We start from the raw sequence: 230,686 nt of genomic DNA on the forward strand, positions 1-230,686 counted from the left end.
CGTGAATCGCAGGTGCCCGATCAGAGTTCACGCTATAACCCGACAAAGTCGCTGGTCGATTCTTACCTGTGTACAGACGGGCTGCCTATCGAGCGCTCGCCGCTTTACAGTGAGGCTACGTACGCCAGTCTATGGCAGAACCGCGATCCGCGGATGCGCATGACTATCCTGGCTCCAAACTCGCCATGGGGAGGTCGTCGTGACGGCAATGCAGCCAACACAAATCCAAATATTTATACGGCACCGAAATTTCTGATGGACCGCCAGGGATCGGTAACAATTACCGGCTACTATTTCAATAAATATGTGCAGATAAGCGCTGTGGGCCAGGTATCGCGCGATGAAAATGATATACATATTTTACGCCTGGCAGAAATGCTCTTAACCTATGCTGAAGCAAAACTGGAGCAGGGCACACTTACACAGGCCGATATTGATCTGACAATCAATAAACTTCGCGACCGTGTGGGCATGAAACGTATGGTATTAAGCGAACTTACAGCGAACGGACTTGACATTCGTACCGAGATACGCCGTGAGCGCCGTGTTGAGCTTGCACGCGAAGGACAGCGCTGGTTTGACCTGATGCGCTGGAAACAGGGTGCATTGTTAGGCGCCGATGTTAAGGGAGTGAAAAAATCGCTTGCGCCGGCTGCGCAGGTGAGTAACATCAATGCCGATGCAAATGGTTATATCATTGTGCAAACCGGCAGGCAGTTTGTAGATCCGAAACACTACCTGTGGCCTGTACCACTTATCCAGCTGCAACGTAATCCTAAGCTTGGGCAGAACCCCGGATGGTAATTATTGAGGTAATAAATGCAATGAGAAAATACAGTCTTTTTTTAATGATCGGGTGCATGCTGCTAACTGCGGCATGTTCCACCCGAAGGTCTGCGCCCGGTAGCGGCGTACAGCTCAAAGTGATGTCTTACAATATTCATCATGCAAATCCGCCGTCAAAGCCAGATCAGATTGATCTGAAAGCGATTGCGGCTGTTATTGCAGCAGAAAATCCGGATGTGGTGGCCCTGCAGGAAGTCGATGTACATACAAACCGGAGCGGGAAGATTGACCAGGCGGCAGAGCTTGCAAAAATGCTGAAGATGGAGGTCTTTTTTGCCCGCGCAATTGACTATGATGAGGGACAGTATGGTGTGGCTATTCTTTCAAGGCTGCCCATGAAAAATAACGAGGTTACGCGGCTTACAACGCGCGAAGGGACCAAAGGCGAGCCGCGCATACTGGCAACGACAGTGCTCCGGCTGCCCGGCGGCCGGCAGGTAAGGTTCGGCAGCACACATCTGGATGCACAGCGCGACGAAACGAACCGCCTCTTGCAAGCCAAAGAACTTGCTGATGCGGGCAGTGCGGAAAAACTGCCGTTCATACTGGCTGGCGACTGGAATGCCAGGCCCGGGAGTGAACCTGTCAGGATTATTGACCAGGTATTCACCCGGACCTGTTCGGACTGTGACTTGACTGTGCCGGCTGTAAACCCGCGAAGTACCATCGACTTTATTGCATACACAAAGAGTTCGCCCTGGGAAGTCGTTTCGCATAAAGTGATTCCTGAACGGTATGCTTCAGACCACCTCCCGGTTGTATCCGTACTTAGACTCCCGGCGAAATAACGACTGCAGCGAATCACGTTCTACAGTTACAAAAGATCCGGCCCCTGCCGGATCTTTTTTTTGAAACCTACGGTGCCGCCCGAAGATCGCTGTGCAGCGGATGGGGACGGGCGGACAGGTTAAACAGCCTTCAAGGCCGTTGCAGTTCTCCCGGCAACAGCCTGAAAATACCACACCGCCACCGCACTCTTATCAATTTCACCTGATCAGATTTCTGTTTGCCTGCCTGATATGCCGTTCGTTATGCATCACTATAAATTGCAGGGTATCGCCGAGTTTCATCCTGATGAGCGGGCTTATCGATGTAGAAACGCGCGTTGTATCCAGATTTTTTTCTTTTGCCTGCTGCAGGTAGCTAAGCAGCTCGCTTTGCCAGGCAATAAACTGGTCAAGGATCTGTCCGGCCGGTAAGTTTACCGGCGGCACGTGTTTTTTCATAGCTGAATAACGTGCCTTATTTACATCGGGATCCATCATATTGATAAAATAGTTGCCCAGCCATCCTCTGGTAAAAGTAGCAGATATAGGGGGTTGTGCCTTGCGAAGTGCCCTTTCTGTACGCGGCAGGTAATGTGCTGAGTACGAGTTCAGGTGCGAAAGGCACTGGGCTATGCTCCAGCCGCCCACTGCTGAGGGCTTGTTCAGTAATTCTGCACTTAAGTAACGGTAGACGGTTTCTGCCTGTTTCAGGTGCTGCGCGGTCTGGCGTTCCAAATTCTCCAGCAGCTGTCCGGTATCGAATGTTTTCATTTTCCTGTTTTCGGCGCAAATTGCTTTTAAACAAAGGTATAAATGTTGGTATTTGCCAGCATTTCAGAATACTTTCCGGTTCATCAGTTTGCTGAAATTAGTCGGATCAATACCAAGATAGTTTGCGAGATATTTGTGCGGTACATGCTGCAGAATCTGCGGACTTCTGGAAAGTAATGCCCGGAACTTTTCTTCAGAGCTGAACGACTGCAATTCTGCAAGTCTATGCAGCAGACCGCTTAGTGCTGCGGTAAGCGAGACCTGGATAAAGGCTGAAATACCGGGGTTCGTTTGGGCCAGCATCTCGATATCGGTATAACGCGCGCGGATGATGGTCGAAGCAGAGAGGGTTTCATACGTATAGCGTGAGGGATTCTTATCCAGCATGGCATCCAGCACACCGCCGAACGAACCCGGGAAGGTGAATACCAGCGTAGCTTCATGGCCATCGGCATCGCTGTAAAACACACGCTGCGCGCCTTCAAGCACAAAATACAGATAACGTTCGGGCGCCCCGACAGGGGTAATCACAGTCTTTCGTTTCGCGGTATACGGTTCCCATATTGCCGACCATAACTGCCATTCAGCCTCTGGTAATCTGACAACCGGATCCATTGTTTCCCTGAGTTTCCTGAGCGCAGCTTGCATACACAAAACAACATATTCCGTTCCTTTCACGCAAGCGTAATAGATAACAGTCGACTATTTACAGGTAAGACAATCTGCAGGGTCGCAGGAAAAAAACAGTTCGCCGCAAAGGGGCATTTGATAATCGTACAACGCAGCGCTCTCGTTTTTAGCCAAAATATAGAAACCAGTGTAAACCAGCGATGTTAACTGATGCAGGAAGAAGATGTAATTACACTGTATTCCCGATTTTTATCAAAGAAAACATCATGGCTAAATCAAAAGAAAAAGACCCCTGTTGGTCGGGGTACCACAAGGAAGGTACAAAAAAGAAAAACGGAAAGACGGTAAACAATTGTGTAAAAGACGAGAAAAAGTCATCCAAGTAATTTACACCGGGCCGAATTTGTCTGGCAACCAGGCGGATGCAGATTGTAAATAACAGGCTTTGTTAAACAAAAGCAAAGCCCTATTGTTGCATGCTGGCAGGCACTCCTGGTTCCTGCACGCCAAACAATTTATAATCTGCCGCCCAAATGGAAAACTTCAATGGTATCAATCGTTTTTTAGAAACTTCGGATTTCTTTTATACCATAGCAGTGGCGATGGACAGCACATATTCTTATGTGAGTCCGAATTATGACCGCAATTTTGCTTTTCAGCGTGGAACATTGCTTGGAAAGGACTTCTTTGTAACGCTGCATCCTGACGATATCAAGATCTGTGCAGAAGTAGGACAGCAATGTTTCAGTGATCCCAGCAGGCTGTTTCCCGCTACGCTTAGAAAACATGACGGCCAGGGCGGTTATGTTGTGACCCAGTGGGAGATGCAGGCGTGTTTCGATAGGGACAATCAGCCAGCCGGCATTTTTTGTATCGGCTATAATATCACCGAATTCGTCGAGGTGCAGCACCGGCTTGACAAAGCATCTTCACAGTTAGACGAAATCGGATTTATTCAGTCGCACAAAGTGCGTAAGCCCCTGGCTAACATCTTGGCGTTAAGTGATTTGTTGTCAGAAAATAGCAGCAGTTCTGAACAAGCCGAATTTCTAAAACTTCTGAGGCAAAGTGCAGGCGAACTGGATCAGGTGATCCGGGAGATTTCGGGAAAAAGTGCTTGAGACTTGTTCCTGCGCGGATCTTGCTTTTTCATCCAACCAAACCGGAAGTTTACTATACTGATCAAACCAGAATGTACAATCCATCCGGCAGCTTATCGTGCTAAATTTACAGAAGCCATCTCAGAGAAGCTATTTCGTTACAGATTAATTCTTTTTTGCATTTTGCAGTTTGTAAAACCACCGGAGAAATGGCTTCAATGCATATGGTTGGACTTGGAATCTGCATCATCACCGTGATCGGACTTATGCTGTCCCCGTTACCTATATGATAGAAATTAAACGAAACGGTGGCTAAAGTGACCGAGCCGATCAAAGCAATGGTGAATTTTTTCGCTGCTGCATTTGTTGCACGTGAGCAGGCAAGGAATATGAGATCGTTTGTCATGGAGGAAGCTGACCATCGGCCGGGAAATCAGGCGATAGTGCGGAACTTTCTTTATCTGCGGGGAAACACTAAGCAGTCCGTATAAATTCGCCCTTACAAAGATTGATACCAATCTTCTTAGTTATGATCATCCTGATAGCTGCAGCAGTGCTGATCAAAACATCACTGACAGCAGTAATTGAAATACTTGAGCTACATGGACATTAGAATTTTAGAACATCTGGACATTGAAAGCGACCTCAATTGGGGAAGAAATGGCTACACAACAGACAAAATTCTTCAGGTTAGCTCAGCGGGCCTTCACGATTCTTTACAAATCACTTTAGAAGTTGTCGAAAAAAGCTACCAAAAAACCTGGACTTCTACTGCGGCCGAAGTTGAATCTCTGAATGCTCTAATAACCCAGGGCCACTCTTTTGGCGCCTATACGAATAATACGCTTGCCGGCCGGATTATTTGTGATTACAGAGCATGGAACAATAGCCTGTATATCGAAAGCATACTGATTTCAGAGCAGCAGCGCGGACAGGGGATTGGCACCGCTTTGATCGAAGCGGCTGTTCAGGAGGCCAGAAGAATCAATTGCAGGATTATTGAGTTGGAAACGCAGAATACCAATTATCCGGCAATCGTGTTTTATGAAAAGCAGGGTTTCCGCATCACCGGACTGAACCTGAGGTTATATAACGAGCCCGGCGAAATAGCAATCTACATGACGTTTGACCTCGCAGACAACATTTAGCATAAAAAATTATTTTCCTTCGGCTAACGACTTGATCTGATCGAGTGTTTCTTCCCAATTTTTGTCTGAATGTTCATACATCTGTGCAGTTGCGAGATTGCTGTGCCGTAAAATCAGCACTGTGCCATTACTTTCAGGACTTAGCTCAAACTCTATCTTTGAATAGTTCGATTGTTGATCAGGCAGTCCGGAAAACATGCTCCAGTATAAATACGCCAACTTTTTCTCAGGCTGAAACGCTAAAACCACACCCTTGTCCCTGATCAGTTTGCCGTTGTAGGTAAATGAGAACCTGATCGTGCTGTCTGGCTTCCAGTCACTTTCCACGTCGGCTCCAAGCCATTTTTTCTGGCTTTCTGGTTGCGTAAGCACTCGCCAGACAACGCCCGGCGCTGCAGAAATCATCCTGCTTTTTTTTATCACCCGGGTACTGTCGCCGGCTGTGGATTGAGCAGGCTGGCAATTTTGGCTGGCAGGACTGACAGGCAATGAAGTCTGATGATTCACGCCGGTCGCTGATCTGGCGCTGCGGCTGGCCTGTGTCCGCGCGTTCACATTTTTAAGGCCATCATGAAGCAATAAGCGTCCAGCATTGCCGCTTAACTGCGAGAGTCCGTTTAACGCGAGTTGGATTCCCATCCGGCTTTGAAAAAAAGGCAGCGCAGTCAGGGTAAAAAACAGGAGTGACAGGTGTTTCATAATACTTTTCGTTGATTAAATTTAGCAAATTCAGCAGGGTCATGGTAGCCAAAAATAACCAGCGCAGGATTTTCATAAATCAGCTTGCTGATCTTTCCAAGTGAATCAAGCCTCAAATTGTCATTCTCTGCACGCATGCGTGCGAGGTTCGTTACCGGATGCCGGGGATTCCGGAGCTCCTCCCGCAGATAGTACGCGTCTCCGACATAAAAAATGGATATTCCCGGCGTGCTTATCACCACACCGCAATGCCCGGCTGTATGGCCGAACAAGGGGACCAGGAACAGGTCCGGTTCCAGTGAAATGTCAAGTCGTCGCGCTTCCAGCCCCAACCAGGTATCCGGCACGGCTGCATATGTTCTGATAGGGGGCTGATGGGAAAGATGTGCCGGAAGGTAACGCAGATTCCCATGCTTAAAAGCCTCATATTCTTCCTCAGAGACATGCACAGTTGCCTGCGGAAAATCTGCAAGCCCGCCGGTGTGATCGGGATCGAGGTGCGACAAAACGATGTCTGTTACTTTTCCGGGATCCAGGCCGAGTGCCTCGATCTGCCGCTTCGCCGTCTGCTGCTCATCAAACCTGAAGCCAGTCAGCTCGATGAGTTGCCGGCCCATTCGCTCGTCAGGCCGCGCAGCATCCAGCAGGCCGGTCCCGGTATCGATCAATACAAGCCGGTCTGTATGTTCCAGGAGCATGCAATGGCCGACAGCAGCGCCGTAACCCGGCGACTGTATGTCTACGCAGTTGAGATGATGAATGGTAGTTGCCATAGCTATTCAGACAAATTACCGGAAGCATCTCATGAAAAAATAGGACGCGAGCGACTTTAATTAAGGCATTTAAAGATCCGGAGGGAATCTGCTGCGGTATGGTGGTCGGCCGGGGCTGCCAGCTGCGCAGATTTAGCAAATGCTTTCGGACTTAGTCCGGTAAACTGCCTGAACTCTTTCCCAAAGTGCGACTGATCCGTATAGTTCATAGACAGCGCTACATCATTGAGTTTTCGAAACTGGCGGTTTTTGATACGCAGCAGCGACTGCTGAAACTTGACAATGCGGATGTAGTGCTCCGGAGATACGCCCACATGTTGCCTGAACCTTCGCTGCAGCTGTCTTGTGCAGATATTTGCTTTATCTGCAAGAAAACCGGAACTGATTTCTGCGGGTTTGGCGCCGATCAGCCTGACACTGTGTTCTATAGTTTTGTCAAAGCCGCTTCGCTGCTGCAAGTGAAGCAGGCGGGCCGTGAAAATGTCGATAATTTCATAAGGGTCATGAGTGTTTATTAACTGTTCTTCCAGGCTTCGTGTAAAGAAGACTTCGGTACTAACCAATTTGTCGGTCAATTCGAATGAGTCTATAGAAAAGACACCTTTCAGCGCAGCCGGCTGCAGGTTCACACCAACAACGAAAGGTTTACCGATAATTTCATTCAGGCAAAACCCCGTACCTTGTCCGTATACGAACGAAACGGGAAGGGGAGATCCGGCCGGACCCAGAACAGCAGAATGTCCGTTATCATGCTGAAAAATCATGCCCGGAGCACCATCGGCAATGATGCGATAGGTTCCGGCCAGCTTTTCAGAATCACCGGTGCTGGAAAACCAAAAATTTTTTACAACAGCGTTGAGGCGTTGATCCGGCTGTACCGTTATAATCTTCATTTATTATCAGTTTTACAGGCCCCTCTGTAGAGCGCTAATATAGTTGTATTGCTTGTGCTTGCCAAGTGTACTTGATGCAATGATACCAGGCAGTGCGAAGTATGTGCGTTTTTGCGGGTCGGGGGTTTATTGCCCTGAATATTACCGGTTTTAATCAACCAATTGCGGGGTATGGCGTACCTGCGCCCCTTTCGCAAAGCGATTTCAGGCTTCCTAAAAACAGCGCCCAGGCATAACTGCAGGACGCAAATTCATTTGTATAAGCCTTCCACCCGCTATGCCGGAAAATCAGAATGGCTCCTTTTGCATGCGGTTCGATTTCGAAAGTAATGGTAGTGCCGATCCATTCTTCAAAAGCTTTGATACAAAGCCATTTTACCCTGCTATAAGCACGCAGCTCCAGGACCTGCATTTCCTTGTGATAATCGGGGCCAAATTCAAATTTTAAAATCGAGCCCGCTTCGGCCTTCGCGGTGGTATCCGGCGTCCACCAGCCCGCCAGGCCTTCCTGAGTGGTAACAGCCGCAAAAACCTTCTCAACAGGTACCCCGATAAGCAGCCGGTGGCAAATACTTTTGTTATCTGAGGTTTCAGTTGCCTGGTCTGTTGACTGCTGCGATTCTTTTTCTTCTGCCGGTGTAGGGCTGCCTTTTCCTTTGGTGATCAGGTCTTTCAGGCTGCTCTGAATATAATGTGTCCAGGCATCATGACAGATCTGGAAACATTCGTATGCGGGTACAAGGCCCTGGTGTGTAAACTTGAGGCGGGTCGATCCGTCCTGTTCGCTCAGCTCAAATATGATATGGGTGCCTGTCCACTCGGTTTCGTCCCTGGTAAATTTGAAATAATTGTCTTCCACATGCCATACCATGCGTTTGCCCGGGATCAGCTCTGCGATTTTCATTGTGGCGCGGTGAACATCCTGGTAGTGATAGGTAAAGCGGCTGCCTTGCTGGTTGGTCGCTCCTTCAATATTCTCTGACCACCAGCCACGTACATTGGTTACCGCATCAAAAACCGCCGATGCAGGTGCATTCACTTCAAATGTGGTTGTAAAATCCTGGTTATTCATATCCTTTATTTAGTTAACTGGTCAGTTCAGTATGACCGGAAGCAAAACTACATACACCTTAAGACCACGAAAGGGTGTTAAATAGACAACATAATGGGTTGATATGGACATTAACGATCATTAACTTTGGTTTTAAATAATTGATCACCTATAAGTTACGGCTTTGAAACACTTAACCATCCTGGTTCCTGATGCACATACATCCCTCAACACCTTTGCCTGCATTGTAGGGGCTTATGATATTTTTAAACGCGCCAATGAACTTTGGGCCAGTAAGGGCAGACAACAGGTTTTTAAAGTAAATCTGGCCGGCGTCTCTCCACAACCGGAGGTCGATAAAGGTATCGTAGCTATCAAACCTGAGACCCATATATCAGCAGTCCGCAAAACGAACCTGATCGTTATCCCTGCGATCAATCCGAATTTTATAGATCCGCATAATGAGAATGCTGAGCTGGTACAATGGATCCGCCAGCAATACAAAGGTGGTGCCGAGGTGGCCAGCATGTGTTCAGGCGCGCTGATCCTGGCATCGACAGGCCTGCTCGATGGGCAAAGCTGTTCGATCCACTGGAACACCGCCGACCGTTTGCGGGAACTGTTTCCGAAGGTTATCGTTAAATCAGAACAACTGATTACTGATGCGAACGGCATCTATACCAATGGCGGCGGGTATTCATTTCTTAACCTCATTCTTTACCTGATCGAGAAATATTATGACCGCGAAACTGCTATCTATTGTTCAAAGGTCTATCAGATCGAGATAGACAGGCAAAGGCAGTCGGCGTTTACCATTTTTACTGGGCAAAAATCCCATGGTGATGAGCTGGTCATGAAGGCACAGCATTTCATTGAGCAGAACTTTCAGGAAAAGATCACCGTACAGAACCTTTCTGAAAAATTCGCCGTAGGGAGGCGGAATTTTGACCGGCGGTTTATAAAAGCGACGGGCAATACACCTGTTGAATACCTGCAGCGCGTCAAGATCGAGTCTGCGAAAAAATCTCTTGAAACAACCAGGAAAACAATCAATGAGGTCATGTACGAAGTGGGCTATTCTGACGTGAAGGCCTTTCGTGAAGTATTCAGGAAAATTACCGGCATGTCTCCGCTTGAATACAAAGGGAAGTACAATAAAGAAGCGCAGAAGGCCTATTACCAGGACAATTGACTTCCACGCTAACAGATTTTGGAAAGACAGCAGGTTAACCCATTTCAGGTCAACCTGCTGCCTTCCGGTGTCAAAGCCTCAGTTTGATGCCGCCGTTCATAACAAAACCGTCAACAGGGGCATAGATGTCTCTGAAAACCGGGTTATTTAGCGGACCCGTATAAATGGTATCAAAGCGGGTCTGGCTGGTATTAGTGAAATTTTCGAAGTTGAGGAAAATGGAGAAACGCTCCCAGAGTTTTTCGATCATAAAACCAGTGGTCCAGTAGCTGCGCCCAGTCAGTCCGTCGTTCAGTTGCTGTTTACTAAAGTAATATGCTTCAGCACCAATTTTCCATTTGTCTTCCAGTTCATACATCAGCACGTTATTCAGGCGGTGCCGCGATACCAGTGGATAGGTGTTATTTACGCTACCCGCGTGATATTTGACATCCGCAAACGTATACCCTACAAAAAGTTTGAAATCACTAAAGGTAATTTTAACATTGCTCTCCATCCCGCGCGTATCGATGTGTGCGTTTGGCTGGACGTACTGCAGGTTGCCATCCGCCGCAGGCGAAAGTAAGATGGGTTTGTTAATACGGGTGTAGAAAAATAATTGGTTGATGCTGAGACCCACGGCTCCGTTAAAAAAGCTGGTGCGGTAATTCAGGTCGTAATTAAGCCCCGCTGAACGTTCGGCCGCTGTGGCAGATACATCGATTGGCTGGACGTTTCTAAACTGGATGCGCTCAGCATCTTCTGTAAATACGGTTGGCGCCTTGTAACCGAGACCGCCGCCAAGCCTTGTCGATACGTGTTCGCTGATCTTCCAGAGCGCAGACAGCCGGGGCAGCACGAACACACCATACGCATTATGGTAGTCAGCGCGGATACCCGATTCAATGCTTACCGGAGGTACCACAGTCCATGTATTCTGGACAAAGGCGCCTACCGTGCTGTAGCTGTAACTTCTAACGGCGGCGCTGCTGTTATGGTCTTCTTTGAAGTCTTCGGTAACGAAATTAAGGCCGGTAACCCAGTCAGCCTTTTCACCATTGCGGTTATATGTGGCCTCACTGAAAGTCGAAATCTGAACGCCTGAAAAAAGATAGTCGCGCAGGCCGATGCTCCTGTCAAAATAGCCCGCTGAGTTACGCAGCACAAACGTTTCACGCTCAGAAAGTCGGTGACGCAGCTCAAGCTGTGAGTTATACCGTCCCGTAATGTTTTTTTCAAAATAGGCATCCGGCTGGCTTGCTTTACCTTGCACATAACTTATATTTCCGCCGGTTCTTTTTTCGGTTGTTGCGGTAATGCCGGCAACAAGATCGGTAGAGGGACTGAGCGCAAGGAATAGTTTCGGATTGAGCGTGAACCGGTCAAACTCAGGTATAGCGGTAAGGCCGGTATGGAAGGGATCGTAGGCAGTACCCTTGTTGTATGCGCCATAAACAGTAAGCCCTGCCTTTTTAAACTGTTCTGCATAAAACATACTTGCATCCAGTCCCAGGGCCGAGGTGCCGTTGAGCATGACGTTAAGCTGCCGTTCGGCGGCCGGCTTTTTTGATACGAGGTTAACAAGTCCGGCAATGGCCCCGCCGCCGTAAAGTGTCGAAGCGGAACCCTTAACAACTTCGACCTGCTGGAGGTCAAGCGGAGCAATCTGAAGCAGACCGAGCCCACCTGAGAAGCCTGAGTACAGCGGGAACCCATCCCGGATAATTTGCGTATAACGGCCGTCAAGCCCCTGAATTCTGATGCTCGAATTTGCGCTTGTGGCAGAAGTCTGCTGGGTTTGTATACCCGTGCTTTCAGCGAGCACCATACGGATATCGCCGGGTTTCATATTGCTTTTTTCGTCAAGCTCTTCGCCGGCAATCACCTCAACGCGGGTTGGAATGTTGTCTATAGTACGGCTGCTGCGTGTAGCAGATACCACCACCTCATCAAGGTCCTCGTGTGATTCTGCTGGCAGGAGGTAAACAATGCGGATCGAGTCGACGGGCAGCGGCATGGTCACCGTGTCGACTTTTGTTTCATAGCCCAGATACGTGTAGCGAAACATGCGGATACCAGGGGGTACATTGCTGATCGTGATCCGGCCAAGGCTGTCTGCCTGCGTACCGATGCGGGCCGGGATGAGCATAACGGAGGCACCAGCCAGCGGCTGGTCTGTTTTTGCGTCTTTAACGACGGCTTTGTATGTGTTCTGGGCAAATGCGCCTGCTGCAAATAAAAGCAGTACGGCGGCCCCGATCAATTTTTTCATGTGGTTGTGCAATCATGTAATTTTAAATAAATAATGGTCTGAAGACCAGGTCTGAAAATTACACCAACTGCGGCGGCTGCCAGATTGCCAGCGAGACCAGGGGCAGGGTAGAGGGAATATAACCAGCGCCATGTTGCATGAGTTCGGGCTGGAAAAGCGGATGAAGATTTAATGTAGCGGAAAACAGTAAACCGGCACCCGAACAACATACATAAAATGGTGAGCAGGTACTGCAGCAATCTGCGCTTTGCTCGTTACAGCCATTCGTCTTGCTGATCCGGGTTTCATGCACATGATAGTCAGGCTCTTCCAGGGCACAGCAGGGTGTTACGGTCAGCACCACAACGATCAACGAAAGGAAAAGCGCCAGGAATTTCACAAGGCAAAGATATAAAATTGGCGGTATACCGTTTTGCAGACAGCTCAATAGAAATAAGGATTTATTTCTGGACCGGACATATGGCCGAAGCAAATGCAGCCAAAAGCGATATCATTATCAAAATTAACGCAGTACTTGCATTCCATGGCATAGCGATTCCCTTTCCAAAGCGCGACATTCAGGTTACCCGTTCCGCTAAACCGTTATGAGGGAATAATTGCAAGGCTATTTTTTACTGAGCAGCTTTTTTAGCGTATCCGCATTTTTTATGGCGTAGGTATGAATGTCGTTATTAAAAAAGGCCCAGACCTGGTGGCCGTCCTGCTGCCAGGAATGGATCTTCTCGGCATAACCCCCGAGTGTTTTTTTGCTGTAAGATGAGTCGTATAGTTTCGACGGACCATGAAACCGGAGGTAGATATCTTTAGCTGTAACTTCTTCATGATAGGGATAAAGACCCGATTGCGCAATGACAAGGGTTACACCCGAGGTTTTCATCATCGAGATGCTTTCTGCCGAAAACCAGCTGGGGTGTCTGACTTCCATAGCAAAACGGTATGCGCTGTAACGCTTCTCAAGGATGCCGTAGAACCTCTCAACCGTTTCGGGTTTGAATGAGAGGTTGTCTGGCAACTGAATAAGGACCGGACCGGTAAATTCAGCCATGCGATCGATAACGCCAAAAAACCGCTCAAGCGGCTCTTCAGGATCGTTGAGTTTCTTCATGTGCGACAAGAACCGGCTCATTTTTGGGCAGATTTTAAAGCCGGGAGGAAACTCGGTCATCCACTTTTCAATGGTGCCTGGCAGCGGAATGCGATAGAAACTGGTGTTCAGTTCGACGGCATTGTAACGTTCCGCGTAATATGTAAGATGTCTTCGTGCAGCGAGTTTTTCGGGATAGAAGCTGCCCCGCCAATGTTTATAACTCCAGCCCGAAGTGCCGATATAGACGCTGCCTGCTTTCATGGGCCGGCGAAGCACTACCGCCTGGAACTATAATCGGTGAGCAAATAATTGGCTGCTGCCATTGCTAAAAAACCGAGATGAAAGGCTAATGTTTTTTTATTATTCCTGATCATCGGCGTAGCGGTCAGTAGGGCTAAACCTGCCAGAAATCCTATGTCTGCCTTTTGATGGTTCCGGAAGTCGATTTTTTTTGCCAGACCAACGGGTGTGTCAGAACATGCATTTACACCTAAAAATCCGGAACCAAGCCCGAGATAAGTCTGGGTTGCCTGCTTTGGAAGTCCAAGTGCTATGGGTGCCAGCAATTGAATACCCGAGAAAACGTAGTCTACGATTCCATGGTTTTTTGCGTTGAGTTGTTTTTTCATAGCCGTATGTTTCTATATGCCGGAAGACCAGCCGGTATTTTCATTGCCTACCGGAAAGTCTACCAGACATCTTTATTACTCATTTGCAGCATTTCGGTCACATAAAGACCAAGCTCATCATTTTTAGGTTTACTTTTAATGTATTCATCTAGCCCGCGCAGCCAGTCTGAGATGGCGGTTTCAGGACTGTCTCCAAAACCAGCGATACCCGTTTCTTTGTCGGGCCCGAGTACGCAGCAAAATCTTCCTTCTTCTTTAAAAACGAGTGGTTGTAATTCTCTTGCTTTGATATTCATATCTTCTGCCTGGAAATCAATCAGCACCTTTGCGTCTTCGGGAACATTCATTTGTTTCATGATCATCTGCTTTCAACATGCAACAGCTGATTTTCCCCTGTTGTTTAGCGGAGTTTGATTTTTTGGGTAAGGTTTCGGCCGGCTTTTCCCGTTGCTTTCCCTGTTTTTTAGTTCAGTATTTCGCCTGGATCAGGTTTCTTTTGATAAACTGTACCATGCGGCCGGTATTTGAAAAACTTACCTTTGTAGCAGAAAGCCGGGAGATGTCAGGTGTCAACAGCAACAGACATAAACGGCAGCTATCATAAAAAATCTGATGTACCTTTCTGATCTGATCATAACCGGGCAACCGCAAATTTCTCTCGATGAACTTTTCCTGGACCCACTGGCCAGGGATGCCATCAATCAACTTCTTAAAGAACACAATTATATTGATGAACTGAGGCGCTATGCCTTACCTGTCAACAATAAGATACTTCTTTACGGCAGTTCGGGCTGTGGGAAAACAACAACTGCCAAAGCCATGGCGGCAGCCCTGGGAAAAAGCATTTATGTGCTTAATTTAAGTAATGTGGTTTGCGCCCGTATTGGTGAAACCGGTCAAAATCTGAAAATGGTCTTTGATAAGGCCGCAAGAGAGAAAGCAGTCTTATTTCTTGATGAATTTGATCAAATCGGTAAGGAGCGGAGCGCTGATGATAAAGATTCGGGCGAAATGCGCAGGCTTGTAAATACACTCATTCAATTGATTGATTATTTTCCCGAACAGGCGCTGCTCGTTGTCGCAACTAATCACCCGGACCTGATTGACCCGGCGCTGGTAAGACGCTTTCAGCTGCGTCTCGGCTATACAATGCCATCGAAGGAAGTTCTCGATAATTATTACGATTCCTTACTTGATCGTTTTCCGGCAGAATTAAAAGCAGTAGAACGCCGGTACGCTATTTCGTTTGCCGAGGCAAAAGACAGCGTTTTAACTGCAGTAAAAGCGAAACTGATTGCGAGGTTGGAGAAACAGGCCGAAGCTTGTGAATGATGAATAATGATATCCGGACCAATATAGAGTCAATCTTAAACAGAATTGCTTGCGCATGCGACAGAGCAGGGCGATCGCAAAATGAGGTGCAACTGCTTCTGGCCACAAAAACAGTAAGTGAAGCGCGCATCCTCATGGCGTTAAATGCAGGATGTACTTTAATAGCAGAAAACAGAGTTCAGGAGCTTAAAGAAAAACACCATGCCCTGTCTGCTATCGCGCATACCCGTCATTTTATAGGCCACCTGCAGACAAACAAAGTAAAAGAGCTGCTGAAGTATGACGTTGCGTGTCTGCAATCTCTTGACAGGTTGGAGCTTGCCCAAAAACTCGACGAACGCCTGGCCACAGCCGGACGTACAATGGATGTGCTGATCCAGGTGAACACTTCAAACGAAAAAAGTAAGTTTGGTGTGCAACCAAAGCGCGCGCTCGAGCTTGTCAATGATGTGGCGCAGCTAAAGCAGTTAAAAATAAGGGGCCTGATGACAATTGGTGTTTTCAGCAGCGACGCTCATCAGGTGCGCCAATGCTTCCGGTTGCTAAAATCGCTTCAGGAAACTATCAGACAGGCAGGTATCCAGGGTGTGGTCATGAAAGAACTGTCTATGGGAATGAGTGGCGATCTTGAGATTGCCGTTGAAGAAGGGGCCACAATTGTAAGGGTGGGGACAGCTGTTTTTGGCAAACGGACTACAGAAGACAGTTATTATTGGAATGAAAACAAATAACAGCCAGTAAGGAAGAAAAAGAATTGGTTTTCAATTATGAGAGTACATTATCTGCAGCATGTAGCCTTTGAGGGGCCGGGGTATATAAACGCGTGGTTAGACGTGAAAGGCTTCCCCGTTTCCGCTACTCATTTTTATAAAGAGGATTTTCGATTGCCCTCAGTCGCTGACATCGATGCCCTGATTATTATGGGGGGACCTATGGGTGTATATGACGAAGAAAGGTATCCCTGGCTAAAAGTGGAAAAGGCTTTTGTCTGTGAATGTATCAGGCTAGGCAAAGCAGTGCTGGGCATCTGTCTTGGGGCACAATTGCTTGCAGCGTGTCTTGGTGCAGCGGTTACATCGGCCGAACACAAAGAAATCGGCTGGTACAAGATATTTCCAACCCGCGAATGCCGTAACATAACGTGGTTTTATGAGTTGTTTGCCGACAACCCCACTGTATTTCACTGGCACGGAGATCAATTCGCCATCCCTGCAGGCAGCCACAATCTTTTAGTGTCTGACGCAAATAAAAATCAGGCGTTTCTCTATAAAGATCATGTGTTGGGTTTGCAGTTTCATCTCGAAACTGAAGAAGCAAGTATTGCAGGCATGCTGGATCATTGTGCGGGCGACTTTGACAAATCAGCATTTGTGCAAAGCCCTGAATTTATACGCACACAAACTGGTAACGCGGTGGCAACCAATATCCTGATGCGCAAATTACTTGAGAAGTTTTTCCTGAACGCATAGGACTTGCTTCAGTCACTGACATTTAATACTCAGGGTTGTGCGATTGTGCTGTTGCAAGACAAACATTGGTCGGCTATACAGGTTTGTAATACAAAACTTTTAGACCATAACATGAAAATACAACTTAACATTCTTGCAATCGCACTGGCGGCGACACTGGCTTCCTGCACAGGTTCCGGTGATAAAGGTCAGACAGATTCCCTGGCTGCCGATACAACAATGGCCGATACAGCTTCGACTCCTGCTGTGCTTAAACCAAAAGGGCCGAAACCGGCATGGGGTAATAACCTGACACCCGAAATGCAGGTGGTGCTTGAAAAGCTTGCCAGTTATGGCGATCAACCCATACCTACGCTCACGCCCGCCGGGGCACGCAAGAATCACACACCAACAGATGCCGTGATGGATGTGATGAAGGAAAATAATATACCTATGCCGCCATCAAAGGTCGATACGACTGGTAAATCTATCGCGGTTACGGGCGGAAGCATTCACCTGCGCATGTATAGGCCAAAAGATGCGTCCGGCACCCTGCCCGTTATTGTTTATTACCATGGTGGCGGTTTTGTTATCGCAGATCTTGATGTCTATGATGCCGCACCGCGGGTACTTGCTGAAAAGACAGGTGCCGTTGTTGTATCGGTCGCTTACCGGCTTGCACCCGAACATAAATTCCCAACTGCGCATGAAGATGCCTTTGCGGCCTACCAATGGGTTGTTAAAAACGCAGCCAGCATAAACGGTGATCCGAAAAAAATAGCCGTAGCCGGAGAAAGTGCGGGCGGCAATCTGGCAGTCAATATGGCGATGATGGCACGCGACAAACGGGTACAACTGCCTGTGGCGGTCCTGGCGGTATACCCGGTTGCGGGCTCAGACATGACCACCCCGTCTTATCAGAAAAATGCGGCGTCAAAACCTCTCGATAAACCAATGATGGAGTGGTTCGTAAAACATTATCTGAATAACATGGGCGAAGGAAAAGATCCCCGCATTAACCTGGTGGCTGCCAACCTGAAAAACCTGCCACCCGTTACCATCATTACCGCAGAATATGATCCGCTGCAGAGCGAGGGCCAGTTGCTGGCTAAAAAACTTGAATCGGCAGGTGTAACGGTAGACAGCAGAAACTACAATGGGGTTACACATGAGTTCTTCGGAATGGGTACGGTACTCCCCGAAGCACGTCAGGCGAATGACTATGCCGCATCAGCGCTCAAAAAAGCTTTTGCCCAGTAGATCATAGCTATTTATTGTTGCAAACCCGGAAGATGAAAAATCCTCCGGGTTTTTTTTTGTACCTGAGCATATGGTCCGGGTGTCTGGTCTGATCAGAAGGGACGCCATGACGGGCGTTCGCACCTATGGCCTGTTGGTTGACCCATTTACTTCTTATTTTTCCTAAGTGTCTCTAAACTGGTTGTTCGCTGACCAATGCTATGCAGGCAAGACTTTAAATATTTTCTGTTTGATAAAATACAAGGCCGGTTTGCACCTAAGAAACTGGCGTCTGCACGTGAACCCCGAGGCTAAAAAAAAGATTTTGATTTAAAAAATTACTCTGACAATGCGCTGATACCGTGTAAACAGACACTGTCTGACTTCGCCAATTTCTGCCGGAGAGGAAAGGTCCCTGGTCTATAATGCAGGGTTGTGAATCTATCTGAGAAACCATACACCACATTTTTCCCGCTTTTGTATAAATCGTTTTACGTTCCTGCGCAACTAAGTGTGAAAAATACACAACTTGATTCACAACAAACTGTAAATCAGATGCTTTTGCGTTTTTTGACTTACCTTAGTTGATATTATTAATGACCTATTTATTCCGCTTAATCTAAATTTCTATATGAAACCGTTTGCGCTTATTAAATGTATCTTTTGGTTAATTTTTTTAACATCGTGCGGTCCGAGTCGCAATTTGGTTTATTTCAGCGATCTAAAATCGTCGGGTGTAAATGCTACTCAGATACGTAATGAGATCGAACCGAAGATCATGAAAAACGACCTGCTTGCGGTCATAATTACCACCAGCAGCAACGAGTCGAACATGCTTTTTGCAGCGAACGCAGCAACGTTAAGTCCGAATGGGATGTATGAGCGCGAAGGTTTCCGGGTAGATAAAAACGGCAACATCAAACTTCCGGTTGTCGGAAACATCAGGCTGGAAGGGCTGTCTACAAGCGAGGCGCAAAAGACCCTGGAAAAAGCAATTGACCGGTTTGTTAAAAATCCGATCGTTACCGTTAAATACATGAATTTTCGTGTTACCGTTATCGGGGAGGTTGCCCATCCGGCCACGTTTACTGTTTCGAACGATAAGATCAGTGTGCTTGAAGCGTTGGGCATGGCAGGGGATATGACACCTTATGGCAAACGGGAAAATGTGCTTATTATCAGAGAGAATGACGGTCAGCGCACCACGACCCGCATCAACCTTAATCATAAAGACGTACTTAACTCACCCTACTTCTACCTACAGCAAAACGACGTCGTTTACGTGGAACCGGACAAAGCAAAGGCTATTGAGTACAGCCGCAGTACGCGGTCTCTCCCTGTGGTTGTTGCTGTCATTTCAGGCATTGCCGTCCTGGCAACAGCCCTGCTTAACCGTCTATAACATTCAATTATCATAATCATTAAACGTAATGGCATTCCAACAACAACACCGGGCTCACAAGCAGGACCTGCGTACGCAAGTGTTTAAATACCTCACTCATTGGCGGCTGTTCCTTATCTGCATGGTATTGGGTCTCGCTGGTTCATATATCTATATGCAGGTAACCGTTCCGCAATACAAGATCAAAAGTACTTTATTGGTACTGGAAGATACCAAGGGCGATGGTATGCTGAAGGGAACGGCGTTCAGCGATCTGAACATGTTCAAGTCAACGAGCACGGTAGACAATGAGATGGAGGTGATCCGTTCGCGGGACCTCCTTTATAAAGTGCTGGACAGCCTTTCTTTGCAGACTACTTATTTTACCAAACCGCTGTTTATAAAGAAAGAGGTTTACGGCGCCAGGGTTCCGCTGCGGGTGGAAACCGGCAAACTTACCGAGGAAGCGTATAAAACCGAGTTGAAGGTTGAAGTGATTGACAGCACACGCTTTCGGTTAAGGGATAAAGACTATGCCGGCGTGTATCGGTTCGGCGAACTGGTCAACCGGCCCGCTTATGAGTTTCGTGTCTTCAAAACCGCGGCCTTCCGAACAAACAGCCCCGACCTGTATATTCATTTCTCAGATCTGGAGGCACTTGCCGAGGCTTATAGCATGAGCAAACTCGTTGTACTGCCCGTTGTAAAAGATGCCAATACGATTGTGCTGAGCCTTGTAGATGCGCTGCCGCAGCGCGGTTTAGACATCCTGAACACACTTATCGGCATGTATAACCGGGAGAATGTGCAGAAGCGTAACCTGATTGCGCTAAACACCATCCGATTTATCGATAAAAAACTGGCATTCCTGTCAGGCGATCTCTCAGGCGTCGAAGCTGACGTTGAAAGTTACAAACGCTCAAACCGGATCACGGAGCTGAGCGCCGATGCACAGCAGAGTCTTGCCTCATCGGGAGACTACAGCCAGCAGCTGGCCGCGACCGAAGTACAGCTTGAGCTCGTACAGTCCCTGTTGTCTTACCTGGCATCTTCAGGCAATTCATATACAACGGTTCCGACCACACTCGGCCTAAAGGACCCCATTCTGCTCAGCCTGATGGAAAAGTATAACAGTTTACAGGTAGAAAAGGAGCGGCTGCTCCGCACAAATCGTGTAGACAACCCGCTTGTGGTAAACATTACCGAGCAGCTTGCCGGACTGAAAAGAAACCTTGCTGAGAATCTGCAGGTCATCCGAAAAGGACTTGTCCTTGAGCGCAACGGTTTTCAGCGTAAGTCCCGGCAGTTTGAGGCGCAGCTGAACAATGTGCCCGTTGTAGAGCGTGGATTGCTCGAAAGAAGCCGGGTACAGGGTGTTAAGACCAGTATTTATCATTACCTGTTGCAAAAGCGGGAAGAGACAGAATTGTCGTTGTCTGCAACCATACCAACTTCGCAACTTATTGACCGTCCGGCGTATAGTGCTATACCGGTTAAACCCCGGGGGCAGCTGGTCTATCTGCTGGGGCTCATGATCGGTGTGGCTGCGCCGTTTTCCTTCATCCAGCTGCGGTCGCGCTTCAATACAAAAGTTTCGGGATTCACCGATGTTGAAGCGGTGTCTGGTAATGTAAGGATACTTGGCGAGCTCACGCATAAGGCTATTGCGGGTCCGATCGTGGTACATCGGGATAAAACGACTACCATTTCGGAACTTTTCCGGTATATACGCAACAACCTGCAGTTTTTAAATGGCAACAATCTGAACCAGGTGCTCCTGGTCACCTCCTGCTCAAAAGGAGAAGGGAAAACCTTCTTCTCCGTGAACCTGGGTATCACCCTTTCGCTGGTCGATAAGAAGGTGGTATTGCTTGAGTTTGATCTTCGTAAGCCCGATCTGCTGAAAGATATTAAAATGGCCAACGAGTACGGGCTGTCAGACTATCTGTCAGGTGCTCGGTTAGCCGTGAAAGATATTGTCAAGCCTGTTAGCGGCTCGCCCAACCTGTGGGCGATTGGCTGCGGCAAAATACCCAGAAACCCTTCAGAGCTGCTGCTTAGCGGGCGCCTTGACGAACTTTTTGACGAGCTGAGGCAGGAGTTTGATTATATCATCGTCGATACATCGCCTGTAGGGCTGGTCTCAGATGCCTTCTCACTAGCAGGATATGCAGACGCGAGCATTTATGTAGTGCGCTACAATTATACAAACTTATCAGATCTGGCTGTGCTGGAGGATATCTATGCGAATGACCGCCTGAAAAACCCTATGGTCGTCTTCAACGACGCCAAAAAAGAAAACCGCGTATCGCGCTACGGCCATTACGGCTACAACTAACATCGGGCAGAACGATCTGCCTGCTGTGAACCTGAATTACAGAGGGGCCCGCCGTTTTATAGCGGCGCATCCCTGAGCATACAACCTGACGCTGCTTTGGCAGCCATATAACCCTAAGCCACACCATTGACCGGTGTGCACCACCAATACCCTTTGCCTGGGGCAAAAAAAACAAAAAAATACTCATGTAAGTGAGGTGGCGAAGCCGTATCCGGCCGCGCCGGATCATCAAATTAATCTGACCTGAAATGACAAACTCACTGCCTCCGGCATCTTCAGCCGCCGCCAAGAACTGGTATGTTGTGTACACCTGGCCACGTTGGGAAAAAAAAGTTACAAGATCGTTCGAAATGCATGGCATTACAACCTATTGCCCGCTTCGAAAGGTAAAAAACCAGTGGGCAGACCGCGTAAAAGAAGTAGAATTACCGCTTTTTCCGAGTTACGTATTCATCCACATCAGCATGAAAGAAGAGCTGAAGGTAAGAAGCACGCTGGGTGTGGTAAACTTCGTCTACCATGTCGGGAAGCCGGCAAAGGTATCTGAAGAGGTGATCGAACAGGTGAGACATTACCTCAGGAAGTTTCCCGAAGCAGAGGTTGTTTCTTACCAGGTTTTCGGTGCAGGTGACCGTGTTCGTGTTAAATCCGGCCTGATGACGGATAAAGAGGGAGAGGTGATCCGTATCCAGGGCAAACACGTTCTCGTTGTGATTGATAGTTTATCATGTGCGCTGGTCTCGAAGTTGCCAGCTTCATCGCTTGCACTTGTGTAGCAGTGGCTTTAATTCAAGTATTGCCCGGCAATCTTCCAGAAAATGAGCTTAAAAGAAAAGACCCTTGCTGCCCTGGCCTGGGCGTTCAGTCAGCAGATCAGTGCGCAGGTCATTAACCTGGTTGTCAATATTTTACTGGCACGCATGCTGATGCCGGCCGCCTTTGGTATGATAGCCATGTTAACGGTCTTTATACAGGTGGCAACCAGTTTATTAGATAGTGGACTCACGTCATCGTTGATCAGGGATACAGATGCCGGACAGGATGATTACTCTACAGTCTTTTTCTTTAACCTGGGCGGCGGAATTATCGCCTATTCGTTTGTCTTCATGATAGCTCCGGCCGTTCAGGATTTTTACCACCAGGCTGGTCTGGCCGATGTGCTTAGGGTTTATGCGCTCGTTTTTGTGATCAACGCCCTGTTCAGCGTACAGAATGCCCGGCTGACCGCACAGATGAATTTCAAAATCCAACTGCTGATGCATATCCCCTCTGTAGCAGGGGCAGGTCTGCTCGGTTTGCTGTTGGCGTATCTCGGATTTGGTGTCTGGAGCCTTGTCTGGATGAACCTGTTTCTCGCGCTGTCGCTGGCCGTGCTTCACTGGACTTTTTCCGCCTGGCGCCCGTCCTGGGTTTTCAGCATGGCATGTTTCAGAAAACACTTCAGGTTCGGCTACAAAATGACCCTGACCGGCTTGCTCGAAATTCTTTACCGGAATTTATACGTGCTTCTGATCGGAAAGTATTACAGCGCTGCGCAACTCGGTTATTATGCGCGGGCCGATTCACTTAGCCAGCTGCCTGTTGTAACCGTTTCTACGGTAATCGGGAAAGTTACCTATCCCATGTTTTCAGGTATTCAATCTGATAACCTGCGTCTGAAGCAATTGTACCGGAAGATCATGCAACAGGTCCTTTTTTGGAACGCGCCGGTACTGATCTGCCTTACGCTGATTGCCGAGCCCTTGCTTGTATTACTTCTCACAGAGAAGTGGTTGCCGGCCGTACCATACTTTCAAATCCTGGCCCTGGCCGGGATTATGTACCCGCTGCATGCCTATAACCTGAATATTCTGAAGGTAAAGGGAAGAAGCGATTTGATTCTCCGGCTGGAAGTCATTAAAAAACTGGTATCGGTGGGTGGTATTGCCGTGGCACTTCCATTCGGTATTTATGGCCTGCTGTTTTTTCAGCTTGCATTCAGCTTTCTCGGCTACGGGATAAATTCCATGTACAGCGGGCGGCTTATCGGTTATCCGGCCAAAGAACAGATCGCAGATATGCTGCCGTCATTTGCTTCTTCAGGGCTTAGTGCGGCCGTCTGCATGCTGGCCGCACCCTACATGTATCCGCAACTGAGCGGTTCGCCGATGCTCCATATCATCTATACCGCAAGCCTGTTTTTTCTCGCTTACGGAGTGGTCAGCGCCGCATTCAGAGTACAGCCCGCTATTGATCTGAAAAACCTAATCTTAAAAAAATGATACCCGTAACCAAGCCATTTTTGCCTGATATGCAGGCTTATCATGCCTATATGGGCAGTATCTGGGAGCGCCAGTGGTTAACCAATAACGGGCCGCTGGTCAATGAGCTGGAGCTGAAGCTAAAGTCCTACCTCGGGTTAGAACACCTGCTGTTTGTGAGCAACGGGACAATCGCCCTTCAAATGGCGATCAGGGCATTAGAACTGACCGGTGAAATCATTACTACGCCGTTCTCATTCGTAGCCACAACAAACAGTATTATTTGGGAAGGCTGCAAACCGGTCTTTACCGATATAGATGCTGAGACCTTCAATATTGATCCGGCTAAAATTGAAGCCGCTATCACGCCACGAACCTCGGCCATTCTTGCCACGCATGTATACGGCAATCCCTGCGATATCGATGCGATCCAGAACATTGCCGACCGCCACAACCTGAAGGTAATTTATGATGCTGCTCATTGTTTTGGAACAAAGTTCAGGGGCAGGTCTGTCTTTTCGTATGGAGATATCAGCATTACCAGCTTTCACGCTACCAAACTGTTTCATACTACAGAGGGCGGGGCTGTGTTTACAAATGATCCTGACCTGCTGAAAAAACTTTCGCTGCTCAGAAATTTCGGGCACAATGGCACTGAAGATTTCGCAAGCCTTGGTATTAACGGGAAAAACAGCGAATTCCACGCGGCAATGGGACTATGCAACCTGCAGCACGTTGATGAAATACTCGACAAAAGAAGACTGCTGTCATTCTACTACTGGCGCAAACTGGCCGAACTGCCGTTGAAATATCCCAAACTGAATGCTGATCTGGATTATAATTATGCTTATTTCCCGGTGTTGTTCGACTCCCGCGAGCTGATGCTGAAGTGCCTGAAATCGCTTGAAAATGAAAAGATCTATTGCCGAAGATACTTCTACCCGGCACTGCACACGCTTGCACATGTAGAAGCCGGCCGGCTGCCCGTATGTGAATCGGTTGCCGAGCGCATACTCTGCCTGCCTATGTACCATTCGTTAACCAGCAGTGATCTCGATCTGATTACCCGTATCATTCATCGCGTGCGTAACTACGAAATGGATAGCCAGGAAACCCGGCCATTAACCGTAGGCGCAGGCAATCTTGAAGCGCTTTCTGAAGATATTTTTTAGCCATGCAGCATAGTTTGAATACTCCTGGTGTGAGCATTTGCTGCCTCACATATAACCATGAACCGTACATTGCGCAGGCAATTGAAGGTTTTCTGATGCAGCAGACCAGCTTTGCATTTGAGATCCTGGTTGGCGATGACCTGTCTACAGATGGCACCACCCAGATTCTGCGCAGGTATGCTGAACAGCACCCGGAAAAGATCAGGCTGTTTGCGCGCGAACAGAACCTTGGTGCGGTGGAAAACCACCTACGGCTTATTGCTGAAGCAAAAGGACGCTATATCGCCATGTGCGACGGAGACGATTTCTGGACCGACCCGCTCAAATTACAAAAGCAGGTCGGTTACCTCGATACCCATCCCGAAGCCGTTATCTGCTGTCACTATACCCGCGTTATCGATCATCATGGCAAACTGGTATACGTGAACGCTGATCCGGTTCCATTCGATTTTACCTATCAGAATATTCTGATGGGCGAACGCGAAGAAACGCGAATGTCTACGCTGATGGTGCGCAACATTCCTGAAATCAGGAGCATTGCGAACCAGCCCTGGTATCACAAAGGCTGGGGCTCAGATACGCTTTTTAAGCTCTACGCCACCAGCCGCACAGGTCTGAAGCTCCATGTGCTGCCGGAAGTGATGGCAACCTACCGCTGGCATCCCGGCGGTGTCTGGAGCATGATTGATTCGCGCCTCAGAAAACACCGGATGGTCAATGATTTCAACATCATGATACACAACTTCAGCTATCCCGCCAGAATGAAATATCGGCTGCTCGCCTTTTACCTGAGGCGGTATTTCCTGTTCGACATCAGATACTTCAAGTTAAAAAGGGCGCTTACCACACTTGTTAAATTGGTCTGATGGCTGCGCTTAATATTGCCTTCGTCATCAACAGTCTGGGTGGGGGCGGCGCTGAAAGGGTGGTGGCCAGGCTGAGCAGTCACCTTGCCGCGCAAGGATTTGGTGTGCTGATCATTTGCCTGAATAAGGCTGAGACTGCGTATCCGCTGCATCCGGCCGTGCGGGTAAAAACCCTGGTTGACCGCAAAAAACACGAAGGTCTGGTACGCCGTGCCTGGTATGCCTGGTTAACATTCTCCCGCCTTGGCACTGCACTTAAAGAAGCAAAACTAGCATGTGTTATCGCGTTTATGACCAGCGCAAACATATGGACGGCCCTGGCGGCTAAAAGGCACCGCATTCCGTACATCGTCTCAGAGCGCAACGCCCCCGAATATGGGGTGAGCGAATTAAACAGGCTGGCACTCAGGGTATGTGCAAAGCTTTACCAGCAGGCAGATGCGGTCGTGCTCCCATCAGCAGGCATCGCCGAAGGTTTGAAAAGACAGAGTGCATTTGCAGGTCTTGCAAACTATGTAGTGATCAATAATCCGGTAGACCGGCAAATCAGTTACCCTGTGGCAGCAGTCCACCCGGAACCTTTCATCCTCGCCGTGGGGCGGCTCAATTACCAGAAAGGTTTTGACCGGCTGATTGATGCCTACAGCAAGCTTGGAGCAGGTGCCCCCGACCTGCTTATTGCGGGCGAAGGAGGGGAGCGGGCGGCACTGACAGAACAGATCAGTCGCCTGGGCCTTATGGGCCGTGTCGTTCTGCTCGGCCCGGTTAAGGAACTGCAGGGCTATTACCTTCAGGCCCGGCTCTTTGTGCTGTCATCGCGCAACGAGGGTTATCCGAACGCACTGATCGAAGCCATGAGCTGCGGTTGCGCATGTATTGCTGCCGACTGCGAGTTCGGTCCCGCCGAAATCATTAAAACAGGAGAAAATGGCCTGTTAGTGAGAAACGGCGATCAAAATGCCCTCGTTAACGCCATGCGATTGCTTCTGAAAGATGAAGGCCTTCGTAAAAAAATCGGCCGTCAGGCAGCTGCCATAGCAGAATCAAATTCTATAGAAAAAATTTCCCATCGCTGGGTCACCCTGCTGAATCATTCAGCACGTCGTGTGAACCGGACCGATTCCAGTAAAGTAATTTAAAAACATTGATATGAATATCTCATTTTCACCCCCCTTCATTGATCAGCAGGTAATCGATGAGGTACTCGACACGTTGAACAATAACTGGATCACCACCGGTCCGAAGGTGAAAGCGCTCGAGTCTGAAATAATCAAACTGACGGGTTCGCAGGCAGCCATTTGTGTCAACTCCTGGACTTCAGGAGCGATCATGATGCTGAACTGGTTTGGCGTGGGACCAGGGGATGAGGTCATTTTGCCCGCCTACTCATACTGTGCAACCGCCCTTTGTGTGCTGCATTGCGGCGCCACACCGGTAATGGTAGACATTCTGGACGACCTGACCATAAACCCCGAGGCAATTTCTGAAAAGATAACCAGCCGCACCAAGGCCATTATTGCCGTTGATATAGCGGGGCTCCCCTGTCATTATAACCGGCTGAATGCACTTGTGCACAGCGAGGCAATGTCGTCGCGGTTTATACCCGAAAACCCGAAACAGGCAGCGCTGGGCAGAATCCTGCTCATCAGCGATGCAGCCCATTCTATAGGCGCACTGTACGATGGTGAGCCGGCAGCCAGAAAAAGTGATGTTACGATCTTTTCGTTTCATGCCGTGAAAAACGTAACCACTGGTGAAGGGGGCTGTATCTGTCTGAACCTGCCCGAGTCATTTAACGTTCCCGAAGAATTCAGTTACCTGAAAATGCTTTGTCTGAATGGCCAGAGTAAAGATGCCTTTACCAAATCGCAGGGTGCCAGCTGGAAATATGACATCATGTTTAAGGGTTTTAAAATGAATATGCCCGACATCTGCGCAGCCATTGGCCTGGCCCAGCTCAGGCAATACTCGGGTGAGCTTTTGCCGCGCCGTAAAGCCATTTATCTGAAATATCTGGATGCCTTTCAACATCAGGACTGGTGCATTGCGCCGCTGTTTTCAGATCATATCCGGCAATCGTCGTGTCACCTGTTTGCCCTGCGTATCAGCGGAATAACCGAAGAACAGCGGGATGAAGTTATCGCTGAGCTGGCCGCCGCCGGCATACAGGCTAATGTCCATTTTATCCCTATGCCAATGCTGACGTATTTTAAGACGCTGGGCTACCATATCTCAGATTTCCCTAAAAGTCTTAAACATTTCTCCTGTGAAATCTCCCTGCCGATCTATCCGCAGCTGCGTGACGAAGAGACAGACTTTATTATCAGCCAGGTTCTTGATGCCGTTAACCGGAAGGTGGCCCTGCGCGAAGTCCCGGTTTTAAGTGCCTGACCATGAAAAGGAAGAGGTTCTTTGATGTGTTTTTCGCGCTGACCGCGATCACAGCGTTGTTTCCCCTGCTGCTGCTGCTGGGTATGGCTGTCAGGTTAAATTCGCAGGGACCGGCATTTTATGTGCAGGAACGGGTAGGGCGAATGGGCCGTCGCTTCAGGCTCTTTAAATTTAGGACCATGTATAGCCATCAGCCGGAGGGAAAACTTCTCACTGTTGGCATGCGTGACAGCCGGATCACCCCGTTGGGATACTACCTGAGAAAGTACAAGATCGACGAATTTCCGCAGTTGTTCAATATCCTGCGTGGAGAAATGAGTTTTGTAGGCCCGCGCCCTGAAGTGTCCAAATATGTGGCATTTTATAGTCATGAACAGATGCGCGTTCTCACTGTCAGACCAGGTATAACCGACTGGGCATCGATCTGTTTTTTTGATGAAAACAGACTTCTCGATTCGGCCGACGATCCTGAGCAATATTATGTAAACCACATTATGCCGGTAAAGCTCTCTTTTAACCTGCGCTACGTGGCCCACCATAACCTCAAAACAGATCTGAAAATTCTGCTGCTGACTTTTAAGCGCATTTTTTCCATCCCTGATCCGGAATTGGCAGGCATTGACATTGCACTCCCCGCTAAACAGGCATGAAAACTTTAAAAATCATCGACTGGCCCGAGCAGCGATTTTACGGCGACAGTCATCCGCTGCACCGTTGGCGCAAACTGATGACAGCGCACGATGTGCAGGTTGAATTTTTTAATAGTCACCTTGATCCGGCGTTAGATCAGGCAGATTACCTGCTTATCCATTCCCGGTATTTTAAATCGTGGCAGCATCTGCAGACGCGCAATGCTGAAAATGAAGAGCGGCTGCTTCGTTATCTGGAGGGCATGCGTTCAAAGGTGGGCAGGCTGATCTGGTTTGATGCCGCCGACTCAAGCGGCTCGGCCGATCTGGGCTTGTTTCCCTTCGTGGACCTGATTCTGAAAAAGCAGCTGCTGAAAGACCGCAGTTATTATACAGGGCCGGGCAGCAGACGCGATCTAAGGATCTGGCTCAACAAACCCGGCGCGCAGCCCGCTACTCCGTTTCAGCCCTGTACGCCAACCGACCTGCCGAGGCTGCGGCTGGCCTGGAACCTCGGGTTAAACGATTATCGCTATTATGCCTATAAAACAAGCAGGCTGAGTAACGTGCTCAGCCGGAGACTTTATCCCGATAAGGTGGTGCCGGTGTTCAAAACCCGTATCCATGACCTGGCTTTCCGCGGCACGCTGCATGCCGATTCATCTGTTAACCAGATATCCGCGCAGCGAAATACGCTGCTGCAGCTGCTTGGCACACTGGGCCGCAACGTTGTAACCGGCAAATATGTTGGTAAAGCTGCCTACCTCCGCGAATTGAGAAACTCAAAGGTGAGCATAAGCCCCTACGGCTGGGGCGAGATCTGCTACCGCGACTTTGAGACCTTTCTGGCAGGCAGCCTTCTTATTAAACCCGATATGGGGCATCTGGAAACATTTCCCGACCTGTTTATCGCTAACCAGACCTATTTACCGGTAAGCTGGAACCTGACTAACCTGCCTGAGCTGATAGACTGCGTTCTGGACAATTATAATGAATACAGACACATTGCTCATGATGCCCAGGACCACTACCGCCAACAGAGCAATGACGGGATTGCATTTGTACAGTCCCTTTTGAAAAATATCGAATAAGTATATCTATGAAATTGTTAACTGTCTTTTTTGTCTGTCTTTATTTGTATGCGCTCTCGCTTGGCGTGTTCATGACAGAGCTTTTCAGACTGCCTGCCCCCTTGCTATTCTATCTTCCACTCGTTTTCCTCTTTAAGGCACACCATGAGCGGGTCGGCGGTTACAGCAGAGAAGTGATGCTGCTTGGTATCAGTTCCTTTCTGTTTTATGCCGTAGGCCTGTCAGACCTTACGGCGTTTATTGCGAACTCCTTATGTATGGTACTGTGTGCGGCCTACTTCTATTATTTTGTCGCATCTGAGCCCGGACGTCTTAACCAGGGTATGATTATATTTTTCAGCCTGCTGGCATTTTCAGGCTTGATTCTGGTCCTGAACCACTTTCTCGGGGCAAGCATTGACAGGCTGCGCGAGCAGATCCTGGGCGAACAGGTCATGCAAAGCCCCTCCGGACTTTCGAAAAGCCAGTTTGCTTTCGGTTATCAGCTTGCAGCATTCTGCACCATGATCTTCGTGGCTGCCGTTGTTTTTAAGCAGAATCTGCTGGTGAAGCTGCTGGCCTTTGCTGTCTGTCTTGGCTTACTGTTTCTTGGCATGCAGCGCTCAGCTTTTGTTGCATTTGCATGTTGCACAACACTTTTTCTGGTAGCCTACTACCGTTTCCGAGCCGTTTTTGCGCTTGCGTTGATGCTGCTTATCTGTTACGGCATTTATCATTTTTATCTGCAATACCAATTGGATGGGGTAGAGAACATCATTACAAAAAATGAGCACAACGATGCTACCTATAACAGGTCATCACTATCTGGCGAAAACCTCCGTATTTATCTTGATTACCCTTACGGGCTCATTTTTTACGGGAAAAATTGGGCAGATGTCATTTACCGCAACCAGGTTTTTTCTTCGGGCGTTACCTCGCACAATGCCTATCTGATGTTCCTGACCTATCTGGGGCCGTTTCTCGGTCTGGGTTTGCTTGGGCTGATTTACAGGCAGCCTGTAAAGATCTTTTTCTACGTTCTGCGGAACATACGGCAACCGGGTAACGCGCTGCTCATTTGTTTGAGCTTTGCCTTTCTGGCCACCTCCGTAAATGCGCTTTCTCACAATCCCTGGCTTATCAGCAGTGATGGTCCGACGCTTTTTCTGTATTTCGCGCTACTGCATACCTGGGCGCTCAGGCAGGAGCAGGTAGCTGCGGCCTCACACTCTTCAGCATTTGTGTATGCTTAGGTTAAAAATTGTCCATATTATCGGCTCGCTGACACGCGGCGGCGCCGAGCGGCTTGTTGTCGATCTTTGTAACGAGCTGAGCCTTTCTGGCGGGAACGAGATCATCATCGTGTCACTCAATGCCAATGCGGAGCAGGCCACATTTGTTGCAGACATTAACCCGAGGGTCAGATATGTCAGTTTCAACAAACAAGCCGGCTTTAGTTTGCGGGTGCTGTTAAACCTGAACCGCTGGCTGCGCCGCGAGCGACCTGATGTGGTTCATTCTCATCTCAATGCGTTTGAATACCTGTATCCCTATCTTCTGACCGGCCGCCGCGCGGGATTTCTACATACCGTTCACAATGTTGCCCATGAAGAATGTCCGTCCAGAGCGGTCAAGGCGCTCAGATCGGTTTTCTATCGCATCGGCCGGGTAAAGCCGGTTACCATTTCCCAGAACGGACGCATGTCTTTCAGAAGCTATTACGGCCTTACAGGTGATCAGCTTATTGAAAATGGCTGCAAATCGGTTGCAGCCAGTAATGCCGGGTCCCTGCTGCGCGAAAAGTATCAAAGCTCTTCCAACACCAGGCTGCTGCTGCATGTTGGGCGGCTGGCGCCGGAAAAGAACCAGGAAATGCTGATACGCGTTGTGAAACGGTTCAACCGCGAGGAGCGGATCAAATGCCGGCTGCTGATCATCGGCGAAGTGCACGATAAAGCTCTTGCGGGCAGGCTTACAGCGCTTGCAGGAAACGATGAAGCGATCGAGTTCCTTGGCGGACGAGCAGATGTAGCCGATTTCCTTTCCGTCGCAGATATCTTTTGCCTGCCTAGCCTGTATGAGGGCATGCCTATCTCATTGCTCGAAGCAATGTCTGCCGGCTGTATACCCGTATGCAGCCCTGCCGGGGGAATGAGCGAGATGATCGATCATGGCTTCAACGGATTTCTTAGCAGCGAAATAACAGAAGAGGCTTATTATCAGGCACTCAGATGTGCTGTTTACACACGGGAAACTGCGGCGCTTAAAGAACGCATTCGCAGTACATTCAGTTCCAGATACCACATCACCATTACAGCCCGGAAACACGAGCTGCTGTATAAGCAATTGATTTGACTGAATAAGAAACGCCACAAAATAAAACATCATATGATTGATTTTACACCGGCCGAACGCCGGATTGTCCGGAAAATGGAAAGGCTGAAGGCCGAAGCAGGTTCGCATTCGCCCAGTATATTTACGCTTCGCCAGAAGCTGAGCGAGGTTGAGATCAGGGTTGACGCCTGTTTTCTGTCAAATCCCTATGCTACCGAGCTTTTTATCGAATATTTCAACCGCGAGATCCTGGAGACCGGCCGGATGCGCGACCTGATGGAGTGTTATCCCTCGCAAAACCAGGTGATTGCAGAAACGCTCGCTGAGTTTCTTCGGGTTGATCGCAGGAACATCTTTATCGGGAACGGGGCCATAGAAATTATCCAGGCCGTGATTCACAACTTTACGAAAAGGAAGGTGATCATCAATATCCCTACGTTTTCAAGTTACTACGAGTACGTGAAGGATGGCGTTGAGGTCATATACAATGTGCTCCATAAGGAAGATAATTATGAGCTTGATGTAGACAGCTACATCGATCTGGTGAAAGAACACAGACCCGATACGATTGTGCTTATCAATCCGAATAATCCCAACGGCGCTTATACGCGTGTATCGGCTATCCGGAGAATCCTCGAGGAAGTTCCGTTTGTAGACCAGGTTATTGTAGACGAAAGTTTTATTCATTTTGCTTATGAAGACGATACGTACGGACTGATGTCGCTGAGCCACCTGGCCGCAGAATATCCTAACCTTGTCGTAGTTAAAAGCATGTCAAAAGATTTTGGCGTTGCCGGCATCAGGGCGGGTTACGGTATCATGTCTGAAAGCCGGGTGCAAAGTCTGCTGCGTAACGGTTATCTATGGAATTCGAATGGTCTGGCAGAATATTTTTTCAGGCTTTATGCAAGGGCAGATTTCGCTTTTCGTTATGAAGAAGTTCGGGTCAAGTATATCCTGGAAAACCTGCAGTTTATCGAACAGCTGAAACAGGTTGAAGGCATCAAGGTATACCCAAGTATGGCAAATTTTGTGCTTATCGAACTTCCTGCCGGCATCAGGTCGGCAGATTTTGTTGCCAAACTGCTTATAACATACGGAATCTACGTCCGCGTGTGCGATGACAAAATTGGCCTTGACGGTCAGTTTATCAGGCTGGCATCACGCTCAAGTACAGAAAACAGGTATATTCTTCAAAGCATCAATGCCTGCCTCAACTTTACGCTGACAAAAGAACTTGTTAATGAACAGGTTGATTAAAAACCTGATCGTTCGATCGGTGGGGCAGTTTTTCTCCTTGCAGCTGCACGCTGCCTTAAGCCGCCGGCCGGCTTCAGACACGGTACATGTCGTAGATATTGACAATACGCTTGCTCATACCTGGCCATCCCTCTGCGACGGTTATTGCCGCAGCGAAATGAAACGGTATGAATCGCTGTCAATCTTCAGAGGCATGCGTGATCACATCCTGGCACAGGCTGCTGCGGGTCACAGCATTATTTTTGTTTCAGCGCGCAGCTACGACTGCTATTTTCTAACCCGGCGCTGGCTGCGCGACTGCGGTGTGCCTTTTGACCAGTTGATCCTGGTTTATCATGTAAAAGAAAAGCTCGACTTTATCAATCTGCTGTTAAAAAAAGGGAAGAAAGTCGTGTACATTGATGACCTGAGTTACAACCATGAGGCTGGCGAGACCAAATTTTATGAAGACACGATCCGTCGTGTAAAACAACTGCCTATCCGGTACATCGGCGCCGCCGAGATCGAACAAATCAATTACCCATCTTAAAAACCAATGATTAAAATTCTGAAGAGGTGCTGGCGCATTGCTGCCATCATCAGGCTTATTGATTGGCGCGGATTTTTCAAGCATCACCATACAGACGCCCGTATCTTGCTGTGGATTCCAAAAATGTCGCTGAAATATTTTGGCAGCGACGCGCTGATCTGGGACATGGCTACACTCGCTGCTTTGATCCGCCAGAAAAAGCCGTTCAAAATCGTAACCGGCAGGAAGATAGGGCGCTACCATCGCAAAAAAATCTTCTTTTCGCTGAGCCTTACGTATAATATTTATGGTTTTGCCAACCATACAGCTGTACTTGAACACATCGCCACGCAGCTTGAAAGACAGGGAAACCGGATCTTTCCGTCCAAACACGAACTGTCTTTCTGGGAAAATAAGGCCCGCATGCACGAAGCCTTCAGAGCTGCGGGTGTTCATGAACCACTGTCGCAGATCTGCACAAATCCCGTTGCGCTGCTTGCTGATCACCCGCCATTTCCCTTTCTGATCAAGAGCGAACATTCGTGTGCATCCCAGGGGCTGTACAAAATTGAATCGACCGAACAGCTCATCAACCTGGTCAAAGACAAACAGTTTATGCGCGAGAATAAAACCGTCATTGTACAGGAACTGATCAATATGCGCCGCGATCTGCGTGTTATTCTTGTTGGCAATGAGGTTGTTTCGCATTACTGGCGTATCAACCTGGCCAAAGAGTGGAAACCAACGGCAACGAGCAAAGGCAGCCGGGTCGACTTTGATAACTTTCCTGAAAAGTGGCGCCAGCACATTCAGGATACTTTCGCCTCACTGAAGCTTACTACCGGTGCGTTTGATATTACCTGGCAGAACGATGATCTGGACACCCTTCCGCTTTATCTTGAAGTGAGCCCATTTTATCAGCCGAATCCCAGAATGAAGGCATGTCAAAAACCTTATTCAAATTACAAAACCGGGCTGCAGTTAAAAAAATCCTGGGATGTAGCCTACGTCAGGCTGGTTTTTGCCATCAAAGAAAAACAGGTGGCGCAGTATCTGAAACGCCCGTCATTTTCGAAAGAATTAAGTCCGGCCATCTGAGTTATGGAACAGTTAAAACGTATTCTGTTCCTCACGCCTTCTATGAGCAAGGGTGGGGCAGAGACACAATTGCTGAAACTGGCGCGCTTTCTCGCCGCCGCCGGACACCAGGTTCATATCATATCGCTCAAGCCCATTAATGAGTTTGAAGGACTTCCGCCAGGCAGTCATTTGAAGATCAGCTACCTGCGCGACTGGAATGGAAACGGCCTGAGGAATATCAGAAAGCTTGTAGCCATCTGCACAACCTTTAAACCCGACCTGGTGGTGGCTTTCATGTTTGTGGCCATCATTTTTGCGCGGATTCTTAAAATGAAGTTTCCATTTAAACTGATTTCGAGCATCAGAATCTCCACCATTCAAAGTAAATGGAAACTTATGTTCAGGCTTACTGCCAAGTTTGATGATGCGGTCGTGTACAATTCTCAGGCTTCCCGGATCAATTTTGAAAGCCGCGGACTGGCCAGGAAGAATGGCATCGTCATACACAACGGAATCGCCTTACCTGAGATGCCTGTTAATTCTGACGGTCATACGATCTTTCGCTGGGTTTGTATTGCGCATCTGCGATGGAATAAAGACTATAAAACGCTCTTCAGGGCCATCGCACTGCTCAGACATATGCCGTTTAAGGTCTGTATTGTCGGCGATCTGGACAAGGCATCGTGGCCGCGGCAAATGATCTGTGAGCTGGGCATCACAGATCATGTCGAGCTGCTCGGATTTAAAAAAGATGCGGTTTCGGTGCTGCAGGGCGCGCAGGCCTTTGTGCTGTCATCAATTTCAGAAGGTATGCCCAATGCGCTGCTCGAAGCCATGGCCTACGGATGTCCTGTTGTCGCGACCGACATTGACGGGATCCGCGAACTCGTCGGGCCTGCAGGCTGCGGCTTTCTGAGCGCACCCGGCAATGAGCATCACCTGGCAGCCTGTATGGAAATGATGATGCAGTTAAGCCCCGCCGAACGGAGCCGTAAAGGGCTTCTGGGCAGGTCTTTCATCGAGAACAACTTCGAGGACCAGAAAATCATGGCTGACTGGATGCAGCTTATCAACTCTACTTCACTACACCACAAATAATATGTGCGGAATTTTCGGAACCCTGAATCACCAGGGAGAACTAGATGCTTCTGTTGTTTTCGACGGTCTGCGTCATCGCGGACCTGATCAGCAGGACAGCCTCATAATCGATACGCTGAAACTTTATCATACCCGGCTTGCCATCCAGGATCTGAGCAGTACAGGCAGACAGCCCATGGCATACAAGGACCTGTACATCGTTTTTAATGGCGAGATATACAATCACATGCAGCTGCGTACCAGGTATCAGCTGAAAGCGGCCTCAAATTCAGACACGCTCACCATTCTGATGTTGTACGAACGGCTCGGCATGGCAATGCTTGCTGAGTTTGACGGCATGTTTGCCTTTGCACTTTATGACCGGAAAAACGGAAGGCTGTTTTTTGCCCGGGACCGTGCAGGTAAAAAGCCGCTGTACCTGTACAGGGATGCCGGCATGCTGGCCTTCTCATCTGAACTCAGCCTGCTCAACACAATTTTCAGCCCCGAGCCGGATCTTTCATCCTTGTCTGCCTATCTGTATCTCGGGCACCATTACCGTAGAGCTGTCCCTTACCGTAAGGTTACGGAACTTGAAAACGGGCATTATCTGCAGATTGATACGCACAACGGCACAGAAAAACAGGTAAGCTGGTTTTCAATCGAGGAACGTTATCAGGTTCAGACCCGGCTGCCCCTGGGTGATGCACTTGCCCGGGTCGATGCGCTGCTGCAAACAGCGGTTGCAAGCAGAATGACCAGCTCGGATCTTCAGGTCGGCTGTTTTTTAAGCGGCGGAATAGATAGCGGCCTGGTTACAGCGATGGCTGCAAAACATACAGACCGTCTCAAGACCTTTACAGTTAAGATGGCGGGCGGCTTTGATGAGTCTGAGCTCGCGGGCAAGGTGGCACGGCGGTACGACACAGATCATACTACCATCGAGATCGACTTCTCTGATCTGGCAAATGATATTGAAATGATCATTGCCAACTATGGTGAGCCGACGTCAGACAATTCGGTCATTCCAAGTTATTATGTTGCAAGGGAAGCAGGCAAACATGTGCGTGTGGTATTGAACGGGGATGGTGCAGATGAACTTTTCGGCGGCTATCGCCGGTACGTCCCATTCAGGTATGTAGACTTTTTCCGCTCCGGTTCCCTGGCTGCCGGTACGTCGAAATTACTTAGTACCCTGCTGCCGGTAGCCCATCAGAAACAAAGCAATTATACCTATCTGTACAGGCTGCTTGAATTCAGTGCCAAAAGGGATCCCCTGCAGGTCTTCGCATCAGCAGGAGCCGACCTGATGAACGGGTTTGAAGAGTGGTTTATCTGTCCGCCTGCGTTGGCCGCCATTCGCGCCGACCTGGAACGCGTAAACCGCCTGAGTATCTCACCGTTGAAAAAGATGCTGCTGATGGATTTTCAGTCCATGCTGTTCGGCCGCCTGCTGCCCAAAATGGATATCGCCACAATGGCTCATTCTCTCGAAGGCCGCAGCCCTTTTTTATCAGACGGCTTGCTGAGATTCGTACCCGGAATAAATGATGCTCATAAAATTTCCGGACTTGAAACAAAAGTTATCCTCCGCCGCCTGGCTGAAAAATACTTACCCGCCGAACTGGTGCACCAGCCAAAGCGCGGCTTCGAGATTCCGCTTGCCGACTGGGTAGACGGGCAGCTCAGGGAAATAATCGGCGATTACCTCGGTTCGGCCTCAACCCTTTATAAATCGCTGATCTCTGAAAGATTTGTAAGGGACCTGATGGCCAGGAAACTGCGCATCTCTGACCAGCGCAGGGCAAAGATCTTATTTGCTGTCTTCAGCCTCGAAGTATGGAACAAACAAAGAACGAAAAAACCTACACATAAACCTCAAATCGTACACGCATGAGCAAAATTCTTGTAACCGGCGCTGCCGGCTTTATCGGCTTCCATCTTGTCCAGGCCTTGCTGGCCCAGGGCGACGAGGTTGTTGGAATCGACAATCTCAATGATTATTATGATGTGAGCCTGAAACATGCGCGGCTGCAGCAATCGGGAATCAGCGTGCTCGGCCTTGCACCCGGAAGACAGATGTTAAGCGTTACCAATCCTGCTTACCGCTTTATCCAGTTAGATCTTACCGACAAATCAGGGCTCGAAAAGCTGTTTTATGAGGAAGGTTTTGAAAAGGTTTGTAACCTGGCAGCCCAGGCCGGGGTGCGTTACAGCCTGACAAATCCCGCAGCGTACATCGACTCAAACATCAGCGGTTTTCTGAATATACTCGAGAACTGCAGGCACTTCAGAATTGGTCATCTTGTCTATGCAAGTTCGTCGAGCGTATATGGTCTGAATAAAAAGTTTCCGTTTGCGGTTGAAGATGAAGCTGTCCATCCGGTTTCACTCTACGCCGCATCTAAAAAAAGCAACGAACTGATGGCGCATACCTACAGCCATGTGTTCGGTCTTCCAACAAGTGGCCTTCGTTTCTTTACTGTATACGGACCCTGGGGAAGGCCGGATATGGCGCTGTACCTGTTCACAAAAGCGATGCTTGAAAACAAAAGCTTTGACGTCTACAACTATGGGCAGATGAAACGCGACTTTACTTATATAGATGATATCGTCTCGGGTATTGTTAATGTGCTGGAGGCGCCGGCCACGCCCAATGCTTTCTGGGATCCGCTGCAGCCTGATCCCGCTTCTTCAAGCGCACCGTTCCGTATACACAACCTGGGCCGCGGCTCATCTGTAAGTCTGATGGAGTTTATCTCTGAAATTGAACAGAATACCGGTATAAAAGCAAAAATGAATATGCTGCCCATGCAGGATGGTGATGTGGAAGAAACCTGTGCAGATGTGGGAACAATTGCACGAAGACTGGGTTACGCGCCATCCGTTTCTGTAGCCGAGGGTGTGAGGAAATTCGTTGAATGGTACATTGCGTATTATGGTCCGCAGTTACCCGCAGCGCTCGAGGAACGCTCGGCTGCGAGTTAAAATTCGCTTACCGGCGGGTCAGTTAAGGGCCAGTTATGGCGGAAAATTCTTTTCAGCCGCAGCAACTACAGTGTAAATACTGTGAAAAAGCGTATAAAAACCTGTTACTCCAAAAATTTTTTGAAAAATAATTCAAAAAAAATGTATCTGGCAGGCTTTCTGATGCGGTGAAATATTTTTTCTTATTAAGAATAGCAGGAGGGGACGTGTTTACCCGGCATTAAAAGTCTGATTGAGGTATTTAATACATGCTGTGCGGAAGTTAATATGTCAAAAACACCTGAATTTCGCTTCCGGCTGAACGGGCCGTTTTTATATAAAAAAGCAGACATTTTTCAAAAAGTCAAATAGTGTACCAAAACGAAATACGCATTCGTTAGGGCTGTATACTATTTGAACATGAAGAACAAACAAACTACCAAATCAATTCTGATGAATTCGTTTTTAGTACTGGCTATGCTGGCTACGGCAAGCTGCGAAAAAGACAAGATCGATCCTGTTGCTGAATCGCCCGTGATTTACAGCAAACAAAGTGCGGCCAATGAGCAGGCCGGCATGCTGGTCATTGATACAAGACGTGTCATTGCTGAGGCAGGCAACGCCTTCAAACTTCACAATATAGGTGAAACCGGCGATTCGCCCGCCGATACAGACGCCTCAAGTATGCGTCTGTTTGAAGACGGGGTGGAAATAGGACCTGCGCATACCAACCATGACCAGATTCGCCGAAACGGCGGCGGCCGTTTTAGTCACTGGCAGGGTGAACTGTTTTTTAGTTCATCAGACAACAGCGACCCGCGCACAAATGGCAGAACGTACACGTACCAGCTGCACAGGCAAGCTACAAGTGCCGCGCCGGGGCTTGGTGCACTTATCCCATTGCCGCTGACAGGCCCGATCGGCTACGCGGCAATGAATGGGATGACAACCGGCGGGCTAGGCGGCCCGGTAGTCACCGTCAGAAGCCTGAACGAACTTAGAAATGCCCTGGAGTCTGCTCAAAGGTTGATTATACGCATCCAGGGAAATATAAGCGGTTCAGGTTTTCTGAATGTGAAATCAAATAAAACGATCCAGGGTGTGGCGGGTTCCGTCATCGACGGCGTCGGATTATTGATCTATGGTGCCAATAACATCATCATCCAGAATGTGACCATAAGAAATGTGGTTGGCTACTCCAACATCATGATTAAAGAAGATGCCCATCATGTCTGGGTAGACCATTGTGATCTTTCGTCAGACCGCGATCATGGCTGGGAATATTATGACGGGTTGCTCGACATTGGCAAACGCGCTGATTTTGTGAGCGTCTCGTGGAACCGGTTTCATGATAACCACATCCCCATGCTGATCGGTTTTGATGACCGCAACACCGATGATGAGGGCCACCTGCGTGTCAGCGTATATAACAACTATTTTTATAATGTATCTGAACGTCAGCCAAGTGTGCGCTTTGGAACCGTACATTGTTTCAACAACTACCACAGGAATGGTAGCGGTTATGCAGTAGGCGCCACGATGAATGCGACAGTGCGTACTGATAACAACTACTATGAAAACCAGAAGGAACCGATCAAGACAAATTTCAATGCGAGACCGGGTTATGTGAGCGGTACTGAAACAAATATTTACAAAAACAGCGGGCAAAACCGCATCACTACCTCGGCTTCGTCGTGGACTCCGCCTTACAGCATCCGCGATCTGCTGAACACAGCAAATCTCCTGCCTTCACTCATCCCTGCTTCAGCGGGCGCTACGTTAATTCTGTAGATTAAAAAGCGATCCATACTGGTATCCCCGGCAGCATTCCTGCCGGGTTTACTGCTTTGAGCCGGACCGGTTTGCTGAGTAACCTCCATTTTATCATGAAACAAATATTGATATCCTGCGATTCTCCCCGCTCATTACTCGATTTCAGGGGAAAACTTATTGAAGAGCTGGTAGCTCAGAACAAAGTTGCTGTTTTTAGTCCGCCTATTTCACAGCAGTCAATCAGGAAACGGCTGCAGGATTTGGGTGTTACCGTGTATGAGAACCGCCTGAATCCGAGTTCAGTCAGCCTTAGCCAAGATCTCAGGTACATGGTCGATTTGTATCGCCTGCTGCGAAAACTCAAACCAGACGTCTTTTTTCCTTATACATTTAAACCTGTAATATACGGTTTACTGATCGCAAAATTATGTCGGGTCGGCCGTCTTACGCCCATGCTTACGGGGCTCGGAAACACTTTTATAAAAAGGGAGCGCCGGCCAACCGCCGTACAAAGAATTACCTACTTGCTTTTGAAACTGTGTTTATCGCCGGCGCGAAACCTGCACCTCATCCTGCAGAACCAGGATGACTACGGTACCCTCAGGCGGTTTGGCATTCTGAAAAGTAAGGCCAATGCCTACGTTGTAAACGGTTCGGGTGTCGACCTCGATTCGTATGCCTATACCCCTCCCGATATGACGCAGTTTAATTTCCTGATGGTTTCACGCCTGATCAACGCCAAAGGCATCCTGGAATTTTTTGAAGCTGCCAAACTGATCAAACGAAAGTATCCGGAAGCCAGCTTTACCCTCATCGGTGCTTTTGAAGATAATATCGACTCCATCAGCCGGGAACTATATATGCAGATCGCTGCGGGAGACATTGTTGACTACCATGGTCTTGTTCAGGATGTCCGGCCTTTTGTCAGTGCGGCTTCGGTTGTCGTCCTGCCATCATATTATGGAGAAGGGGTGCCCCGGAGCCTGCTCGAAGCTATGGCGATGGGACGGGCTATTATTACCTGCGATTCGGTGGGTTGCCGGGAAACAATCCATCCCAACCTTGAACGGCGAAACGGCCTGCTCGCCCAGGTGAGAAATGCAGCAGATCTCGCCGAAAAAATGGAACATTTTTTACGCTGCCCCCAGGATATAATCGATTTTGGCTTACGCGGCAAAAACTTTGTGAAGGAAAAATTCGATGTCAATAAGGTCAATGTAGATATGCTGCGCATTATGGACATTCTGCCATTGGCATCCGCCTAAAGCCTGCAAAGAATCCGGCGGCCAGGACGGCCACGGCTGCTAAATACGGCAGCTGACCGCCCAGGCGCGCACTCTCATATCTCATATCTCAAATCTCATATCTAAGAACAGCTGCCGTCTGAGGGGTTCGGCGCGCTGTCTCAATACTCATATCTCACATCTCAAATCTATAAACAAATCTTCCCATCTGCCTTTTGCGCCTATGCGAATCAGGCTGCCATAACCTATGTATGCTGAAAAAAAATACCCATGACAAAAAGCTCCAAAACTAAGTTCGACATTCGCCAGTCCGCGCCGGGAAAAATGAAATCCATCGGCGGTTATCTTGAACTGCAGCTGTCCCGGGATTCAGAATACTATCCAGCTATGATCCGGCTCAATACGGGAAGAAATGCGCTTGAATATATTCTGAAAATCCGCGGCTATACGCTCATTTATCTGCCTTATTTTACCTGTGAGGTCATTATGGAACCTGTCCGCAAACTGGATATCCAGTACCGGTACTATACCATCAACGAGCACATGGAACCCGTGCTTGACTTTGAGCTCGGCGAAACGGAATGTCTGCTCTACACCAATTATTTCGGACTAAAACAGGAAGCCATTACAGGCCTGCGCAGGAAATTTAAAAACCTGATCGTCGATAACTCACAGGCTTTCTTTTCTGAGCCGGTTCAGGATACAGATACATTTTATTCCTGTCGTAAATTTTTCGGCGTGCCAGACGGTGCTTATCTGCATCTGGCAAGCCCTGCAAGACTAAAACTTGAGCGCGATGTCTCAGTGAATCGTTTTTCTCACTTAATCAAGAGCATTGATTTGGGAATAGAGCAGGGGTATCAGGATTATGTGGCTAACAATGATGTGCTGCAACAAAATCCGATACGCAAAATGTCTGCACTGACACATGCCATACTGGAGGGTATTGATTACAAGGCCTGCCGTTACAGAAGGAATTCAAATTTTATGTATCTGCATGATTTTCTGGTTAACCATAACGACTATTCTTTCGATGCATCGAACGTAAATGCGCCCATGGTTTACCCTTTTTCCCACCCCTCAACATCCCTGCGCGAAAAACTTCTGGCAAAACGCATATACGTGGCTACATACTGGCCGAACGTCTACAGTTGGACAACGAAACAGATGTATGAGTATTACCTTACCTCACACCTCATCCCGCTGCCAATAGACCACCGCTACAGCCATTTAGATATGAAGCGTATCATCAATGTTCTCAAAAATCTGCTATGAAAGTCGAAATTTACCTCCGTCCGCTGCAATTCGCCGATATGGAACTCTCGTACCGGTGGCGAAACGTACCTGAAATCTGGACATACACCCGTTTCAGGCCGCAGCACCCCATCACCCTGGCTATGGAGCGCAGCTGGTATGCAAATGTTTCGATACGTACGGATCAGGTTCGGTTTGCGATCTGTCTGCTCGATGACGACCGTTACATCGGAAATGTACAGCTCATCAATATTGGCCGGAACCGTGCCGAATTTCACATGTTTATCGGCGACAAGGCCTGCCATGGAAGGGGGCTGGGGAAGCGCGCCACTGCCCTCATGATGGAAATCGCATTTGCTGATATGAACCTGCACCTGGTAACACTCGACGTACACGAACTGAACCTGGCCGCCCGGAGAATTTATGAGTCGCAGGGCTTTGTGAAAAGTGGTTATGCTGCGCCTTTCATCCGCATGCAGGCCCAAAGGAACACCTACACTATTTCTTAAAGATATCATATGAAAAGAACGATTCCGCTGGAAAACCGGACGGCCTGGAATGACTATGTTCAAAGGTCACACAACTATGATTTTTATCATACGCATGATTACCATTGCCTGGAAGCATCGGGCGAAAGCCTGTTGTTTGTCTACCAGGAAGGCGAGGTCTATATCGCCGTACCTGTTGTCAAAAGACGCATTCCGGGCACAGATCAGTTTGACCTTTCTTCTGTTTACGGTTACACCGGACCAGTTTCTAACCGTCCCTTCCACATTCTGACACATGAATTTTCAGCCCGTTTCTGCAGCGCCTTCCAGGATTTTTTTGAAGAGCAGCGCATCATCTCGGTTTTCCTGAGGATGCATCCCTTTTATCATCAGTCGCGCGTTTTTGACAGCCTCGGCGGTATGCATAACAATGGTGATGTTGTGGCAATAGATCTCCAGATTCCTATTGAGGAGCAACGCGCCCGTTATCAGCCGCAGATCAGGGCCAATATTAAAAAACTGCAGGGACGCGGGTTTACGGTCAGGGAGGCATCCGGTCCTGAAGCAGTATATACCTTTCATCAGTTATACACCGAAAATATGCATCGCGTTCAGGCTGATGAAAAATACTTCTTTTCAGAAACGCACTTCAATGCCCTGCTGAACTCATCCAATTTCAAGGCGATGATTCTCTTTGTTTATAATGAGTTCAATCAACCTGTCTGCGGAACCATCATTGTGCTGACAAATCATATCATGCAGGCCCACCTCATTGCCACCGCTGATGCCTATCTGGCAGACTCGCCGGCTAAACTGATGGTAGACCATGTCAGCGTAATTGGCAGGGAGCTGGGCATGAGGTATTATAACCTGGGCGGCGGCTTCGGCTTTAAAAGGGATAATCTTTTCAGGTGGAAGACCGGCTTTTCGCACACATTCTTCGCCTTTACGACCTGGCGTTACATTGCCAACGTGGCGCGATATGCCGAACTTCTGGCCAGCCAGGAACTTGATCCGGAAGCCGGTATTGATTTCTTTCCGCTTTATCGCTACAAGTCGCTTGAACTGTCTCACAACTAGTCTCACTATGAAAAAGCTTTTATTTAATAAGTCGTTTCATTCCAGGTGGCTTATCCTGGTTATAGATCAGGTAATTGTATTCCTGTCCATGATGACTTCGGTCCTGATTATCCAGGAGCTGAGTCTGGACCGGAGACCCGTTCTGGATATTTTCGCCTGTGTACTAACCTATCATGCCCTTGCAGCGCCGTTGTTTGTTGTGATGCGCATGCACACCGGGATGATTCGTCATTCAAATATGACAGATGTATTCAAGGTGTTTAAAACCGTTCTGGCAGGCGGACTGCTTTTTTCCCTTTCGGGATGGCTGGTTCTTATGCCTTACTTCGGCCTCAGCTGGAAATGGTTTTACAGCATGATTGTGCTGAATTTCTTTATATCTGCTACGCTGCTCATGGTGATGCGCATGTTTATAAAGGTATTGTTCTCATCCCTGAATGATGCCAGAGACACCAGAAAAGAATCCGTATTGATCTATGGTACAGACCGGAATGCAGTGTTGATAAAACACGGGCTCGACCTGGGACAGGACCCGGGCGTTCGCATTGTTGGTTTTATAGATGACCGCCCGGCCCGTGCACGCATGCACATTGAACAGAAAAATGTATACCGCACCAGCGATATCCCTGCCCTGAAGCGGAATCAACAGGTAGACAAAATGATCGTTTCTGCCGCCTGTCCTGATCCCGAAGCCCGCAAAGCTGCGGCCCAAATGTGTCTTGAAGAAGGCATCGGGGTCATTTCTGTAACGGCACCCTCAGAGTGGCTTGACGGCGAACTTCGCATCGGAGATCTTCCTGAAATGAAGATCGAAGACCTGCTGCAGCGTGATCCCATTAAGTTTGACCGGGAGCAGATTTTTACAGGGCTGACAGGTAAACGGGTACTGGTAACGGGGGCGGCCGGTTCTATAGGATCTGAAATTGTGCGGCAGGTATTGCGCTGTAAACCCGATCTGGTTATTCTCTGTGATCAGGCGGAGACGCCTTTGCATCATATGCAGCTGGAATTGGAAGCACGGTTTCCCGACAGCAATTGCATGTATTATATGGCAAATATCCAGGATCAGAAACGAATGAAACGTCTGTTTGCATCGTGCTGGCCCGAGATTGTATTTCACGCGGCAGCGTTAAAACATGTGCCCATGATGGAGAATAACCCGGAAGAGGCTGTACTGACCAATGTCTGGGGTACCAGGAATCTTGCAGACTTGTCGGTCAGTTTTAACGTGAAGAAGTTTGTCATGATCTCTACAGACAAAGCGGTGAATCCTACCAATGTTATGGGTGCTTCAAAACGTATTGCAGAGATGTATATACAATCATTGCAGAAATCACGTGAAAACCTGGGGTCAGATACGTGTTTTATTACAACCAGATTTGGCAATGTTCTGGGTTCAAACGGCTCTGTGGTGCCTCTTTTCAAGTCTCAGATTGATGCAGGCGGCCCTGTAACGATAACACACCCGGATATAACGCGTTATTTTATGACGATCCCCGAAGCGGTCCAGCTTGTACTCGAAGCGGCATCTATGGGCAATGGGGGAGAGATATTTATATTTGATATGGGAGAACCGATCAAAATTGTTGATCTGGCCGTCAGCATGATCAAGCTGTCCGGTCGTGCACCATATAAAGATATTGATATTGTATTTACCGGGCTTCGGCCGGGCGAAAAGCTATATGAGGAGCTGCTGAACAGGTATGAAAGTACCCAGGTTACGCGACATGAAAAAATTATGATCTCAGATGTTGCCCCACTGCAATATGGACAGATCAGCAGGGAGATTGAAGAACTACTTTACATCAATTTAAACCAGAACGCAATGGAAACCGTTCGAAAGATGAAAGAGATGATCCCTGAATACAAAAGCAACAACTCAGTGTTCAATTCACTGGATGTTGCTTTTCAAAGTGAACCTGAATATTAAACTTAAGCAACACGATATGCACGACGGAGAAACTGTAGAGCTTGTGATCAGGCGCGACCAGATCAGTATAAGCGAATTATCAAGAAGGCTTCATGTTAGCAGGAAGTCGATTTACAACTGGTTTAAACAAAAACAGCTGAATGTAGAACTGATTCATCGCATTGGTCAGAGTATCAGTTATGATTTTGCAAACGATTTTCCCGAAAAATACAATGGCTTTCACGCTGCGCGGAGCGCAGAGGAGGGGCCGGGAATTAAAGGGCATGCTGATAGTACCTCAAACTCTCCACAATACTGGCGGGATAAGTACATCAGGCTGCTGGAAACCTATACATCGTTTTTATCACAACATAATCCCTTAGTGAATGATGAACATTAATCTGACAACGAACTCCCGGCAGCGCAGGCACGCCGTTCCCTTCAACCTGGATAACAATGCGTGGTCTGCGTACTGTAGCCCGGTTCAGCTATGAAGCCAGACTTGCCACGGTTACAGCCTGGCCTGAGAGACAGGCCTCGCCATGCGCTTCTTTCTTACTGGGATAAAGATCTGGTTTGCCGTTTTGCCAATGCCGGCCTGTCTTACTGGTTTGGCGAGACGCCTGATAACGCTGTCGGGAAAACGACTTTGAAAACCCTGCTCGGGGCGGGATTTGAACAGCATGCCATCGCTATCGAATCGGTAATGGAGGGTTATAAGGAAACGCAGCTTCTGGAAATGGAAGTTGGAAGCGGGAAAACAATCATTGCCGAAGCCAGTTATTTCCCTGACTCGGGCGAGCAGGAAATATCAGGCTTTTTTCTCTGTCTTACTGAATCTGAGGAGCAGGCAGATGGATACATGAGGTATGTGCCTGCTGCCGAACAGTCGAAATTTGGCCCTGTGCAGGGAACACGTGAGTGTATGCTGCGGGTTAGCCGCTACCTGCAGGATCATATTTTATCTGAGTTTCCAACGATCAAAGAGATCGCAAAAGCACACCTGATATCATCGTCTAAGCTGATGCGCGATTTCAGACTCGTATTTCATACGAGTCCGCACGAGTATTACCGCGACCTGCAGATGGAATTTGCCGAACGCCACATGAAGGAAACCGGCTGTTCAAAAAAGACAATGGCGCTGATGCTTGGCTTTTCAAACCCCACAAATTTTAATTCGCGTTACCGCCGGTACCTTGAAAAAAAAATGTCCGAAACAGTTAAAACGGACCCCAAGCCCGATCTGGCTGACGAGCATGAGGTACTGCTTGTTCAGGCCCCGGTTGCGCTGGCGATACTGGACGTGGACCGGCACTTTCTGATGGCATCAGAAAAATGGATCAGCGATTTCCATCCGGATCACCGCGATGTGACCGGCAAAAGCTTTTTCGAATTCTTCCCGGAAGGGAACGTTCCCTGGCCTGGCCTGCGCGATGACCGCCAGCCTTATCTGCCGCAGAAAACCTTGTTAAAAGACAAATACGGGCGCCAGCATTTGCTTTCGCTAAGCGTTAAGCCCTGGACAGACCATACCGGGCGCCCTGTAGGGTCAATAATTTGTGCAACCGAGCATGTAGACTCCTGATTTGAGTACGAACAGCTATTTTTTGAGCGTCAGAAGGTTCACCGGGGTTTAAATAGGCGGTACTTTTATAGAAGTAGCCGCTAATTTATTGATAGGGAGGCGGCTACGGGGATTCTACCTAAAATTATTCTGTACCAATTAAAGAAGCTATGGTCCATAACGCCGGAGAAATAGTGGAATTAGCTGTGCGTCGTCAAAACGTCAACATCAGCGAACTTTCGAGGAAATTGAACGTCAACAGACGGACAATGTACAACTGGTTTCAGCAGCGAAAGCTGAGCGCCGAACTTGTTCACACCATTGGTCGCATGATTCAGCACGACTTTTCAAAAGATTTTGCTGACGAACAAAGTATTCAGGCCCTGAATAAACATGTAAAACATACGTCACCCGCATCAACAGAAGAAAATGGCCGTCCTGATGCCATTTATTACTGGATGGAAAAATACATCCAGCTTCTGGAAGAATACAAAGCGCTGCTGCAAAATAATGATCAGAATAACCCGCCGGTAAGATAACCAGCGGCATACCGGCCCGGGGCGCCGGAAACCATCGTTTGTTCTGATAAGGGACGCGTGTGCATCTGTCTGGAGAAGATCAGGATGACGCCGTCGGCCTGTACCAGGCAATGGTGTGTAAAACCGGGCCCGAAGAAATCATTTTCTCCGGGCCCTTTTATTGAATGCATCAGCATATGCGTTTCGATTTAACGGGCCGTCGCCTCGGCAATCCAGCCGGTCTCGTTCTTCGAATTAGCAATCAGCGCGTAGCCTTTAAAGCTGCCTTTTATATCAGCGCGTTCGCCGGGCTGAAGCCGGAACCGTACTGCAGCATTTGCAGCAGGCCCATCGAAAACATCAATGGCGGTCTGTCCCGTCTTAAATGTGCGTAACGCTGCGGTGGCCGGTAAAACCCTTGCTGCAGGAACATGGGCTAAGGTTCCGTCAGGAAATGAAACACGGTATTGATCGCCGTTTGCTCCTTCTGCACGCATTAGCGTACCGGGGGCCAGGGTCATCAATGAATCGGTTCCCGATGGGGCGGTTACCCGCGTGGTTATGGCCTGCCTGAGGCGAACACTGGCATTTAGAGACGCCAGCGTGGCGCGCACAGCAGGCACCTCAGGTACGGTGGGATTGATGAAGGGCAGCGGATCGACAGCGCCGCCGCTGGTGTAAATACCAAAGTGGAGGTGAGGCGGCGTAGTGCGCGCATTCCCGGTATTGCCCACCAGGCCCAGCGTGTCTCCGGGTTTTACAATTTGCCCGGGTGTGGCGATCTGCTTATCGAGATGCGCGTAATAAAGTGTGTAGTCCTTGCCTTCGGGTCTCATCCAGACTACCCGACCCCCGAGATTGTTTTCGTTGACCCGTACCACTGTGCCGTGGGATGCCGATATGGCCGGCGTGCGGAAGGCCGCAAAGATGTCAACTCCCTCGTGCCTGCGGGTATTCCCATCACGGCCAACGCCAAACAGGCTGCCGATATTTTTTCGTCCGGCTCCCTTAACAGGGAACCCGAGCGAAGGGCCGGTTCCGATCTCTACCGTATATGAGCCGCCCCGGAGAAGTTCCGGCTGCAGTCGTAACAGGTATGTCTCTGATTCGTCGGCTTCAAACTCAAACGGATTGTTAAGTGTATCTGCAAATGCCAGTAACTTTGGTTCCTTTCCTGAGCGGATCTGCCACAGATCAGCGTAGATCCGGAAGTCAGCAGCGGCCTTTTTTGTAATGCGTATACTCAGCTTCTGGCCCTGGACGACCGAAAAACGGTATGATGCAGCAGTTACACGGTCGGCCGGGAAATACCCGCTTTCTCTGAAAGGCACCTCAATTGTAAGTGGTGCACGCAGGCTTTTTTCTGCTGCTTGCAACCATTGCGTACCTATAGCTGTGCGATCCAGCCCTGCATGCTGCAGCATACTGGTGTATTTATCGTGGGGCGAGCGGCCGGTAAACAAACCGGGCATCCTGGACTTGCAGGAATGTAAAACCAGAATGGCGATCAGAAGAAAAAGAGGCGTCAGGAATTGGCGTAGTCTCATGCATGCGGCTTTTTATCATAACAACTGCCAGCGGTTCATGTTTTATACCTTGCGAATCTGATAATGCGGGATGTTAAGGTTTGACCGGCCACTCTTCAGCGGAAGCTCATCCAGAATACGAATGGCCAGAGGTTATTGCATATATGCAGCAGGCAGCTCCACAACAAACCAAGCCGTAACGCAGTCCAGTTTAGTATGAGACCGTTGATGAAAAATGGCAGCAAGGTTATTCCAATTGTAAGTTCAGCGGCAGACCCGAAATTGAAGTTGAAATAATGCCATAGTGCAAAACACGCAGCACTTATCCAGGATAGCGCGCGCTGGGCGGGATGTGTGCTGAGCGCGGCGTGCAGCTTCCGGAACGGCCTGGCAGGCAGGGCCAGAACCAGCATTGAACCGGTCAGCGCAAGCGCCGTATGCAACGACATCAGATAAAAATTCCAGCCGCATAGCCTGCATACAGTCAGGTACGTGACCGCAACCAGCGCAGCCCTGAACCACCGGCTGTTCCTCTGAAGAATCCCTCTGAAGGCAAGCTCCTCAATGAGTGGTCCGAGCAGGACGAACTCGAAAAATAGTCCCGCCTGCGACATTCCGCGCAGATAATCCGGCAGTCGCCGGCCGGCAATAACATCGTCAATGATGCCATACCTGACCAGCAGAACCTGGATCCCTGCACAGACGAAGTTCACGGCCAGCATAAACAAGAGGGACTTACCAATAAATAAAGCATTCCTGGCCGGATTTGCCGGCAAACCGGATGATGAATTGTGCTCGCTGAGAAAACAGTAAAAGTCGCGCAAATAGGCGGCCATGGGTCGATGTTAAGATTTGTAAGGTTTTACCACCAAATTTATACATTTGGCCATTCCTTTTAGCGATCTGACGTTACCTATGAAAGAAAACTACCTCACAAGTGTTCAAAAACAGTTTATGTATTATAAGTCGCTCGGCGACCGCGCCATGCAGCAGGTAAATGACGAACAACTGTTTGCACAGCCCGGCGCAGAGAGCAACAGTATTGCCATCATTGTGCAGCATATGGCAGGCAACATGAAGTCGAGATTTACCGACTTTCTGGGTTCAGACGGTGAAAAGGAATGGCGCAACCGCGATCGCGAGTTCGAGGCAGTGTTACACAGCCGGACCGAGGTTCTGACAGCCTGGGAAGAAGGTTGGCAGGTCCTCTTCGGTACCCTCTCAGCCCTTCACGAAGAGCAGCTCGCAGAGATCGTTTATATCCGTAACGAAGGGCATACCGTTTTGGAAGCGCTGAACAGGCAATTATCACATTATCCCTACCACGTTGGGCAGATCGTCTTGCTGGCAAAAATGTTCGCAGGCTCCTGGCAAAGCCTTTCCATCCCGCGCAGCGGATCGGCAGAATATAACGCCGGGAAATTCGACAGGGAAAAACAACGCAGGCACTTTACCAACGACCATGAAGCCTGACCGCTCAGGTAACAGGGTTCCTTTCATCCTAAGGTATACCAATTTCTACCATTAATTGTGAATAAAGTATTAATTGTCAAATTGTTAACAGGGTATTTTTGGTGCGTAAACACTAACCAAATCTTAAACCCATGAAAACAATGAGACATCTGCCGGTGCTGCTGGCATTGCTGGTATGTTACGCTGCATGTAAAAAAACGGAGCATACAGCAGGAGAAAACGCGGGGAGCCCGGCTAAACAGTCCCCTGTGGCCCGCATAAATGCCGTTGGGTCGGTGAGCATTTCAGGTAATAAATTTTATGTAAACGGCAAACAGATCTTTTTCAACGGCATCAACACCGCCTGGCAGAAACAAAATGATTACAGCCTTGACTTTCTTGATCGCAATTATGATCCAAACTGGTGGAATGCGGAATTCGCGCGCTACAATCAGAACCGGATTAACCTGGCCAGGATATGGATTCATGGCTCTGGTGCCTATAGCCCCGGCATAGACGGCAATGGTTATACTTTAAGTCCGAGCAGCCGTTTCCTTTCAGATATGGACGGACTGGTTCAGAAAGCCAAGGACTGGAACATTTATATCATGCCCACTTTCTGGTCTTTTGATATGGCGAAAGGCAGCAAAGCCGTCCAGTTCAGGAACATCATCACAGACATCAATAAAACAAATTCCTATATTAATAATTTTCTGATCCCGATCGTAAAGCGCTATAATTCAGTTCCTAATATAATGGGCTACGATTTATGCAATGAGCCCGAACATATCTGGCGCGATGCCGATTGCGGCAGGCTGGACCGCAATAAGGTGATCAGGTTCCTGGCCATGTGTGCGGCTGCCATCCATAAAAACTCTACAAAGCCAGTAACCGTAGGGTCTATGTGGATTTGTTTTAATAGCGACCGGTACATTGGCTATAATACCTACACGGGCGATAACCGGTATACCGGGAATAATTACAGCAATGCATCGTTACAGGCACAGTTTAACGATTCGCAAGCCTATCTTGACTTCTGGTCTCCGCACTGGTATGCCTGGCAGAGCAGCAGTGGCCCCTTTGCAACTTCTATTGGTTACTGGCTGGACAACGGCAATAAACCTGCATTGATCGGCGAAACTTATGGCGGTAATGTAAGCAGCTCGACGCCAAACAACAGTGGCAATTATAATATCACTATGGAAAATTATTATAAACAATCATACTGGAACGGGTATGCAGGTGTATGTGCCTGGAAAAATCCATGGGAGAACGATGGATACGGTTCTTTTAATGGCATTGCTGCCGGAACGAACGCGTTTTACACGGCTTACCCGGCACTGGTATATCCTTAGCACCTTTATAGTTCACGGATCCTTAACGTTAATCCGTGGACCTTTTTCACTGCTTATTGTTAAAAAAACATTAGTGATGGCTGGCCGATCAAAATATCTTTGGAGACCGGGTTTGCATACGGAGCCTGGAATATGTTATGATGGAACTCTCAAAAGCTAATGTCGATAAGGAGCTGCAGGCTATTCTGAACTATTGGAGAACGAAGATGGTAGATCCGGCGGGCGGCTTTTTCGGCAGGATCGATGAAAACGAACGTGTTGACACGGCTGCGGCTAAGGGTGTGGTGCTGAACGCAAGAATTCTATGGACTTTTTCGGCGTGTTGGAATTACACCCGGAGCAGGCAAGATTTTGAGCTGGCACAACGCGCGGCCGATTATATGCATGATCATTTCACTGATCTGGAAGCCGGGGGCGTATATTGGTCTGTGACCGCTAACGGACAGCCACTGGACACAAAGAAGCAGATTTACGCGCAAGCGTTTGCCATCTATGGGCTCTCGGCGTTTTACCGGATTGCCTCCCGCCAAAAAGACCTGCAGCTCGCAATTGATCTGTTCAGGTGTATTGAACAATACAGCGTCGACCGTGGGCTTGGCGGTTATCTTGAAGCATTTTCACGCGAATGGACTGAACTTGCTGACTTACGGCTTAGCGAGAAAGATGCCAACGAAAAGAAAACAATGAATACGCACCTGCATATTCTTGAAGCCTATACACTGCTCTACCAGGTATGGCCGGATGCAACATTGAAAAACAGCCTGAGGTCATTGCTCGATGTATTTGCCGATCAGATATACGATCACCAAAGGCGCCACCTGCGGCTTTTTATGAATGAAAAGTGGGAAAGCAAATTGAATATCGTATCGTTTGGTCATGATATCGAGGCCAGCTGGCTGCTGCTTGAAGCCGCTCAGGTTTTGGGCGATGCACATTTGCTGACCCGTGTTCAAACACTGGCGCTTGAACTGGCGGATGCCTCGCTGGAAGGAATTGCGGCTGACGGCGCTATGATTTATGAATATGATGCTGACTCGAAACACATGAATAACGAGCGCCACTGGTGGGTACAGGCTGAAGCGATGGTTGGGTTTCTGACAGCGGCACAGCTAAGCGGGGATTCGCGCTTTTACAGCGTCACCGCGGGGTTGTGGGATTATACCGCTAAGGCGATCATTGACCGGACAAACGGGGAGTGGTATTGGGGGCGGAAGGGGAACGGAGAACTTATGCCGGGAGAAGACAAAGCGGGTTTCTGGAAGTGCCCTTATCATAACAGCAGGGCTTGCCTCGAATTACTTAACAGACTTTAAGCTTAAAAGTAACCGGCTCATGCATATTGCATGAGCCGGTTTTATTTAGGATACGGCTACGCTATTGGCACCGATCAGGTTGTTGATAGCTCTTACAGATGCCGCTGAGCTCAACCCGTCTTCGGGTGTATTGATCACATAATCAATAAGTTGCTGTACGCTGGTTTCGGCTACATGCATACGTGTGTCTGACGATGCATAATAGACCAGCACGCGGTCACCATCCTGAATCCAGCCGTTTGAAAAAACCACGTTAGAAACATCACCGATCCGTTCTTCACCTTCCGGTGCGATAAAATAACCTGCGGGTTTATGAATAATCCGGGTCAGGTCGTCTAGAGCAGTCATAAACAGGTAAAGTGTGTAGCGCAGTCCCGCGGCCGTGTTTCTTACGCCATGCGCCAGGTGAAGCCAGCCCTTATCCGTTTTAAGCGGTGCCGGACCAAGGCCATTTTTGGCCTCGTAAATGGTATGGTATACCTTCCGGTCAAGAATGACTTCTTTGCTCACGACAGCCGGGTTCATGCTTTCGGCCAGGCCGAAGCCGATGCCGCCGCCGTTACCTGCCTCGATGAAACCATCCTGCGGACGGGTGTACAGCGCATACTTCCCGTCGACAAACTCAGGATGAAGCACTACGTTACGCTGCTGCGGTGAAGGTGTTTCCAGGTCGGGCAGGCGCTCCCAGGTTTTAAGGTCGCGCGTACGTACAATGCCACACTGGGCAATGGCAGCGGTCTGGTCGCCTTCGGGCGCTTCAGGGTCACGCCTTTCTGTGCAGAAAAGGCCGTAAATCCAGCCGTCTTCATGCTGCACAAGGCGCATGTCATATACGTTGGTGTCGGGTTCATCATTTTCAGCAAGCGTAACCGGCTGTTCCCAGAATCTGAAGCCATCAATTCCGTTGGCACTTTCTGCCACTGCGAAAAAAGACTTCCGGTCTGAGCCCTCCACGCGGGCAACGAGGATATAACGGCCCTCGAAAAGGATCGCACCGGCATTAAAAACCGCGTTTATGCCAATCCGCTCCATCAACCAGGGATTGGCTTCCTCATTGAAGTCATACTTCCAGTTCAGCGGCACATGTGCTGCCGTCAGGACGGGGTTTTGATAGCGGAAAAAGAGTCCGTTCCCCAGTTCCTCGCGCTGATTTGGCCGCCTCAGATACGCTTCGTATTGCGATTTCAGTTTGTCTGATCTTTCTTGAAAATAGGTGTTCATATTTATTGGATGAAATGTGTAGTTCAATTTCGGGGTTCGCCACGGGCTTCCCGGCGGCGCGAAAGTTCTTTTGAGAGGTCAATCATATAGGTGTCACTTAGTTTGTAAAACAGGATGATGCCAACCGATAACAGCGAGCCGGCGGCGGGGATGAGACTCATCATGTACCTGATGCCGGTTTGTGCGGCTTCATTCTGGACGGCGTTCGCCTGGAAACCGTACGATGCGAGAATCCAGCCGGTCAGTGCGCCGCCTAGCGTCCAGCCAAGTTTTTGCGACATTGAAGAGGAAGAAAAGATCAGCCCTGTTGCCCGGCGACCGGTTTTCCATTCCGAATAATCGGCAATGTCCGCATACATCGACCACAGTAGGGGGAAGATGCTGCCGGCACAAATGCTGATCAGAATCTGCAGCGCAAAAACCAGGAAGACATCCTGAGGCGAGCAGAGGTAGAACACGATGCTTAATGCGGTAGCAAGAAGCATGGCTCCGATAAACGTATTTTTCTTTCCTGTCCGGTCCGACACTAGTTTAGCAAGCACAACACCCACAATATTTGCGGCTTGTCCAAGAACCAGGTACAGCGTGCTGTAACTGAACTGCATGCCTAAAAGGGCGATGCCCTGGCTGTTGCCGCCGAAATAGTATTTGAAATAATAAACGGCGGAACCGTCGCGAAGGGAGTTAAATATCAGTGTACATACGCCTGCGCCCAGTAAAATGAACCATGGCTTGTTGCGGGCCAGATCTTTCAGGTCAGCGCTAAGGTTGCTTTTCTGTGCCGGCAGATCGGTTATCCGCTCGCGTGTCCAGGCAAAAGTGAGGTAAAACAGTACCACTGCGATCAGGGCATAAACAGCTATGCTTGCCTGCCAGCCTGTTTTCAGTGCCTGCTGATCGGTTTTACCGTCGCTGAACCATTCGACCAGCGACTCGGCGCTTCCCAGGACGAGGATGCTTCCGGCGAAGGCGAATACGAAGCGGAAGGTCGACAGGGCGGTGCGCTCGCGGGTGTCAGCGCTCATCACACCCATCAGCGAGGCATAAGGTACGTTGATAGCAGAATAGATCATCATCATCAGCGTGTAGGTTACATATGCATAGATGATCTTTCCCGTGCTGCTGAATTCGGGAGCGGTGAAGGTAAGTACACCGATCAATCCGAATGGAACAGCTACCCAAAGCAGGTAGGGGCGAAATTTACCCCAGCGGGTCTGGGTGCGGTCGGAGAGCACACCGATGAGCGGGTCAAGTGCGGTGTCCCAGATCCGGGTAATCAGGAACATTGTTCCTACCACGCCGGCCGCAATACCGAAAACATCGGTATAATAATATAAAAGGTATACGGAAAATAGTTTCCAAAACATGGATGAGGCGAAGTCGCCGAAGCCGTAGCCGATCTTTTCTTTTAAGGAGAGTGCTTGTTTCATGCGTTACTGAAAGTGGTCTTGTATTCGACGAAGGTCTTCATTTTTGCGCGTTTACCAGCCTGGCATTTTATCGAGCGTGATCACGCGCGAAGCGCTGTGGAGCGCACTAAGTTGTTCGCTGCTGTTTTGCTGAAATACAAGCTCAGACCAGCCCATAAAAAATGTCCATTTTGGCTGCTCCAGTAATTGCTGGGCTGTTGGCAGCTTATCACATTCGCCGATCGCTATAGGTTTGCCTTCGGCGATACGAAGCATAGCCTGGTATTTTGCAAGCGTGAATCCGCTGCCATCATAAAAATCAAGCGCAGCTACATCCCAGTATTCTTTACCAGGATTATAGTTTGTCAGATCAGAGGACAGGGTAGGGAAGTCCTGCATATCCCACACCCAGATCAGGTTGCTTAAACCTTTAACATTTTTCATGTAATTGTGTGTGTATTGCCAGAGCTTTCGCGTGCCGTTTGCGCTGGGCCGGCCACCCCACCAGAATTTACCCTGGTTCATTTCATGCAGCGGACGCCAGAGAACCTCAACGCCCTGGTCTTTAAGAAATTTCAGATACCCGCTCACTTCGTCCATCATAGACTTCCATTTTGTGTTGATGGCTGTTCCTTCCGTTAGCAAATCGTTCCATTCCTTGTCAGAAAGTGCGCTCATTACCCCCTGACCGTTGTCCCATTCACAAGGCTGAGACTTGGCAGGATTACAGGCATGCCACATAATATTAATCACGGCACCCTTTTTCCATTGGTTGAGCGCTTCGCTGATCATGATCTGGCGGTTGCTGATGTTATCCTGCTGAAACAGAAAATCACCGCTCCAAAGCGCCGGATATTTTCCGGTAACCGACTTCATCTGTTCGGTAAACCGCGCGGGCGTACTATTCGGTTCCCGGTTGTGCATTCCTGATAGTGTTTTGTTTCCTGAAATGCTGTACAGGTAGTTTAGGGTCTTGAATGGTGTGTTCGGTGTGACCGGATCGGGTTCTTTTTTCTCCTGATTGTCTCCGGCCGGTTTTTTACAGGCCGAAAGGCCTGTCGCAACACAAAGCAGGAAAAGCAGTATACGCTTCATAGTTTTTCGATTATAAGTCAGGCGGTTCCGGCTGGTGCCGGAACACCCGAAGCTGATAGTTAATGATAAGTTGCGTCTTAGTTTTTCCTTACATCGATCCAGAAACGTCTGGGTTTCTTTACAAACTTGTCGAGGTCGCTGTAGATATTTCCCCAGTCATCGTTGCCGTTCAGCGTAAACTCAAATGACTGGCTGGCAACCGTTTTTTTCGCGTTGTTACCCAGGTCGATGGTGCCTGCACCGATAAATTTGCCCGTAGCGGTTTTTCCGTCTGCAAACGTAAAGGTGATGGTATTGTTTACATAATTGCGGCTCCACTTGCCTTCGCCTTTTGGTATGGTCCTGTAAAAGCTGTTTACGTCTGTCTGCGGCGTGCCGGTAAACAGGAAATTGGCATATTTACCGTCGGCACCGGCATTGTTGCTGATGTTTCCGAAAGTGTTGCCTTCAGCAGTTACGCCGCCGAAGGTAAATACAAGCTGGTTGTCGAGTTCAGCCGCGGGACCATCGGCCGCCGGCCAGATCCAGGGTTTGTCGGTCATTTTTAGCACAGCTGCGCCACCGTACTCCGGCCCGGTACCGCCATATACCACCAGGTCTGTTACGGCGTAGGTGCCCAGGATACTTTCTGTAAACGGGACCAGTTCTACCGTCCATTCGCGTGTTTCGCCGCTTTCGGCAGTTACTGTGTATTTTGTCTTGTTGCCGTTGCCGCTAAAGTTGATCGTCTCACCCGATGCCGGACTGATACTGGCTTTGTAGGAACTCTGAATACTCGGACGAACTTTGCTAAGGTCTGTATTACCCTGCATGAGCACCTTTACCATAACGGTACCGGCGCTGCGGTTAATTTCAGCGGGACCGATCTGGACAAGTCCATCGCCAAGCGTGAAAGCTTCTATAGACTTTTCGTTACTCTCGACGTCTTTATAGGGGTCTTTCTGACAGGCCAGGGCTGTAATCAGCATGATGCAGAGCCAGATATTTTTCATGATCGCGTTTGTTTTCATGATGTTAAGTTTATTTGATTAAAGGGTTGGTATCAATTTCACGTTGCGGGATAGGGAAGAAGTAGGCGCCGCTTGTTATGGTTTTGCCATATTTCTGCACCAGAATTTTTTCCATGCTGTTTGTACGGCGCAGATCGAACAGGCGGTTGCCTTCGAAAGCCAGCTCAAGCGCCCGTTCTTCAACTATGGCGTCGCGAAATGCCTGCAGCCCGAGTGCGGGGTTGAGCGGGCCAATACCCGCCCGGGCCCTGATGCGGTTTACTGCTGCATAACCTTCGGTAGTCGGGCCGGCAGCTTCGGCAAACACCAGGAGAATGTCTGAATAACGTATTACAGGCGAATTGCAGCTGCTTTTATCGCCAACGCGCAGCGGATCAATGAACTTTCTTGTGAACGGCCGCGAGCTGCTTGTGATATCCAGATTATAGGTGGTGCCGGCGTTTGTATAACTTGACACGATGAGTTCAGTTTTGCGCCTATCGTTGGTTGCATAGGCATTATAGATGGCAGCTTCTGTGCGGAAATGTGCCCAGCCCTGGCCTATATTGATGGTCCTGCTGGCAGGATCGCTGGCGTCGTATGGAATGGTCATCGGCCGGTCGGCTGGGAGAAACATGTTTGGCAGTTTCGAGAAATTTCCTTCAACCTCGCCGGTGCGGTCTACTGCCGCGTCGAAGATGTGCTCAGACACGGCAGTTTTTTTATAAACCTCGGTATCAAAAATTTCTGGCAGCCGCTCGGTAAAACCGAAAGTGGTCTGACCGGAAATTACCCGGGAAGCGGCGGTACGCGCTTGTGTGTAAGCTGCTTCAGCATCGGGAACAAAGCCATAACCGGGTGCGCCCGTGGCTTTAGACGAGGCCAGGTGCAGGTGTACTTTCGCCAGGAGCGCATCTACTGCTACCTTATTCGCGCGGCCTTCGCTGATCCGCGGAACGGTGATTAGTTGTCCGGCTTGGTTCAGGTCAGCAAGGATCAGGTCAAAGATGTCTTTCAGCGAGGCTTTTGGGGCGGGAATCTGCGCTACGTCAGATATTGTTTCCAGGCGTAAGGGAACTTCGCCAAACATCCGGACCAGGTTAAAATAATGCAGTGCACGGAGGAAATGGCCTTCGCCAACAACCTGATTTCTTGCAGCCTCGGGCATGGAACTGATGTTGGGCACATTCGTGATAACCGCATTGGCACGTGCAATACCCCGGTAAATATAGGTCCAGATGTTGTCCAGATCAGAATTGTTCGGGGTGGTACGCAGTTCGTCGAGTTCGAAGTTTGCGGCACCGGCATCTCCTTTTTGCGTCAGGTTTTCTGTAGGCAGTTCGGTAATAATGTAGTAGCCGCGCGAATAATAGCCAACTTCGGGCAGCACAGAATAGGCATAGATGATTGCTGATTCGGCATCGGCAGCTGTCTTATAGAAAGATCCGGTATTGGTCAGTCCGTATGGCTTTTCTTCCATCTTGCCGCAAGCCGTCGGAAACAGTGATGCTGCAGACAAGGTGCCGATGAGAATAAATTTATAGTTGAGTTTTTTGATGTTCATGACTGTAGTTATTAGAATCCGACATTTATTCCCAGTGAAAATGCTCTTGGGCGAGGATAACCGCCTGTGTTGATGCCCGTTTCACCAACCTCCGGATCGTAACCCGGATTAAATTTGGTAAAGGTGTACAGGTTATTTGCAGAGAGATAAGCACGCAGGCTGTTCAGACCTTTTACCAGGCCCGGCTTGAAGTTGTAACCGAGTGTAATGTTTTGGATGCGAAGAAAAGAACCGTCGGTCAGGAAAAAATCTGAAGCCTTGTACCCCCGGTTCGCATTGGCCCGGGGAAACTCGTTGCTGGCATTGTCTGGTGTCCAGCGCAGAATCTGGCGGCTTGGTGTCATTTTGTTAAAGTCCCAGACATCGTTGCCCTGAACACCATAAAGCTGTGCAGACAGGTCGAAACCTTTGTACCGCAGACTGGTGTTGATGCTGTACAGGAAATCGGGGTTCGGGTTACCAATAATGGTCCGGTCGTTCGCATCTATGATGCCATCGGGTACACCTTGTGGGCCGGAAATATCCATATATTTGATTTCCCCCGGCAGGGCTTCAGAACCGGTCAGACCGGCAGCAATACCTTCCTCAACCGTCTGGATAATACCGGCCGAGCGGTAACCGTAAAAGGCGAACATCGGCTGCCCAAGCGTGTAGGTGCTGATGCGCTGGCGCACGGCTTCATAAAGCGTTCCGACTTCCACCCGGTTACTTTCACCCATGCTTACCACTTCATTGCGATTCAGCGTAAAGGTTCCGCCAATGGTCCAGCTCAGGGCTGAGCCGCGCAGAATGTCTGCATTCAGACCAAGTTCAAAACCCGTGTTTTTTACCTCTCCGTCGTTTATCCATTGCTGGTCGTAACCGGCCGATGGGGCGATCGTTTTCAGGCGAAGCAGATCATTCGTCTTTTTGATATAAAAATCTGCTGTAAGCGTAAACCGCTGGTCCATCAGGCCAATGTCTATACCTGCATCAAACGAACGGGTGGTCTCCCAGCGAAGGCTATTGTTTCCCAGACCGCCTACCACGGTTCGACCCTGCTCATCATTGGCGCCGGCCAGTCCGGGACCAAAGCCTGTCTGAAACGCGGCGCCGGTAAAGTAACGGTATGAACCAAAACGGTCGAGCGTCTGGTATGGACTGATACCCTGGTTTCCGGTAAGACCATAACTGGCGCGAAGTTTCAGCTCAGAGAAAATTTTCATCGATTTAATGAAGTCTTCTTCGTTCAGTTTCCAGGCAACGGCGCCCGAAGGGAAGAAAGCCCATTTGTTATTTGCGCCGAATTTAGTCGAGCCGTCTGCCCGGGCTGTAGCTGTAAAAAGGTATTTATTAAATAAGGAATAATTCAGCCTGCCATAAAAACTGTTCAGATCGAAGCGGCTTAAGCCGTTTGAAAGCGATTTGGTTACCGCAGTTTCCAGGTTCTCGTTCAGAAGGTTATCATTTACGAATTCCCGGCCGATCAGCAAACTCGACCGGTTTACCGTTTTCTGGATGGTATTTCCCGCAACCAGGGTAAACTGATGATCATCGCCGAAGTTCTTCGTTGCCGTAAAATAGTTTTCGTTAAGCAGGTCGGTATAATTTCCGTTGTCGATCGAGCCGAAACCTTTGTTTTCAAACCCGCGGAAGGTTACATCGCGGGGATCGTACTGGTCGTTGATTGCATTGCCATATTTCGAGCTGAGCTGACTTCTGAACTGCAGCCAGCCGGTAATTTTCGCGTCGACAAATAGTGTTCCGAAGAGATCGAAAGATTTGCTGCGGTTCAGCACACGGTTGGCCAGGGACAGCGGATTGCCATAGTCAGTGCTGCTCATTCTGAAATAGTTTCCGTTTTCGTCGTATGCAGGAAAAATCCGGCTTCTGCCTACGCCAAGGCCCATGCCCGTGTTGTTCGTGTAGGCAAGTACGATGTTTGTGCCAACGGTAATTGCTTTGTTCAGCTGCTGGCTAAGGTTTAGCCGCCCGGTATATTTGTCAAACCCATTATTGATCGCTATGCCATCTTCATTATAATAATTTCCTGACAGCGAATATTTGGTTTTCTCCGAGCCGCCGTCTGCGCTGAGTGTATAACTTTGGGAGAAAGGATTCCGGTAAACCAGGTCCACCCAGTCGGTATCATATGGCCATGGTCCTTTTCCGGCGGCAAGTCCGCGCAGCTCTGCGATTGACGGGTAATAGATGGTCTTGCTGCCTTCGCCAAACGGGCGGTTGATCCCGATATAGGGAATATCTGTTGCAATGGCGCCGCCGTTTATCGCAGCTTCGTTGGCATAGATAGCCTCATCGACAGGATCGCGCCAAAGATCTGGTTTGTTGGACAGGGTAGAAAGTGTGTTGAGTGAACTGAATGTAATGCGCGACTGACCGGCTTTGCCTTTTTTTGTTGTGACCAGGATAACGCCGTTGGCGGCACGGGAGCCATAGATTGCTGCAGACGACGCGTCTTTAAGTACCTCAATGCTTTCAATATCTTCCGGGTTAATCTGTTTCAGGTTGCCGGCATCGCCGAAAGGCAGACCGTCTACAACCATGAGCGGATCTTTTGATCCGTTCAACGAGCTGGCGCCGCGGATACGGATTGTTGCGCCAGATCCCGGCTGTCCGCCCGATGTGATAACCTGCACCCCTGCAATTTTTCCCTGGAGCAGCTGGTCTACAGATGCCGCCGGTGTGCGGTTAAGTTCACTTCCCTTGAGTGTGGCCACCGACCCTGTCAGGTCGCTCTTCTTTACAGCCCCGTAACCTACCACCACCACATCATCGAGATCTTTGTTGTCTGCCTGCATGGAAACGTTCAGACTTGCCTGCGCGATGCCTACACTGACCTCCCGGGTCTGCATACCTATATAAGTAAATACCAGGGTTTTGCTTCCGTTTACTGCGATTGAAAAATTGCCATCGGGATCGGTACTGCTGCGTACATTTTCGCCCTTAAGGGTAACTACAACACCCGGCAAGCCGGCACCCTGCGCGTCGGTTACCCGGCCCTTTACCGTGCGTGTTTGCGCAAACAGCGGACCTCCGGCAGTAACTAAAAACAGGATACAGGTAAGTATCTTGTACAAAGTTTTGTTCATAAGATTTGCTTAAATGAATATTTGGTTGCTTGATTTGGTTCGATTCAAAGATAGAAGCGCCGGGATCGGATAACTTAATAGTATTTTAACATTTGCTTATATTTAATCTTGCTTTTTCATGCTGATGCGTCTCTTCGCTATGATGGTAGTATTCTGGCACCGGCAATGAATAGCGTGTACTCAATTAATGATCTTCCGTACAAATCCTGTTTACTTCCTGGGGTTGTAGCCTGTACGATCAATACATGCACTTTTTTAGGAATGCTTTAGACACTGTGCGCACACAACCGGACTGAACCGGATTGATATTTTTTTAACAAATTCTTGTCTTTTTCAAGTCGTTGGCAACAGTGTTTAGCGCGATATCATGATTTCTACTATTTTAGCTTCTAAACCAAATATGAGCACGATGTATAACGGCATGATCCGGGAAATAACCCCGCTAACTGTTCACGACTGTTTCACGATTTTCTCCCGCGTTAAATCTGAATTCGATTTTCCGCTTCATAATCATGAAGAAATGGAGCTAAACCTCATTCTCGATGCCTCGGGGGCAAAACGAATTGTTGGTGACCATATTGACGAGATCGGTAATCATGAGCTTGTATTTGTCGGCTCAAATCTTCCTCATGGCTGGTTTAATCACAACTGCCGAAGCCGGGAAATCAGGGAATTTACGGTACAGTTTCATAAAGATTTTATCGACGAGAGTTTTTTGCGCAGAAATCAGCTAAGCCAGATCAGGAAGATGTTTGAGCAGGCCAAACAGGGTATTCTGTTTTCGAAAGAAACCGTTGAAGAGATCACGCCGCGCATCCTGGCCCTTGTAGACCAGCGGGGATTCGGCTCTATACTCGAACTGCTTTCTATTCTGCACGCGCTTTCCAACTCAAAGAATTACCGGACCCTCTCTGACGCGAGTTTTACGAATGAAAAATATAATTTCAACAGCCGGAGGATAGAAAAAGTCTTTGAATACATGAATGCCAATTTTCATAAACTGATCAGCCTGGCCGATGTGGCGAAAGTGGCCAATATGCCCGAAGCTTCGTTCAGCCGGTTTATCAAAAAACGGACAGGTTACAGTTTTATAGACAGCCTGAACGAGATCAGGCTGGGGCATGTATCGCGTATGCTGATCGATACCACACATTCGGTATCTGAAATTGCCTTCAAATGCGGGTTCAACAACATGGCGAACTTTAACCGCACTTTTAAAAGTAAGAAGGGATGCACGCCCAAGGAGTTCAGGGAAAGTTACCTCGGGACGCGCGTGTTTGTTTAACGTTTAATCTTATTTAGCTCGTCGAGCGTCAGAACCCGTTTGTCTGAGAACAAAGCTTTGATTTCCGCTTCACTGTTGTATTTATAAACAAGTTCAGACCAGCCCATAAAAAATGTCCATGCAGGCTGTTTAGCTAACGTTTCAGCGGTAGGGTAGACCTGGCATTCGCCCAGGGCGATGGGTTTGCCGGCAGCCGCTTTTTTAATGATATCGTATTTCTTTTGAGAGAAACCCGTTTTGTCGTCATAAATATCAAGAGCAAGTATATCCCAGTAAGCATCACCCGGTTTGTAAGCTACCGCATCCTGTTCAAGGGTCTCAAAGTCCTGAATATCCCATACCCAGATCAGGTTATTTAACTTCTTTTCCTGCGTCAGGTAATCATGCGTCAGTTCATACAGCTTTCGCGTGCCCTCGGCCCCGGGTCTGCCACCCCACCAGAAAATACCCTGATTCATCTCATGAAGGGGCCGCCACAGTACCTCTACGCCCGCCTTCTGTAGCTGTTGCAGGTAGGGCGCAACGGCATCCATACGTTTTTTCCAACGATTGTTCAGCTCCGAACCTTTTGTCAGCAGCTCTTTCCATTGTTGGTCGTTCAGCTTACTCAGTACACCCTGCTTGTCCCAGCCGCAAGGCTCTTCCAGTGCCGGATTACAGGCATGCCACATGATATTCACCACTGCACCGCGTTTCCATTGCCGAATGGCCTCATCAACCATTTTTTGCCTGGCGGCGATGTTCTCAGACTGGAACAGGAAATCGCCACTCCAAAGAGCCGGATAACTGCCCGTCGTTTTTTTGATTTCATCCGTCCAACGTGCAGGTGTATCGTTTGGTTCACGGTTGTGGATACCGGAAAGCACTTGTTTGCCCGAGATCTTGTAGAGCAGATCAAGCGTCTTAAATTTTTTAACAGGCTTTACCTGCCGGGCAATGACCGGCGAATAGAGTGCTGCGAGCAGAAGTATACAGATCAGTTTTGGTTTCATATCGGTTTGTTTGCAGTCAAAAATAGCGGCAGTGACTTGCACCTGCTAATATTAATTTGACAAAAAATGGTGTTTTAAGCCCCGACCTCGTTGTGGGTGCGGATAATGCGCGGCGACCGGCTGGCTCATCTGCCGGCGGATTGCCTGAATATTACCGGGATACCAGACCGGCACTTTTCGTACTTGAAAATAAAAACACCATTAATTGGCAAAATTGTATTGACCCTTTTTTAAACAGGGACGTAGCTTTGGCTAAACCAAATCGCTCAGCTATGCCATTTACAGTTGCCGGTCTCAGGCGTTTCTTTTTTCTCATGTTGCCCGGGCTTATTCAGTATCATACAGATACCTGTTTGCACGGAAGCGGCGGCCACCTATTGGTCCGGGCAGTGACTATAAAAATTCCCTTGGTGCAGTTCATGCCTCAGACATCGATTACGCACTCGGAAACTTTGGCTTAAACAGGCGCTACCGGTGGCAACAGGCCGACCGGGATGCTTCGAATACGTTTTCCGGTTACGTGATAAAGTTTGTAAAGACCGGCAACCCGGATGGTAAAAACCTTGCGGTATGGCCCGGTCTGCAAGCAGCATTCCAAAGGTAATGGAGATCGATTCGCTCTGCGTTGCCCGGCCTGAAAAAGATGGTAAACGGTATGTCCGGCTGGATCAGCTTTTTAGTTCACAATTAAATAATCCCGACACCTATATGAAACGTATAAAATTACTATTGATCCTGACGCTGAGCGTTCTCGCGGTGCGTAACCATGCCCAAACAAAAATTACGCGTGTCAGAAATGTGACGGCAAATGCCGTTCAGTATGAGTTGGCTGAATGGCAGGTTGATTTACAGGCCGCATTTCAAAATCCTTTTCTGCAGGAAGAGATCACCCTGGATATGTTGATTACCAGCCCGGCGGGCAAAACCCTCGTCTTACCGTGTTTTTTCGATTCAGGTGCTCCTGAGGCGTCGGTATGGCGGGCGCGGTTTTTACCACAGGAAAAAGGCAAATACCGCTGCAGCTTCAGGCTTCGGACACCGAAGGGGACACATGAAAGTGAAGCCATGGTTTTTGTCGTGAAAAGGGGAAGCGGCAAAGGGATTCTGCATGCTAACAACCAATGGACATTTCGGTACGATAACGGGGAGCATTACCGCGGACTGGGTGAGAACCTGTGCTGGGAATCGCGCGATAACGACGATTCGAAATTTTTCAAGGCCCTGCATGAAAACAAAAAGTACAATTACGAGTATATGCTGCCGTCGCTGGCAAAACACAGTGGCGATTACTTTCGTACCTGGATCTGTTCTTGGAACCTGCCGATCGACTGGAAGAGTGGTTTCAACAACAGCAGGTACACACCGTCAGATGCTTACTTCAACCCAAGCGCGGTACGTAAACTTGACCGGCTGGTAAGGCTTTCTGATTCGCTTAAATTACACATGATGCTCACACTGGGTGCTGGAACGCATACCAACAAACATGGTCGTTACGAGGTCGATATGCACCGCTTCTTTACAGACGAACAGGCGAAAGCTCAATACCGGAATCGTCTGCGTTTCATTGTTGCGCGCTGGGGATACAGTCCGTCTATAGGCGCCTGGGAATTTTTCAACGAAATCGACAACATCCAGTTCCGGGATCAGAATAACCCAATTCCAGCTGCTGATATTGTGCGCTGGCATGACGAGATGAGCGCTTACCTTGCCACAATTGATCCATACGAACATCTGATTACCACCAGCATTTCGCACCGTGATCTGGACGGTTTAAATAACCTGAAATATATTGACTTCAATCAAAAACACATTTACCGGAACAACCGCGCCCTGCCGACAACAATTGTCGATTATGGCAAACGTTTCTCCAAACCTTATGTGATCGGGGAATATGGCTTTGAGTACGACTGGCAGAAAAACTTTGACCTCTTTGCAGCAGAAATGGACAGCGATTTCAAAAGAGGGCTTTGGTATGGTTTGTTCAGTCCGACACCGGTTTTGCCGCTCTCCTGGTGGTGGGAATATTTTGATAACCGGGGTACTGACGCCTACCTTGCTCATGTAAGACCCGTGCTTGATGCGATGATGAAGGCCGGCAGGGGAGGATTTGCAACGGTGGAGTTCCGCAACACGCAGCCCGGTCTTGAAGTGTTTGCGGTTAAATGCGGCAAAAAGACGTTCGTGTATGTGTATAATCCGGGAAAAGAAGTGCTTGAAACAAAAGTCCGCTTTCCAGGCTCGGGCCCGGTGCGCAGCGCCTGGGTTTACGACTGCGAGCGTGCATCGTGGAGTAAGATTCACCTGAAAAAGGATGTCTCCGGTTCGCTGAGTGGTATTCGCGTTGCCCCTGGTGAAGATGTTGTCCTGGTTTTTTAAGGGCATGGTATGCGGACCCTTGACCGTGCTCCCGGCATCTGATCATGGGTTGTGACTAAAGCCCGGAACAATATCCCTTCGTGCGGTGTTCCGATTGGACAGCCTGCCTGACGCAGGCGTAACCAATCGCATATGTGAAAACAGTCACTCACCCTTACATAGCAATCGGCTCGTCAGCAGGCGGTTGGGAGACCCTGCCGCTTGTTTTGGAGAATCTGCCGGAAGATTTTCCTGCGTCTATATTTGTTGTTCAGCATCTATCAGGCGAATCTATTGGTGCCGGCTTTTTGAATCATCTGTCCAGAACAAGCGTACTGCCCTGCGCTTTTGCTGTGGATAACGAGCCTGTAAAACCAGGCCGCGTTTATCTTGCACCGCCCGATCATCATATGTTAAAAGGCGGTGGCCGGCTACGCGTTACAAAGGGGCCGCGTGAAAATGGTTTCCGGCCCTCCCTTGACACGCTTTTCCGGTCGATAGCATACAATTTTCCTGGACAATCTATCGGCGTGATTCTCTCCGGCATGGGAGATGATGGTACAGAAGGACTTGCTACAATCGGCCGCACCGGTGGTATAACAATGGTGCAAGATCCACAAGATGCACCTTTCCCTGATATGCCGCAAGCCGCTATAGAACAGATGGAGATTGACTACAAGGTTAAGGGAGTGGATATGGGCCTGGTCTTGGCGAACCTCGTGTATCGCGAAACAAAAGGGTATGCTGGTTTACCCGAAGACGTGGCGCAGGAGGCGGCGATCGCTGAACGGGTCCTGACGTCGATAGATGCCATCGAAGAAATCGGTATTGCCTCGCCTTTTACCTGTCCTGACTGCGGGGGCGTGCTGCATGATATCGATCACCAAAACGGAGTCCACAGCTTTCGATGTCACGCTGGTCACGCCTTCAGTGCGAAGACCCTTTTCAAATTGAAGTCAAAAGAGGCCGAGGAGGCGCTGTGGGCATCTTTACGGCTGCTTGAAGAGCAAAAGCGCATGCTTAGGCGGTTTCCGTCTGCTATTACAGAAACAAGCTCGGTAAGCCGCCGTCTTGCAGAAAATGACAGGTACATTACTTTGCTGAAAGACATTTTGTTAAGTGATGCGGAATCGCCCGACTAACTGTATATTAACCTACGTACTTGGCGAGACACATACGGTACATGACATTATGCGTGCTGCGTACATTGATTTGCCACAACGGGTATCATAGGCTTGAACAAGTTATATGATATCTCTGTTTATTGTTGAACGACAGGTGCCGCATTAAAATGATGCTTTCCAGCTTGAAAGGCAATCCATGCGGCAACGCCAGATTCGCAAATTTAATTAATCACAGAAAGAACTCTTCTATGTACCCGGTATCATCTTTTACAGCAGCAGCAGTCGCCGAGCTAAAAAACGCAAAGCCGCTCTTTGAAACAACCCATGCCGCTTACGAGTTTAACATCTATTTGAGTGGCGATTCACTGTGGTTAACAGCAGGACAGAAAAAAGCCGGCAGAATAGCATTCAGGCTTGCCTTTTCCGGCGGCAACGAACTTACACTTGATAGCCAGAGCGAGGATGCCGGTCGCCTTGTTTTCAGTCTTAGATCGGCTACGGGCGATCTGCGCGTTGAGTTAACCTTTTCAGACGATGGGATTTTCAGGTATACAACGACCCTCAAACCAGGAAGGCCTACGCTGATTCCCTTCTGGCCAAAAGACATGCTACCGTTAGCAGGAAACGGCGATTTACAGGTAGGAGGAAAGATACATGCTGCACAGGTGGGTACGCGCTCGGGGCTGATGTATCTGAGCATGGCCAAACCAAAAAGCGGGTCGGTCTTCTATTTCCAGAACTTTAGCGCGTTAAATCCATTTTTTGAAGCGACGAAGACCTCTGCAGCTGAAACCGTAGGCGGCAAATGGCCGGAGCTCGGTTTTGCATTGCCTGCAGTAACAGAACAACCGCTTCCGGAGAACGAAGAATTTATCATATCAGATGCATTTGTTCGGCTAACGCCGGATGTCCCGGAGGGTGATATAGCAATTACAACAGCATTTCTCGATAATCTGGCCGCAGTATACCGGCTGATGCCGCGTCCGGAAGTAAAGTACCATGAGTGGCGCGAAACAGCGGCAAAAGGCCTCGACGGTCTTGCGAATCACAAAGGCTGCTGGACCTTCGCCGGGGGGCACCCGTACCTGAACGCCTATCTCTCAGATTATAAGACGCCGCCGGAAATTATGGTGCAGCTGGCAATCATGCTCCCGTTACTGGAATATTGCGACTGGACCGGCGAAAAACATCAGATGATGGCTGAACTGCGCGACGGGCTGCCTGCATTTTGGGATGAAAAACTTCAGACGGTAGTCAGATGGCTGCCCGTGCTGAACGGGAATCTTGACAACAGTGAAGAACAGAAACAGGTTGGTGTGATGGATTCCTGGTACCTCCATCACCCGCTGATGAATATGACAAGGCTGGCTGACCGGGGCGACAAACTCGCGCGGGAGCTCCTGATCCCATCAGTCGACTACGCCATTAAAGTAGCAAAACACTTCGATTATGAATGGCCGGTATTCTATAAAATGGATACGCTGGAGGTACTGAAAGAAGAGACACAGCCCGGCGAGGGCGGAGAAAAAGACGTTCCGGCCGCATATGCAAAACTGATGGTCGAAGTTTGGGGCCTGACCGGTGATGATAAATACCTGCAGGAGGCCAAGCGTGCCGTAAAGTCTTTGGATGGTCTTGCTTTTGATGTTTTTTACCAGGCAAATAATACGGCCTTCGGCGCCGTCGCTTTGCTAAGACTATATAAACAAACCAAAGATGAGTGGTTCCTGAATATGAGTTATGTCTGCATAGCCAGCATTTTCAAAAATGTGCAGTTGTGGGATTGCGATTATGGGTGCGGTAAATACTTTCCGTCATTCTTTTCGGTTTTTCCGTTAAAAGATGCGCCCTATACTGCCGCTTATGAAGAACAGGAAGTTTATTCGACTTTGCATGGTTATTTACAGGAATCGAGCGACATCGATATTCTGCCATCAGTAAGGCTGCTGGTTTCTGAATTTGTACGTTATGCAATTGCAAGAATGCCTTATTATTTTCCGACCATGCTGAATGAGGAAATGTTATCTGAAGAGGTTAAAACGGGAGAAATTGATCCGAATCTCTGGATTCCGCTGGAGGATATTCATGACGGATGGGAAAAGTCTGGTGAAGTAGGACAGGAGGTATATGGAGCCTGTGTGTCTTTCGGGATTGTTCCGCGTCAGTATTTGAAACTGCCGGATGATATGATGCTGTATGTAGATTACCCGATCTCGGATCTGAAAATGAGAAGGGGTAAAGGGGCCAGCTTCCGTCTGCTTGGCGATGCCGGCTTCAGCTGCAGGTGTATGATCTTCTTTTATAATGAGCCGAGGGATGTCGAAGTTTTGCTTGGATCAGGTAAGCGCACAGAACAGGTGAGTACAACAGAATCAGACAGCAGCGACAAACCACATATCGAATTTATGGTTCCCGGAAACGCAGAGATTAAACTTAAGTGGGGATAATGTGAGTGATGCGGGGAGTTTTCCGGATCACGCAATCCCCCCGTGGTAACAATTTAAAGTACATAGAGCTTAGGCTTCCGCCAGCAGGCCGGAAGCCTTTTGTTTTAGATGTCCGAACGATGCAAATTATACCCGCCCGCCCGCCTGGGCCGAGGAAGTATCATCAGGCTGGTTCAGATACACTGTTGTAGTCGGATTGGCGAAGCCGATACCTTCTTTAGCAAAGGTTTCAAAAATTCGCAGGTTTATTGATTGCTGGATGTCCATATAGGTGTTGTAATCTGAGCTCAGTACAATGTACACAACTTCAAAGTTCAGACTGAAAGTTCCGAAGGTAGTCCAATGTGCGCGATCAAATTTTACCATCCGGTGTTCCTCTACAATCGCTTTCAGCATACCGGGAATTTGTTTGAGTTTATCCGGAGTGATGTCGTACACCACAGCCAGGGTAAATACGGCACGCCTGGTTTCCATCCTTTTAAAATTGTGGATACGTGATCCGGTCAGGTCGCTGTTGGCGAAGACAAGTTGTTCGCCGGTAAGGCTTAACACCCTTGTTGTTTTTATGCCTATGTACTCGATGGTGCCGCTTTTATCGTCGACGGTAATAAAGTCGTTTACTTCGAACGGGCGGTCGAGAAAGATCACGAAGTAATTGAAGAGGTCGCCAAGAATATTTTGCGCAGCCAGCGCTACCGCGATACCACCAATGCCAAGACCGGTGATCAGTGCGGTTACGTTGTAGCCCATATTGTCAAACAGGAACAAGATGCCGAGAATCCAGATCAGCGTGTTAATGATGATCATAAGTCCGGCAAGCTGTCTGACTTTGTCCTGTCCGCGCTCCTGTCGCTCAAGGTAAGACTTTAGCAGCATCAGGATGATCGAAGAAACCAGGCGAATGACAAGAATGGTGATCACGACCGTTGCGGCATTGTCTATGATCTTCTCAAGCTTTGCGGGAAAGCTGAGGTAACTGATGCCTGCGTAAACGATGATGAGGTATAGCGCCGGAATCCCAAGACGGTCGAGCGTTTCAACGGCAAAGTCGTCGATGGTATTGACTGTTCGGTTTGCCCATATTTTAATTCGTTTCAGAAACCCGTGCTTAAAAATCCGGATGATCATGATTCCGAAAGTGACCAACGCAAAGGCAATCAGATAATCGGCAACGGTATTGTGATAGTATACTTTCTGTAAGAAGTCGCTCATGAGGTGATGCGGATTGTTCGTTATGGCTCTAACAGGTCCCTTCTGTAATTTGTTTAAAACGGTTGCGGTACTGCCCGGGTTAAAAACCCGGTGCTCGGTTGCTTTGGATTGTAAATCCAAAGCGACAGGGTCCTCCCGGATTTGTAATCCGGGTGAGCTGGGCGGCGGATATTTTATCCGCACGATATTATCCGGGTTAAAAACCCTGTGCTCAGTTGCTTTGGATTTACAATCCAAAGCGACATTGTCCTCCCGGATTTGTAATCCGGGTGAGCTGGGGGGTGGATTTTAATCCGTGCGATATCATCCGGGTTAGAAACCCGGTGCTCGGTTGCTTTGGATTGTAAATCCAAAGCGACATTGTCCTCCCGGATTTGTAATCCGGGTGAGCTGGGCGGCGGATATTTTATCCGCACGATATTATCCGGGCTAAAAAACCGGTGCTCAGTTGCTTTGGATTGTAAATCCAAAGCGACATTGTCCTCCCGGATTTGTAATCCGGGTGAGCTGGGCGGCGGATTTTAATCCGCGCGATATCATCCGGGTTAGAAACCCGATGCTCGGTTGCTTTGGATTATAGATCCAAAGCGACATTGTCCTCCCGGATTTGTAATCCGGGTGAGCTGGGCGGCGGATTTTAATCCGCACGATATCATCCGGGTTAAAAACCTGGTGCTCGGTTGCTTTTGATTATAAATCCAAAGCGACATTGTCCTCCCGGATTTGTAATCCGGGTGAGCTGGGCGGCGGATATTTTATCCGCACGATATTATCCGGGTTAAAAACCCGGTGCTCGGTTGCTTTGGATTGTAAATCCAAAGCGACATTGTCCTCGCGGATTTGTAATCCGGGTGAGCTGGGCGGCGGATATTTTATCCGGACGATATTATCCGGGTTAAAAACCCGGTGCTCGGTTGCTTTGGATTGTAAATCCAAAGCGACATTTGTCCTCGCGGATTTGTAATCCGGGTGAGCTGGGCGGCTGATTTTAATCCGCGCGATATCATCCGGGTTAAAAACCCGGTGCTCGGTTGCTTTGGATTGTAAATCCAAAGCGACAGGGTCCTCCCGGATTTGTAATCCGGGTGAGCTGGGCGGCGGATATTTTATCGCACGATATTATCCGGGTTAAAAACCCGGTGCTCGGTTGCTTTGGATTATAAATCCAAAGCGACATTGTCCTCCCGGATTTGTAATCCGGGTGAGCTGGGCGGCGGATATTTTATCCGCACGATATCATCCGGGTTAAAAACCCGGTGCTCGGTTGCTTTGGATTATAAATCCAAAGCGACAGGGTCCTCCCGGATTTGTAATCCGGGTGAGCTGGGCAGCGGATATTTTATCCGCACGATATTATCCGCTTAAAAACCAGGTGCTCGGTTGCTTTGGATTGTAAATCCAAAGCGACAGACTATAGACGTCACCCCTTTACTGCCCTTACGCAAATGAAATGTTTGTTTTGCGACAGATAGGCATAGGCCTCCGGATCGGCTTCTTCTGCTGCCTGATCAGGCCGAGGTTCGAGCATCCGTTCGATATGGAAACCAGCGGCAAGGCAGGGATCTTCCACCTCTTTCCATGACCGCTCGTAAACTTTCATCCGTATATTGTAGCTGCTCCACTCAACTTCCGTTACCTGCTTCCGTTCCGGTTCAGAAAATCCGGGCCGCCCTGGGTGGTCGGTCGAAAATACCAGTATACCGCCTGGTCTCAGAATACGCCAGAACTCATTGAACAGGAGATAAAGATCATCAACATAATGGATAACCAGGGTGCAGTAAACTACATCAAAGCCTCCATCAGGCAATGCCAGCGGATCGTTCAGATCCTGAATCAGAAATGTAACAGCACCATCGGTCGTTTCGCGCGCTGTTTGCAGCATTTGTTCGCTGTAATCTGCCGCAGTAACATTCGCTCCGGCTTCCAGCATCATTCGGGTAGTCAAACCCGGACCACATCCCGCATCAAAAACATCCAGGCCCTGAAGGGGTGGTAACAGCGATAGCGATGCCGGACGCTCATAATACGCATTCCATGCATTATCTTTTATCGAGGCTGCGTATTGTTTTACGAAGGCCGGATCAGAATAAATTGCATGGGAGAGACTTGTTGATGAAGAATCCATAATTTTGAATGTTTTGAAAAGAATCTGTGCGGTTAATGGTAAACCTGCTGAGGTTACAAAATAAAATTGCAAGAAAAAAGCCCTTGCGGGCTTTTCCTATACGTCGAGCGGACCTTCAACCGAATCGTCCATCGTTTTTCCTATTACCGTCGATACCGCCATTTTCAGGAATGCAACCACATTTCCATGCCTGTTATCCCAGTAATAACCTTCAGTAGGCGTTACCCTGATGAGGCTGATGTGCGGATCATCCTTGCCACCCTGGAACCATGTTTTCATTAATGGTTTCCAGAGTTCTTCGATTTTCTCGCGATCATCAACGACCTCAGAAATACCGTAAATATTCAGAAATCCAGCATGTGCGCTGCTTTGCATGAGCAGATGCGTAAATGGATCTTTCGAAATCTCGTCGTTTTTGTGACTGTCGTCCAGACTAAGGAACCAGATATTTCCCTCATCGTCAACTTCCTGGATGGCCATAGGGCGCACTGAAAACGGTATTCCGGTTTTAATATTGGTACAGAAAAAACATGTTTCGGCCTTTTCTGCGATCTCTCTTATCTTCTCTACGGCAACCTTACCGCTTAATGATTCTACGTGTTCTTCCTGGCTGTTGTTGGTACTGCCTTCCTGTTGATTTGTGTTTTCCATGATTTTTGGTTTGCTGTATTACAAGTACAATCCAGGCCGCTATTCGGTTTTGGGAAAATTTCAGGTAGCCGGTAAAGTGACAGGAAAACATGCAGGCGCTGCAAGGCATACAGCACTGCGTTGTTGCAGATACAAGGAAAACGTTATTCCTGGTTGTTAGGCAGGTAACTGGCCACCGTTTCAAGCAGCTGTTCAAGCTGGAAAGGCTTTTCAATAAAATCATTCGCCTGATGCGGACGCACACGAAGTTCATCGATATCAAACGAGCCGGTCAGAATCAGAATAGGAGTGAATTTAGTCGCCTCCTTTTCCCTGAGTTGGTTAGTTACCTGGAGCCCGTCATTACTGCCAAGCATAAAGTCAAGAATAATCAGGTCAGGTTGGAACTCTTCAACCGACTGGTGAAGCGCCGCCAGCTGTGTAACGCCGCAACATTGATAATTGGCAGACTCCAATACCATCGTCGTAGCTTCAACAATATCCTGGTCGTCGTCGGCAATCAGAATCTTTTTCATAGATAGGTGTTCAACAATTTTAATGTCGTTGTTATACAAAACTACAAAAATTGTTGAGAACCAGCTCGTTTTTTCTTGTAGCACAAATTCGTTACCTTATTTAAACGCCTGTTTTAATTTCAAATTGCCCATCAATTATGTACTTTACGCACACTAAATCCTGTTTTATGCTTAGCCGTATTCTTACTGTTCTGATTGCCATTGTGGTAACTTTTTCAACTGCGAAGCTTCAGGCGCAGCAAATTCCTCCCGGAATTGACAGTGTGATGAAAAAGTTTGATGCGATCGGCCTGGCGGTAGCCGTAGTGAAGGATGGCAGGATTATCTATAATAATTCTTTCGGCTGGAAGAATCGCGAGCAGCAAATTCCGCTGCAGAATACGGACATCTTTCGCATCGCCTCCATATCCAAATCGTTTTCAGCTACCGCCATTATGCAGCTGGTCGAATCGGGCAAATTGTCTCTTGACGATGACTTCAGCAAACTGATTGGTTTTCAGGTGCGGAACCCTAAATTTCCGGAAACGGTGATCACCCTGCGCATGGTACTTTCGCATACATCCTCCCTGAACGACAGCCAGGGCTACTTTAGTCTTGACGTGATTGATCCGGCAAAAAATCCAGGTTCGGCAAAGTGTTACAATAACTATGAACCGGGCAAGGGATACCAATACTGCAACCTGAATTACAATATGGCTGGCACAGTGATCGAAAAGATCTCCGGAGAACGCTTTGACCAGTATGTTAAAAAACATATCCTGGATCCGCTGAACCTTTACGGGGGCTATTGTGTAGACTCTCTGGACAAAAGCCGCTTTGTTACTTTATACGAATATGATGGTGCGACCAAACTATTCAAACCGGCACCGGCAGCGTATAATCAGCGCAGCGAAGTCATACGTAATTACGTAATGGGTAGCAGCACACCCATTTTTTCACCTACCGGTGGAATGAAAATCTCAGCCGCCGATCTTGCGCAGTACATGATCATGCACATGAATGCCGGCAAAAGCGGCAAGGTGCGCATTATCTCAAAGAAAAGTGCGCGAACCATGCAAACGCCTCTCTCTGATGGCGAGGGGGGCTATGGACTTGCCCTGTGGCGCGCAAGAGACCTGGTTGCAGGTAAGGAACTGACCGGCCATACCGGATCGGCGTATGGTCTGTACAGCTCGATGTTTTTCCATCCAAAGGAAAAATTCGGTTTTGTAACAATCACGAACGGCTGTAACCCTGCATACAAAGATGATTTGCCTCAGTTTACACGCGAACTGATCAGCGTACTTTATAAAGACTTTATTTTGCGCAAATAGTCAGCTGTCAGAATCTGTTTCAGCCCGGTAGGCACTTGGTGTTTTTCCGGTCAGCTTTTTTACGTATTTATTAAAATGACTCAGGTCAGTGAAGCCCAGTTCGATACTAATGGTTTTGATAGAATGTGCACTGTATTGGAGCCTGTTTTTGATCAATCCGATTTTGTATTCGCGTATATATTCGCGCAGGCTTTTGCCCGTTTCGCGTTTAACAAATGCACCAAGATAGTTAGTTGATAAGTTGAACCGTGTGGCCAGCTTGTCCGAATGAATTTCTTCAGGTTCATAAATGTGTTGATGGATATAATTTGCCAGCGCTGAAAAACGGGACGCCCGGCCATTCGGCTCTGTACCGGCCGTTTCCGGCAAATTTCTTTTCAAAATAAGGAATACAGACTGCATCAGCGAATAGATCAGCTGACTCGTGCTGTTTTTTGTTTCCTGCCATTCTTCATTGATCAGACCAACCAGGCTCCTTAGTTTATACCTGTCGTTATCAGCAAGGGAGATCTGTTTTCTGTTTCTTCCGGCATGAAAAAGCAACAGATCAATATCATGCGCTATTTTTTCTCCAGGTTGTATATTTCCGACATGAAGCGGATACACATCTGTAAATTTTATGAACGTGAATGTCGTATCTTCTGAGATTTCAAACCGGTGATGGTCACAAGGCGCCAGCAGGAAAACACTATTGTCTTCATAAGAAAACGAGGCTTCGGATATGAAATGCTGACCCTTCCCTTTATGAATGTAAATGATCTCGAAGTGATTGTGGTTATGAACCGGATGCTGCCATTCAGTCGTTGTGAAATGTGAAATCTTAAGATAATCCTGCTGAATATACTTCATCATATCCTTCCAAAATACCAATTTATAATTGAAATGTACAAGCTGTAGGTCCTGCGAGCTTCACAATTTTGATGACCCGGTTCCGGATCTATGGGATAGGAAAAAATCGAAGAATATGAACAAATTAAATTTAGAGAAAACAATGAAGCAAGTTCAAAAAGCCAAAACTGCGTTGGTAGCAGGCGCCGGCGGCGTAATCGGTCAGACACTGGTCGATCATCTGTTGACGCTGCCAGATTGGAATGTAATAGGTATTTCGCGCAGAAACCATGCATCTGCAGACCGGCTGCGTTATATACCGGCAGATCTGCTGGACGACGCAGATACCTACGCCAGGTTATCACCGCTAGGGGAGGTTACACATGTGTTTTATGCCGCCTATCAGGACAGAGCCGGCTGGGCAGAACTGGTTGAGCCAAACGTAACCATGCTGAAAAATGTCCTTGACGCGGTTGAGGCCGGCGCAGATGATCTTCAGCACGTAAGCCTGATGCAGGGCTACAAGGTGTATGGCGCTCATCTTGGCGCATTCCCAACGCCCGCGCGCGAGCAGGACGCTCTATGCATGCCACCCGAATTTAATACCAGCCAGCAGGAACTGCTCACAGCCCGTCAGGTTGGTAAAAAATGGAACTGGTCGGCAATCCGGCCATCTGTTGTTGGTGGAAAGGCCTTGTATAATCCCATGAATCTTGCCTTGCTCATTGCTGTATATGCAACCATTTCTAAAGAGCTCGGGCTGCCGCTGCGTTTTCCTGGTAAAACCGGGGCTTACCACACGTTGCTGGAAATGACCGATTCGACCCTGCTTGCCAAAGGAACCGTTTGGGCCGCCGAACGGACAGGAGTGGAAATGAAGCCTATAACATTAATAACGGAGATCTCTTCCGGTGGAGTTATCTATGGCCGCGCATTGCTGATTGGTTCGATATGGAAGCCGGAGCGCCTCAGCAGCTTCCGTTGCAGACCATCATGACCGGTAAAAAAAGCCTCTGGCAAAGCATTCAGCAAAAGTATGGTCTGGAAAAGCATGATTATGATACACTGTTTTCCTGGGCCTTTGGCGATTTTGTCTTCTCGTGGGACTATGATTTTCTGGCCGATGGATCAAAAGCCCGCCGGGCCGGTTTTCATGAATATGTGAATACAGAAGAGATGTTTTATTCTTTGTTTGAAAGTTTCAGAAAAGATCAGGTGATCCCATAACCGTATCATCGAAATCATACTCTTCCAAAAATATTCGTGCTTATTTGATTGCTAAAAAAATTAGTATATATTTGTTTGTCGCACCCGGGCAGGGGCGCGAACAGATATACTATGACAGTTACCGTATTGCCGATATTTGATACTGATTTCAGACCTGATGCAGGTCTGGCAAAAATAATGAATGAAAGGCTGCGTCAGGCAGCCAATGCATTGCAGGACAACCACCTGAAAGAACTGGTCTACCAGGGTCAGCCTGACGATGATGTGGTCGTTTATTTAAGTTATAATTCGAAGTTCAGCATTCGCTGGCGCGTCGTAAACGATGTGCCTGAGGAGGTTGAGGCTTTCGTGGCCGAAGTTTGCGGTGGTCTGGGTTACATTCCCTGGAAAATAGCAGGCCTAAACGTTTTTAAGAGCAAGGGAAGTTAAGGTCAAGGCGCCATGGATGGTCAGTTGAGTTTCTTTTCAGAGGCGGGACAGAGTCCGGGTCTGCCTGAAGAATTTTTAGCGTACCGGCCGGCATTCTTAAATGAGGCTAAAGCCAGCCAATTGCTTACCTCACTGCGGGATACGGTAAACTGGAGACAAAGGCGCGTTAAAATGTACGAAAAAGAAGTCCTTACACCGCGGCTTACAGCATGGTTCGGTGATCCCGACATTTGGGGCGTGATCGGTGATGAACACCACCCACCGGATCTATGGACAGATGAACTGGCCGCCTTGCGTGAATTGGTTGAGCCGTTTGCGGGTATTAGCTTTAACAGCGTGCTGCTCAATTTTTATCGCGATGGCAGGGATTCGGTTGCCTGGCACAGCGACAATGAAACGGTAATGGGCTCACATCCGGTCATTGCATCGTTGTCTTTGGGACAAGTGCGCACGTTTGACATCCGCCGTAAGGCAGATCATCAACAGAAGTATTCGATACGCCTTGAAAGCGGTTCACTGCTTATCATGAAAAGTGGGCTTCAGGAACAGTGGGAACATCGGATCGCAAAATCTACTCGGATAATGGGACCGAGGATTAATCTTACTTTCCGGCAGGTTCGTGGCACTGGTGGTTATGGGCTGTAGTCGATTGTTGTCCGGTAAAAATTGGCGGAAGAAATAAAATCCTCCTATACATTCTCAAAGTAATATTCGCCTGGGTCTTCTGAATCAAAGCCCTGAATTTTATGTGTATGGGTTTACGTACAGTAAGTAGTTTTGATGAGGATTTTGCCTGAGTCAGCTCCCGCGGCGGTGAGTGGTTTGATACCACAGCCTCACATCTATTGAAAAGCGAAGGGCAATAGACTTTGCAAAACATTCCCGGACAACGATTGGCGGTAGTTAATGGTCCGGAGGGCATTGTTTTGCAAGGGAAATTGCAGTACAATCCCTTTCCACTGCCTATGGAAGATGGAATTCAAAGCCAGAGCAGTTTACTGTCCTTCATCCTGTCTTGTTCATCATGCGAATATTTTCTGTCTCGCCTCAGGTCCTGCTTCTTTTAAGAAACAGACTGCACCTCGCGGCGGTGCGGTCCACGATCACCGTGAATCTTTTTCCCACTGAAAGAGATAAGTTCTGCAAACTTACCTAATAACAATAACCCGGAGCCTATGGCCGATGGCGCTCTCAGCATTTATTCACAGGGAAGCAGGAAGCCTGAACTTTCAGAGCCGATCTTCTGCCTGACAAAAAAACGGTGCGGGGTATAACCTGCAAACTGCTTGAATTCTCTGATAAAATGCGACTGGTCGGTATAACCCAGGCGGTGGGCAATTTTTGAGAAATTAGAAAATTCTTTGCCATTCATGAGCTGGAGCGCATGCTCAAAGCGCAGGATTCGCAGATAAACCTTCAGTCCGATTCCCACACTATCCTTAAAGCGTCTTTCCAACTGCCGCTGAGACACATGCAGGCTTGAGGTCAGATCTCTTACCTGAGGATTTAAACTGCTGTGCTGAGTTTTCAATACTGAAGTGATCAATTGATCTTTTCTGGTATTACTGCGTAACTTCCTTATAAGAAATGAAGAAAGAATCTCCAGTTGTTCAGCGGTTCCTGCGGCATGCGTAAGACGTTCATTGAGCTCAGGTGTACAGAAGTGATTCAGATCAATAAGCTGGTCGGAGATTTCACTGGCATTTAACCCAAATACCTGCTGCAGCGCCTGGGGGTAGAAGCTTACGCCCAACTGTGCGTAGCTGTTGGAAACCTCGTAAACGGCGGGCGCCGTTGTTAAGCCACTGAGAAATGAAACCGGCAGGTGGTTGTTGAATGCATCCCTCACTTTACTTTGCATACCCATATTTTGAAAGATGAGTCGCGGGAAACGGTCTGCAAAAAGCTGAATCTGCAACCGGGCCCGGTCGGGGTGATCGAAATCAAGGGACCAGAAATACCGCACACAATCCTGAAGTTCCGGGGGCGGGGGATAACGGACTTGTTGATACATAAGGGGAGAACCGCCGCGTGTATAATTCGAACGGTTACTGTTGATACACCTAATTTCCGCCTTACCCTTAAAGGGCGGGAAAATAATTTACGGTGATCTGGTTGAAAAGTTTCGTGAACATCAGCAACCTGCTAATCAACGGTATATAGAAAAAGAGACAAGAAGTTTAAAAAATATGTTTTTCGTTTACGTAAAATACGATATTTTAGCTAAATCGTTTTTGTGATATTTCGCAGGCGATGACCACAAACTATTTAAATAATAACCGGAAAGCATGGAACATATCGTTATGGGGGTGGATATCGGAGGCTCTCATATTACCGCAGAACTAATTGATTTACAGAAGAAACAGGAAATTGAAGAGACATTAGTCCGGACGAAGCTCAATTCTCATGCACCCGCCGAAGAAATTATAGACAGTTGGGCCAGAACCATTGAGAAATCCATGGAATCATATCCGGTCAAGCCAAAAAAGATCAGTATTGCGATGCCAGGTCCGATGGATTACAAAAACGGCATCTGTAAAATCAAAGACCAGGACAAATACCCCGCACTCTACAACCGCAACATCAAAGAAATGCTCGCTAGCCGGCTTCAGTACGATGTATCGGCTATCAATTTCATGAATGATGCCGCCTGTTTTTTAAAAGGAGAGCTTTTTAATGGCAGTTTAAGTGGTTTTGACGAAGCCATCGGACTTACCCTTGGGACGGGTCTGGGTACGGCACATACCACCAACGGTGCCGCTTTCGATTCAGATCTCTGGAAAATGCCTTTTCAGAAAGGTATTGCCGAAGATTATATTTCTACGCGGTGGTTTGTAAAGCGGTATTATGAATTGAGCGGTATTGAAATTGCCGATATCAAGGATCTGGTAGACAATCATCAGGATTCACCACACTTCAAAACGGTCTTTGCCGAATTCAGCGAAAACCTGGCGAAGTTTATCCATAAGTTTATTCGTAAAAAGATGCCGCTTGCTGCGGTCATTGGTGGAAACATCGTTAAAGCCGAAGCATTTTTTCTTGAGGATACACGGCGCCACCTCGCCAGCCTGATGGGATATAGTTTCCCATTAAAACGTTCTATCCTTGGCGAAAAGGCAGCTTTGCTGGGCGCAGGAACCAGCTTCTAGACTGACCGCAAGGCGGTAGCGTTTTAGCTGATTGGTTGCAAAACTGCAGAGCGGAGCTTCTTTCTAAAAGCCTTCGGACTGCTTCCGCGCTGTTTCTTGAAGAACTTGTTCAGATGGCTCTCGTCGCTGAAGCCGAATTCGCCCGCAATCTCGTTGATCCGGCGGTCGCTGTATTTTAGCCGGTGTTCAATCAGGCGGATGCGATAATCTGTAATGTACTGCTGCATCGTCTCGTTGGCGTGTTTCTTGAAATACCGGCCCAGATAAGCGTTCGATATATTGAAAACTTTGCTCAGGTGTTCAGTTTTGAGTTTTTGCGGTTCGTAAATATTTGACTGGATATAGTGTAGAATATCCAGCGTTTTCTCTTCCTGCACACGCCCGGTGTCAATCGGCAGGAACTTCGCAATATTGCGAGCAACAAGAACGATCAACGTGTTGACCAATTGCCTCACCACATCCTGGTTATGAAGATCTTTGGTTTCCTGTTCACGCACAATCGCATCGATAATAGGGCTAACCAGAAGTTTATCAGTCTGGTTTTTCAGAATACAGCCAGGCTGATGGTTGGCATGCTGCAGGATATATTCCAGCCTGCTGATACTTTCAGTAGCCAATGCTCCATTTCTTATATAAATATTATTGAACCGGATGCTGAACAGTGTGGTTTGTGTTTCAATTTCGAACGAATGACAGTCATCGGGTGTGATCAGAAACATATGACCAGGCATGTAAGCAAATTTGCTTTGATTGATGCATTGAAGCCCCCGGCCCGACAACACAAATATCAGTTCGAAAAACGTTGAATACTGTGTCGGTTTCGTCCAGACATTGAATGTCTGACAGGAGATATCAAATGGTTCGGTTAACACGCTGCGCATAATACAAACATACCGGTTTTTGGAAAATACTTACCTTTTTATAACTGACTTTGCTGTATACATTTGCTATATAAAAATAAAATTATGAAAGCATTTATAGTGGCCGCGCCCGGATCGGCTGAACAACTCGTCCTTCGCGATATCTCCATTCCCAGACCCGGACCGGGCGAAGTGCTGGTCAGGGTAAAAGCGATCAGCATCAATCCTGTAGATGTGAAAAGCCGGGCTGGTAAAGGACTTTACGGCAGACTCAAAGAGCTTGATCCGCTCATTCTGGGCTGGGATATTTCCGGCGAGGTCATCCAATCTGAATCGACCGAATTTGCAGCAGGTGATGAAGTATTCGGTATGGTGAACTTTCCCGGGCACGGACAGGCTTACGCAGAGTATGTTGTCGCTCCGGCAGCACACCTTGCCCGCAAACCTGCTAATATCACTCATGCGGAAGCTGCGGCATCTACGTTAGCAGCCCTTACAGCCTGGCAGGCGCTGGTAGATCATGCTAAAGTTAAGGCCGGCGACCGGGTGCTGATTCATGCTGCCTCGGGCGGGGTAGGGCACTTTGCTGTGCAGCTTGCCAAACACCTTGGCGCTGTTGTTACCGGCACATCCTCCTCGCGTAACCGCGGGTTTGTGAACGGGCTGGGTGCCGACAGACATATTGACTACCAGACTCAGGACTTTCGTGACGCTACCGGTAAGACAGATTTTGTTCTTGATGCGATCGGCGGCGAAAATGCTGAACGGTCGCTTGACTGCATTCGTCCGGGAGGTACATTAATCAGTATCCCGAGTGGACTAAGTGAAGAGCTGACCGCTTTAGCAAAGAGCAGGCAAATTGATGCCTACTTTTTTCTGGTTAAGTCAGACGGGGGCCAGATGCAGCAAATAGCCAGGTTATTGCAGGAGGGTATACTTAAGGCTCATGTCTTCAAAACTTATCCTTTTGATGAATTGCCCGAAGCGCATGAAGAACTGGAGAAGGGCAGAACGGTCGGCAAAATAGTCGTGCTGCTGTAAACGACTGGTTGTTTGTACCGTCTGTTAGAGTATGCAATGCGCCCTCATCTGAAGTGAAACTCAAAGCGTTCGCAAATGAAAGCGATTGTAAAGATATGAACAGACGCTCAGGCTTGCTGCTTTTCTTTCGGATTCTTTATTCCAGGAAATGTTCTTCTGGCCTGGTTCTTCGCAACCGGCTTTGTGCGGTGCAAACTCAGCATTGATAGGAATGATATTTAACAATTTCAATCTGCCGCATTACAATTATTTTTAAATCATTGTTATGCGGCAAAATTTGCTAAACGAGATAAGATTTTTCTGAACAATCTCAGATCTATGTTTCCCGGAGTTTTCTAAAGGAAGCCTCTGGGTTTTTATGTGTGTGGGTCTCCCGTACAGTCGGTGGTTTTGATGACGGCTTTGTTTGATTACTGCCACTGATAGGTGCGGACCGGCCTTGTATCTTCTCGCCGCAGAAAAGTATTAAAAGTCTTGTACTGTTTTAAAGAGGTTGGGAAGAACCAAGGAGGGGAACCAGCGCGGAACGGAATGGCGCAGAGGTAATCCGGGCCTTTTCCCGCCGCCGTCAGACTTTTGATGCTTTTATGCAAGAAGAGATACACAGCCGGAGCGTTTGTTCGTGTCTTGTATGTGGTTTTTAATGGTACGAACGCTTTCGGCTATGCTTCAGCTTGCTTCTTTTTCGCCAAAAAGAAGGAGCCCCGTGGCGGTGAGCGGTTCGATACCATAGCCTCGCCTCTATTGGAAACCAAAGAACTATAGGCTTTCGCAAAACCTTCCCCGGACAATAATGAGTAACGAATCATTGTTGTCCGGTAAAATTGGCTGAATGAAATAAGATCGTTCTGAACAGTCTCAAAGCGATATTTGCCTGAGGTTTTCCAAATCAAGCCCCTGAATTTTTATGTGTGTGGGTTTTACGTACAGGCTGTGATTTTGATGAATGTTTTGCCTGATTACTGCCACTGATAGGTGCGAACCGGCCTTGTATCTTCTCGCCGCAGAAAAGTATTAAAAGTCTTGCACTGTTTTGAGGAGGTTGTGAAGAACCAAGGAGGGGAACCAGCCCGGAACGGAATGGCGCATGGGTAATCCGGGCCTTTTCCCGCCGCCGTCAGACTTTTGATGCTTTTATGCAAGAAGAGATACACAGCCGGAGCGGTTTGTTCGTCTCTTGTATGTTGTTTTCAATGGTACGAACGCTTTCAGCTATGCCTCAGGTGCTTCTTTTCCAAGAAAAAGAAGGAGCCCCCGCGGCGGTGAGCGGTCCAATACCACAATTTTACATTTGTTGAAAACCGAAGGGCTATAGGCTTTCTTAAAACTTTCCCCGGACATCAATGATATTTAAATCATAAATTGCAACCAGGGATATATAAAACCATAACCATGCGCTTCATTTTTATCTTGTTGATGTGTCATTTCATAAAGCCAGCCTTTTCGCAGGTAAGCACAAGCCATTCCGATCTGGTTGTTTATGGCGGTACCTCTGCCGGCGTTATGGCCGCCGTTCAGGCGAGCAAAGCCGGGAAGTCAGTTATTTTGATATCGCCAGATCTGCACCTTGGCGGCTTGTCATCATCTGGTCTCGGCTTTACGGATACCGGCGATAAGCGGGTTATCGGAGGGCTTGCCCGGGAGTTCTATCACCGGGTGTACCTTCATTACCAGCAAGACAGTAGCTGGAAGTGGCAGAAACGGTCAGATTATGGAAACAAAGGACAGGGTACGCCTGCTATCGACGGAAACGAACGGACGATGTGGATTTTCGAGCCACATGTAGCCGAAAACATCATGGAGAGTTTCGTTCGTGAGCATAAAATCCGGGTTGTCAGAAATGAGTTGCTGGACCGTAAGAAGGGTGTGGTTGTGAAAGATAGTCGAATCGTCTCTGTCCGGTGTGTAAGTGGTAACACCTATGCTGCAAAAATGTTCATTGACGCCACGTACGAAGGTGACCTGATGGCGTCAGCAGGTGTAGGGTACCATATCGGCCGGGAGGCCAATACCGAATACGGCGAACAGTGGAATGGTGTGCAAACAGGCGTTTTTCAGCATGGACATCATTTTAAAACGAAAATCAGTCCTTACAGGACGGAAGGAGATGCAAATAGCGGTCTGTTGCCTGGTGTTAGCGCGGAAAAGCCTGCGCCCAATGGCAGCACCGACAGAAAATTGCAGGCATATTGTTTTCGCATGTGTTTAAGTAATGTGGCCGGGAACCGGATAAGCTTTCCCAAACCCGACGCGTACAATCCGCTCGATTATGAACTGCTCGCCCGTTTATTCAAAAGCGGGTGGCGTGAGCTTTTTGATAAGTTTGATCCGGTACCGAACGGCAAAACTGATACAAATAACCATGGTCCATTCAGCACCGATTATATCGGCATGAATTATGCCTACCCGGAGGCCAGCTATGCCGAGCGCGAACGCATCAAACGTGCGCATACAAATTATCAGTTGGGGCTTTTTTATTTCCTGGCGACGGATAAGCGGGTGCCCAGAGATCTTCAGGAAGCTTTTAACAAATGGGGACTGGCTAAAGATGAATTCCGGGACAACGGCAACTGGCCTTACCAGCTCTATATCCGCGAGGCACGCCGCATGAAGGGGCAAATGGTGATGACTGAAAATGAAGTCCTGGGTAAAAATTCGGTGGCGCGACCAGTTGGAATGGGCTCCTATTCTTTAGACTCACATAACACACAGCGTTACGTCACCGACGATGGGTGGGTGCAAAATGAAGGAGACATTGGCGTAAAGGCGCCGCAACCCTATGGTATCGATTACCGGGCCATCACCCCGAAACGTAACGAATGCCGGAATCTCCTGGTTCCCGTCTGCATTTCGGCCTCGCATACCGCCTATGGCTCTGTACGCATGGAACCTGTCTTTATGATACTGGGTCAGTCAGCGGCTACTGCGGCCTGCCTGGCTATAGACGCTAACGTTGCCGTTCAGGACCTCGATTACAGTTTGTTGCGTGCTGCACTGCTGGACCAGAAACAGCGCCTCAGCAATTGAATCTCCATCCTGTCTGGGGTTTATACCTGTCGGCGGGTAGGGAACTGAAAACGCCGGAGCAGAGCGGCCCTGCTTCACCATGTGGTCTGCACTAGCGCTCCGGCAGACCGCCGCGGTCTGATGGCAGCCACCAGCTGGCGCAAATATTAAATCCTGGGCAAACTATAGCCGTTATGATAGGTTGCGGTCAGGTAGTCCCTGTTTACTCTTGCATCGGTGAAACTTCCTTTCTTTTCATTCCAACTCAGTTTTTGACCGCTCCGATAAGCAATATTGCCCATCTGCGCCACAGTTGCTACGTGCGCAGCGTCCTGTATTGAACAATTGAGCGACTGCTGGCTGCGTGACCGGATGGAGTCGAAAAAATTGACCATATGTTTGTTCAATCCGTTATCCTGCGATCTGGTAAACGGGATAGCGACCTTATTTTTACTTTCTTTTTCCTCGATAACTTCCCAGCCGCCGCGGCTTAAGACAAGCGTGGCATTGTTGCCGATGTATGCTATACCATGATCACGATTATAAGACCCGTTGCTGATCCCCATAGCAGAATCCCAAACCATGTTAAAGTTTTCAAATTCATACAAGGTAGTCAGCGTATCGGGCGTTTCTTCATACAGGTCAGGGTAAGCGAACCGTCCGCCAAGCGCCGATATGGTTTTCGGGACCGGAAGTTTCATTCCTAATAGCCCATAATCGATCAAGTGCACCCCCCAGTCTGTCATGAGGCCGCCGGCATAGTCCCAGAACCACCTGAAGTTGAAATGATAACGGCTGGCATTAAAAGGCCTCGTCTTTGCCGGTCCGAGCCAGCTCTTATAATCCACGCCTGCGGGCGGAAGTAAATCCGGAACAACCGGGCCAGGTTTCATCCAACCCTGGTAACACCATACTTTAACGGTACGAATATTTCCCAGCTTGCCGCTTTGTACAAAATCAACGGCATCTTTAAAATGCTGCTGGCTTCTCTGCCACTGGCCGGCCTGCACAATCTTGTTGTAACGTTCCTGAGCAGCGACCATGCGCCGGCATTCTGTGATGGAGTTTCCAACCGGTTTCTCAACATACACATCCTTCCCGGCCTGTACTGCATGAATCATCATTAATGCATGCCAGTGATCTGGTGTGCCGATTATAACGGCATCAATGTCTTTGTTATCAAGCAGGGCCCGGTAATCGGCATAGGCTTTAACACTGCTCTGGTCGATATTCATTGTCTTGAGCTGGGAAAGCCGCTCGTCGAGTACGTTTTTGTCTGAGTCGCACAGGGCGGCCAGCCGCACACCGGGCACTTTTAGTGCCGCCTGAAGGTCTGACCAGCCCATGCCCTTCAAGCCGATCACACCAATATTGATTCGTTCATTGGCGCCAAGTATTCGGCCTGCGATGGCAAAGGCGGGCTGGCTTATCGACGCAAGCAGCGTTGTGCCGCCTGCCGCGAGCGCAGTATGGCGAATAAAGTTCCGGCGGTTTAACATGGTATAGAGTTTTAGTTAGGTAAATCGGCGCTCATCTTATTTTCAGGCGTGAGAGCATCAGGCGCAAACAGCGACCCCGGCTCTTTCCGCCTACAGGTGGTTCAACACTTGTCTGTCAGACAGCCTGCCTGATGAAGTTAAGAAAAAAAATCGGATCCACCCTATGTTGGCCGGCTGGCCGAAGCAGCATCTCACGGCCTTACCTTCATGAAGCATTCTGATTCTGAAGACTATGCGCCTGATGTTCATCAAGTAAACGCTGAAAGTCCTGAGGTTCGTCCGGTTCATAGTTCACGATCTCCCCGCTGTGCAGCAGAAGTGTGAAGATGCCGGCGTTGACAATGTATTTTTTTACCTGTGTTACAGGGTGCGGGAATTGTTGAGATGTTTCCATCAGGATGATTATTTCCCCTAATATAGGTACTTTAAAATATACCACTCCGGCAACTGCAAAGTAAGTGCTTAGGATTTCACGCGTAGCGGCATATGAAAGGCCGGCGACGCCGCCGTGCCCGGCATAAAATTATTCTAATTAGTACGTATAATACTAACAATCAGTTAGATATAACTTGAATAAAATGAATATAAGGAACGAGCTTATCAGCCGATTTTTTGGGTCTCGGTTTCCTTAATCAGCTTTTTTTCCAGTGCAGCGCCGATTTTTTTGGCAGCGATAGAGATCCCCAGTCGCTTGAAGAATCCCTGTTTGTGAAATACTTTGTTAGCGATACCTGACAGGAGTTTGCCTATGGGATTTTTGATCTCAACCACACCGGGTCTGTGGGCAAGAGGGGAAAGTGAACGTTCGAGTACGCGCCCCGGTACGTGTTCCAGGAGCTGGTAACTTTCGTGTTTAAGATAAAGCTCCTGATTCCGCATATCCCGCTCCAGACGCAACATTTCCTGTTTGAGCTCACTTAGATTTTCGATCTGTAATTTTCTAGCCATAGTGTAAGTTCATGATCAGAACAATCAGTTTCTGAAAATGCAACACATAAGTCCGGGATGGGTTTTGATTTTTTTTAGCAGTGCACGCAAAAAAGAAGTAACTCAGGGCAGACCACTATTAGTTGCTCAACAGGTAATGGCTGCAAATTTCTTTTAGTTCATTCAGATACAGCGGCTTCTTGATCAGCCGGCTTACATACGGATTCGCCTCGGCACGTTTAATGTCTCCATAATCAAGCGTAGATGAAAGTATTGCCAGCACGCATTTATTAATAAACTTTTCATCCAGCTTCTTGTAGTATTCAAGAAACTCGAAACCGTCCATCTCAGGCATTTGAATGTCAAGGAGTATAAAGTCAGGCAGGGCGCCTGGCATATCGATGTTTCGCTGTAAATACGTAATGGCTTCTTCCCCCGAACGGCACATGGTTATATGCTGAAACAGTCCGGACAGCGTGATGATCTTTGAATTGATCTTCAGGTCGATGTCATTGTCATCGATCAGCATCACCCTTTTTTGACTGCTAGCTTTGTTTTCCATTTGGAATTGTGATTTTGAATGTTGTGCCGCTTCCGATATCTGATACCACAGATATTTTCCCATTGATCTTATTGAGCGCTTCCTTGACGATGAAGAGTCCAAGGCCGCTGCCGTGGTGGTATTTGCTCTTAAAGAACTGGCTAAAGATCTTTTCCAGGTGCTCATTCAAAATACCCACGCCGTTGTCCGTGATCGATATGTCTGCAGCCTCTTCCGTGACATCTATTCCGATCCGCACAGATTTATCGGTTGCGCCTGCTTTCTGGTACTTAATAGCATTTGAAATCAGGTTGCCTAAAATGACCTCGATTCTGAATGCATCACCATAATACTTCACATCCTGCGTGATATCAATTGCAAAGCTTGTTTCCTTGTCTGAGAAGGAGTGGAGTTCAACCAGTTCAGCCACCAGCTGTTTAAAGTCGATCTCGGCATTTTCCGCTGCCGATTTATTGTTTTTGTAATACTGCAGCGTTTTCTGGATATAATATTCCAGTTTGTTTGAGCAGGTTTCAATCAATTTCCAGTACTCGCCGCTTGAATTGAACAAGCCTTCCATTTTGACCAGATTGATAATGCCGATCACGGAGACAAGTGGAGCGCGCAGTTCATGCGAAATGCTATAAATAAAACGGTTCAGCTCATCATTTGACTTCTCAAGCTCAGAGATTTTGGTGCGCAGGTTAATCTTTGACATGTACGCATCAAAAGCATTTTTGATGGAATTGTGAAGTTCAAGATCGTTCCAGGGCTTCTGGATATAACGGTAAATATCGCCGTGGTTAATTGCATCAGCAAGCGCTTCGATGTCTGTATAACCGGTCAGCAGGATACGCGTAGGATCGGGATGCGTGTGGATGATACTTTTGAAAAATTCAACACCTGTCATATTCGGCATCTTCTGATCGGCAATGATCACATGAATAGCCACATTGTCGAGTATTTTCAGTCCTTCGGCAGCAGAGATGGCAGTGTATATTTCATACTGACGCCTGAAGCCAGCCTTGAATGCATGAAGGTTGTTTTCCTCGTCATCGATATAAAGAACCCTGATTGTAGAACTGCTCATAGTTGGTTTCCTCTTAGCTGTTTGTTATGCATTTACAGGCAAGGTAATAATAAATTCTGTTCCAACATTTATTGTTGATAAAACTTCTATGGTGCCTTTGTGAGTCTCTATGATGCGAAAAACAATAGATAAACCAAGCCCGGTTCCTTCGCCGACACTCTTGGTTGTAAAGAAGGGTTCGAAAATCTTATTTTTCACTTCTTCTGTCATCCCTGTACCGCTGTCTTTAATACTGATGGATACCTTGTCGCCAAGGTTCCTCGTTGTAATGGTCAGGAACTCCTCTTCGCGTTGCTCCGGCTTATTCTTAATGGCATAGATGGCGTTAGAAACCAGGTTCATAAATACCTGATTAATCTTGCCCGGCAGACACTCCACTTTTGGCAGGTTATCGTAATTTTTTATAACCTTCAGGTTCTGCGGATAGATATTCCTGACCAGTACCAGGGTCGAATCAAGCCCTTCGTTCAGGTCGACCGGTTTGGTATCATTCTCATCGAGACGGCTGAAGTTTTTCAGGCTTCGGATTATTTCCGCCGTACGGCGTGCGCCCTCACCAATGCCCGACAACAGGGTATTGATCTCCTCGTTTACAAAGGCCATATCAATCTGCCGTTTAAAGCTGTTGATTGCCTCGAGCTGCTCATGAAGATCACGGGCAGGATCAATCTTTTCGTACATCGAGATCACCTCACGAAGGTCTTTGATATCCAGCTCAAGCGGTTTGATGTTTGAAGTGACAAAGTTGATCGGGTTGTTGATCTCATGGGCAATACCCGCTGTAAGCTGACCGAGCCCGGCCATTTTTTCGGCATCGACAAGCTGGCTCTGCGCATCCTTCAGGTCTTTTAAAGTTTGTTCCAGCGAGCTGTTTGCGCTTTGTAATTCGACCGTACGTTCGGTTACCTTTCGCTCCAGCTGGATGTTCTGTTCTGTGATCAGTCGCTCATTTTCCTGAAGCACACGGAGCGCTTCTTCCTGCGATTGCTCTTTTTCCTTACGGTAAACATTGATCTTGTCTGCCAATGCGAAAGAAAGCAGGGTAACTTCAACTGCCGAACCCAAGGGCATCATGTTGTAAGTAAGTGTGTTATACGGCAGGATATTATAGTCTTTTAATACGAAAATACACAGACCAAGCAGGAAGAACGACCAAGCAAGAATAAAATACTTGGCAGGTTGAAAGCCCTGACGGTGTACGCGCCAAGCGGTAAATAACATGGCGATAGCAATGATGACTGCGGTGATCTGAAGAAGTTGGTAGGACACATTTAAATTACCTAAAAAGGCAAGAAGCACCGCTATGCCGTATGGAATGTAAAAGATGTTCAGCCAGCGATTCAACCGAGGCACATAGACATCGCTGTGCAGAAATTTTTTCATGAATTCCAGGGCGGTCAGCGCAGCCAGAGGGGTCAGAATGTAAACCGCATAAGTCGACACGGTCACATTAGCAGGCCAGAGGTACTTAAAAGTAAATCCCTGAAAATTGGCCTGAAGCAGGCCGATAAAAAATATATAAATTATATAAAACAGATATGTTTTATCGCGGGTACTTATAAACAGAAAAAAGTTATAAATGAACATGACGACAATAATGCCCGCATACATTCCGAAAACGAGGAAGGCATCCGCATTATTTTTGTCTATCACTTCACTTTTTGTCAGTATAAGTGGTACCTGTAATTGTTCGCCACCACTTAGCCGGATCAGGACAGTAGTTGTTTCGCCCTTCTTCAAATGAAAAACAAAGGTGCTGAAAGGATTGTCAAATGAGCGGCTGTAATACGGGCGTGAGTCGCCCATCTGTTCTTTCCTCAAGAGCTTAGTGTTACCATCGAATTGAAAAAAATCGACTTTATCAAGGGTAGGAAGCGGAATCTGCAGCGTTAATTCGTCACTTGATGTTTTGTTTTTTATAACCATCCGGAGCCAGTATGCGCTGTTGCTGATGCCGAGATTAGGAACATCTGATGTAACCTTTTCAAATCCGGCAGAACCGATTGCTTTTTCTGCCGTCAAGCTCTGTGTGGGGTCAGCCAGCAACCGGACCTTTGTTCCGAAGTTCGATAGTACCTCGCCATCAGCAATTTGCACGGTATCTGTCTGCACTGCTGCTATGACCGATTGATACGGCAGCGAGCAGAAAAACAATAAGATGAAAAACTGTCTAATCATATTCAGGGATAACCAATTGGTAATCAACTTCAAGCATGCCCTTTGGCCCGGTTTCAATAGTGACCTGCTGTGGATTATTCCGAAGGTCGAAAATGCGTTCCCGATCGAAGGCCTCAGCTGTTTCCAGGGTTTCCGCGTTCATTTTACGTAATACCCGTGCTATATAGTTTTCGTTGGGATAAACGAACTCACCTTCGTTGCCAAGACTGTCTTCGATCACGAAGCCAACCTTGCGTACCATAGGCATTGTATAGTCTGCACAAATTGTAAACAACGACGCCAGGCGGATCTGGTTAACAATAGCAATACCTGCCCGGACCAACAGAATACTGATGCCGATTCCAGCAACGCTCTTTGCGTTCCAAAGTCCGCAAAGTTCACCAGTTCCATCGTCAAAATACTGATTTATAACCTTGGTAACAAGCGGGTCCATATAACCCACGGCATCTTCGACCGGCAGCGGATGTATTCCGTCTGCTATATGAACCCTGACACCGCCAACAACCGTCCCGTCCTCGGTCTCAGCTACAATACCGTGTACATTAGGCAGCGACATCCACTGGCGGTTATTCGTCGTGATGTTTGTGATTCCGTAATCTTTCAACACCTGCACATGTCCTGCCAAATATTTTTCGCAAGTATCGGGTTCTTTTACCGCCGTGAAAGATCGGAAAGTCAGTTTTACCATTTATTTATTGCTGAAATGCAAAATCTCATCGATCGGTTTTCTAAGGGTCCGGATCGTTGCTTCATCTGCATATGACAAGCGAAACATGAAGATACCCTGTTTTGTTGAAAGGGATGAGAAAACCGTTTGCAGGCTATCCTGCAGTTGTCGCAGTTCCGCAGCCATTTTTAATGGCATACCCATATCCTGCTCGTCAAGCAGGCGTGCGAACATGAACAGCGGTGCCGTAAGAGGCTGTAATGCCAATCCCGTTGCATTAGCCAGCAACCATGAGCGTTCCAACGCCTGACCACCTTTAATGAAATTTTCAGGGTCAGCTGCCGGCAGGCTGATCAGGCCAATGGCCGAACTGGATGCAATCGATTTTTTAGATAATTTCTCAAAGGCCGCCCCGCCGCCCCATCGGTTCAGCAATTTGATAACATCAGGGTTGGAGGCGACCAGAAGACCGGTTTTGTCCGTTTCCGACAGTTCAAGGGTTCTGATATCCAGACCTTCAGTGACAGGAGCGTCCTTTTCAGACGTCCAACGGATTTCTTTGTTGTAGAAATCATAATGGCCTTGCGGGAGCATAAATCGTAGTCTTTCGCAGGCGGAAACGACATCGGCTACCAGCCGGATATGGGCCTGATCTGTCGTGATTTGGAGATCTGCCAGAGGATCTGTACCGACAACGGCTGTCAGCCGCTGGATCATATCAGCAGTTAGCGGTTGCTGATTGCCGGCTTTTCGGTTCGTAAGCCTCATCGCCAGCGAGCCCTGAAGTTCTGGCAGGTAAGGGTTGGCAGGTTCAGTGAACTTTGCAAAGACCGCTATAAGCTTTTTATCATCAACCGGGAAAAGTTGTTCGCGTACATTTAGACCGAGCTCAGAAGCTTTGATTTTCAAATTCTCTATCGCGGCTCCGAGTGCCACGTAAGACGCGCTTTTTTTATAATCAAGCCATGATGCCGATTGCTTTTCGTCATGAAACAGAAATAACTTTCCCTCTTTATGCAACCATTTCCAGGGTTGCGTGTTGCCGCCTGAGGGTGCAAGCGCTGCTGCAGCGACGAGTTCCCGGACTTCGGTCTGGTCAAACTGGGCGTTAGCTGAATTCGCTTCACATTTAGCGGCCAACGACTCCATTTCCGAGAAAGTAAGATCCGGAGCTGTGTGGTTTATGTATTCATATTCTGTATCGGCCTTTTTATTTTTGTCGCCCACCAGATCTTCCAGATCAACGAAGTATCTGCCAGACTCATGATATTGGTCAAGTATGATGCGCCTGCATACATCTGCACCAAGTGCACCGCCAAGCGTTACTGAAGAAGCAAGCTGCGGCCATGTTGAAATAGATTGCCCGACTTCGACCATAGAAGCTTTTAGTCTTGTTGATATTGTATCAATACCGATCATGGCAAGCAGGAACGGAACTTTGTCCTCATTGGTCTTGAGATACTTCACCTGCGTATGGTCCAGGTGGTCGATCATGCCGTGTAATAACGGGCGGTCAGGCTCCAGGTCAAAGCGCTCCACGTCAAGTGTACCGCGATCGCTTGTATCCATGACAACCGGAATTTTCAGATCACGCGCCATATAACGCAGCAGGATCTTTATATCAAGCCCATCGCACTCATCAACGACGATATCCAGGTTTCCGCCTTTTGTAAAGAAATCCGCCATGTTTTCTTCGGTCATACCGTCCGTATAACACGTAACTTTCAAAAACGGATCGATCTCTTTGATCTCGCGTGCCACGATAACAACTTTTGGCACCGCCAGGTTATGAACACCGGTACGAATGCGGTTCAGATTTGTCAGTTCAAGCAGGTCAAAATCAGCCAGCCTGATTTCACCGAAACTACGTTCCATAGCCATGGTAATGGAGATTGACTGACCTACCGACAGACCAACAACCCCGATTTTTTGCCTGCCAAGTTTATCGCGCTCTTCGGGTGTGATCTTGTAAATGTTCCTGTTCGTGCGAACCTCTACAAACTCCTCTTCGTCAAGGAGATGCACAAGCCGTTCACTCCACGGATAATAAACCCACACGCCGTATTCAAGCATGCTCATAGCGCCGATATGCGCCGTCTTTAATGCTTCAAGCTCATCATCAGCGGGTTTGGCCTTAGGCCTTTTGAGTTTTATTAAATCGTCCAGCTGGGTCGACAACTCATCGTGAACGTGTATAAATGGTTTGTCTTTCAACAAACTTTCCAGTGCCAGACGGTCTTCCTCGCGATAGATGCGAAAGAACTGAGGTTCAAAAGAATGTACGTCTTCCTTTGACAGATGATCAAGTAAAAACTTCATTGAAATAGTAAAATAGGGGTCCCGCTTTTTAGTCCGTATGTCACAAAATTAGGTATATTTTGTAGATAATTTAATTTTTTGAGGGGATTTCCTCATTTTTGTAACATACAAGAAAAGCATGCAAAGTGAGCCTGTAAACATACTTTATGTGGATGACGAAGTTCACAACTTGAATGCTTTTAAGGCCGCATTCCGCCGGTCTTTTAATGTGTTCACTGCAGAGTCGGCAAAAGCCGGGCGCGCGGTGCTGGAGCAAACACCCATTCACATCATCGTTACCGACCAGCGTATGCCCGAGATGACGGGTATTGAGTTTTTAGAATCGATCATTCCACTTTATCCTGAGCCCATCAGGATCCTGCTTACAGGTTATGCAGATATCAACGCGGTCATCGATGCGATCAATAAAGGTCAGGTCTATCTCTACATTACCAAACCATGGCAGGAAGATGAGCTGCGGTTAAATCTGGAGAAAGCTTTTGAGGTATTTGCTCTAAGAAAAGCAAATAAAGAGCTGAATGAAAAGCTGTTTCTAGCCAATCAGCAACTGGAATTTATGCTGCGGCAAAAACTGCTGTCGTAGCGGTAAAGTGGCTTTTACAGGAACTTTGGCGGTATTGCGAACAACAATTCTATTTATTAGTTTTATAAGGAAATATTAAAATGGATTTATCTGAGCCTATAAGCGTTTTGTATGTTGACGATGAAATTCATAATCTGAATTCTTTTCGCGCCAGTTTCAGGCGGACATTCAAAGTGTTTACGGCAGAGTCGGCCGCTGAAGGGCGCAAGATACTCGAAGCGAACCCCATCCAGGTAATCATTACCGATCAGCGCATGCCTCAGATGACCGGGATCGAGTTCCTGGCCTGGATCATTCCTGATTTTCCTGATCCCATCCGTATTTTGCTAACCGGTTATGCAGATATCAATGCTGTAATAGACGCGATTAACCTCGGTCAGGTTTATAAATACCTTCAGAAACCCTGGACAGAAGACGACCTGCGCATTACGATAGAAAAGGCGTACGAGTTGTTTATGCTGCGAAAGGAAAACCGGGAACTGACGCAGAAACTCATTGAAGCCAATAAACAATTGGAAGCCGGTCTGCAAAAAGATTTCGATACCGGATCTTAAAAACGTCTACAATTCCTTACGAAGCCGGGCAACGGGAATATTCATCTGCTCCCGGTATTTGGCAACCGTTCTGCGCGCAATGTTGTAGCCTCTTTCTTTCAGAATATCGGTCAACTTCTCATCTGCAAGCGGCTTACGTTTATCTTCGTTACCAATGCAGTCTTCAAGAATTTTCTTGACTTCTTTATTTGAAACTTCTTCGCCGGTGTCGGTTTGGATCGCTTCTGAAAAAAACGATTTCAGCAAATAGGTACCAAATTCCGTCTGTACGTATTTCGAATTGGCTACCCGCGAAACGGTTGATATATCCATGTCGATCTTGTCTGCAATATCTTTCAGGATCATGGGGCGCATTTTGCGCTCATCGCCGGTTAAAAAATATTCGTACTGATATTGCATAATAGCGTTCATGGTCTTCAGCAAGGTTTGCTGACGTTGTTTGATCGCATCAATAAACCACTTCGCCGAATCAAGTTTTTGTTTGACGAACTGAACGGCTTCTTTTAGCTTACGGTCTTTCTGCGAAGCCTTGTCGTAATGCTCAAACATTTCCTGGTATGACCGGCTCACACGAAGTTCAGGAGCGTTCTTGGAATTCAGCGTCAGGATCAGCACACCATCATTGTTGTTGATGTGAAAATCAGGGATGATCTGCATTTGTTTGGTCGTGACCTGATTGGCATCGCCCGGTTTAGGGTTAAGACGCAGGATCTCGGCAACCGCTTCTTTCAATTCCTCACTACTGAGGCCAAGCGAGCGCTCAAGTTTATCGTAATGTTTCCTGATGAATTCATCCAGGTTGTTCTCAACAATCTTGATTGCCTGTTGGATGATCGGATTTGACTGGTCTTTGCGTTTGAGCTGGATCAGGAGACATTCCTGAAGGTCGCGCGCACCGATACCCGGAGGATCAAAACTCTGTATCAGTTTGAGCATTTCAAGCACATCTTCTTCCTCTACAATCACGTTTTGCGAAAAAGCCAGGTCATCGATCATCGATGTGATTGGCCGCCTGAGGTAACCATCGTCATCAAGACTTCCGATGATTTGTTTGCCGACCACGAAATCTTTGTCTGAAAGCGGAATAAGATCCAGCTGTTCCTGGAGACTTTCGAAGAAGGTGCTTTCAATGGCAATAGGGGTTTCCTTCTTTTCCTCATCATCATCAGAATTGTTGTACGAGGTACTGTAGTCGTTGGCAGAATCGTCCTGAAGGTAATCGTCAACGTTGAATTCGTCAAAGCCGTCATCAGCAGATTCACCTTCAAACTCCTCCTTATTATCGCTCACATCGTCATATTCGCCCTTTGGTTCCTCAAGGGTCATCAGACTGGGGTCTTCAAGTGCGGGATTTTCTTCAAGTTCTTCCTTAATCCGGGTATCTAAAGCAACGGTAGGTACCTGCAGCAATTTTATAAACTGAATTTGCTGCGGGGAAAGTTTTTGAAGAAGTTTTTGTTGTAAATGTTGCTTTAGCATCGTTATATAGTGGATTGAGGGCAAAAATACACAAATGATTCCGATAAATACAATCACCGGAAGGGGGGCCGGAAACGTTTTTGCCAGGCTCACTGCGTATATTAATTTTGCACAATAACAGCTTTAAAGCCGGTTATGTTTCCTACTTTTAATTTATCAAACAATTTTTACCAACACAAATATCTATGGGGTTTATCAAAGAATTTAAAGAGTTTGCAATTAAGGGCAATGTCGTTGATCTGGCTGTCGGTGTAATCATCGGTGGCGCGTTTGGAAAGATCGTTCAGTCACTCGTGAACGACCTGATCATGCCGCCCATCAGTCTCCTTATCGGCGATAAAGGATTCACTAATTTTTATGTTCCACTGAACGCCAAAGTACGCGCTGCATATGAAGCCAACCAGGCCCTGTCGCTTGAAGAAGCCAAAAAGTTAGGTCCTGTTTTTGCCTGGGGGAATTTTGCTACCGAGGTCATCAACTTTTTAATTCTTGCCTTCATTATCTTTCTGATGGTAAAGGCAATCAATTCCCTGAAGCGTAAAGAGGAAGCAGCTCCAACCATTCCTGCCGCGCCACCCCGCGAGGAAGTTTTACTAACCGAGATCAGGGATCTTTTAAAAGCAAAGCAATAGCCCTCCACGCGGTAAGGCCTGTTAATTGTAGTTGAATACAAGCGAAAAGGTTGTGCCAGCACCTTCCTGCGATTTTACCTCGATGCTGCCTTTGTGCATTTTCATGATGTTGCGGCTAATGGTCAGGCCAATGCCGGAGCCGTTTGGCCGGGTGGTGAAAAAAGGAACGAAGATTTTTTCGAGATTTTCTTCAGAAATTCCCCTTCCATTATCGCTCACGTCAATGAGCAGCCGGTTCTGTTCGAGGCGGTAACCAATGGTTATTTGCGGATCTTCGGCTGCTGCCACGGCATAAATCGCGTTTGTGATGAGATTGATCAGTACCTGCTCAATAAGCTTCAGATCAATCCGGATGCTGATTTTCGACGAAGTTTGATCTATGCGCAGCTGGATGTTTTTTCCTTCTGCAAAAGGCCGCATGAGCGTCCGTGTGTGCGAAAGAATCTCACCGATGCTGTGCAGCTCAAGCTGAGGACTAGGCAGTTCGGCAATGAGCCGGTAGTCTTTTACAAAGTCCAGCAGGCCTTCAGACCTGCGTTTAATCGTTTGCACAGCCGGCACAAGGTCTTCGAGTTCTGCCGGACCCAGTTCTGTTCTGCCCGAAACCATACCATTCAATGTGTCTGATAATGAGCTAATCGGTGTAATTGAGTTTAATATCTCGTGCGAAATCACACCGATCAGCCGGTTCCAGGCCTCAGTTTCTTTCTGCTCGATCTCATCTTTAATATTCTGAAAAGACAGAATGGTGTACTTCGTTTTGTACAACTGTAACGGAATAACTTCAGCAGAAAGCTGGATCAGTTTCTCCGGAAGCCTCAGTTCGATAAACCGCTTGCCGCCATGCATAATTTTGCCAATCTCTGCTGCAAACTCGGGGAGATGTCGCTCCATGCGCTGCCAGTATTTATAAGCCGGGATGTTAAGCATGTTACTGGCTGCCTGGTTAAAAAATACGATCTCAGATAGAGCTGTCGACCCCGGATCCCGAATGACCACCACACCGACAGGAACCTGCTCCAGGATAGTCTTCATTAGCTGATACATGGCTTCCTGCTCGAGTTCAAAGTTTTTCTGGCTTTGAATAATGTCATCAAAAGAATTGTAGAGCTCAGGAAAACTCCCGATGGTAGCTTTATTTCGAAAATTGAGCGTGTGATCGCGTGTTTTTACCGCTAGAATAAATCTTTTAATATCCGAACGGATTTGGCTGACAAAGGCTGATAAGGAGAAAATTGCACCGATCAGCACCATTGACACGCCCGCAATGGTAAACCAGAGCTCGGTTTTGCTGATGAGGTAAAAAAGCAGGGCGGCAAGCAGGTTGATGATGATCAGCCTGGACAGCAGTCGGAAGGTAAAGCGTTGATAAAACATAGCCGTCAGATTCCGAATTTTTCGATGCGCCGGTACAAGGCGGCGCGGGTCAGTCCCAATTCTGCAGCAGCCCGCGAAATATTGCCTTTATGTTTGTTCAGTGCATTGGTTACCATATGTTTTTCCATTTCCTCAAGTTGCATATCTGTAGGTGCCGCGGCAGGGAACGCTGACTGGCGCAGCTGAAGATCGTGCTCTGAAATGAAGTTATTATCTGCCATGATAACGGCACGTTCAATTACATGCTGCAGCTCGCGGATGTTTCCGGGCCACGGGTAATTCTGCAGCAGACGTGAAGCGCGGCTGTCTATAGAGCGGCAGTCCTTATGATACCTGGTACTGAAAACCTGCATAAAATGGGTAGCCAGCTCCATAACGTCGTCTTCCCGCTCGCGCAGTGGCGGCAGTACCAGTTCGACAGTATTGATGCGAAACAACAGATCCTGTCTGAATGTGCCTTTTGTTACCATCTCATCGAGGGGCATGTTCGTGGCCGCCACAAGACGCACGTCGACTTTACGCTCGCGGCTTTCGCCCAGCCGCGTAACGGTCCGGTTTTGCAGTACAGTTAGTAGTTTTGCCTGCAGAGGCAGGCTGAGGTTCCCGATTTCGTCAAGAAAAATCGTGCCCCCGTCTGCCAGTTCAAATCTTCCTGCCTTGTCCTCGCGCGCATCTGTAAAGGCGCCTTTCGCATAACCAAAAAGCTCACTTTCAAAAAGATTTTCGTTCAACGCACCGAGGTCTACATGCATAAAAACCTGGTTTCTCCGGGCCGATAACTGGTGAAGTTCGTGGGCAAAAACCTGTTTACCCGTCCCGTTTTCACCAAGGATGAGCACATTTGCATCGGTAGGTGCTACCTTGGTCATGGTGCGCTGAACGTAGAGCAGGGCAGGGGAGCTACCGATAATGGCCCCGGCGCGGCTTGCCATGTCGTTTTGCAGCGAAGAGCGGATCTTCTCAAGCTTCGACGCTTTTTTTGTAGACTGGCGCAGTTTCCAGGCGGCAGAGAGCGTGGCGAAAAGCTTTTCATTTTCCCAGGGCTTTAAGATAAAATCTGTTGCGCCCTCTTTGATGGCACGAACTGCGAGTTCTACACTGCCGTACGCAGTCATCAGGATCACAACGTATTCGCGGTCTATCGAAAGAATATGCTCAAGCCAATACATTCCTTCCCGACCATCACTCGCGCCTTTCTGATAGTTCATATCCAGGAGAATGATATCAACCTCATTCCTGCTTAACAGGACATTAATCTCTTTTGGCGACTTGCAGGTCAGAACCTGACTGAAATGCTGTTTCAGAAACAGTCTGGCACTGAGAAGGATATCATCGTCGTCGTCAATGACAAGAATCGTTGCGTTGATCATATTTGTTTGTTCTGGCGTTGACAGGCTGCACCGCAGAGCGTTGTATCCTGACTATGCCGACACGTGAGCAGATATTGCCTGATCGCCAGCATGCCCGGAGCAGCATGTTTATCAAAATTAATAATTAACTGTCCGGCAGCGTACGCCAGTTGTTCGAAAACGAACAGTTATTTGTATCTATAATTCTTAAATTGCTCACTATCAATAGTATAACTATTTATTTTTTCATTGGCATACCATTGGCAAAGCATGGCTAAATACCAAACGAACACATGGACAAAGTCATAGCGAAGAAGCGGTTTAGTAAAAAAGCGATCATTATGCTGGTTGGTGGGATAGCCATATTTGGATTGGTTGCTTACGGATATAGTTTGTCGCTGACAAAAACTTACCGGGCAGATCCTGACAAGGTGACGGTAAGCAAAGTTGAATACGGGGATTTTGAAGATGTCGTGCTCCTGAACGCCAGTGTTGTTCCGCTCACCTCGGTTATAGTTAGTTCATCTGAAGGCGGCGTTGTTGAACAGATCTTTACAGAAAACGGAGCGACGGTACAGAAAGGTACACCGCTTTTGAAAATTTCGAATCCGAACGCAATGTTAGGCTATACATCAAGCGAAACCGGAATCACCGAACAGATCAACCAATTGCGCAAGCTGCGGCTGGATCTGGAGCAGAATCAGCGCGTCCTGAACCAGGATATGCTGGATATAGAGAACAACCTGCGCACCGCAACCAGGCAGTACCGGCTGGATAGCCAGCTTTATGCAAAAAAAGTTATTACGCAGATGGAACTCGCAAAGTCGTCGCAGGACTTTAGTTACTATCAGGGCAAGAAAAAGATTCTCAGACAGGCAATCGACCAGGAAAATCAAAGCCGTAAATTGCAGCTTGCCCAGATCGACCAATCTGTACAGCGTATGAATGAGAGCCTGGAAATTATCAGGAAAAACATTGAAAATATGACCATTAAGGCGCCCGTTTCGGGAAAACTCTCTTCCTACGATCCGGTTGTGGGAAAATCTTACGGCAGCAATGAGATGATCGGTAAGATCGATGTGATGCAGGGTTATAAACTTCAGGCCGGTGTAGATGAATACTATATCAACCGTGTTAAAGAGGGCCAGACCGCCCAGTGTGAGTTTAACGGTAAATCGTATCAGATGACGGTCAGGAAGGTCATTCCTGAGGTTACTGCGGGGCAGTTCCAGGTCGAGCTCACATTTGCTGGCGTTACGCCTGAAGGTTTGAGACGCGGCCTTTCGCTTCAGCTCAAACTGACCCTTTCAGACAACAGTAAATCTTTACTGCTCGCGCAGGGACAGTTCTTTCAGACTACGGGCGGGGCCTGGGTTTTTGTTGTATCCGATGGAAAAGCACGTAAACGAAACATACGGATCGGCCGGAAAAACTACCTGTATTATGAGGTGCTTGACGGACTTCAAAAGAACGAATCGGTAATCACATCATCATACGACCAGTTTACCCAATATGATGTCGTAGAACTTACAAACTAAATCAGAACCACATTCACAAACTATCAGCATGATAACTATAGAAAATCTTCAGAAAGTATACAAAACCGAAGAAATCGAGACAACCGCATTAAATGGCATAAACCTCCAGGTTGCGGCTGGCGAGTTCGTATCGATTATGGGGCCGTCGGGCTGCGGTAAATCCACGCTTCTTAATGTAATGGGACTGCTGGACAAACCTGAGAGCGGAAGTTACCGCTTTCTTGATACCGAACTGCTGACCCTGCGTGACAGGGACCGCTCCAATTTCCGTAAAAAAAACATGGGCTTTGTTTTTCAAAACTTCAACCTGATCGATGAGCTGACCGTCTTTGAAAACATCGAGCTTCCGTTAATTTATAACAAGGTAGGTGCTGCCGAACGGAAAAAGCTGGTCAATGAGATCATCGAGCGGATGAACATTGTTAACCGGAACAAACATTTTCCGCAGCAGCTCTCCGGCGGACAACAACAGCGGGTGGCTGTAGCCCGTGCCCTGGTTACCAGGCCAAAACTTGTTCTGGCCGATGAGCCTACAGGAAACCTGGACAGCTCGCATGGTAACGAGGTGATGGAGTTGCTTTGTGAGCTGAATGAACTGGGCACAACGATCGTTATGGTAACACACTCCGCGCATGATGCGAGTTTTTCCAACCGCATTATCAACCTGAAAGACGGTCACGTTATTTCCGAAAAAATGAATAAAGCGCGTACAGGCGAATTAATCTGATAAAAAGATAGTTTTTGGTTTATTGGCCCTGTAGCCCGTGCTTCCCCGGAGGGAAGCTGGGCATTACAGGTTAAAGCAGCCGGAAGGCAGACAAAAAGATGTTCAAACTGAATTTAAGAATAGCACTCAGAAACCTCTGGAAAAATAAGGGGTTTGCCCTGATTAATATTTCAGGCCTGACTATCGGCCTGGCATCATGCCTGATGCTGTTGCTCTACGTTTCATATGAGTGGCAATACGACCGTCAGTTCAGCAAGATAGACCGGATTTATGGTGTGTGTAAGAACTACAGCAATAACGGCAACCTTGAAACCTACGGTCCCGTATCCAATGCACTGCCTAATCTGCTTGTTCCGACTGCGCTGCAGACCATACCTGGTATTGAAAAAGCGAGCCGTACCAATGCGGCTTACAAATTGTTAAGTCGGGGCAAACATGCTGTTAACATGACTGCATTGTATGCCGATCCCGCATTCCTGGATATTTTTGATTACAATTTTATAGAGGGAAACGCCACCGCCTTATCAGATCCGGGCGCGGTAATCCTGACCGACCAGGCCGCCCGGAAGATGTTTGGTGCAGAACGGGCAGTGGGCAAGGCGGTTACATGGGACAATAAACACATGCTGAAGGTAGGTGGCGTAATCAGTGATCCGGAACCGAACCAGACGTACCGCTTCGACGTCATCATGAACTGGACGTTTATGCAACGCGAAGAGCCCGGGCGGAACTATAACAATTGGGGGAACGGGTTCTCAAATGCACTGATACTGCTCAAACCGGGTGCAAACTTTGAAGCCGCAGACCGGGCAATCAGGCGGTTGATACGGAAAAATCAACCGGAGAATAATACTGAAGCTTTTCTCTTTCCTTTTGCCAAGACGCACCTCTATAATGACTTTCGAAATGGCAAAGCTGTGGGCGGCTCCATAGATCAGCTCAGGATCTTTCTGATGCTGGCCGGTTGTGTGCTCGCTATCGCCTGTATCAACTATATGAATCTCTCAACCGCCAGGTCTGAAAAACGTGCGCATGAAGTTGGCGTGCGTAAGGCGCTTGGCTCTGACCGCATGAGTCTCAGCATGCAGTTCCTGGCTGAGGCCGTTCTGCTGACATGTTTCGCCATGATCTTTGCTTTCGTATTGGTAGAACTTTGCCTTCCATTTTTTAATAACCTGCTCAATACGGCGATTGTGGTTGACTACCAGAGCCCTTATACCTGGCTGCTTCTTTTCGGTCTGACAATCATAACTGCCTTGCTTGCGGGCAGTTATCCGGCATTTTACCTGTCTTCTTTCGTGCCGGTAAAGGCGCTGAAAGGGTTTAAAGCGGGGCAGGGATCATTAAGTGTGCGCCGGTTGCTGGTTGTGCTCCAGTTTGCCTGTTCTGTTTGCATGATTGTCGGTGCAATCGCAATTTACCGCCAGGTTTCTTACCTGAGAAATAAGCCGCTCGGCTTTGATGAGACAAATCTGATCGAACTGAGCCGCAATGGTAAACTTGGCAACGAGTCTACTAACGCATTATTTAAGACCGAGCTTCTGAAGTCCGGAGCCGTTACAGCGGTTTCAGGCCTGTCTACCTCCCTGACAAACGGCGGCAATAACAGCGACAGCTTTAGCTGGCCAGGCATGCAGCCGAATGAAAAAATTGTCATGAATATCCGTGAGACCGACCCGGGGCTGGATGCGACACTCCGCGTTGGCACGGTGGCTGGCCGTGGCTTTGATCCATCAAAACGCAGCGACAGCAGCGGTGTTATATTGAATGAAAGTGCGGCCAGGGCTATGAACCTAAACACTGCTGCAATTGGTAAGGAGATCCGCTATGGTAATATGGCCTTTACCATTCTCGGTATCTGGAAAGACTTTTCTTACCAGTCTTCGGCTTACAGGGTGTCTCCAACATTGTTTTTTATGGCGGATACGGGCCGGCGTAAAACGAATACCCTGCTGCTGCGGCTTAATCCCGCAGTAAATGGAAGTCAGGCACTTTCAATTATTACTTCCCTTTATGAAAAGTTTAATCCCGGTTTTTCCCCGGAACCACGGTTTATCAGCGATGCGCTGGCTGATACGCTGCGGAACGAGCGCAGGCTTGGTACGCTGGCAAATATTTTTGGTGGTTTCGCCGTCTTTATTTCCTGCCTCGGGCTGCTTGGCCTTGCATTGTTCATGGCCGAACAGCGAAGCAAGGAAGTCAGCATCAGGAAGGTGCTGGGGGCCGATCTATTGAGCATTCTCGTGCTGCTGAACAAAGATTTTATCAGGCTTGTACTTACCGCAAATGCGATTGCGTGTCCCATTGCCTGGATCCTGCTGAACCGCTGGTTACAGGGCTTTGATTATCGCCAATCTCTGGGCCTGTGGCCGTTCGCGATTGCGATCCTGGCGTCGCTGCTTGTTGCGCTTGCTGCCGTGAGTCTGCAGACCTGGAAAGTGGCAAGGGCAAACCCTGCCGACGCCTTAAAATACGAATAAGCCGGCTGAAACTGCATATATAAAAATCCCGCGAGAACGAAACATAGAAACCTCATGTTTAAACTGAATTTGAAAATAGCGCTGCGTAACCTGTGGAAAAATAAGCTGGTTACGACGATCAATATCGGTGGCTTGTCTGTGGCGCTGGCAGCATTTGTACTTATTGTATTATACGTTGGTTACGAAACCGGTTATGACAGCAAACTTCCGCATGTTGAGCGCGTGTACCAGGTTGGAAGAAGTCTGCCGGAAATGAAGACGCCCTACACACCGCCAACGCTGAGTGAAGTAATTAAAAATTCGGTTCCGGAAGTTGAGCTAGTAGGACTGGTGAAGAAGGCCGGTTTTGATTTTGCGGTAAGCAGCGCCCACAATACCTTCTTTACCGCAGATTATACAATGGTTGATTATGATGCAGCCCGTCTCTTCGATCTCCGGCCTGAGGGTGGCCTGAAAAAGCCGGATGGCGAAACCGGCGCTTTATTTTATTTGCCGGGCGCAGCCCTGCAGACGTTATTTCCTGGCAAAAAGGACCACAAACCTGCAATGGTTATACTCGGCAGCAAGTCTGCGGGATTTTCGGGTGCGGTAACCGGGGCAACGCTGGCCAATCCCCATTCGGTGCTGCAATACGACGCCCTGTCGATACAAAATAAACTGGGAGCGGGCGAGGGGTACGGTCATAACAACTACTTTACTTATCTCCGTGTCAAACCGGGAACGGATAGAGCTGCACTGCAGAAAAAGTTAACAATGCTTTACCGCCAGGAGCTTATACGCTCGGGAGCGCATGCGCAGGGCACATCTGTGACCTCGGTGTCGGTCTTTCTTGATCCCCTCGTAAACGCACACCTGAAACCTGCCTGGGGCAGCAACGGTCCATTCAAGATAGTCGTGGCACTTTTTACGCTTGGTCTGCTGATTCTGCTTATTGCCTGCATCAATTTCACAAACCTTAGCATTGCCCAGGCAACTGGCCGTGCAAAAGAAGTCGGTATCAGAAAAGTGATGGGCGCAGCACGGTATAACCTGGCCAGACAGTTTGTAATTGAGATATTTTTACAGTGCCTGCTGGCATCGGTGCTGGGGCTCATTATTGCTGAATTGCTGCTTCCGAAATTTAATGCCGTGTTTCAGGTTCCGCTCGTTATCCGGACGCTGTCAACAGGGCTTGTCTGGCAGTTTCCCCTTATCATTATGTTTATTACGCTCGCCGCCGGCGGATACCCTGCGCTGGTGCTTTCGGGTTTCCGGCCTGCAGCAGTTCTGAAGGGCAACTTTCAGACCTCCCGGGAAACTACCTGGCTTAGAAAAGGTCTGCTGGTATTCCAGTTTGCGGCAGCAGCCGTATTCATCGCTGCGCTGATGATCGTCACTTCCCAATTGCGTTACATGCGTACCGAAGACACTGGTTTTCGCGCTGAACAGGTTATTACGATCAAAAATATGGCGTTCTTCAATGAGCCGCATAAGTTTGCATCCATACGTAATCAGCTGCTCACTATTCCCGGTGTGCGGAGCGCCACCGTGGCTACCGACATTCCTGACGGATCAAAGACCGGCACCGCACGTTACAGTGCTGAGGGCAGGGAAACATCTATCGATTTTGTAAATGTTGATTTTGATTATTTCGAGACCTTATCCATTCCCCTCGTATCAGGAAGAACATTTTCTGAGAAATTCGGCACCGACACGGCGGATGCAGCGATCCTGAATCAAAGCGCGGTAGCAAGGTATGGATTAAATGATCCGATCGGGAAGATCATCCGCGGATGCGAAAAAACTTACCGGATAGTCGGCGTAACCAAAGACCTTAAAGCGCAGGGTTTCGAACATGCCGTTCAGCCAACAATCTATACCATCAATAATCCCTGCAGCAATCCAAAAACACGGATCTTACTTAAAATTGATGCCGCACAGATGTCTGCGGCCATCTCAACCTTAAAAATGCGATGGGCAGACATCAATAAACTGGATGGTGAGCATTTCAGGTATCATTTTCTTGACGAGCTTTACGGGCGTCTTTTCGAAAAACAGGAGCAACTCCAAAAGGTATTTGTTGCAGCCTCAGTACTCACTGTATGTATTGCCATGATGGGGCTGTTCGCCTATGCCCGCTACCTGATCGGCAGCAGAAACAAGGAAATTGCCATCAGGAAGGTACTTGGAGCAGGTAATCTGCAGCTGTTACAGCTACTGAACAGCGGATTTATCGCGCTCGTATTGCTCGCCAACCTGTTGTCCTGGCCTTTGGCTTATCTGCTTGCCCAGGCCTGGCTGGATGGTTTTGCCTACCGCATCTCGATTCCGCTTTATCCATTTTTGTTTGCCGGTGCTGCAACCCTGCTTATAACCATCGTTACCGTTACCGTTCAGGCCTGGCACAGCATGAAAGCAAACCCCGTTGCTGCCTTGAAATACGAATAATCAGAAACAAAAAACTCTTCCTCAATACACCAACAAACCATGTTCAAACTAAATCTCAAAATAGCGCTGCGTAACCTCTGGAAGAACCGCGGCTATACAATTATCAATATTCTCGGCCTTTCTGTCGGGATGGGCTGTTGTCTGCTCATATTTTTGTTTATCCGGTATCAGACCAGTTTTGACCAGGATTTTGCCAACCGGGAGCGTATTTACCGCGTCGTTTCGCAATGGACTTATGCCGAGGGCCAGTTTCATTCTCAGGGAACGCCACGGCCTTTGCCCCGGGCCATTCGCGAAGACCTGCCCGGCCTGGAAAAGGTCGCAGCCATACAGCGCAGCAGTGGAATCATTAAAGTCACCAGGCCTGATGGGCGCGAAAAGCTCAAAGTGAACAGGCAAGTCTTCTATGCTGAACCAGAGCTGTTCGATATTTTTGATTTCCGTTGGGAAAAAGGGAAGTCGGGATTGCTGAACGAGCCAAACACGGTTGTCCTTTCTGATTCGCTTGCACGTACCTTCTTCGGCAGCGCCGATGCAGCAATCGGTCAGTCGATAATTTTTGACCAGACAACGACCCTGAAGGTTGTTGGTGTGCTGGCTACCATCCCACCCAACACATCATTCCCGCTTGAAATCGTCATTTCTTATAAAACGTATAAAAGTCCTGACATGGACAGCTGGGGCTCAGTAACGTCTGCCTCTGAATGTTATGTGCTTTTAAAGCCGGGTGTGTCTGCGGCTTCGCTTGAACAGCCGATCAGACAATTCGTCAAAAAACATTATGACGGCACCGGCCCGGGCAAGGAAAGTCATTCCCTGCAGCCTTTGTCTGATATTCATTATAATACCGAATATGGAAACCTGGCCGGTACGGTTATTCCGAAAAAGGAACTTTACGGTTTGGCGGTTATCGGCCTTTTCCTCATTCTTACTGCATGCATTAACTTTATAAACCTCGCCACCGCCCAGGCGGTAGGCAGGTCAAAAGAAGTAGGCGTAAGAAAGGTAATGGGAAGCCAGCGGAAACAACTGATCGTCCAGTTTCTGACCGAAACGCTGGCCATCACTGTTTTAGCTTTGATCGTTGCCTGCGTGCTTGCAGAACTGGCTATCCCGGGGCTTAACTCGCTTTTCAATGACGATCTTTCGTTCAGCCTGTTCAGTCACCCGGTTATCTTTTTATTTATGTCTGGCCTGGTGCTGCTGGTCAGTTTCCTCGCGGGATTTTACCCCGCACTTGTGATCTCCGGATTCAGCCCGGCACTGGCTATAAAAAATAAGATCAGCAGCACGGCCTCAGGCGGGATGAGCCTGCGGCGGATTCTGGTTGTCGTACAATTTGCCATTACCATTGTATTGATCATCGGCACGCTTGTCATCCTCGAACAGATGCGTTATATCAGAAGCCAGCCGCTTGGTTTTAACTCTCAGGCGGTTGCACTTGTCAGTATCCCGAACGACAGCAGCTCAAGACAGCGCTTTGTAAATCTCCGCGAGCGGGTGCTTAAGCTCCCGGGCGTCACAGCAGTCAGTTTGTGCAGCGCGCCGCCCTCTTCGCAAAATAACAATGAGAGCAGTTTCAGCTACAACAGCACTGAAAATGAATCTTTCCAGGTGAATACAAAATTTGCTGATGAACATTACCAGAGTACCTTCGGGCTTAAGCTGCTGGCGGGGCGGTTTCTTCAACGGGCAGATACGATACGGGAATATGTAGTAAACGAAACGCTGCTCAAAAAACTGAATGTAAAGAACGCCGGCGATGCGCTTGGCAAATACATTACGATGGGAGGAAGGCGCGCACCGATTGTAGGCGTAGTGAAAGACTTCAATAACATGACGCTTCGGGAAACGATTTCTCCAATCCTGCTCGGCAGTCACATCCGTACCTATGAACTTTTGGCCGTTAAGATGGACAGCAGGGCGATTATTGAAGTTATGCCGCTCATAGAAAAGGTGTGGAATGATATGCTGCCGGAATATGTCTACAGCTCGACGTTTATGGATGAGCAGATTTCAGGATATTATGAAAGTGAGCGCATTACCGGCACACTGTTCAAGATATTTGCAGGTGTGATCATCTTTATTTCTTTTATCGGGCTTTTTGGTCTGATCTCTTATGTAGCTACACAGCGAACAAGGGAGCTGGCCATCCGCAAGGTTCTCGGCGCATCGACCACTGAACTGGTTCGCCTGCTGAACAGTTCGTTCATGATCATGGTCTTATGCGCCAACCTGGTTGCCTGGCCGCTCGCCTATATATTCGTGTCGCGCTGGTTGTCGCAATTCAGTTACCGGATTGAGCTCAGCGTCTGGCCATTTTTGCTTGCCATGTTTGTTTCGCTGCTCGTCACGTTCGTCACCGTCTCACTTCGTTCGTTCCGTGCCGCCCGTACAAATGCCATCGACGCTTTAAAATATGAATAAGTACCAGACAGCGATATAACCTATACTCAAGGACTTCCAATAGACTCTGTTATGTTAAGACTTAACCTGCGCATTGCGCTAAGAAATCTGTTAAAAAATAAGGCGTACGCGGCAATCAATGTTTTGGGACTTACGCTTGGTCTCACGGCATTCATCCTGTTGCTGCTGTATATTGACCACGAGCGCAGCTACGACCAGTGGTCACCTGATCTGAAAAATGTTTACCAGGTGCGTGAACGTCACGATTTTGCCACGCCAGACAATAGGGAGCACTGGCAGGACATTGTCGACAGCAGGGCAGCGATGTTGCTCCAGGAAAAAGTACCGGCGGTGCTGGCGGCTACACGTGTAGACAGTGACTGGGGCGGCGATGGTTTTTCTGTTCGTCCGGGAGATGGGCAGCCGCGCATGATTAAAGGCATGCGCGATGCCGACCGCAACTTTTTCAGCGTTTTCTCTTATAAGTTTTTGTACGGCGATCCTGCCGGCGCGATAGATAAACCAGGTACGACCGTGCTGACCCGAAGCCTGGCTATAAAACTTTTCGGAACTGACCGCGCGCTCGGTAAAACAATCCGGGTTTTCAGGTGGCGAACTGATCCAGGCCACGTGCTGGCCGTTACAGGTATAATCGAGGAGCCAACAGGTCCGAAAAGCCTCGACATATCAGGTATCATGCACACGGGCGATAGGGATAAAGATCCTGCGCAGCTGGCAGCAAGCCGTTATTGCACCGTTTATGCGCGCTTAACCGGCGCGACAGATACGGCGGCTTTGAAAACAAATGTGGACCGTATTTACCTGGAACACCGGAAGCGGATGTTTTCTGCCCGGAAAATTTCCTGGAAGGAATATACTGCAAAAGGCAATTATGCAGGAATGCGCCTGCTGCCGGTAGGCGATGTGCACGCAAATCCGCCATTTGGCGAAAACTGGATAGACCGGCTCAGACCGGTACTGCTGATCTCTGCATTTCTGTTTATTATATCTGTGATCAACTTCGTTAATCTGGCCACGGCTCAATCTGTTCAGCGCGCGAAAGAAGTTGGCGTAAAAAAGGTTTTGGGTGTCCATAAAAAGCAGCTCGTGTTCCAGTTTTTGTGTGAGGCGGGTCTTCAGGCATTATTATCCCTGTTTGCGTGCATCGCGCTTATAGAGCTCGTTCTGCCTGCCTTCAATGCACATTTTAATGTGAATCTGAACTTCTGGCAGCATCCGGATATCGTGTCGCTCGCTTTGCAGCTTATCATAGTGTTTATCCTTGTAACGCTGATAGCGGGAATTTACCCGGCATTGGTTCTGGCTGGATATCACCCGGTCAGGGTCCTGAAGGGAAGTTATGAACATGGCCTGCGCGGACTACGGCTGCGGAATGCGCTGATTGTTTTCCAGTTTGTCATTTCTGTGATCTTTATCATTGCAGTTGGCGTTATGCAGATGCAGGCTAATTTTATTTCCAACCGGGATCTGGGTTTTGACAAGGACAAACTCATTAATCTGCATACAAATTATGCGGAAGACTTCGCCGTCCGGCTGCGCAGGTTACCGGGCGTTGCTTCTGTTTCTACCACGACTCAGGTCATGGGAAATGCTTTTAACGTTCCGGCAGAAATTGTGTACCGTGGCAAAAAGATCAGTCTGAGCACGGTGACAGTAAGTATGGACGCCCTCAGCACGCTGCAGGTACAGCTGCGTCAGGGCCGTCTTTTTTCCAGAGCGTATAAACAGGATACCATCAATTCAGTGGTGCTGAACGAAAGCGCTGCCAGATTGCTGGGCAGAAATGTGGTAGGGGAGCAATATGATATCCTGGGAGAAAACCAAAAGAACAGTTTCAGCATTATTGGCGTGATCAAAGATTACCACTACGACGGACTGGACAAAGCTGTTCTGCCTACTGTCTACAAGGTTACACAGCTGGGAGGGACCTCGTCAACGAACAACCTGCTTGTCCGGATCTCGGGGAACAATGAAAAGGCAGTGATGGCAGCTATCAATGATGAATGGAAAAAGATGTATCCGGACTTTCCGATGCAGTCTGTGCCGGTTGCCCAATCAGTTGAAAAAGCGATGGAAGAAAACATGCGGCTCAAAAATCTGACGCTTGTGTTCAGCGGCCTGTCTGTCATGCTTTCGCTTCTCGGACTGTTTGCCTTATCCACGTTTACGGCGAAACGCCGCACCCGGGAAATTGCTGTAAGAAAAGTGCTCGGCGCGTCAGATCTGCAGATCATATCCATGCTGAACCGCTCGTTCATTCTCCTGGTTGCGCTGGCGAACCTGATCGCCTGGCCGGTAGCTTATCTGCTTACAAGAAAATGGCTTGACAATTATGCCTATCGCATCGAGATGCCGCTGCTGCCATTTGTCTGTGCTACCGTCATTTCTATTTTGATCTGTCTGATCACCGTCAGCATTCAGGCAGGCCGCGCAGCGCAGGCTGACCCGGTAAAATCCTTAAAGTACGAATAATACCTCTGAACTAATCTGATATGATCGAACTGACTAATATTGAAAAATACCACGCCAATAAAGGGGTGAAACATTATGTACTGCGACATGTTACTGCAAAGATCAATGCAGGCGAGTTTGTTTCAGTGATGGGGCCTTCGGGAGCGGGTAAATCGACCCTGCTGAATATACTGGGTATGCTTGAAGAACCTACCTATGGCAGCTACCGGTTTATGGGTGAAGATGTTACTTCGTTAAACGAAAGGAAGCGGATTGAACTGTACAGAAACCACATTGGTTTTGTATTTCAGGCCTATCACCTGATCGATGAGATGACCGTACAGGAAAACATCGAGGCGCCGCTGATGTATAAAAAGGTGCCGTCTGCCGAACGCAAAAGCCGGGTCGCAGACATGCTTGACCGTTTTAATATGGTTGCAAAAAAAGATCTTTTTCCAAATCAACTAAGCGGCGGCCAGCAGCAGCTGGTTGGAATAGCAAGGGCTCTGGTTGCCCAGCCAGGCCTGATCCTGGCAGACGAGCCTACGGGCAATCTGCAGTCTGTTCAGGCGGCCGAAATTATGGATCTGTTCCGTAAACTGAATAAAGAAGAGGGGATTACGATCATACAGGTAACGCATTCCGAAAAGAACGCTGAATACGGGAACCGGATTCTGACCATCGAAGATGGTGTTGTCAAAGATGACCAGGTATTGAGCGCACTGATCTAGCAGATCTGGATTGTTATTCTGGTTCTTCAGACGCCTGCATGATGATCATGATAGCCTGCAAAACCATGCAGTTTTGTAACTTGCGCGCTCATGATGATCAGAAGTTTTACCGATCAGCTCGGCCGGCAGGTCGATGTTCCCTTTCCGCCGCGAAAAATCGTCTCGGTTGTTCCATCAATCACCGAACTACTTTTCGATATCGGCCTTGATGAGGAAGTTGCCGGTGTGACGAAGTTTTGTATCCACCCGATCGGGAAGTTTGCCGGGAGACCAAAGGTCGGTGGTACGAAGAAGCTTGACCTGGCTCTGATCAGTGCCATTGAACCGGATCTCATCATTGCAAATAGAGAAGAAAACACCCGTTCAGATATCGAAGCACTTGCTGCACGCTTTCCGGTTTGGGTGAGCGATATTGATACGGTGGATGAAAGTCTTCATGCAATCGGCGAGATTGGCAGCCTGGTAGACCGGCAGCCTGAGGCCGCTTACCTTGTGCATCTTATTTCTGCAGGGTACAGGGATCTTTCGCTGCTGGCGGCAGAGCACCGCCTGCATATCAACACGCTTTACCTGATCTGGCGAAAACCCTGGATGGCTGCGGGAAAAGATACATTTATCGATTCGGTCATGATGCACAACGGCTTGTATAACGCGGTTGCAGAAACGCGCTACCCGGCGCTCGCTGTCGCAGATCTTCAGCGGATCGATCCGGAGCTTGTGCTGCTTTCCTCAGAACCGTTTCCTTTTGGCGAGGTGCACGTAGCGGAACTTCAACAGATTTTGCCGCGTGCGCGCATCATGCTCGTTGACGGCGAAATGTTCAGCTGGTACGGAAGCCGGATGGTTAAAGCCGTGCAGTATTTTTTCGAATGGCAGAAACAACTCGGGTAAATTTAAGTGCCTGATAATCTTATAACAACAAGATATATTAAAGTTTTTTTTTTGAAAAGCGCATTCAACTGCTATCTTTGCAGTCCGAAACAATCCTAACTGCGGAAGTGGCGTAATTGGTAGCCGCACCAGACTTAGGATCTGGCGCTTCACGGCGTGGGGGTTCGAGTCCCTTCTTCCGCACATGTTTTGATATCCTGGCCGCACCGGCCGGGATTTTTTTTGCGCTGTTTTTTGGTAGTCGGCGCAGGGCGGGAAAGTCAAAAGTGGAACGTAGAAAGAAAAGGATCGAGGGCATTTTCGCAAAGAATTGCGATGGAGAGCTAATGATCGCCGGAGAGTGCTAAGCCAAAGTCATCTTTGATGAAAAGCCATTGTTTCCCCCGCAGGCAAATAGGATCGAAATCTGTATCTGCAGTCTGAAAGTCTGTGAAGTTTTGTAAAATCAGGCTTTCGTCGTGTGTCCATTCGGATCGTTGCCGATGCAATTCAATCATTTCGCTGATCGTATAACGTTCAAGTAACTCGTGCAGGTCCCAGAAATCTTTCTTTCGCCCTCCGCGTTGAACGATATCAACTTTCATTGCTATGATTTCTTCCAGACTGGCCATCCTGATACCCTCAGACACGACGGCCGGTCGAAAGAAAGGGTCCATGGCATAATACAAATCAAGTTTTATCATTTTGCAAGCTTCGCGCCCGATCAGATATGATTTACCAAGTCCCGGATTTACGCCAAAATCACTTTCTATGTATTCAAAAGTATTTTTCAGGAAATGGTCTATGCTATCAAAATTGACAGAACGATAAGGTGCATCTGTAAACAGGTCGATGTCGATTGAAATTCTGTGGCCTAACTGCAGGCTTAATGCAGTGCCGCCAACCAGCCTGAATTCAGCCAGTTCTGAAGCCCCCATCAGCTTCATTAAACTGTATCGCAGGTCATCGTTAACTGTATTCCAAAACATAGTTAAGACTTTCTACCTGGTTTTTCAACCGTGATACGGTTCCCGCCCAGTTCGCTTTCCCCGGTAACTTCTCTGATTTTATCACTTCCGTAGTACTGCAAAATGGCTTCCTTTTCAGCCTCATTTCCTCTTTCAAACACGCGCTGTATAATCGCCTTGTACTGAGCCGCCCAATCCAGTTTCGTTATATCCGTGTCCCAGAATAAAGCCTTCCTGAATACACTGAGCTCAGGATGGTCCCGAACTTCCATTCTGATTTTTTCCTGGGTAATTGCCCAGTATGCTTGTAGAACAAGCATGGTGCCGTCCTCATAACCAAGTGCGCGGTCGATTTTTAAAGAAATCTCAGGAGTTAAGCTTCTCTTACCTTTTGTGATAGCAGAAATTGTTTGCGGATATTCTGGTAAAGAAAGCGCAAACGGCCCCTTTCTTATTTTACGCCTTTTAAGCTCCCGGTCCAGGATCAGGCCCGGATGAATACCTTTGAATTTTTTCAGCGTCTCTTCCATGTATCAAATATAAACAAATTTGTTTATTTATACTTGTTTATTTCATGGTTGTAAGGCTAAGCTGAATAGTATAAGGCAGAATGTAAAAATGGCTACGCTCAGGTCGCTTCTTTTTGTTAAAAAGCAGGAGCTCCTGCGGCGGTGAGCGGCCCGATACCACAGCTCACATGTATTGGATAGCGTGGGGCTATAGACTTTCGTAAAAACTTACACCGGACAACAATGACTCATCATCCTTGATGCAGAAACCAACAATTAAACCACTCAAATTTTCTAGCTCTTCCTGCCTGACAGCCTGATCGCGCCAATAACCAGGTTAAGCAGTAGCAAAGCCTGACCGGCAATAAATACGATGGTTAGCAAGAAAAAAACTTTGTTGTCCGCCGCAGGCGTAATGAAGGCTTCCTCGCTATTGAAACCGCCTATTCTTCCCAGTACATAGATAACCGGAACAAGCGTTAAAAGCAGGTGCGCAACTGCAAGCCGGTTCAAAAATGGCGTGCGGCCGTTTATCCGGTACACAAGACAGCAAAGAAGCAGGTAAAGGCCCGTTGCATGATAAAATGTTCGCTTGGAAAGAATGTGATAAGTGTCAAACATGTTCACATCAAACGCTGCCTTACGCGGAATGAAAAATGAGAGGGCGAGAATAGAGAGGCCGGCGATCAGGATGATCCTGAGCATTTTTTTTCCAAGCGGCGAGGACGTAAAAGTTACCTTTTCTTTCATAAGAATATTCAGCCGGAAAGATACTGTTAAAGAAAAAATTTAAGCCATACCCTGCGGCTTTTTCATTTATTTGTTGCGTATTTCTGACAGGCAGCCGGGAATGTGAAATTACGGAAAAGCAGATATGCAGGAAAAATACTAGATTTGACCAAGCCCTAATAAAAATACATCCATGGAAGACAACAATCCAATCCCCGAGCGGGAAAACGAACGTCTGTTGAGCCTCGCCGAGCTTGATCTTGATTACTCCGGTCTTAAGGAAAACTTCAAAGATCTTACTGAACTTGCTGCCCGGGTTGCCGGCACCGAGATATCCCTGATCAATTTGATCGATTCATACACACAGTGGAGTATAGCCGGTCATGGTCTTGAAATAGACCAGATGCCGCGCGAAGACTCAGTTTGTCAGCACACCATTATGGGCGAGCGCTCGTTTGAGGTTCCCGATCTGTCTAAAGACCCGAGATTTGCCGATAAGTTTTATGTAAGCGGACCGCTTGAACTGCGTTATTATTTCGGGCTGCCGCTTGAAGTCGAGCCGGGAAAAGCTGTAGGCGCCCTGTGTGTACTCGACAGCCGCAAACAGGAACTCGACCCCGAAAAGGTCTCCCTGCTGCAGATCATTGCCAATGAAATAGTAAACCGCCTCAAATCTTATAAAGCAATCTATGACCTCAAAGAACAGGTTAAAAAGGTAGATGAAACGCGAAAGAAGGTTGCGCATGATATTCGCGGGCCGCTTGCAGGCATAATCGGGCTGTCAGAAATTATCAGTCAGCAGGGACAGGCAAACAAACTTGATGAGGTTCTTGATTTCATATCAATGATCCATAAAAGCAGTAAATCGCTGCTTGACCTTGCCGATGAAATACTTTCAGACGAGCAGAGTAAGAGCCGTTCGGGCGATCAGTATTTTAACATGCTCGTGCTTAAGGAAAAACTGCTCCGGTTATATGCCCCCCAGGCGCACGGAAAAAATATCGAACTGGAAATGCACATCAACCCTGAACGCGCATCGATCCCGTTTCCAAAGCCTAAACTTATGCAGGTAACCGGTAACCTGATTTCTAATGCCATAAAATTTACGCCCTCCGGCGGAAAAATTACAATCGATCTGGATCTCTTATCAGATGTAGGCAGCCAAAAGCTGAAAATCCTGGTCATTGATACGGGTGAGGGTATGGAGCAGAAATTGATAGACGACATCATGCAGGGAACGGTACAAAGCCGTACAGGTACCTCAGGTGAGAAAGGATACGGCTTCGGCTTATCGCTCGTAAAACATCTTATTGACCAGCAGAAAGGACAGCTTAAAATCAGTTCTGTAAGGGGGCAGGGCTCAAGGTTTGAGGTGATCCTTCCGCTCGAGTAACCCGCGAAGGTGGCGTACGGGCGCGTCCTTAAATTCGTTGTGTTCTTCGTTTAGCTGAATTTTTTTTATACTTTTGCAACCCAATAAAATAGCCCCTCAAAGCGCTGATTTCCGGAAGGAAAGTAAGCGGGGGACTTGAAAAACAAAAAAGACTTCAACAGAATGAATATCACACAGGAAAAGCAAGGCAACCTTGGTGCGATCGTAAAGATCAAGATCACACCTGAAGATTACACCCAACGCGTAGATAAAGCGGTTAAAGAGCAGGCAAAAAAAGCCAATCTTCCCGGTTTTCGTAAAGGAATGGTTCCGCCGGCACATATCAAAAGAATGTATGGCAAAAGCATCCTGGTAGATGAGATCAATAACTTATTGAACGATACACTGAACGAATACATTGGTGAACAAAAGCTCGAAATTCTTGGTCAGCCTCTTCCTAAAATGGACGATACCAAAGAATTTAATTGGGATGGCAATGATGAGTTCGAATTTGACTATGAGCTGGGTCTGGCTCCGGCTCTGAATGTTGAGATTACATCAGAAGACAAGTTCACTGGTTATGTAGTGAAAGCTGATCAGGAAACGCTTGACGGCCGTATCAAAAACATCCGTAAAAGCTACGGCAAAATGACCAACCCGGAAGTGGCGGAAGAAGGCGATGTACTTTGGGCAGAGCTGACACAACTTTCGCCAGACGGTTCAGTATTTGAAGGTGGTATCAGCAATACCGCGTCGATCCGTCTCGACCTGATTCTGGATCAGGAAATCCTGAAATCGCTCGTGGGCCTGAAAAAAGATGACGAGGTAAAGGTTGATCTGAAGAAAGCTTTCGAAGACGATGCACATCTTGCAAAAGTGCTGAACATCAGCGAAGATGATGCTAAGGAACTTAAATCAGACTTTAGAATCACTGTTAAAAATGTAAATCGTCTTGAAGAAGCTGATCTGAACCAGGAGTTTTTTGACAAGCTTTTCGGTGAGGGTACCGTAACTGACGAAGCCGGCTTTGTAGCAAAAATTACAGAGGAAGTTGAGGGCATGTTCAAACAGGATGCTGATCGTCAGCTTTCAAACGAGATCTACGAAAAACTGCTTCAAAAATATACACTCGAACTTCCGGATGAATTTTTGCGCCGGTGGTTAAAAGCTACCAACGAAAAACTGACTGACGAGGAGCTGGAGCAGGGTTATGACGATTTTGCAAAAAATCTTCGCTGGACACTGATCGAAAACAAGATCATGAAAGATAACAACATCGAGATCAAATACGAAGATGTTTTCAAAACAGCGAAAGAACGTCTGGATACGCAGTTCCGCATGTACAGTCCGAGCCCGATGCCTGAAGATCAGCTTGCTCAATACACCGTACAGTTCCTGCAGGATAAAGAGAATGCGAACCGGATTTTCGAAGAAGTAAAGGCCATCAAAACGTTTGATTATATCAAATCGGTAGCAACAATAGACGAGCAGGAGATCGACTATAAAAAGTTCAGCGAACTTAATAAAGCGTAGTCTTTGACAGGTTTATTTTAGCTTACTGACCGTTTGTCAGTAACGTGGTAGATCACAAATAAAAAAAGAGCAGCCTACACGCTGCTCTTTTTGTAAACAAAACCTGGATCGGCTGTTCAAAATATTCATTATCTGCTGATTGAGCGTGGAAATTTTAGTTAGGAACGCCAGCGTTGTCCTTCGGTTTCTTTCCTGCAGATTGAATAAGTTTTATAATCTGGAATATTTGGATAAATTGGCACGTAAATTAACCGTATCGGTTATAGTTATTAAAACGTATCAAACGCCCTGGATTGGCCGGCTCACAGGAGCGGTTGTCAGGGCCCAAATCAACATCACATGAACATAGACGCTAAAGAATTTAGAAAATTCGCCGTTAAGCACCAGGGTATTGGTGGTTTACACGTTGATAAATTTATTGCTCAGGCAAACCTTTCGCCGCAATCAATGACGCCTTATATTATTGAAGAACGTCAGCTGAATGTAGCCCAGATGGATGTGTTCTCAAGGCTGATGATGGATCGCATCATCTTTCTTGGCGACGCAATTTATGACCAGAATGCCAACATTATTCAGGCCCAGTTGTTGTTCCTTCAGTCGGCTGATGCGGAGAGGGATATTCAGATCTATATTAACTCTCCGGGCGGATCGGTGTATGCCGGTCTTGGTATTTATGACACCATGCAATACATTCAGCCTGATGTTGCAACCATCTGTACAGGTATGGCCGCATCGATGGGTGCAGTTTTACTGGTGGCAGGAGCAAAAGGAAAACGCGCAGCCCTGCCGCACTCGCGTGTCATGATTCACCAGCCTTCAGGCGGTGCCCAGGGTGTCGCTACAGATATGGAGATCAACCTGCGCGAAATGCTTAAATTGAAAAAAGAATTGTACGATATCATCTCAGAACACTCAGGACAGACCTACGAATGGGTAGAGAAGGCCTCTGATCGCGACTACTGGATGACGGCTGAAGAAGCCAAAGGCATGGGTATGGTCGATGAGGTTCTGAGCCGAAACGATAAGAAATAATGGCCAAAAGTTCAAAAGACATACGCTGCTCGTTCTGCGGCTCCGGTAAACAGGATACCTTAATGCTTATTGAGGGGCTTGATGCACACATCTGCGATAAGTGTGTTTCGCAGGCGCATCAGCTTGTTATGCAGGAAATGGGTAATAAAAAGTCGGCGGCTGCGCAGCAGACGCTCACATTGTTAAAGCCCCTTGAAATCAAAAAACACCTTGACCAGTATGTAATCGGTCAGGACGATGCCAAGAAAGTGCTGGCTGTAGCGGTTTATAACCATTACAAACGCCTTAACCAGAAAGTGGACCAGGATGAGGTGGAGATTGAAAAATCGAATATCATGTTGGTGGGCGAGACCGGAACTGGAAAAACACTGCTGGCAAAAACCATAGCAAAGATCTTGCATGTGCCTTTCTGTATCTGCGATGCGACGGTTCTGACCGAAGCGGGATATGTGGGCGAAGACGTGGAAAGTATCTTGACCAGGCTTTTGCAGGCGGCAGATTATGATGTGGCGGCAGCAGAACGTGGTATCGTCTATATTGACGAAGTCGATAAGGTTGCCCGTAAGAGTGATAATCCCTCAATTACCCGCGACGTGTCGGGTGAGGGTGTTCAACAGGCACTGCTGAAGATTCTGGAGGGAACTGTTGTAAACGTACCACCTCAGGGCGGGCGTAAACATCCCGATCAGAAAATGATTGCCGTAAACACCAATAATATCCTGTTTATATGCGGCGGTGCATTTGACGGCATTGAACGCAAAATTGCAAGCCGTTTGCGTACGCAGGCGGTGGGATATAAGGTTAAGCGCGACGAAGCTGAACTGGACCTGAAGAACCTGTACAAGTATATCACCCCGCAGGATCTGAAGTCTTTCGGGCTGATTCCCGAGCTCATAGGCCGTATCCCGGTGTTATCACACCTGAACCCGCTTGATAAGCAGGCACTGCGCAACATCCTTACAGAGCCGAAAAACTCGCTGGTAAGGCAGTATGTTAAGCTGTTTGCTTATGAAAACGTCGGACTCGTATTCGAAGATGAAGTGCTTGACTTTATTGTTGATAAGGCAATGGAATACAAGCTGGGTGCAAGGGGATTACGTTCAATCTGCGAAGCGATCATGCTTGACGCCATGTTCGACGTACCGTCTGATGATGGAACGAGCGAGCTGAGAATTGACCTGGACTACGCCAGAGAAAAGTTTGAAAAAGCAGATTTCAAAAAATTGAAGGCTGCATAAAATGAAAGTCCCCGGTCACAGCCGGGGATTTTTTTTAGCGCGGCATTTATAATCAGATAATAAGGAGAATATATATGAACGAAGAAAAAGATGTAAAAAAGGATGAGGAAATTGTCAAAAATGCAAAAAAGGTAAAAGAAGTTGAATCTCCGGTTAAGCCGGGCTTGAAGTCAAAAAATGAGATCGTCACGAACTGGCTCCCGCGATATACGGGCAGACCACTGGCAGATTTCGGAGAATACATTCTGCTTACGAATTTCAGCAAGTACCTGCAAATGTTTAGCGAATGGCATGACAACGCGCCAATCATGGGCCTTGATAAGCCGATGCAAAGCGTAACCGCAAACGGCATAACCATCATCAATTTCGGCATGGGAAGCCCGTTGGCTGCGACAATGATGGACCTGCTGACTGCAATTATGCCCAAAGCCTGCCTGTTTTTAGGCAAATGCGGCGGACTCAAGAAAAAGAATCAACTCGGCGATCTGATCCTGCCGATTGCCGCCATCAGGGGCGAAGGAACGTCGAATGATTATTTACCCGCAGAAGTACCTGCATTGCCTTCATTTGCGCTGCAAAAGGCAATTTCGACAACCATTAGAGATTATGGCCGTGATTACTGGACCGGTACCTGTTATACCACCAACAGAAGGGTTTGGGAACACGATCGCGAGTTTAAAAAATATCTTAAATCTTTGCGTGCCATGGCGGTAGACATGGAAACGGCAACCATCTTTACAACAGGTTTTGCGAACAAAATACCAACCGGCGCGCTGCTGCTGGTCTCAGACCAGCCCATGATTCCCGAAGGTGTAAAAACGGCAGAAAGCGACAGTTCGGTAACCGAAAAATTTGTTGAAACGCACCTGCGCATCGGCATCGATTCGCTAAAGCAAATGATTAATAACGGGCTTACCGTTAAACACCTTCAGTTTTAGCTCTGTTCTCAGGTCAGGCCGGGCTCGTCTGTAAAGATCATCCGGCCGGTGCCTTTTGAGATCAGCTTCCAGTCATCAAACGGGAAAGAGATCAGAACCGCGCCGGCTGTTGGTATATTGTAAATTCCGGCGTCGCTCAGGTAATTAGCAAGTTCGGTCAGTCCCGGATTATGACCAACCAGTACGATATGACTTGTTTTGTGGTTAAACGCATTCACGACCCGGAGCAGTGTTGAAACAGAAGCCTCATATACACTTGGAAGTTGACCGATAGAAGCCGGATCAAACCCCAGCGCTTCAGCCAGGAGAATAGCTGTATCGAGCGCTCGCCGCGCCGGGCTGCTAAATACCTGCAAGCCTGGAATATTTAGTGCCAGGATTTTTCCCGCCATTACCCGCACTTCTTCTCTGCCCTGAGCTGTGAGCGCGCGGTCAAAGTCGTCCTGCCCCGGCTTATGTGAAGCTTCGCCGTGTCGCAGCAGTAAAATTTGCTTGTTCATGATTCAAGTTTTTGCTGTACCCTGGCAATTATTTCTCCCGGGGTAATCAGTTCGATACAGGGGATATCCCCGCAATAACAGGGCCGGTTGCCATAGATGGAGTTTGGCCGGGCGGGGTGTTCGGGTTGAATGCAATCCTCGAAGTTCTGCCCGTAGCCCAGAAAACCTGCATAAGGATGTGTTGGCCCCCAGACAGACAGTACAGGAATTCCACACAAGGATGCCATATGCATGCCAGACGAATCCATGCTGAGCATAAGGTCAAGGTTTGATATAATTGCGAGTTCTTCGCTGAGTGTGAACCTGCCAATCGTATTGTCAACGCCAGCGTAATTTTCAGCCCAGATTTGAGCCTGTCGTTTTTCGCTCGCCCCACCGCCAAAAATAACAAGCCGGTAGCCCGCCTGGTTCAGGCCGGAAATCACTTCAGTCATCTTTTCTGTCGGATAGATCTTGAAGCTGTGCTGCGCAAATGGCGCAATGCCAATCAGTTTCGCTTTCTGACTTGTCTCAAAGCCGCCGGGCAGTGTTTGCCTGTGTGGTTGCAGCGCATGAGACAGTTGGATATCGAGACCCAGTTTTCTGAATACATCTGCATAACGTTCGGTTGTATGTTTCAGTGGTACCAGCTTCTTGTTTTTTCTTCTCGTCAGCGCTTTCTTTTCTCTTCGTCCCTTGTCTATCCGCGCAATTCGTATACCGGATAACCGCAAAAGCAACGAAACCGTACGGCTCCTGATGTTGTCATGCAGATCCGCAACCGCCCCGGGTTTATAATTTCGCAGTTCAGCTGCGAGCTTCTGAAGTCCGCCGATGCCCTTATGCAGATCGTTTGGCTTTAGCGCATGAAACTGAACGCCCGGATTGTCCGCAAAAAAAGGTGCGAATGCCGGCCGGCTCACCATAACCAATTTCGTTTCCGGGTGTTGCCTGTAAAACTCACGCAAAACCGAGGCGACCATAGCCACATCGCCCATGGCAGAGAAACGAAGTATGACGATTGTAGCAGGCTGCTGCATATCAGGCTTGCTTGTACAGCACCGGGTTTAGATTCGGGTCGTTGTACATTTTCATCTGCTTGTAGACTTTCATGTATTTGCGTCCGGCAGCGATATCTTCGAGCAGTTCATCGATGCTTTGTGACAGATCTTGTCGTTGCTGAAGGAGCACGGCCAGTTTGCCGCTGCAAGCCTCCCGATGCGCCTCATCTGCGTCGAAGCGTTCGGCTTCTTCCCGCATATGATGAATCTTCAGTGCCAGGATGGAAAGCCGGTCGATTGCCCAGGCCGGGCTTTCTGTATTGATGCGGGCATCCGGCAAAGCCGTAATTTCTTTATACTGCTGCAAAAAGTAGCTGTCTATAAACTCAACCATGTCTGTTCTGATCTGGTTCTGTGCATCGATACGGCGCTTCCACCCAAGGCCTTCGACAGGGTCAATAGAGGGGTTACGTACCACGTCTTCCATGTGCCATTGAGCGGTGTCTATCCAGTTCTTTGCGTATAACAGGTGTTCCAGCGCCTGCGGCGGATATGGATTGTTTACCGCGTGGTCAATGTCATCGAACTGATGGTAATCACTGATGGCACGGTCAAAGACCTCGTTGCAAAGTTGACTGATCATACGGCAAAAGTAAGAAAATTGCGTGCATCATGCCAATTTATACGATCAGGCGTGCGTTTGGCGTATTTAAATTAGTAAAAGCCGGCTGGCGAACGAACATGTTGTTTGGTCAGATAATTGATGTGATCTGCTGGCTTCTGCATTCGCTGTCTTTCCATCAATAATGAAAATAAAAGGTACGCCTCAGAAAAGTTTCATCAACGCCGTAAAAGGTAAAGTAATTATTGGCTTTCTATTGGCCTGTATCGCTTTGTTCACGGCATGGGGCGTAAGTAAGGGTGCTTTTGATGAGATTCTTACAACAGTCGAAAACATTTCGGCTCCCAATGAAAGACTGCGGCTGGTCAATGATCTTTCGCTTCGTATTGCCAACCTGGACCAGGCGCAAAAGCGCAAACTTTACAGCGATCCCGGTAATTACAGTAAATTCTTTACCGAATCAAAACTGTTGCGCAGGAAGCTTGATACCCTGAATAGCTTGTATGCCCGGGATTCGCTCCAACTCGCCCGTTTCCAGTCGATAGGAAAACTTCTTACCGCCAGGGATAAGCAGTTTCTGAACTACCTGAAGGTACGCGAAGGGATGGTGAACAACAAAGCCATTGCCAGTCAGCTGCAGCGGCTGAACCAGCTTGTCGATGAAGGTGCGCGTCTTTCTGATACGACCATAGTGGCCACGGAACGTACAACCTCAACCACAACCCTCGTGCCCGTTGAAAAAGAGCGAAAAGGTTTTCTTAATAAACTGTTTGGTAAAAAACGCGAAGAGGCCGAAGTGTCTGAGCCGCAAAGTGTAACCAACGAACAGTTTAACGTCAGGCTGGACACCATTGCCCTTGCCCGGCAGGATAGCCTGACCCGGAACCTGGAAAATTCGCTGAGGATCATTGAGCGCGAGCAAAAAGCAAAAAGCAAACGCTTCCTGGATCGTGAGGCTGAACTTGCTGAAGCCAATGGTCAGCTTATTAACCGCATGCTGAATATTCTTGGCCAGGTTGAAGGGCAGGTTGTGGAACAGATCAATCAGAATGTTCACAAAGCACAGCATACTGTTAACGGCGGCGTAAAACGGATCAGCCTGATCATTCTCTGTTTTTTTGTGCTAACGGCAATTCTCTTGTATTTCATTCTCGCTGATATTGTACGGGGTAACCGGTACCGCAAGGCGCTCGAGCAGGCAAAAGAAGAGGCTGAACAATTTGGCAGGGCCAAGCAGCGGTTTCTGTCAAATATGAGCCATGAGATCAGGACCCCGCTCCAGTCAATTATCGGGTTCTCCAAACTGATCAGCGATGCAGATAAACCCGAGCGTAAACACATCGAGGCTATTCACCATTCTTCAGAACACTTGCTGCAGATTGTCAATGAGGTGCTGGATTACAACAGGATCATTTCTGGCGAACTGACGTTCTCCGAACAGGCATTTTCAATGACTGCACTGCTTGATGAGGTGCTGGCCGCAATGAGGCCGCACGCGGAAGCAAAAAATCTCGTTTTGAATGCAGAGTACGATTTGCATGGTGCTCAGTTTGTAACCGGCGACCCGTTCAGGCTGAGACAAGTGCTGTTTAACCTGCTGGGGAATGCTGTGAAGTTTACCATGGTGGGGAGCATTACCCTTTCAGTAGCCTGCAAAGCGCAGGGGAACGAACGTCACTTTAGTTTTTCTGTTCGCGATACGGGCATCGGCTTTGATGAAAAGGACAGCGCACGCATTTTCCGTGAATTTGAACAAGTGGAAATGCCAGAGAAAAGCATTATTAACCAGACCGGAACCGGGCTTGGACTGGTGATCAGCAAATCAATTGTGGAGAACCTGGGCGGACGCATCTACGCGCGCAGCAAACCCGGAGCCGGCAGTACCTTTGTTTTTTATCTTACCTATGAACATGCTGAACCGCCGGCCTCAAAAAATGATATGACGGTTCCGCGGCGCACATATCCGTTTAAAGTTTGGATTGCCGACGACGATGCGTTGATCCTGGATTTGTGCAGCCTCATTTTTCGTAAGTACCAAATAGATTTTGAAGCGTTCAACTCACCGTTGACCTTACTTGAGGCACCGCTCAGCGACGATGTGAAGTTTATCCTGCTCGATATCCGTATGCCTGAGATGTCAGGGCTGGAGCTCTGCTCGCAGATGCGCAGGCGGACAGGAAGCGATGTGAAAATTTTCGCCATCACCGCCCAGGTCCTGCCCGACGAGCGGCAACATGTGCTTGACCAGGGCTTTGATGGTATCCTGACGAAGCCTTTCCGGGAGGAGGAACTGATAGCTGTGTTTGATGCCGCTGAAACATTGGGTGCCGGGGCCATACCGCTGCAAAAAACTGATTCTTTTGAAAACGATTCGCTGGATTTATCGACGCTGGAGCGGATGACCTTTGGCGATGCCGGGCAGCTCCAGAAGATATTACAGCGTTTCACCGCAGATACTGAACGCGACCTGAGTGCATTACAGGCTGCGGTTGATGCCGGCGATACCCTTGCGGTTCATGCCGTGATACATAAACTTGCCGGGAGAACAGGTCAGATTGGATCCAGACCGCTTGCAGGCTCGCTGCGCGCGATGGAAGCACAGTTGTATACCACGACTACGTTAACGCCTCAGGATCTTAACGCACTAAGCAGCCTGACCATACGCCTGCAGGCACTCTTGGATGAAGTGCGTGCGTTGGATGTATACCCGTAGCAGGCGCCCTGTTCTGCATAGCGTAAATCTTTTCCTGAAACATTCCGTATATCGACCGTGTTTTCAATGGAAAAACCTATATGCTCACACAAATCGATAATTTACCACCACATGTTTTTGGTGTTCGTGCCACCGGCGAGGTAACGGAGGCCGACCTGAAAGAGGTTTTGCTGCCCGGACTTGATGCACTGGTTCAAAGCCAGAACGAAATCTACTACCTGCTTGTGCTTGATACGGATGTGCAGAACTTTACCTTCGGTGCCTGGATTCAGGACATGGTAGCCGGCCTGCGGCATTTAACGAAATGGGAAAAAATGGCTATTGTGACGCCACAGGAGTCGGTAGAAACATTTACCAACTACTTTTCATACGTGAGCCCGGGAGAAGCCCGTGGTTTTAAGAAAAACGAACTGGAACAGGCAATTGTGTGGGTAAGTACCAGAAACGAAAAATAATATGCAAAAACTAAGATCACTGGTAGCCGGCCTTGCCGGATCTATCGCACTAAATATCTTGCATGAGACCATGCGGAAAACAGACAAAGGTGCTCCGCGCGTTAATAAGATCGGCGAAGAGGCACTAGCAAAATCACTCCGGTATTTCGGGTCGCCGGTACCCGGAGACAGGGAGCTCTACCAGGCTACACTGGCTTCTGACCTGGTTGGCAATGCATTTTATTACGCACTGATCGGCGCAGGCGATCCGCGGTTTATATGGCCCCGCGGTATTATGTATGGACTCATGGCGGGCGTGGGAGCTGTGCAGCTGCCCAAACCCATGGGGCTGAACCCCGAGCCGGTTACACGAACCACAAAAACAAAAGCAATGACAACCGGCTATTATCTGTTTGGCGCACTGGTAACCGCGGCTGTTTTAACGGCCATGCGCAGGAAATAGTTGGCTAACGAACACAATATGGAAGAGAAAAAAAACAGATCAACCTATAACAGGCCCGAAGGCGACCGCACCCTTGATGCGGAGGTACTGCATATCGACCTGCCAAGATTCAGGGAGCAGATCAAAACAGAAGAAGCCTGGCTTAAGTCAGATCGTAATGCCATTACGGTATTCAAAACTGAAGGAATGACCATCACGCTGGTAGCGCTGCACGCGGGTGCACTGCTGCAGCCGGGAAGTTATGAGGGCACAGGCCTGCTTACCGTGCAGGTGCTGGAAGGCGAGATGGAATTTATTACAGAGGCAGATGTTTTCAAACTCACCGAAGGTCAGCTGATAAATTTACATGCACACCTGCCCTTCAGGTCTTCGGCGCGGCTCGAAACCCTCGCCCTGCTTACAATGGTGCGTTTTGCAGAACAAGGATCGGTCGGAACGGAAAGCGAAACCCTACAGGAAAAAACGTTTGGAAATACGATCGATGCACCGGTAATCACAGGCAGCACGCCACCCTTGTCTGAACTGGACCGGACCCGGATGGAAAATCCGCCGGAGGCGTAAACAGAAAACATCTGTGTGCAAGCAGATCACTGCCAGCCGGTCAACATACAATGTTGTTACAGAAACCCATATGAGGCGCTTTTCCACTATACTTGTGTATCAGACGTAAATGATTTTTATGAAGAGTTCAAGGATGGTGTTGCCGGTGTTTTTTGCGACAGCAATCATGTTTTTTCAGGCTTGCAGCAGTAATGCAAAAGAAGATCCGATTCAGGATACGGCATCAGCTGCTGCCGGGAACGGCAATGATATCAAGTTTAACGGGGATACCTCTCATACAGATATGGTGCGCATTCCCGGCGGCACCTATATGATGGGTGCAGACAATGACCAGGCAGCTCAGGATGAATATCCAAAACACCGGGTAACCGTCAGTGCATTTTGGATGGACGTGCATGAGGTTACAAACGCCCAGTTTGCTGCATTTGTAAAAGCAACCGGTTATAAGACTACTGCCGAGCGTAAACCCGACTGGGAAGAGCTGAAAAAACAGCTCCCTCCCGGTACGCCTAAACCAGATGATAGCCAACTCGTACCCGCATCGCTCGTTTTTAATCCGCCCGCAACCCAGGTAGACCTTCGTGATTTCAATCAGTGGTGGCGTTGGGTGCCCGGCGCTGACTGGCAGCATCCTGAAGGGCCCGGCAGTGACATTAAAGGAAAGGAAAATTTTCCCGTGGTGCATGTAAGCTGGGATGATGCGAACGCCTATTGCCAATGGGCCGGCAAACGGCTGCCGACGGAAGCTGAATGGGAATTTGCAGCCCGCGGCGGAAGAGTAAACGAGATTTACCCCTGGGGTAATGAGCATGTGGAAGCCGGCAAACCAAAGGCCAACTCCTGGGACGGACATTTCCCGGACAAAAATACCGCGCGCGATGGTTTTAAGGGACTGGCGCCGGTGAGGTCATTTCCTGCCAATGGTTACGGATTGTTTGACATGGCCGGAAACGTCTGGGAGTGGTGCGCCGACTGGTACCGAAACGACTACTACCAGCGCGTAGCAAGCACTGAAGGTATTATAAATCCCAAAGGTCCTGCAGACAGTTTTGATCCGGAAGAACCATCTGTCCCAAAAAGAGTAGCCCGCGGGGGATCGTTTATGTGTAACGACAGTTATTGTTCCGGATATAGGGTAGCCCGGCGTATGAAAAGTTCGTACGACTCCGGACTAAGTAATATGGGGTTCAGGTGTGTTCGTTAGCCGGGCTTGCAAAGCGACTTCTGATTGGAAATACCGCCCAAATTTAGATCATCGTAAAGTCAGAAATGCTGACGCTAAAAGCAATCATGTTGCATTTGATATGTTTTAGTTTAGATTTGTGAAAAAGATAAGATATGGAACAGAAAAATTTCGATGTAATAGTAATAGGGGGGAGTTTTGCGGGGCTGGCCGCTTCGCTTGCGCTTGGCCGGGCGCGCAGAACAGTGCTAGTGATAGACAGTGGACAGGCATGTAACCGGTATACGCCACATGCGCACAACCTGCTTGGCTTTGATGGTGTTCCTCCCGCAGAGATACGCCAAAAGGCGAAATCAGATGTCTCAAAGTATCCTGGCATTTCTTTTCTGAGCGATACAGCCGTTTCTGCTGTACCAGCCGGCGCCGGATTCAAGGTTGAAACGGCCGGCGGGGCATCATACCACGCGAGGAAACTGTTTTTTGGGACTGGTGTACGCGATCTTTTTCCGGCCATTGAGGGTTTTGAAGATTGCTGGGGTCGCTCGATTGTTCACTGTCCGTACTGCCATGGTTATGAACTTGCTGACAAACCTACAGCTTTGTTTGCGGCCGGCGATGATGCCATGCATTTTGCAAAACTGCTGCCGCAATGGGCAGGAAGTCTAACCCTTGTTACAAATGACCGGGGAACGTTTAGTTTGTCTCAACTGGAATATTTCAAAGAACATAATATACCGGTTATTACATCGCCGATATCGGGTTTTGTGCATAGCAAAGGAATGTTAAGCGCTATCCGTTTTGAAGAAGGCCCTGCGCTGGAGGTCGAGGCCATGTATGCAAGAATCCCTTTCAAACAACATTGTGAGTTACCGGAACAATTGGGCTGCCTGTTAAACAGCGACGGCTTGCTGATGACAAATGAAATGCAGGAAACCACGGTAGAAGGTGTATATGCGGGTGGCGACAATACAACGCAGATGCGTTCGCTGGCCAACGCGATTGCGCTGGGAACCAAGGCGGGTGCTATCATCAACGGTGCGCTTTTAAACTGAACCGACCAGCCGGAACGATCCGGATGGGTAGGGGGGCAATCGCCCGGCGCCGATTGATAAGTTGGGTGAATTACGTTAATTTTGTAATCCATTCAAATTGCCAAGCCACATGCCGACAGAGATCAAGTGCCCCAGTTGTTCGCACGTTTTTCCGATGGAAGATGCCATAGCGGAAGACTACAAAAAAGAGCTGCGCGAGCAGATGCGCTCGTTTACTCAGAAAAAAGAAGAGGAATACCGGCAGCGGATTGAACAGGCTGAGCGTGAAAAGTCAGAACAGCAGCGCCGTTTTGAACTAACACTTGCAGAGGAAAAAACGAAGCTGAAAACAGACCTGGAGACCAATCTTAGGAAAAATATTGCAGCAGATTTCGAAACGCAGTTAAGGCTTCTGGAAGAAAACGCAAAAGACAATGCTGAACGGCTTCGTCAGGCGCGCGAAAAGGAAATTCAGTTCCTTCAGCGGGAGCAGGCCCTGAAAGACAAAGAGGCCGAACTGGAACTGGCCATGCAGCGACGCATGCAGGAGCAGCGCAATGAACTCGTTGAACAGATCAGAAAGCAGGAAGCCGAAAAAAATGCCATCAAAGATACCGAACACCAGTTGCGACTAAAGGAACTCGAAAAACAACTGGACGATCAGAAAAAGCTTGCTGAAGAAATGCGGCGTAAAGCTGAGCAGGGAAGCATGCAGCTGCAGGGAGAGGTCCAGGAGCTTATCTTAGAGGAACTGCTCAGGAGCAATTACCCGTTTGATGTGATAGAGGAGGTGGGAAAGGGCGTCAGGGGTGCAGATTGTATCCAGCTCGTGAGAAATCAGTTTGGGCAGGAGTGTGGCCGGATCATTTACGAAAGCAAGCGGACAAAAGACTTTTCTCTTGAGTGGATTGAGAAATTGAAGCGCGACATGCGCAGCCTGGGTATTGATGTGGCTGTGATTGTTACCCAAGCCTATCCAAAAGGTATGGATTGTTTCGGTCAGCGTGACGGCGTATGGATCTGTTCTTTTGAAGAAGTGAATGCCGTGGCGTATGTTCTGCGTGAGGGCATTCTGAAGTTGTCAGGTGTGATGAAATCGCAGGAAAATCGTGGGGACAAAATGCATTTGCTGTACGATTATCTGACAAGCTCGGAATTTTCAGAGCAGTGGAAGGCCATACGGGAAGGTTTCATGAGTATGAAACTGTCAATTCAGAAAGAGCGTGATGCGATGGAAAGGTTATGGAAGGCGCGCGAGAAGCAGCTGGAGAAAGTGTTGTTAAACGCGGCCCACATCCGCGGATCTATCGAGGGCATAGCAGGCAGTGAAAACATTCAGCTTGGCCTGACAGACGAAGATGAAGACCCGCTTTTGATTGACTAGCAGGTACCTGCGCTGCGTCACCCTTCTATCGTTCATCGTCCTCCCCGATTTGTAATCGGGGAGCGTTGAGAAGCGGATTTTCAATCCGCCCGATATCAAGCCGGGTTAAAAACCCGGGGTCCGGCTGCCCCGGATTACAAATCCGGCGCGACAGGGCTGGGCACCAACCCGCACGCTACCAGGTTGGGTTTGATCGTCCTCCCCGATTTGTAATCGGGGAGCATTGAGAAGCGGATTTTCAATCAGCACGATATCAAGTCGGGTTAAAAACCCGATGTCCGGCTGCCCCGGATTACAAATCCGGCGCGACAGAAGGTTGATCTTCAATCCCCGCAATATCCGGTCAGGTTTGATCGTCCTCCCCGATTTGTAATCGGGGAGCATCGAGAGGCGGATTTTCAATCCGCACGATGTCAAGTCAGGTTAAAAACCCGATGTCTGGCTGCCCCTGATCATAAATTCAGCGCGACAAAAGGTGGGTCGCCAATTCTCGTAGTACCCAGCCAAACCTCCGATCCGGCGGCAGCCGTCATAACCGCTGGCGTCCCGGAATGGCGTCGATAAGTTTTTTTGTGTATGCAGCCGAAGGTCTTGAATAGATGTCTTCCGGGAAACCCTGCTCTTCAATCTTGCCCTTGTTCATCACAATCATCCGGTCTGAAATATGTTTGACTACAGCCAGGTCATGCGATATGAAAATGTACGTTAACCCAAATTCCTGCTGCAGTTCCCTGAGCAGGTTCAGCACCTGGGCCTGTACCGAAACATCGAGGGCAGAGACAGACTCATCGCAGATGATGAACTCGGGTTGCAGCGCCAGCGCCCTCGCAATCACTACACGTTGCCGCTGGCCACCGCTGAACTCATGGGGATAGCGGTTAAAATGCTCGGCTTTCAGATCCACCTTTTGCAGCAGCTCTATGGCTTTATCTTTTCGCGCCCGGTCACTGCCATGTAAGCCATGAACCTTTAACGGCTCAATGATCGAATGGCCAATACTGATCCGGGGATTAAGCGACGAATAAGGGTCCTGGAATATAATCTGCATATTTCTGCGCATTTCCTGCAGCTCCTTTTTGCCGCGCGTGCGCAGGTCGGTCCCTTTAAAAAGGATCCTTCCCGCGCTGGGCTCAACAAGCCGAAGCAGGCTTCGGCCAAGGGTGGTCTTCCCACAGCCCGACTCGCCGACAAGCCCAAGTGTCTCGCCCGGAAAAACCTGGAAGCTAACTGAATCAACGGCCCGTACCACTTCAGTTGCTGCTCCGAAAAATCCCTTTTTTAGCGGGTACCAGGTGCTTAGTTCCCGCACATCCAGCAAGGGTGGCTGCGCATACAACATGTCGCGGCGCGCCTTGATTTCAGATTTGGTATAACTGTTCTCCTGTCTTAGGTGCTGTACAGATTGCATCGGATCGGCATGCAGGAAATCGGCCACAACGGGCAACTTTTTAAGTCGCAGATCAGGGGCAGGGCGGCAGGCAAGAAGTCCCTTTGTATATGGATGCTGCGGATTCTCAAATACTTCCCGTGCAGGCCCATGTTCAACGACATCACCGTGCAGCATAACGCTAACAGTATCTGCAATTTCACTGATAACGGCCAGGTCATGCGAAATAAAGATCATACCCATATTCCGTTCAGTTTTTAACCGTAACAGCAGCTGAAGAATGGTCTTTTGCACGGTGACGTCGAGCGCTGTAGTAGGCTCATCAGCTATGAGCAGCTCCGGATTGCAGCTGAGCGCCATAGCGATCATGACCCGCTGTTTCTGTCCCCCCGAAATCTGGTGGGGGTAGCTGTCAAAAATCTGTTCCGGCCTGGGCAGCTGAACTTCTTCAAATAACGCGATCGTTTGCTGCCTTGCTTCTTTATGACTTACACGCTGATGCAGCATAATCGCTTCGGCTACCTGGTTTCCGCATGTAAAAACAGGGTTAAGCGAAGTCATTGGTTCCTGGAAAATCATGGAAACTTTGTTTCCCCGGTAGACCCGGATCTCTTCCGGTTTAAGCGCCATGAGGTTACGGCCATTGAATTGTATCGTACCTTTAATTTCGGTCCGCCGCTCATCATGCAGACGCATTACAGCAAATGAGCTGACAGATTTGCCCGACCCGGATTCCCCAACAATGCCGAGCACCTTTCCGCGGGATACCTCAAGGTTTATTCCCTTCACGGCCTCAATTTTTTTGCCTTCGTGTTCGAAAGATATCTGCAGGTTTTTTACCTCTAGCATCAGTTTATGATATTTATGTTTTCCTCCTCGAGCAAGGGCTCGCCTTTAAACTTCAACAGGATCTGAGCTGTGGTCACCACGTCTTTCTGACAATAGTTTACAATGCGTTCCAGGTTGTTCTCCTCGTAATAAACGGTTCTGACCTGGCTGCCGTCCATGTCATCTTTAGGTGTCGGTATTCCGAAAACGGCCGCGAGCAGATTCAACGAAGTGAAGTTCTTCTGGTCGCCAAAGCGCCAAAGCTCCATGGTGTCGATATGTGAAACCTGCCAGGGTTTTTTGCCCCAGAGCTGTAGCTGTTTGGGAAGGGGCAGGTCGTTGGCAAGCAACCGCCGACAGAGATACGGGAAGTCAAATTCCTTTCCGTTATGCGCACAGAATGAGCGTGCCGCAGTTTGACGTGACAACAAAAGACCAAACTCATGCAGCAGCTGATTTTCATCATGACCATAAAAAGATTTCAGCCTGAATTCCCGGTTGCCTTGCCTGAAGTTGAAAATGCCGGCGCTGATGCAAATAATTTTACCAAACTCGGCCTGAATGCCTGCATTTTGATAAAATTCTTCGGCGGTTTGTTCTTTGCGCTGGAACCTCGTTTTGGCTGCCCATAATTCCATGATGTACGCAGGAACGGCACCGGCATCAGGGTACTGTGGAACAGTCTCTATGTCGATGACCATTACCTCATTCAAGTCCAGACCTGCTAACATGCGGGAAAGATAACGAAATGCGGTAAAAAGTCCAACGGGACGGCATGTATGCTTCCCCTGTTCTCTTACCGCCGGGCCCGAAGGAAGGAAAATGAGCGCCACGAATCCCGCCCAGGGCTAGACGCAAAAAGCCCGACAAGGATAGCTCCAGCAATCCGGAAGCAAAGCGGCCGCGGGGCTTACAGCGCCGGACTTGCTTTATATTCAGCCCACAGCTGCGCTGCGGTCTTCCCCGTCAGCGTTGTGAAAATTGCACCATTCGCATAGGCTCCTTCCCGGCAGGCCTTATCGAGCGCCTCAGGAAAACCAGCCTTCACTTTTCTTTCTATCCAAACGAAAAACCTGGCGGTTACGCCATAGGCATCTGTATAGTTCTCGTTGGCTGTAGGCGCGTGGTCTATGCGTGCTTTCCACTCTGCAAGGTCTACGCCATATACATAACGTGCATAATCGGCAAGGCCTTCAACAACCCATCCCGGTGTGCCCGAATTCCCCGGATAGTTTTGTACAACATGCATAACCTCATGCGTTACCACGTCGATGTCTTTTGCATTGTTACCGGTAAAATGATCTGACTTATAAATGATCTTAGCCTGTCCGCTCAAAGCGACAGCTACTGCACCCTGGTAGGTAAAGTTTCTTTCCACTTCGAAAATAAGATTCTTTACAGCGACCGGGTTGAACCGCTGAACCAGTTTCGGATAAACTGTGATAAAGGTTTCACCGAACTTTTTCTTCAGGGCATCGCCGAAGGCCGGATCGTTGTTGATGATTTTAGCAGAAAAATCGCCCACCCTGTACACCTGTTCGTCTGCGCGCGGCAGTGGTTTGGGTGTTTCTTCCTTGCAGGCAGTCAGCGCCAGTGAGAGGCAGCAGAGCTGCAATAGTTTCCGTTTCATGGTTTGCGCGAAAAAAGTAAAATCAGCCGGGGGCTAAAAAAAACAGCCGGTAAGTTCCGGCTGCCTGTATGAATGAAGATACGTACTATGCTCCGTATCCCAAAATTTTAAGTACCTGTTTGCTGTTTTGTTCCTCGCCAAATACTTCGAAGTTGAAGCTTTCATCCCGGTTCCTCCTGATTATGACGTGCTTAGGGCTGGGAAGCAGACAGTGATGAATACCACCGTAACCGCTTAACACCTCCTGGTACGCGCCGGTATGGAAAAAGCCCAGGTACTGTACCTTCCTTGTTTTTGGCATGAACACACTGTTCATGTGCGCCTCCTGGTTATAGTAGTCCTGCCCGTCGCAGGTAATACCACCCAGGTTCACGCGTTCGTATTCTGCATCCCAGTTATTGATCGGCAGCAGGATATACTTTTGATTGAGCGCCCAGACATCAGGGAGGTTGGTGATAAACGAACCGTCAAGCATCAGCCAGCGTTCCCGGTCGTTTTGCTGTTTGCGTCCCAATACCTTGTAAAGAATGCCTGAAGCTTCAGCAACGGTGTATTTTCCAAATTCTGTAATGATATCCGGTTCCATCACTTCGTGGATCGCACAGATCTCTTTGATACGCTTCACGATCTCATTAACCATGTATTCGTAGTCGAAATCAAATACCAGGGAATCTTTGAATGGCATACCACCGCCTATATCAAGGGTATCGAGATCAGGATTGATCTTTTTGAATTTGCAATAAAGCGTGACGTACTTCTCGAGCTCATTCCAATAATACGGTGTATCTGAGATACCGGAATTAATAAAGAAATGCAGCAACTTGACTTTGAAGTTCGGGTTTGATACGATTTTGCTGTTGTAGAAGTCGATTACGTCTTCCATTCTCACACCAAGCCGCGAGGTATAAAACTGTGAATCAGGTTGCTCTTCAGCCGCTATGCGGATACCGAGTGCACAAGGTTCATCAAGCTCTATCTCATCATCGTAGAGATTAAACTCTTCCTTGTTATCCAGAACAGGAATGATATTTTTAAAACCGTCATGCAGCATATCAACGATATACTGTTTGTATTGATAGGTCTTAAAACCATTGCAGATAACGGTAATTTCTTTATTTACAACACCCTTTTTCTCAAGCGCATCAATCATTGGCATGTCGAAAGCGGACGAAGTTTCAAGGTGGATATCATTTTTCAGCGCTTCTTCAACAATATGGCGGAAATGTGAGCTCTTTGTGCAATAACAATACTTATAATTTCCCCTGTAGTTATTCTTCAGGATAGCGGTCTGGAAGAGAATCTTTGCCTGCTGGATCTTCTTACTAACCAGCGGAAGATAAGTGAAACGGAGCGGCGTACCGTACGTTTCGATCATCTCCATAAGGTTCAGGTCCTGGAAATAAAGTTCATCATCGATTACTTCAAATCCTTCCTGCGGAAAGCCGACACTGAGGTCGAGAAATTCGGAATAACTCTGCATTTTTTCTTGCTGGTATTTTTTTGCAAAAGTGTGATTTTTCTGCGGGATTGTTGCAGTCGCCAATAGAATTTTCAGGGCGTGACTGCCCTGTAACCCACTGTCTGAAAAAGTATGACAAATCAGCTACACAAACCGCGCTTTTTGCCGCCGATAAAACATTGTTAGCGGCTAGTTCTCTGGGAGATGGATTTCTGCAAGCATGCATCTGGCACTTCCGCCGCCGTTCGTTTCAATGGTATGGAGTGGTGCGTAAATAATTTTCCCATACTTTTCAAGAATACCGGTTTGTGCTGGCAATAATGACTGGAAGGCTTGCTGCGACATCACAATAAGTTTTTCCTGGCGGCCCTGAATCTGCAGCATATTTCCCGCAAAACGATTCATCTGGTCCAGGCCTATAGCGATGATTTCTTTGCCTGTTGAGCGGATTACGCCGATGAGCTGCTCACGCTCGCCTGCATCAGGGATGGCATCAAAACAGCTTAATACGAAGCCGTCGCCCACGCACATCATGACGTTGGTGTGGTAAACAGGATAACCCGATGCATCCTGGGCGGAAAAAATGACAGGCCGATATCCCGCGCGTGTGCAGAAATCCTGAAGTACTTCAGTGTCAGTCCGAACCGAGCGACAGGCATAGGCGATCTTATTGTCTCTGTCCAGCACCATACTTCCCGTTCCTTCCAGATAACGGGCGGTGTTTTCGAAATTGCTCAGGTCTTCGACAGATTCAAGCCTGAATTTTGTTGCAAGCTGGTCCAGGATATCGGGACGCCGTTCTCTGCGCCTGTTTTCCGAAAACATAGGATACATATAGGCGCGCCCGTCTTCATGAAATGATACCCAGTTATTGGGAAATATCGAATCAGGCGTTTCGGGTTCAAAAGTATCATCGACGACCGTTACATCAACGCCCTCCCGGCGCAGGGTCGCTGCAAATCCATCAAACTCGGCAAGCGCCCTTTGCTGAACGGAATCGATTCCGGCCGCTGCCTGGCTCTGGAATTTATTGTTTTCTGCCGTCTGCGGATTAAACTTAAAATCGACGGGGCGGATCATCAGGATGTGACGGGTTATTTGCATACGTAGTCTTTAAACGAATCTATTCAGAGAATCGCGCCTTATGGGTAAACTCATGCAGTGAAATCCGCCCCTGGCGCGCGAAAGTTCTGCCGATGGCATCAGGATAAGGGTGTCTTTCATTTCTTCTGGCTGAACAGCACCTGATTCAAGCTGTTCGATAAGCCGCGCAACTCTTATCACTTCAAACCCATGTTTTTTAAAAGCCTCTACAGTATTATCGTTGCGGTCATAACCCAGCACCACACCCTCACGTATGGCAAGCAGGTTGCAGGAATCGGTCCACTGTTCACGGGCGTCGAACGGGAAGGTATCGTTGCCGCTGTAGATGAAACGGGTTTCTTCCTCGCTGCCCAGATCGTTCACGCTTATATCATTGAGCAATGCCTCAATGCTTTCAAAGCGCAGCGGCTGCATGGGGTCTTCCTTTCTGAATTGTATAATTTCTGTTTTGTCACGGTTTTCCTGTTCAACGAGCAGGTGAATTGGTTCTTTAACAGCATTTCCAGCCCGCGAAACGGAACTGAGTACCGCCCACACATTCCGCTTTACCTGGGTAAAAATCGTGTCAATGTGCATGAAGTCGCGTTTATTTGGAATCTTTACAACCGTCACTTTATTAACTACGCCGTGCTCAAACAATAACTTGATAGCCTCATTGGCCCCAAGCGGGGAGGTCCGCTCACTGCAGCCGATCAGTACGTGATCAGGGCTTACAACCATCACATCACCGCCCTCAAGCGTTGTCCGGTGATCTTCGTCTTCGCCCGGGCGCAGAAAATGCTGCAACGGATCGGGAATTTCAAGAATCTGCTCTCGATAAGCCTCAAAAAACGGGTGATTGAAGAAAATGTACCGCATGAGCAGCGTTTCCCTGCTGCGCGCTTTTTTTGCAGGTTTGTTCAACAGGATATGGCCATTTATCGTGATACCTACGTCGCGGGTGAAAATGAGATTTGGAATAGGAGCGAAGATCATCCGCCCGTCTTCCAAAGTGCCTGAAATAAATATCCTGGCCAGCACTTTGGGTTCGGTGGCGATCAGCTCCTGCTGTAGCCTGTATGTGCAGCCTTCTATGGCACAAACAGAGGCGCTGAGTTTTTTTCTGATTCCTTCATCCTCAAGAATCTGCGCGAGCATTTGCTGCAGTTCGATCACCTTTGTCGAGCTGTGAAAACCCGGATCGCCGGGCTTGAAAAATGACCGGTTGCTTTCTTCAGAATCTATTTCCTGAAGTTTTCCTTTTATTTTTTCGGGATCAAGGAAGTACATCAGAAGTTTGATGTAATAATCGTACTCATCTTTTCTGACCGTGTCCAGGTGAACGATGTCTTCAAACAGCCAGTCTTGCGCCTTCGAGGGCACTACTTTGCCCAAACCACTGTCGGGGCTGTGAATCAGCAGCGCCCGGAGCGTACCGATCTCATTGGATACATGGATCCCGTTGTCGTGTTTTTCTATGCTCATAAGTTTTGGTTGGAACAAAGGTACCTTTATTTTTTCTAAGTACGCTTCAGACGTACAGATCTGCCCTGCGGGCGATGGCCGTACGCTCGCCAGCAGCAGAAGCTCCGCTCTGAACGCTTACAGGAAATAATTTTTTCTCCGCGGAAGCGGATTTACCTGTTCGATACCTATTTTTGCCGCATGGATTTTATCGTTGAGGCGGCCCGGAAGGCCATTCAGGAGTTGTATGGGGCAGATGTTCCCGCAGATGTTATTTCTTTACAGGAAACCCGAAAGGAATTTGAAGGCCAGGTTACCATTGTCGTGTTCCCGATTGTACGGTATTCCAAAAAAAATCCGGCAGAAACTGCAGAAGATATCGGTGCATATCTTCAGGCCAACGTTCCCGAAATAACCGCCTACAATGTGGTAAAAGGTTTTCTTAACCTGGTACTCAGTACTGAATATTTTCTGAACATCTTCCATGCGCATACGCTGGCTGCTTCGTTTGGCGAAATTGCCCCTAATGGCAAAAGAGTGATGGTCGAATATTCTTCGCCGAATACCAACAAACCCCTTCACCTTGGTCACGTCCGCAATAACCTGCTGGGTTACTCCGTAGCAGAATTGCTGAAAGCCAGCGGTTACGACGTGATAAAAGTAAACCTGGTCAACGACCGCGGTATTCACATCTGTAAGTCTATGCTGGCCTGGCAAAAGTGGGGCAATGGAGAAACGCCGGAAAATTCTGGCCTGAAAGGCGATCATCTGGTGGGGAAATACTACGTCATTTTTGATGCGGAGTACAAGAAAGAAATTAAGACGCTTACAGAGGCAGGACAAAGTGAGGAACAGGCAAAGAAGGCCGCTCCGTTGATCGTGGAAGCGCAACAAATGCTGCAGAAATGGGAAGCAGGCGACCAGGAAGTCATTTCGCTATGGGAAAAAATGAATGGTTGGGTGTATGATGGCTTTGGAATCACCTATGCAAACCTCGGCGTAGACTTTGACCGCTTTTACTACGAGAGCAACACGTATCTGCTTGGTAAAGACAACATCCAGGAGGGACTGGACAAGGGTGTCTTTTTCAAAAAAGAGGATGGTTCAGTTTGGATTGACCTGACCGCAGATGGTTTAGACGAAAAATTAGTGCTGCGCGCCGACGGCACCTCGGTCTACATTACACAGGATATTGGTACTGCACAGCTGAAGCAGGATGACTACCAGATGGACGAGTCGATCTACGTAGTGGGCAACGAACAGGATTACCATTTCAAGGTGTTATTCCTTATTCTCGATAAATTAGGCAAGCCATGGGCAAAGGGCCTGTACCACCTGTCTTATGGCATGGTCGACCTGCCGAGCGGCAAAATGAAATCCAGGGAGGGCACCGTTGTAGATGCAGACGATCTGATTGCCGAGATGATCGAAACGGCCCGACAAAAGACCGAAGAACTGGGTAAAACAAACGATTTTCCGGAGGCAGATAAAAACGAGCTTTACAGGAATATCGGCCTGGGTGCGCTGAAATATTTCCTGCTTAAAGTAGAGCCGAAAAAACGTTTACTTTTTGATCCGAACGAGTCGATAGACTTCCAGGGCCACACCGGTCCTTTTATTCAATATACGCATGCACGGATCCGGTCGCTGCTTGCCAAGGCTGAATACCAGCCCGGAGCGGAGTTGGCAGGTATTGAGCTTTCGGAAACCGAACTTGATATGCTCATGCTGCTTTCAAAATACCCGCAACAGATTGTTGATGCCGCTGCGGCTCATAGTCCGGCGGTGATGGCTAATTACCTTTTTGAGCTGGCCAAAGCATTTAATAAGTTTTATCACGAAATTCCGCCGATCGTCAAAACCGAGGCCGGTCCGCAGAAGCAATTCAGACTTAACATTTGCCGAGTTACGGGCGATGTATTGAAGAAAGGGATGAGCCTGCTTGGCATCGTCGTACCTGAGCGTATGTAAGCTACCGGGGCGTTATTTTGGCACGTCGCCCGATCTGGTTGGGATCGGTTTCTTTTTCCTGAAGGCAGGGAAGGTCATCGGGCTGCGCGCCGGACGTTCATCGCCGAGCAGTACGCCCCACTGTTTGAACATGTCTGAGCGGTCAAAGATAATTTTTAACACCGCGATAATAGGCAGGGCGAGGAACATGCCTGATATACCGGCCACACTGCCGCCGATGAAGACGCCGAGGATAGCAAAAAGTGCATTGATCTTCACTTTTGAGCCGACAATACGCGGCATCAGGATGTTATTGTCCAGGAACTGCACAAAGGCGATTACTGCCAGTACGGTGATGACCGGCCAGAGTTCCTGCGAAGAAGCCAGCGTTATTAAAACACCTATAACGTTACCGATCAGCGCACCGACATACGGAATGAGGTTCAGAAGCGCAAACAAAACCCCGATCAGCAGCGCATGTTTGATGCCTACTATAAGCAGGATACCGCCCAGAAGCACCGTCATATAGGTGACCTGGATCAGCAGCCCCACCAGGTAACTCTTTATGATCGACTCGGTTTCGTAAATAGCCTCTTTCACCCTGTCATGTTGCTCAGGTTTGAACCACATGAAGATAAACCGGAGCAAAATGTCTTTATAAAAAAGCATCAGGTAAATATAAATGGGCAGCAAACCAATAAACACAAAGGTTGATGAAAGTGATGTGGCCGCACCACCCGCCAGGCCACCGGCCATATTCAGCAGGTCATTGCTTTTTTCATCAAGAAACTTGCGTTGTTCTGTTGTTGAATAATGCGTCAGGTTCTCGATCCAGTTGCTCAGGGAGTTGATATGCAGGGTAACATTCTTTTTGATCTGGGGAAAATCTTTTACCAGCACACTCAGCTGCGAGGAGAAGAACCAGCCAAGCAAACCGAAAACGATAGCCACCAGCAAAATCGGCAGCACGATAGCCAGCACCTCAGGAAACCGCTTACGTTTGAGAAACCTGAACATAGGAAGAAGCATTATACTTATGAAAAACGCCATCAGCACAGGCATGATGATATTGTTTCCAATAACAAGCACGGTGCCCAGGGCAAGTAAACCCAGAAGTTCAATTGATCTCTTTACGGTAAGTGGAAATTCCTTCATTTGAAATAATTTGCTTCAGTGTAAACACCACGTTCAGACAAAAGTTTTCGCAATAAAAGATCAATTTGCTTTTAAAGGTTGCTGTTGCAGGCGTTTCGCGGCGTAAAATTCGATAAGTTTGTATTCCTAAAATTCAGCTATGACATATTTGCCCAATCCAACCCGGTATCGCGACATGCAATACAGGCGCTGTGGCAGCAGCGGATTAAAATTGCCGGTACTTTCGCTCGGTCTGTGGCATAATTTCGGTGGCGTAAATAATTTCGAAAATGGCCGCGCAATGGTGCGAACCGCTTTCGATCTTGGCGTTACACACTTCGATCTTGCCAATAATTACGGTCCGCCTCCCGGCTCGGCCGAAGAAAATTTCGGATCTATTCTGCAAAAGGATTTTTCCGGTTACCGGGATGAACTGATTATTTCTTCAAAGGCCGGGTACACCATGTGGGAAGGCCCATATGGCGACTGGGGTTCAAAAAAGTACCTGGTATCCAGCCTGGATCAAAGCCTCCGGCGGATGAAACTTGATTACGTTGATATTTTTTATCACCACCGGCCCGATCCCGAAACACCGCTTGAAGAAACCATGTCTGCCCTGGACCTGATTGTGCGCCAGGGGAAAGCTTTGTATGTGGGTATCTCAAACTATGCAGCACCGGAGGCAGCCAGGGCGATAGCTATTCTGAATAACCTGGGTACGCCCTGTTTAATTCACCAGCCGAAATATTCGATGTTTGAACGCTGGGTAGAAGGCGGATTGCTGGATGTGCTCGGTAAAGAGGGCGTTGGCTGTATTCCCTTTTCACCGCTGGCACAGGGTCTGCTCACTGACAAATACCTGCATGGTATTCCGGCAGACTCGCGTGTTGTAACAAGCGGCCAGTTTTTAAATGAAAGCCACATTACACCGGCAAACGTTGAGAAAGCAGCAAAACTGAATGCTATTGCTGTTAAAAGGGGTCAAAAGCTAGCACAGATGGCCCTTTCATGGCTGCTTAAAGATGAGCGTATTACCTCTGTCCTGATCGGTGCCAGCAAACCGGAGCAGATCACAGATTCTGTAGGCTGTATGCATAACATTACTTTCAGCGAGACAGAACTCGCGGAAATTGAGGCTATCCTTGCCGTTTAGTTTCTGCGCCTGGGGAAACTATTTTGAAGATCCTCATTGAAATAAACTGAACAATAGTAGTTTAGGGATTGGTAAACGTTGCAGGCGTTCTACATGTTACGCCTGTTTCTTCGGTGCTCAAAATAAGATTCTATTTCAGCAAGGCCATATGCGTTAAGACATCTGGCCTTGCTTAAACCGCCTTTTCGCGCTACCAGAACACCATAGCGCATATCGTGAAAGCCTTCGTTCCGGTGCGCATCGGGATTGATTGAAAGCAACACACCTTTTTCCAGCGCATAACGATGCCAGCGCCAGTCGAGGTCCAGCCGAAGCGGATTTGAATTAATTTCGATTACAACACCATTGGCTGCACAGGCGTCGATCACCTTTTTATAGTCGATCGGATAGCCCGCCCGGGTCAGCAGCAATCGTCCGGTCGGATGTCCGAGAATCGTGGTGTACGGATTTTCGATCGCTTTGATCAGCCTCGCGGTTGCCTTTTCTTCATCCATTTTAAGGTTACTGTGCACTGAAGCAACCACGAAATCAAAAGTCTTTAATACATCTTCAGCAAAGTCAAGTGAGCCGTCGCCGAGAATATCGCTTTCAATTCCTTTGAAAATCCTAAATCCGTCAAGCCGGGTATTCAGTTCATCTATTTCCCTGTGCTGCGCCGCCACGCGCTCCTCATAAAGGCCATGCGCATACACAGCTGTTTTTGAGTGATCGCAAATACCTAGGTATTCCAGTTTAAGCACATCCCGGCAGAAAACGGCCATTTCCTCCAGGCTGTGCACACCGTCGCTCCATGTTGAATGGTTGTGCAGCGTGCCGCGGAGATCTTCGTATGTGATGAGTCCCGGCAGGGTGTTGGCTGCCGCCATATCCAGGTAGCCCGCATCTTCACGCAGTTCCGGTTCGACAAATGCCAGGCCGGCAGCAGCATAAAGTGATTGTTCGCTGTCAAATGCCTGCGCCTGCACCTTCGCAAGCACTGCCTCAACATGTGCTGCTGAGCCTGTCTGTTTGAAAAGCTCGAGCGCCAAATCTGCCGGATAGCAAAGGTTGAGGTTTACACGCAAGCCTTCAGCTGTCTGTCCGCTGAAATGTGTTTCGCTCACCGATACCAGGGGGACATCGGGAAATTCTGACAGACAGGCCGCTGCCTGACCAGCATGATCGGTTGACATGACAAAATCCAATTCATCTATGATCTCAAGGCGCCGCCTCAAAGCCCCGGCGATTTCTATCCGGGCATTGCCATCAAAACTTTTTGCCCAGGATAAAAGAGCCTGGCTGAGGTCATGAGCAAGCGGTTCTGCGCGGGCATAAAGGAAACGCCCGTTTGCGGCAAGCTTAAACTCGATGGCCCGTTTAATTTCTTCCTGTGTTTTAAGCCCGAAACCCTTTGCCTCTATCAGGCGGTTTTCATTACAGGCGTAGTACAGCTCGCCGACAGTCTCAATGCAGAGGATGCGCCAGATAATGGCAATCTTTTTTGGGCCAATACCTTTCATGCCGAGCATCTCAACAACACCCGCCGGTGTTTGCGCGCGAAGTTCCTCCGTTTCATGCATCGTGCCGGTTTGCAGCAGCTCGGTGATTTTGGCTGCAATGCTTTTTCCGATTCCGTCAATTTTGGCCAGCTCTTCAGCCGATTTTGCGTCCAGTCTGAACGGAAGTTTGTCTGCTTTGAAGGCAGCATTAGCTACAGATTTGATTTTGAACGGATTGTGCTCATGTAACTCCATTAGTTGAGAGAGAAGACGCAAACTGCGCGAAATGGCTTTGTTTTCCATGGGTCTAAATTAGAAAAAAGCAATCGCGTAGCCAAAGCGGTGCAAAAACAGATTGCCGTTACCAGTTGTTGTTTTGTTATGAAAACGCCTGTATTTTTTGTCTTGCTTCTCGTCATGTTTGGCCTGGCCTGCACACGTTCGGTGAAAATATCTTCGGAAAGCGCTACGGCCGCTGACACTGCTCAGGCAGGGATGCCGTCTCCGGCCGATGTCCCTGAACACCGGCTGGTTGTGCCGGGCGCCGCAGTCGGGCACCTGGCTATTGGAGCCGACATGCAGGCCGTACTTCAAAAATTAGGTAAGCCGAATGCGGGAGACGCAGCCATGGGAAGCGCCTGGTCTGTATGGTATCATCCTGATTCAACCACTTCTGTCAATGACGATGAGCTCGGCATTTTCTCAGCCTATGCCGACAGCGGTATGGTCAGGAAGGAGATCAGGCAGATCAGGGTAACATCCCCTGACTTCAGGACCGACCTGGGAATAGGCGTGGGATCGTCATCAGCGGAGCTAAGAAAACTTTACCCTGCAGCCAAACCCGCCGGGCGCTTGCTAAACAAACGACTTAAAGATACACTGTCTGTATATGATGATGCGCAGCAAGGTATAGCTTTTGACGTAATCAGGCAACGTATTACGGGATTGTCGGTACATAAAAAAGGAGTGGCCTTTCAACAGGGTTATCTGACGTTGAACAAAGAATGGCAGCCGTTGCCATAAAAAAAGCCCCCGGAGTTTTGACCTCGGGGGCTCTTCGTGATCATGTTGCTTCTTTTATTTAATGGAAGCTTCAAACGGCATTCGGGCCAAAAAACCCGTGCGGCTGCTGATTTCCTTTATCTTCTTGTAAACCGGGTATTGCTCGCCCAGTTCTTCTTTGATCAGCGCCATTTTGATCTTGTCAGAGCTGTTATCCAGCAATGACTGCAGCGGACTGATCATTTCGGGGTAATCCATTACCTTATATTCTTTCAGACCGGCTTTTTTTGCTGCTGCCGCAATGGCGTCGTTGAATGAACCGATGCGGTCTGCCAGGCCGATGCGAACGGCATCTGTGCCAACCCATACATGACCACCACCAATGCTGTCTACATAACTTTTTGATTTTTTACGGCCATCTGCGACCCGCTGAAGGAAACCACTGTATATACGGTTCAGTTCTGCCTGGATAATTGCACGTTCAGCAGGGGTCATAGGGCGGTTTGTGCTCATGATGTCCGCGTATTTACCCGTCTTCACGCCATCGAAAGTAATGCCCAGCTTTTCATTCATCAGCTTTTGAAAATTCGGAATAATACCGAAGATCCCAATTGAGCCGGTGATGGTGTTTGGCTGTACAAAAATACTGTCTGCTGCACAACCGATATAATAACCACCTGAAGCGGCAACATCGCCAAACGAAGCGATAACGGGCTTCGATTTACGCGTTAAGACTACCTCACGCCAGATCACATCAGATGCAAGTGCGCTCCCACCCGGTGAGTTCACCCTCAGTACAACAGCCTTTACCTTTTTATCAAGGCGCGCTTTGCGGAGTGCGCGGGAAATCCGTTCTGAGCCTATCTGCTCATCACTTCCTTCTCCGCCCATAATGTCGCCATTCGCGTAAACAACGGCTATCTTATCTGACGATTCAGCTTTCTCTGAAGCGTTTTGAGCATAGTCGTTAATAGTTATCGAGTTGATATTGTCGTCCGCATCCTTACCGCTTAACTTCTTGAGCTCGGTAAGTACCTCGTCTTTGTATTTCAGCGCATCGACAACTTTAAGACGGAGCGCATCTGCGGGACTTTGAACAAGCAGTTCGTTTGCAATATGCGCCAGGCTGTCTTTTGAAACCTTTCGCGACGCCGCGATGTCACTCAGGAATGTATTGTAAAGGCCGCTCACATATGCTGTAACCTGTTTGCGGTTATAATCGCTCATCTTATCATAGATAAATGGCTCTACGGCGCTTTTGTAATTGCCCACCCTTACAATCTGGGCTTCGACACCCAGTTTTTCCAGTGCACCTTTAAAGAAAGTGAGTTCAGAACTGAAGCCTTTCAGCTCTACGGTACCTTCGGGATTCAGGTAAACCTTATCTGCCGCCGACGCGAGGTAGTAAGCACCCTGCGAGTAATATTCGCTGTACGCGATGACCTTTTTTTTGCTGCTCCGGAAATCAATGATCGCATTCCTGACTTCGCGCATCGTTGCCATCCCCGCATTTGGTCCGGTTACATTGATGTAAACACACTTTATATTGTCGTCTGTTCTGGCTTTTTTCAATGCCCGGATCACATCGGCAAAACCAATTGTCTTTGATGTTTCCCCGCCAATAACCGGTACGCCTGCAAGCGGATTTTTTGATGTACGTTCGCTGATCTGCTGATCAAGGTTCAGAAAGAGTACTGAATTCGCAGCAATTTCAACAGATTTATCCTCGTTCGCTGAACTTATGACCACGCCGATAATCACTGCAAACAAGATAAAGAGTAAAAACAGAGATATAAAGAAACCGATAATTGTTGCAAAAAGCGTCTTAAAAAATTCTCTCATGTGGCGGTTATGTGTTTATTTTGTAAAGGTATAAAAATAGATTAGAGACCAATCATGCTATCAGACGAGAAGAATGCCTATTTGTTACTGGGAAGTAACCTTGGCAATCGCCTGCAATACCTGGACAATGCCGTTTCAATGATCGGCGAACGGCTGGGGCTTGTTGATCAGTCTTCTTCAACCTATGAGACGGCCGCATGGGGGAAAACCGATCAGCCGGCCTTTCTCAACAGGGCAGTGTCGCTGCAGACGCGACTTGATCCGCCTTCGCTGCTTGAGGGAATTTTAAAGATCGAGAACGAACTGGGACGTGTACGGCAGGACCGGTGGGGCGAGCGGCATATCGATATTGATATCATCTTCTACGCAAAGGAAGTTGTGGAAATTCCAGGTAAACTGCGTATACCACATGCGGAGCTCGCAAACCGGAAATTTGTCCTTTTGCCATTGGCAGAAATTGCCCCCGATTTCGTACACCCGGTATCAGGCCATACGGTATCTCAAATGTTGGCAAAATTAGATGATCCGCTTGCTGTTACAAAGATTTAATTCTATAGATTTGTTTTTATGATAGATGCCAGTAAAAATTCCCAACCGGTAGATCTTTCTTACCTGAGCGATATGGCGGGCGATAGTCCCGAGTTCATGATCGAAATGATTGATCTGTTCAAATCGCAGACGCCGGTATATATTGCCGAGCTTGAGCAGGCCGTGAAGGAAAAAGATTGGACGAAAGTTTCCATGCATGCGCACCGCGTAAAACCGACCTTTATCTATGTAGGCCGCGACGACGCGAAAAATCATATGCAGCTTATGGAAAATAACGCCAAAGCTGGTCAGGATCTCGACCAGATTCCACAGGCGCTTGAAGAACTGAAAAGCATGCTTGCCAGTTTATATCAGCAGTTGGACATAGCACGGCAGGACCTGGAAGCAAGGATTTAGACCTTAATTCTTACAGAAAGACAGCACCAAACCGGCCGGCAGCCGGTTTTTTTGTGTCCTGAGCTGCTTATGAGGGTAGCTTTAACTTCCTGAAATGGAGCACCGAAAAGGCGATGTATAACACCAGCACGAACGGAATTGCCGCAAACCGGAGAACGGCCAGCAAAATGGCTGATACAATCAGGAAAAGATACCGGTATTTGTTTGATTCCCAGGAAACCGATCCCAGTTTGAGTGAAAAGATGCGTATTTCGCTAACCAGCAACAGGCTGCAACCTACCGTAATGGCGAGCAGCAGGAGCGTGGAACCGATCACGTGCGGATAATCTTCGGCAATGAACGGCAGCGAAACAATGAACAGCGTATTCATCGGTGTATTTAAGCCAATAAAATCCTCTGTCTGCCGCTCGTCAATGTTAAATTTAGCAAGGCGCAGGGCAGAAAAAATTGTGATGAGAAATCCGAAATAGGGCAGGAGGGTCGACGTATAATCGGCAGACATCAGCAGCTGATACATCACCACACCTGGTAAGAAACCGAAACTAACCATGTCAGCAAGCGAATCGAGTTCCTTGCCGATGGCAGATTTTACGTGCAGCAACCGGGCAGCAAACCCGTCAAAAAAATCAAATATGCCCGAAATCAGAACGCAGTAGGCGGCTGCCTGCAGATCGCCGTTAAAGGCAAGCACAATTCCTGCACAGCCTGATGCCAGGTTAGCGCAGGTTAGCGCATTTGGAATGTGTTTTTTCATTGGTGGAAAGTAAAAAAAAGCCGGCAAATGCCGGCTCTCTTTTTTTATAGCCTTGTCCGGATGCTAAGAATTCATCGAGATCAGGAACTCTTCGTTCGTTTTTGTGCCTTTGATCTGGGCCTGTACAAACTCCATAGCTTCCTGTGCATTCATGTCGGCCAGGTGATTGCGGAGAATCCAGACGCGTTGCAGTGTATCGCGGTCGTGCAGCAGGTCGTCGCGGCGGGTACTTGAAGCCGTGATGTCGATTGCCGGGAAGATACGTTTGTTTGAAAGTTTGCGGTCAAGCTGGAGCTCCATATTGCCCGTACCCTTGAACTCTTCAAAGATCACCTCGTCCATTTTTGAACCGGTATCGGTCAGTGCAGTAGCGAGAATGGTAAGCGAACCGCCGCGTTCAATATTGCGGGCCGCACCAAAGAACCGTTTTGGCTTATGAAGCGCATTTGCATCGACACCACCAGAGAGAATCTTTCCTGACGCCGGTGCTACCGTATTATAAGCTCTGGCCAGGCGGGTAATCGAATCGAGCAGGATGACAACATCATGCCCGCTTTCTACAAGTCGCTTGGCCTTTTCAAGTACAATGTTCGCAATTTTTACGTGACGGTCTGCCGGTTCATCAAATGTTGAAGAAATTACTTCAGCCCTTACGCTGCGAGCCATGTCAGTTACCTCTTCAGGCCGCTCGTCGATCAGCAGGATAATGAGGTAAACTTCAGGGTGGTTCGAAGCGATCGAATTTGCAACCTCCTTAAGCAGGTTCGTTTTACCTGTTTTTGGTTGTGCTACGATCAGACCACGTTGCCCCTTACCGATTGGTGTAAACAGGTCCATAATGCGGGTCGAATAATTGCTCGCCTCGGTAAACAGGTTCAGTCGCTCGGTTGGGAAAAGCGGTGTAAGGTAGTCGAAAGGTACGCGGTCACGTACATCAGCCGGCAGGCGCCCATTGATGGTCTCTACCCGTACCAGTGGAAAATATTTTTCACCTTCTTTTGGTGGGCGGATGCTCCCTTTAACCGTGTCGCCCGTTTTCAGTCCAAATAATTTGATCTGCGACTGCGACACATAAATATCGTCTGGTGATGTAAGGTAATTATAATCGGCAGAGCGAAGGAAACCGTATCCGTCCGGCATAATTTCCAATACGCCCTCATTTGTGATGACGTTATCGAAATCCAGATTTGAATAACTGTTTTCGTTTTTGCCCTGGTTCTGATTGTTTTTATTATGGTTTCGGTTATCGTCTTTTGGCTGATGCCGTGTGCGCTGCTGCTCGGCTGCTGCTGCTTCTTCTGCCGCTTTATATGGATCGGTTTCAACCGGTGCTGCAGGAGCTTCAACACGGCTCTCGCGTTCTGGTTGTTCAAACAGGGTAGCGCTGTCAGCGGTTGATTTGGCAGGTGCCGCATCTTTGCTGATTCGTGCCCGCTTGCGCGAACCTTTATCAGCTGTTTCTGTTTTTTCCGGCCTTGAGACTCTCACTTTCGGGCTTGCAACCGCAACCTCCGGCTCCGGTTCAGCCGCTTCCGGCTCCGGTGTCTGCGTTGCCGGGGCAGCCTGCTGCTGGAAGTACATGATGCCTTCTACCAGGTCGATCTTTCGAAGTTTGTCGGCATTTTCGATACCAAACGACTTGGCAAGCTCACGTAACTCGGGTGTGAGTTTATCATTTAGGTCTGTTTTGCTAAACATTAGAATTTGTGTGTTACAAGAAAATTGAATAATTATTTTATCTGATGAGCTAGGTAAAAAATGCTAAAGCTGTTTTGGAAAGCTGAAATCGCTATATTTTTCCGAGATGGTCAGATAAACTTTTGAGAATTATGCTGCAATTGTATGGATTTGTTAAGTAATGTACAAGAGAAAGTTAAAATTGTTTGAAAAAAATAATGGCCGGTGGGGGACGTCCGGTATGAATTACGCCGTCTAAATTAGCATATTTGCAACAAAAATACGTATTTATGAACAGAGCGCAGCTTTTTGAACAGATAAAAATTAAAAGATCATTTTTATGTATTGGCCTGGATCCGGTTCTGGAAAATATTCCCGAGCATCTTCTAGACGATGAAGATCCTATATTTTCGTTCAATAAAGCTATCATAGATGCCACAGCCGACTTGTGTGTAGCGTACAAGCCAAACACGGCCTTTTATGAGATGTATGGCGCAAAAGGCTGGACCTCCCTGCAGAGAACCTGGTCATATATCGATAAGGATATTTTTACCATTGCTGACGCAAAGCGTGGCGACATTGGCAATACCTCAAAAATGTATGCCAGCGCTTTTTTCAATGAAAAGCAATCAGGTATGGGATTCGATGCCGTTACCGTTGCGCCTTATATGGGCAGCGATTCGGTAATTCCTTTTTTGAACCACGAACACAAATGGGTAATCCTGCTCGCTCTTACCTCTAACGCAGGCAGCGTAGATTTTCAGTCGCTGCAGACCGGCAGTAAAAACCGGTTGTATGAAGAGGTGATGTTGCGCGCTTTGAAATGGGCCAGCGCCGACCAGATCATGTTTGTAGTCGGGGCTACAAAACCGGATGCTTTTAAAGAACTTCGTGCGCTTGCGCCCGACAGCTTTTTTCTCGTGCCGGGTATCGGCGCGCAAGGCGGAAACCTGGCAGACGTTTGCCGCTTCGGCTTAAACAAGAACTGTGGTTTACTCGTTAATTCTGCCCGGCAGGTTATTTATGCTGGCAGCGGGAAAGACTTTGCCGAAAAGGCTAGGGCAGAAGCCTTAAAAGTGCAGCAGGAAATGGAACAAATTCTACAGTCGGCGTTAATTCTTTAAGAGAAAATAAATTTCTTATAAATTATTTTTGTATCTTTAGAGATGTATTTCTCTGAAGAGTTTCTGCATTATATCTGGCGCTTTCGTCGGTATGAGCCTGCAGCATTGGTCTGCGACGGGGAGCCGGTGCAGGTCCTGGCGCCGGGTTCATATCATCAGGACTCGGGCCCGGATTTCAGTCTGGCGCAGATACGCATTGGCAAAACACTCTGGGTGGGGGATGTGGAAATCCATATCAAAACATCTGACTGGCTCCTGCACGGGCATCAGCACGATGAAGCATATAATAATGTGATTCTGCATGTTGTGTATGAACACGATCAGAAGATTACGCGACCCGATGGCAGCCCGCTTCCGGTCTTGTCTCTGCATAACCACGTTTCGCTCGGCCTGGTTGATACCTACAACCGGCTGCAGTTGTCGCAGGGTTATTTTCCCTGTGCAGCCACGATTGGCCAGGCAAACAAAACCGTTGTAAAGGCAATGCTGACAAGGCAACTTATAGCCCGTCTCGAAAAAAAATCAGCCGAGGTGCTTCAAACGCTTGCACTACTCAAGGGCGACTGGGAGGAGACATTTTATCGTTTCCTGGCCCGCAACTTCGGGTTTAAGGTCAATGCGCAGCCATTTGAACTGCTTGCCCGGTTGCTTCCTTACCGGATATTAGCCCGGTGCCGGGGCAACCGTTTTCAGATGGAAGCGCTACTCTTCGGCGTAGCCGGGATGCTCGACCATTTACGTACCGAAGACCTCTATCCGGTAAAATTGCAGCGGGAGTTTACTTATCTGCAGAAAAAATACCGGCTCAAAAAGGTCCCTATCTCCATGTGGAAGTTTATGCGCATGCGTCCGCAGAATTTCCCGTCGCTTCGTATCGCGCAGTTTGCCGCGCTGCTGAACCGTCCGGAGCCGTTTTTTGCCGGTATCCTGGCTTTGAGACAACCCGAAGATATCAGCAGTCTGTTTGGTCGTTGCAATATGCATACGTTCTGGACCGAACACTACCATTTTGGAAAACGAGCCAGGCAGGTAGGAAGTGGTTTGGGTAAAGATTCTGTTCATAACCTTCTTGTTAATACCGTTTCACTGTTTCTTTTTGTTTACGGCAGATACACCGGTAACGAGATGTACGTACAACTGGCGCTAAACTTGCTTGAGGCTATTCCCCCGGAAGATAATACCATTATCAGGAACTACTGCAGGGCGGGTTTGGATATAGACAACGCATTCTTTTCTCAGGCGGTCCTTGAATTAAAAAAAAACTGGTGCGACGGGAAAAAATGTGTACATTGTAGTATAGGCATCAACCTGTTAAAAAACGTTTGATATGTTTCAGCGAATCGTTACCTATTTCGAGCAGCAAAGTTTTGGCGTCTGCACATATCTGGCTGAAAAGCTCAGGTTATCAACCGCCGGGGTGAGGCTTTTTTTTATCTACTCATCCTTTCTCGCGGTTGGCTTTCCGCTTATTTTTTATGTGCTGGCAGCGGTGGTTCTCGATGTGAGACGCTACATGCGCAAAATCAGGACACGGATCTGGGATTTGTAACCCTCTAGTCTGTCAGGATCTTCGCAATCTGCTGATGACCTGCATCAAGCGCCAGGTCTGCCGGCGATTTACCGCCCTCCATCTGTACATTCGTTGCTGCACCATATTCAAGCAGCAGTATAATCAATTCAATGTTACCGGATTCCGCAGCTGAATGCAAAGGTGTTATGCCTGCCTGCTGGCGTACGTTCACCTGCGCCCCGGCGTGCAACAGCATTGAGGCAATTGCGGTACTGCCTGAAGCAGCCGCAGAGTGCAACGGGTAGACATCAAAGCCGTTTTGCGAGCATATGTTACAGTCTGCACCGCGGCTAAGCAAAATTTTTACAGCTTCTTCCCGGCCAAAATAACAAGCGAGTCCTAAAGCCGTGAAGCCATCGGGCGAATGGCGGTTTACCGAGGCAGGTTCGGCGAAAAGCAAGCTGGTAAGTGACTCGGCATCGCCGGTAGCGGCGGCCTCGTATAGATTTAGCGGTCCTGAGAGTTCTGAGAGAACTGACACCAGTTCCGGCCGTTTATAATAGCAGGCAAGTAAAAGCGGACTTACCCCAAATGAAGTTTCGACGGTAGCAAGATCCGGTCTTTGGATCAGGAGGGACTTGAGTGAAGCAGCGTCTCCGGAAACGATTAGCGCCTCTAACGTAGGATTGCTCATAGGATCTGTCTGATTGGTTTAGCTGGCTAAGATAACAACAAACGGAAAATAGTGAAACAAGACCCGGCAGACATAAAAAATCCGCCGGTACCACCGGCGGAAAAACCTAAAACTAAATCCGTTAAAGACTGAAACGTTTCTTGTGTGCTGTATTTGTCTGACAACCCGCACGACAAATGGTTTAATGGCGACCAAAAACAAAAATGCATCAGGCGTAAGCCGAGGATAATTTCTGCAATGCCCGCAGTTCACAGGATATCTTTTATATTTGTTGCTGGCTTAAAATTTAGAAAATGGCGTTGAAGGGAAACCAATTTAAAAACAATACTTTCAAGAACCAGGGAGACAAGTCATCTGAGCGTGGATCTGGCAGATCCGGGCAAAAGAAGATCAATTTTCCACAACTGGATATGCATGATGGCAGGGCGTTGAAAATAGTTGGCCTTGTGTTTGTATTGCTGGCCTTTTATTTTCTCGGTGCCTTTACTTCTTACCTCTTTAGCTGGCGCGACGATCAAAGTTATGTAATTGACGCAAATGGCGGCTGGAGCAACCTTTTCCGCACAACTGAAGAGCTCAAAGATGCGGGCGTGACAACCCCGGTAGTGCAGAACTGGCTTGGAAAAGTTGGTGCATTACTGTCCCATCAATTTATCTATGAATGGTTCGGACTTGCTTCATTTCTTTTTGTATTTGTCTTTTTTGTAGCAGGTTACCGGTTGTTATTTAAAGTGCGCATCCTGCCCATCGGCAAAACACTTAGCTACAGCTTTTTCTTCCTGATATTTTTGTCGGTTTTTCTGGGGTTTGCACACAGTTTTTTCAAAGACGCGCCTCACTATGTGGAGGGCGAATTCGGCTTTTGGTCTAACAGGCTTCTCGCTGCCCAGATTGGCAGCGCCGGTGTTGGCGGATTGCTCGCCTTTGCTTTCCTGACCATGCTTATCGTTGCTTATAACATTGACTTTAAACTGCCGGAACGTAAGCGGGCCGAATTTGCGACACCGGAGCCGGCAGACGATATTGAACTTGAGAATGAAGTGCGCTCTGAGCCTGTAGAATTTCCGCTGCCTGCACGCGCTCCTCTAACAAAAAAGCGCGAGCAAAATGTAGTATTAACGCCGACGCGTTTTGAGGAGGAAGAGCCGGTTGTCGATTTTTCGCTTCGCGCTACTGAACCGGTACCGCCTGTTGAAAATGCTTTTCAGAAAGCGATGCCGCTGGCGGTTACGCCGGTCGCCGAACCCGAAAAGCCCGAACCCGAACTTACCATTGAAAAGTCTGAGGAAGAACGTAAATCTGATGACCTGATCGAACAGTTCGGTGCGTACGACCCGACCCTGGACTTATCCAGCTATCGTTACCCAACACTGGACCTGCTCGAGAACTATGGCTCAAATAAAATTTCTGTTAATGCCGATGAGCTCGAAGCCAATAAAAATAAAATTGTCGAGACGCTGAATCATTACAACATCGAAATCGATAAAATTAAGGCGACTATCGGGCCGACCGTAACACTTTATGAGATCATTCCGGCACCGGGCGTTCGGATCTCAAAGATCAAAAACCTCGAAGACGATATTGCGCTGTCGCTGGCCGCACTTGGTATCCGCATTATTGCCCCAATGCCTGGAAAAGGAACGATTGGCATCGAAGTGCCTAATCAGCACCCTGAAATGGTTGCGATGCGAAGCGTATTGGCAACCGAAAAGTTTCAGCAGACAACAATGGATCTGCCAATCGCACTCGGAAAAACCATTTCTAACGAAGTTTATATTGCTGACCTTGCCAAAATGCCCCACCTGCTGGTAGCGGGTGCAACCGGACAGGGTAAATCTGTAGGTATCAACTCCATTCTTGTATCCCTGCTTTATAAAAAGCACCCCTCGCAGTTGAAGTTTGTGTTGGTCGATCCGAAGAAAGTCGAGCTGACACTGTTTAATAAAATTGAGCGGCACTTCCTGGCTAAACTTCCCGGTGAAGCCGATGCGATCATTACAGATACAAAAAAGGTAATCAACACCCTGAATTCGCTTTGTATCGAAATGGACCAGCGTTACGATCTGCTCAAAGATGCACAGGTACGTAATCTGAAGGAGTACAATGAAAAGTTCATAAAACGTAAACTCAACCCCAATAACGGACACCGTTTTCTTCCGTTCATCGTGCTGATTATTGATGAGTTTGCAGACCTCATGATGACTGCAGGCAAAGAAGTTGAAACACCTATAGCAAGGCTTGCTCAGCTGGCCAGGGCCATTGGCGTTCACCTGGTTCTGGCTACACAACGGCCTTCGGTAAACATCATTACGGGTACAATTAAGGCGAACTTCCCGGCCAGGCTGGCCTTCAGGGTATTATCGAAGATCGACTCGCGTACCATTCTTGACAGCGGTGGGGCAGATCAGCTGATCGGCCGGGGCGACATGCTTCTGGCTACAGGAAGCGACTTAATCAGGCTACAGTGTGCGTTTGTGGATACGCCTGAAGTTGACAGGGTTTCTGAGTATATCGGTAACCAGAGGGGCTATGCTGAAGCATATCAGTTGCCTGAATATCTGGATGAGTCTTCTGAAAGCAGTATGAAAGACTTTGACCCCGATGACCGGGATCCGATGTTCGAGGATGCGGCCAGGCTGATCGTATTGCATCAGCAGGGGTCCACATCGCTTATACAGCGCAAGTTGAAGCTTGGTTATAACCGTGCCGGCCGTATCATTGACCAGCTGGAGGCGGCAGGCGTCGTAGGACCGTTCGAAGGTAGTAAAGCCCGCGAAGTATTACTTCCTGACGAATATGCTTTGGAACAATTCTTGACCAACCTGGGCAAAGGAAATTAATTTAAAGAACATGAAGAAGATCATGCTGGCCCTGTTCGTAGTGGCCACTGCTGCGGTAGCGCAGGCCCAGACAGACGCAAAAGCCAAAGCGATTCTGGGTGAGGTGAGCAAGAAATACCGCTCTTATAATATCGTTAAGACAGACTTCACATTTACGCTCGAAAACCCTAAAGCAAAAGTGAAAGAAACACAGCAGGGCACGCTGCTGGTAAAAGCCAATGCAAATAAATACAAAGTGATCATGACCAACCAGGAGTTGTTCAGCGATGGCAAAAGTCAGTGGACGTATTTGAAAAACGATAAAGAGGTTCAGGTGAGCAATGTTGACAACAGCAGCGATGCGATTAACCCGGCCAAAATATTTACCGTTTATGAACGCGGCTTTAAATATAGCTATGCCGGCCAGAAAAAAGTGGGTGCGAAGGTTTATGAGTTGATTGACCTGTCTCCTGCAGACAGCAAGAGATCATTTTCAAAGGTTAAACTGACCATCGACAAAGCGGCAAAACAGATCTCCAACATTGTAATTTATGACAAAAACGGCAACACGTATACCTACCATGTGCGTGCTTTCACGCCGAATGTTAAGATCCCGGAAACAACTTTTGCGTTCGACGCTAAAAAATACCCGGGCGTAGAGGTCGTAGACCTTCGCTAGAAGCGGCATCTTATCAGGATAATACAGAGGTTTGAGGCTCACTGCCACAAACCTTTTTTATTACATTTGTTTTATGAGTTTGTCCATGACCAACCATACGCTTGAAAAGCTTGAACAGCTTTTTGATGCATTGGGTTACAAGATCAGATACGAAAAAGGAAATTTTAAGTCAGGCTCTTGTGTACTTGAACACAGTAAAGTAGTCGTGATAAACCGGTTTTCAAACCTGGAAGGCAAGATTCAGGCTATGGTGAATCTGCTGCGGCGTGAGAATACAGACATCAGCGCTTTTGATGAGAAGCAGAAGCAATTTTATCTTTCCCTTACACAGAATGAATTATTTTAAAAGGCAGCACCTGAAGCAGAAGCAGCAAGATATATGAAAATTACGTTTTTAGGTACGGGAACGTCGCAGGGAATTCCTGTTATAACCTGTCCGTGTGCAGTTTGCCAGTCGACAGACCCGCGTGACAAAAGACTGCGGGTTTCTGTGTTTATCGAAACCGGTTCAGAGTCAATCTGTATTGACAGTGGTCCTGATTTCAGATATCAGATGCTCCGTGCCGGAATCCAGGACCTTGATGCAATTGTATATACGCATGAACATAAGGACCATATAGCGGGTCTCGACGACATCAGGCCTTTTAATTATCTGCGGCACAAACATATCGATATCTATGCTGTAGAACGCGTTCAACAAGCGCTGAGGCGTGAGTTCTCCTACATTTTTTCAGATCAGAAATATTTCGGTTTGCCACAGATCAAAATGTATGAGATTAACAATGGTGAGGATTTTTCGATAGGAGAAACCAGGATTAAGCCCTTCAGCATTATGCATCACCTGCTTCCCATAACAGGATACCGGATAGGTGATTTCGTTTACATCACAGATGCGAAGACAGTGCCTCCGGAGTCGCTCGATGTAATAAAAGGTTGTGATGTGCTAGTGATAAATGCTTTACAGCGTGAACCGCATGTCTCTCATTTTACTTACGATGAGGCGCTCGACTTTGCTGCCGGAGTGGGGGCGCGACAGACTTATTTGACGCATATGAGCCATAATCTGGGCAAGCATGCAGACGTTGAACGCGACCTGCCGCAAGGCTTGCATCTTGCGTACGATGGTTTGGTATTAGATCTTGGTTAGGGCTGAAAAATAATACCCTGATTCAAAGGAGTTAAGCTGTAATATTAAAAAATCATAAAAAAAAACGCTCAAATTGTTTTGGCATTTTTTTATTAAGCCTATATTTGCAGCACAATTACCCGGGTGGCGAAATTGGTAGACGCACCATCTTGAGGGGGTGGCGTCCTAAGGACGTGGCAGTTCGAATCTGCTCCCGGGTACAGTTCTTCATATCTTGCATGCCCGGATGGCGAAATTGGTAAACGTTGCGGTCTCAGAAGCCGTTGGAAGAAGTTCCTTGAGAGTTCGAGTCTCTCTTCGGGCACCCATCACAAAACAGATCTTAGTGTAAATACAGGATCTGTTTTTTTTGCTCTTCAAGTTACGTATGTCTTTGCAAGTCTGCATGCAAAATGACGAACCGCCAGGATTTCTTCCAAACAAAATCTGCTTTTTTTCCTTATTCATTGCGGATTCTGTGCCCCTTTTTATAAATTAGGATTTCAACCATAAAAAAACATGAAGAAATTTTTAGCGTGCCTGCTTCTCATTACGAGTGTAAGTCTTGCCTCTGTTGCCCAAAACAAAGATGCCATTATAGGCCGTTGGTTAAATGCTTCCGGCGAAGGGCAGATCGAGATCTACAAGAAGGGAAATAAGTATTACGGTAAACTCGCCTGGCTCAAAGAGCCGAACCTGAACGGTAAGCCAAAGCTGGATTCGAAGAACCCTGAAGCGAAATTGCGCGACCGGCCACTGCTGAATCTGGAAATACTCCGCGATTTTGATTACGATGACGGCGAATGGACAAACGGGAAAATTTATGATCCGAAGTCGGGAAAAACATACAGTTGTAACATGAGCCTGAAAGGAAATGACAGATTGAACGTTAGAGGATATATCGGCATATCGCTGATTGGAAGATCTGAAACATTCAAGCGCGTTAAATAGTGAAAATACTTTTTCTTTCCCTCCTTTGTTTGCCTTTATTCGTATCCGGACAGGAGTTTACACTGACACAGGTTGCTTCCGGTAAAAACACCAGTCTGCGCGGCCTGTCTGTGGTAAATGACAGCACAGTATGGGTCAGCGGAAGCAACGGCTGGATTGGTCGTACGACTACCGGAGGTGTAGAATGGCAATGGGTGCAACCGAAAGGCTTCGAAAAATTGGATTTCAGAGATATCGAAGCTTTCGATGATCAGCATGCGGTAGCACTGAATGCCGGCTCTCCTGCTTATATTCTACTCACGTCAGACGGGGGGAAAAATTGGGAAAAGGTATATGAAAATATCGATTCAGCTATATTTCTCGACGGTATGGCCTTTTGGGGCCGCATGAACGGGATTGTTTTCGGTGACCCGATTGCACGCAAGATGCCGATACTCAAAACTATCGATGGCGGGAAAACCTGGACAGATATTTCGTCAAATCTTAAATTTGATCTGGCAGAAGGCGAAGCCTCTTTTGCCGCAAGCGGATCGACCGTGAAGGCACTTCCCGGAGGGCGTACCTGGATAGCAACAGGAGGGAAAATTGCTAACATCTATTTTTCCGCCGATTATGGCGCAAACTGGGAAAGATATCCGTGCCCGATTTTGCAGGGCGAAGAAAGCACCGGCCCATTTTCGATCGACTTTCTTAATCGCAGCAAAGGGATCGCAGTTGGAGGTGATTACCGGAAAGATAAGGAAAACACAAATAATGTTTTACTTACTACCGATGGAGGCAAGACCTGGCGTAAGCCACAACGTCCTGTTAAAGGTTACCGCTCCGGGGTTGTATTTTATTCTGAAAAATATGCCTTCGCAACCGGGACATCAGGAACTGACGTTTCATTGGACGGCGGCGCCAACTGGCTGAATATCTCAGCAAGGGGTTTCAATGCTGTTCAGCGCGCAACAACTGGTAAGTCAGTCTGGTTGGCTGGCGCAGAAGGAACTATTTATGTGCTCGGCTTCGTTCCGTGACGCTGTTAACTAAAATTAAATTTTTGTAAAAAACACCCGAACATTAGAATTTTGGTATATTTGGATACCCATTGCTGTAGAATTGTTGAAATTCCATGCCCGTTTTTGTGAACTCTTCCCCGTCAAACAAGAAACAAATTCTCATCGTAGATGATGAACCCAGCATATTGAAGTTGCTTAACTTTATCTTATCTCCGATTTATCAGGTTTTTACTGTTACAAGCGGTTATAATGCGCACCTGTGGCTGGAGGAAGGTAATATGCCGGATCTGATCATTTCAGATATGAATATGCCGCATTTTGACGGACAGTCTTTTATGAAAAGCATAAAAATAAGTGGGTTTTACCGTGACATTCCGCTCGTTATTCTTTCTGCAGCGGAAGATCTCGATAACATTGTTAGCGAGATGCCATTTACGGTCGAAGCGTATCTGCCAAAGCCGTTCAATCCACAGGTTTTAAAGAATAAGATTTCTGAAATTTTGAGCGAAGATTATGTCCAGCAGTAGTCCCCTCAGCAGGAGCCAAGACAGGAGCAGGATCGTTTATTCCGGCGCCCGGCCACAATATTACCTCGGTGATAAAATTGACGATTTCGAACTGCAGCAGGTGGGCGATCTTGAAGCTTTGCGCACTTACCTGGATACCCTCACCATTTTTACTGCCCCTGATGTGATCATGATGGAGGTTGAGTCTGAAAGTGAGGTGCTCAACACTGTCCATTACATCAAAGATAACCTGCTTACGGCCGGTATCATTATCATCTTGCTGGCCGATAAAAAAGATGCTGCTTTTCGTAAAAAAGCCATCGAAGCGAAAGTACATGACCTGTATTTTACACCTTTTAATGCAGCCGATCTTGAGGAGCGTCTTGACTTTCTCGTTCGGTTCCGTCTAATCAGGCCAAATATCGCGAATCTGAACAACGCTAAAGTTGTACCGTATCGCATTCCTACGTTGAAGCGCGTTTTTGACGTAGTTGCATCACTCGGTATTTTGCTGGTTCTTTCTCCGCTTTTGATTGTCATTGCGATCCTCGTTAAACTTGATTCAAAGGGACCCCTTATCTATAAAAGCAAGCGCGTCGGGACCGGCTACAAGATTTTTGACTTTTATAAATTCCGCTCTATGAAAGTTGGAGCAGATGCGCAGTTAAAAGAACTGGCCGCGCTGAACCAATATGCGGATAAAAAAGAAGGAGGGGCGTTTTTCAAACTTAAAGACGATCCACGCGTTACGAAACTTGGTAATTTTATAAGGAAGACAAGTATTGATGAATTGCCACAACTCTTCAACGTGCTGAAAGGCGATATGTCTTTGGTAGGCAACCGGCCGCTTCCACTCTATGAGGCTGAGATGTTAACCTCAAATGAATGGTCGATGCGGTTTTTAGGTCCGTCAGGTCTTACAGGCCTTTGGCAGATCAGCAAACGCGGCAAAGCAGATATGTCTGAAACCGAGCGCAAAAAACTTGATAATTTTTATGCCCGCAATTACTCGATCCTCTTCGATCTGAAAATTTTGCTCGGCACAATACCGGCCTTATTCCAGAAAGAAAAAGTTTAAATTGTCTAGCCTTCTTTCCCGTCTTTTCCTGCCTTAAATTCCCGGACGGACTTGCCGATGCCGTTCATCAATTCAGGTAATTTTTTACTCCCAAAAAGCAGGATCAGAACAACAATAATCAGAATAATCTCAGTAGCACTCATAAGCGGTTTTCAGGCAATTTACGTATTATTTATTTAACTGGTTTCTGTGACCGGAAATCCTTCGAGGGCTGAAAAAGAAAATCCCAGCCGCCGAAAGGCGTTTTTTGCTTGTACACGTTTCCACGAAGTTTTTTCCGGAATAAAGTCTGGCGGCTCTAATCCCGATAACAGCGCGGCCCGGGCATAATATTGCTGCCGCTCAGGATGCGAGGGGCTGCAGGCATTGTAGGTGCCGCCAAAGGCTTCGTTTTTAACAATCGCGCTGATCAGGGAAACAGCGTCTTCCAATTCAAGCATATTTACGGGAGCCTGCCCGTTAGGAATATCCCGCTTGCCGGCAAAGAAACGGCCGGGATCTCTGCCCGGACCGACAAGTCCGCCGCACCTTACCAAAGTACCTTCAGGTGAATATGCCGTAACCAGCAGTTCAGCCGCGCGCACGTTCCGTCCGCCGGCCGTGTCAGGCTCGGGCGTGTCGTCTTCATCGAAGTCGCGGCAGCTGTCGGCATAAACCGCCGTTGAACTGATCATGATGACCCTGTTTAGCCGCACCCGCGATGCGCCTTGGAGGATTTCATTTATCCGGCTGGCATATGTTTCGCCTAGTCCCGATTTGTTACCCGGTGGGATAGTGATGATCAGTAAATCAGTATCAAAAAAGGCATCCGGAAAAGTGAGCGGTTCATGACCTGCGCAAATCAGATAAGGCTCAATGCCATAGCTGGTCAACGTATCGAGTTTTTCAATACGTGTCGTTGAGCCCTTTATTTCGTAGCCCTGCTGTTTTAATGCAATGGCCAGCGGTAAGCCAAGCCAGCCGCAACCTAAAATGCTGATTTTGACGATCATTTGCGTATAATATGTAACAAACTTAACGATTTCACACCTGCCAAATCGCGGAAGCAATTATTTTTTAAATTCATGGCATGAAAAAATCACTACTCATCATGGCCGCAGCGGCGCTGATTGCAGCGTGCGGGCAAAAGAAAGAAGAGGGATTCACGTTCAAAACGAATGTATTTCTCGAAAATAAAGTTGGACATTATCTCGCCAAACATCCCGACTGGAAATCTAATGAGGACAAGGATACTGAGGTAACGAGCGATTTCAGAGACAGTGTGATTATCTGGAGCAATGATGATCGTTTTTTTGAAAACCTCCCCCTGGAACTAAAAAAGGTGGAAGCTGAGAAAGTCCAGAACCAGGATGTACAAATGGCGTATTTCGAAACGTTTAATGATCCAACCCGCGTAAAGGAATCACTTTTGAACGATATCAGGTTGACAATCAGAGCTATTGTTCCTCCGAGTCAGCTGGCAAATCTGAAAGCCGGTGAGCGGTACAACATATCGGCTTCCATGTACAAACAAGGCCGTAAAAAAGATGTAAGTTATACCAAGGAAGAGAAATCGCAGGTGATTGATCTTGGGTCGTATACCTATGCCCTAAATAGCGCTCAGCCCTTGAAACCTTAGTCCTATATATGAATTGGTTTAATCTGTTCCCCGACAGATTAAACCATTTTCTGTTAAATCGGTCAGAAGGTGAAATCAGCAGCTGCGCTATGGTAATCCTGACTACCCGAAAATTTTTTGCCGGCCTTGTTATGGCTGGCGTTCTTGTCGTTCTGGCAGCCTTTACAGAAAGGCGGTCTGAACAATCATCATTCCCCTGGCAAAAAGCTGGTTTGACAGAACAGCAGGCGGCTGCGCACCTGCTGAGCCGGTTTACTTATGGAGCGACCCCCGAACAGATAGAACAGGTCAGGCGGGCCGGACTGGAAAATTGGTTTGAAGATCAGTTGCGTGGCGTACCGGAAAATGAAGATCTGAAGCGCAGGCTTGGTAGTTTCGATGCCATCGCGCTTAGCAATGCAGCTGTTGTACAACGCTATCCCCGTAACGCCCGGGTTGTGAGAATGGCCATTGCAGAAGGTGCCATTCATAAGGATTCGATCCGAACGGGAGACCGGGCAGCATACCGGGAAATGCTGCAAAACTATATGAAGCAAAATGACCTGCGTCCGCAGCAGGAACTGTTCAGGCAGTTTATAAGCCAGAAAATTCTTAGGGCTGTCTACAGTGAGAACCAATTGCAGGAAATCATGACAGATTTCTGGTTCAATCATTTTAACGTATCACTAACTAAACCACAGTGTGCCGAATTTATTCCTGCGTACGAACGTGACGTGATCCGGCCGGGTGCAACAGGTAAATTCGGCGATCTCCTGCTTGCCACAGCTAAATCGCCGGCCATGCTTTATTATCTGGACAACTTTAGCAGTTCGGGAACACCTAAGATGGAAAGTGAATTTCCTCAGACCGCGTACAGACGAAAGTTTGTGAGAAACGCGCCAAACGCCGTCAAAACGAAGGGCAAGGGCCGGGGTAAACCAAAGCAGGCCAAGCCGAAGAAAAAAGCGGCTGGACTTAATGAAAATTATGCCCGCGAGGTGATGGAACTTCATACGCTTGGCGTCGACGGAGGTTACACACAAAAGGATGTTACCGAGGCGGCGAAGGTATTAACCGGCTGGACCGTATCTCCCCTTGGTCAGTATCAAAATGTAAAGGGAAGGCCGGTACCTGCTTTGAGAACAGGGGCAGCAATGCGCCCGGGGGCCTCCTTTCGTGATGGCGATTTTCTTTTTGCTGCAAACCGGCATGAAGGAGGCGTGAAAACTGTTCTTGGTAAAAAATTCGGCCCCAACGCCGGTTATGATGAAGGCGTTGAACTGTTGGAAATGCTGGCCAGACATCCGTCGACGGCCAAATTTATATCAACGAAACTTGCTATCCGGTTTGTGAGCGACCAGCCAGAGAAGAGTCTGATCGATAAGATGAGCAGGGCATTTGCAAAATCCGGCGGCGATATTCGCACCGTTTTGCGGACCATGGTCAGCGCTCCCGAGTTCTGGTCGGCAGCCGTTCTCCGTGAAAAAACAAAGTCTCCTTTCGAACTTGCCATAGGCGCTGTGCGAAGCTTACATGCAGATGTTCAGCAGCCCTACCAGTTATTCAGCTGGATAACCAGAATGGGCGAAAGGAAATATTACTACCAGGCACCGACAGGCTTTCCCGACCAGGCACAATACTGGATCAATACCGGAGCGCTTTTAAATCGCATGAATTTCGGGCTTGCACTCGCCGCAGGGAAAATACCAGGTATACAAATTGATCTCAGGAAACTCAATGGAAACAGGGAACCTGAAAGTGTTTCAAATGCATTAGCGCTATACGCGGCCCGGATTCTTCCGGAACGGGAACTGACTCCCATCATTAAAAAACTTGAACCCATGCTGAGTCAGCCTGATCTGCTAAACAAAGTGGAAGAAGCGAGTGCCAAAGCAGCAAGTAGAGAGGCTCAGGGGACCATGGGCACCGCCATGCCAATCAACAAAGTTAGTTCCGGGAAACACAGGATGGCGGCCAAAGCGCAAAGCACTGATATGCTGGCACAGGTTGTAGGTGTAATTATCGGTTCGCCCGAATATCAAAAACGATAAAAAAGCAAATGATGTTATCAAGACGGGGATTTCTTAAAGCCGGCGGACTGTCGCTTGTCGGCGTTGGCCTTATGGGCGGTATGCCCTCTTTTCTGGCAGATGCGATAGCCGGAGAAAAGATCTGGCTGCCGTATAAAAAACGGAAAACACTGGTTTGCATATTTCAGCGTGGCGCTATGGATGGCCTGATGGCGGTAACGCCTTTTGCCGATGCTTACCTTCAGAAGGCACGGCCCGCCCTTTTTATGGGTGCAGCAAAAAGCGAAGGCAGCAATGCTTTATTCGATCTGGATGGGCGTTTTGGCCTGCACCCGGCTATGCAGGGATTTGCACCATTGTTTCGGGAACACAGGCTGGCGATCGTGCATGGAATCGGGTCTCCGAATACCACGCGCTCACACTTCGATGCCCAGGATTACATGGAATCGGGCACGCCTTTTAAAAAGGGCACGGCAAGCGGTTGGCTGAACCGGGCTATAGGCGAAGCGGGCCATGAGGCAATTACGCCGTTTTCGGCTGTGAGTCTTACTTCTGCACTTCCCAGATCGCTTTATGGCAGTCATCCCGCGGTAGCGGTAAGTGACATACAGGATTTTGGTATCCGGCTGCGCGGAAATCAGCAAGCCGCGAACAAAAGCTCGAAGAACTTTGAGGATCTGTATGAACAAACGGCATCAGGTCTGCTGCAACACACGGGCAGGGAAAGCTTTGAAGCTGTTAAAATGCTGCAGAAAAACGATACGCGCAACTACAAGCCGGCCAATGGTGCCGTGTATCCAAACACTGTCCTGGGACGGGCGCTCAAACAAATCGCCCAGCTTATCAAGATGGACGTTGGTCTGGAAGTTGCGTTCACCGAATCAAATGGATGGGACACACATTTCAACCAGGGTACAGCAAACGGCGTTTTTGCCAGGAATGTGGCCGACCTGAGCAACAGCATCGTGGCGTTCTGGAATGACCTAAGTGCATATCAGGATGATGTTACCGTGATGACCATGACTGAGTTTGGGCGCACAGTTCATCAAAATGGTACAAACGGGACCGACCACGGGCGCGCATCCTGCAACTTTATTCTTGGAAATGATGTGAACGGCGGCAAGATACATGGAAATGTTCCGGAGCTTGCAAAAGAAAACCTGGAAGATGGTCGCGACCTGCCCGTCACGACAGACTTCAGGGCAGTATTCAGTGAAGTCGCAGCAAGACACCTGGCGTTAAAAAAGACAGATAAATTGTTTCCCGATTGGACGGGCAAGCAGATCGGTGTTATGAATGTTTAGAAACTACTCTATGCCGTAGCGTTCCATTTTGTTATAAAGCGTTTTGCGGTCTATGTTTAGCAGCTTAGCTGCCTGAGACTTATTATGTCTTACCTTGATAAGGGTTTCCTGAATCAGCGTTTTTTCATTTTGTTCATTCTGCGCTTTCAGGTCAGAACTGCCATTGCGCTGAGGCTGCCGGATGGCATAAATCATCTCTTCAGGAAGCGAACTTTTTTCTGCAACAGCTCCCGGGGTAAGCAGCACCATACGTTTAATCACATTTTTAAGTTCGCGCAGGTTGCCGGGCCAGTCATAATGTAATAAGATTTCCATAGCATCCGGCGCGACCTCTGTAACACGACGGTCCAATTCCTGATTAGACAGACTGATGAAGTGACTGATGAATAATTTGAGGTCACCGCCACGTTCGCGAAGCGGGGGCAGCTGAATTTTAAATTCATTCAGGCGGTGGTACAGGTCTTCTCTGAACTCGCCGTTTGAGATGCTGTTCACCAGGTCATCGTTTGTAGCCGAAACGATCCGCACATCTACCGGGATGTTCCTGGTGCTGCCAAGCGGCTGGATGATACGTTCCTGCAAAGCGCGAAGCAGTTTCACCTGCACCTCATAACTCAGGTTGCCTATTTCATCCAAAAACAATGTTCCCCCGTCTGCCACTTCAAAACTGCCCTTTTTATCGGTGAGTGCGCCCGTAAATGCTCCCTTTACGTGGCCGAAGAGTTCGCTGGCAGCCAGATCTTTAGATAATGCGCCGCAGTCTATGGCTATGAAAGGTTGTTTGGTTCGTTTACTTTGCTGGTGCAGGGTGCGGGCCGCATGTTCTTTACCCGTGCCGCTCTCGCCCTGTATGATAACCGACATATCAGTAGGGGCAACAAGATTTATGTGTTCATACAGGCGCTCTGCCACCGCGCTTTTGCCTTTAATCAGGTTATTGGAAAGTTGAGTATCTTCTAATGGAGCCGGTTCGGGGGCCGTACGTTTCTGCAGGGCCTGCTGAACAATCATAAGCAGCTCGTCAGGATTGACAGGCTTTGTAATGTAATCAAGCGCGCCCATTTGAATCGATTTTACCGCGATCCTCACATCATTGAACCCCGTCATCATAATTGCGGGTATGTTGAGCTGCCGGTCGCGAATATGACCCATTATATCAAGGCCGGTTCCATCAGGAAGGCGGTAGTCTGTCAGGATCAGATCGAACGCTGCCGGCCCGGCCATCTTTAAAAATGACTGGGTATTGTAAAGGACTGTTACTTCATGGCCATGTTTGCCAAGAAATCCTTCAAGTATCTGAGAGAATGTAGTGTCATCTTCGATTATCAGTATTCTGGCCATGTGATATTAACGTATAGAATACTGCAAAAATACAAAAGCCGGATTAAATCCGGCCTTTGTATTGTTAATCATAGGTGTATAGGGTGCTTATTGGATCACTTTTCCGTCTTTGTCAACTTTGAGTGATGCAGTTTCCTGCTCTTTTTTTACGTCAATCCAGTAGTAGGATACGTTGTTTGCTTCTGTTACCAGAAACGCTGCTGATGGAGTCCATGCTTTGTAAGGATCTTTCTGTAACGTAGCTTTCACAGGTTCAGGAAGCTCTTCAAGTTTAACAGGTTCTTTTTTTGAACTGTCTTGTTGTGCAACGATTGCAGTTGAAACGTTAACATCTTTTGCACTTACTGTTGCTGCTCCTGCGAAAGCCAAAAACGCGGCTGATAAAATGAACTTTTTCATAGAGTATATATTTAATTTTTGATTCGTACAATGTCGTACTCTGCCAGGTAATGATACATAATGATGCCATTACATATAAAATTGGTTAATTAATTGTCTTTCAATAACTTATATATTGTGCCATAAAAATTAGACTGTGGAATATGTCTACAACATGTGTAGATTGTAATCAAAATTCGCTCTATACCCACGCGATTATTACAAAGACTCTTTTATATATCCTGTTTCTGAACTTATTTTTACAGCTTAATCCAGACGAATGAAGAAACAATTATGCTTTGCCGTGCTGCTCAGCCTCCTGGGCGGCGCCGTACAGGCACAAAACCGCTCTGCAGGCCCCGCTAATCCTGAGCCTGTTCCACCAAAAGCAAACTATCAGGCCGCTTCCCGGTTCTCGCCGCAAAAACTCAGGAAGATGATCTACTCCACACAGGTCGATCCTCACTGGCTTAAACAAAGCAACAGGTTCTGGTATGAATATGAAACACCGACAGGGAAGTTCTGGTATATAGTTGATCCCGCCAGGCGCGAAAAAAAGAAGATTTTCGATCCAGCTAAAATTGCTGCCGAGGTAACGCTCATCATGCGCGATCCTTTCGATGCGCAGCACCTTCCCATTGAGAACCTGAAGTTCTCGCCCGACGAACGCAGCGTTTCTTTTGAAATGACCGGAACGACCGAAGAAGTAAAGAAAGACAGGAAAGACAAAAAAGCTGCAGACTCCATGCAGCGGAAAGTGTACTCGTTTCGCTATGATCTGGCATCAGGAAAACTAACCGAGATACCGAATTACAGCAAGCCAAAGCCTAAGCCGAGATGGGGATCTGTCGCTCCGGACTCGTCTGCTATCGTATTCTCCAGAAACTACAACCTCTACTGGATGGACAAGGCAAATTACCGGAAAGCTGTACAAAACGAAGATGACAGTACGATTGTTGAGCACCAGCTTACAAAAGACGGTGAAAAATTTTACTCGTATGGCAGCAATGGTGATGGCGAGAACAATGAGGAAAATGAGAAAAACAACAAGAAGCGCCGCGGTGCATATGTGTTGTGGTCGCCTGATTCCAAATATTTTATTCTTAGCCGCAGCGATTCCAGGAAGGTAAAAGACCTTTGGGTGATCAACAGCATAACAAACGGCCGGCCTACGCTCGAGACATATAAATACCAAATGCCGGGGGAGAAAGAGGCACCAGTTGATGAGATTCTGGTTTTTGACTTCGCAGCGAAAACATCAAAAAAGCTTAATACAGCTGCCTTCAAAGATCAGAGCATCGGCGTATGGGGACAGCCGGTTCTGAATAAAGACCGCGACAATGAATTCAGGCCATCTATCTGGCTTGGTGATGAGAATAGGTTCTATCTTTCAAGAACCAGTCGCGATCTGAAGCGTATCGATGTCTGTGTAGCAGATATCCGCACCGGCGCGATCAAACCGCTGATTGAGGAGCGGTTTAATACTTATGTTGAGATCAACCGTCCGGGGCTTGTAGGTAATGGAAAAGAGATCATTCACTGGTCTGAGCGTGACGGCTGGGCACACTTTTATCTGTTTGATGGTAACGGAAAGCTGAAAAATCAGATTACCAAAGGGTCATTTCATTGTGAGAACATCGTAAACATCGATGAAAAGAACCGGGTGCTGTACTTTACTGCCAATGCACGTGAGGAGAAGGAAGACCCGTACTTCATGCATTTGTATAAAATCAATTTCGATGGAACAGGAATGAAACTGCTGAACGCAGGTGATTTTGATCACAGCAGCAGCATGAGTGATGACAGTAAATTTTTTGTAGATAACTATTCACGCGTTAATACCGTACCGAAATCTACCTTGTATGATAACACCGGCAAGAAGGTAATGGAACTGGAAACCGCCGATCTGTCTTTACTTATGGCTTCCGGATATAAATTTCCTGAGCCATTTAAAGTGAAGGCGGATGATGGTATAACAGACATCTACGGAGTAATGTACAAGCCGTTTGACTTTGACCCGGCTAAAAAATACCCGATTATTGAATACGTGTATCCGGGACCTCAGACCGAGGCGGTAAACAAAGCGTTCAGCCGTTCAATGGATCGCACTGATCGGCTGGCGCAATTCGGTTATGTAGTGATCACGGTAGGAAACCGCGGAGGTAATCCTGCACGTTCTAAATGGTACCATACTTTTGGGTACGGCAATCTGCGCGACTACGGTCTGGCGGATAAAAAAGCTGCTGTCGAACAGCTCGCGGCGCGTTACCCTTTTATCGATGATCAAAAAGTTGGGATCACCGGCCACTCGGGCGGAGGCTTTATGTCTACAGCGGCTATGCTGGTCTATCCCGAATTTTTTAAAGCTGCGGTATCAAATGCCGGTAACCATGATAACAGCATCTATAACCGGTGGTGGAGTGAAAAACACCATGGCGTTAAAGAGATTGTATCGGCAAAGGGTGATACCACATTTAAGTACGCAATTGATAAAAATCCGGACCTTGCTAAAAATCTGAAAGGACATTTGATGCTCATGACCGGCGATATTGATAATAACGTACACCCGGCAAACACCATTCGTGTTGCGAATGCATTAATGAAGGCAGGCAAACGTTTTGAGTTTGTTGTCGTACCCGGCCAGAGACATGGTTTCGGTGACCTGACTGAATATACATTCTGGAAACTTGCAGACCATTTCAATAAATACCTGATCGGCGATTTTAGCGACGGCGACCAGGTCGATATGGTCGAGATGGACAGGGATGTCGAGAAAAAGAGATAGCATAAAAAAGGCCCGGAAATGATACTTCCGGGCCTTCTTTTATTATAATGAATTGTTAAAAGTGAAACTGAACGCCCAGTCTTGGAGCAAAGAAGTTTCCGTTAACATCGAAAGAGTTGGTTGTGAATTCGGCACCAGAACCTTCAGCTTTCAGTTTTTCATTTTCCCAGCTTAAACCGCGAACTGAAAATTCAATACCTACGCGGCTGGTCGGGAAAAATGCAAAGCCAGGAGAAAGTGCTACACCGATATTTGTGGTTGTGCCCAGTTTCGCACCAACATCACCAGCAGCGTTAACGTCTTTGGAACTGCCAAATGCCATAGGAACAGAAAGCTGTCCGAAAAATTTGAACTGTCCTGAAAGGTCGGTGTAGTAGCGGGCAAACGGAGCAACAACAAATGCCTGATCTTCAGTTTCAGCAATTTCTTTGCTGTATGTATAACCAACACCTGTACCGATCGCAAAATTGTTATCGATAAAGTACCCTACACTAGGAACGACCTGGAAGCTTACATTTGACTTCGGCGCACCTTCTGCTTTGGTAGAGTTAAAACCAACGTTACCTCCAAGGATGATTTTACCTTGTTCTGTCTGGGCATTTGCACCATAAGCTAAACCTGCAACTGCTACTAACGATAATAATAATTTTTTCATTTTGATATGTTTTAAATGGTTTTCATTCCCGGTCTCTGAGTTTAATTTTTTGACCGTTTACGTTATTTAGTCAATCGCTGTGCCACAGAAAAGCTCGTGTCAGCGCGGGAAAAGGAGGTTTTTTTTAATCATTTGATTATAAGAGCTATAATTTTTTAAACCGCGCTTAACATTATATTCACTTGACACAGCGACTTATTTATGACAATTTGAAGGCTGACAAAATGTATAAATACTGACTAATTTTGTAAATGTGTCAGTTTTTTAAATAGCATTCTGGCAGGCTGATGGAAGCTAATGCTTTGCTGATCTTCACCTGCGAACCACATCCAGGCCCAATGGCCGAAAAAAAAATCTTTATAAAAACAATTGCAGGTCTTCCAAACGTTTTAGTGGTTATGAGACTATCGATCGAGCGCAAACCTGTAAAGGTTTACCCTGACCCAAAACGCGTTATTGCACGTTTTTTTTATAATGGAGACGACAGAGCAAAAGATGTGATCAGACATGTGATCGCTTTGTCTGAAAAAGAAGTTTTTTCAATCATCTCTCCGCTTCTCCAGGAATATTCGAAACGCCACCGCAACATTACCAAGATCCTGAACAAACACTGTAAAAAGATCAGATCCTGTATTGAGGAATGTGGCATCGACTATGATACACTCGACAAATATCAGAAGCTGCTTATCGGATCATACTTCACGCATGAATATTCGATCGAATCGGCGGCATTTTTTAATCCCTCGATTATTGAAGATCCCGATCAGACAGACCTTGTTTCCGGCGAGAAGCGCGTAATCATCAGTTTCCGCGCAGTAGGCGAGGGGCATATCTCCTCTGTTGTGTTCAGGCGAGCCCTTATTGATAAGCACAATAACATAAAGGTTATTGAGGCGGGCGACTACATAGACGAGGCGGAAGTAATCAAGAACGCTGTTTACAACAAAAAGTTATTTCTGAAAAAAGCTGCCGACGCCAATATCAACGCACTTGTGCTTGATGAGATTGATGGAAGACTGCAGGATAAGTTCGATTATTCCGTCTTGCGCCGGCTGGTTATAGATTCTCAGAACCTCACAGACGACGACATGAAAAAGCTCGAATACGATAAGGTCCTGTGGTTGTCAGACACTTACCATGAGATCAGCTTTTCGCGTGATACCGATATTTCTGATCGAATTATCTTCCCCATCTCTGAATTTGAACGCAAGGGTATTGAAGATGCCCGTTTTGTACGGTTTACAAAGGAAGATGGCTCAATTATTTATTACGCCACATATACAGCTTACGATGGTGCGATGATTATGCCGAAGCTGCTTCAGACCACAGATTTTTACGACTTCAAGGTAAGCCCGCTGCATGGTGCCGGTGCCCGAAACAAGAACCTTGCGTTGTTTCCGCGTAAGATTAATGGCAAATATGTCATGATGTCGCGTATAGATGGCGTAAATAATTACCTGATGTACTCTGACAAGATTACCATCTGGGACAACCCGGTAATTCTGCAACAGCCCAAATTTACCTGGGAGTTTATCCAGATCGGGAATTGCGGTTCACCGATTGAGACCGAAGATGGCTGGCTTGTGATTACGCATGGCGTTGGTCCGATGCGCAGGTATGTGCTGGGTGTAAGTCTGCTGGATCTTGACGATCCTTCAAAAGAGATCGGCCGCTTACTTGAACCCCTGCTTATTCCCAATGATGACGAGCGTGAGGGTTATGTACCAAACGTATTATACTCCTGCGGTTCGATCATTCACAACAATGAGCTGATCATACCTTACGGCCTGTCAGACTACTGTTCTTCTTTTGCGACGGTAAAGCTGGACGAATTGCTGAGTAAGTTAAAAAGCCAGGACTGCAGCTTATAAAAGCTGCTTATAAAGGCTTATATAATCTGCAACCATTTTCTCAGTCGAAAAGCGGTCTACAGCCCGCTGCCTGCAATAACTACGGTCAAGTTGCGAAAGCTTCCTGACCGTTTTTGCTGCCTCATCAACGTCATTTACCAGAAAACCGGTTTTTCCATCCTCAATCAGCTCAGGCATAGACCCACGGTTAAAGGCAATGACGGGTGTACCACATGCCATCGCTTCAGCTACACTCAGTCCGAAAGGCTCATCAAAGGAAATAGGGTGGAGCAGACATGCCGCCCGTCCAAGCAAGCTATTTCGGTCCTTTGGTCCTGCAGAGCCTACATAGCGGATCTGGTCGCTAAGTCTGGGCTCAATCTTCTGCTCAAAATAACTGCGATCCTGAATGATTCCGGCAATGATCAGTTCTTTACCCGTTTGTAGGGCAATGTCTATTGCCTCCGAAGCCCCTTTATGCGGATGGATCCGTCCGAAGAACAGCAGGTAGTCATCAGCTTCTTCTACGAAGTCAAAATCGGCTATGGCAATTCCATTATAAATCGTTGCCGCATAACTGAGGCTGGCATGACGGTCAGACATGCTGATAGAAACATACTTAACATGGCCGTCATACTTTTTATAAACGGGAACGATCTGCTCTGACGAAAATCCGTGAATGGTGGTCACCATCGGTGTATTGATCAGCCTGGAATAGGTAAGCGGCAGAAAGTCGAAATGGTTATGTATCAGATCAAATTGATCTGCCTTCTCCATCAAATTGCTGATATGCAGGCATTCGAGCACCTTTGCGTCCTGGCCGGGTTTGTCTTCATATCCCTCGGCTACAACAGCATCAAGCCGGCCGGCAGTTATAGATTCGCCGGTGGCGAAAAGCGTAACGGAATGACCGGCAGCAACCAAACCTTCGCAAAGGTTTGAGGCCATTTGCTCCCAGGGGCCATAGTGACGCGGCGGTGTGCGCCAGGCTACCGGCGACAACACCGCAATTTTGAGCGGCTCTGACATCTAGGCTACGAAACTTGAATTTTCCTGTTTTTCTTCGACATACTGGTGTTCAAGTGCCAGTGCTTTCAGGATCATCAGATGCGAAATCAGGTATGCCAGCGTGCTTTCGGCGCCCTGGTTTCTGTTTACGCCATGCGGCTGAAGCCCGTCGCCGCAGCCTTTTGTTTCATAATCATAAAGCGGTAACCTGAGGCTGTTCTCGCCAAGGAACCATTGGTAACACAGATTCATCTGTTTGATATAGTCATAGTTTTGTGTTACTTCATAGGCCTGGTAATAGAGGAGCACCATAGCCATAGACTCTATGGCCTGCTGGTCATATATGGCCATATCGCTGTTTTTATAGAACCAGCCGTCGTTTCCGATAGGGTTGAGATAGCCCTTGCTAAGTGTTTTCTGGTACAGGAAGTCCATTGATTCTATAGCAATTTCAAGCGATTCCTGATCGTCAGATACCTGGTAATGGTGCAGCAGCGCCAGTGGTAAAATGGCATTGTCATAGGTTAAACCCGTCTCATACCAATGCCAGTTTTCATCACGTGTTTCGCGATAAGCCGCTTTCAACTGACTTGCTCTCGCATCCATTTCTGCGGCAACACCCAGGTTGTAAGGATTCACTTTGAGATAATATGCAATGCCGATCATTGTGTTGGCTACCCCACGCAAGTATTTCAACTGCGAAAAATGGGGAATAGATTTAACAAACAGATCTTCGGCAAACTCCTTATACGAATTGTTCGGTGCATTGCTGATTAAAAAACCAAGCGCCCAGATGGTCCGGCCAAAAGAATCCTCAGAACCGACCTCGTCCAGGTAGTTGCGACTGAAGCTCAGGAAATTTCTGAAGTTTCCATCTTCGCGCTGCATATACTGGATGTAACTGAGGTAGATCGGAAGAAGGTCAAGTGCTACCTTACTTTTGTTCTGCTGATAAGCAAGCAGGGCCATGATGAGCGCACGCGAATTGTCGTCAAGACAATAACCTTCTTTTAGATTTGGTATACCGTAGGTCGCGTGCTGAACAATGCCGGTGTCGTCAGTTAGCCGCAACACATGGCTCAGGCTAAACATAGGCATCATGTCTGCATCAATAACCGGTTTGCGCAGCCTGGTGTGCGCTTCTGCTTCCCGGATAGCTTCACGAAACGCGTTGATATATATTTTCCCGATTTGCGGCCAGCGTAATTTCAGTCCGTAGTTATAGGCGTTTTCTTTCAGCTGGTTAAGTTTATCAGGTGTATCAAGCAGGTTCACAACAACGTCTGCAAGCGCACTGCTGTCTTTAAATGCAAACAATTCTCCCCGGTTATCGGCCAGCAGCTCCTGGGCATGCCAGTAAGGTGTTGAAACGACGGCTGCACCGGCACCGACCGCATAGGACAGGGTACCGCTGGTGATCTGGGCCTCGTTCAGGTAAGGCGTAATGTATATGGTAGCGGCCGACAGGTAGTTGTGCAGGTCGTCTTCTTCAACGAATTTATTAATGAAAATGAGGTTGTTTTCTACGTCAAGCTGCCTGGCCAGACGCTTCAGGCTGTCCCGGTATTCTTCACCGTTATGTTTAACTACACCAGGGTGCGTCGTGCCAAGAATTACGTAGGTAACATCAGGATGTTTCTCAATGATTTGCGGAAGCGCATGTATGACCGTCTCCAGTCCCTTGTTCCGTCCAATCAATCCAAAGGTGAGTAGTACTTTGCGGTCTTTAAATGGCAGCGATTGCTCAACCGGATTGTTCATCGGCGTATTGAGGTCAGGCACACCATGTTCAACAAACTGAATCTTTCCGGTTGGGATACTATAAATATCGGTGAGGAAACCGATGGCGCGATGGCTCATCACCAGGATCTTGCTCGCGTATTTTGCAATTTCCCTGATAATGGTCTTTTGTGTGTATGTCGGTTCCCTGAGCACGGTGTGCAGCACCACGATAAGTGGTTTTTTAAGCCGCGCAATAAGCGGAAGTACATATACACCATTGTCGCCCCCATAAATTCCAAATTCATGCTCAAGCAGAACGGCGTCAGCCAGACTTGTATTGATAAAATCTGCAGCCTTGATGTAATCGTTCTGATTTTCTTGTCTGATCACGTATTTTACCTCTTCCGGGTACTCGTACATATCTGTCGTTTCTCCATCATTCATTGCAATCACGAATGATGATTGCTGATTCTTCTGGTCGCCGTTCATGGCAGCAAAAAGATTCTGGTTAAAAGTCGCAATTCCGCAGGCACGTGGAGGATAAGTAGATATATAAGCTATTTTCATGGATAAAATTTGATCTTACAGTTGTAGTGGTCACCCCTATAACATAGATCAAACTCAAAATGTTTCTATAGCACAATGAAAATAAGGCTGCTCAACGTAATGAAAGGCGTTTTTTTTAATACCCGGAGTAAATAATCTCTTGAAATCTTTAAACCAGCACGACAACACCACTGATTGAACGCAAAGGTTTAACATTCCACCGAAAATACCAGGTACTTACGCTACTTCGCGAAGATCGACTGCGACTACCCGCGAGACACCCTGTTCAACCATTGTTACGCCATAAATAATATCAGTAGAAGCAATGGTTCTCTTATTGTGCGATACGATAATAAATTGGGAGCGATCTGAGAACTTGCGTATAATATTATTAAACTTATCGATGTTGGTGTCGTCAAGGGGAGCATCGACCTCGTCAAAAATACAGAATGGTGCAGGCTTTAGCAGATAAAGCGAGAACAGAAGGGCGGTGGCCGTAAGCGTTTTTTCACCGCCGGAGAGTTGATTGATGGACAGCGGCCGCTTGCCCTTTGGCCGCGCAATAATATCTATGTCAGCTTCCAGCGGATTTTTTTCATCCGAGAGAATCAGGTCACAACTGTCCTCTTCATTAAAGAGTGAGCGAAACACGGTAATAAAATGCTCCCTTGCTTCGGTGAAGGCCTGCATAAATTTTTCCCTGGCGGTATCATCAATTTCCCTGATCGTGAGTAGCAGATCATTCCTGGCCGCAACGAGGTCCTTTTTTTGGGCCTGGATAAAGTTAAAGCGCTCGCTCATTTCTTTGAACGCCTCCATAGCCATGCTGTTTATCGAGCCGAAATCGTCCAGCTGCCGTTTCATCCGTTCTACCTTTTCCCGAAGTTCAAGTTCATTCTCATCTGTTGTGATGTCCTGATCTAGTAAGGTACTGATGTCAAGATTAAATTCGACAGAAAGACGTTCACGCAACGCATTTAATTCGATACGCAGGTTGTTTTTGTGATCTTTCAGTTCATTGACAAGAAAGTCGGTCTCCTCGCGGTTTTTGCGGATTGCTGCAGTTTGGTTTTCATGCTCGTTAATCGTTCCCTTATCAGCATAATAGGCTTCCTCAGCTTCGGCTACGGCTTTTTCCATGTCTTCACGCTGCTGGTACATCTCCAGCAGATGATCGTCGTTCAGATCAGTGTGCTGAACGGTATTGCCGATCTCGGTCTTTACATTGGCGAGTTCCGCCCGGTTCGCGCTTAGCTTTTTTTCCAGCGTTTCCTGTTGCACATGCCGGTAATCCAGATCTTTGTCCAGTCCCGAGATTTTATTTTGCTGTTGGTGGAACCGAATGTTCAGGGTATTATAGGCACTGGCCGCGTCATTTACCTCGTTTGCCGTATCATTGTAACTAAGCTGCAGGTCCTGCAAGTCCCGGTATGCCTGCTGATGCTGTTCCTGCATGACGATTAAAAGCGGCAGTTTTTCCCCAAGCTGCGCTTCAATGCCGGCAATCTTATTTTGTATATCGGTTTTCCGGTTCTCACTGCTCGTAATGAATTCATGATACTGATCTCTGCGCGTACTCACAGAAATCTTTTCATTTCCAAGCCGGTTCAACTCTGATCTAAGTCGTTCAATTTGTGCCGTCTTAAGTGCTGATTTTGAAGTTCCTATTAAATTCTGCGCAGCAGCAATCCCGCTGCTTAGTGTGGCGATCTGTTTTTCTGCTTCCTTGATCTGTTTAGCCAGATTTTCAAGATTTTTAGCACGGCCAATACGCTTGCCTTCAAACAGGCCTACTGAACCGCCAGAAAGCGTAAATTTACTCTTCGCAAACTTACCGTTTTGAGCAAGCAGCGTAACAGCAGGCTGCGACGCAGATTTGAAAACATCTTCGTCATCGCTCGTGGAAATATATACATGTTGCAGCAGCAGCTCGCACAGTTTGCGGTAGCGGCTATCTGTTTCGACGACTGAAAGTGCCGGAACAAAACCATCAATATCCTGCCGGCTTATCTGGCGATCGGGAATATCTTCAAGAATAAAAAAGTTCACCCTGCCGCGGCTGGAAGCAGTAAGCAGATCAATAGCCTGAAGTGCATCTGCATAATGTTCCACGACATAATGGTTCATAACCGGTTCCAGGTAGTTTTCTACTGCAATCCGGTAAGCTTCAGTACAAAAAAGCACGTCAGACAATAGCGGTGCGTTACGTGCCCAACTGGTATTCTTTTTCAGGAAACGGATCGACTCCGGGAAACCTTCAAGGCTGTCTACCAATGACTTTGTAAGGTTGTATTCGTTTTGCCGGGCATCTTTTATACGACTTTGTGTGGCAAGTTCGTCTTTTCTTGCGGCCAGAGTACCTTCTGTTTCCGTGATTAGGGTCAGTGTCCGGATATTTTCTTCTTCGAAAGCGCCAAGCTCAGTCTGTTTCTGTTCAATTGTAAACTCCAGCTCCGCTAAGGCATGGTTGAAGGCTTTAAGTTCAATGCTCTTTGCAGTAGTATCATCCACATTGCGGTTTCCCTCCTGCGTCAGCGTTTCCTTTTGTATGTGGAGGATATCGATTTCTTTCTGTGCCTGGTAAATCTGGTTCTGCAGTTCATTTGCCGCTTTGGTACGATCATCCAGGCGGTTTTTCTCAAGCTGCTGCCGCTCGCGGAGTGTGCTGAGGCCGGCTTTAAGCGTATTGAGTTCAACCTCGATCTTTTTGAACGTTTCCGTTTCTGTCAGCAACTCTTCATTCAGCCGTTTCAGGTTGTATTTTACGTGATTCTCCTGGTTCGTATCGCGCTCGATCTCTTCGCTAAGCCGTTGCTCTTTCTCGCGAAGAAACTTCATCTGTTCGTTTTTAATCTTTTTCTCACTTTCGTAAGCTCGAATTTTCGCTACAAACTCATTCGTAGCTTTTTGCTGAACAGACAGATTCTTTTCTTTTTGAATAATGTTCAGCTTCAACAACTGCAGCGCCGCTTCCAGCTTATCAATTTCACCGCTTTGTTCTGCGCGAAGGGAAATCAGTTTTGCTTCCTTTTTTTCAAGACTTTCGAGATCACCGCGAAAGCCGCTTATGCGCAGTCCGGCAAGCCTGATACTTAATTCTTTGTACTGTTCTTTAAGTTTGTAATAGCGCTCTGCTTTTTTCGCCTGGTTCTCCAGTGTTTTGAGGTTTTTTTCAATCTCAACAAGCAGGTCTTCTACACGCTCAAGATCAGATTCGGTATCTTTAAGTTTATTAAATGTCTGTTTTTTTCGCAGTTTATACTTTGAGATCCCCGAGGCTTCCTCGAAGAGATTACGCCTCGAATGCTCCTTGTTAGCAATGATCTCGTCGACCATCTTTAATTCAATAATCGAATAGCTGTCTGAACCTACACCGGTATCAAGAAAAAGGTCAGTAATATCCTTCAGCCGGCACTGCACATCGTTGATGCGGTACTCGCTGTCTCCGTTTCTGTAAAGTTTTCTCGTTATTGTGATTTGTGAGAAAGAGGTCGGAAGTACATTACGTGTATTGTCAAAACTAAGTGATACTTCGGCCAGCTGTGCGGCTTTCCGGTTACGGGTGCCGTTGAAAATGATATTTTCCATCTTTTCAGACCGAAGCATACGTGTGCTTTGCTCGCCCAGTACCCACCTGATGGCATCGACAACATTTGATTTGCCACAGCCGTTCGGACCTACAATAGCGGTTACCCCTTCGTTGAAGTGGATGTTTACCTTGTCTCCGAAACTTTTAAAACCTTTAATCTCTAACCTGGTGAGCTGCATCTGGCCTGAAAAACGAGGGTCAATATTACGAAAAACCATCAAATAAATAAACAGGGCCCATTGTTGTCCGGTAAAAATTGGCTGAATGAAATAAGATCCTTCTGAACAGTCTCAAAGCAGTATTTGCCTGAGTCTTCGGAATCAAGCCCCCTGAATTCTATGTCTATGGGTTTTACGTACAGGCGGCGGTTTTGATGACGGTTTTGCCTGCTTACTGCCACTGATAGGTGCGGACCGGCCTTGTATCTTCTCGCCGCAGAAAAGTATTAAAAGTCTTGCACTGTTTTAAGGAGGTTGGGAAGAACCAAGGAGGGGAACCAGCCCGGAACGGAATGGCGCAGGGATAATCCGGGCCTTTTCCCGCCGCCGTCGGACTTTTGATGCTTTTATGCAAGAAGAGATACACAGCCGGAGCGTTTATTCGTGTCTCTTTAATGAATTTCAAAGGTACGAATGCTTTCGGCTATGCCTCAGGTTGCTTCTTTTTCGCCAAAAAGAAGGAGCCCCCGCGGTGGTGAGCGGTTCGGTACCATAGCCTCACATCTATTGGAAACTAAAGAACTACAGGCTTTCGCAAAATTTCCCCGGACAACAGTGAAACAGGGCCTATAAGCATGGCTGCAGACCGGAATTTTCGGCGGGTTTAATCTCCGCTGTCCGGCAACCGGCTGCCGGCCACTTGATCCGGGGATGAAAGGTAACCATGCGTAACCAGATCCTCCCGATGTCTGATCCGGTAATTGCTGCCGTTATGCAGCAGAATGAGTTCATCACTGCAGTCAATAAGTTGCCTGTAAAGATGGTCAGTTACTACAAAACCTTTATGCTGCTTCATGATGTGCATGTGTTCAGTTATTGTATTTGCAAACACGGGAGACAAGTGTGAAAAAGGCTCATCAAGCAATACAAAAAGTGCATCTGAATAGATTGCGGCCAGTACAAAAAGAAAACGACGCTCTCCGCCCGAAAGATCTTTAACGCGCCTTTGGGCCAGTTGTGCAACAAATGAAAGACCGGCGATCTGCTGATAATAGATATTACAGCATAGTCTGATAAATGTGGCAATCCGTAACCTTCCGGGCACCTCGTAATTCTGGCTTAACAAATGCAGCAGTCCGCTGCGGTACGGCTTATTATAAGGCATGCCGTTAATTCGAACGTGTTTAAACGCCGCTGGCTCCGTACCATAAATGATTTTAAGCAGGGTAGACTTCCCGCATCCGTTGCGACCGAGGAGGCCGGTGATTTTGCCGGTCTGGCAATGCAGGAAAACACCGTTCAGCAGTTGGCGGCGGCCGTAGTTTTTGCTGACACTGTCTGCAGTCAGGGTCTGCATATCAGGACGATCAAAAACAGCAAAAGAAATATGGCTGTGTCAATAAAGAAACTGCCCGCAAACAAATGCCGCATGCTGTAACCAAGGTTTCGGTAGAATGGGTAGGTTCTGCTCGAGAACAGATAGTGGATCGCAAGGCTGCCCAGATACCCGCCAAGCTTGATAATGGGGGCAAGCATGACCGCAGACAGGATATATTCAGCGGTTGACGCAAAAAACAGTGCCTGCAAACTGAACACGGCGTTGAGCGGCCATAGCCTGGCATATAAAAAGAAACAGAGCTGAAAATATCTTTGCATGCTGCTCCAAATTAAAGAAAGTCCGGCGTTTCTCAAAGCCGGACTTTTCTGCTAATAATAAGTTAGCCTCACCACACCGGCCAGCTTTTTGGCGAGCCTGATCACCTGCCTTGTATAGCCGTATTCGTTATCATACCAAACGTAGAGGATCAGCGAACGGCCATCCTGAGAAAGTATTGTTGCCGGGCCGTCAACAACTGCAGGGTGGCTGTTTCCAATCATATCGCTGCTAACAACTTCGTTAGAAACCGAGTATTCAATTTGTTCAGACAAATCGCCGAAAAGTGAAGCTTCGCGCAGCAGTTTTTCGATCTGGTCAAGGCTGGTTTGCCTGGCCAAGGTAAGGTTCAGAATGGCCAGCGAACCATTGGGTGTAGGTACACGAACAGCGTTGCCGGTAAGTTTGCCTGCCAGTTCAGGAAGCACCCTCGCGACCGCCTTATCTGCGCCTGTCTCTGTAATGACAAGGTTAAGCGCAGCGGAACGGCCGCGCCGGTATTTAGGATGGTAGTTATCCAGCAGGTTCTGATCATTCGTGTAGGCATGAACTGTCTCGATATGACCTTTTTTAATGCTGACATGTTTGTTGATGACATGCAGGACCGGCACAATAGCATTTGTGGTACAGGATGCGCAGGAGAACACTGTTTCGCCTGCGGCATAGTCGCTATCGTTGATGCCGCATACAATATTCGGAATGTCATCTTTTGCGGGTGCCGTCAGCAGAACCTGCGCAATGCCTTTTGCCTGAAGGTGCCTGCTGAGTCCGGCACGATCACGGAATACGCCGGTATTATCAATCAAAAGCGCCTTATCAATCCCATAAGCGGTATAATCAGGCTCTTCAGGCGTCTTGGCGGTGATAAAATAGACAGTCTGTCCGTTAATGATCAGTGCCTGTTGTTCCGCATCCGCCTTTACCGTTCCCTGGAAGGGACCGTGTACAGAATCCGTGCGGAACAGTTCAGCGCGCTTAATGAGCTCCTTTTCGCTGCACGACCTGGTTACAATAGCACGCAGGCGCAGCTGTTCACCTTTTCCGGTTTGTTTAATGAGTTCCCGCGCGGCAATGCGCCCGATGCGGCCAAAGCCAAAAAGAACCACGTCTTTGGGCTCAAGGCTGCGTTTTTCTTTTCCGATATGCCTGGCAAGTTTCAAGGCTACGAAATCTCTGGCCGACGAGAAATGTATATGCTCGTCCATCCATTCAGTGCACAGCCGGCCAAGGTCGATACGTGATGGGGCGAGGTTGCTTACGGCGAGAACCTCGGCCAGCTCAAGCGTATCGTAAATAGAGATCGGTCTCCCGCTTACCTCACCGGCATATTGGTGATAGGCTAGAATTTCGCTGCTGCCAACATCGAACAGCGGTTTACGAAAGAGGACAAGTTCGACAGACCGTTCGAACCACAGGTTGCCTACAATGTTCATCAGGGAAACGGCACACTTCTCCCGGTCAATCCAACGCTGAAATTCAGCCTGGTAATTGTTGCTCATACAGTTTTTTTATTTGGTTGAAATAATAAGTACCCAAAAATAAAAAAGATCGGCTTGATGGCCGATCTTTCTGTATGAATTTTCCTGATTGTGAATCAAATTTAACCGAGGTATGATTTCAGGATTTTACTTCTGGATGTGTGACGCAGGCGTTGAAGCGCCTTGTCTTTGATCTGACGAACGCGTTCGCGGGTCAGGTTAAACTTTTCGCCAATCTCTTCAAGAGAAAGCGGGTGGTTTGATCCAAGGCCGAAAAAAAGAACGATAATTTCACGCTCGCGCTCGGTAAGGGTTGATAGTGAACGTTTGATTTCTTCAGATAAAGATTCGTTAATCAGTGAACTGTCAGTATTAGGCTCGTGGTTTTCCAGTACATCAAGAAGTGTGTTCTCTTCGCCCTGGACAAACGGCGCATCCATAGACACGTGTCGCCCTGAATTGCTCAGCGTATCCGAAATTTTATCGACGGTAGTTTCCAGAATATCTGCAAGTTCCTCCGGTGACGGTTCGCGCTCGTATTCCTGCTCAAGTTTAGAAAAAGCCTTACTGATTTTGCTTAGCGAACCTACCTGGTTTAGCGGAAGCCTTACTATACGGCTTTGCTCGGCAATAGCCTGAAGAATTGACTGACGGATCCACCATACAGCGTATGAGATGAATTTAAAACCTTTTGTTTCATCAAAACGCTTGGCCGCCTTGATCAGGCCAAGGTTACCCTCGTTGATCAAATCGCCTAATGTAAGGCCTTGATTCTGATATTGTTTAGCTACCGATACAACAAACCGGAGGTTGGTTTTAGTTAAGCGTTCTAAAGCAGCCTGGTCACCTTCTCTGATCTTTCTAGCAAGAATTACTTCTTCTTCGGCTGTAATCAAATCTACCTTGCCGATCTCGTGAAGATATTTATCTAACGATTGACTTTCACGGTTGGTGATAGATTGGGTTATCTTGAGTTGTCTCATTTATTATGTGCGTGCTCCTTAAAATTATGAACGTGCAAAGTTACGGTTTTTAACGGTATCCCGAAAGATAATTTGTTGAAAACGTAGGGGTTTGCATCTGATATTTGCAATTTTACTTGTATCAAAAATTATTCCACAACAAAATTGTCATTACGGCAAAAGGTGTCGAAACCTGCAATATAAACCTGCATTTGCAACCCTTTAGGTTTCATAAACGGCCTCTTGTGCGCACAGATACAACAGGTTGCGCCGCCGGTCATAGAAATGAAATTTTAAACGCGCATTTGCAAGTTATCCCGTTTCTTTCTCGATTTTGTTACACTGTCGTTTTTTCAGAACCGCTTCCTAAGCATGCCACATCTGCCTGCCGTGTTAAACATTACAAACTGATGTCAGGTGTATTACCCTTTAGTGTGCATCGATATAGTTTTTAAGGTATTGGCCGGTAACAGAGTCTTTGCGGCAAATCCGGTTTGTAACCTGTTTAAGGCGGTGCAACGCCCGCCTGTTATTACATGGATGAGGAATTGTGAAAATCTTTTTGCAAATTATATAATCGCTTCGCTCTTCGCAAATCCTAACTTTGTGCACAACCAGTCATTTTAATTTCCCGGTATGAGATATTATATAAAGAATATGGTCTGTGACCGATGTAAAATGGCTGTTGAGGCCATCTTTGATGATCTCGGCTACCCGGCTGCACAAACGCAGCTTGGTGAGGTGGAAACATCTGCTCCGCTTGCCGCCGATGCGAAACAGCAACTGGAAAGCCGGCTGAAAAATTTAGGTTTTGAACTGATCAGCGACAAAACCAGCCGCACCATAGAGGAAATTAAAACGTTGATTATTGATCTGGTGCATACACATCACGGTGATTTGAAGATGAACCTCTCAGACTACCTGGCCGCCCGAACCGGTCGGGATTATCACACGCTAAGCGCATTGTTCTCAACGGTCGAAGGAACGACGATCGAAAAGTTTTATATCGCCCATAAAATTGAGAAGGTGAAAGAACTTCTGGTTTATGATGAGTTATCGCTTAGTGAGATTGCGCACCGTCTCAATTACTCGAGCGTTGCACACCTGAGCAGCCAGTTCAAAAAGATAACCGGCTTAACGCCGAGCCATTTTAAAGAGATCAAAGGCCAGAAGAGAAAGTCGCTAAACGACGTGTAATCTTATAAAATCGAGCGGTAAATGTATAACGCATGCCGGCCGGTAAATGTCGAAATTTGCTCTTGTAAGATGTTCAGATATGAAAGCGCATACAACTCAGGAGTTAATCATTCCGCTGGCAGTCGCAGATGATAGCAATAGTTTAGCTGACCTGGCCACAGCTGTAGGCCAGATGCCGGCAATTGATAGTTGTCTCGTTAATCGTGACGACAGGCAGCTGATTGTTTCAGGCAAAAACATCGCTTCCAGAACAAAAGAGATCATTCAGGAACTCAATAAACTGGGGCAAGATGTCGCAACGGTAAGAAACAGTTTCCGGGTTTTGGGTATGACCTGCGCTTCGTGTGCATCAAGCGTGCAAAGCATGCTGCTGGCCCGGCCGGAGGTCGTCAGCGCAGATGTAAACTACGCAGCTGCAACGGTGCAGGTCGAATATTTGAGGGGACAGATTCAGCCATCAGCCTTAAAGCAGGTGGTAAAGTCAATTGGCTACGATCTGCTTACCGAAGAAAACAACAATCCGGAATACTTTGATGCGGAACAGGAGAAACGCGTTAAAAAATTGCAGCATAGGGCATGGTTAGCCGTGCTGCTGTCTGTGCCGCTCGTTGTTACAGGCATGTTTTTTATGGATCTACCTTATGCCAACTACCTGATGTGGGCTCTTTCAACGCCCCTGGTTTTATGGCTGGGTCGTGATTTTTTTATAAGCGCCTGGAAGCAGCTGCGCCATGGTGCAGCCAATATGGACACGCTGGTGGCACTAAGCACCGGGGTCGCATACCTTTTTAGCGTATTCAATGTTCTGTTTCCAGGTGTATGGCACCGGCAGGGGCTTCATGCACATGTGTATTTTGAGGCTGCCGGCGTTGTTGTCGCATTTGTGCTGCTGGGAAAGCTGCTCGAAGACGGTGCCCGTGGCCGTACCTCGTCGGCTATACGGAAGCTGATCGGTTTACAGCCCAGGTTTGTCAACATCATCCGGGCAAATGACACTGAAATTCAGGTTCCGGTTGAACAGATCATTGCCGGAGACATGCTCCTTATCCGCCCCGGCGAAAAAATTGCCGCCGACGGGACAATTGAATCAGGCCACTCTTATGTAGATGAAAGTATGCTGACCGGCGAGCCGCTTCCTGTTCAGAAGGGCGCGGGCGATCAGGTGTATGCCGGGACCATCAATCAACGGGGAAGTTTTCGTCTGCGTGCCGGCAAACCGGCTTCTGAAAGCGTGCTGGCTCAGATTATTAAAAGCGTGCAGGATGCACAGGGAAGCAAAGCGCCGGTGCAGAAGCTCGTTGACCGCATTGCCGGTGTATTTGTGCCGGTAGTTATTGGCATCGCTTTGCTGGCCATGAGCTTCTGGTATATTTTAGGTGGCGAAAACGGCATTACCCACGGACTTCTTGCTTTTGTTACCGTGCTGGTCATTGCATGCCCATGCGCACTCGGACTGGCAACCCCGACGGCAATTATGGTCGGGGTCGGGAAAGCTGCTGAGCAGGGAATTTTGATCCGGGATGCGGAAAGTCTTGAACTGGCCAGGAAGGTAGATACCGTTGTCCTTGATAAAACCGGAACACTTACCCAGGGGAAACCGGTGGTAACCGACAGTTTCTGGCTTCGCGAAGAGCCTGTTTTGAAGGGAATACTTAAGAGCCTTGAAAATGAATCTGAGCACCCCCTTGCTGCGGCGGTGGTAGCTCACCTGGAACAGGCTGTTCCGCTGCGTGTTACCGAATTTGAAAGTCATACAGGGGAGGGGGTAAGTGCTGTAGTTAACGGCAACATCTATTTGGCGGGCAATCGCCAGATGCTGGAAAGGAGAGGAATCTCATGTGATGACGCATTGCTTCAAACAGGAATCCGCTGGTCAGATGAATCGAAAACGGTTATCTGGTTTGCCGGCGGGCATGAAGCGATCGCCGTATTTGCAATTACCGATGCGTTGAAGGAAACGTCAGCTGCAGCGGTCGGTGCTATACAAAAACTTGGTGCCCGGGTTTATATGCTCACCGGCGATCAGAAGCCGACCGCCCAGGCCGTTGCTCATCAAGTGGGCATTAGCGATGTCGTGGCCGGTGTTTCTCCGCTGGAAAAGGCTGCGTTTATCCGGAGCCTGCAGAAACAGGGAAAAACGGTAGCCATGGTTGGCGACGGAATTAATGACAGTACCGCACTGGCCGAGGCCGACGTCAGCATTGCTATGGGAAAAGGAAGTGATATTGCCATTGACGTCGCTAAAATGACGATCATCTCCTCAGACCTGCTTAAAGTTGCAGAAGCGATCCGCATTTCGAAAGACACCGTAGCAACGATCAGGCAAAACCTCTTTTGGGCGTTTATATTTAACGTGGTAGGCATTCCGATCGCAGCTGGGATTTTATACCCTGTAACCGGCTTCTTGCTAAACCCGATGGTTGCAGGCGCGGCTATGGCGTTAAGCAGTGTCAGCGTGGTGACCAATAGCCTGCGGCTCAAATTAAAAAACCGTAACGCAGGCATGCCGCCTTATGGTGACGGGCCTGCCGATAATGAAGCGCGGACAGACATTACAGACAATAATTACGATAACATGGAAACAACAAAACAGGAGGCGATGACCTTCAAAACAAATATCAACTGCGGCGGTTGCATCGCGGCAGTAACACCTGCACTAAACAAGGTAGCAGGAGAAGGGAACTGGAAGGTAGACACCGACAATCCGGCAAAGATCCTGACAGTGGATCCCGAAGCTGCGGGGCGGGATGAGGTGACAGAAGCCGTGCGTACGGCAGGATTTACGATTGAGGAGATATAGGCCATTGCCCGGCCGTTCGGCCAAACGCTATTGGGTTTAAAGTAGAAAGCTTAAAGTAAAAAGATAAAAGCCAAAGTAGAAAGTCCGGATCAACCATCAGTTTAATACCGTGATTCAGCGCAGGAAAATAGCGCTTTCAATTACGTATCAGATCCTCCCGCGATTTCCTTTTTTTTGCACTACAGCCCATGGCGGGGCATGACCTTATGCGGTTACGCCGGTGCTCAAGCTATGAACCATGCAGGCTACATGTCTAAATACTAAAATCTAAATACTAACATCTACATACGCAAATCTCTTACACGAACAATCTCCCTCAAATCGAAGAACAGAAATGTTGCATTAAAAGCCAGCAAAGCAATGCTGAGCAGGTCTGCGGGCTGGAAAAGGCTGATCAGGATATAAAGCACGATGCATACGGGAACGCTGATGAGAAAACCATATAATGTGCGCGCAAAGAGCACTTTCGCCATATCGACCGACCGGCGAAGATCAAACCACATTCTCAGGAAATTGAGCAGCAGGAAAAGCGCCGCCACAGTCAGAACACCGGGCTGATGGACGATAGCCTTATTCGACGTATGCATGATTTCCAGCACACCCGGAATCGCTCCGCGCAAGACGAGCAGCGGAATCCCGAAAACCACTGCAAGCGTTCCGATATACACGATCAGGAAAAAGGTGTCTTTGCTGAACGGCCTTTCCTTTTCCTGCGCATAAAATGTCTCTATCCTGCTCCGGAACCTGGCTGGTCTGAACCCAAACAGGATGAGAAGCAGAAAATAGAACTCAAGCTGGAAAACACTGAGATGATAACTGTTCGTGACATCGTTCAGCGGTCCGCCCGCATTTGTCCTGCCAAGCACTGCCCAGCCTAAGGCCGCGGCCAGAAAAAGCCTGAGACCGAGAAAATAAATATTTGCTGCGGTTGTAAGTTTCCGGAATACCATGAAACAGCGCGTGCTACCAAACCTGTAGTTCTGATGAACCCTTTGGCAGGTACAGGAAGATCGGATCTCCAGCCTCAACCGGTTTTGAGCCGCCATCTTTTGACGCAACTTCTCCTTTCATATATAATGCCGGTGCAAGATTTTTTTGCCATAGCGCAACGATCTTACCGTTGGCGTAATATTGGGTGACGACGTCCTGGATAGGCAGGAAAGACCGGTTTTTAACCTGCGGATCTACCATTGCCAGCGGTGAGCTGCTTGCTTCGCTCTTTTCTATCTGCGCCGCGTCTGTATAAGTGGTGTTGTAAACCAACGCAGAAGAATGAGCCAGGTATTTGTTGTAAGCGGCTGAATCGAGGTTTTCACATACCCGCCTGATCTGGTTATATTTTGCACGTACTTTTTCATCGATATCAGGAATGCTTTTTAAATCTGTCGCGGCATTCAGCTCCGCCGCGTAATCAAACGGTACTTTAGCCGTGAACTGAACGGTCGTTTCGTAGTACGGCAGTTTTTTTTCTTCGAGACCGCCGGGAAGTTCAAAACTTGCAATCGTTTTGTACTCACTCAGTCGGCTCTGCCTGTCGGGTGCATGGAAAAAGTTCAACGTCACATGCGCGTATTTAGTCAGATAGGCATCACCTTCTTTCGGGTAAATCTTTACGAGGGCTGTCTGCGGGCCGCTGCCGGTAATCATGGCATTGAGGGGCAGCATCATGCTTTCGCCATTATTTTCTGTAAGGCGATAGTCAACGTTACCGCGCATTTCCAGTACCAGGCGGCAGCCCTGTTTATTGATTTGTACGGTATAGACCGGTGTTTCCTTGTAGGTCTGAACTCCAGATTTTATTACATCAATGGTTTCTTTCATTTCTTTCTTTTCATTTTGAGCATTGCAGCCGCCGTTCAGCAGGTGTACAAGCACCAATGCACAGACAAGGATGTCTTTTTTCATTTCTAATTCTTTACATAATAATACCGGCCCTTCAGCATGTCGGGTCTGGGCGCTACAAGTTCATGCGCTTCATTGTCAACACCGATTTTGGCACGCCAGACTTTTGCCTTTGCGGTTACAAAGACGAGAAGTCCACCGAAACCAACGCCGGCCTCAATATACAGGCCCTCGTTGCTCATGCCTCTTTTGGCAGAGAACATCAATGAAGTTTCGCCCCTGGCGGAAGCCTCGAACTCGACCGATACGTCGCTGGCTGAATCGGCCCGGAAGCTGATCTTTGGTACATTTGCCGCTGCTTTAACGCCGAGCTCGGCACCAATACCGACGGTCGTGCCGACCTCTATCGGGTCCGCTCCGTACTCCTGTCCCAGGTTGATAGTTGTTTTGAGGTCAATCTGCCCAAACGCATACAAATTAAACCATATTTCAATACCAGCAAAGTCTGCAGCTGTGCGTATAGCTTTTATGACCTGACCTGCCGCCGGAATAAACTCCGCACATGCAATAAGATCAAGTTTTCCAGTGCCTTTGATAAGTGGTGTAAAGCCGACCGACACTGTTCCGGTACGTCTGACTTTATTTGGTTTTTCCTTATCAGGCTCCAGTTTCCAGGTGCCCGCGATCGAGATGACCGGATAATCCATCTGAAAAGTAATGGGACTGTTCACAAGCCTTACACGCGATGCTACACTTGCCGCCATACCCCGCCGGGCTGCTGTTACGCCGGTAATTTCATCCAGTGTTTCTTTGACTTTAACCAATGCCCTCAGAAAAGGTTCAATCTTCGCTGCGTAACCGCCGCCGATCTCACGCTGGTGCTCGCCGGTTTTGCCCTTAATAGCCAGTTCAAATGAGACTTCCGCGTTGAGGAATCTGCGGTTGTTCGTCGCCTGAAGTGTCCTGTTTCGGTTTTGCCGGGAACTGACGCCTGCAGGCATGTTTGTGTGCGAATACACTTCGGGAACCTCAGACGACAATTTAAGATTAAACTCCCACTCAATATCGGGAAATACCCTGATCCTGGCGATCTGGTTGGGATAACGGCAGGTACTTACCGGCAGGTACCAGGTCTGACCAAGATCATCTCCAAGCCAGAAGTAATTAAACATCCATAGAAACTCAGAAGCGGCATTACTGCCCAGCGATCTTTCCATGAATACCTTCGAATACATGTAATTAAGATCCAGGTTTACTTCATTCTCACCCTTGTAAGAAAAAGAAAGGTTCTGCACCTCCGAGACATCCTCGGAAGGCGCTTTGTTGGGATCAGCGACGACATCGGTATCGCCCGCCTGCGAAGGGTCATTAGCTGTTACATATCCCCGTTCGGAATGGAGTGCGGCACGCACCCTGTCTGTCAGAAATACATGGGCAGGCTGATCGTGTTTCTGTCCGGGTTCCAGCAGCACGCCTGTACATGGAACGCCCTTGTTTTGAAGATTTTCTGCAGTGATTGACACGGCTTTCTTTTCTTCACCACGAATAATTTCAAACGCAAGTTCGGTACGGTCGCCACCGCTTTGAAGGGAATCCTCATCAAAGGCCACAAATGGCGACCTGTCTGATGCGCTGGCGTCTTTTATCGTGATTTTTGAATAGCCGCAGGGATCGAAATCTTTATGTGTGTAACGGATGTCGCCAATATACTGAATCTGGTTCTGGCGGGTCTGTTCCGTCCGCCTGAGGTAATCGGCCATCAGCTCGCCCGAAACCATAAACCTGCTTGAAGTCGAATCTTTCTGGTCGATATCCTGAAGCTGTAATAAGTTCCGGTCGTAATTGACAAGGTCTTTGGTAGGTTCGGTGGCAAAATTGCGGTAGGCTACACGCTCAGCTTTGTCAGGATCTTCGGTCCCGTTCCTGTTCATGTGTTTTTTGTAGATCTCAACTGCTACCGTAAAATTTTTCTGCCTGTTTTCACCTTCCCTCCAGTCAATTTCGATCGGAAAGTTATGGATAAACCGACAGTTGAAATTGCTGCTGCCGGGACTCGTTGTTGTAATGTCAAAAGTCTTGACAGTATCCCACACATTATTAGATTCAAACTCTGACGTTTCTCCCAGTCCAGCTGCTTTTTCCACCTCGAGCAGATAGAGTTTAGCGCGGTACTTGTTGTTTTTTTCAAGATTATAACCATGAAACATGAGCTGAAGCTGCATCATTTCGCCGTATCTGCGCACCCGCTCACTTTCAGAAAAATAGGCAAAGTCGATTTTTGATTCGGCTACCGGCACAACATAGAAGAAAAAGCCAGTGCCGGGGCTAAAGCTGAAAACTTCAATTCTTTGTTTGTATCCGAAATAATAGCCATGACCTGAAGGCGAGAAGTTGACGCTGCTTCCAACCTTATAACGCGTTCCGACACCCCATTTGCCAACCGGTTCCGGTCCGGTACCAAGCGGCCCCCAGAGGTCTGAAGCACCGCTCTCGAGCTTTTCAACATCGGGAAGGAAATCATTATAGATATAGGCCCACCGTGCCGCCTGTGCACTTGATTTCTTGTTTACGGTGCCATCTTCCATGCACGTTTCATCAACCACAAACTCGTTTGTATCGCCTGAATAGAGATAATATGTCTTTCCTTTTTCAACCAGGTAACGTGTTCCGTTTGTTACCCAATAGCAGTGTTTTATTCCTCTGGGCATCTTATCTGGCGTTTAAAAATTCGTAGATGTCTTTTTTCTGTATGTCTTTCATATTAACCAGCGGATTGACCTGCGATTGTGTCTTCTCATCGGCATTTTCAATGTTCTGACTGGAGACGCTGCCTTTCTGACCCGTTTTACTTATCTTAATGCACGGCGATCCGCTGATCGCACATATGCCCTTGCTGTCTTCGACGAGTACCTGCCCGTTGTTAACAAGCACCATGTCTTCATACTGAGCTGTCCACTTTGTAAGTTTCGGCACGCAGGGGAGATAACCGCTTCCCGAGGGTTGAAGCTTGCAGTTCCCGAATGTGTTTTTTTCAAACGTCATTCCGGTGTCGACGTGCGAGGCAATGAGCTTTTTGCTGCCGTCCATATCGTTTACGTAGTGTTTTTCCTGCGTAAGAACCTTCAGTTTGTCAGGTTGCGTCCCAAACTGGCATTCGCACGTGGCGCCCTGTACTACTATTTCTTTTTGCGACATAACTGTTTTAAACTAGTTGAAAATCCTTTGCCAGAATCCCTTTGGTTTTTTGCTTTCTTCTTCCACCACCAGGTTGTCTGAGAGCTGCTCGGTTTCCACTTCATTACCAATACGGTATGCGCTGAACCGGATAGATTCACCTGCCTGCAGCTGCGTTGGAAGCAGGCAGGTTGCAGTTGCATATCTCAGGACCCCGTCCCGCTTGTCCAGATCGAGTTGGGCCTGCAGCGAGGCATTTGCCTGACCCGGCTGTTCACCTGGAATGGCCGTCAGTTGGGCTTTGCCGTTGTAACGGAGGGTAAATGTTCCGTAATCGCTCGGCGTTTCATCAAGTGTCTGCTGACCGTTAAAGACGACGCGCCGATAGGGAAGGGCCGCAAAGATGAAATCCGTCGCGGGCGCTTCATTTTCAGACCGGTCCTCGTAACGGTCATGAAAAAAAATGTTCCAGAACATATCATTATTCAATGCGTCAAGGATGCGCCAGGGGTCTTCGATCTGCCGGTTCATTTTCTCGACGAATGCCCGGGCAAGTGTGCCTTCAAATTTATCAAGGAGGTTGGCTGCCGCTTCTGCCCAGCGCTGCTGAATTTCCTGGTGATTTTTTAATCCCCCGAGAATGTGGTTGCGATGATCAATGTCTACTTTAACAGGATACAACGCGCGCATGGAAGCAGCAGCCAGTTGCTCGCTGATCAGATCAGGTTCATGCCTGTCAAAATACAGATCGCTCCGGTCTATCGTTACCTGCCAGCACTGATGCTGATGCCGGTATTTTTCAAAACTTACATGCGCCTGGTAATCGAGCCTGCTGCTTAGCTTTTCACCAGCTTCGTAAAAACGGATGCTGACACCATAACTGCGGTGGGTTCTTGGCTGCGGATTAAAAGTCAGTCTCTGCAGTTCAGTTCCTGGTGTATCGAATGTTGTAGATTTCATTTTGACCCCCCGGAATTTTAATAATAAACGCGTTGCCTGTTGCTGTTCGGATCCATACCAATGCCTTTGCGGTTCGCCGACCAATGCAGATAAGTATTTCGAAGCTCGCGAAGATCGAGCTGTGCCTGCCGCTCAGCAGGATTTGCTGACAGTGGTCTGAAAACATAAGGCCGGCCGCTGGCCATGACATAGGGCTGGAGATAGCCTTTTACGCGAACCAGCAGCGGATGCGACTTTATTGAATACTTATCGTCATTAATCAACCGGAGGTTAAATGGCAAGCCACCATTTTTACCATACTCGGCCATGAACTGCAGGGGAATATAGCTGTATTCCTTGCGCAGGTTTCGTGTGCCTTTCAGGGCCAGGTACCAGCCGGGAGTTATCTCGAGCTGATGTTCCTTGTACCAGCAGTCGTTAACGAGTTTTTGCTTGTAATCAAGCAATTTTCTGTTTGTGGTCCAGGATGTCTCAATCTCGTCAATAACCTCAATGCCAGACTCATAACTGCCCCCAATATCGCTGTGTACGCCGGGAAAACTTCTTTCCTTTCCGATATGTGTATGTGTGAGCGAGAAATTTTCCCGGTGCTCATTTTCAGCAGTGAAATGAATAACCTGCTGCGCTTTGCCGATCTGATTGAGATGCAGTTCTTCAACATCATTAAAATTCGGCGGTATCCGTGCGTTGGTAGAGTAAGACGAAACCGTATCAAATATACCGAGGAACCTCACCCTGATCTGGGCAGTAGTGATGTTAATACCTGCTTCCTTCAGTTTGGCACCGAGATGACCGCAGGCAGGCATAGACTGGTTCTTGACCACATGGCCGTCTGAATCTGTATACCAGGTGCTGCCGCTCTCGGGATCTGCGTTTAACCGGGCGCGATATGCTGACTTCGATATCTCGTAAACGAAATTTCGGGCCGCCGCTGCGCCCCGGCTAAAGCCGAATACATCAAGCGATATATACCGAAGTTTTTTGTCGCGATTCTGCTGCAAAACAGGCAGGATTTTCTGCGCCAGCTTCTCGCATCCCTTCCTGACTTTTGCCCGTATACCGGTTGATCCCGAGCCGAGTGCATAACCGATTGTGGCATCGCCCTGCTTATCCTGCGTGCCGATACCTTCAATGTAAATACTTTTTGACTTGTCGAACGTATCCCATAGCCGTGCCACGTTAGACCAGTCATTCTGATAGCTGCTGGCCGGGTCGGTACCGTGTGCACGGTAGGCGGCGGTGTTGGCCCTTCGCTCATTAGTATTGGTCTTGTTGTTCTTAGTGCCATCGAAGAACATGCCGGCAGATACATCAATATATTCTACCGGATTTTGCCGGGGTGTATAGTTGCCTAACTGAACGCTGCTCATGTTAATCTGCGATTTGAGTGATCCGGGATTTTGCCCGCTGCAAAGTGATCTGCTGCGATTCATTTTTTAGTATGACCCGGGCCGCATTTTTTTGATCATTAAGTGTTACAACCAGATCAATTTCAGCTCCGGTTCCCAGCTTTGAAAAAGCTTCAGGCGTCTCTTTCAGATCGAAAGGATCAATACGGACGGCAGATTTCTTACCGTCTGCATCCTGCCAGATGAGGATCAGGTAGCGTGGAACTGCCCGGGCAGCATACACGTTTGCCGACACTGCCGCCCCGGAAAGTGTTTCTTCCTCCCCATTCAGGTAACTGACAAAAATTTCATCAGGTCTGACATTTGAAGCAGCCTGAAAACTTACCCGCCACTTGTATTTTTCCCGGTAATGGTCATAATCCCGGGGTTCTGGTCGGCCATCTTCCTTGATGCGTGCAACGATTTCAGGTTTCATGATACTGTCGTCAGCCAATGTACGGTCGCTAAAGCCTGCGTTAAACATATACTTTGCGCTTTCATAAGCTGTTTCAGGGGTAATGGATGTTTCTTTTGCTGTGAACGTTCCGACTTCTGTCTGAAAGCCGGTGCCGCTCAGCCATACGACCACTCTTCCGCCGGGCGCGAGCCCCACCTTGATAAGCGAGTAGGTCTCTTTTTTACCGGTCAGGCTATTTGTAAATCCGTCGTTGAAAAGCTTTTCAATTCGTCCTCTATCGAGCGCCCAGGATCCCGTGTAGAACTTTTTCTCCACATGAGAGAGCCAGGTGAATTTTAAAGAGTCGGGCGCTTCCATAGCCTCAGTTTCGACACTCATGATACCACCCGCGTTGCCCCACCCGGTATTCTGGGTGCCCCAGATCGCATCAAAACTGTACGTAAAATCGGGAGCAATCAGAGCACCTTCATAAACTTCGACAGGGTATTCTTCCGGAGCGGAAACTGTCCCGGTCCAGTTGTATTTTTTTTCCATATGTTGTCCCTTGCAGCCTGCAGATATGGTGATAACAGCCATGAGCAATACTGCAGCAAAATTGAGCCTCATGATTTTTTTCCGCTTGATACGATCTTTTTTACGCTGGCCAGCGCGAGATTGCCCGAGGTGGCTTCAACATTCAGCCTGTCAGCCTTCTTTTCAAGCTTTTTACCAACAGCCAGCTTATAGTTCTGCGCTACTTCAATCCGGATGTTCTTTGCGTTCTTCGTAATGGCCATGTTAAAACAGGTTTGATTTCTCCGCACTGTTTAATTCCACGATCTTCCCGCTTTGCATGGTCATGTTTTCTTTCGCGCTGAAAATACTTACCTCACCTGCATACTCGTCTGATGTGGCCGACTGCCGCTTAAATTCCTCCTTAACAAGCTCGGTGCGATTATTTGACGTTTCAGATACATCGCCAATGGCGCTCAAAACATAGTTGTTGCCTGCTGTTGTTGCGATGTCTTTACCCACATTGGTCGACTGGTTTTCGCCAACCTGCACGTCCATGTTTTCCTGCACATTGATCTGCATATTTTTGCAGTTCAGGCTCATGTTTTCAAGTGCGGTTATCGTGATGTTATTGCCCTTGGTATCAATATGAATAATGTTGTTATGCATATCGGTAATTTTGATGCCCTGGGTTCCGGGGCTGTCATCAAATTCAACAAGATGGCCGCTCCGCGTGATGATGCTCTTCAAATGATTTTCGACCAGCGGACTGCTGTCAACATTACTGCGGTGATAAACGCTTCCAATGACTACCGGCCGGGCCACGTTTCCTTCTTCAAAAGCAATCATGACCTGATCATCTTTCTCGGGGATGGCAAAAAAACCACGGTTGTTGCCACGTTCGCCAATGCCGGCGCTCGGCGAAACCACCCTGAGCCATTCACTGACATCGTTCGTTTTACATTTCCATTGAAAGCTGATCTTGATCCGCCCAAGCCCTTCAGGGTCATGGTTATCAACTACCTTCGCCAGTTGCATCTCCGGCATCGGTTTTTTCCAACCTGTAACGGTCAGACGCTCTGTGCTGGCCACCAGCCCTTCAAAACTGTTGTGATAGATCCCGGTCCCTTCGATCTGATGGGTGATGCCGGTAATCAGGTATTTGCCGAGCGTTTGTGTATCGAAGGCCAGTTCCTGTCGCAAACTCATAGAAATATCAGCGATCGTACCGATACCAACCATCGGATTGTCGCCGGCAGCTTTGATATTCAGGAGATTACTGATACGTGCTTTCTCTTCCTTTTCTACATAATCCTGAATGTCTGAACTGCTGTCATGCCGAATTTGCGAAGGCTGGTTGTAGACTTTGCTGAATGTACTGTTTGAAGCCGAAATGGCATGCGCGAGGTCTGGCTGACCCTGCGTATTTCCGCTGCTTTCGCTTTCGAGTATGGTATCCTGTTTTGAATCGTATGAAAAGCGCTTGCTTTTGATAGGGGCGACTTCCATACCGTATTGCAGGTTCTGAATGTCCCGGCCGTAGAATAGCGGCACCTCCTTCAACTCGTCGGGCTTTCCAAAGTGCAGCTGCTGTCCGTCATAATAAAACCATTCATGATATTCTGCCGACAGCCGGTTCAGAAAGTCGAAGTCACTTTCTTTATACTGAATCACATAATCGATTTCAGATTTGCGGCTTGCATTCGCCACAAGTTTCAGGTCGTTTGAAGCAGTGTCTTCAAGCGCTATTTTTGCGATTGTATTGAGGTCTTTTGCGAGATATGATCCAAGATCCTGGCCGCGATCAATAAGAATGGTGGGGCTGTACCCGCTTACAATGATCACACCATGATAACCGTGGCTTTGAGCCAGTTCAACGCGGGTTACGATTCCTGAGAATAGCTGCATCTGGCCCTGCCGGTATCCAAACGACGCGCTGAGTGTCTTGCCTACAAAATCCCTGCATTCGTCCAGGCTGATCAGGCCGGGTGCGCCCATTTTGTCGTGATTGAATCTGAGCTCAAACTCGTGGTGCGCATTAAAACGCTGCCTGAGCCGGAATGAGGCGAAATGCAATATCTGTGTATCCTCAATACTGATTTCGGTTATAAGTTTTTTTTCCATTGGTAGATGGTCAATTTATATGCTGAGATGGATTTGCCTGGATTGTAAGCAAAGCCCTAGCCGGACAAAAGCACGGCAAAATTTCTTCTCATTTTCTGGTTATTAATGTAATATTCATGAAGATAACGTTTTTTCTCTGAATATTTTCTTTCGTTTCGGGCAGAGCAGTTTACTAAGCGGCGTTTCCCAACAGTTCGTGTCGCACCGAAATCTATCGACGAATGAGCCTTATGCATAACTCAATATCTGGGTATATAAATAATGCCACGGTTTTCAAGTCCTTTTAAAATTACGGCAGGTCCGGGCTGCCTGTCTCCCGGCCAGGGCGAAGCAAGGCGACCAATCTGCTGCTCGTGGTTTGACCCCGACCAGAGACGGCTGCCGGTACTTAGAGTTTCGCTCAGTCCCGGATCTTTCTCCAGAAAGCGGAGAATATTGGCGAGTGTCCAGCTCCTGGCGCCCTGATGTTTCCCGGTTACTGTGTTGCCGGTAACATTTGGCAGTTGAGACAAACGGCTGCTCGCCGAATCATTGTGTTCAGCGCGTGGTTCACCCAAAGAATTCAGTAACCGGCCCGGATTAATTTTGTGGCGGCCGCTATCTGTACGGGCACATTCCAGGCAGGCCAGAACATACCAGGGCATCTGGTTAATGGCTGATGTTTGCCGCTGTGTACTGAAAAGGGCAGTGTTTTGAAAAGAGGAATGCCGGTAGGCGGATGCCGGTCTTGATGAAGACCCGGTGGGGCGCCGCCAGGCATTCAGTTCGAGGCCGGTAAGCTTTGTGCCAGGAACTTCATACCGGTGCCTGTTTGCTAAAATGTTATTATCGATGATCAGATTCAGCTCCGGTACCCGGGATGGGGAAATGGTACAGGAATCAAAGAGCCGGATGTATTCTAAGTCGCTAAGCATAGATGAAGTGTTTTGTACAAACTCAAAAATCCTGTCGCTTCCCACCGAACCAGCAACTGCCGGCAGGCGGGATGAACCAGGAAAACCGTCTGTTCCATCCGCTACCGCGTGAAGAAATCAGATTGAAAAGTTGAATGGTACGTATGCCCGGTAATCAGAATTGCGGAGGCGATAATCTGGCTTGTTTTCATAGAGAGTTCTTAAGTATTCAAATGGTAGCGCAGGCCAGGCAATGCGTAGGGCAGGGGATGAACTTGCGAAGTCTGCATCTTAAAAACGTCAAAAACTCTGCCGTTATTATCAGTATGTTGCGATGTGGAAAAAAACTGGTGTGGGGATGAAGGACTTAAATCGGCCAAACACCTGTTGCGTATACATCAGCGCAGCAAAAGCAATGGCCGGTTACCCGGAGCTAACTAAAAAAGCAGCAGAAACCGTTAGATCATTTCAAGACCAAATTTCTCCATTTTCCGCAGCCACTTTTTACTATAGTCGTTCTCAAGAGAAAGCAGGTGACCAATTGTGCTTGTATGAACAGGGCTGATGCGGCAGTTTTCAAAGGTGCTGCGTTTTATGGACAGGTAAGTCGTTTTTTTATTCTGTTTCCAGTCTTCGAAAGTTGCCTGGTCAAGAATAGATACGATGCGTGCAGAGGTGCCACTGAAATTGTTATTAAAACTCTGGCGCTGAAAGGTAAAAACACTGTCCGGCAGAAACAACCTGTCAAAGAATCCCTTCACTTTTGCAGGAATCACATCGACATATACCGGACAAAAGAGCACGATGTGGTTGGCGCGTTTAATCGCGTCGAACGATTTCTGCAGATCGGGTTCCAGGTCTGCGGCCTGGCGGTTTATAAATTGTTTGTTGGAATTAAAGATCAGATCTACGATTGCGATCTCCTTGACCACAGCGCCATTTTTTACTGCTCCGTTTATATATGCATCGATGAGAAACCGGGTGGATTCAGATTTTTCAAGATCGGCATTGAGGATCAGCAATTGTTTCATTCGCGGCTTCCATGTTCATTTGAACCGGGTTACAAAATTATAAAGAAATCGTTAAGTGCAAAAGATAGCCCGATTTCGGGTAAAGATACGGGGGATTTAAACGACAAAACCGGCACTTTGGCCGGTTTTGACTATAGTTAGAGTAGGGTCTACTGTTGTTTATACTCGCTTGCCCAGGTGGTGCTTTCATCTTCACCTTTGTGGCCGTCGAGCTTAACCACAAAACTTTTCGCCGGGAAATATGGCGTAATATGAATATCCAGATGGATGCGGTCCTTTTGTGTTTCATCACGTTCGAAACGCATGATCTTGAAACGTTCAATCAACCGCTCAGGGCCCTGTATGCCGTCAAGAAACTTAACGATTTGACCGCGCAGATCCTGTTCAGTCTTTGAGGTCCAGTTCTCGAACGCCCGCCTGTTCAGGAAATCGAACAAAACTTTTGTGATGTAATCAAATACACGCACAACCGAATAGGTCTGCAGACCGATGTTATCGCCGTTGAATAATGTTTTAGCCGAGAAGGCCATTACTTTGCCGTACTCATTAACCATTGGCACCAAACCAACGCGTTCAAGGTGTGAAATTTCACTTTTTTTCAGGTCGAACTTAACGCCGTCTACCTCATTGATGGCACCATGCTTTTTACCCGCGGTTACCTGAGACATCAGTGTGTAGTACATTTTACCTGCAAGCGCTGCCGAGCCGGGAACAGTCAGATCATCCTCTTCGCCAACTTCGTCTACTTTACCACGGCCAACAAGCCAGTTACAGGTCATGATTACGTTTGAACGGAAGGCGTCGCCACCGGTATAGTTTGCGGCTGTAAACAGATCAATCACATCATCAGGCTGGTCAAGATCTGCAAAGTCGGTAACCAGCATGGCTTTGTTGTTATACGCAATCTTACCCCAGCGCTCAAGCACCTTGTTTGAGCCCATGTACCCGGGAATTACTACAAGCGAGTAGTTTTCGCGCAGGTCAAGACGATCATATTTTTGTTTCAGTTCTTCGGCCACATAATCGATAAAGCGCGGATTATCAAGATCGGTCAGCTGGTCCATCGCTGCGTTCATGATCACCACATTTTTGAGTTTATCTTCCTCGGTGTTCTTGTAAAACAAATGAACGCTGCGGTACGCCTGCTCTAACTCGCGGGTGCTTTTCAGGGCCTCAGCAATATTTTTGTTCAGGTTTTCTTCAGCATTCTGCAGTTTTTCGCTGCTTTTGTCTACCATTTCTGATACAGAGTCAGAGCCTTCAAGAACTTCGATCCATAGCTGGATTTTTTTCTTCAATTCTTCACGTTCTTTTTTCTTCTCGTCGCCGGTCAGAAAGATCTGTTTACGCGCTTTACGCTCCGGGTTCAAGTTTTGTAAACCATCTATGGTTGCTTCAAGCAGGTCAAAGCCACCTACGCGGGCAAGTTTGTCAAGGCTTTCCTGAAGGCCAAGCTGTTTTGTGGCCGGACGCTCTGCCGTTTTAAATTCCGGTTCAGCTGCCCCTGGTGTTATTTTTTGTTCTTGTGGAGTTGCCATAAGGTTGTGTTTTGGATCGTTAATTCAGGTGGTTATTTGTTCTGCTCAAGCTCTGCCACGAAATTTTTCAGGGCGCTGATAAATGCTTCTTTCGTTTCGGCGTTGTCAAGGGTCGACTTCAGCGTTTTGTTAGATTTGAGCTGCTTAATGACATTGAGCGATAGCTCTTTTTCAAGATTCACGTTGCTCAGGTGTTCACTCTGGTTCACAATGCTTTTTACTGAAAAGTCGCCCAGGTTATTAAAGCTAAGCGTTTCAGTTTTTGGCGAGCCATCCTGTCTTTCGAAGGAAACGTCTATTTTTGGTTTATAATAGTCAAAGACGTCTTCTACAGTTCTCAATCCTTCAACCTTCTCCGGTTTTATTGGTTCATTGTCCGTAAGTTTTTGAATGAACATGGTTTTATTGTGGGCAATGTCAGCGAACGCTTCAGAAGTGTCGATCTTTTTCTCGTTCCCACCAATTTCATAGTTGAACATAGTGTTTGTTTTTTAGGTTTTGATTTTGATCTATTAGAATGATCCCAATCGTTATATAACAGTTAATACATCATTTTGTTGTACCGGAATGTCGCTCGACTGAACAATTTCCCAATCGAGAATGTCTGCTTCCTGATTCTTTGTAATCTTAACGGTGTTGCCCTTTTTGAGTTCACCCGAAATGATGTACTTTGAGATCGGTCTTCTAAGCTGATTTCTGATCACTCCGGATAGCTGACGGGCGCCATATTTTGGTGTAAACCCGCTGAGCGCGATCATTTTACGCGCTTCATCATCCATCTCAAAATTTATGCCTTGTTTATCAAGCGCATCGATGAGACTGCGCAGCTGAATGTTGAAGATTTCAACTACATTTTTCTCATCAATAGGGGCAAATGGCACAATTTCAGACAGGCGCGCCAGAAACTCCGGACGGAAGTGCCCTGCCATAATTTCCATCAGCTGGCTATGCGCAGGAATTTTTCCTTCGGCGATCTGTGCGGCTATCCACTCACTTCCTATGTTGGAGGTAAAGAGGATGAGGGCATTTGAAAAATCGCCTTCTTTTCCTAACCGGTCATGCATATGACCTTCGTCCAGGATTTGCAAAAAGGTATCGAACACAGAAGGGTGTGCCTTTTCGATCTCGTCAAAAAGAAGTACAGAATAAGGTTGTTGTCTGATCTTATTAACCAGAAGTCCGCCTTCCTCATAACCTACATACCCTGGAGGCGCCCCATACAGCAAGGCGGCCGAATGTTCTTCTTTGAACTCCGACATGTCAAAACGGATCATTGCTTTTTCATCATTGAACAAAAATTCAGCAATAGACTTTGCAAGCTCAGTTTTGCCGGTGCCGGTAGGTCCGAGCAGGAAAAACGACCCAATGGGCTGGCCTTTTTTATTGAGGCCGCTTCGCGATTCCAGGATCGCATCTGAAACGGCTTTCAAAGCCTGGTCCTGACCAACAACACGTTTTTTCAGGTAACCTTCCATGTTCATCAGCTTTTCTTTTTCGCCGGCCTGCAATTTTCCCATCGGAATTCCTGTTTTATAGGAAACAACCGAAGCAATGTCCTGCGGCGTCACGTCCAGATGGACTTCCTGGGCAAAACTGCGCAGTTCTTTCAGGCTTTTTTCGAGGAAGGCCTGGTATTCTGCTGCCTCTTCGAAGTTATCCGCCTGTGTTTCGTCAGTCAGCAGACCCAGGAGTACCGGACTCAGGCGGTGCTGCATCTGGCTGTACAACCAGCGGTACTCAGAAAGTTTATCTTCTGCAGCCAGCTCCTTTTCTGCTTTCAGTTCTTCGAGGGCCAGATCGAGCTCATCAAGTACCCGGGCAGAGGTGTCGTTCATCATTTTAAGCGCTGCCATGGTCCTGTCGAGCAGGTCGAAAGCCGAGTCGGGCAAACGGCGGTCTTTCATATATCTTTTTGCCAGACGCACGCATTCGGTAACTGTTTTGTCGGCAACCGTAAGACCATGATGACTTTCATACCGGTCTTTCAGTTTATCAAGCATTTTTATTGCAGCAGCATCAGTTGGCTCTTTGATTTGAAGTATTTCGAAACGCCGGCTGAAGGCCTGTTCGGGTTCAATGATCTTTCTGTACTCATCCATCGTGGTTGCGCCGATTACCGTAATTTCACCACGGGCAAGCTCCGGCTTGAGCAGGTTTCCGGCGCCGCCGCCCATCGGACCTTTCTGGTCAAGCAGTGTATGAATCTCGTCAATAAAAAGAACAGCCTTATCAAACTGTTTGATCTCCCGAATGATGTTTTTCAGGCGGTCTTCAATCTCACCTTTGTAAGACGCCCCGGCTATCAGCGCACCGAGATCGAGCTCGAACAGCTGAACATCCTGAAGGAGCGAGGGAACATTTCCATTTATAATGTCAATAGCAAACCCGTCTACCAGCGCTGTTTTACCCACGCCGGCATCGCCTGTGATGATGACATTTGGTTTGCTCCTGCGGCAAAGGATTTCCATCATCTGGCGCGTCTCCTTGTCCCGGCCTATGATCGGATCAGTTTTGCCTTCGCGGGCAAGGCCGGTCCGGTCGCTGCAGTATCTATGAAGGGCGGCACCGGTTTTGGGCTGGGCTTCTGCTGATCCCGACGCCGCTGGCTGGATGCTGTGTTGGATCTCTTCGTCTTTGATGTACAGATCAAGCATTTCCCTCTCTTTGATCGGGAAAGATTTCAGCTGGTCCACTTTGAAACCAACATTTGGCTTGGCCAGCGCGGTAAGCACGCAAACCGGCGTAATAAGGTCGAGTCCGAGCTTAATCCTTACATTATCTGCTTCTTCAAATACTGCCGGGATTTCTGCACTGCCTTTTGGTTCATCCGGCGAAGCCGACTTGTCGAGTTCATCAATCCGTACCTCTGCCCATTCTGAAAGGTAGTCCGCGTCCTTGCCAATCGAATCAAGAAAAGCACGGATACCAACTTCCTTATGCATCAAGCCCTTAAGCAGATGTGCCGGAGTAAATTCCGCATTTTTATATTCCCGTGCCAGGGCCTGCGCTACGCGTACTGCGGTCCTTACCGATTCACTTAAATTGCTGTGGTTCATAGCTTTCAGTTTAGGAGTTATTTTGCGGCTTCTTCGGGTTTGAAATTGCTCTCTGTTATATAGTAATAAGTTTTACCGTTAGAGACAAATTGCTGTTCGATCTGGGTATTACGTTTGATGCGCTGCGAAGAATCGATCAGAAACTTGATGTATTGTTCAAATTCCTGCTGCGGCATGGTTCCGGGTCTTTTCAGGTCAACTACCCGGAACTTGCCTAGAAGTTCGTTCTGAATGGGCAGGCCGGTAACAGTCCGGAAGTAGTTTTGCAGGCTCATACGTTTTACATCACCCTTTGATAATTTCAGGTCAAGTTGATCCTTTGGGATGCTGATATAGTTTGAGACGAGTTTACTTCTGAAAGAGCTTTGGTCTGCCTGCAGGTTTTCGCCGATCATAAGCGAAAGAATATCATTCAGCTGCTTGTACTCCATGTTATTCAGTACAATGGCGTATTGCAGGGCATCAGGGTTCCCAGAAACCATTGACACCTGAGCGGTTGAAGGAATATAGTATTTAAAAGCATTGTGTGGCATCCGGTCGGCTACATTTCCGTCTACCGGAGCCTGCAGGACACTCTCTACCGCAGGTGTCAGGTTTTTCCGTTCAATGCCTGTTAGTCTGAAGGCGCTGTCCAGGCTGCTGATCTGCGTGCTGATATCCATATCCGTCTCTTTCATAAAACGCCTCAGGGCAATATTCATCGCATCGTTAGATTTGACCATGCCTTTGGTTGGAAAGACCACCGCGCCCTGAATCAGGCTGTTCGCCGGATAGTCCAGATAATAAGAAATAGAGTCCTGCCTGGTTGTATTATATGGCTGCATGGTTGTAAGACCTTCACCTTTAACCATGTAGTTTTTCTTCATGTCCGCAGATTTAAAGGCCGCCTCAGAAACAAGTTTACGGGACTGGATAACAAAGTTGTTGAACGACTGGTCAAAGGCGCTGTAAAGCTGGATGGCCAGGATCCGCGCGTTTGAGTTTGATACGTCTTCGCTTAGCTTTGACAACTGGTAGGCACTTTGGTTCTCGCTGCCTGTGCTCCCGATCAATACGATCAGATTGGTCTCTTTGTCTTTACCGGCAAACAGTCCCAGTGCCGTACGCACGCCTTCAAAGACAGGTTGCTCTGTAACGCGTCCATTGCAGCGTTCAGTATTTTTTGATTCGTTCGAGAAAAAGCGCATCAGCTCGCGGTAGTCGGTACTGATGCGTTGGTTGGTTACACCTGCAGAAGGGCAGTTGCCACCCGCACGGTAAACAACCCCGCCATAACTTATATTGTGCTTTTTGCCAAACTCGTTAAACACGTTTTCGAAAGACTGAATGGTATTGGTCAGGCTGGAAAAATAGTTGGTCATCGGGCTGCCGCCGTCAACGACAAACACGACGTTGATATTGTGAATGTTCTTGCGCAGTTTAAGGTACTCCAGGTAAGGAAGCGCAGTTCCTTTGATACTGATCACCTTGTTTTGCGATTTCTCATAGACATCATAAGCTGTACCGACCGTATAGGTTTTGCCATCGGCATCGGAAACAACCGGAATGCTGCGCAAAATCACATTATTAGCCGGGAGCAACGGATCTGCCAGGTAGCCCTGACCACCGCGCAGGCCTGAATTTATCGCCGTAGCAACAGAATCATGGCGGTTTGTTGTTTGCAGATCGCGCGGACTAATGTATAGCCGGTCGCCCCAATTGTGGATCACGTCAGCAGACACCCAGCCGTAAATACTTTTGCGCGCGCTGTCTGCTACGAGCTGATCGTCGCCGCCGATCAGGTATTTCTTACCATCTTCTGACTTCTTGAAAATGTAAGCAATTTCATGCAGGCGTATTTTCGTTGCCCTGTCTTTAAGATCTGGCGTTGTGTAAACAAAAACGGAATCTGTATTATCAAAGTAAAAACGTGGTTCGGTTAAAGGGTTTTTACCGTTAATGATGCTGATCGCTTTGTTTGCGTATCCTGACTTTGGATTTGAGTAGGAGCGTTGCCAAAGAAGCAGCTTAGACTTTGGCAGCCAGCCATAGCTGATCGCCGTTTTTTTGTCTGTGATCTTTCTTCCGCGAACCATTCCCGGCTTGTATTTCACAAGCTTGAGATATCCGTTTGACTCTTTTGATACATAAAAAGCTTCCATGAAGCTGAGTTTTTTCATGATCAGGCTTCCGCCGGGGGCGGTAGTCGTGAAATTCTCGTCACGGTCAGAAAAGACGATCCATGGCAGGGAAGTATTACCATCATTTTCGTTTATGTTGGTTGTGGCTGCGGGTTTAGCAAAATTGCGGGGCATATAACGCACCTTTTTGCCAAAGGCGGCCGGGCTCTGTGCCTGAAGGCCAATTGCGCTAAAGAGCAGGAGGGAGAGAACGTATGTTGTTTTCATAGATTTAGGATGCATGATATATTAATGATCAGATGGTCTATTTTGTTGTTTTGGTGGCTTCTGCGGCCTCAGCTGCTGCCGTGTTGGCTGTGTGTTGTTTGATGTTAAGCAGTGTTGCGCAGCTTGAGTTCGGCGCAACGGTAACCTGTGCTTCGTCAATTACAATCTCGCCACCAAATGTGAGCCCCATGCAATATGAATAGAAGTCTTTCTGCTTCTTTTCGCCGTTCTGGTCAATTGCAACGGTCACTTTTTCCTTGTTGCACATGTATTTGCGCACCAGGTAATAGTAGTGCGTATTGAAATCTGCACCATTTGCTATCGCCTGCAGGCGCGCCCGAATATCATCTACAACCTTCCGCTCGCCTTCGCCGGCAGCTACGATTTCGCCATTGAGGTCTGCGTTAGGGTCGGTGATTTCGATCACGTGGAAGAGCGGGCGGCGGGTCTGGTCGTTCATCAGTTTAACCCAATACCTGCCGGGCGTACGATAGGTGTACAAGGCCGTACGGCCGGTAATGTCTACGCGTCCGGTCTCGCCGAATGACCACTGAAATATTTTTGCATTTCCCTCAGCTTCAAGGCGTACCTGTTCGTTCACCACGCCCGAGGTCGGCCCGCTGATTGTTACCAGCGTGTCGATCGTGCTGCGAACAGTATCGCGCACGTTGACCGGGTACTGCTGCTTCAGTTCACCGTCAACGGTGAGCCGCACGATGTAAGCACCGGCCTTACGGTATCTGTAACTTCCGTTCTGGGTGGTCGACTTGTCACCGTTGCCAAATTCCCATAACCATTTTTTTGCGCCCTTGGTGTTGTCTGTATACACCAGGTCTTCATTGAGGTCAATTTCGTCTTTCAGGATTTGGGCATCGACAGATTTGGCGTCGAAGAGCGAACTTTTAAAAAGAAAAATCACACCGGTAAGCAGCAGGATTGCCACCAGGATGTACAGGATGATGTAGCCGGTAGAATTGCTGTTAACTGCTCTGCCGCTGGTGTTTGTGTCTGTCATAGGTTTTTGTAGGGGTTAGAGTTTAATTCAAAGTATCGTGTTAACGCGAGTTTAGCGACTGCTGAAGCTGCCTTCGCGTCATGATGCAGTCTTCCAGATTCCGGTTGTATGTCTCGATGTCGTTATAGTTTTGTTTGAGCTCAATTTTATCAAAGAAAAGGCGGTTGTAGAATTGAGCGGCATGCAGAAAGGTCTTGTAACGCTGATCGCTGGCGCGGCGGTCGTAGTGCGAGCGAATTGCATCTATAGAGGTCGTAATGTCGGCCTGAAGAAAGACAGCCTGCACTTTTGGGTCAAAACGTACAATCTGTCTATATGTGGTGTCAACAACGGGCATAACCTCTTTTACCAGGTTTTCGTATTCTGAGTTTTGTTCAAGCCGTTCTGCCAGGTCACTTTTAGAAATCTGCCTGCTAGGGCCGAAGTCATAAAAGATGCCGAAACATAACACGCCTGCCGTTAGCAGGAAAACGGCAACCAGAAAAAGAAACTGCTCCCGGCGTTCTTTAGTACTAAGTTTGATCATATCTGTGTGGCTATCTGCCGCGGTTTATTTTGATTTCAGCTGCACGGTTATTTTTGAGACAGGACTTCAGCTGGTCCTTTAAAGTTTCAATCTGGTATCCGGTTATGGAAAGCGAGTCCTGAATACCGGCCATTGTTGCTACGTTATCGCTCAGCTTGTCATACAGCATAAAACTCGGCGTTGGCTCGCGGTTTTCTTTTACAAGCGATTTGATTTTTACGTTCGCATCTCGGATATCGGTGAGCATGACCGCTTGCCGGTTCATTTCTTCAGAGTTGGTTACGGTAAACGTAGACAACTCCCTGAATCTGAGCAGGGCAATGTCAAAGTTTTTATTGATTTCCTTTCTCAGGCTGATCAGCTTTTCGGTTTCCTTAACTTTTGCGCTGAGCAGATCATACTCATGAGCCGAAGTTTTGAAATAGAAATAAACGCATAAAACTGCAAAGAGCAGTAAAAACACAAAATTTAAGACAAACACCTGGTAAGACTTCTTGAGTTCGTAGGCGTTAATAGGCTTCATAAACGAGGTTCAATTTAGGGCGTCGGGCAGTTTTTGGACTGCCTTTTGATTCTAGGGTTTTCAGTTTTTGTTTGAGAGACGTTAACTGATCAGCTATATCGCCCTGACATGTTAAGTGCCGGGACCAGGTTGAAAAATTAAACAACCCCGAACCAGTCAACAATTTTTGTTCCATTTAAATAAGCGCCCATGGCAGCGAATTTTTACAGCAGGCCTTTCAACTTTAAAAATATTTTCGAACAGCGCGAGTTTCAGGAGACTGATCTCGGTAAATCTATTTCGAATAACATCCAGCTTATCATTTTTACACGCTTTGGCGAACATCGCTTCAATCCTGATTTCGGTTGTGAGATCTGGGATCTGGACTTTGAACTTATCGTAAGCGAGACCATCTGGGAAGAGAAATTCAGGAAGTCGCTGCTCCGCTCCGTAACAGAGTATGAAAGCCGGCTTTATGATGTAAGCGCGGAAGTGAAGATGAGCGAAGTGGAGAAATTTTACCCACAGCGCAATGTAACCGAAATCAAAAAAAAGGTTGATCTTGTTGTTAAAGGGAAAATAAACACTACCGGCGAGAAATATTTTTTCAATACGGCGTTATTTTTAAGTCCGCTAACCAGTTAGGAGTGTTCTTAAATCTGGAAACGACTGCTCATTTTTCTGGACAAATTACCTGCACGCACTACACACCTGAACCGAACCTATGGACAACATATTTTACTCGTCAAAAGATGAAATCCGCAACCGGATATTGAAAAATGCGCGCGACTTCTGGGGCGTGCGTAATGCGAGCGATTTCGATCCGCTTGTCAAACTGCTGCTCGAGGCGCTGAGCGCTGAGCTTTTTCTCGTCTCAAATGACGTTAAAAATCTCGAGAACAGAATTCTTGATAAGATATCCCGCATCTTGTCTTCGGATATCCTGACCAGCCCGTTGCCGGCACACGGCATCCTGCAGGCGTTGCCGGTGGAAGCAACCGAGGTTCTTGGAACCCATCATAGCTTTATTTATCAAAAAAAACTAAAACAGCCTGACGGAAAAGGGGAGGATAAAACAGTCGACATTCCTTTCAGCCCCCTGGCTAAAACGCGGATCTTTAATGCCCGCATACGTTTTGTCGCTTCGGGATCACATCTTTTTAAACTGGAAGATTCGGGGCATAAATCTGTGGCAGCCAACACGCTGCCTGGTTTTTCCGTGGGTCAGAACAGTCTTTTCCTGGGGATCGAATGCGACCCCAGGCTTACATCGGCGGAGGGGCTGAGTTTTTACTTTGACTGGCGGAACTTTCGCGTTCAGGACGATGCCTATGAGCTGCTGTCGCTGTCGAAATGGTTCGCCGGCAATCAGGAATTATCTATGGTCCGGGATGCTTTTTTTCTTCGTGACCAGCGCGCCGAAGCTTTAGCACCGTTTCGCAACCAGAACCTGATGTACAGGCTTACAGAAGACGTTCAAAGCCACTACCGGAATAGATTCCTGACTATAGAAAAAACAGATATTCAGCAGATTAACCAGCTTATGGTTAACTATCCTGATACCTTCCCGGGCGTGTTCCAGCCTGCCTCGCTCGCTCTCCTGAATAAGCCTTTGTTCTGGATCCGCATTGAACTGCCGGCGGCGTTCAGCCCGCAAATGATCGAGGAACTTCAGGTTTATGTAAATGCGTTTCCGGTGGTGAACAAAAAATTGCGGGAAATTAAACACCGGCTCCGCACAATGACAACGATTATTCCGGTAAAAACTGAAGGCCATGAGCAGCTGCTTGCGGTCGACAGCCTGAAAGATAAACAGGGGAAGAGTTACAAAGAAGTGCCTTTTGCTGATGAGACCGAACGTGCGGACGGCTCGTTCACCATCAGGTATGGCGGCACCGAACGTTTTGACAGCCGTAATGCGCGTGAGCTTGTTGAATACCTGTTTGAATTACTTCGCGATGAGAAAGCGGCGTTTTATTCTTATGGCTCTGATTTCCTTAACAATACCCTGAAAAACCTCGAGCAGACCCTGTCTCTGATCGAACAAAAAACGCTGAACCAATCGGCCCATTTCAGGGAACTGCTCAATTATGTGGTGGTCAAACCCATAAATGATACTGATATCATGTTTCTTGACTACTGGCTTACTGATGCTGAACTGGGAAATAAGATCAAGACCGGCAGCAGGCTGATCCCGGTGAAAATTGCTGGCGTTCGGCCCGATGGTGTTAGTCTGCTGAGTACAACCGTTGGCGGAAGGTCACGTCTGAACGCCAGCGACCGTATACAAGCCTACAAATATGGTCTAACCACTGCCGACAGGGTCGTAACAAAATCTGATATCGTGAATTTTTGTTTGCTTGAGCTAGGCGACCGGATTGTCTCGGTAGATATCCGTAAAGGGCTGTTTGCATCTAAGAATCCGAAGGAAGGTTTTGTGCGGACTACCGATATCTTCCTGACACCTTCAGATAAAACAAAACTGCAGGCCGAGGAGTGGGAATCCCTGCTGGCACTTACAAAGTCGCGGCTTGAGGCCCGGAGCGCAATGGATCTTCATTTTCGTCTGATGGTTGAGCCGGCACGAGTCTGGTAAAACACCGGCTACAGGTACATGGTAAATCCGAGATAGGCGTTCCCCTGCTCACTGCCGATCGAGCCGTTCCGGTCTTCAGCAGAAGCTTCAAGTATAATCTCGTAAGCAGTATCAAATGGAAGCAGATACGAAGTAGCCAGGTCGGTTATTTTTGTGTTTATTCCGTCTGGCAGAAAATCCAGCAATTGGTTGGTCGGGCAGGGGCCGATATGAATGAGAACAAGGTCGTCATCACTGTCAAAGGTGTCGCCGGCTACACAATCGACGCCGAGCGTACCGGAACCAAGCCTGAATTGCATGGGCTCATCGATCCTGGTTTTTCTTCCGGGAGACCTGTCGCGCTGCACACTGACCGGTACAGAAAAAAGTACCTGCAGAAGCTGGCCCAGGAACAACAGGTCGTTTCGCTTTTCGTGAATAACCGGCAGAAAATGCATCCATATGATGCTCTGATGGCGGTCAAATAGGTCAAACTCCGGCCACTTATTCCTGAAGATGCCTGTCAGATTGCTGAAAGTCGTCTTTTTATCAAGCCGGCTTTCATAACGTTCAAGCAGAATGCGGAGGTTATACAGTTCTGCCTCGAAAGGCATGAAGAAAGTCCTGGCATGCTTCTCTTCTTCGCGTCGCTGCTGCACATCCCGGATCATATCTTCTTCAGACAGCGCTCCTTTTTGTGCATAAGGTTCATGAAAAAGACCTTCAGGAAGCATGTCATAGAAGCCCTCCCGATTTGCATCTATGCGTAAACAGTCGGCTAAACGTGTCTCAGAAAAATACGTGCTAATGTTATTAATCTCTTTACTGAACGACCGCCGGTCGCCCGAACGCGGCAATACCAGCACCTGATCTGCTGAAAGCAGTTCATTTTCAATAATTTCTGCGGCCTTGGCAACCGCCTTGTAGTCTGTAGATAACTCGTTGGTAGATTTAAGCGCTGATTTCATGAAAGGGATACCTTGTAAGACCTGCCCCGGAATAATTGTGCCAGAAAAGCTTTCGCCGGCCGTTAAACAATTTTAAGGTATCATATTTGCTAAGAAAAAATACCTCTATAAATCTATTAAATGGACGTAAAATCTTTCTTCATCCGCTATCTTTTATTTCCACTTATTTTCGTCGTTTCGGCCGCGATCATGGCCATCATCAATAAGAAAAATAAATTTCTTAACAATAAACGTCTGATCGTCTATGTCTTGCTGACAGCAATTGTGCTGGCGCTGCCGGGTTTTCTCGGTATGCTGGGTTTCGACTTCATGCCCTGGGGTTATATTATCAGTCAGATTTATTATCTCGGTATGGGTTGCCTTACCGTATTTTTGTTTACTAAACATTATCCCACCGAACTGATCGAGCGAAAGTTTTTCATTTTTTTTGCATTACTCATAGCCGCGCTGCTGGGTATTTACCTTTACCAGCTCGCATTTAACTGGTTAAGCGAGTTGAAGATGGGATTGTGGGGAGCAACAGCGATCAGTGTTTATTTTCTGCCGCTGGTTTTCTGGTGGACATATGTGGCATTTATCAGCATTCCAACGGAGATCTATAAGATCTGGCAGTATCCGCCAACTCCCCTTCGGATCGATATGGAACACCTCGATTTCGACAGGCTCCTGGTACTGGAACTTGAGCTATACAAAAATACCAATGATGCTGAGCCCTTGAAGGTGAAAGTAAAGGCACCCGAGAACATGAACTTTGGTATCTGGTTTCACAAGTTCATTGACGATTATAACCTGAAGTTTCCCAAAAGCCCGATCGAATTCAGAAACGATGAAAACCAAAGTTATAAATGGATGTTTTTCGTCAAAACGTCGTTTTTCAGAAAAAATCTCTTCCTCGATCCCGATCTGGATATCACCCGCAACGGAATCAACGAAAAAATGACCATTTATGCAAAGCGCGTTTCTGAAAATGTTGCTATGACACAGCCGAATGAAGACCAGGCCGTTTTCATTTAAAATTACCTAAACACTCTTATGTATGATATCTCCCCTGAAATATAAGCCTGTTAACTGGGTCGATGGCATGAAGCTGTCCGGTGCCCATTTTACGAGTACAGATCATTTTATCCAGGACTTTGTAAGAGACTCGTCCTCCGTTTTTATAAATAACAGTAATTACGGGCTGCTGCCGCCCTTTACGGGCAAGAACAGCTCGCATGACATTGAGATCATTGAGAAAGCGACCAACCATTTAGAGGTTCGCGTGCGGCATTGCAACGCCATCACAGCAGAAGGCTGCCGGATCGACTTATCAGGAAATGACCTGACGGAGCAGATCATCCATAACCACTATTTCAGTCCCGATCAAATGGAAGGAGCGCAGAATATGCTGTTCCATGTGCTGTTGGTTGTCAACCCGTTTGACAGGCAGCCCGCCGGAATGCCGGATACAGCAGAAAATCCGCCGCGGTACCCTGAAATCAGAAAAAAGTACAGTGTTGCTGTTCTGCCTGCGGGCGAAATTTCCCGTGACACGGCAGATGGGTTTCATCTTACAATAGGCCGGGTTTATCTGGAAGCCGGACGGATCGCGGTAGATCGATCGTATATTCCGCCGAGTGCAACAATCATCAGTCACCCCTTGCTGATCCGCTATTATGAGTTGCTGAACTCGCTGATCAATGAACTTCAGCAGGCGGCATTCCGGATCATAGACAAGACTACAGGCCGGGATTCTATCACACCCCTGGGGCGCAACATCCGTCTGCTGTCAGAAAAAATGCTTGATTATCTTGCTCAGATTTTCTACGCCTACAGAAATGTAGCCTATCAGCAAACACCGATGACTGTGCCCGGTTATTTTTCTACGCTTGCACATGTGTTTTTTACAGGAGTTAAACAGATTGAAACAAAGGAACGGGAGGAGATGCTGAAGTACTTTTATGAGTGGAAAGATGTTACACCTGGAAACTTTGAAGAATTGCTTGCCAGAACTATCGAACTGGTTTATGACCACCGCGACATTAATGCCTCATTTGCCATGGTCGAAGAGTTTATGCGGGTGCTTGTTGCCCTGTGGAACAAATTGAGCACGCTCGAATACATTGGTCAGCGCAAAGAAAACATCGTTGTAGCCGAGCAGCAAATGGTTCAGCAGGTACAAACCAGAAAGACCTGGACCTTGCTTGACTAAGCAGCCTATATTTGAAAACAGAAACTTATCTTTATACCGAACAAAACAACTTAACATGAATCTGTTAAAAAATTCAATCAAAACCCTGGCTTTCACTGGTACCATGCTGGTGTCTGTTCTTAGCTATGCTCAGGACGCAAAGCCTAAAGCGAGTCCGGCCGAAACCGTTACCGGTAAGGTAAAAGGCGCCAATATTACGATCAGTTACAGCAGTCCGGCGGTGAAAGGACGCGAGATCTGGGGAGCCCTTGAAAAGTATGATGCCGTTTGGCGTGCAGGCGCAAACGAAGCCACTACTGTTGAGACTGACAAAGATCTTACAGTGAGCGGAAAAGCGCTGCCAGCCGGTAAGTATTCGTTTTTTGTTATTCCAAAGCAAGGCAGCACCTGGACCGTTATTTTCAACAAGGAGCCAAAACAATGGGGAGCTTATAAATATGAGGCAGGTAAAGACCAGCTTCGTGCGGATGTAAAGATCCAGAAGTTATCTGCTGTACAGGAGCGCCTGAAATATGAAATAACCAAAACCGGTTTTGTATTGAAATGGGAAAAAGTTGCCGTGCCGGTAACGTTAAAATAAAAAAACCAGAAAAAACGTAATACCCGCGCTGAAGGCAACCTGTGCCTGCCGGCGTGGGTATTTTCATAAAGATTTGTTAGTTTTGTAACTGCATGCTTTCTAAAAAGACCAAATACGCCATCAAGGCCCTCGTTGCACTGGGAAAAAACGCTGATAAACCACCGATTCAGATATCCAGGATTGCTGAGGAAGAGCATATACCCAAAAAGTTTCTGGAACAGATCCTGCTTGACCTGCGTAACAACGGTTTTCTGTATAGTAAAAAGGGTGCAGGAGGGGGTTACAGTCTGAACAAACCCGCCAGTGATATTTACCTGGTTGATGTGATGCGTATCACCGACGGACCGATTGCCATGGTGCCCTGCGCCAGCATGAAATTTTATCATAAATGCGATGAATGCCACGATGAAGTAACCTGCGGCATCCGCAATGTTTTTCTTGATGTACGGGATGCAACGCTAAAAATTTTGAGCGAAACCAGCATTGCCGATATCATTTCCCGCGAAGGCGGCCTTAAACTCGGACTGTAGCTCCGGGTATTTTTTTGATTAAATATCCTACTATATCCATATACTTTATATATTTGTTTAATTAAGCAAAACAAGAATGCCTGTTTTAAGGGGCAAGTATGGCATCTGTTCAGCAGCGTGGTACTTGCACAGGCAGGTGCGTTTTCCCGGCCACCTGGTTGAGGAAGACCATTAATACATTTTAACATGCAAAGTTTCAGGACAGAGTTGGAGAATCCGCTCGTTGAACAGGATATTATCGATCTTGAAAAAAAGATCAGGTTATTCAGGGAAGGAGCAATACACGATGAGAAATTCAGAAGTTTACGTCTGGCAAGGGGCGTATACGGGCAGCGGCAGCCGGGCGTGCAGATGGTTCGTATCAAGCTGCCATTTGGCCGGGTAACCTTTCGTCAGTTTCTGAAGATCGCAGACATTTCAGACGAATTTGCCAGCAGCAACCTGCACCTGACTACGCGCCAGGACATCCAGATTCATTATGTAAGTCTTGACCGCACACCTGAGCTTTGGGCCAAGCTGGCTGAAGATGATATTACCCTGCGCGAAGCGTGCGGCAATACGGTTCGTAACGTTACATCATCGCCGACTGCGGGAATCGATCCGAAAGAACCTTTTGACGTTTCTCCGTATGCACAGGCAACCTTCGCTTATTTTTTGCGTAACCCGATCTGCCAGGAAATGGGGCGTAAGTTTAAGATCTCATTTTCATCAAGCGAAGAGGATACTGCCTTCAGTTATATTCATGATCTTGGCTTTATCCCAAAAATAAATCCGGCCGGCGAACGCGGGTTTAGAGTGCTTTTTGCGGGCGGACTTGGTGCGCAGCCCGTGCTTGCAAATCTTGTCCACGATTTCCTGCCCGAAGACCAGCTTATTCCTTACGTCGAGTCCACGCTGCGGGTATTTGACCGCTATGGCGAACGGAATAACCGGAATAAGGCCCGTTTTAAGTTTCTTGTTCAGAAGCTCGGTCTCGATGAAGTATTACGTCTTATTGCAGAAGAGCGCGTTGCCAACAAAGTAAAGACATATACCGTGAACAGGGAAGTGGTCGCTGATCCGCAGGTGCCCGCCACGGTTCCTGCCGGTACGGCAGCTGTAGCAGACCAGGCGCATTATGAGGCGTGGCTGAAGACCAATGTCTTCGAACAGAAGCAGCCTGGTTTTCATGGGGTTTATATTAAGGTGCTGAAGGGCGATATTCCCACGGCGAAAGCACGTGAACTGATCGCAGCCATACATCCCTATGCTGCGGATGAAATGCGCATTACTCAGAATCAGGGGCTCCTTCTTAAATATGTAAAAAAGGAATATCTCCCATATCTCTATCAGGCGCTGCATGCACTAGGCTATACGGCGTTGGGTTTTGACAGCCTTGCCGATATTACTACCTGTCCGGGAACAGATACCTGTAACCTGGGCATTTCAAACAGCATGACGCTGGCCGCCGTTCTTGAAGACCTGGTTTACAATGAGTATCCGGAGTTTATCTACGAACGCCAGCTCAAAGTTAAAATAAGCGGCTGCATGAACTCATGCGGGCAGCACGGACTGGCGGAGATTGGTTTTCATGGCAGCTCATTAAAAGCAGCCGGAAAGGTTGTACCTGCGGTGCAGGTCATGCTTGGCGGCGGAACGGTTGGAGATGGCATCGGGCGGGTAGCTGAACGCGTTATCAAGGTACCGTCTAAACGCGCAACAGCGGTATTAAGGGCGGTGCTGGATGACTTCAAATTGCAGCGTGCCACCGGCGAAAATTTTCATGTCTATTATGACCGCCAGGGTAAGGACTATTTTTACCGCCTGCTGAAACCGCTTGCCGATCTGGCAACCCTCCAGCCTGAAGAATTTGTAGACTGGGGCCATGAAGAGACATTCGAAACCGCTATCGGTGTTGGTGAGTGTGCGGGCGTGATGATCGATCTGGTTGGCACGCTGCTGCTCGAAGCCGAGGAAAAACTTGGCTGGTCTGAGGCCGCACTTAAAAATGGTGCCTGGGCTGATGCTATTTACCACGCCTATGCCGTATTTGTGAGCTCAGCGAAAGCGCTGTTACTCGATAAATCGGTTAACAGCAGCACCCAGGCCGGTGTGATCAGGGAATTTGACGAGCGGTATGTGCAAACGGGCGAGATCGGTCTCGAAGGTACGTTTACTGATCTTGTTCTGCAGATCAATAAAAACGAGCCGGACGAGACATTTGCAAATCAATATGTTAAACAGGCACAGGCGTTTATCGGCCAGGTGCGTACAAAAAGAGAGGTTGTCGTATCATGAATACAAAAGAACCAAGAATAACACTGGTGGGCGCCGGTCCGGGCGATCCGGAACTGATAACACTGAAAGGTCTAAAGGCACTTCAATCGGCCGATGTAGTTTTGTACGATGCACTGGTTGGCGAGGCTATGCTTGATCACGTTCCGGCGGCAGCCGTAAAAATATATGTTGGCAAACGTTCCGGTGAGCATGCTTATGCGCAGGAAACCATTAACAGGCTTATGGTCGATTATGCGGTTAACTATGGTCATGTTGTACGCCTGAAAGGCGGCGATCCTTTTGTGTTCGGCAGGGGGTATGAAGAACTTGAATTTGCGGCTGCGCATCATATTCCTGCAACTGTAGTACCAGGCATTTCCAGCTCTATTGCTGTAGCGGGAATTCAGCAGATTCCTGTTACACACCGCGGCATGAGCGAGAGTTTCTGGGTGGTAACCGGAACGACAACATCCGGCCAGGTTTCTGCCGACATTTATGACGCCGCCCGGTCAAACGCTACGGTTGTTGTGTTAATGGGTTTGAAGAAGCTTCAGGAAATTACCAATATTTTTGCCGCCGCGGGTAGGGCTGACCTGCCTGCAGCAATTATCCAGGATGGCTCGACACCTGCGGAGCGTATGGTAAGCGGCACAGTCAGAAACATTGCTGAAACGGCAGCACGCGAACAGATCAAGGCACCGTCTGTGCTTATATTCGGGGAAGTCGTTTCGTTGCATCCATCATTCAGGTCGCTACAGGTATTACATGCAGGAGTTACTGAAAAATAGCCCTGTTGGTGCAGACGCGGCAGGAAGCGCCGGGAATGAACTTTTTCCGGTCTTTGTGAAGCTTAACCAGCTGCACACCGTACTGGTTGGTGCAGGGAATGTCGGCCTGGAAAAACTTATGGCCATCATGCACAACAGCGCAGGCGCAAGCGTAAGTGTTGTTGCCGAAATTGTGTTGCCTGCGCTGATCGATTTTGCCGCTGCTTATCCAAGTGTAAAGATTATACAAAAAAGTTTTGAGCCTGCAGACCTTGACCGGGCCGATATCGTTGTTGCAGCCACGGCAGATAACCGGCTGAACGAAGAGATCAGAACGGCGGCGCATGCGCGCAGGCTGCTGGTAAACGTTGCGGATCAGCCGGCACTCTGCGATTTTTACCTCGGCTCTATCGTAAAAAAGGGCGATCTCAAAATCGCTATTTCAACGAACGGAAAATCGCCCACGATTGCCAAACGTTTACGTGAGTTGCTGGCAGAAGACCTGCCCGCCGATCTTGATATCACATTGCAGCAAATGAACGCGCTCAGGGAAACACTGCGTGGTGATTTTGCACAGAAAGTTAAAAGACTAAATGCTGTAACAGAGGTGCTTGTAGCCCCCAAGCTTGAACGCAAGATCAGGTATAATTTCAAGTGGCTGGTTTGGGTTGTTATGGTAGGCTTCATTGCTGCCGTAGGTACAACACTCTGGTATAAGGAACCCGGTTTTCAAACATTTCTGATTAATATCAATCCGGTATTTTACTGGTTTCTTCTCGGCGGATTTGTGTTCGCTATGATTGACGGTGCGATCGGCATGTCTTACGGGGTTACTTCGGCTTCATTTTCGCTGGCTATGGGCATACCGCCCGCCTCGGCCAGCATGGCTATCCATCTGTCTGAAGTGCTGAGCAATGGCATTGCGGGATGGATGCATTACCGCATGGGCAATGTAAACTGGAAGCTTTTTAAAATTCTGATCATACCCGGTGTAACGGGTGCCGTGCTGGGTGCTTTCCTGCTTTCGTCTCTTGAGCATCTTAGTCATTACACAAAGCCGGTTGTGGCTACCTATACGCTTATTCTGGGTGCGATCATTCTTAGAAAAGCACTGAGCATCCGCCGGAGGCGAAAAACGGAGAAGATTAAGAAGATCGGTGTTACAGGCTTTTTTGGTGGTTTTATTGATGCTGCTTTTGGCGGTGGCTGGGGGTCGATTGTTCTTTCCAGTCTGATTGCTGGTGGGCGGCATCCGTTATTCTCTTTGGGAACGGTAAAAATCACCAGATTCTTCATTGCCATTCTAAGTTCACTAACGTTTTTTACCATGCTCGGCGGTGCACACTGGGAGGCAGTCAGCGGTCTGATCATAGGCAGTGCAATTGCTGCGCCCATTGCAGCGAAGGTTTCAAACCGGATTTCTGCCAAGACGATCATGGTAGCTGTGGGCATTATTGTCATGGCGGTCAGCCTGCGAAGCCTTATTTTGTTGATATTAAAATTAGTATAAAGCATGTCGGAAATTGTTGGAGATATTGGTCCGCTATTGGACGAAGTGAAAGGAAAAGATCCGGTTACGGCTTTGCGCCTGCTTGCTGATAAGTATGCCGGGAAAATCGTTTTCTCGACCAGCTTTGGCTGGGAAGATCAGGTTATTACCCACCTCATCTTCAGTAACGATATACCTGTCCAGGTGTTTACGCTTGAAACGGGCCGGCTGTTTCCGGAGACCTATTATGTCTGGAACCGGACCCTGGAAATCTATGGAAAAAAGATAGAACCCTACTTTCCGAGACCTGATCTGTTACAGGAAATGGTTGGCGCGAAGGGACCGAGCAGTTTTTATGAATCGGTTGATAACCGCAAGGAATGCTGTTATATTCGCAAGATCGAGCCGCTGAAACGCGCACTGACGGGCAACGAATGCTGGATAACCGGAATCCGTGCAGATCAGTCTGCAAATCGCGAAGAGATGCATGAGGTTGAATGGGATGAAGGGAACCGGCTGTTCAAATATCATCCGCTTTTCCATTGGACGCTTGATGAGGTGAAAGCTTACATTAAGACACACAATATTGTGTACAACACGCTGCACGACCGCGGCTTTCCAAGCATCGGCTGCGCGCCCTGCACACGTGCGGTTGCGCCGGGCGAAGATTTTCGCGCGGGCCGCTGGTGGTGGGAAGACCAGAGTAAAAAAGAATGTGGCCTCCACGCCACGCATTAACACGCAAAAAAGAACATGAGCAGATACAACTTAGATTATTTGGACGAATTAGAAGCGGAAGCGATTCATATTCTCCGTGAAGTGGCGGGCCAGTTCGAAAAGCCGGCATTGCTTTTCTCGGGCGGCAAGGACTCGATTACGCTTGTACGCCTGGCCGAAAAAGCGTTTCGCCCCGGAAAGTTTCCGTTTCCGCTGGTGCACATCGATACCGGTCATAATTTTTCAGAAACCATCGATTATCGCGACAGGATGATGCAGCGTATTGGCGAAAAACTGATTGTAGGTTATGTACAGGAATCTATAGATCAGGGTAAAGTGATCGAACAAACGGGTAAAAATGCCAGTCGCAACGCGCTACAAACCGTTACCCTGCTTGATACCATTGCTGCGCATGGTTTTGATGCCTGTATAGGCGGTGCCCGTCGGGACGAGGAGAAAGCCCGGGCCAAAGAACGCATTTTTTCTGTCCGCGATGAGTTTGGGCAGTGGGATCCTAAAAGACAGCGGCCGGAGCTCTGGCATATCTATAACGGCAGAATTCACAAAGGTGAGAATGTGCGTGTGTTCCCGATCAGCAACTGGACAGAACTTGATGTCTGGAACTATATTCGCCGGGAACAAATTGAACTGCCGAGTATCTATTTTGCGCATGAGCGCGACTGCATTATGCGAAACGGGCAGTGGATGGCAGCTTCGCCTTTTTTGAATATGGACGAAGAAGACACCATTTACCACAAAAAAGTTCGTTTCCGCACGGTAGGAGACATGTCCTGTACGGCGGCGGTGGAATCTGAGGCCGATCAGATCGATGATATCATCAATGAGATCAGCGCTTCGAAGATCAGTGAGCGCGGTGCGCGGATGGACGACAAGGTTTCTGAAGCTGCGATGGAAGACCGCAAAAAGGGCGGGTATTTTTAAACTCAAACACCGGCTCTGCCCGGCGATATACATATGAATATCTTAAAATTTTTTACGGCAGGAAGTGTCGATGATGGCAAAAGCACCCTGATAGGCCGTATGTTATACGATACGGACTCTATCCTTGCCGATCAGCTGGAGGCGCTTCAAAGTTCAAACCGCAAGAATGACGACGGAACTATTGATCTGGCTATTCTGACAGATGGTTTGCGCGCCGAGCGCGAGCAGGGCATTACCATTGATGTTGCCTACAAATACTTTCAGACAGATAAACGCAAATTTATCATTGCAGACACGCCGGGACATATTCAATATACCCGGAATATGGTTACGGGTGCCTCGACGGCTACGCTGGCTATTATTCTGATCGACGCAAGAAACGGCGTGGTCGAACAGACCATCAGGCATTCATACCTTGTATCGTTACTGGGTATAAAACACGTGGTAGTTTGCATCAATAAGATGGATATGGTCGATTACAGTGAAACTGTGTTTTCTGCAATTACCGACAAATACCGCATTCTTGCCGGGCAGCTGAACCTGAAAGATGTAACATTTATCCCTGTAAGCGCGCTCAAAGGCGATAACGTTGTGCAAAAATCTGAGCGGATGGTCTGGTACGGCGGCGAAAGCCTGCTGCATTTTCTTGAGACTGTTGAGATTGAGGCTGATGATGATGTAAAGCTTTCCCGGTTTCCTGTACAGTGGGTTATCCGGCCGCAAACAGATGCGCTGCATGATTACCGCGGTTATGCCGGTCGCATTGCAGCCGGTAAGTTCCGTGTAAATGACCGGGTTACGGTACTGCCTGGCGGAAGCAGCTCGGTTATATCGAGGATAGAAATCTTCGATCAGCAGCCTGAAGAGGCACAGGCCGGACAGTCAGTTACCATTCACCTGAAGGATGATATTGACATCAGCCGTGGTGATCTTATCGTAAATGCTGAAAACCTGCCGCTTCAATCGAAAATGATCGAAGCCGATCTGTGCTGGATGGATACCCGGGCACTTGATCCCTCTCTTACCTATTTTCTTCAGCACAACAGCAAACTAACGCGTTGTAAAGTAAGTGAGATCATTTACAAGATAGACATCAACACCCTTGAAAAGCATAGTTCAGACGAGTTCCGTTTGAATGATATTGGCAGAGTGATATTGAAAACTGCCGATGAACTGCCTTTCGACCTGTATGATGACAGCCGGGAAAACGGAGCCGCCATTCTGGTCGACAGCCGGAACAATCTTACAGTAGGCGCTGTAATGTTCCGGGCCGATGTTGCCTGACCTTTATTGCTAACATGATAGTCAAGCCCGTTGCCTCAAGCACGGGCTTTTTTGTTACGCAATCGTTTTCGTAAATTTTTCGTGTATTTCTGGCAGGCAGGGATATATTTTCTTAAAATTGATTTAGCTAACCGCACACAAATAACCAGATATAAACTGAATATTTAAACCAATTCGAATATATGAAAATGAGATTCCTGTTACCCTGTCTTTTCCTTGCCGTTGTTTCGCAGGCTACTGCTTACGGGCAGAGCAGCCGTGGCTGGGTGAACCTGTTTAACGGTAAAGACCTGTCGGGATGGAAGCAGCTTAACGGCAAAGCAAAGTATGAAGTAAAGAACGGAGAAATCGTGGGAACAACTGTTGCCGGCGAGCCAAACTCTTTTCTGGCAACGCAGAAAAATTACGGTGATTTTGTACTGGAGCTCGAACTGTTCGTTGATCCGGCAATGAATTCGGGCATACAGTTCAGAAGTGAAAGCCGTACCGACTACCAGAACGGACGTGTTCATGGCTACCAGGCAGAAGTCGATCCATCTGCAAGAGCATGGAGCGGCGGTATTTATGATGAGGCGAGACGCGGGTGGCTGTACCCTATGGAAATTAATCCGCTTGCAAAAAATGCCTTCAAAAATAATCAGTGGAATAAATACAAAATCGAATGTATTGGCAACCAGATCCGGACCTGGCTGAACGGTGTGCCGACCGCCTGCCTCGTGGATGACAAAACCCCTGAGGGATTCATTGCCCTGCAGGTGCACTCAATTGGTAAAAACGACCAGCCTGGCAAACAGATTCGCTGGCGCAATATCCGTATCCAGACCAGTGGTATCAAAGCAGCGCCGGCAGACCGCATCTTTGTTGTGAATACGATTCCGAACTACGTTTCGCCGCTTGAAAAAGCGCAGGGATTCAGCCTGCTCTGGGATGGTAAAACCACAAAAGGCTGGCGTGGAGCTTACAAAAAGACATTTCCTGCAAAGGGCTGGGCCATCGAAAACGGCGAACTGAGTGTTGTCAAAGCTGATGGCGGCGAGTCTACAAACGGCGGCGACATTGTAACCGAAAGCCAATATGCTGCATTTGAACTGAAGTTTGATTTCAGG

202 protein-coding genes and 3 tRNA genes (2 of these 205 only partly in view) are annotated in these 230,686 nt (G+C 47.9%); 115 read left to right on the plus strand and 90 right to left on the minus strand.

From position 1 onward, the window contains the following. Both EJV45_RS06455 and EJV45_RS06460 read left to right on the plus strand, forming a co-directional pair. Nucleotides 1-804: the 3' end of a RagB/SusD family nutrient uptake outer membrane protein gene (locus EJV45_RS06455; RefSeq protein ID WP_129714850.1), read on the plus strand. The gene continues 843 nt to the left of window position 1, outside the view; 804 of the gene's 1,647 nt are visible here — the last part of the coding sequence; the start codon falls outside the window, past its left edge; it ends in the stop codon at nt 802-804. Nucleotides 805-824: 20 nt separating this feature from the next. After that, on the plus strand, nt 825-1,634 hold the full coding sequence (locus tag EJV45_RS06460) for an endonuclease/exonuclease/phosphatase family protein (RefSeq protein ID WP_165305004.1): 810 nt from the start codon (nt 825-827) through the stop codon (nt 1,632-1,634). 198 nt (nt 1,635-1,832) lie between these two features. Here the strand turns inward: EJV45_RS06460 and EJV45_RS06465 are convergent, their stop codons facing one another. Both EJV45_RS06465 and EJV45_RS06470 read right to left on the minus strand, forming a co-directional pair. Beyond that, a complete protein-coding gene (locus EJV45_RS06465; RefSeq protein ID WP_129714852.1) occupies nt 1,833-2,384 on the minus strand; it encodes a DinB family protein in 552 nt (183 codons plus the stop codon). Nucleotides 2,385-2,447: 63 nt separating this feature from the next. Next, complete coding sequence (locus tag EJV45_RS06470) at nt 2,448-3,062, minus strand: Crp/Fnr family transcriptional regulator (RefSeq protein ID WP_240755216.1); 615 nt, start codon at nt 3,060-3,062, stop codon at nt 2,448-2,450. Between the two features lie 485 nt (nt 3,063-3,547). Here EJV45_RS06470 and EJV45_RS06475 point away from each other — a divergent pair, with 485 nt between their 5' ends. Next, complete coding sequence (locus EJV45_RS06475; protein ID WP_129714853.1) at nt 3,548-4,135, plus strand: histidine kinase dimerization/phospho-acceptor domain-containing protein; 588 nt, start codon at nt 3,548-3,550, stop codon at nt 4,133-4,135. 106 nt (nt 4,136-4,241) lie between these two features. On the opposite strand, the gene EJV45_RS06480 is transcribed toward EJV45_RS06475, so the two are convergent. Next, the gene (locus EJV45_RS06480) at nt 4,242-4,520 is read right to left on the minus strand and encodes a hypothetical protein (protein WP_129714854.1); all 279 of its coding nucleotides are present in this window, start codon (nt 4,518-4,520) and stop codon (nt 4,242-4,244) included. Between the two features lie 196 nt (nt 4,521-4,716). Here EJV45_RS06480 and EJV45_RS06485 point away from each other — a divergent pair, with 196 nt between their 5' ends. Next, complete coding sequence (locus EJV45_RS06485) at nt 4,717-5,262, plus strand: N-acetyltransferase (protein WP_129714855.1); 546 nt, start codon at nt 4,717-4,719, stop codon at nt 5,260-5,262. Between the two features lie 9 nt (nt 5,263-5,271). Here EJV45_RS06485 and EJV45_RS06490 read toward each other — a convergent pair whose 3' ends face one another. The 4 genes from EJV45_RS06490 to EJV45_RS06505 form a co-directional block, all read right to left on the minus strand. Further along, a complete protein-coding gene (locus EJV45_RS06490; RefSeq protein WP_129714856.1) occupies nt 5,272-5,961 on the minus strand; it encodes an SRPBCC family protein in 690 nt (229 codons plus the stop codon). Then, nucleotides 5,958-6,734 carry an MBL fold metallo-hydrolase gene (locus EJV45_RS06495; protein WP_129714857.1) on the minus strand — a complete coding sequence of 259 codons (777 nt, stop codon included), beginning with the start codon at nt 6,732-6,734 and terminating at the stop codon, nt 5,958-5,960. Before EJV45_RS06495 ends, EJV45_RS06490 begins: the two co-directional genes overlap by 4 nt. Nucleotides 6,735-6,790: 56 nt before the next feature. Next, nucleotides 6,791-7,627, minus strand: a complete 837-nt coding sequence (locus EJV45_RS06500) for an AraC family transcriptional regulator (protein WP_129714858.1) — start codon at nt 7,625-7,627, stop codon at nt 6,791-6,793. A 154-nt stretch (nt 7,628-7,781) separates the two neighbouring features. Then, the gene (locus tag EJV45_RS06505; protein ID WP_129714859.1) at nt 7,782-8,699 is read right to left on the minus strand and encodes an SRPBCC domain-containing protein; all 918 of its coding nucleotides are present in this window, start codon (nt 8,697-8,699) and stop codon (nt 7,782-7,784) included. 163 nt (nt 8,700-8,862) lie between these two features. Between EJV45_RS06505 and EJV45_RS06510 the strand changes: the two genes are divergently transcribed. After that, entirely contained in the window at nt 8,863-9,870 is a 1,008-nt protein-coding gene (locus EJV45_RS06510) for a GlxA family transcriptional regulator (RefSeq protein WP_129714860.1), read from the plus strand. Nucleotides 9,871-9,940: 70 nt separating this feature from the next. Here EJV45_RS06510 and EJV45_RS06515 read toward each other — a convergent pair whose 3' ends face one another. After that, nucleotides 9,941-12,121: a TonB-dependent receptor gene (locus tag EJV45_RS06515; RefSeq protein ID WP_129714861.1), complete on the minus strand. Its 2,181-nt coding sequence runs from the start codon at nt 12,119-12,121 to the stop codon at nt 9,941-9,943. Nucleotides 12,122-12,179: 58 nt separating this feature from the next. Then, nucleotides 12,180-12,500: a hypothetical protein gene (locus EJV45_RS06520; protein ID WP_129714862.1), complete on the minus strand. Its 321-nt coding sequence runs from the start codon at nt 12,498-12,500 to the stop codon at nt 12,180-12,182. Between EJV45_RS06520 and EJV45_RS19730 the strand changes: the two genes are divergently transcribed. Further along, complete coding sequence (locus EJV45_RS19730) at nt 12,446-12,709, plus strand: hypothetical protein (protein ID WP_370291217.1); 264 nt, start codon at nt 12,446-12,448, stop codon at nt 12,707-12,709. The two genes, EJV45_RS06520 and EJV45_RS19730, sit on opposite strands and share 55 nt — an antisense overlap. 16 nt (nt 12,710-12,725) lie before the next feature. Here the strand turns inward: EJV45_RS19730 and EJV45_RS06525 are convergent, their stop codons facing one another. From EJV45_RS06525 to EJV45_RS06535, 3 genes are read right to left on the minus strand one after another with little or no spacing between them, the layout of a single operon-like run. Then, entirely contained in the window at nt 12,726-13,469 is a 744-nt protein-coding gene (locus tag EJV45_RS06525) for a DUF72 domain-containing protein (protein WP_129714863.1), read from the minus strand. 14 nt (nt 13,470-13,483) lie between these two features. Next, entirely contained in the window at nt 13,484-13,837 is a 354-nt protein-coding gene (locus EJV45_RS06530) for a hypothetical protein (protein ID WP_129714864.1), read from the minus strand. A 59-nt stretch (nt 13,838-13,896) separates the two neighbouring features. Then, nucleotides 13,897-14,193 (minus strand): hypothetical protein, encoded by a 297-nt coding sequence (locus tag EJV45_RS06535; protein WP_129714865.1) that lies wholly within the window; start codon nt 14,191-14,193, stop codon nt 13,897-13,899. A gap of 256 nt (nt 14,194-14,449) precedes the next feature. Here EJV45_RS06535 and EJV45_RS06540 point away from each other — a divergent pair, with 256 nt between their 5' ends. The 31 genes from EJV45_RS06540 to EJV45_RS06690 all read left to right on the plus strand — a co-directional run bounded on the left by EJV45_RS06540 (nt 14,450) and on the right by EJV45_RS06690 (nt 49,020). Then, nucleotides 14,450-15,169 (plus strand): AAA family ATPase, encoded by a 720-nt coding sequence (locus EJV45_RS06540; RefSeq protein WP_129714866.1) that lies wholly within the window; start codon nt 14,450-14,452, stop codon nt 15,167-15,169. Further along, on the plus strand, nt 15,169-15,900 hold the full coding sequence (locus tag EJV45_RS06545) for a YggS family pyridoxal phosphate-dependent enzyme (protein WP_129715065.1): 732 nt from the start codon (nt 15,169-15,171) through the stop codon (nt 15,898-15,900). The genes EJV45_RS06540 and EJV45_RS06545 overlap by 1 nt, the downstream gene beginning before the upstream one ends. A 36-nt stretch (nt 15,901-15,936) precedes the next feature. Beyond that, nucleotides 15,937-16,638, plus strand: coding sequence for a type 1 glutamine amidotransferase (locus tag EJV45_RS06550; RefSeq protein ID WP_129714867.1), 702 nt, complete (start codon nt 15,937-15,939; stop codon nt 16,636-16,638). Nucleotides 16,639-16,749: 111 nt separating this feature from the next. Next, nucleotides 16,750-17,877: an alpha/beta hydrolase gene (locus tag EJV45_RS06555; RefSeq protein ID WP_129714868.1), complete on the plus strand. Its 1,128-nt coding sequence runs from the start codon at nt 16,750-16,752 to the stop codon at nt 17,875-17,877. A 757-nt stretch (nt 17,878-18,634) separates the two neighbouring features. After that, on the plus strand, nt 18,635-19,258 hold the full coding sequence (locus EJV45_RS06560; protein WP_240755217.1) for a polysaccharide biosynthesis/export family protein: 624 nt from the start codon (nt 18,635-18,637) through the stop codon (nt 19,256-19,258). A gap of 28 nt (nt 19,259-19,286) precedes the next feature. Continuing rightward, nucleotides 19,287-21,575: a tyrosine-protein kinase family protein gene (locus EJV45_RS06565; protein ID WP_129714870.1), complete on the plus strand. Its 2,289-nt coding sequence runs from the start codon at nt 19,287-19,289 to the stop codon at nt 21,573-21,575. A gap of 248 nt (nt 21,576-21,823) precedes the next feature. Then, entirely contained in the window at nt 21,824-22,351 is a 528-nt protein-coding gene (locus EJV45_RS06570; protein ID WP_129714871.1) for a UpxY family transcription antiterminator, read from the plus strand. Nucleotides 22,352-22,393: 42 nt separating this feature from the next. After that, nucleotides 22,394-23,836: a lipopolysaccharide biosynthesis protein gene (locus EJV45_RS06575; RefSeq protein ID WP_129714872.1), complete on the plus strand. Its 1,443-nt coding sequence runs from the start codon at nt 22,394-22,396 to the stop codon at nt 23,834-23,836. Next, nucleotides 23,833-24,987: a DegT/DnrJ/EryC1/StrS aminotransferase family protein gene (locus EJV45_RS06580; RefSeq protein ID WP_129714873.1), complete on the plus strand. Its 1,155-nt coding sequence runs from the start codon at nt 23,833-23,835 to the stop codon at nt 24,985-24,987. The genes EJV45_RS06575 and EJV45_RS06580 overlap by 4 nt, the downstream gene beginning before the upstream one ends. Before the next feature lie 2 nt (nt 24,988-24,989). Then, nucleotides 24,990-25,853, plus strand: a complete 864-nt coding sequence (locus tag EJV45_RS06585) for a glycosyltransferase (RefSeq protein WP_129714874.1) — start codon at nt 24,990-24,992, stop codon at nt 25,851-25,853. After that, a complete protein-coding gene (locus tag EJV45_RS06590) occupies nt 25,853-26,992 on the plus strand; it encodes a glycosyltransferase family 4 protein (protein ID WP_129714875.1) in 1,140 nt (379 codons plus the stop codon). The genes EJV45_RS06585 and EJV45_RS06590 overlap by 1 nt, the downstream gene beginning before the upstream one ends. Nucleotides 26,993-27,002: 10 nt before the next feature. Continuing rightward, complete coding sequence (locus EJV45_RS06595) at nt 27,003-28,244, plus strand: DegT/DnrJ/EryC1/StrS aminotransferase family protein (RefSeq protein WP_129714876.1); 1,242 nt, start codon at nt 27,003-27,005, stop codon at nt 28,242-28,244. 2 nt (nt 28,245-28,246) lie between these two features. Next, on the plus strand, nt 28,247-28,894 hold the full coding sequence (locus EJV45_RS06600) for a sugar transferase (RefSeq protein ID WP_129714877.1): 648 nt from the start codon (nt 28,247-28,249) through the stop codon (nt 28,892-28,894). Further along, entirely contained in the window at nt 28,891-29,964 is a 1,074-nt protein-coding gene (locus tag EJV45_RS06605) for a glycosyltransferase family 1 protein (RefSeq protein ID WP_129714878.1), read from the plus strand. The genes EJV45_RS06600 and EJV45_RS06605 overlap by 4 nt, the downstream gene beginning before the upstream one ends. A gap of 8 nt (nt 29,965-29,972) precedes the next feature. Further along, nucleotides 29,973-31,196, plus strand: a complete 1,224-nt coding sequence (locus EJV45_RS06610; RefSeq protein ID WP_129714879.1) for an O-antigen ligase family protein — start codon at nt 29,973-29,975, stop codon at nt 31,194-31,196. Next, on the plus strand, nt 31,189-32,298 hold the full coding sequence (locus EJV45_RS06615) for a glycosyltransferase family 4 protein (protein WP_129714880.1): 1,110 nt from the start codon (nt 31,189-31,191) through the stop codon (nt 32,296-32,298). Before EJV45_RS06610 ends, EJV45_RS06615 begins: the two co-directional genes overlap by 8 nt. A 33-nt stretch (nt 32,299-32,331) precedes the next feature. Next, the gene (locus EJV45_RS06620) at nt 32,332-33,537 is read left to right on the plus strand and encodes a histidinol-phosphate transaminase (RefSeq protein WP_129714881.1); all 1,206 of its coding nucleotides are present in this window, start codon (nt 32,332-32,334) and stop codon (nt 33,535-33,537) included. Continuing rightward, nucleotides 33,521-34,066: a hypothetical protein gene (locus EJV45_RS06625; RefSeq protein ID WP_129714882.1), complete on the plus strand. Its 546-nt coding sequence runs from the start codon at nt 33,521-33,523 to the stop codon at nt 34,064-34,066. Before EJV45_RS06620 ends, EJV45_RS06625 begins: the two co-directional genes overlap by 17 nt. A gap of 6 nt (nt 34,067-34,072) precedes the next feature. Continuing rightward, nucleotides 34,073-35,143: a RimK family alpha-L-glutamate ligase gene (locus EJV45_RS06630; protein WP_129714883.1), complete on the plus strand. Its 1,071-nt coding sequence runs from the start codon at nt 34,073-34,075 to the stop codon at nt 35,141-35,143. 3 nt (nt 35,144-35,146) lie between these two features. After that, entirely contained in the window at nt 35,147-36,223 is a 1,077-nt protein-coding gene (locus EJV45_RS06635) for a glycosyltransferase (RefSeq protein WP_129714884.1), read from the plus strand. Nucleotide 36,224: 1 nt separating this feature from the next. Beyond that, complete coding sequence (asnB, locus tag EJV45_RS06640; RefSeq protein WP_129714885.1) at nt 36,225-38,099, plus strand: asparagine synthase (glutamine-hydrolyzing); 1,875 nt, start codon at nt 36,225-36,227, stop codon at nt 38,097-38,099. Then, nucleotides 38,096-39,190, plus strand: a complete 1,095-nt coding sequence (locus EJV45_RS06645) for an NAD-dependent epimerase (RefSeq protein WP_129714886.1) — start codon at nt 38,096-38,098, stop codon at nt 39,188-39,190. The genes asnB and EJV45_RS06645 overlap by 4 nt, the downstream gene beginning before the upstream one ends. Before the next feature lie 399 nt (nt 39,191-39,589). Further along, nucleotides 39,590-40,960, plus strand: a complete 1,371-nt coding sequence (locus tag EJV45_RS06650; protein WP_240755218.1) for a pectate lyase — start codon at nt 39,590-39,592, stop codon at nt 40,958-40,960. A 95-nt stretch (nt 40,961-41,055) separates the two neighbouring features. Continuing rightward, nucleotides 41,056-42,207: a glycosyltransferase family 4 protein gene (locus EJV45_RS06655; RefSeq protein WP_129714887.1), complete on the plus strand. Its 1,152-nt coding sequence runs from the start codon at nt 41,056-41,058 to the stop codon at nt 42,205-42,207. A 249-nt stretch (nt 42,208-42,456) separates the two neighbouring features. Then, nucleotides 42,457-43,461: a hypothetical protein gene (locus EJV45_RS06660; protein ID WP_129714888.1), complete on the plus strand. Its 1,005-nt coding sequence runs from the start codon at nt 42,457-42,459 to the stop codon at nt 43,459-43,461. Next, nucleotides 43,458-43,949 carry a GNAT family N-acetyltransferase gene (locus EJV45_RS06665; protein ID WP_129714889.1) on the plus strand — a complete coding sequence of 164 codons (492 nt, stop codon included), beginning with the start codon at nt 43,458-43,460 and terminating at the stop codon, nt 43,947-43,949. The genes EJV45_RS06660 and EJV45_RS06665 overlap by 4 nt, the downstream gene beginning before the upstream one ends. A 9-nt stretch (nt 43,950-43,958) precedes the next feature. Continuing rightward, on the plus strand, nt 43,959-45,008 hold the full coding sequence (locus EJV45_RS06670) for a GNAT family N-acetyltransferase (protein WP_129714890.1): 1,050 nt from the start codon (nt 43,959-43,961) through the stop codon (nt 45,006-45,008). A gap of 7 nt (nt 45,009-45,015) precedes the next feature. Next, nucleotides 45,016-46,938 (plus strand): nucleoside-diphosphate sugar epimerase/dehydratase, encoded by a 1,923-nt coding sequence (locus EJV45_RS06675; protein WP_129714891.1) that lies wholly within the window; start codon nt 45,016-45,018, stop codon nt 46,936-46,938. Nucleotides 46,939-46,954: 16 nt separating this feature from the next. Further along, entirely contained in the window at nt 46,955-47,317 is a 363-nt protein-coding gene (locus EJV45_RS06680) for a hypothetical protein (protein ID WP_129714892.1), read from the plus strand. 90 nt (nt 47,318-47,407) lie between these two features. Next, nucleotides 47,408-48,502: a PAS domain-containing protein gene (locus tag EJV45_RS06685; protein ID WP_129714893.1), complete on the plus strand. Its 1,095-nt coding sequence runs from the start codon at nt 47,408-47,410 to the stop codon at nt 48,500-48,502. Between the two features lie 149 nt (nt 48,503-48,651). Continuing rightward, complete coding sequence (locus EJV45_RS06690) at nt 48,652-49,020, plus strand: hypothetical protein (RefSeq protein WP_129714894.1); 369 nt, start codon at nt 48,652-48,654, stop codon at nt 49,018-49,020. Here the strand turns inward: EJV45_RS06690 and EJV45_RS19545 are convergent. The 3 genes from EJV45_RS19545 to EJV45_RS06700 form a co-directional block, all read right to left on the minus strand. After that, nucleotides 48,996-49,190 (minus strand): hypothetical protein, encoded by a 195-nt coding sequence (locus tag EJV45_RS19545; protein ID WP_205942337.1) that lies wholly within the window; start codon nt 49,188-49,190, stop codon nt 48,996-48,998. The genes EJV45_RS06690 and EJV45_RS19545 overlap by 25 nt on opposite strands. A gap of 18 nt (nt 49,191-49,208) precedes the next feature. Continuing rightward, nucleotides 49,209-50,546, minus strand: coding sequence for a M23 family metallopeptidase (locus tag EJV45_RS06695; RefSeq protein ID WP_129714895.1), 1,338 nt, complete (start codon nt 50,544-50,546; stop codon nt 49,209-49,211). A gap of 95 nt (nt 50,547-50,641) precedes the next feature. Beyond that, nucleotides 50,642-51,361, minus strand: coding sequence for a type II CAAX prenyl endopeptidase Rce1 family protein (locus tag EJV45_RS06700; protein ID WP_129714896.1), 720 nt, complete (start codon nt 51,359-51,361; stop codon nt 50,642-50,644). A 79-nt stretch (nt 51,362-51,440) separates the two neighbouring features. Between EJV45_RS06700 and EJV45_RS06705 the strand changes: the two genes are divergently transcribed. The 3 genes from EJV45_RS06705 to EJV45_RS06715 all read left to right on the plus strand — a co-directional run bounded on the left by EJV45_RS06705 (nt 51,441) and on the right by EJV45_RS06715 (nt 54,645). Then, complete coding sequence (locus EJV45_RS06705; protein ID WP_129714897.1) at nt 51,441-51,998, plus strand: DUF1572 family protein; 558 nt, start codon at nt 51,441-51,443, stop codon at nt 51,996-51,998. Between the two features lie 131 nt (nt 51,999-52,129). Further along, a complete protein-coding gene (locus tag EJV45_RS06710) occupies nt 52,130-53,332 on the plus strand; it encodes a cellulase family glycosylhydrolase (protein ID WP_129714898.1) in 1,203 nt (400 codons plus the stop codon). 137 nt (nt 53,333-53,469) lie between these two features. Next, nucleotides 53,470-54,645 (plus strand): AGE family epimerase/isomerase, encoded by a 1,176-nt coding sequence (locus EJV45_RS06715; RefSeq protein WP_165305005.1) that lies wholly within the window; start codon nt 53,470-53,472, stop codon nt 54,643-54,645. A gap of 45 nt (nt 54,646-54,690) precedes the next feature. Here EJV45_RS06715 and EJV45_RS06720 read toward each other — a convergent pair whose 3' ends face one another. The 6 genes from EJV45_RS06720 to EJV45_RS06745 form a co-directional block, all read right to left on the minus strand. Next, nucleotides 54,691-55,866: a glycosidase gene (locus EJV45_RS06720; protein WP_129714899.1), complete on the minus strand. Its 1,176-nt coding sequence runs from the start codon at nt 55,864-55,866 to the stop codon at nt 54,691-54,693. 23 nt (nt 55,867-55,889) lie between these two features. Then, the gene (locus tag EJV45_RS06725; RefSeq protein ID WP_129714900.1) at nt 55,890-57,296 is read right to left on the minus strand and encodes an MFS transporter; all 1,407 of its coding nucleotides are present in this window, start codon (nt 57,294-57,296) and stop codon (nt 55,890-55,892) included. Between the two features lie 51 nt (nt 57,297-57,347). Next, complete coding sequence (locus tag EJV45_RS06730) at nt 57,348-58,370, minus strand: glycosyl hydrolase (protein ID WP_129714901.1); 1,023 nt, start codon at nt 58,368-58,370, stop codon at nt 57,348-57,350. Between the two features lie 77 nt (nt 58,371-58,447). Continuing rightward, on the minus strand, nt 58,448-59,380 hold the full coding sequence (locus EJV45_RS06735; RefSeq protein ID WP_205942338.1) for a hypothetical protein: 933 nt from the start codon (nt 59,378-59,380) through the stop codon (nt 58,448-58,450). 10 nt (nt 59,381-59,390) lie between these two features. Beyond that, nucleotides 59,391-60,923 carry a RagB/SusD family nutrient uptake outer membrane protein gene (locus EJV45_RS06740; RefSeq protein ID WP_129714902.1) on the minus strand — a complete coding sequence of 511 codons (1,533 nt, stop codon included), beginning with the start codon at nt 60,921-60,923 and terminating at the stop codon, nt 59,391-59,393. An 11-nt stretch (nt 60,924-60,934) separates the two neighbouring features. Continuing rightward, nucleotides 60,935-64,012, minus strand: a complete 3,078-nt coding sequence (locus EJV45_RS06745) for a TonB-dependent receptor (RefSeq protein WP_129714903.1) — start codon at nt 64,010-64,012, stop codon at nt 60,935-60,937. A gap of 400 nt (nt 64,013-64,412) precedes the next feature. On the opposite strand from EJV45_RS06745, the gene EJV45_RS06750 reads away from it, so the two are divergent. After that, complete coding sequence (locus EJV45_RS06750) at nt 64,413-65,297, plus strand: AraC family transcriptional regulator (RefSeq protein ID WP_240755219.1); 885 nt, start codon at nt 64,413-64,415, stop codon at nt 65,295-65,297. Here the strand turns inward: EJV45_RS06750 and EJV45_RS06755 are convergent. Further along, nucleotides 65,294-66,289: a glycoside hydrolase family 26 protein gene (locus tag EJV45_RS06755; protein ID WP_129714904.1), complete on the minus strand. Its 996-nt coding sequence runs from the start codon at nt 66,287-66,289 to the stop codon at nt 65,294-65,296. The two genes, EJV45_RS06750 and EJV45_RS06755, sit on opposite strands and share 4 nt — an antisense overlap. Before the next feature lie 277 nt (nt 66,290-66,566). On the opposite strand from EJV45_RS06755, the gene EJV45_RS19735 reads away from it, so the two are divergent. From EJV45_RS19735 to EJV45_RS06775, 4 genes are all read left to right on the plus strand, one after another. Further along, nucleotides 66,567-66,893 carry a carboxylesterase family protein gene (locus tag EJV45_RS19735; RefSeq protein WP_129715070.1) on the plus strand — a complete coding sequence of 109 codons (327 nt, stop codon included), beginning with the start codon at nt 66,567-66,569 and terminating at the stop codon, nt 66,891-66,893. Further along, the gene (locus tag EJV45_RS06765) at nt 66,860-68,665 is read left to right on the plus strand and encodes a DUF5060 domain-containing protein (protein ID WP_129714905.1); all 1,806 of its coding nucleotides are present in this window, start codon (nt 66,860-66,862) and stop codon (nt 68,663-68,665) included. The genes EJV45_RS19735 and EJV45_RS06765 overlap by 34 nt, the downstream gene beginning before the upstream one ends. Before the next feature lie 134 nt (nt 68,666-68,799). Continuing rightward, the gene (locus EJV45_RS06770) at nt 68,800-69,786 is read left to right on the plus strand and encodes a chemotaxis protein CheB (RefSeq protein WP_165305006.1); all 987 of its coding nucleotides are present in this window, start codon (nt 68,800-68,802) and stop codon (nt 69,784-69,786) included. Nucleotides 69,787-70,016: 230 nt separating this feature from the next. Further along, the gene (locus EJV45_RS06775) at nt 70,017-72,215 is read left to right on the plus strand and encodes a hypothetical protein (protein WP_129714907.1); all 2,199 of its coding nucleotides are present in this window, start codon (nt 70,017-70,019) and stop codon (nt 72,213-72,215) included. 126 nt (nt 72,216-72,341) lie between these two features. Here the strand turns inward: EJV45_RS06775 and EJV45_RS06780 are convergent, their stop codons facing one another. The 5 genes from EJV45_RS06780 to EJV45_RS06800 form a co-directional block, all read right to left on the minus strand. Further along, nucleotides 72,342-73,427, minus strand: a complete 1,086-nt coding sequence (locus EJV45_RS06780) for a mechanosensitive ion channel family protein (protein WP_129714908.1) — start codon at nt 73,425-73,427, stop codon at nt 72,342-72,344. 690 nt (nt 73,428-74,117) lie between these two features. Beyond that, entirely contained in the window at nt 74,118-74,480 is a 363-nt protein-coding gene (locus EJV45_RS06785; protein WP_129714909.1) for a hypothetical protein, read from the minus strand. 367 nt (nt 74,481-74,847) lie between these two features. Beyond that, the gene (locus EJV45_RS06790; RefSeq protein ID WP_129714910.1) at nt 74,848-75,552 is read right to left on the minus strand and encodes a bifunctional 2-polyprenyl-6-hydroxyphenol methylase/3-demethylubiquinol 3-O-methyltransferase UbiG; all 705 of its coding nucleotides are present in this window, start codon (nt 75,550-75,552) and stop codon (nt 74,848-74,850) included. A 96-nt stretch (nt 75,553-75,648) separates the two neighbouring features. Then, the gene (locus tag EJV45_RS06795) at nt 75,649-76,203 is read right to left on the minus strand and encodes a pyridoxamine 5'-phosphate oxidase family protein (RefSeq protein WP_129714911.1); all 555 of its coding nucleotides are present in this window, start codon (nt 76,201-76,203) and stop codon (nt 75,649-75,651) included. A 143-nt stretch (nt 76,204-76,346) separates the two neighbouring features. Further along, nucleotides 76,347-76,718 (minus strand): response regulator, encoded by a 372-nt coding sequence (locus EJV45_RS06800; RefSeq protein ID WP_129714912.1) that lies wholly within the window; start codon nt 76,716-76,718, stop codon nt 76,347-76,349. 167 nt (nt 76,719-76,885) lie between these two features. Here EJV45_RS06800 and EJV45_RS06805 point away from each other — a divergent pair, with 167 nt between their 5' ends. Next, complete coding sequence (locus EJV45_RS06805; protein ID WP_129714913.1) at nt 76,886-78,031, plus strand: serine hydrolase; 1,146 nt, start codon at nt 76,886-76,888, stop codon at nt 78,029-78,031. On the opposite strand, the gene EJV45_RS06810 is transcribed toward EJV45_RS06805, so the two are convergent. Then, nucleotides 78,032-78,883 carry a helix-turn-helix transcriptional regulator gene (locus EJV45_RS06810; protein WP_129714914.1) on the minus strand — a complete coding sequence of 284 codons (852 nt, stop codon included), beginning with the start codon at nt 78,881-78,883 and terminating at the stop codon, nt 78,032-78,034. Between the two features lie 139 nt (nt 78,884-79,022). Between EJV45_RS06810 and EJV45_RS06815 the strand changes: the two genes are divergently transcribed. The 4 genes from EJV45_RS06815 to EJV45_RS06825 all read left to right on the plus strand — a co-directional run bounded on the left by EJV45_RS06815 (nt 79,023) and on the right by EJV45_RS06825 (nt 81,160). Next, entirely contained in the window at nt 79,023-79,856 is an 834-nt protein-coding gene (locus EJV45_RS06815) for an SDR family oxidoreductase (RefSeq protein ID WP_205942339.1), read from the plus strand. Further along, a complete protein-coding gene (locus tag EJV45_RS19550) occupies nt 79,853-80,086 on the plus strand; it encodes a hypothetical protein (protein WP_205942340.1) in 234 nt (77 codons plus the stop codon). Before EJV45_RS06815 ends, EJV45_RS19550 begins: the two co-directional genes overlap by 4 nt. Before the next feature lie 111 nt (nt 80,087-80,197). Continuing rightward, entirely contained in the window at nt 80,198-80,515 is a 318-nt protein-coding gene (locus EJV45_RS06820; RefSeq protein ID WP_129714915.1) for a hypothetical protein, read from the plus strand. 12 nt (nt 80,516-80,527) lie between these two features. Next, nucleotides 80,528-81,160, plus strand: coding sequence for an alpha-ketoglutarate-dependent dioxygenase AlkB (locus EJV45_RS06825; RefSeq protein WP_129714916.1), 633 nt, complete (start codon nt 80,528-80,530; stop codon nt 81,158-81,160). A gap of 553 nt (nt 81,161-81,713) precedes the next feature. Here the strand turns inward: EJV45_RS06825 and EJV45_RS06830 are convergent. Next, nucleotides 81,714-82,529 (minus strand): helix-turn-helix transcriptional regulator, encoded by an 816-nt coding sequence (locus EJV45_RS06830; protein ID WP_129714917.1) that lies wholly within the window; start codon nt 82,527-82,529, stop codon nt 81,714-81,716. A gap of 274 nt (nt 82,530-82,803) precedes the next feature. Between EJV45_RS06830 and EJV45_RS06835 the strand changes: the two genes are divergently transcribed. Beyond that, nucleotides 82,804-83,664, plus strand: a complete 861-nt coding sequence (locus EJV45_RS06835; protein ID WP_129714918.1) for an ROK family protein — start codon at nt 82,804-82,806, stop codon at nt 83,662-83,664. Nucleotides 83,665-83,687: 23 nt separating this feature from the next. Here EJV45_RS06835 and EJV45_RS06840 read toward each other — a convergent pair whose 3' ends face one another. Further along, nucleotides 83,688-84,545: an AraC family transcriptional regulator gene (locus EJV45_RS06840; protein WP_129714919.1), complete on the minus strand. Its 858-nt coding sequence runs from the start codon at nt 84,543-84,545 to the stop codon at nt 83,688-83,690. A gap of 84 nt (nt 84,546-84,629) precedes the next feature. Here EJV45_RS06840 and EJV45_RS06845 point away from each other — a divergent pair, with 84 nt between their 5' ends. Further along, nucleotides 84,630-85,565 carry an NADP-dependent oxidoreductase gene (locus EJV45_RS06845; protein WP_129714920.1) on the plus strand — a complete coding sequence of 312 codons (936 nt, stop codon included), beginning with the start codon at nt 84,630-84,632 and terminating at the stop codon, nt 85,563-85,565. 1,392 nt (nt 85,566-86,957) lie between these two features. Beyond that, nucleotides 86,958-88,592 (plus strand): FAD-dependent oxidoreductase, encoded by a 1,635-nt coding sequence (locus EJV45_RS06850; protein ID WP_129714921.1) that lies wholly within the window; start codon nt 86,958-86,960, stop codon nt 88,590-88,592. Nucleotides 88,593-88,738: 146 nt separating this feature from the next. Here the strand turns inward: EJV45_RS06850 and EJV45_RS06855 are convergent, their stop codons facing one another. The 8 genes from EJV45_RS06855 to EJV45_RS06890 all read right to left on the minus strand — a co-directional run bounded on the left by EJV45_RS06855 (nt 88,739) and on the right by EJV45_RS06890 (nt 97,792). After that, on the minus strand, nt 88,739-90,070 hold the full coding sequence (locus EJV45_RS06855) for a Gfo/Idh/MocA family protein (RefSeq protein WP_129714922.1): 1,332 nt from the start codon (nt 90,068-90,070) through the stop codon (nt 88,739-88,741). A gap of 205 nt (nt 90,071-90,275) precedes the next feature. Then, entirely contained in the window at nt 90,276-90,464 is a 189-nt protein-coding gene (locus EJV45_RS06860; protein ID WP_129714923.1) for a hypothetical protein, read from the minus strand. Nucleotides 90,465-90,670: 206 nt separating this feature from the next. Further along, the gene (locus EJV45_RS06865) at nt 90,671-91,018 is read right to left on the minus strand and encodes a hypothetical protein (RefSeq protein ID WP_129714924.1); all 348 of its coding nucleotides are present in this window, start codon (nt 91,016-91,018) and stop codon (nt 90,671-90,673) included. 118 nt (nt 91,019-91,136) lie between these two features. Next, on the minus strand, nt 91,137-91,559 hold the full coding sequence (locus tag EJV45_RS06870; RefSeq protein WP_129714925.1) for a response regulator: 423 nt from the start codon (nt 91,557-91,559) through the stop codon (nt 91,137-91,139). After that, nucleotides 91,543-92,628 (minus strand): hybrid sensor histidine kinase/response regulator, encoded by a 1,086-nt coding sequence (locus tag EJV45_RS06875; protein WP_129714926.1) that lies wholly within the window; start codon nt 92,626-92,628, stop codon nt 91,543-91,545. Before EJV45_RS06875 ends, EJV45_RS06870 begins: the two co-directional genes overlap by 17 nt. Nucleotides 92,629-92,652: 24 nt before the next feature. Next, a complete protein-coding gene (locus EJV45_RS06880; protein ID WP_129714927.1) occupies nt 92,653-94,806 on the minus strand; it encodes a 7TM diverse intracellular signaling domain-containing protein in 2,154 nt (717 codons plus the stop codon). Beyond that, entirely contained in the window at nt 94,799-95,431 is a 633-nt protein-coding gene (locus EJV45_RS06885; RefSeq protein WP_129714928.1) for a hypothetical protein, read from the minus strand. Before EJV45_RS06885 ends, EJV45_RS06880 begins: the two co-directional genes overlap by 8 nt. Before the next feature lie 63 nt (nt 95,432-95,494). Further along, nucleotides 95,495-97,792, minus strand: a complete 2,298-nt coding sequence (locus EJV45_RS06890) for an Rv1355c family protein (RefSeq protein WP_129714929.1) — start codon at nt 97,790-97,792, stop codon at nt 95,495-95,497. Between the two features lie 118 nt (nt 97,793-97,910). Here EJV45_RS06890 and EJV45_RS06895 point away from each other — a divergent pair, with 118 nt between their 5' ends. Both EJV45_RS06895 and EJV45_RS06900 read left to right on the plus strand, forming a co-directional pair. After that, nucleotides 97,911-98,375 carry a response regulator gene (locus EJV45_RS06895; RefSeq protein ID WP_129714930.1) on the plus strand — a complete coding sequence of 155 codons (465 nt, stop codon included), beginning with the start codon at nt 97,911-97,913 and terminating at the stop codon, nt 98,373-98,375. Between the two features lie 80 nt (nt 98,376-98,455). Beyond that, nucleotides 98,456-98,929, plus strand: coding sequence for a response regulator (locus EJV45_RS06900; protein ID WP_129714931.1), 474 nt, complete (start codon nt 98,456-98,458; stop codon nt 98,927-98,929). Between the two features lie 6 nt (nt 98,930-98,935). Here the strand turns inward: EJV45_RS06900 and rpoN are convergent, their stop codons facing one another. Beyond that, nucleotides 98,936-100,408: an RNA polymerase factor sigma-54 gene (rpoN, locus tag EJV45_RS06905; protein ID WP_129714932.1), complete on the minus strand. Its 1,473-nt coding sequence runs from the start codon at nt 100,406-100,408 to the stop codon at nt 98,936-98,938. A gap of 185 nt (nt 100,409-100,593) precedes the next feature. Between rpoN and mscL the strand changes: the two genes are divergently transcribed. Further along, nucleotides 100,594-101,040 (plus strand): large conductance mechanosensitive channel protein MscL, encoded by a 447-nt coding sequence (mscL, locus tag EJV45_RS06910; RefSeq protein WP_129714933.1) that lies wholly within the window; start codon nt 100,594-100,596, stop codon nt 101,038-101,040. Nucleotides 101,041-101,061: 21 nt separating this feature from the next. On the opposite strand, the gene EJV45_RS06915 is transcribed toward mscL, so the two are convergent. After that, nucleotides 101,062-102,417, minus strand: coding sequence for a PAS domain-containing sensor histidine kinase (locus EJV45_RS06915; protein WP_129714934.1), 1,356 nt, complete (start codon nt 102,415-102,417; stop codon nt 101,062-101,064). 5 nt (nt 102,418-102,422) lie between these two features. Then, entirely contained in the window at nt 102,423-103,787 is a 1,365-nt protein-coding gene (locus EJV45_RS06920) for a sigma-54 dependent transcriptional regulator (protein WP_129714935.1), read from the minus strand. Nucleotides 103,788-104,059: 272 nt separating this feature from the next. On the opposite strand from EJV45_RS06920, the gene EJV45_RS06925 reads away from it, so the two are divergent. The 9 genes from EJV45_RS06925 to EJV45_RS06965 all read left to right on the plus strand — a co-directional run bounded on the left by EJV45_RS06925 (nt 104,060) and on the right by EJV45_RS06965 (nt 117,621). Continuing rightward, nucleotides 104,060-105,304 (plus strand): efflux RND transporter periplasmic adaptor subunit, encoded by a 1,245-nt coding sequence (locus EJV45_RS06925; RefSeq protein WP_129714936.1) that lies wholly within the window; start codon nt 104,060-104,062, stop codon nt 105,302-105,304. 28 nt (nt 105,305-105,332) lie between these two features. Next, a complete protein-coding gene (locus EJV45_RS06930) occupies nt 105,333-106,031 on the plus strand; it encodes an ABC transporter ATP-binding protein (protein ID WP_129714937.1) in 699 nt (232 codons plus the stop codon). 98 nt (nt 106,032-106,129) lie between these two features. Then, nucleotides 106,130-108,511, plus strand: a complete 2,382-nt coding sequence (locus tag EJV45_RS06935) for an ABC transporter permease (RefSeq protein WP_129714938.1) — start codon at nt 106,130-106,132, stop codon at nt 108,509-108,511. 54 nt (nt 108,512-108,565) lie between these two features. Continuing rightward, on the plus strand, nt 108,566-110,938 hold the full coding sequence (locus EJV45_RS06940) for an FtsX-like permease family protein (protein WP_129714939.1): 2,373 nt from the start codon (nt 108,566-108,568) through the stop codon (nt 110,936-110,938). A 39-nt stretch (nt 110,939-110,977) separates the two neighbouring features. Next, entirely contained in the window at nt 110,978-113,365 is a 2,388-nt protein-coding gene (locus EJV45_RS06945; RefSeq protein ID WP_129714940.1) for an ABC transporter permease, read from the plus strand. Between the two features lie 51 nt (nt 113,366-113,416). Further along, nucleotides 113,417-115,837, plus strand: a complete 2,421-nt coding sequence (locus EJV45_RS06950) for an ABC transporter permease (RefSeq protein WP_129714941.1) — start codon at nt 113,417-113,419, stop codon at nt 115,835-115,837. A 20-nt stretch (nt 115,838-115,857) separates the two neighbouring features. Then, entirely contained in the window at nt 115,858-116,547 is a 690-nt protein-coding gene (locus EJV45_RS06955; protein WP_129714942.1) for an ABC transporter ATP-binding protein, read from the plus strand. 90 nt (nt 116,548-116,637) lie between these two features. Then, nucleotides 116,638-117,438 (plus strand): helical backbone metal receptor, encoded by an 801-nt coding sequence (locus tag EJV45_RS06960; RefSeq protein ID WP_240755220.1) that lies wholly within the window; start codon nt 116,638-116,640, stop codon nt 117,436-117,438. A 101-nt stretch (nt 117,439-117,539) separates the two neighbouring features. Then, a tRNA-Leu gene (locus tag EJV45_RS06965) sits at nt 117,540-117,621 on the plus strand. A 140-nt stretch (nt 117,622-117,761) separates the two neighbouring features. Here the strand turns inward: EJV45_RS06965 and EJV45_RS06970 are convergent. The 3 genes from EJV45_RS06970 to EJV45_RS06980 all read right to left on the minus strand — a co-directional run bounded on the left by EJV45_RS06970 (nt 117,762) and on the right by EJV45_RS06980 (nt 119,644). Continuing rightward, complete coding sequence (locus EJV45_RS06970) at nt 117,762-118,406, minus strand: nucleotidyl transferase AbiEii/AbiGii toxin family protein (protein WP_129714943.1); 645 nt, start codon at nt 118,404-118,406, stop codon at nt 117,762-117,764. A gap of 2 nt (nt 118,407-118,408) precedes the next feature. Further along, nucleotides 118,409-118,915, minus strand: coding sequence for a plasmid maintenance system antidote protein (locus tag EJV45_RS06975; RefSeq protein WP_129714944.1), 507 nt, complete (start codon nt 118,913-118,915; stop codon nt 118,409-118,411). 273 nt (nt 118,916-119,188) lie between these two features. Then, nucleotides 119,189-119,644, minus strand: coding sequence for a hypothetical protein (locus EJV45_RS06980; protein ID WP_129714945.1), 456 nt, complete (start codon nt 119,642-119,644; stop codon nt 119,189-119,191). A 172-nt stretch (nt 119,645-119,816) separates the two neighbouring features. On the opposite strand from EJV45_RS06980, the gene EJV45_RS06985 reads away from it, so the two are divergent. From EJV45_RS06985 to EJV45_RS07005, 5 genes are all read left to right on the plus strand, one after another. Then, nucleotides 119,817-121,016: a GAF domain-containing sensor histidine kinase gene (locus tag EJV45_RS06985; protein ID WP_129714946.1), complete on the plus strand. Its 1,200-nt coding sequence runs from the start codon at nt 119,817-119,819 to the stop codon at nt 121,014-121,016. Nucleotides 121,017-121,178: 162 nt separating this feature from the next. Next, nucleotides 121,179-122,528, plus strand: coding sequence for a trigger factor (gene tig / locus EJV45_RS06990; RefSeq protein WP_129714947.1), 1,350 nt, complete (start codon nt 121,179-121,181; stop codon nt 122,526-122,528). Between the two features lie 339 nt (nt 122,529-122,867). Further along, on the plus strand, nt 122,868-123,560 hold the full coding sequence (gene clpP / locus EJV45_RS06995) for an ATP-dependent Clp endopeptidase proteolytic subunit ClpP (protein ID WP_129714948.1): 693 nt from the start codon (nt 122,868-122,870) through the stop codon (nt 123,558-123,560). After that, on the plus strand, nt 123,560-124,798 hold the full coding sequence (gene clpX, locus EJV45_RS07000) for an ATP-dependent Clp protease ATP-binding subunit ClpX (RefSeq protein WP_129714949.1): 1,239 nt from the start codon (nt 123,560-123,562) through the stop codon (nt 124,796-124,798). The genes clpP and clpX overlap by 1 nt, the downstream gene beginning before the upstream one ends. 74 nt (nt 124,799-124,872) lie before the next feature. Further along, complete coding sequence (locus tag EJV45_RS07005) at nt 124,873-125,736, plus strand: AMP nucleosidase (protein WP_129714950.1); 864 nt, start codon at nt 124,873-124,875, stop codon at nt 125,734-125,736. Nucleotides 125,737-125,744: 8 nt separating this feature from the next. Here the strand turns inward: EJV45_RS07005 and EJV45_RS07010 are convergent, their stop codons facing one another. From EJV45_RS07010 to EJV45_RS07020, 3 genes are read right to left on the minus strand one after another with little or no spacing between them, the layout of a single operon-like run. Further along, nucleotides 125,745-126,236: a histidine phosphatase family protein gene (locus EJV45_RS07010; RefSeq protein WP_129714951.1), complete on the minus strand. Its 492-nt coding sequence runs from the start codon at nt 126,234-126,236 to the stop codon at nt 125,745-125,747. Then, nucleotides 126,233-127,255, minus strand: coding sequence for a glycosyltransferase family 9 protein (locus EJV45_RS07015; RefSeq protein WP_129714952.1), 1,023 nt, complete (start codon nt 127,253-127,255; stop codon nt 126,233-126,235). The genes EJV45_RS07010 and EJV45_RS07015 overlap by 4 nt, the downstream gene beginning before the upstream one ends. Nucleotide 127,256: 1 nt before the next feature. Beyond that, nucleotides 127,257-127,859, minus strand: a complete 603-nt coding sequence (locus EJV45_RS07020; RefSeq protein WP_129714953.1) for a DUF4254 domain-containing protein — start codon at nt 127,857-127,859, stop codon at nt 127,257-127,259. Nucleotides 127,860-128,022: 163 nt separating this feature from the next. On the opposite strand from EJV45_RS07020, the gene EJV45_RS07025 reads away from it, so the two are divergent. From EJV45_RS07025 to EJV45_RS07055, 7 genes are all read left to right on the plus strand, one after another. Then, nucleotides 128,023-130,551, plus strand: a complete 2,529-nt coding sequence (locus EJV45_RS07025) for an ATP-binding protein (protein ID WP_240755221.1) — start codon at nt 128,023-128,025, stop codon at nt 130,549-130,551. Nucleotides 130,552-130,631: 80 nt separating this feature from the next. Next, a complete protein-coding gene (locus EJV45_RS07030) occupies nt 130,632-131,006 on the plus strand; it encodes an STAS/SEC14 domain-containing protein (protein WP_129714954.1) in 375 nt (124 codons plus the stop codon). A gap of 1 nt (nt 131,007) precedes the next feature. Further along, on the plus strand, nt 131,008-131,448 hold the full coding sequence (locus tag EJV45_RS07035; protein ID WP_129714955.1) for a hypothetical protein: 441 nt from the start codon (nt 131,008-131,010) through the stop codon (nt 131,446-131,448). Nucleotides 131,449-131,466: 18 nt separating this feature from the next. Continuing rightward, entirely contained in the window at nt 131,467-132,009 is a 543-nt protein-coding gene (locus EJV45_RS07040) for a hypothetical protein (RefSeq protein ID WP_129714956.1), read from the plus strand. Between the two features lie 118 nt (nt 132,010-132,127). Beyond that, a complete protein-coding gene (locus EJV45_RS07045) occupies nt 132,128-133,213 on the plus strand; it encodes a formylglycine-generating enzyme family protein (RefSeq protein ID WP_129714957.1) in 1,086 nt (361 codons plus the stop codon). 134 nt (nt 133,214-133,347) lie between these two features. Beyond that, nucleotides 133,348-134,244, plus strand: coding sequence for an NAD(P)/FAD-dependent oxidoreductase (locus tag EJV45_RS07050; RefSeq protein WP_129714958.1), 897 nt, complete (start codon nt 133,348-133,350; stop codon nt 134,242-134,244). Between the two features lie 109 nt (nt 134,245-134,353). Continuing rightward, entirely contained in the window at nt 134,354-135,607 is a 1,254-nt protein-coding gene (locus EJV45_RS07055; RefSeq protein WP_129714959.1) for a DUF2130 domain-containing protein, read from the plus strand. Between the two features lie 529 nt (nt 135,608-136,136). On the opposite strand, the gene EJV45_RS07060 is transcribed toward EJV45_RS07055, so the two are convergent. The 6 genes from EJV45_RS07060 to EJV45_RS07085 all read right to left on the minus strand — a co-directional run bounded on the left by EJV45_RS07060 (nt 136,137) and on the right by EJV45_RS07085 (nt 143,479). Further along, complete coding sequence (locus EJV45_RS07060; protein WP_129714960.1) at nt 136,137-137,843, minus strand: ABC transporter ATP-binding protein; 1,707 nt, start codon at nt 137,841-137,843, stop codon at nt 136,137-136,139. Then, nucleotides 137,843-138,553, minus strand: coding sequence for a 3'-5' exonuclease (locus EJV45_RS07065; RefSeq protein WP_129714961.1), 711 nt, complete (start codon nt 138,551-138,553; stop codon nt 137,843-137,845). The genes EJV45_RS07060 and EJV45_RS07065 overlap by 1 nt, the downstream gene beginning before the upstream one ends. A gap of 179 nt (nt 138,554-138,732) precedes the next feature. Next, the gene (locus EJV45_RS07070; RefSeq protein WP_129714962.1) at nt 138,733-139,452 is read right to left on the minus strand and encodes a basic secretory protein-like protein; all 720 of its coding nucleotides are present in this window, start codon (nt 139,450-139,452) and stop codon (nt 138,733-138,735) included. Nucleotides 139,453-139,537: 85 nt separating this feature from the next. Beyond that, on the minus strand, nt 139,538-140,932 hold the full coding sequence (locus EJV45_RS07075) for an arginine decarboxylase (protein ID WP_129714963.1): 1,395 nt from the start codon (nt 140,930-140,932) through the stop codon (nt 139,538-139,540). Between the two features lie 168 nt (nt 140,933-141,100). Then, on the minus strand, nt 141,101-142,015 hold the full coding sequence (ctlX, locus tag EJV45_RS07080) for a citrulline utilization hydrolase CtlX (RefSeq protein ID WP_129714964.1): 915 nt from the start codon (nt 142,013-142,015) through the stop codon (nt 141,101-141,103). Between the two features lie 9 nt (nt 142,016-142,024). Continuing rightward, nucleotides 142,025-143,479, minus strand: a complete 1,455-nt coding sequence (locus EJV45_RS07085) for an arginine deiminase family protein (RefSeq protein ID WP_129714965.1) — start codon at nt 143,477-143,479, stop codon at nt 142,025-142,027. Between the two features lie 180 nt (nt 143,480-143,659). On the opposite strand from EJV45_RS07085, the gene argS reads away from it, so the two are divergent. After that, a complete protein-coding gene (argS, locus tag EJV45_RS07090) occupies nt 143,660-145,429 on the plus strand; it encodes an arginine--tRNA ligase (protein WP_129714966.1) in 1,770 nt (589 codons plus the stop codon). 12 nt (nt 145,430-145,441) lie between these two features. Here argS and EJV45_RS07095 read toward each other — a convergent pair whose 3' ends face one another. Beyond that, nucleotides 145,442-146,563 (minus strand): AI-2E family transporter, encoded by a 1,122-nt coding sequence (locus EJV45_RS07095; RefSeq protein ID WP_129714967.1) that lies wholly within the window; start codon nt 146,561-146,563, stop codon nt 145,442-145,444. Between the two features lie 139 nt (nt 146,564-146,702). Between EJV45_RS07095 and mgrA the strand changes: the two genes are divergently transcribed. Then, nucleotides 146,703-147,695, plus strand: coding sequence for an L-glyceraldehyde 3-phosphate reductase (gene mgrA / locus EJV45_RS07100; RefSeq protein WP_129714968.1), 993 nt, complete (start codon nt 146,703-146,705; stop codon nt 147,693-147,695). Between the two features lie 89 nt (nt 147,696-147,784). On the opposite strand, the gene EJV45_RS07105 is transcribed toward mgrA, so the two are convergent. Further along, a complete protein-coding gene (locus EJV45_RS07105; protein WP_129714969.1) occupies nt 147,785-149,476 on the minus strand; it encodes a helix-hairpin-helix domain-containing protein in 1,692 nt (563 codons plus the stop codon). A 78-nt stretch (nt 149,477-149,554) separates the two neighbouring features. On the opposite strand from EJV45_RS07105, the gene EJV45_RS07110 reads away from it, so the two are divergent. Beyond that, entirely contained in the window at nt 149,555-150,196 is a 642-nt protein-coding gene (locus EJV45_RS07110) for a hypothetical protein (RefSeq protein WP_129714970.1), read from the plus strand. A gap of 54 nt (nt 150,197-150,250) precedes the next feature. Here the strand turns inward: EJV45_RS07110 and sppA are convergent, their stop codons facing one another. Further along, on the minus strand, nt 150,251-152,017 hold the full coding sequence (sppA, locus tag EJV45_RS07115) for a signal peptide peptidase SppA (RefSeq protein WP_129714971.1): 1,767 nt from the start codon (nt 152,015-152,017) through the stop codon (nt 150,251-150,253). A gap of 54 nt (nt 152,018-152,071) precedes the next feature. Here sppA and folK point away from each other — a divergent pair, with 54 nt between their 5' ends. Both folK and EJV45_RS07125 read left to right on the plus strand, forming a co-directional pair. After that, nucleotides 152,072-152,566 (plus strand): 2-amino-4-hydroxy-6-hydroxymethyldihydropteridine diphosphokinase, encoded by a 495-nt coding sequence (gene folK, locus EJV45_RS07120; protein WP_129714972.1) that lies wholly within the window; start codon nt 152,072-152,074, stop codon nt 152,564-152,566. Between the two features lie 18 nt (nt 152,567-152,584). Beyond that, nucleotides 152,585-152,962: an Hpt domain-containing protein gene (locus EJV45_RS07125; RefSeq protein WP_129714973.1), complete on the plus strand. Its 378-nt coding sequence runs from the start codon at nt 152,585-152,587 to the stop codon at nt 152,960-152,962. A gap of 67 nt (nt 152,963-153,029) precedes the next feature. Here the strand turns inward: EJV45_RS07125 and pssA are convergent, their stop codons facing one another. Together pssA and rho are read right to left on the minus strand one after the other, a co-directional pair. Continuing rightward, a complete protein-coding gene (gene pssA / locus EJV45_RS07130; RefSeq protein WP_129714974.1) occupies nt 153,030-153,716 on the minus strand; it encodes a CDP-diacylglycerol--serine O-phosphatidyltransferase in 687 nt (228 codons plus the stop codon). A gap of 63 nt (nt 153,717-153,779) precedes the next feature. Then, complete coding sequence (rho, locus tag EJV45_RS07135) at nt 153,780-155,414, minus strand: transcription termination factor Rho (protein ID WP_129714975.1); 1,635 nt, start codon at nt 155,412-155,414, stop codon at nt 153,780-153,782. 269 nt (nt 155,415-155,683) lie between these two features. On the opposite strand from rho, the gene pyrF reads away from it, so the two are divergent. From pyrF to EJV45_RS07150, 3 genes are read left to right on the plus strand one after another with little or no spacing between them, the layout of a single operon-like run. After that, a complete protein-coding gene (gene pyrF / locus EJV45_RS07140) occupies nt 155,684-156,517 on the plus strand; it encodes an orotidine-5'-phosphate decarboxylase (protein ID WP_129714976.1) in 834 nt (277 codons plus the stop codon). Between the two features lie 42 nt (nt 156,518-156,559). After that, a complete protein-coding gene (locus EJV45_RS07145; RefSeq protein WP_129714977.1) occupies nt 156,560-157,843 on the plus strand; it encodes a DUF2851 family protein in 1,284 nt (427 codons plus the stop codon). A 1-nt stretch (nt 157,844) separates the two neighbouring features. After that, the gene (locus tag EJV45_RS07150) at nt 157,845-158,066 is read left to right on the plus strand and encodes a PspC domain-containing protein (RefSeq protein WP_129714978.1); all 222 of its coding nucleotides are present in this window, start codon (nt 157,845-157,847) and stop codon (nt 158,064-158,066) included. 4 nt (nt 158,067-158,070) lie between these two features. Here EJV45_RS07150 and EJV45_RS07155 read toward each other — a convergent pair whose 3' ends face one another. Further along, nucleotides 158,071-158,721, minus strand: coding sequence for an ankyrin repeat domain-containing protein (locus EJV45_RS07155; RefSeq protein WP_129714979.1), 651 nt, complete (start codon nt 158,719-158,721; stop codon nt 158,071-158,073). A 293-nt stretch (nt 158,722-159,014) separates the two neighbouring features. On the opposite strand from EJV45_RS07155, the gene EJV45_RS07160 reads away from it, so the two are divergent. The 10 genes from EJV45_RS07160 to EJV45_RS07205 all read left to right on the plus strand — a co-directional run bounded on the left by EJV45_RS07160 (nt 159,015) and on the right by EJV45_RS07205 (nt 166,881). After that, complete coding sequence (locus tag EJV45_RS07160) at nt 159,015-161,561, plus strand: DNA translocase FtsK (protein WP_129714980.1); 2,547 nt, start codon at nt 159,015-159,017, stop codon at nt 161,559-161,561. Between the two features lie 10 nt (nt 161,562-161,571). After that, nucleotides 161,572-162,219 (plus strand): outer membrane lipoprotein carrier protein LolA, encoded by a 648-nt coding sequence (locus tag EJV45_RS07165; protein ID WP_129714981.1) that lies wholly within the window; start codon nt 161,572-161,574, stop codon nt 162,217-162,219. A gap of 73 nt (nt 162,220-162,292) precedes the next feature. Further along, nucleotides 162,293-162,565 (plus strand): hypothetical protein, encoded by a 273-nt coding sequence (locus tag EJV45_RS07170; RefSeq protein WP_129714982.1) that lies wholly within the window; start codon nt 162,293-162,295, stop codon nt 162,563-162,565. Between the two features lie 33 nt (nt 162,566-162,598). After that, nucleotides 162,599-163,366 (plus strand): MBL fold metallo-hydrolase, encoded by a 768-nt coding sequence (locus EJV45_RS07175; RefSeq protein ID WP_129714983.1) that lies wholly within the window; start codon nt 162,599-162,601, stop codon nt 163,364-163,366. Nucleotides 163,367-163,483: 117 nt separating this feature from the next. Beyond that, a tRNA-Leu gene (locus EJV45_RS07180) sits at nt 163,484-163,566 on the plus strand. A 20-nt stretch (nt 163,567-163,586) separates the two neighbouring features. Then, nucleotides 163,587-163,670, plus strand: a tRNA-Leu gene (locus tag EJV45_RS07185). Nucleotides 163,671-163,864: 194 nt separating this feature from the next. Next, nucleotides 163,865-164,296, plus strand: a complete 432-nt coding sequence (locus EJV45_RS07190; protein ID WP_129714984.1) for a DUF2147 domain-containing protein — start codon at nt 163,865-163,867, stop codon at nt 164,294-164,296. Further along, a complete protein-coding gene (locus EJV45_RS07195; RefSeq protein ID WP_240755222.1) occupies nt 164,296-165,315 on the plus strand; it encodes an oxidoreductase in 1,020 nt (339 codons plus the stop codon). Before EJV45_RS07190 ends, EJV45_RS07195 begins: the two co-directional genes overlap by 1 nt. Before the next feature lie 95 nt (nt 165,316-165,410). Continuing rightward, nucleotides 165,411-165,824, plus strand: coding sequence for a two-component system response regulator (locus EJV45_RS07200; protein WP_165305007.1), 414 nt, complete (start codon nt 165,411-165,413; stop codon nt 165,822-165,824). Next, complete coding sequence (locus EJV45_RS07205; protein ID WP_129714985.1) at nt 165,811-166,881, plus strand: sugar transferase; 1,071 nt, start codon at nt 165,811-165,813, stop codon at nt 166,879-166,881. Before EJV45_RS07200 ends, EJV45_RS07205 begins: the two co-directional genes overlap by 14 nt. 5 nt (nt 166,882-166,886) lie before the next feature. Here the strand turns inward: EJV45_RS07205 and tatA are convergent, their stop codons facing one another. Beyond that, complete coding sequence (tatA, locus tag EJV45_RS07210; protein ID WP_129714986.1) at nt 166,887-167,024, minus strand: twin-arginine translocase TatA/TatE family subunit; 138 nt, start codon at nt 167,022-167,024, stop codon at nt 166,887-166,889. 33 nt (nt 167,025-167,057) lie between these two features. Further along, on the minus strand, nt 167,058-167,873 hold the full coding sequence (locus tag EJV45_RS07215) for an NAD-dependent epimerase/dehydratase family protein (protein WP_129714987.1): 816 nt from the start codon (nt 167,871-167,873) through the stop codon (nt 167,058-167,060). A 77-nt stretch (nt 167,874-167,950) separates the two neighbouring features. Here EJV45_RS07215 and EJV45_RS07220 point away from each other — a divergent pair, with 77 nt between their 5' ends. The 3 genes from EJV45_RS07220 to EJV45_RS07230 are packed head-to-tail and all read left to right on the plus strand — an operon-like array spanning nt 167,951 to nt 171,812. Beyond that, nucleotides 167,951-168,499: a hypothetical protein gene (locus EJV45_RS07220; RefSeq protein WP_129714988.1), complete on the plus strand. Its 549-nt coding sequence runs from the start codon at nt 167,951-167,953 to the stop codon at nt 168,497-168,499. Between the two features lie 8 nt (nt 168,500-168,507). After that, complete coding sequence (locus EJV45_RS07225) at nt 168,508-170,529, plus strand: DUF1800 domain-containing protein (protein ID WP_240755223.1); 2,022 nt, start codon at nt 168,508-168,510, stop codon at nt 170,527-170,529. A gap of 11 nt (nt 170,530-170,540) precedes the next feature. Beyond that, on the plus strand, nt 170,541-171,812 hold the full coding sequence (locus tag EJV45_RS07230; RefSeq protein WP_129715076.1) for a DUF1501 domain-containing protein: 1,272 nt from the start codon (nt 170,541-170,543) through the stop codon (nt 171,810-171,812). Nucleotides 171,813-171,815: 3 nt separating this feature from the next. Here EJV45_RS07230 and EJV45_RS07235 read toward each other — a convergent pair whose 3' ends face one another. Next, entirely contained in the window at nt 171,816-173,153 is a 1,338-nt protein-coding gene (locus EJV45_RS07235; RefSeq protein ID WP_129714989.1) for a sigma-54 dependent transcriptional regulator, read from the minus strand. 87 nt (nt 173,154-173,240) lie between these two features. Continuing rightward, a complete protein-coding gene (locus EJV45_RS07240) occupies nt 173,241-173,552 on the minus strand; it encodes a hypothetical protein (protein ID WP_129714990.1) in 312 nt (103 codons plus the stop codon). 259 nt (nt 173,553-173,811) lie between these two features. Here EJV45_RS07240 and EJV45_RS07245 point away from each other — a divergent pair, with 259 nt between their 5' ends. Next, entirely contained in the window at nt 173,812-176,316 is a 2,505-nt protein-coding gene (locus EJV45_RS07245) for a DPP IV N-terminal domain-containing protein (protein ID WP_129714991.1), read from the plus strand. A 55-nt stretch (nt 176,317-176,371) separates the two neighbouring features. Here EJV45_RS07245 and EJV45_RS07250 read toward each other — a convergent pair whose 3' ends face one another. Next, nucleotides 176,372-176,971, minus strand: a complete 600-nt coding sequence (locus tag EJV45_RS07250) for an outer membrane beta-barrel protein (protein ID WP_129714992.1) — start codon at nt 176,969-176,971, stop codon at nt 176,372-176,374. Between the two features lie 398 nt (nt 176,972-177,369). Here EJV45_RS07250 and EJV45_RS07255 point away from each other — a divergent pair, with 398 nt between their 5' ends. Next, on the plus strand, nt 177,370-178,842 hold the full coding sequence (locus EJV45_RS07255) for a glycoside hydrolase family 130 protein (protein ID WP_129714993.1): 1,473 nt from the start codon (nt 177,370-177,372) through the stop codon (nt 178,840-178,842). Here the strand turns inward: EJV45_RS07255 and EJV45_RS07260 are convergent. The 7 genes from EJV45_RS07260 to EJV45_RS07290 form a co-directional block, all read right to left on the minus strand. Beyond that, a complete protein-coding gene (locus tag EJV45_RS07260) occupies nt 178,837-179,850 on the minus strand; it encodes a glycosyltransferase family 4 protein (protein WP_129714994.1) in 1,014 nt (337 codons plus the stop codon). The two genes, EJV45_RS07255 and EJV45_RS07260, sit on opposite strands and share 6 nt — an antisense overlap. Then, the gene (locus EJV45_RS07265) at nt 179,851-182,118 is read right to left on the minus strand and encodes a glycosyltransferase family 4 protein (protein WP_129714995.1); all 2,268 of its coding nucleotides are present in this window, start codon (nt 182,116-182,118) and stop codon (nt 179,851-179,853) included. Between the two features lie 216 nt (nt 182,119-182,334). Then, a complete protein-coding gene (gene smc, locus EJV45_RS07270; RefSeq protein ID WP_129714996.1) occupies nt 182,335-185,865 on the minus strand; it encodes a chromosome segregation protein SMC in 3,531 nt (1,176 codons plus the stop codon). A gap of 643 nt (nt 185,866-186,508) precedes the next feature. Next, complete coding sequence (locus EJV45_RS07275; RefSeq protein ID WP_129714997.1) at nt 186,509-187,201, minus strand: ATP-binding cassette domain-containing protein; 693 nt, start codon at nt 187,199-187,201, stop codon at nt 186,509-186,511. Further along, nucleotides 187,189-187,500: a hypothetical protein gene (locus EJV45_RS07280; RefSeq protein ID WP_129714998.1), complete on the minus strand. Its 312-nt coding sequence runs from the start codon at nt 187,498-187,500 to the stop codon at nt 187,189-187,191. The genes EJV45_RS07275 and EJV45_RS07280 overlap by 13 nt, the downstream gene beginning before the upstream one ends. A 51-nt stretch (nt 187,501-187,551) precedes the next feature. Beyond that, nucleotides 187,552-188,997 (minus strand): glyceraldehyde-3-phosphate dehydrogenase, encoded by a 1,446-nt coding sequence (locus tag EJV45_RS07285; protein ID WP_129714999.1) that lies wholly within the window; start codon nt 188,995-188,997, stop codon nt 187,552-187,554. A 101-nt stretch (nt 188,998-189,098) separates the two neighbouring features. Beyond that, on the minus strand, nt 189,099-189,959 hold the full coding sequence (locus EJV45_RS07290) for an RNA polymerase sigma factor RpoD/SigA (RefSeq protein ID WP_010601359.1): 861 nt from the start codon (nt 189,957-189,959) through the stop codon (nt 189,099-189,101). Between the two features lie 615 nt (nt 189,960-190,574). On the opposite strand from EJV45_RS07290, the gene EJV45_RS07295 reads away from it, so the two are divergent. Next, a complete protein-coding gene (locus EJV45_RS07295; protein WP_129715000.1) occupies nt 190,575-191,135 on the plus strand; it encodes an AraC family transcriptional regulator in 561 nt (186 codons plus the stop codon). Between the two features lie 79 nt (nt 191,136-191,214). After that, entirely contained in the window at nt 191,215-193,935 is a 2,721-nt protein-coding gene (locus tag EJV45_RS07300; protein ID WP_129715001.1) for a heavy metal translocating P-type ATPase, read from the plus strand. A gap of 281 nt (nt 193,936-194,216) precedes the next feature. Here EJV45_RS07300 and EJV45_RS07305 read toward each other — a convergent pair whose 3' ends face one another. The 18 genes from EJV45_RS07305 to EJV45_RS07385 all read right to left on the minus strand — a co-directional run bounded on the left by EJV45_RS07305 (nt 194,217) and on the right by EJV45_RS07385 (nt 215,302). After that, a complete protein-coding gene (locus EJV45_RS07305; protein WP_129715002.1) occupies nt 194,217-194,885 on the minus strand; it encodes a hypothetical protein in 669 nt (222 codons plus the stop codon). A 13-nt stretch (nt 194,886-194,898) separates the two neighbouring features. Then, nucleotides 194,899-195,840: a hypothetical protein gene (locus EJV45_RS07310; protein WP_129715003.1), complete on the minus strand. Its 942-nt coding sequence runs from the start codon at nt 195,838-195,840 to the stop codon at nt 194,899-194,901. Nucleotides 195,841-195,842: 2 nt separating this feature from the next. Further along, nucleotides 195,843-198,485 carry a hypothetical protein gene (locus EJV45_RS07315; RefSeq protein ID WP_129715004.1) on the minus strand — a complete coding sequence of 881 codons (2,643 nt, stop codon included), beginning with the start codon at nt 198,483-198,485 and terminating at the stop codon, nt 195,843-195,845. Between the two features lies 1 nt (nt 198,486). Beyond that, nucleotides 198,487-198,972: a DUF4280 domain-containing protein gene (locus tag EJV45_RS07320; RefSeq protein WP_129715005.1), complete on the minus strand. Its 486-nt coding sequence runs from the start codon at nt 198,970-198,972 to the stop codon at nt 198,487-198,489. Nucleotides 198,973-198,984: 12 nt separating this feature from the next. Further along, a complete protein-coding gene (locus tag EJV45_RS07325; protein ID WP_129715006.1) occupies nt 198,985-199,911 on the minus strand; it encodes a hypothetical protein in 927 nt (308 codons plus the stop codon). Between the two features lie 17 nt (nt 199,912-199,928). Next, a complete protein-coding gene (locus tag EJV45_RS07330) occupies nt 199,929-201,281 on the minus strand; it encodes a DUF2235 domain-containing protein (RefSeq protein ID WP_205942341.1) in 1,353 nt (450 codons plus the stop codon). Nucleotide 201,282: 1 nt separating this feature from the next. Then, a complete protein-coding gene (locus EJV45_RS07335; RefSeq protein WP_129715008.1) occupies nt 201,283-202,323 on the minus strand; it encodes a DUF2931 family protein in 1,041 nt (346 codons plus the stop codon). Next, on the minus strand, nt 202,320-202,493 hold the full coding sequence (locus EJV45_RS19470; protein ID WP_165305008.1) for a hypothetical protein: 174 nt from the start codon (nt 202,491-202,493) through the stop codon (nt 202,320-202,322). Before EJV45_RS19470 ends, EJV45_RS07335 begins: the two co-directional genes overlap by 4 nt. A 1-nt stretch (nt 202,494) precedes the next feature. Then, complete coding sequence (locus tag EJV45_RS07340) at nt 202,495-204,333, minus strand: type VI secretion system Vgr family protein (protein WP_129715009.1); 1,839 nt, start codon at nt 204,331-204,333, stop codon at nt 202,495-202,497. 239 nt (nt 204,334-204,572) lie between these two features. Continuing rightward, nucleotides 204,573-205,247, minus strand: coding sequence for a hypothetical protein (locus tag EJV45_RS07345; RefSeq protein WP_129715010.1), 675 nt, complete (start codon nt 205,245-205,247; stop codon nt 204,573-204,575). Nucleotides 205,248-205,684: 437 nt separating this feature from the next. Next, on the minus strand, nt 205,685-206,257 hold the full coding sequence (locus tag EJV45_RS07350; RefSeq protein ID WP_129715011.1) for an NAD(P)H-dependent oxidoreductase: 573 nt from the start codon (nt 206,255-206,257) through the stop codon (nt 205,685-205,687). Nucleotides 206,258-206,406: 149 nt separating this feature from the next. Then, nucleotides 206,407-207,795: a DUF5458 family protein gene (locus EJV45_RS07355; protein ID WP_129715012.1), complete on the minus strand. Its 1,389-nt coding sequence runs from the start codon at nt 207,793-207,795 to the stop codon at nt 206,407-206,409. A 32-nt stretch (nt 207,796-207,827) separates the two neighbouring features. Beyond that, entirely contained in the window at nt 207,828-208,274 is a 447-nt protein-coding gene (locus EJV45_RS07360; RefSeq protein ID WP_129715013.1) for a hypothetical protein, read from the minus strand. A 51-nt stretch (nt 208,275-208,325) separates the two neighbouring features. Continuing rightward, nucleotides 208,326-210,851: an ATP-dependent Clp protease ATP-binding subunit gene (locus tag EJV45_RS07365; protein WP_129715014.1), complete on the minus strand. Its 2,526-nt coding sequence runs from the start codon at nt 210,849-210,851 to the stop codon at nt 208,326-208,328. 17 nt (nt 210,852-210,868) lie between these two features. Next, nucleotides 210,869-213,238, minus strand: a complete 2,370-nt coding sequence (gene tssR, locus EJV45_RS07370) for a type VI secretion system protein TssR domain-containing protein (protein WP_129715015.1) — start codon at nt 213,236-213,238, stop codon at nt 210,869-210,871. A 37-nt stretch (nt 213,239-213,275) separates the two neighbouring features. Beyond that, nucleotides 213,276-214,253 (minus strand): PKD domain-containing protein, encoded by a 978-nt coding sequence (locus EJV45_RS07375; protein ID WP_129715016.1) that lies wholly within the window; start codon nt 214,251-214,253, stop codon nt 213,276-213,278. 40 nt (nt 214,254-214,293) lie between these two features. Then, on the minus strand, nt 214,294-214,779 hold the full coding sequence (locus EJV45_RS07380; protein WP_129715017.1) for a type VI secretion system transmembrane protein TssO: 486 nt from the start codon (nt 214,777-214,779) through the stop codon (nt 214,294-214,296). A 10-nt stretch (nt 214,780-214,789) separates the two neighbouring features. Beyond that, on the minus strand, nt 214,790-215,302 hold the full coding sequence (locus EJV45_RS07385; protein WP_129715018.1) for a type VI secretion system TssO: 513 nt from the start codon (nt 215,300-215,302) through the stop codon (nt 214,790-214,792). Nucleotides 215,303-215,491: 189 nt separating this feature from the next. On the opposite strand from EJV45_RS07385, the gene EJV45_RS07390 reads away from it, so the two are divergent. Together EJV45_RS07390 and EJV45_RS07395 are read left to right on the plus strand one after the other, a co-directional pair. Continuing rightward, on the plus strand, nt 215,492-215,926 hold the full coding sequence (locus EJV45_RS07390) for a GPW/gp25 family protein (protein ID WP_129715019.1): 435 nt from the start codon (nt 215,492-215,494) through the stop codon (nt 215,924-215,926). 79 nt (nt 215,927-216,005) lie between these two features. Then, nucleotides 216,006-217,877 carry a type VI secretion system baseplate subunit TssF gene (locus tag EJV45_RS07395; RefSeq protein WP_129715020.1) on the plus strand — a complete coding sequence of 624 codons (1,872 nt, stop codon included), beginning with the start codon at nt 216,006-216,008 and terminating at the stop codon, nt 217,875-217,877. Between the two features lie 8 nt (nt 217,878-217,885). Here the strand turns inward: EJV45_RS07395 and EJV45_RS07400 are convergent, their stop codons facing one another. After that, the gene (locus EJV45_RS07400) at nt 217,886-218,824 is read right to left on the minus strand and encodes a type VI secretion system baseplate subunit TssG (protein ID WP_129715021.1); all 939 of its coding nucleotides are present in this window, start codon (nt 218,822-218,824) and stop codon (nt 217,886-217,888) included. A 120-nt stretch (nt 218,825-218,944) separates the two neighbouring features. Between EJV45_RS07400 and EJV45_RS07405 the strand changes: the two genes are divergently transcribed. From EJV45_RS07405 to EJV45_RS07455, 11 genes are all read left to right on the plus strand, one after another. Then, nucleotides 218,945-219,838, plus strand: a complete 894-nt coding sequence (locus tag EJV45_RS07405) for a TssN family type VI secretion system protein (protein WP_129715022.1) — start codon at nt 218,945-218,947, stop codon at nt 219,836-219,838. Nucleotides 219,839-219,860: 22 nt separating this feature from the next. Further along, entirely contained in the window at nt 219,861-221,015 is a 1,155-nt protein-coding gene (locus tag EJV45_RS07410) for a hypothetical protein (RefSeq protein ID WP_129715023.1), read from the plus strand. A 55-nt stretch (nt 221,016-221,070) separates the two neighbouring features. Beyond that, nucleotides 221,071-221,595, plus strand: a complete 525-nt coding sequence (locus EJV45_RS07415) for a DUF2911 domain-containing protein (RefSeq protein WP_205942342.1) — start codon at nt 221,071-221,073, stop codon at nt 221,593-221,595. A gap of 92 nt (nt 221,596-221,687) precedes the next feature. Next, entirely contained in the window at nt 221,688-222,125 is a 438-nt protein-coding gene (locus EJV45_RS07420) for an Rrf2 family transcriptional regulator (RefSeq protein WP_129715024.1), read from the plus strand. Nucleotides 222,126-222,311: 186 nt separating this feature from the next. Beyond that, on the plus strand, nt 222,312-224,402 hold the full coding sequence (locus EJV45_RS07425; RefSeq protein ID WP_129715025.1) for a HEPN domain-containing protein: 2,091 nt from the start codon (nt 222,312-222,314) through the stop codon (nt 224,400-224,402). Continuing rightward, a complete protein-coding gene (gene cobA, locus EJV45_RS07430; RefSeq protein WP_129715026.1) occupies nt 224,399-225,169 on the plus strand; it encodes a uroporphyrinogen-III C-methyltransferase in 771 nt (256 codons plus the stop codon). Before EJV45_RS07425 ends, cobA begins: the two co-directional genes overlap by 4 nt. Then, on the plus strand, nt 225,147-226,658 hold the full coding sequence (locus EJV45_RS07435; RefSeq protein ID WP_129715027.1) for a TSUP family transporter: 1,512 nt from the start codon (nt 225,147-225,149) through the stop codon (nt 226,656-226,658). The genes cobA and EJV45_RS07435 overlap by 23 nt, the downstream gene beginning before the upstream one ends. Before the next feature lie 3 nt (nt 226,659-226,661). Beyond that, a complete protein-coding gene (locus tag EJV45_RS07440; RefSeq protein ID WP_129715028.1) occupies nt 226,662-227,375 on the plus strand; it encodes a phosphoadenylyl-sulfate reductase in 714 nt (237 codons plus the stop codon). 15 nt (nt 227,376-227,390) lie between these two features. After that, entirely contained in the window at nt 227,391-228,296 is a 906-nt protein-coding gene (gene cysD / locus EJV45_RS07445; protein WP_129715029.1) for a sulfate adenylyltransferase subunit CysD, read from the plus strand. Between the two features lie 33 nt (nt 228,297-228,329). Next, nucleotides 228,330-229,580, plus strand: coding sequence for a sulfate adenylyltransferase subunit 1 (locus EJV45_RS07450; protein ID WP_129715030.1), 1,251 nt, complete (start codon nt 228,330-228,332; stop codon nt 229,578-229,580). A 182-nt stretch (nt 229,581-229,762) separates the two neighbouring features. Next, nucleotides 229,763-230,686, plus strand: the 5' portion of a protein-coding gene (locus EJV45_RS07455) for a DUF1080 domain-containing protein (protein WP_129715031.1). The gene runs 438 nt beyond the window's last position; the window shows 924 of its 1,362 coding nt (coding positions 1-924); its start codon is at nt 229,763-229,765; its stop codon lies off the right edge, out of view.

The organism is Pedobacter sp. SYP-B3415 (genome assembly GCF_004138205.1).
GTDB lineage: Bacteria > Bacteroidota > Bacteroidia > Sphingobacteriales > Sphingobacteriaceae > Pedobacter.

Excerpts from the sequence above, each read along its gene's own strand:
- EJV45_RS06460 (WP_165305004.1), top strand. The coding sequence starts at position 825 with ATGAGAAAATACAGTCTTTTTTTAATGATCGGGTGCATGCTGCTAACT.
- EJV45_RS06465 (WP_129714852.1), bottom strand. The coding sequence starts at position 2,384 with ATGAAAACATTCGATACCGGACAGCTGCTGGAGAATTTGGAACGCCAG.
- EJV45_RS06475 (WP_129714853.1), top strand. The coding sequence starts at position 3,548 with ATGGAAAACTTCAATGGTATCAATCGTTTTTTAGAAACTTCGGATTTC.
- EJV45_RS06480 (WP_129714854.1), bottom strand. The coding sequence starts at position 4,520 with ATGACAAACGATCTCATATTCCTTGCCTGCTCACGTGCAACAAATGCA.
- EJV45_RS06485 (WP_129714855.1), top strand. The coding sequence starts at position 4,717 with ATGGACATTAGAATTTTAGAACATCTGGACATTGAAAGCGACCTCAAT.
- EJV45_RS06490 (WP_129714856.1), bottom strand. The coding sequence starts at position 5,961 with ATGAAACACCTGTCACTCCTGTTTTTTACCCTGACTGCGCTGCCTTTT.
- EJV45_RS06495 (WP_129714857.1), bottom strand. The coding sequence starts at position 6,734 with ATGGCAACTACCATTCATCATCTCAACTGCGTAGACATACAGTCGCCG.
- EJV45_RS06500 (WP_129714858.1), bottom strand. The coding sequence starts at position 7,627 with ATGAAGATTATAACGGTACAGCCGGATCAACGCCTCAACGCTGTTGTA.
- EJV45_RS06505 (WP_129714859.1), bottom strand. The coding sequence starts at position 8,699 with ATGAATAACCAGGATTTTACAACCACATTTGAAGTGAATGCACCTGCA.
- EJV45_RS06515 (WP_129714861.1), bottom strand. The coding sequence starts at position 12,121 with ATGAAAAAATTGATCGGGGCCGCCGTACTGCTTTTATTTGCAGCAGGC.
- EJV45_RS06525 (WP_129714863.1), bottom strand. The coding sequence starts at position 13,469 with ATGAAAGCAGGCAGCGTCTATATCGGCACTTCGGGCTGGAGTTATAAA.
- EJV45_RS06530 (WP_129714864.1), bottom strand. The coding sequence starts at position 13,837 with ATGAAAAAACAACTCAACGCAAAAAACCATGGAATCGTAGACTACGTT.
- EJV45_RS06535 (WP_129714865.1), bottom strand. The coding sequence starts at position 14,193 with ATGAAACAAATGAATGTTCCCGAAGACGCAAAGGTGCTGATTGATTTC.
- EJV45_RS06540 (WP_129714866.1), top strand. The coding sequence starts at position 14,450 with ATGTACCTTTCTGATCTGATCATAACCGGGCAACCGCAAATTTCTCTC.
- EJV45_RS06545 (WP_129715065.1), top strand. The coding sequence starts at position 15,169 with ATGAATAATGATATCCGGACCAATATAGAGTCAATCTTAAACAGAATT.
- EJV45_RS06550 (WP_129714867.1), top strand. The coding sequence starts at position 15,937 with ATGAGAGTACATTATCTGCAGCATGTAGCCTTTGAGGGGCCGGGGTAT.
- EJV45_RS06555 (WP_129714868.1), top strand. The coding sequence starts at position 16,750 with ATGAAAATACAACTTAACATTCTTGCAATCGCACTGGCGGCGACACTG.
- EJV45_RS06560 (WP_240755217.1), top strand. The coding sequence starts at position 18,635 with ATGAAAAACGACCTGCTTGCGGTCATAATTACCACCAGCAGCAACGAG.
- EJV45_RS06565 (WP_129714870.1), top strand. The coding sequence starts at position 19,287 with ATGGCATTCCAACAACAACACCGGGCTCACAAGCAGGACCTGCGTACG.
- EJV45_RS06570 (WP_129714871.1), top strand. The coding sequence starts at position 21,824 with ATGACAAACTCACTGCCTCCGGCATCTTCAGCCGCCGCCAAGAACTGG.
- EJV45_RS06575 (WP_129714872.1), top strand. The coding sequence starts at position 22,394 with ATGAGCTTAAAAGAAAAGACCCTTGCTGCCCTGGCCTGGGCGTTCAGT.
- EJV45_RS06580 (WP_129714873.1), top strand. The coding sequence starts at position 23,833 with ATGATACCCGTAACCAAGCCATTTTTGCCTGATATGCAGGCTTATCAT.
- EJV45_RS06585 (WP_129714874.1), top strand. The coding sequence starts at position 24,990 with ATGCAGCATAGTTTGAATACTCCTGGTGTGAGCATTTGCTGCCTCACA.
- EJV45_RS06590 (WP_129714875.1), top strand. The coding sequence starts at position 25,853 with ATGGCTGCGCTTAATATTGCCTTCGTCATCAACAGTCTGGGTGGGGGC.
- EJV45_RS06595 (WP_129714876.1), top strand. The coding sequence starts at position 27,003 with ATGAATATCTCATTTTCACCCCCCTTCATTGATCAGCAGGTAATCGAT.
- EJV45_RS06600 (WP_129714877.1), top strand. The coding sequence starts at position 28,247 with ATGAAAAGGAAGAGGTTCTTTGATGTGTTTTTCGCGCTGACCGCGATC.
- EJV45_RS06605 (WP_129714878.1), top strand. The coding sequence starts at position 28,891 with ATGAAAACTTTAAAAATCATCGACTGGCCCGAGCAGCGATTTTACGGC.
- EJV45_RS06610 (WP_129714879.1), top strand. The coding sequence starts at position 29,973 with ATGAAATTGTTAACTGTCTTTTTTGTCTGTCTTTATTTGTATGCGCTC.
- EJV45_RS06615 (WP_129714880.1), top strand. The coding sequence starts at position 31,189 with ATGCTTAGGTTAAAAATTGTCCATATTATCGGCTCGCTGACACGCGGC.
- EJV45_RS06620 (WP_129714881.1), top strand. The coding sequence starts at position 32,332 with ATGATTGATTTTACACCGGCCGAACGCCGGATTGTCCGGAAAATGGAA.
- EJV45_RS06625 (WP_129714882.1), top strand. The coding sequence starts at position 33,521 with ATGAACAGGTTGATTAAAAACCTGATCGTTCGATCGGTGGGGCAGTTT.
- EJV45_RS06630 (WP_129714883.1), top strand. The coding sequence starts at position 34,073 with ATGATTAAAATTCTGAAGAGGTGCTGGCGCATTGCTGCCATCATCAGG.
- EJV45_RS06635 (WP_129714884.1), top strand. The coding sequence starts at position 35,147 with ATGGAACAGTTAAAACGTATTCTGTTCCTCACGCCTTCTATGAGCAAG.
- asnB (WP_129714885.1), top strand. The coding sequence starts at position 36,225 with ATGTGCGGAATTTTCGGAACCCTGAATCACCAGGGAGAACTAGATGCT.
- EJV45_RS06645 (WP_129714886.1), top strand. The coding sequence starts at position 38,096 with ATGAGCAAAATTCTTGTAACCGGCGCTGCCGGCTTTATCGGCTTCCAT.
- EJV45_RS06650 (WP_240755218.1), top strand. The coding sequence starts at position 39,590 with ATGAAGAACAAACAAACTACCAAATCAATTCTGATGAATTCGTTTTTA.
- EJV45_RS06655 (WP_129714887.1), top strand. The coding sequence starts at position 41,056 with ATGAAACAAATATTGATATCCTGCGATTCTCCCCGCTCATTACTCGAT.
- EJV45_RS06660 (WP_129714888.1), top strand. The coding sequence starts at position 42,457 with ATGACAAAAAGCTCCAAAACTAAGTTCGACATTCGCCAGTCCGCGCCG.
- EJV45_RS06665 (WP_129714889.1), top strand. The coding sequence starts at position 43,458 with ATGAAAGTCGAAATTTACCTCCGTCCGCTGCAATTCGCCGATATGGAA.
- EJV45_RS06670 (WP_129714890.1), top strand. The coding sequence starts at position 43,959 with ATGAAAAGAACGATTCCGCTGGAAAACCGGACGGCCTGGAATGACTAT.
- EJV45_RS06675 (WP_129714891.1), top strand. The coding sequence starts at position 45,016 with ATGAAAAAGCTTTTATTTAATAAGTCGTTTCATTCCAGGTGGCTTATC.
- EJV45_RS06680 (WP_129714892.1), top strand. The coding sequence starts at position 46,955 with ATGCACGACGGAGAAACTGTAGAGCTTGTGATCAGGCGCGACCAGATC.
- EJV45_RS06685 (WP_129714893.1), top strand. The coding sequence starts at position 47,408 with ATGAAGCCAGACTTGCCACGGTTACAGCCTGGCCTGAGAGACAGGCCT.
- EJV45_RS06690 (WP_129714894.1), top strand. The coding sequence starts at position 48,652 with ATGGTCCATAACGCCGGAGAAATAGTGGAATTAGCTGTGCGTCGTCAA.
- EJV45_RS19545 (WP_205942337.1), bottom strand. The coding sequence starts at position 49,190 with ATGCATTCAATAAAAGGGCCCGGAGAAAATGATTTCTTCGGGCCCGGT.
- EJV45_RS06695 (WP_129714895.1), bottom strand. The coding sequence starts at position 50,546 with ATGAGACTACGCCAATTCCTGACGCCTCTTTTTCTTCTGATCGCCATT.
- EJV45_RS06700 (WP_129714896.1), bottom strand. The coding sequence starts at position 51,361 with ATGGCCGCCTATTTGCGCGACTTTTACTGTTTTCTCAGCGAGCACAAT.
- EJV45_RS06705 (WP_129714897.1), top strand. The coding sequence starts at position 51,441 with ATGAAAGAAAACTACCTCACAAGTGTTCAAAAACAGTTTATGTATTAT.
- EJV45_RS06710 (WP_129714898.1), top strand. The coding sequence starts at position 52,130 with ATGAAAACAATGAGACATCTGCCGGTGCTGCTGGCATTGCTGGTATGT.
- EJV45_RS06715 (WP_165305005.1), top strand. The coding sequence starts at position 53,470 with ATGATGGAACTCTCAAAAGCTAATGTCGATAAGGAGCTGCAGGCTATT.
- EJV45_RS06720 (WP_129714899.1), bottom strand. The coding sequence starts at position 55,866 with ATGAACACCTATTTTCAAGAAAGATCAGACAAACTGAAATCGCAATAC.
- EJV45_RS06725 (WP_129714900.1), bottom strand. The coding sequence starts at position 57,296 with ATGAAACAAGCACTCTCCTTAAAAGAAAAGATCGGCTACGGCTTCGGC.
- EJV45_RS06730 (WP_129714901.1), bottom strand. The coding sequence starts at position 58,370 with ATGAAGCGTATACTGCTTTTCCTGCTTTGTGTTGCGACAGGCCTTTCG.
- EJV45_RS06735 (WP_205942338.1), bottom strand. The coding sequence starts at position 59,380 with ATGAAAACAAACGCGATCATGAAAAATATCTGGCTCTGCATCATGCTG.
- EJV45_RS06740 (WP_129714902.1), bottom strand. The coding sequence starts at position 60,923 with ATGAACATCAAAAAACTCAACTATAAATTTATTCTCATCGGCACCTTG.
- EJV45_RS06745 (WP_129714903.1), bottom strand. The coding sequence starts at position 64,012 with ATGAACAAAACTTTGTACAAGATACTTACCTGTATCCTGTTTTTAGTT.
- EJV45_RS06750 (WP_240755219.1), top strand. The coding sequence starts at position 64,413 with ATGAGCACGATGTATAACGGCATGATCCGGGAAATAACCCCGCTAACT.
- EJV45_RS06755 (WP_129714904.1), bottom strand. The coding sequence starts at position 66,289 with ATGAAACCAAAACTGATCTGTATACTTCTGCTCGCAGCACTCTATTCG.
- EJV45_RS06765 (WP_129714905.1), top strand. The coding sequence starts at position 66,860 with ATGGCCCGGTCTGCAAGCAGCATTCCAAAGGTAATGGAGATCGATTCG.
- EJV45_RS06775 (WP_129714907.1), top strand. The coding sequence starts at position 70,017 with ATGTACCCGGTATCATCTTTTACAGCAGCAGCAGTCGCCGAGCTAAAA.
- EJV45_RS06780 (WP_129714908.1), bottom strand. The coding sequence starts at position 73,427 with ATGAGCGACTTCTTACAGAAAGTATACTATCACAATACCGTTGCCGAT.
- EJV45_RS06790 (WP_129714910.1), bottom strand. The coding sequence starts at position 75,552 with ATGGATTCTTCATCAACAAGTCTCTCCCATGCAATTTATTCTGATCCG.
- EJV45_RS06795 (WP_129714911.1), bottom strand. The coding sequence starts at position 76,203 with ATGGAAAACACAAATCAACAGGAAGGCAGTACCAACAACAGCCAGGAA.
- EJV45_RS06800 (WP_129714912.1), bottom strand. The coding sequence starts at position 76,718 with ATGAAAAAGATTCTGATTGCCGACGACGACCAGGATATTGTTGAAGCT.
- EJV45_RS06805 (WP_129714913.1), top strand. The coding sequence starts at position 76,886 with ATGCTTAGCCGTATTCTTACTGTTCTGATTGCCATTGTGGTAACTTTT.
- EJV45_RS06810 (WP_129714914.1), bottom strand. The coding sequence starts at position 78,883 with ATGATGAAGTATATTCAGCAGGATTATCTTAAGATTTCACATTTCACA.
- EJV45_RS06815 (WP_205942339.1), top strand. The coding sequence starts at position 79,023 with ATGAAGCAAGTTCAAAAAGCCAAAACTGCGTTGGTAGCAGGCGCCGGC.
- EJV45_RS19550 (WP_205942340.1), top strand. The coding sequence starts at position 79,853 with ATGACCGGTAAAAAAAGCCTCTGGCAAAGCATTCAGCAAAAGTATGGT.
- EJV45_RS06820 (WP_129714915.1), top strand. The coding sequence starts at position 80,198 with ATGACAGTTACCGTATTGCCGATATTTGATACTGATTTCAGACCTGAT.
- EJV45_RS06825 (WP_129714916.1), top strand. The coding sequence starts at position 80,528 with ATGGATGGTCAGTTGAGTTTCTTTTCAGAGGCGGGACAGAGTCCGGGT.
- EJV45_RS06830 (WP_129714917.1), bottom strand. The coding sequence starts at position 82,529 with ATGTATCAACAAGTCCGTTATCCCCCGCCCCCGGAACTTCAGGATTGT.
- EJV45_RS06835 (WP_129714918.1), top strand. The coding sequence starts at position 82,804 with ATGGAACATATCGTTATGGGGGTGGATATCGGAGGCTCTCATATTACC.
- EJV45_RS06840 (WP_129714919.1), bottom strand. The coding sequence starts at position 84,545 with ATGCGCAGCGTGTTAACCGAACCATTTGATATCTCCTGTCAGACATTC.
- EJV45_RS06845 (WP_129714920.1), top strand. The coding sequence starts at position 84,630 with ATGAAAGCATTTATAGTGGCCGCGCCCGGATCGGCTGAACAACTCGTC.
- EJV45_RS06850 (WP_129714921.1), top strand. The coding sequence starts at position 86,958 with ATGCGCTTCATTTTTATCTTGTTGATGTGTCATTTCATAAAGCCAGCC.
- EJV45_RS06855 (WP_129714922.1), bottom strand. The coding sequence starts at position 90,070 with ATGTTAAACCGCCGGAACTTTATTCGCCATACTGCGCTCGCGGCAGGC.
- EJV45_RS06860 (WP_129714923.1), bottom strand. The coding sequence starts at position 90,464 with ATGGAAACATCTCAACAATTCCCGCACCCTGTAACACAGGTAAAAAAA.
- EJV45_RS06865 (WP_129714924.1), bottom strand. The coding sequence starts at position 91,018 with ATGGCTAGAAAATTACAGATCGAAAATCTAAGTGAGCTCAAACAGGAA.
- EJV45_RS06870 (WP_129714925.1), bottom strand. The coding sequence starts at position 91,559 with ATGGAAAACAAAGCTAGCAGTCAAAAAAGGGTGATGCTGATCGATGAC.
- EJV45_RS06875 (WP_129714926.1), bottom strand. The coding sequence starts at position 92,628 with ATGAGCAGTTCTACAATCAGGGTTCTTTATATCGATGACGAGGAAAAC.
- EJV45_RS06880 (WP_129714927.1), bottom strand. The coding sequence starts at position 94,806 with ATGATTAGACAGTTTTTCATCTTATTGTTTTTCTGCTCGCTGCCGTAT.
- EJV45_RS06890 (WP_129714929.1), bottom strand. The coding sequence starts at position 97,792 with ATGAAGTTTTTACTTGATCATCTGTCAAAGGAAGACGTACATTCTTTT.
- EJV45_RS06895 (WP_129714930.1), top strand. The coding sequence starts at position 97,911 with ATGCAAAGTGAGCCTGTAAACATACTTTATGTGGATGACGAAGTTCAC.
- EJV45_RS06900 (WP_129714931.1), top strand. The coding sequence starts at position 98,456 with ATGGATTTATCTGAGCCTATAAGCGTTTTGTATGTTGACGATGAAATT.
- rpoN (WP_129714932.1), bottom strand. The coding sequence starts at position 100,408 with ATGCTAAAGCAACATTTACAACAAAAACTTCTTCAAAAACTTTCCCCG.
- mscL (WP_129714933.1), top strand. The coding sequence starts at position 100,594 with ATGGGGTTTATCAAAGAATTTAAAGAGTTTGCAATTAAGGGCAATGTC.
- EJV45_RS06915 (WP_129714934.1), bottom strand. The coding sequence starts at position 102,417 with ATGTTTTATCAACGCTTTACCTTCCGACTGCTGTCCAGGCTGATCATC.
- EJV45_RS06920 (WP_129714935.1), bottom strand. The coding sequence starts at position 103,787 with ATGATCAACGCAACGATTCTTGTCATTGACGACGACGATGATATCCTT.
- EJV45_RS06925 (WP_129714936.1), top strand. The coding sequence starts at position 104,060 with ATGGACAAAGTCATAGCGAAGAAGCGGTTTAGTAAAAAAGCGATCATT.
- EJV45_RS06930 (WP_129714937.1), top strand. The coding sequence starts at position 105,333 with ATGATAACTATAGAAAATCTTCAGAAAGTATACAAAACCGAAGAAATC.
- EJV45_RS06935 (WP_129714938.1), top strand. The coding sequence starts at position 106,130 with ATGTTCAAACTGAATTTAAGAATAGCACTCAGAAACCTCTGGAAAAAT.
- EJV45_RS06940 (WP_129714939.1), top strand. The coding sequence starts at position 108,566 with ATGTTTAAACTGAATTTGAAAATAGCGCTGCGTAACCTGTGGAAAAAT.
- EJV45_RS06945 (WP_129714940.1), top strand. The coding sequence starts at position 110,978 with ATGTTCAAACTAAATCTCAAAATAGCGCTGCGTAACCTCTGGAAGAAC.
- EJV45_RS06950 (WP_129714941.1), top strand. The coding sequence starts at position 113,417 with ATGTTAAGACTTAACCTGCGCATTGCGCTAAGAAATCTGTTAAAAAAT.
- EJV45_RS06955 (WP_129714942.1), top strand. The coding sequence starts at position 115,858 with ATGATCGAACTGACTAATATTGAAAAATACCACGCCAATAAAGGGGTG.
- EJV45_RS06960 (WP_240755220.1), top strand. The coding sequence starts at position 116,638 with ATGATGATCAGAAGTTTTACCGATCAGCTCGGCCGGCAGGTCGATGTT.
- EJV45_RS06970 (WP_129714943.1), bottom strand. The coding sequence starts at position 118,406 with ATGTTTTGGAATACAGTTAACGATGACCTGCGATACAGTTTAATGAAG.
- EJV45_RS06975 (WP_129714944.1), bottom strand. The coding sequence starts at position 118,915 with ATGGAAGAGACGCTGAAAAAATTCAAAGGTATTCATCCGGGCCTGATC.
- EJV45_RS06980 (WP_129714945.1), bottom strand. The coding sequence starts at position 119,644 with ATGAAAGAAAAGGTAACTTTTACGTCCTCGCCGCTTGGAAAAAAAATG.
- EJV45_RS06985 (WP_129714946.1), top strand. The coding sequence starts at position 119,817 with ATGGAAGACAACAATCCAATCCCCGAGCGGGAAAACGAACGTCTGTTG.
- tig (WP_129714947.1), top strand. The coding sequence starts at position 121,179 with ATGAATATCACACAGGAAAAGCAAGGCAACCTTGGTGCGATCGTAAAG.
- clpP (WP_129714948.1), top strand. The coding sequence starts at position 122,868 with ATGAACATAGACGCTAAAGAATTTAGAAAATTCGCCGTTAAGCACCAG.
- clpX (WP_129714949.1), top strand. The coding sequence starts at position 123,560 with ATGGCCAAAAGTTCAAAAGACATACGCTGCTCGTTCTGCGGCTCCGGT.
- EJV45_RS07005 (WP_129714950.1), top strand. The coding sequence starts at position 124,873 with ATGAACGAAGAAAAAGATGTAAAAAAGGATGAGGAAATTGTCAAAAAT.
- EJV45_RS07010 (WP_129714951.1), bottom strand. The coding sequence starts at position 126,236 with ATGAACAAGCAAATTTTACTGCTGCGACACGGCGAAGCTTCACATAAG.
- EJV45_RS07015 (WP_129714952.1), bottom strand. The coding sequence starts at position 127,255 with ATGCAGCAGCCTGCTACAATCGTCATACTTCGTTTCTCTGCCATGGGC.
- EJV45_RS07020 (WP_129714953.1), bottom strand. The coding sequence starts at position 127,859 with ATGATCAGTCAACTTTGCAACGAGGTCTTTGACCGTGCCATCAGTGAT.
- EJV45_RS07025 (WP_240755221.1), top strand. The coding sequence starts at position 128,023 with ATGAAAATAAAAGGTACGCCTCAGAAAAGTTTCATCAACGCCGTAAAA.
- EJV45_RS07030 (WP_129714954.1), top strand. The coding sequence starts at position 130,632 with ATGCTCACACAAATCGATAATTTACCACCACATGTTTTTGGTGTTCGT.
- EJV45_RS07035 (WP_129714955.1), top strand. The coding sequence starts at position 131,008 with ATGCAAAAACTAAGATCACTGGTAGCCGGCCTTGCCGGATCTATCGCA.
- EJV45_RS07040 (WP_129714956.1), top strand. The coding sequence starts at position 131,467 with ATGGAAGAGAAAAAAAACAGATCAACCTATAACAGGCCCGAAGGCGAC.
- EJV45_RS07045 (WP_129714957.1), top strand. The coding sequence starts at position 132,128 with ATGAAGAGTTCAAGGATGGTGTTGCCGGTGTTTTTTGCGACAGCAATC.
- EJV45_RS07050 (WP_129714958.1), top strand. The coding sequence starts at position 133,348 with ATGGAACAGAAAAATTTCGATGTAATAGTAATAGGGGGGAGTTTTGCG.
- EJV45_RS07055 (WP_129714959.1), top strand. The coding sequence starts at position 134,354 with ATGCCGACAGAGATCAAGTGCCCCAGTTGTTCGCACGTTTTTCCGATG.
- EJV45_RS07060 (WP_129714960.1), bottom strand. The coding sequence starts at position 137,843 with ATGCTAGAGGTAAAAAACCTGCAGATATCTTTCGAACACGAAGGCAAA.
- EJV45_RS07065 (WP_129714961.1), bottom strand. The coding sequence starts at position 138,553 with ATGTTAGCAGGTCTGGACTTGAATGAGGTAATGGTCATCGACATAGAG.
- EJV45_RS07070 (WP_129714962.1), bottom strand. The coding sequence starts at position 139,452 with ATGAAACGGAAACTATTGCAGCTCTGCTGCCTCTCACTGGCGCTGACT.
- EJV45_RS07075 (WP_129714963.1), bottom strand. The coding sequence starts at position 140,932 with ATGCAGAGTTATTCCGAATTTCTCGACCTCAGTGTCGGCTTTCCGCAG.
- ctlX (WP_129714964.1), bottom strand. The coding sequence starts at position 142,015 with ATGCAAATAACCCGTCACATCCTGATGATCCGCCCCGTCGATTTTAAG.
- EJV45_RS07085 (WP_129714965.1), bottom strand. The coding sequence starts at position 143,479 with ATGAGCATAGAAAAACACGACAACGGGATCCATGTATCCAATGAGATC.
- argS (WP_129714966.1), top strand. The coding sequence starts at position 143,660 with ATGGATTTTATCGTTGAGGCGGCCCGGAAGGCCATTCAGGAGTTGTAT.
- EJV45_RS07095 (WP_129714967.1), bottom strand. The coding sequence starts at position 146,563 with ATGAAGGAATTTCCACTTACCGTAAAGAGATCAATTGAACTTCTGGGT.
- mgrA (WP_129714968.1), top strand. The coding sequence starts at position 146,703 with ATGACATATTTGCCCAATCCAACCCGGTATCGCGACATGCAATACAGG.
- EJV45_RS07105 (WP_129714969.1), bottom strand. The coding sequence starts at position 149,476 with ATGGAAAACAAAGCCATTTCGCGCAGTTTGCGTCTTCTCTCTCAACTA.
- EJV45_RS07110 (WP_129714970.1), top strand. The coding sequence starts at position 149,555 with ATGAAAACGCCTGTATTTTTTGTCTTGCTTCTCGTCATGTTTGGCCTG.
- sppA (WP_129714971.1), bottom strand. The coding sequence starts at position 152,017 with ATGAGAGAATTTTTTAAGACGCTTTTTGCAACAATTATCGGTTTCTTT.
- folK (WP_129714972.1), top strand. The coding sequence starts at position 152,072 with ATGCTATCAGACGAGAAGAATGCCTATTTGTTACTGGGAAGTAACCTT.
- EJV45_RS07125 (WP_129714973.1), top strand. The coding sequence starts at position 152,585 with ATGATAGATGCCAGTAAAAATTCCCAACCGGTAGATCTTTCTTACCTG.
- pssA (WP_129714974.1), bottom strand. The coding sequence starts at position 153,716 with ATGAAAAAACACATTCCAAATGCGCTAACCTGCGCTAACCTGGCATCA.
- rho (WP_129714975.1), bottom strand. The coding sequence starts at position 155,414 with ATGTTTAGCAAAACAGACCTAAATGATAAACTCACACCCGAGTTACGT.
- pyrF (WP_129714976.1), top strand. The coding sequence starts at position 155,684 with ATGAACAGAGCGCAGCTTTTTGAACAGATAAAAATTAAAAGATCATTT.
- EJV45_RS07145 (WP_129714977.1), top strand. The coding sequence starts at position 156,560 with ATGTATTTCTCTGAAGAGTTTCTGCATTATATCTGGCGCTTTCGTCGG.
- EJV45_RS07150 (WP_129714978.1), top strand. The coding sequence starts at position 157,845 with ATGTTTCAGCGAATCGTTACCTATTTCGAGCAGCAAAGTTTTGGCGTC.
- EJV45_RS07155 (WP_129714979.1), bottom strand. The coding sequence starts at position 158,721 with ATGAGCAATCCTACGTTAGAGGCGCTAATCGTTTCCGGAGACGCTGCT.
- EJV45_RS07160 (WP_129714980.1), top strand. The coding sequence starts at position 159,015 with ATGGCGTTGAAGGGAAACCAATTTAAAAACAATACTTTCAAGAACCAG.
- EJV45_RS07165 (WP_129714981.1), top strand. The coding sequence starts at position 161,572 with ATGAAGAAGATCATGCTGGCCCTGTTCGTAGTGGCCACTGCTGCGGTA.
- EJV45_RS07170 (WP_129714982.1), top strand. The coding sequence starts at position 162,293 with ATGAGTTTGTCCATGACCAACCATACGCTTGAAAAGCTTGAACAGCTT.
- EJV45_RS07175 (WP_129714983.1), top strand. The coding sequence starts at position 162,599 with ATGAAAATTACGTTTTTAGGTACGGGAACGTCGCAGGGAATTCCTGTT.
- EJV45_RS07190 (WP_129714984.1), top strand. The coding sequence starts at position 163,865 with ATGAAGAAATTTTTAGCGTGCCTGCTTCTCATTACGAGTGTAAGTCTT.
- EJV45_RS07200 (WP_165305007.1), top strand. The coding sequence starts at position 165,411 with ATGCCCGTTTTTGTGAACTCTTCCCCGTCAAACAAGAAACAAATTCTC.
- EJV45_RS07205 (WP_129714985.1), top strand. The coding sequence starts at position 165,811 with ATGTCCAGCAGTAGTCCCCTCAGCAGGAGCCAAGACAGGAGCAGGATC.
- tatA (WP_129714986.1), bottom strand. The coding sequence starts at position 167,024 with ATGAGTGCTACTGAGATTATTCTGATTATTGTTGTTCTGATCCTGCTT.
- EJV45_RS07215 (WP_129714987.1), bottom strand. The coding sequence starts at position 167,873 with ATGATCGTCAAAATCAGCATTTTAGGTTGCGGCTGGCTTGGCTTACCG.
- EJV45_RS07220 (WP_129714988.1), top strand. The coding sequence starts at position 167,951 with ATGAAAAAATCACTACTCATCATGGCCGCAGCGGCGCTGATTGCAGCG.
- EJV45_RS07225 (WP_240755223.1), top strand. The coding sequence starts at position 168,508 with ATGAATTGGTTTAATCTGTTCCCCGACAGATTAAACCATTTTCTGTTA.
- EJV45_RS07230 (WP_129715076.1), top strand. The coding sequence starts at position 170,541 with ATGTTATCAAGACGGGGATTTCTTAAAGCCGGCGGACTGTCGCTTGTC.
- EJV45_RS07235 (WP_129714989.1), bottom strand. The coding sequence starts at position 173,153 with ATGGCCAGAATACTGATAATCGAAGATGACACTACATTCTCTCAGATA.
- EJV45_RS07240 (WP_129714990.1), bottom strand. The coding sequence starts at position 173,552 with ATGAAAAAGTTCATTTTATCAGCCGCGTTTTTGGCTTTCGCAGGAGCA.
- EJV45_RS07245 (WP_129714991.1), top strand. The coding sequence starts at position 173,812 with ATGAAGAAACAATTATGCTTTGCCGTGCTGCTCAGCCTCCTGGGCGGC.
- EJV45_RS07250 (WP_129714992.1), bottom strand. The coding sequence starts at position 176,971 with ATGAAAAAATTATTATTATCGTTAGTAGCAGTTGCAGGTTTAGCTTAT.
- EJV45_RS07255 (WP_129714993.1), top strand. The coding sequence starts at position 177,370 with ATGAGACTATCGATCGAGCGCAAACCTGTAAAGGTTTACCCTGACCCA.
- EJV45_RS07260 (WP_129714994.1), bottom strand. The coding sequence starts at position 179,850 with ATGTCAGAGCCGCTCAAAATTGCGGTGTTGTCGCCGGTAGCCTGGCGC.
- EJV45_RS07265 (WP_129714995.1), bottom strand. The coding sequence starts at position 182,118 with ATGAAAATAGCTTATATATCTACTTATCCTCCACGTGCCTGCGGAATT.
- smc (WP_129714996.1), bottom strand. The coding sequence starts at position 185,865 with ATGCAGCTCACCAGGTTAGAGATTAAAGGTTTTAAAAGTTTCGGAGAC.
- EJV45_RS07275 (WP_129714997.1), bottom strand. The coding sequence starts at position 187,201 with ATGCAGACCCTGACTGCAGACAGTGTCAGCAAAAACTACGGCCGCCGC.
- EJV45_RS07280 (WP_129714998.1), bottom strand. The coding sequence starts at position 187,500 with ATGCAAAGATATTTTCAGCTCTGTTTCTTTTTATATGCCAGGCTATGG.
- EJV45_RS07285 (WP_129714999.1), bottom strand. The coding sequence starts at position 188,997 with ATGAGCAACAATTACCAGGCTGAATTTCAGCGTTGGATTGACCGGGAG.
- EJV45_RS07290 (WP_010601359.1), bottom strand. The coding sequence starts at position 189,959 with ATGAGACAACTCAAGATAACCCAATCTATCACCAACCGTGAAAGTCAA.
- EJV45_RS07295 (WP_129715000.1), top strand. The coding sequence starts at position 190,575 with ATGAGATATTATATAAAGAATATGGTCTGTGACCGATGTAAAATGGCT.
- EJV45_RS07300 (WP_129715001.1), top strand. The coding sequence starts at position 191,215 with ATGAAAGCGCATACAACTCAGGAGTTAATCATTCCGCTGGCAGTCGCA.
- EJV45_RS07305 (WP_129715002.1), bottom strand. The coding sequence starts at position 194,885 with ATGGTATTCCGGAAACTTACAACCGCAGCAAATATTTATTTTCTCGGT.
- EJV45_RS07310 (WP_129715003.1), bottom strand. The coding sequence starts at position 195,840 with ATGAAAAAAGACATCCTTGTCTGTGCATTGGTGCTTGTACACCTGCTG.
- EJV45_RS07315 (WP_129715004.1), bottom strand. The coding sequence starts at position 198,485 with ATGCCCAGAGGAATAAAACACTGCTATTGGGTAACAAACGGAACACGT.
- EJV45_RS07320 (WP_129715005.1), bottom strand. The coding sequence starts at position 198,972 with ATGTCGCAAAAAGAAATAGTAGTACAGGGCGCCACGTGCGAATGCCAG.
- EJV45_RS07325 (WP_129715006.1), bottom strand. The coding sequence starts at position 199,911 with ATGAAATCTACAACATTCGATACACCAGGAACTGAACTGCAGAGACTG.
- EJV45_RS07330 (WP_205942341.1), bottom strand. The coding sequence starts at position 201,281 with ATGAGCAGCGTTCAGTTAGGCAACTATACACCCCGGCAAAATCCGGTA.
- EJV45_RS07335 (WP_129715008.1), bottom strand. The coding sequence starts at position 202,323 with ATGAGGCTCAATTTTGCTGCAGTATTGCTCATGGCTGTTATCACCATA.
- EJV45_RS19470 (WP_165305008.1), bottom strand. The coding sequence starts at position 202,493 with ATGGCCATTACGAAGAACGCAAAGAACATCCGGATTGAAGTAGCGCAG.
- EJV45_RS07340 (WP_129715009.1), bottom strand. The coding sequence starts at position 204,333 with ATGGAAAAAAAACTTATAACCGAAATCAGTATTGAGGATACACAGATA.
- EJV45_RS07345 (WP_129715010.1), bottom strand. The coding sequence starts at position 205,247 with ATGCTTAGCGACTTAGAATACATCCGGCTCTTTGATTCCTGTACCATT.
- EJV45_RS07350 (WP_129715011.1), bottom strand. The coding sequence starts at position 206,257 with ATGAAACAATTGCTGATCCTCAATGCCGATCTTGAAAAATCTGAATCC.
- EJV45_RS07355 (WP_129715012.1), bottom strand. The coding sequence starts at position 207,795 with ATGGCAACTCCACAAGAACAAAAAATAACACCAGGGGCAGCTGAACCG.
- EJV45_RS07360 (WP_129715013.1), bottom strand. The coding sequence starts at position 208,274 with ATGTTCAACTATGAAATTGGTGGGAACGAGAAAAAGATCGACACTTCT.
- EJV45_RS07365 (WP_129715014.1), bottom strand. The coding sequence starts at position 210,851 with ATGAACCACAGCAATTTAAGTGAATCGGTAAGGACCGCAGTACGCGTA.
- tssR (WP_129715015.1), bottom strand. The coding sequence starts at position 213,238 with ATGAAAACAACATACGTTCTCTCCCTCCTGCTCTTTAGCGCAATTGGC.
- EJV45_RS07375 (WP_129715016.1), bottom strand. The coding sequence starts at position 214,253 with ATGACAGACACAAACACCAGCGGCAGAGCAGTTAACAGCAATTCTACC.
- EJV45_RS07380 (WP_129715017.1), bottom strand. The coding sequence starts at position 214,779 with ATGATCAAACTTAGTACTAAAGAACGCCGGGAGCAGTTTCTTTTTCTG.
- EJV45_RS07385 (WP_129715018.1), bottom strand. The coding sequence starts at position 215,302 with ATGAAGCCTATTAACGCCTACGAACTCAAGAAGTCTTACCAGGTGTTT.
- EJV45_RS07390 (WP_129715019.1), top strand. The coding sequence starts at position 215,492 with ATGGCAGCGAATTTTTACAGCAGGCCTTTCAACTTTAAAAATATTTTC.
- EJV45_RS07395 (WP_129715020.1), top strand. The coding sequence starts at position 216,006 with ATGGACAACATATTTTACTCGTCAAAAGATGAAATCCGCAACCGGATA.
- EJV45_RS07400 (WP_129715021.1), bottom strand. The coding sequence starts at position 218,824 with ATGAAATCAGCGCTTAAATCTACCAACGAGTTATCTACAGACTACAAG.
- EJV45_RS07405 (WP_129715022.1), top strand. The coding sequence starts at position 218,945 with ATGGACGTAAAATCTTTCTTCATCCGCTATCTTTTATTTCCACTTATT.
- EJV45_RS07410 (WP_129715023.1), top strand. The coding sequence starts at position 219,861 with ATGATATCTCCCCTGAAATATAAGCCTGTTAACTGGGTCGATGGCATG.
- EJV45_RS07415 (WP_205942342.1), top strand. The coding sequence starts at position 221,071 with ATGAATCTGTTAAAAAATTCAATCAAAACCCTGGCTTTCACTGGTACC.
- EJV45_RS07420 (WP_129715024.1), top strand. The coding sequence starts at position 221,688 with ATGCTTTCTAAAAAGACCAAATACGCCATCAAGGCCCTCGTTGCACTG.
- EJV45_RS07425 (WP_129715025.1), top strand. The coding sequence starts at position 222,312 with ATGCAAAGTTTCAGGACAGAGTTGGAGAATCCGCTCGTTGAACAGGAT.
- cobA (WP_129715026.1), top strand. The coding sequence starts at position 224,399 with ATGAATACAAAAGAACCAAGAATAACACTGGTGGGCGCCGGTCCGGGC.
- EJV45_RS07435 (WP_129715027.1), top strand. The coding sequence starts at position 225,147 with ATGCAGGAGTTACTGAAAAATAGCCCTGTTGGTGCAGACGCGGCAGGA.
- EJV45_RS07440 (WP_129715028.1), top strand. The coding sequence starts at position 226,662 with ATGTCGGAAATTGTTGGAGATATTGGTCCGCTATTGGACGAAGTGAAA.
- cysD (WP_129715029.1), top strand. The coding sequence starts at position 227,391 with ATGAGCAGATACAACTTAGATTATTTGGACGAATTAGAAGCGGAAGCG.
- EJV45_RS07450 (WP_129715030.1), top strand. The coding sequence starts at position 228,330 with ATGAATATCTTAAAATTTTTTACGGCAGGAAGTGTCGATGATGGCAAA.